The sequence below is a fragment of the Rhizobium favelukesii genome, from assembly GCF_000577275.2.
GTDB classification, from domain to species: domain Bacteria; phylum Pseudomonadota; class Alphaproteobacteria; order Rhizobiales; family Rhizobiaceae; genus Rhizobium; species Rhizobium favelukesii.
Map to the genome: position 1 here is coordinate 790,272 of NZ_HG916852.1, position 227,768 is coordinate 1,018,039.

Annotated in this window: 204 protein-coding genes, 2 tRNA genes and 9 pseudogenes (2 of these 215 cut by a window edge); 133 read left to right on the top strand and 82 right to left on the bottom strand. The window is 60.8% G+C overall.

The genetic code is table 11. From position 1 onward, the window contains the following. The 12 genes and pseudogenes from flbT to folD all read left to right on the top strand — a co-directional run. Positions 1–211, top strand: the 3' portion of a protein-coding gene (gene flbT, locus LPU83_RS42325) for a flagellar biosynthesis repressor FlbT (RefSeq protein WP_024312998.1). It extends 239 nt beyond the left edge of the window; the window shows 211 of its 450 coding nt (coding positions 240–450); the start codon falls outside the window, past its left edge; its stop codon occupies positions 209–211. After that, a complete protein-coding gene (gene flgD, locus LPU83_RS42330) occupies positions 202–630 on the top strand; it encodes a flagellar hook assembly protein FlgD (protein ID WP_024312997.1) in 429 nt (142 codons plus the stop codon). Before flbT ends, flgD begins: the two co-directional genes overlap by 10 nt. A gap of 64 nt (positions 631–694) precedes the next feature. Continuing rightward, positions 695–961: a flagellar biosynthesis protein FliQ gene (gene fliQ, locus LPU83_RS42335; RefSeq protein WP_016552783.1), complete on the top strand. Its 267-nt coding sequence runs from the start codon at positions 695–697 to the stop codon at positions 959–961. Between the two features lie 88 nt (positions 962–1,049). Next, entirely contained in the window at positions 1,050–3,137 is a 2,088-nt protein-coding gene (gene flhA, locus LPU83_RS42340; RefSeq protein WP_024312996.1) for a flagellar biosynthesis protein FlhA, read from the top strand. After that, positions 3,134–3,886: a flagellar biosynthetic protein FliR gene (gene fliR / locus LPU83_RS42345; RefSeq protein ID WP_024312995.1), complete on the top strand. Its 753-nt coding sequence runs from the start codon at positions 3,134–3,136 to the stop codon at positions 3,884–3,886. Before flhA ends, fliR begins: the two co-directional genes overlap by 4 nt. A 4-nt stretch (positions 3,887–3,890) precedes the next feature. Then, a complete protein-coding gene (locus LPU83_RS42350; RefSeq protein ID WP_007796668.1) occupies positions 3,891–4,304 on the top strand; it encodes a hypothetical protein in 414 nt (137 codons plus the stop codon). Positions 4,305–4,335: 31 nt separating this feature from the next. Continuing rightward, positions 4,336–4,902, top strand: a complete 567-nt coding sequence (locus LPU83_RS42355) for a rod-binding protein (RefSeq protein WP_024312994.1) — start codon at positions 4,336–4,338, stop codon at positions 4,900–4,902. A 17-nt stretch (positions 4,903–4,919) separates the two neighbouring features. Beyond that, the gene (locus LPU83_RS42360; protein WP_007796675.1) at positions 4,920–5,285 is read left to right on the top strand and encodes a hypothetical protein; all 366 of its coding nucleotides are present in this window, start codon (positions 4,920–4,922) and stop codon (positions 5,283–5,285) included. Beyond that, positions 5,285–5,818, top strand: coding sequence for a hypothetical protein (locus tag LPU83_RS42365; RefSeq protein ID WP_024312993.1), 534 nt, complete (start codon positions 5,285–5,287; stop codon positions 5,816–5,818). The genes LPU83_RS42360 and LPU83_RS42365 overlap by 1 nt, the downstream gene beginning before the upstream one ends. 298 nt (positions 5,819–6,116) lie before the next feature. Next, positions 6,117–6,907: pseudogene (locus LPU83_RS42370) on the top strand (WecB/TagA/CpsF family glycosyltransferase). 125 nt (positions 6,908–7,032) lie between these two features. After that, on the top strand, positions 7,033–8,748 hold the full coding sequence (locus LPU83_RS42375; protein WP_024312992.1) for a GumC domain-containing protein: 1,716 nt from the start codon (positions 7,033–7,035) through the stop codon (positions 8,746–8,748). Between the two features lie 118 nt (positions 8,749–8,866). Continuing rightward, complete coding sequence (folD, locus tag LPU83_RS42380; protein WP_024312991.1) at positions 8,867–9,766, top strand: bifunctional methylenetetrahydrofolate dehydrogenase/methenyltetrahydrofolate cyclohydrolase FolD; 900 nt, start codon at positions 8,867–8,869, stop codon at positions 9,764–9,766. Here folD and LPU83_RS42385 read toward each other — a convergent pair. Then, a complete protein-coding gene (locus tag LPU83_RS42385) occupies positions 9,745–10,791 on the bottom strand; it encodes a LacI family DNA-binding transcriptional regulator (RefSeq protein ID WP_024312990.1) in 1,047 nt (348 codons plus the stop codon). The two genes, folD and LPU83_RS42385, sit on opposite strands and share 22 nt — an antisense overlap. Before the next feature lie 283 nt (positions 10,792–11,074). Here LPU83_RS42385 and LPU83_RS42390 point away from each other — a divergent pair, with 283 nt between their 5' ends. The 6 genes from LPU83_RS42390 to LPU83_RS42415 all read left to right on the top strand — a co-directional run bounded on the left by LPU83_RS42390 (position 11,075) and on the right by LPU83_RS42415 (position 18,192). Next, positions 11,075–12,436, top strand: a complete 1,362-nt coding sequence (locus LPU83_RS42390) for an ABC transporter substrate-binding protein (RefSeq protein ID WP_024312989.1) — start codon at positions 11,075–11,077, stop codon at positions 12,434–12,436. A 167-nt stretch (positions 12,437–12,603) separates the two neighbouring features. Then, positions 12,604–13,617 (top strand): carbohydrate ABC transporter permease, encoded by a 1,014-nt coding sequence (locus LPU83_RS42395; RefSeq protein WP_024312988.1) that lies wholly within the window; start codon positions 12,604–12,606, stop codon positions 13,615–13,617. 1 nt (position 13,618) lies between these two features. Continuing rightward, on the top strand, positions 13,619–14,782 hold the full coding sequence (locus tag LPU83_RS42400; RefSeq protein ID WP_024312987.1) for a carbohydrate ABC transporter permease: 1,164 nt from the start codon (positions 13,619–13,621) through the stop codon (positions 14,780–14,782). Between the two features lie 26 nt (positions 14,783–14,808). Further along, the gene (gene bglA / locus LPU83_RS42405; RefSeq protein ID WP_024312986.1) at positions 14,809–16,461 is read left to right on the top strand and encodes a beta-galactosidase BglA; all 1,653 of its coding nucleotides are present in this window, start codon (positions 14,809–14,811) and stop codon (positions 16,459–16,461) included. A 20-nt stretch (positions 16,462–16,481) separates the two neighbouring features. Continuing rightward, positions 16,482–17,573: an ABC transporter ATP-binding protein gene (locus tag LPU83_RS42410; RefSeq protein WP_024312985.1), complete on the top strand. Its 1,092-nt coding sequence runs from the start codon at positions 16,482–16,484 to the stop codon at positions 17,571–17,573. A 265-nt stretch (positions 17,574–17,838) separates the two neighbouring features. Then, positions 17,839–18,192, top strand: coding sequence for a hypothetical protein (locus LPU83_RS42415; RefSeq protein WP_037070195.1), 354 nt, complete (start codon positions 17,839–17,841; stop codon positions 18,190–18,192). An 80-nt stretch (positions 18,193–18,272) separates the two neighbouring features. Here the strand turns inward: LPU83_RS42415 and edd are convergent, their stop codons facing one another. The 5 genes from edd to LPU83_RS42440 form a co-directional block, all read right to left on the bottom strand. Then, positions 18,273–20,093: a phosphogluconate dehydratase gene (edd, locus tag LPU83_RS42420; protein ID WP_024312983.1), complete on the bottom strand. Its 1,821-nt coding sequence runs from the start codon at positions 20,091–20,093 to the stop codon at positions 18,273–18,275. Between the two features lie 59 nt (positions 20,094–20,152). Next, positions 20,153–20,851 (bottom strand): 6-phosphogluconolactonase, encoded by a 699-nt coding sequence (gene pgl, locus LPU83_RS42425; RefSeq protein ID WP_024312982.1) that lies wholly within the window; start codon positions 20,849–20,851, stop codon positions 20,153–20,155. Between the two features lie 11 nt (positions 20,852–20,862). After that, the gene (zwf, locus tag LPU83_RS42430; protein WP_024312981.1) at positions 20,863–22,338 is read right to left on the bottom strand and encodes a glucose-6-phosphate dehydrogenase; all 1,476 of its coding nucleotides are present in this window, start codon (positions 22,336–22,338) and stop codon (positions 20,863–20,865) included. A gap of 133 nt (positions 22,339–22,471) precedes the next feature. Then, positions 22,472–23,770 (bottom strand): NAD(P)/FAD-dependent oxidoreductase, encoded by a 1,299-nt coding sequence (locus tag LPU83_RS42435; protein ID WP_037069082.1) that lies wholly within the window; start codon positions 23,768–23,770, stop codon positions 22,472–22,474. Between the two features lie 13 nt (positions 23,771–23,783). After that, positions 23,784–25,220: a glutamine synthetase family protein gene (locus LPU83_RS42440; RefSeq protein ID WP_024312979.1), complete on the bottom strand. Its 1,437-nt coding sequence runs from the start codon at positions 25,218–25,220 to the stop codon at positions 23,784–23,786. Positions 25,221–25,345: 125 nt separating this feature from the next. Here LPU83_RS42440 and LPU83_RS42445 point away from each other — a divergent pair, with 125 nt between their 5' ends. From LPU83_RS42445 to LPU83_RS42450, 3 genes are all read left to right on the top strand, one after another. Further along, on the top strand, positions 25,346–26,527 hold the full coding sequence (locus LPU83_RS42445; RefSeq protein WP_024312978.1) for a BaiN/RdsA family NAD(P)/FAD-dependent oxidoreductase: 1,182 nt from the start codon (positions 25,346–25,348) through the stop codon (positions 26,525–26,527). 149 nt (positions 26,528–26,676) lie between these two features. Continuing rightward, the gene (locus LPU83_RS72970; protein ID WP_167371538.1) at positions 26,677–26,820 is read left to right on the top strand and encodes a hypothetical protein; all 144 of its coding nucleotides are present in this window, start codon (positions 26,677–26,679) and stop codon (positions 26,818–26,820) included. 299 nt (positions 26,821–27,119) lie between these two features. After that, a complete protein-coding gene (locus LPU83_RS42450) occupies positions 27,120–29,648 on the top strand; it encodes a methyl-accepting chemotaxis protein (RefSeq protein ID WP_024312977.1) in 2,529 nt (842 codons plus the stop codon). Between the two features lie 5 nt (positions 29,649–29,653). On the opposite strand, the gene LPU83_RS75100 is transcribed toward LPU83_RS42450, so the two are convergent. Continuing rightward, entirely contained in the window at positions 29,654–29,776 is a 123-nt protein-coding gene (locus LPU83_RS75100) for a hypothetical protein (protein WP_258579337.1), read from the bottom strand. Positions 29,777–29,838: 62 nt separating this feature from the next. Here LPU83_RS75100 and LPU83_RS42455 point away from each other — a divergent pair, with 62 nt between their 5' ends. Together LPU83_RS42455 and LPU83_RS42460 are read left to right on the top strand one after the other, a co-directional pair. Further along, positions 29,839–31,680 (top strand): methyl-accepting chemotaxis protein, encoded by a 1,842-nt coding sequence (locus LPU83_RS42455; protein WP_024312976.1) that lies wholly within the window; start codon positions 29,839–29,841, stop codon positions 31,678–31,680. Positions 31,681–31,973: 293 nt separating this feature from the next. Continuing rightward, positions 31,974–32,843 carry a LysR family transcriptional regulator gene (locus tag LPU83_RS42460; protein ID WP_024312974.1) on the top strand — a complete coding sequence of 290 codons (870 nt, stop codon included), beginning with the start codon at positions 31,974–31,976 and terminating at the stop codon, positions 32,841–32,843. A gap of 19 nt (positions 32,844–32,862) precedes the next feature. Here LPU83_RS42460 and LPU83_RS42465 read toward each other — a convergent pair whose 3' ends face one another. After that, entirely contained in the window at positions 32,863–33,099 is a 237-nt protein-coding gene (locus LPU83_RS42465; RefSeq protein ID WP_007530190.1) for an SMc00767 family acetate metabolism repressor, read from the bottom strand. A gap of 22 nt (positions 33,100–33,121) precedes the next feature. After that, positions 33,122–34,411, bottom strand: a complete 1,290-nt coding sequence (aceA, locus tag LPU83_RS42470) for an isocitrate lyase (protein WP_024312973.1) — start codon at positions 34,409–34,411, stop codon at positions 33,122–33,124. A gap of 189 nt (positions 34,412–34,600) precedes the next feature. On the opposite strand from aceA, the gene LPU83_RS42475 reads away from it, so the two are divergent. The 5 genes from LPU83_RS42475 to LPU83_RS42495 all read left to right on the top strand — a co-directional run bounded on the left by LPU83_RS42475 (position 34,601) and on the right by LPU83_RS42495 (position 40,213). After that, positions 34,601–36,013, top strand: coding sequence for a helix-turn-helix domain-containing protein (locus LPU83_RS42475; protein ID WP_024312972.1), 1,413 nt, complete (start codon positions 34,601–34,603; stop codon positions 36,011–36,013). A 129-nt stretch (positions 36,014–36,142) separates the two neighbouring features. After that, on the top strand, positions 36,143–37,243 hold the full coding sequence (locus tag LPU83_RS42480; protein ID WP_024312971.1) for a polyamine ABC transporter substrate-binding protein: 1,101 nt from the start codon (positions 36,143–36,145) through the stop codon (positions 37,241–37,243). A gap of 92 nt (positions 37,244–37,335) precedes the next feature. Continuing rightward, entirely contained in the window at positions 37,336–38,478 is a 1,143-nt protein-coding gene (locus tag LPU83_RS42485) for an ABC transporter ATP-binding protein (protein ID WP_024312970.1), read from the top strand. Positions 38,479–38,480: 2 nt separating this feature from the next. After that, the gene (locus LPU83_RS42490) at positions 38,481–39,392 is read left to right on the top strand and encodes an ABC transporter permease subunit (RefSeq protein ID WP_024312969.1); all 912 of its coding nucleotides are present in this window, start codon (positions 38,481–38,483) and stop codon (positions 39,390–39,392) included. Between the two features lie 2 nt (positions 39,393–39,394). Beyond that, on the top strand, positions 39,395–40,213 hold the full coding sequence (locus tag LPU83_RS42495; protein ID WP_024312968.1) for an ABC transporter permease: 819 nt from the start codon (positions 39,395–39,397) through the stop codon (positions 40,211–40,213). On the opposite strand, the gene LPU83_RS42500 is transcribed toward LPU83_RS42495, so the two are convergent. After that, the gene (locus tag LPU83_RS42500) at positions 40,214–42,094 is read right to left on the bottom strand and encodes an AsmA family protein (protein WP_024312967.1); all 1,881 of its coding nucleotides are present in this window, start codon (positions 42,092–42,094) and stop codon (positions 40,214–40,216) included. It abuts the gene before it with no gap. Positions 42,095–42,254: 160 nt separating this feature from the next. Between LPU83_RS42500 and LPU83_RS42505 the strand changes: the two genes are divergently transcribed. Beyond that, on the top strand, positions 42,255–44,207 hold the full coding sequence (locus tag LPU83_RS42505) for an acetoacetate--CoA ligase (RefSeq protein WP_024312966.1): 1,953 nt from the start codon (positions 42,255–42,257) through the stop codon (positions 44,205–44,207). 383 nt (positions 44,208–44,590) lie between these two features. On the opposite strand, the gene LPU83_RS42510 is transcribed toward LPU83_RS42505, so the two are convergent. Beyond that, the gene (locus LPU83_RS42510) at positions 44,591–48,334 is read right to left on the bottom strand and encodes a PAS domain-containing sensor histidine kinase (protein ID WP_024312965.1); all 3,744 of its coding nucleotides are present in this window, start codon (positions 48,332–48,334) and stop codon (positions 44,591–44,593) included. 214 nt (positions 48,335–48,548) lie between these two features. Between LPU83_RS42510 and LPU83_RS42515 the strand changes: the two genes are divergently transcribed. Together LPU83_RS42515 and LPU83_RS42520 are read left to right on the top strand one after the other, a co-directional pair. Beyond that, positions 48,549–48,998, top strand: a complete 450-nt coding sequence (locus LPU83_RS42515) for a phasin (RefSeq protein WP_024312964.1) — start codon at positions 48,549–48,551, stop codon at positions 48,996–48,998. 127 nt (positions 48,999–49,125) lie between these two features. Then, positions 49,126–49,202, top strand: a tRNA-His gene (locus LPU83_RS42520). 110 nt (positions 49,203–49,312) lie between these two features. Here LPU83_RS42520 and LPU83_RS42525 read toward each other — a convergent pair. Together LPU83_RS42525 and LPU83_RS42530 are read right to left on the bottom strand one after the other, a co-directional pair. Next, a pseudogene (locus tag LPU83_RS42525) lies at positions 49,313–49,800 on the bottom strand (RidA family protein). Continuing rightward, positions 49,794–50,197: pseudogene (locus LPU83_RS42530) on the bottom strand (SDR family NAD(P)-dependent oxidoreductase); the annotation flags it as partial. The pseudogenes LPU83_RS42530 and LPU83_RS42525, both read right to left, overlap by 7 nt. A 47-nt stretch (positions 50,198–50,244) precedes the next feature. Between LPU83_RS42530 and LPU83_RS42535 the strand changes: the two are divergent. Continuing rightward, a complete protein-coding gene (locus LPU83_RS42535; RefSeq protein WP_465801477.1) occupies positions 50,245–50,457 on the top strand; it encodes a LysR substrate-binding domain-containing protein in 213 nt (70 codons plus the stop codon). Between the two features lie 41 nt (positions 50,458–50,498). On the opposite strand, the gene ppk2 is transcribed toward LPU83_RS42535, so the two are convergent. Next, a complete protein-coding gene (gene ppk2 / locus LPU83_RS42540; protein WP_024312961.1) occupies positions 50,499–51,416 on the bottom strand; it encodes a polyphosphate kinase 2 in 918 nt (305 codons plus the stop codon). A 58-nt stretch (positions 51,417–51,474) separates the two neighbouring features. Then, a complete protein-coding gene (locus tag LPU83_RS42545; protein WP_024312960.1) occupies positions 51,475–53,076 on the bottom strand; it encodes an inorganic phosphate transporter in 1,602 nt (533 codons plus the stop codon). A 722-nt stretch (positions 53,077–53,798) separates the two neighbouring features. On the opposite strand from LPU83_RS42545, the gene LPU83_RS42550 reads away from it, so the two are divergent. From LPU83_RS42550 to LPU83_RS42560, 3 genes are all read left to right on the top strand, one after another. Beyond that, complete coding sequence (locus LPU83_RS42550) at positions 53,799–54,044, top strand: helix-turn-helix domain-containing protein (protein ID WP_024312958.1); 246 nt, start codon at positions 53,799–53,801, stop codon at positions 54,042–54,044. A gap of 240 nt (positions 54,045–54,284) precedes the next feature. Then, the gene (locus LPU83_RS42555) at positions 54,285–54,749 is read left to right on the top strand and encodes a hypothetical protein (RefSeq protein ID WP_024312957.1); all 465 of its coding nucleotides are present in this window, start codon (positions 54,285–54,287) and stop codon (positions 54,747–54,749) included. Positions 54,750–54,813: 64 nt separating this feature from the next. After that, a complete protein-coding gene (locus LPU83_RS42560; RefSeq protein ID WP_024312956.1) occupies positions 54,814–55,281 on the top strand; it encodes a DUF4174 domain-containing protein in 468 nt (155 codons plus the stop codon). A 22-nt stretch (positions 55,282–55,303) separates the two neighbouring features. Here LPU83_RS42560 and LPU83_RS42565 read toward each other — a convergent pair whose 3' ends face one another. Together LPU83_RS42565 and LPU83_RS42570 are read right to left on the bottom strand one after the other, a co-directional pair. Next, positions 55,304–56,185: a LysR family transcriptional regulator gene (locus LPU83_RS42565; protein WP_024312955.1), complete on the bottom strand. Its 882-nt coding sequence runs from the start codon at positions 56,183–56,185 to the stop codon at positions 55,304–55,306. Beyond that, positions 56,182–56,496 carry a putative quinol monooxygenase gene (locus LPU83_RS42570; protein ID WP_024312954.1) on the bottom strand — a complete coding sequence of 105 codons (315 nt, stop codon included), beginning with the start codon at positions 56,494–56,496 and terminating at the stop codon, positions 56,182–56,184. Before LPU83_RS42570 ends, LPU83_RS42565 begins: the two co-directional genes overlap by 4 nt. A gap of 191 nt (positions 56,497–56,687) precedes the next feature. On the opposite strand from LPU83_RS42570, the gene LPU83_RS42575 reads away from it, so the two are divergent. The 10 genes from LPU83_RS42575 to LPU83_RS42620 all read left to right on the top strand — a co-directional run bounded on the left by LPU83_RS42575 (position 56,688) and on the right by LPU83_RS42620 (position 65,464). Next, positions 56,688–58,184 (top strand): CoA-acylating methylmalonate-semialdehyde dehydrogenase, encoded by a 1,497-nt coding sequence (locus LPU83_RS42575; protein ID WP_037069087.1) that lies wholly within the window; start codon positions 56,688–56,690, stop codon positions 58,182–58,184. A 171-nt stretch (positions 58,185–58,355) separates the two neighbouring features. Next, positions 58,356–58,487 carry a DUF898 family protein gene (locus LPU83_RS42580; protein WP_225039795.1) on the top strand — a complete coding sequence of 44 codons (132 nt, stop codon included), beginning with the start codon at positions 58,356–58,358 and terminating at the stop codon, positions 58,485–58,487. An 18-nt stretch (positions 58,488–58,505) separates the two neighbouring features. Next, a complete protein-coding gene (locus LPU83_RS42585; RefSeq protein ID WP_425301911.1) occupies positions 58,506–58,694 on the top strand; it encodes a M48 family metalloprotease in 189 nt (62 codons plus the stop codon). Between the two features lie 89 nt (positions 58,695–58,783). After that, positions 58,784–59,269, top strand: a complete 486-nt coding sequence (gene rirA / locus LPU83_RS42590) for an iron-responsive transcriptional regulator RirA (protein WP_024312952.1) — start codon at positions 58,784–58,786, stop codon at positions 59,267–59,269. 332 nt (positions 59,270–59,601) lie between these two features. Further along, the gene (locus LPU83_RS42595; protein WP_024312951.1) at positions 59,602–61,197 is read left to right on the top strand and encodes an ABC transporter substrate-binding protein; all 1,596 of its coding nucleotides are present in this window, start codon (positions 59,602–59,604) and stop codon (positions 61,195–61,197) included. 90 nt (positions 61,198–61,287) lie between these two features. Then, positions 61,288–62,292, top strand: coding sequence for an ABC transporter permease subunit (locus tag LPU83_RS42600; RefSeq protein WP_024312950.1), 1,005 nt, complete (start codon positions 61,288–61,290; stop codon positions 62,290–62,292). Between the two features lie 9 nt (positions 62,293–62,301). Then, entirely contained in the window at positions 62,302–63,192 is an 891-nt protein-coding gene (locus LPU83_RS42605; protein ID WP_024312949.1) for an ABC transporter permease subunit, read from the top strand. Position 63,193: 1 nt separating this feature from the next. After that, positions 63,194–64,030, top strand: a complete 837-nt coding sequence (locus tag LPU83_RS42610) for an ABC transporter ATP-binding protein (protein ID WP_024312948.1) — start codon at positions 63,194–63,196, stop codon at positions 64,028–64,030. Then, positions 64,027–64,866 carry a dipeptide ABC transporter ATP-binding protein gene (locus LPU83_RS42615; protein WP_024312947.1) on the top strand — a complete coding sequence of 280 codons (840 nt, stop codon included), beginning with the start codon at positions 64,027–64,029 and terminating at the stop codon, positions 64,864–64,866. The genes LPU83_RS42610 and LPU83_RS42615 overlap by 4 nt, the downstream gene beginning before the upstream one ends. Before the next feature lie 55 nt (positions 64,867–64,921). Continuing rightward, entirely contained in the window at positions 64,922–65,464 is a 543-nt protein-coding gene (locus LPU83_RS42620; protein WP_024312946.1) for a gluconokinase, read from the top strand. A 191-nt stretch (positions 65,465–65,655) separates the two neighbouring features. Here LPU83_RS42620 and LPU83_RS42625 read toward each other — a convergent pair whose 3' ends face one another. The 3 genes from LPU83_RS42625 to LPU83_RS42635 form a co-directional block, all read right to left on the bottom strand. Further along, entirely contained in the window at positions 65,656–66,903 is a 1,248-nt protein-coding gene (locus tag LPU83_RS42625) for an NAD(P)/FAD-dependent oxidoreductase (protein WP_024312945.1), read from the bottom strand. A gap of 74 nt (positions 66,904–66,977) precedes the next feature. Beyond that, entirely contained in the window at positions 66,978–67,481 is a 504-nt protein-coding gene (locus tag LPU83_RS42630) for an isoprenylcysteine carboxyl methyltransferase family protein (RefSeq protein ID WP_024312944.1), read from the bottom strand. Next, complete coding sequence (locus tag LPU83_RS42635; RefSeq protein ID WP_024312943.1) at positions 67,478–68,530, bottom strand: type III polyketide synthase; 1,053 nt, start codon at positions 68,528–68,530, stop codon at positions 67,478–67,480. The genes LPU83_RS42630 and LPU83_RS42635 overlap by 4 nt, the downstream gene beginning before the upstream one ends. A gap of 163 nt (positions 68,531–68,693) precedes the next feature. Between LPU83_RS42635 and LPU83_RS42640 the strand changes: the two genes are divergently transcribed. The 6 genes from LPU83_RS42640 (at position 68,694) to LPU83_RS42665 (ending at position 74,210) form a co-directional block, all read left to right on the top strand. Next, the gene (locus LPU83_RS42640; protein WP_024312942.1) at positions 68,694–69,272 is read left to right on the top strand and encodes a tetratricopeptide repeat protein; all 579 of its coding nucleotides are present in this window, start codon (positions 68,694–68,696) and stop codon (positions 69,270–69,272) included. A 59-nt stretch (positions 69,273–69,331) separates the two neighbouring features. Next, complete coding sequence (locus tag LPU83_RS42645) at positions 69,332–69,937, top strand: RNA polymerase sigma factor (RefSeq protein ID WP_024312941.1); 606 nt, start codon at positions 69,332–69,334, stop codon at positions 69,935–69,937. Further along, entirely contained in the window at positions 69,934–70,719 is a 786-nt protein-coding gene (locus tag LPU83_RS42650; protein ID WP_024312940.1) for an anti-sigma factor family protein, read from the top strand. The genes LPU83_RS42645 and LPU83_RS42650 overlap by 4 nt, the downstream gene beginning before the upstream one ends. Positions 70,720–70,941: 222 nt before the next feature. After that, complete coding sequence (locus LPU83_RS42655; protein WP_024312939.1) at positions 70,942–72,336, top strand: selenium-binding family protein; 1,395 nt, start codon at positions 70,942–70,944, stop codon at positions 72,334–72,336. Positions 72,337–72,364: 28 nt separating this feature from the next. Continuing rightward, a complete protein-coding gene (locus tag LPU83_RS42660) occupies positions 72,365–72,997 on the top strand; it encodes a membrane protein (protein WP_024312938.1) in 633 nt (210 codons plus the stop codon). Between the two features lie 574 nt (positions 72,998–73,571). Next, complete coding sequence (locus LPU83_RS42665; protein ID WP_231052188.1) at positions 73,572–74,210, top strand: methyltransferase family protein; 639 nt, start codon at positions 73,572–73,574, stop codon at positions 74,208–74,210. Positions 74,211–74,342: 132 nt separating this feature from the next. On the opposite strand, the gene LPU83_RS42670 is transcribed toward LPU83_RS42665, so the two are convergent. The 5 genes from LPU83_RS42670 to LPU83_RS42690 all read right to left on the bottom strand — a co-directional run bounded on the left by LPU83_RS42670 (position 74,343) and on the right by LPU83_RS42690 (position 77,916). Next, on the bottom strand, positions 74,343–75,725 hold the full coding sequence (locus LPU83_RS42670) for an IS701 family transposase (RefSeq protein ID WP_037068948.1): 1,383 nt from the start codon (positions 75,723–75,725) through the stop codon (positions 74,343–74,345). A gap of 74 nt (positions 75,726–75,799) precedes the next feature. Further along, positions 75,800–76,435: a protein-L-isoaspartate(D-aspartate) O-methyltransferase gene (locus tag LPU83_RS42675; protein WP_024318874.1), complete on the bottom strand. Its 636-nt coding sequence runs from the start codon at positions 76,433–76,435 to the stop codon at positions 75,800–75,802. 378 nt (positions 76,436–76,813) lie between these two features. Further along, positions 76,814–77,314 carry an alpha/beta fold hydrolase gene (locus LPU83_RS42680; protein WP_141652632.1) on the bottom strand — a complete coding sequence of 167 codons (501 nt, stop codon included), beginning with the start codon at positions 77,312–77,314 and terminating at the stop codon, positions 76,814–76,816. A gap of 92 nt (positions 77,315–77,406) precedes the next feature. Next, positions 77,407–77,718, bottom strand: a complete 312-nt coding sequence (locus tag LPU83_RS75760; RefSeq protein WP_112334067.1) for an alpha/beta fold hydrolase — start codon at positions 77,716–77,718, stop codon at positions 77,407–77,409. A gap of 124 nt (positions 77,719–77,842) precedes the next feature. Further along, positions 77,843–77,916 (bottom strand) — tRNA-Gln (locus LPU83_RS42690). Positions 77,917–78,173: 257 nt separating this feature from the next. Between LPU83_RS42690 and LPU83_RS42695 the strand changes: the two genes are divergently transcribed. The 3 genes from LPU83_RS42695 to LPU83_RS42705 are packed head-to-tail and all read left to right on the top strand — an operon-like array spanning position 78,174 to position 80,886. After that, on the top strand, positions 78,174–79,715 hold the full coding sequence (locus LPU83_RS42695; protein ID WP_024318875.1) for a Ppx/GppA phosphatase family protein: 1,542 nt from the start codon (positions 78,174–78,176) through the stop codon (positions 79,713–79,715). Between the two features lie 9 nt (positions 79,716–79,724). Then, entirely contained in the window at positions 79,725–80,444 is a 720-nt protein-coding gene (locus tag LPU83_RS42700) for an RlmE family RNA methyltransferase (protein WP_024318876.1), read from the top strand. A gap of 58 nt (positions 80,445–80,502) precedes the next feature. After that, on the top strand, positions 80,503–80,886 hold the full coding sequence (locus LPU83_RS42705) for a VOC family protein (protein WP_024318877.1): 384 nt from the start codon (positions 80,503–80,505) through the stop codon (positions 80,884–80,886). Positions 80,887–80,889: 3 nt separating this feature from the next. Here the strand turns inward: LPU83_RS42705 and LPU83_RS42710 are convergent, their stop codons facing one another. Beyond that, positions 80,890–82,314, bottom strand: coding sequence for an MFS transporter (locus LPU83_RS42710; protein WP_024318878.1), 1,425 nt, complete (start codon positions 82,312–82,314; stop codon positions 80,890–80,892). 217 nt (positions 82,315–82,531) lie between these two features. Between LPU83_RS42710 and LPU83_RS42715 the strand changes: the two are divergent. From LPU83_RS42715 to LPU83_RS42725, 3 genes and pseudogenes are all read left to right on the top strand, one after another. After that, positions 82,532–83,523: pseudogene (locus LPU83_RS42715) on the top strand (MBL fold metallo-hydrolase). 178 nt (positions 83,524–83,701) lie between these two features. Beyond that, on the top strand, positions 83,702–85,186 hold the full coding sequence (guaB, locus tag LPU83_RS42720) for an IMP dehydrogenase (protein ID WP_024318879.1): 1,485 nt from the start codon (positions 83,702–83,704) through the stop codon (positions 85,184–85,186). Between the two features lie 2 nt (positions 85,187–85,188). Further along, positions 85,189–85,749, top strand: coding sequence for a hypothetical protein (locus tag LPU83_RS42725; RefSeq protein ID WP_024318880.1), 561 nt, complete (start codon positions 85,189–85,191; stop codon positions 85,747–85,749). 563 nt (positions 85,750–86,312) lie between these two features. On the opposite strand, the gene LPU83_RS42730 is transcribed toward LPU83_RS42725, so the two are convergent. Further along, entirely contained in the window at positions 86,313–87,647 is a 1,335-nt protein-coding gene (locus tag LPU83_RS42730; protein ID WP_037069090.1) for an ISNCY family transposase, read from the bottom strand. A 138-nt stretch (positions 87,648–87,785) separates the two neighbouring features. Here LPU83_RS42730 and LPU83_RS42735 point away from each other — a divergent pair. After that, positions 87,786–88,163 (top strand): annotated as a pseudogene (locus LPU83_RS42735) (MAPEG family protein); the annotation flags it as partial. Positions 88,164–88,261: 98 nt separating this feature from the next. After that, entirely contained in the window at positions 88,262–89,137 is an 876-nt protein-coding gene (locus LPU83_RS42740; RefSeq protein ID WP_024317762.1) for a dienelactone hydrolase family protein, read from the top strand. Here the strand turns inward: LPU83_RS42740 and LPU83_RS42745 are convergent, their stop codons facing one another. Further along, positions 89,138–90,043: a hydrogen peroxide-inducible genes activator gene (locus LPU83_RS42745; RefSeq protein WP_024317763.1), complete on the bottom strand. Its 906-nt coding sequence runs from the start codon at positions 90,041–90,043 to the stop codon at positions 89,138–89,140. 374 nt (positions 90,044–90,417) lie between these two features. Between LPU83_RS42745 and LPU83_RS42750 the strand changes: the two genes are divergently transcribed. Further along, on the top strand, positions 90,418–91,050 hold the full coding sequence (locus LPU83_RS42750) for a TetR family transcriptional regulator (RefSeq protein WP_024317764.1): 633 nt from the start codon (positions 90,418–90,420) through the stop codon (positions 91,048–91,050). Positions 91,051–91,056: 6 nt separating this feature from the next. Here LPU83_RS42750 and LPU83_RS42755 read toward each other — a convergent pair whose 3' ends face one another. Beyond that, on the bottom strand, positions 91,057–92,013 hold the full coding sequence (locus tag LPU83_RS42755) for a LysR substrate-binding domain-containing protein (protein ID WP_029710342.1): 957 nt from the start codon (positions 92,011–92,013) through the stop codon (positions 91,057–91,059). 201 nt (positions 92,014–92,214) lie between these two features. Between LPU83_RS42755 and LPU83_RS42760 the strand changes: the two genes are divergently transcribed. Further along, positions 92,215–92,514, top strand: a complete 300-nt coding sequence (locus LPU83_RS42760; protein WP_024317766.1) for a YjiS-like domain-containing protein — start codon at positions 92,215–92,217, stop codon at positions 92,512–92,514. An 87-nt stretch (positions 92,515–92,601) separates the two neighbouring features. Here the strand turns inward: LPU83_RS42760 and LPU83_RS42765 are convergent, their stop codons facing one another. From LPU83_RS42765 to LPU83_RS42785, 5 genes are all read right to left on the bottom strand, one after another. Beyond that, a complete protein-coding gene (locus LPU83_RS42765) occupies positions 92,602–93,465 on the bottom strand; it encodes a DUF937 domain-containing protein (protein ID WP_024317767.1) in 864 nt (287 codons plus the stop codon). A gap of 85 nt (positions 93,466–93,550) precedes the next feature. After that, complete coding sequence (locus LPU83_RS42770) at positions 93,551–94,924, bottom strand: glutamate--cysteine ligase (protein ID WP_024317768.1); 1,374 nt, start codon at positions 94,922–94,924, stop codon at positions 93,551–93,553. Between the two features lie 149 nt (positions 94,925–95,073). Further along, complete coding sequence (locus LPU83_RS42775) at positions 95,074–95,811, bottom strand: 16S rRNA (uracil(1498)-N(3))-methyltransferase (RefSeq protein WP_024317769.1); 738 nt, start codon at positions 95,809–95,811, stop codon at positions 95,074–95,076. A 13-nt stretch (positions 95,812–95,824) separates the two neighbouring features. Beyond that, positions 95,825–97,324 carry an inorganic phosphate transporter gene (locus LPU83_RS42780; protein WP_024317770.1) on the bottom strand — a complete coding sequence of 500 codons (1,500 nt, stop codon included), beginning with the start codon at positions 97,322–97,324 and terminating at the stop codon, positions 95,825–95,827. A 61-nt stretch (positions 97,325–97,385) separates the two neighbouring features. Continuing rightward, a complete protein-coding gene (locus LPU83_RS42785) occupies positions 97,386–97,898 on the bottom strand; it encodes an NUDIX hydrolase (RefSeq protein ID WP_024317771.1) in 513 nt (170 codons plus the stop codon). Between the two features lie 255 nt (positions 97,899–98,153). Here LPU83_RS42785 and LPU83_RS42790 point away from each other — a divergent pair, with 255 nt between their 5' ends. Next, positions 98,154–99,044 carry a LysR substrate-binding domain-containing protein gene (locus LPU83_RS42790; protein ID WP_029710343.1) on the top strand — a complete coding sequence of 297 codons (891 nt, stop codon included), beginning with the start codon at positions 98,154–98,156 and terminating at the stop codon, positions 99,042–99,044. Between the two features lie 92 nt (positions 99,045–99,136). Continuing rightward, a pseudogene (locus LPU83_RS42795) lies at positions 99,137–100,290 on the top strand (adenosylhomocysteinase). A 35-nt stretch (positions 100,291–100,325) separates the two neighbouring features. On the opposite strand, the gene LPU83_RS42800 reads toward LPU83_RS42795, so the two are convergent. After that, a complete protein-coding gene (locus LPU83_RS42800; RefSeq protein ID WP_024317773.1) occupies positions 100,326–101,324 on the bottom strand; it encodes a zinc-dependent alcohol dehydrogenase family protein in 999 nt (332 codons plus the stop codon). 106 nt (positions 101,325–101,430) lie between these two features. Here LPU83_RS42800 and LPU83_RS42805 point away from each other — a divergent pair, with 106 nt between their 5' ends. Continuing rightward, positions 101,431–102,282, top strand: a complete 852-nt coding sequence (locus LPU83_RS42805) for a LysR family transcriptional regulator (RefSeq protein WP_024317774.1) — start codon at positions 101,431–101,433, stop codon at positions 102,280–102,282. Positions 102,283–102,437: 155 nt separating this feature from the next. Here LPU83_RS42805 and LPU83_RS42810 read toward each other — a convergent pair whose 3' ends face one another. Beyond that, the gene (locus LPU83_RS42810; RefSeq protein ID WP_024317775.1) at positions 102,438–103,343 is read right to left on the bottom strand and encodes a LysR family transcriptional regulator; all 906 of its coding nucleotides are present in this window, start codon (positions 103,341–103,343) and stop codon (positions 102,438–102,440) included. Positions 103,344–103,475: 132 nt separating this feature from the next. On the opposite strand from LPU83_RS42810, the gene LPU83_RS42815 reads away from it, so the two are divergent. From LPU83_RS42815 to LPU83_RS42830, 4 genes are read left to right on the top strand one after another with little or no spacing between them, the layout of a single operon-like run. Beyond that, the gene (locus LPU83_RS42815) at positions 103,476–104,915 is read left to right on the top strand and encodes an FAD-linked oxidase C-terminal domain-containing protein (protein ID WP_024317776.1); all 1,440 of its coding nucleotides are present in this window, start codon (positions 103,476–103,478) and stop codon (positions 104,913–104,915) included. Beyond that, a complete protein-coding gene (gene glcE / locus LPU83_RS42820) occupies positions 104,912–106,117 on the top strand; it encodes a glycolate oxidase subunit GlcE (protein ID WP_024317777.1) in 1,206 nt (401 codons plus the stop codon). The genes LPU83_RS42815 and glcE overlap by 4 nt, the downstream gene beginning before the upstream one ends. Positions 106,118–106,121: 4 nt before the next feature. Further along, on the top strand, positions 106,122–107,435 hold the full coding sequence (glcF, locus tag LPU83_RS42825) for a glycolate oxidase subunit GlcF (protein WP_024317778.1): 1,314 nt from the start codon (positions 106,122–106,124) through the stop codon (positions 107,433–107,435). Positions 107,436–107,471: 36 nt separating this feature from the next. Continuing rightward, positions 107,472–107,912 carry a hypothetical protein gene (locus LPU83_RS42830; protein WP_024317779.1) on the top strand — a complete coding sequence of 147 codons (441 nt, stop codon included), beginning with the start codon at positions 107,472–107,474 and terminating at the stop codon, positions 107,910–107,912. Between the two features lie 33 nt (positions 107,913–107,945). On the opposite strand, the gene LPU83_RS42835 is transcribed toward LPU83_RS42830, so the two are convergent. After that, positions 107,946–108,626, bottom strand: coding sequence for a L,D-transpeptidase (locus tag LPU83_RS42835; RefSeq protein WP_037069091.1), 681 nt, complete (start codon positions 108,624–108,626; stop codon positions 107,946–107,948). A gap of 135 nt (positions 108,627–108,761) precedes the next feature. Beyond that, a complete protein-coding gene (locus tag LPU83_RS42840; RefSeq protein ID WP_024317781.1) occupies positions 108,762–109,502 on the bottom strand; it encodes a L,D-transpeptidase in 741 nt (246 codons plus the stop codon). 210 nt (positions 109,503–109,712) lie between these two features. Between LPU83_RS42840 and LPU83_RS42845 the strand changes: the two genes are divergently transcribed. Then, complete coding sequence (locus LPU83_RS42845; RefSeq protein ID WP_024317782.1) at positions 109,713–110,342, top strand: DNA-3-methyladenine glycosylase I; 630 nt, start codon at positions 109,713–109,715, stop codon at positions 110,340–110,342. Then, on the top strand, positions 110,339–110,824 hold the full coding sequence (locus LPU83_RS42850) for a hypothetical protein (RefSeq protein ID WP_024317783.1): 486 nt from the start codon (positions 110,339–110,341) through the stop codon (positions 110,822–110,824). The genes LPU83_RS42845 and LPU83_RS42850 overlap by 4 nt, the downstream gene beginning before the upstream one ends. A gap of 7 nt (positions 110,825–110,831) precedes the next feature. Here the strand turns inward: LPU83_RS42850 and LPU83_RS42855 are convergent, their stop codons facing one another. After that, positions 110,832–111,536, bottom strand: coding sequence for an HAD family hydrolase (locus LPU83_RS42855; protein ID WP_024317784.1), 705 nt, complete (start codon positions 111,534–111,536; stop codon positions 110,832–110,834). Between the two features lie 237 nt (positions 111,537–111,773). Here LPU83_RS42855 and LPU83_RS42860 point away from each other — a divergent pair, with 237 nt between their 5' ends. Then, positions 111,774–112,823, top strand: a complete 1,050-nt coding sequence (locus tag LPU83_RS42860) for an aldo/keto reductase (protein WP_024317785.1) — start codon at positions 111,774–111,776, stop codon at positions 112,821–112,823. A 56-nt stretch (positions 112,824–112,879) separates the two neighbouring features. Here the strand turns inward: LPU83_RS42860 and copM are convergent, their stop codons facing one another. Both copM and LPU83_RS42870 read right to left on the bottom strand, forming a co-directional pair. Then, positions 112,880–113,239, bottom strand: a complete 360-nt coding sequence (gene copM, locus LPU83_RS42865; protein ID WP_024317786.1) for a CopM family metallochaperone — start codon at positions 113,237–113,239, stop codon at positions 112,880–112,882. 71 nt (positions 113,240–113,310) lie between these two features. Beyond that, a complete protein-coding gene (locus LPU83_RS42870; RefSeq protein WP_231052187.1) occupies positions 113,311–113,586 on the bottom strand; it encodes a hypothetical protein in 276 nt (91 codons plus the stop codon). 496 nt (positions 113,587–114,082) lie between these two features. On the opposite strand from LPU83_RS42870, the gene LPU83_RS42875 reads away from it, so the two are divergent. Genes LPU83_RS42875 through LPU83_RS42885 form a run of 3 tightly spaced genes read left to right on the top strand, consistent with a single transcriptional unit; the run spans position 114,083 to position 117,688 of the window. Further along, positions 114,083–115,222 carry a TRAP transporter substrate-binding protein gene (locus LPU83_RS42875; RefSeq protein ID WP_024317788.1) on the top strand — a complete coding sequence of 380 codons (1,140 nt, stop codon included), beginning with the start codon at positions 114,083–114,085 and terminating at the stop codon, positions 115,220–115,222. Positions 115,223–115,280: 58 nt separating this feature from the next. After that, entirely contained in the window at positions 115,281–115,949 is a 669-nt protein-coding gene (locus tag LPU83_RS42880; protein ID WP_024317789.1) for a TRAP transporter small permease subunit, read from the top strand. After that, positions 115,946–117,688: a TRAP transporter large permease gene (locus LPU83_RS42885; protein ID WP_024317790.1), complete on the top strand. Its 1,743-nt coding sequence runs from the start codon at positions 115,946–115,948 to the stop codon at positions 117,686–117,688. The genes LPU83_RS42880 and LPU83_RS42885 overlap by 4 nt, the downstream gene beginning before the upstream one ends. 231 nt (positions 117,689–117,919) lie before the next feature. On the opposite strand, the gene LPU83_RS42890 is transcribed toward LPU83_RS42885, so the two are convergent. Further along, a complete protein-coding gene (locus LPU83_RS42890; RefSeq protein WP_024317791.1) occupies positions 117,920–118,678 on the bottom strand; it encodes a hypothetical protein in 759 nt (252 codons plus the stop codon). A gap of 138 nt (positions 118,679–118,816) precedes the next feature. Between LPU83_RS42890 and hisS the strand changes: the two genes are divergently transcribed. From hisS to hisG, 3 genes are read left to right on the top strand one after another with little or no spacing between them, the layout of a single operon-like run. Then, complete coding sequence (gene hisS, locus LPU83_RS42895; RefSeq protein ID WP_024317792.1) at positions 118,817–120,352, top strand: histidine--tRNA ligase; 1,536 nt, start codon at positions 118,817–118,819, stop codon at positions 120,350–120,352. 1 nt (position 120,353) lies between these two features. Beyond that, on the top strand, positions 120,354–121,472 hold the full coding sequence (locus tag LPU83_RS42900) for an ATP phosphoribosyltransferase regulatory subunit (protein ID WP_024317793.1): 1,119 nt from the start codon (positions 120,354–120,356) through the stop codon (positions 121,470–121,472). After that, a complete protein-coding gene (hisG, locus tag LPU83_RS42905; protein ID WP_024317794.1) occupies positions 121,472–122,167 on the top strand; it encodes an ATP phosphoribosyltransferase in 696 nt (231 codons plus the stop codon). Before LPU83_RS42900 ends, hisG begins: the two co-directional genes overlap by 1 nt. An 81-nt stretch (positions 122,168–122,248) precedes the next feature. Here the strand turns inward: hisG and LPU83_RS42910 are convergent, their stop codons facing one another. After that, positions 122,249–122,671, bottom strand: coding sequence for a DoxX family protein (locus tag LPU83_RS42910; RefSeq protein WP_024317795.1), 423 nt, complete (start codon positions 122,669–122,671; stop codon positions 122,249–122,251). A 216-nt stretch (positions 122,672–122,887) separates the two neighbouring features. Here LPU83_RS42910 and LPU83_RS42915 point away from each other — a divergent pair, with 216 nt between their 5' ends. After that, positions 122,888–123,598: a glutathione binding-like protein gene (locus tag LPU83_RS42915; RefSeq protein ID WP_024317796.1), complete on the top strand. Its 711-nt coding sequence runs from the start codon at positions 122,888–122,890 to the stop codon at positions 123,596–123,598. Between the two features lie 66 nt (positions 123,599–123,664). Here the strand turns inward: LPU83_RS42915 and LPU83_RS42920 are convergent, their stop codons facing one another. The 3 genes from LPU83_RS42920 to groES all read right to left on the bottom strand — a co-directional run bounded on the left by LPU83_RS42920 (position 123,665) and on the right by groES (position 126,806). Continuing rightward, the gene (locus tag LPU83_RS42920; protein ID WP_024317797.1) at positions 123,665–124,111 is read right to left on the bottom strand and encodes a hypothetical protein; all 447 of its coding nucleotides are present in this window, start codon (positions 124,109–124,111) and stop codon (positions 123,665–123,667) included. Between the two features lie 684 nt (positions 124,112–124,795). Further along, positions 124,796–126,436: a chaperonin GroEL gene (groL, locus tag LPU83_RS42925; RefSeq protein WP_037069096.1), complete on the bottom strand. Its 1,641-nt coding sequence runs from the start codon at positions 126,434–126,436 to the stop codon at positions 124,796–124,798. Positions 126,437–126,509: 73 nt separating this feature from the next. Then, positions 126,510–126,806, bottom strand: a complete 297-nt coding sequence (groES, locus tag LPU83_RS42930) for a co-chaperone GroES (protein ID WP_004675403.1) — start codon at positions 126,804–126,806, stop codon at positions 126,510–126,512. Between the two features lie 296 nt (positions 126,807–127,102). Between groES and chrA the strand changes: the two genes are divergently transcribed. From chrA to LPU83_RS42945, 3 genes are all read left to right on the top strand, one after another. Next, positions 127,103–128,563, top strand: a complete 1,461-nt coding sequence (chrA, locus tag LPU83_RS42935) for a chromate efflux transporter (RefSeq protein WP_082321252.1) — start codon at positions 127,103–127,105, stop codon at positions 128,561–128,563. A gap of 103 nt (positions 128,564–128,666) precedes the next feature. Then, the gene (locus LPU83_RS42940; protein ID WP_024314341.1) at positions 128,667–129,515 is read left to right on the top strand and encodes a TIGR01459 family HAD-type hydrolase; all 849 of its coding nucleotides are present in this window, start codon (positions 128,667–128,669) and stop codon (positions 129,513–129,515) included. A gap of 27 nt (positions 129,516–129,542) precedes the next feature. Then, a complete protein-coding gene (locus LPU83_RS42945; protein ID WP_024314340.1) occupies positions 129,543–130,526 on the top strand; it encodes a bifunctional riboflavin kinase/FAD synthetase in 984 nt (327 codons plus the stop codon). 75 nt (positions 130,527–130,601) lie between these two features. On the opposite strand, the gene LPU83_RS42950 is transcribed toward LPU83_RS42945, so the two are convergent. Next, the gene (locus LPU83_RS42950; RefSeq protein ID WP_024314339.1) at positions 130,602–130,871 is read right to left on the bottom strand and encodes a hypothetical protein; all 270 of its coding nucleotides are present in this window, start codon (positions 130,869–130,871) and stop codon (positions 130,602–130,604) included. A 230-nt stretch (positions 130,872–131,101) separates the two neighbouring features. On the opposite strand from LPU83_RS42950, the gene ileS reads away from it, so the two are divergent. Then, positions 131,102–134,008 carry an isoleucine--tRNA ligase gene (gene ileS, locus LPU83_RS42960; protein ID WP_024314337.1) on the top strand — a complete coding sequence of 969 codons (2,907 nt, stop codon included), beginning with the start codon at positions 131,102–131,104 and terminating at the stop codon, positions 134,006–134,008. A 132-nt stretch (positions 134,009–134,140) separates the two neighbouring features. Beyond that, complete coding sequence (locus tag LPU83_RS42965; RefSeq protein ID WP_024314336.1) at positions 134,141–134,770, top strand: hypothetical protein; 630 nt, start codon at positions 134,141–134,143, stop codon at positions 134,768–134,770. A gap of 18 nt (positions 134,771–134,788) precedes the next feature. Here the strand turns inward: LPU83_RS42965 and LPU83_RS42970 are convergent, their stop codons facing one another. Together LPU83_RS42970 and LPU83_RS42975 are read right to left on the bottom strand one after the other, a co-directional pair. Continuing rightward, on the bottom strand, positions 134,789–135,091 hold the full coding sequence (locus LPU83_RS42970; RefSeq protein ID WP_024314335.1) for a hypothetical protein: 303 nt from the start codon (positions 135,089–135,091) through the stop codon (positions 134,789–134,791). Then, the gene (locus LPU83_RS42975; RefSeq protein WP_024314334.1) at positions 135,081–135,518 is read right to left on the bottom strand and encodes a nucleoside deaminase; all 438 of its coding nucleotides are present in this window, start codon (positions 135,516–135,518) and stop codon (positions 135,081–135,083) included. Before LPU83_RS42975 ends, LPU83_RS42970 begins: the two co-directional genes overlap by 11 nt. 90 nt (positions 135,519–135,608) lie before the next feature. Between LPU83_RS42975 and LPU83_RS42980 the strand changes: the two genes are divergently transcribed. Genes LPU83_RS42980 through LPU83_RS42990 form a run of 3 tightly spaced genes read left to right on the top strand, consistent with a single transcriptional unit; the run spans position 135,609 to position 138,971 of the window. Then, a complete protein-coding gene (locus LPU83_RS42980) occupies positions 135,609–137,510 on the top strand; it encodes a pseudouridine synthase (RefSeq protein ID WP_024314333.1) in 1,902 nt (633 codons plus the stop codon). After that, positions 137,491–138,051: a 16S rRNA (guanine(966)-N(2))-methyltransferase RsmD gene (gene rsmD, locus LPU83_RS42985; protein ID WP_024314332.1), complete on the top strand. Its 561-nt coding sequence runs from the start codon at positions 137,491–137,493 to the stop codon at positions 138,049–138,051. The genes LPU83_RS42980 and rsmD overlap by 20 nt, the downstream gene beginning before the upstream one ends. A gap of 23 nt (positions 138,052–138,074) precedes the next feature. After that, positions 138,075–138,971, top strand: a complete 897-nt coding sequence (locus tag LPU83_RS42990; RefSeq protein ID WP_024314331.1) for a patatin-like phospholipase family protein — start codon at positions 138,075–138,077, stop codon at positions 138,969–138,971. A 47-nt stretch (positions 138,972–139,018) separates the two neighbouring features. Here the strand turns inward: LPU83_RS42990 and LPU83_RS42995 are convergent, their stop codons facing one another. Further along, positions 139,019–140,827 (bottom strand): monovalent cation:proton antiporter-2 (CPA2) family protein, encoded by a 1,809-nt coding sequence (locus LPU83_RS42995; RefSeq protein ID WP_037070199.1) that lies wholly within the window; start codon positions 140,825–140,827, stop codon positions 139,019–139,021. Between the two features lie 118 nt (positions 140,828–140,945). Here LPU83_RS42995 and LPU83_RS43000 point away from each other — a divergent pair, with 118 nt between their 5' ends. From LPU83_RS43000 to lpxK, 6 genes are all read left to right on the top strand, one after another. Continuing rightward, positions 140,946–142,292, top strand: a complete 1,347-nt coding sequence (locus LPU83_RS43000) for a TldD/PmbA family protein (RefSeq protein WP_024314330.1) — start codon at positions 140,946–140,948, stop codon at positions 142,290–142,292. Between the two features lie 17 nt (positions 142,293–142,309). After that, positions 142,310–143,119 carry a 3'(2'),5'-bisphosphate nucleotidase CysQ gene (locus LPU83_RS43005; RefSeq protein ID WP_024314329.1) on the top strand — a complete coding sequence of 270 codons (810 nt, stop codon included), beginning with the start codon at positions 142,310–142,312 and terminating at the stop codon, positions 143,117–143,119. Positions 143,120–143,180: 61 nt separating this feature from the next. Next, complete coding sequence (locus LPU83_RS43010; RefSeq protein WP_024314328.1) at positions 143,181–143,426, top strand: DUF4170 domain-containing protein; 246 nt, start codon at positions 143,181–143,183, stop codon at positions 143,424–143,426. A 134-nt stretch (positions 143,427–143,560) separates the two neighbouring features. Continuing rightward, complete coding sequence (waaA, locus tag LPU83_RS43015) at positions 143,561–144,880, top strand: lipid IV(A) 3-deoxy-D-manno-octulosonic acid transferase (protein WP_024314327.1); 1,320 nt, start codon at positions 143,561–143,563, stop codon at positions 144,878–144,880. A gap of 13 nt (positions 144,881–144,893) precedes the next feature. Then, positions 144,894–145,607 (top strand): HAD family hydrolase, encoded by a 714-nt coding sequence (locus tag LPU83_RS43020; protein WP_024314326.1) that lies wholly within the window; start codon positions 144,894–144,896, stop codon positions 145,605–145,607. Between the two features lie 106 nt (positions 145,608–145,713). Next, complete coding sequence (lpxK, locus tag LPU83_RS43025; RefSeq protein WP_024314325.1) at positions 145,714–146,754, top strand: tetraacyldisaccharide 4'-kinase; 1,041 nt, start codon at positions 145,714–145,716, stop codon at positions 146,752–146,754. Between the two features lie 51 nt (positions 146,755–146,805). On the opposite strand, the gene LPU83_RS43030 is transcribed toward lpxK, so the two are convergent. Next, positions 146,806–147,036, bottom strand: coding sequence for a DUF2093 domain-containing protein (locus tag LPU83_RS43030; RefSeq protein WP_007799169.1), 231 nt, complete (start codon positions 147,034–147,036; stop codon positions 146,806–146,808). 68 nt (positions 147,037–147,104) lie between these two features. Then, positions 147,105–148,916 (bottom strand): DNA mismatch repair endonuclease MutL, encoded by a 1,812-nt coding sequence (gene mutL, locus LPU83_RS43035; protein ID WP_024314324.1) that lies wholly within the window; start codon positions 148,914–148,916, stop codon positions 147,105–147,107. A 176-nt stretch (positions 148,917–149,092) separates the two neighbouring features. Between mutL and LPU83_RS43040 the strand changes: the two genes are divergently transcribed. Together LPU83_RS43040 and LPU83_RS43045 are read left to right on the top strand one after the other, a co-directional pair. Next, the gene (locus tag LPU83_RS43040) at positions 149,093–150,814 is read left to right on the top strand and encodes a response regulator (protein WP_024314323.1); all 1,722 of its coding nucleotides are present in this window, start codon (positions 149,093–149,095) and stop codon (positions 150,812–150,814) included. 180 nt (positions 150,815–150,994) lie between these two features. Beyond that, the gene (locus LPU83_RS43045) at positions 150,995–152,296 is read left to right on the top strand and encodes a putative bifunctional diguanylate cyclase/phosphodiesterase (protein WP_374046183.1); all 1,302 of its coding nucleotides are present in this window, start codon (positions 150,995–150,997) and stop codon (positions 152,294–152,296) included. Between the two features lie 50 nt (positions 152,297–152,346). Here the strand turns inward: LPU83_RS43045 and LPU83_RS43050 are convergent, their stop codons facing one another. From LPU83_RS43050 to LPU83_RS43070, 5 genes are all read right to left on the bottom strand, one after another. Beyond that, positions 152,347–152,967: a PRC-barrel domain-containing protein gene (locus LPU83_RS43050; RefSeq protein WP_024314321.1), complete on the bottom strand. Its 621-nt coding sequence runs from the start codon at positions 152,965–152,967 to the stop codon at positions 152,347–152,349. Positions 152,968–153,218: 251 nt separating this feature from the next. Beyond that, positions 153,219–154,106: an SMP-30/gluconolactonase/LRE family protein gene (locus LPU83_RS43055; protein ID WP_024314320.1), complete on the bottom strand. Its 888-nt coding sequence runs from the start codon at positions 154,104–154,106 to the stop codon at positions 153,219–153,221. Between the two features lie 5 nt (positions 154,107–154,111). After that, positions 154,112–154,744: a 2-dehydro-3-deoxy-6-phosphogalactonate aldolase gene (locus tag LPU83_RS43060; RefSeq protein WP_024314319.1), complete on the bottom strand. Its 633-nt coding sequence runs from the start codon at positions 154,742–154,744 to the stop codon at positions 154,112–154,114. 16 nt (positions 154,745–154,760) lie between these two features. Beyond that, entirely contained in the window at positions 154,761–155,678 is a 918-nt protein-coding gene (locus LPU83_RS43065) for a 2-dehydro-3-deoxygalactonokinase (protein ID WP_024314318.1), read from the bottom strand. Next, positions 155,678–156,439: an SDR family NAD(P)-dependent oxidoreductase gene (locus LPU83_RS43070; protein WP_024314317.1), complete on the bottom strand. Its 762-nt coding sequence runs from the start codon at positions 156,437–156,439 to the stop codon at positions 155,678–155,680. Before LPU83_RS43070 ends, LPU83_RS43065 begins: the two co-directional genes overlap by 1 nt. A 108-nt stretch (positions 156,440–156,547) precedes the next feature. Between LPU83_RS43070 and LPU83_RS43075 the strand changes: the two genes are divergently transcribed. The 12 genes from LPU83_RS43075 (at position 156,548) to LPU83_RS75345 (ending at position 168,477) form a co-directional block, all read left to right on the top strand. Further along, positions 156,548–157,342 (top strand): IclR family transcriptional regulator, encoded by a 795-nt coding sequence (locus LPU83_RS43075; RefSeq protein WP_024314316.1) that lies wholly within the window; start codon positions 156,548–156,550, stop codon positions 157,340–157,342. 196 nt (positions 157,343–157,538) lie between these two features. Beyond that, on the top strand, positions 157,539–158,270 hold the full coding sequence (locus tag LPU83_RS43080) for a helix-turn-helix transcriptional regulator (protein WP_024314315.1): 732 nt from the start codon (positions 157,539–157,541) through the stop codon (positions 158,268–158,270). Positions 158,271–158,787: 517 nt separating this feature from the next. Then, positions 158,788–159,942: an iron-sulfur cluster carrier protein ApbC gene (gene apbC / locus LPU83_RS43085; RefSeq protein WP_024314314.1), complete on the top strand. Its 1,155-nt coding sequence runs from the start codon at positions 158,788–158,790 to the stop codon at positions 159,940–159,942. A 402-nt stretch (positions 159,943–160,344) separates the two neighbouring features. Further along, positions 160,345–161,319 (top strand): magnesium transporter CorA family protein, encoded by a 975-nt coding sequence (locus tag LPU83_RS43090; RefSeq protein ID WP_024314312.1) that lies wholly within the window; start codon positions 160,345–160,347, stop codon positions 161,317–161,319. An 18-nt stretch (positions 161,320–161,337) separates the two neighbouring features. Further along, positions 161,338–163,236 carry a potassium transporter Kup gene (locus LPU83_RS43095; RefSeq protein WP_024314311.1) on the top strand — a complete coding sequence of 633 codons (1,899 nt, stop codon included), beginning with the start codon at positions 161,338–161,340 and terminating at the stop codon, positions 163,234–163,236. 168 nt (positions 163,237–163,404) lie between these two features. Beyond that, positions 163,405–164,583, top strand: a complete 1,179-nt coding sequence (locus tag LPU83_RS43100) for a cell wall hydrolase (protein WP_024314310.1) — start codon at positions 163,405–163,407, stop codon at positions 164,581–164,583. A 277-nt stretch (positions 164,584–164,860) separates the two neighbouring features. Continuing rightward, on the top strand, positions 164,861–165,190 hold the full coding sequence (locus LPU83_RS43105) for an AtpZ/AtpI family protein (protein WP_029709962.1): 330 nt from the start codon (positions 164,861–164,863) through the stop codon (positions 165,188–165,190). Positions 165,191–165,278: 88 nt separating this feature from the next. Then, positions 165,279–166,031 (top strand): F0F1 ATP synthase subunit A, encoded by a 753-nt coding sequence (locus tag LPU83_RS43110; RefSeq protein ID WP_024314309.1) that lies wholly within the window; start codon positions 165,279–165,281, stop codon positions 166,029–166,031. A 69-nt stretch (positions 166,032–166,100) separates the two neighbouring features. Continuing rightward, positions 166,101–166,328, top strand: coding sequence for a F0F1 ATP synthase subunit C (locus LPU83_RS43115; RefSeq protein WP_016552934.1), 228 nt, complete (start codon positions 166,101–166,103; stop codon positions 166,326–166,328). Between the two features lie 78 nt (positions 166,329–166,406). Further along, a complete protein-coding gene (locus LPU83_RS43120; RefSeq protein WP_024314308.1) occupies positions 166,407–167,045 on the top strand; it encodes a F0F1 ATP synthase subunit B in 639 nt (212 codons plus the stop codon). A 3-nt stretch (positions 167,046–167,048) separates the two neighbouring features. After that, positions 167,049–167,540: a F0F1 ATP synthase subunit B gene (locus LPU83_RS43125; RefSeq protein WP_024314307.1), complete on the top strand. Its 492-nt coding sequence runs from the start codon at positions 167,049–167,051 to the stop codon at positions 167,538–167,540. A gap of 187 nt (positions 167,541–167,727) precedes the next feature. Beyond that, positions 167,728–168,477, top strand: a complete 750-nt coding sequence (locus LPU83_RS75345; protein ID WP_309475094.1) for a DUF4168 domain-containing protein — start codon at positions 167,728–167,730, stop codon at positions 168,475–168,477. A gap of 142 nt (positions 168,478–168,619) precedes the next feature. Here LPU83_RS75345 and LPU83_RS43135 read toward each other — a convergent pair whose 3' ends face one another. Together LPU83_RS43135 and LPU83_RS43140 are read right to left on the bottom strand one after the other, a co-directional pair. Further along, positions 168,620–169,312 (bottom strand): ribonuclease HII, encoded by a 693-nt coding sequence (locus LPU83_RS43135; protein ID WP_024314305.1) that lies wholly within the window; start codon positions 169,310–169,312, stop codon positions 168,620–168,622. A 110-nt stretch (positions 169,313–169,422) separates the two neighbouring features. Beyond that, entirely contained in the window at positions 169,423–170,580 is a 1,158-nt protein-coding gene (locus LPU83_RS43140) for a PA0069 family radical SAM protein (RefSeq protein ID WP_024314304.1), read from the bottom strand. 137 nt (positions 170,581–170,717) lie between these two features. On the opposite strand from LPU83_RS43140, the gene LPU83_RS43145 reads away from it, so the two are divergent. Beyond that, positions 170,718–171,236 carry a glycosyl transferase gene (locus LPU83_RS43145; RefSeq protein ID WP_024314303.1) on the top strand — a complete coding sequence of 173 codons (519 nt, stop codon included), beginning with the start codon at positions 170,718–170,720 and terminating at the stop codon, positions 171,234–171,236. A gap of 184 nt (positions 171,237–171,420) precedes the next feature. Next, the gene (locus LPU83_RS43150) at positions 171,421–171,738 is read left to right on the top strand and encodes a hypothetical protein (RefSeq protein ID WP_024314302.1); all 318 of its coding nucleotides are present in this window, start codon (positions 171,421–171,423) and stop codon (positions 171,736–171,738) included. A gap of 35 nt (positions 171,739–171,773) precedes the next feature. Here LPU83_RS43150 and moaB read toward each other — a convergent pair whose 3' ends face one another. From moaB to LPU83_RS43170, 4 genes are all read right to left on the bottom strand, one after another. Next, positions 171,774–172,325, bottom strand: coding sequence for a molybdenum cofactor biosynthesis protein B (gene moaB / locus LPU83_RS43155; protein ID WP_024314301.1), 552 nt, complete (start codon positions 172,323–172,325; stop codon positions 171,774–171,776). Continuing rightward, on the bottom strand, positions 172,309–173,217 hold the full coding sequence (locus tag LPU83_RS43160) for a 4-(cytidine 5'-diphospho)-2-C-methyl-D-erythritol kinase (protein WP_024314300.1): 909 nt from the start codon (positions 173,215–173,217) through the stop codon (positions 172,309–172,311). The genes moaB and LPU83_RS43160 overlap by 17 nt, the downstream gene beginning before the upstream one ends. A 6-nt stretch (positions 173,218–173,223) precedes the next feature. Next, entirely contained in the window at positions 173,224–175,053 is a 1,830-nt protein-coding gene (locus LPU83_RS43165) for a tetratricopeptide repeat protein (protein ID WP_024314299.1), read from the bottom strand. 130 nt (positions 175,054–175,183) lie between these two features. Further along, positions 175,184–176,200, bottom strand: coding sequence for a polyprenyl synthetase family protein (locus LPU83_RS43170; protein WP_024314298.1), 1,017 nt, complete (start codon positions 176,198–176,200; stop codon positions 175,184–175,186). Between the two features lie 108 nt (positions 176,201–176,308). Between LPU83_RS43170 and LPU83_RS43175 the strand changes: the two genes are divergently transcribed. Then, a complete protein-coding gene (locus LPU83_RS43175) occupies positions 176,309–176,536 on the top strand; it encodes a putative signal transducing protein (protein WP_024314297.1) in 228 nt (75 codons plus the stop codon). A gap of 7 nt (positions 176,537–176,543) precedes the next feature. After that, positions 176,544–177,320, top strand: coding sequence for a tRNA1(Val) (adenine(37)-N6)-methyltransferase (locus tag LPU83_RS43180; protein WP_024314296.1), 777 nt, complete (start codon positions 176,544–176,546; stop codon positions 177,318–177,320). Here the strand turns inward: LPU83_RS43180 and LPU83_RS43185 are convergent. Then, positions 177,317–178,657: an Nramp family divalent metal transporter gene (locus tag LPU83_RS43185; protein WP_024314295.1), complete on the bottom strand. Its 1,341-nt coding sequence runs from the start codon at positions 178,655–178,657 to the stop codon at positions 177,317–177,319. The genes LPU83_RS43180 and LPU83_RS43185 overlap by 4 nt on opposite strands. Positions 178,658–178,826: 169 nt before the next feature. On the opposite strand from LPU83_RS43185, the gene LPU83_RS43190 reads away from it, so the two are divergent. From LPU83_RS43190 to purD, 7 genes are all read left to right on the top strand, one after another. Next, on the top strand, positions 178,827–179,687 hold the full coding sequence (locus LPU83_RS43190; RefSeq protein ID WP_024314294.1) for a S49 family peptidase: 861 nt from the start codon (positions 178,827–178,829) through the stop codon (positions 179,685–179,687). A gap of 19 nt (positions 179,688–179,706) precedes the next feature. Continuing rightward, positions 179,707–179,901, top strand: a complete 195-nt coding sequence (locus LPU83_RS43195; RefSeq protein WP_007789132.1) for a membrane protein — start codon at positions 179,707–179,709, stop codon at positions 179,899–179,901. Between the two features lie 104 nt (positions 179,902–180,005). Beyond that, positions 180,006–180,941, top strand: coding sequence for a glycine--tRNA ligase subunit alpha (locus LPU83_RS43200; protein WP_024314293.1), 936 nt, complete (start codon positions 180,006–180,008; stop codon positions 180,939–180,941). Between the two features lie 333 nt (positions 180,942–181,274). Then, positions 181,275–181,826: a LemA family protein gene (locus LPU83_RS43205; protein ID WP_024314292.1), complete on the top strand. Its 552-nt coding sequence runs from the start codon at positions 181,275–181,277 to the stop codon at positions 181,824–181,826. A gap of 93 nt (positions 181,827–181,919) precedes the next feature. Then, a complete protein-coding gene (locus LPU83_RS43210; RefSeq protein WP_024314291.1) occupies positions 181,920–183,179 on the top strand; it encodes a 3-phosphoshikimate 1-carboxyvinyltransferase in 1,260 nt (419 codons plus the stop codon). A gap of 41 nt (positions 183,180–183,220) precedes the next feature. After that, on the top strand, positions 183,221–185,164 hold the full coding sequence (locus LPU83_RS43215; RefSeq protein WP_024314290.1) for a DUF2207 domain-containing protein: 1,944 nt from the start codon (positions 183,221–183,223) through the stop codon (positions 185,162–185,164). A gap of 83 nt (positions 185,165–185,247) precedes the next feature. After that, positions 185,248–186,528, top strand: a complete 1,281-nt coding sequence (purD, locus tag LPU83_RS43220) for a phosphoribosylamine--glycine ligase (protein ID WP_024314289.1) — start codon at positions 185,248–185,250, stop codon at positions 186,526–186,528. An 84-nt stretch (positions 186,529–186,612) separates the two neighbouring features. Here the strand turns inward: purD and LPU83_RS43225 are convergent, their stop codons facing one another. After that, positions 186,613–187,977 (bottom strand): FAD-binding oxidoreductase, encoded by a 1,365-nt coding sequence (locus LPU83_RS43225; protein ID WP_024314288.1) that lies wholly within the window; start codon positions 187,975–187,977, stop codon positions 186,613–186,615. 298 nt (positions 187,978–188,275) lie between these two features. Here LPU83_RS43225 and LPU83_RS43230 point away from each other — a divergent pair, with 298 nt between their 5' ends. Then, complete coding sequence (locus LPU83_RS43230; RefSeq protein ID WP_024314287.1) at positions 188,276–188,740, top strand: plant virulence effector HPE1-like domain-containing protein; 465 nt, start codon at positions 188,276–188,278, stop codon at positions 188,738–188,740. A 118-nt stretch (positions 188,741–188,858) separates the two neighbouring features. On the opposite strand, the pseudogene LPU83_RS43235 reads toward LPU83_RS43230, so the two are convergent. Continuing rightward, positions 188,859–190,384 (bottom strand): annotated as a pseudogene (locus tag LPU83_RS43235) (winged helix-turn-helix domain-containing protein); the annotation flags it as partial. Between the two features lie 294 nt (positions 190,385–190,678). Between LPU83_RS43235 and LPU83_RS43240 the strand changes: the two are divergent. Next, positions 190,679–192,495: pseudogene (locus LPU83_RS43240) on the top strand (methyl-accepting chemotaxis protein). Positions 192,496–192,574: 79 nt separating this feature from the next. On the opposite strand, the gene LPU83_RS43245 reads toward LPU83_RS43240, so the two are convergent. Continuing rightward, complete coding sequence (locus LPU83_RS43245; protein WP_024314286.1) at positions 192,575–193,081, bottom strand: 2-thiouracil desulfurase family protein; 507 nt, start codon at positions 193,079–193,081, stop codon at positions 192,575–192,577. 96 nt (positions 193,082–193,177) lie between these two features. Here LPU83_RS43245 and LPU83_RS43250 point away from each other — a divergent pair, with 96 nt between their 5' ends. Then, positions 193,178–193,618, top strand: a complete 441-nt coding sequence (locus tag LPU83_RS43250; protein ID WP_024314285.1) for a YqaA family protein — start codon at positions 193,178–193,180, stop codon at positions 193,616–193,618. Between the two features lie 83 nt (positions 193,619–193,701). Here the strand turns inward: LPU83_RS43250 and glyS are convergent, their stop codons facing one another. Further along, positions 193,702–195,930, bottom strand: coding sequence for a glycine--tRNA ligase subunit beta (gene glyS / locus LPU83_RS43255; RefSeq protein ID WP_024314284.1), 2,229 nt, complete (start codon positions 195,928–195,930; stop codon positions 193,702–193,704). 204 nt (positions 195,931–196,134) lie between these two features. Between glyS and LPU83_RS43260 the strand changes: the two genes are divergently transcribed. From LPU83_RS43260 to ubiA, 5 genes are all read left to right on the top strand, one after another. Continuing rightward, positions 196,135–198,444: a Tex family protein gene (locus LPU83_RS43260; protein WP_024314283.1), complete on the top strand. Its 2,310-nt coding sequence runs from the start codon at positions 196,135–196,137 to the stop codon at positions 198,442–198,444. Between the two features lie 135 nt (positions 198,445–198,579). Then, positions 198,580–199,839: a cyclopropane fatty acid synthase gene (locus LPU83_RS43265; RefSeq protein WP_024314282.1), complete on the top strand. Its 1,260-nt coding sequence runs from the start codon at positions 198,580–198,582 to the stop codon at positions 199,837–199,839. Positions 199,840–199,896: 57 nt separating this feature from the next. Continuing rightward, on the top strand, positions 199,897–200,478 hold the full coding sequence (locus LPU83_RS43270) for a histidine phosphatase family protein (RefSeq protein WP_024314281.1): 582 nt from the start codon (positions 199,897–199,899) through the stop codon (positions 200,476–200,478). A 200-nt stretch (positions 200,479–200,678) separates the two neighbouring features. Then, the gene (locus LPU83_RS43275) at positions 200,679–201,242 is read left to right on the top strand and encodes a hypothetical protein (protein ID WP_231052184.1); all 564 of its coding nucleotides are present in this window, start codon (positions 200,679–200,681) and stop codon (positions 201,240–201,242) included. A gap of 64 nt (positions 201,243–201,306) precedes the next feature. Beyond that, the gene (ubiA, locus tag LPU83_RS43280; protein ID WP_024314279.1) at positions 201,307–202,266 is read left to right on the top strand and encodes a 4-hydroxybenzoate octaprenyltransferase; all 960 of its coding nucleotides are present in this window, start codon (positions 201,307–201,309) and stop codon (positions 202,264–202,266) included. A gap of 61 nt (positions 202,267–202,327) precedes the next feature. On the opposite strand, the gene LPU83_RS43285 is transcribed toward ubiA, so the two are convergent. After that, positions 202,328–202,894 carry a DUF6101 family protein gene (locus tag LPU83_RS43285; protein WP_024314278.1) on the bottom strand — a complete coding sequence of 189 codons (567 nt, stop codon included), beginning with the start codon at positions 202,892–202,894 and terminating at the stop codon, positions 202,328–202,330. A 298-nt stretch (positions 202,895–203,192) separates the two neighbouring features. Here LPU83_RS43285 and LPU83_RS43290 point away from each other — a divergent pair, with 298 nt between their 5' ends. After that, complete coding sequence (locus LPU83_RS43290) at positions 203,193–205,916, top strand: DUF1217 domain-containing protein (RefSeq protein WP_024314277.1); 2,724 nt, start codon at positions 203,193–203,195, stop codon at positions 205,914–205,916. Here LPU83_RS43290 and LPU83_RS43295 read toward each other — a convergent pair. The 3 genes from LPU83_RS43295 to LPU83_RS43305 all read right to left on the bottom strand — a co-directional run bounded on the left by LPU83_RS43295 (position 205,913) and on the right by LPU83_RS43305 (position 209,040). Beyond that, positions 205,913–207,358 carry an FAD-binding oxidoreductase gene (locus tag LPU83_RS43295; RefSeq protein ID WP_024314276.1) on the bottom strand — a complete coding sequence of 482 codons (1,446 nt, stop codon included), beginning with the start codon at positions 207,356–207,358 and terminating at the stop codon, positions 205,913–205,915. The genes LPU83_RS43290 and LPU83_RS43295 overlap by 4 nt on opposite strands. A 21-nt stretch (positions 207,359–207,379) precedes the next feature. Further along, positions 207,380–208,354 carry an L-threonylcarbamoyladenylate synthase gene (locus LPU83_RS43300; protein ID WP_024314275.1) on the bottom strand — a complete coding sequence of 325 codons (975 nt, stop codon included), beginning with the start codon at positions 208,352–208,354 and terminating at the stop codon, positions 207,380–207,382. An 80-nt stretch (positions 208,355–208,434) separates the two neighbouring features. After that, positions 208,435–209,040 carry a DUF6656 family protein gene (locus tag LPU83_RS43305; RefSeq protein ID WP_024314274.1) on the bottom strand — a complete coding sequence of 202 codons (606 nt, stop codon included), beginning with the start codon at positions 209,038–209,040 and terminating at the stop codon, positions 208,435–208,437. Positions 209,041–209,452: 412 nt separating this feature from the next. Between LPU83_RS43305 and LPU83_RS43310 the strand changes: the two genes are divergently transcribed. Then, positions 209,453–210,697, top strand: coding sequence for an aromatic ring-hydroxylating oxygenase subunit alpha (locus LPU83_RS43310; protein ID WP_024314273.1), 1,245 nt, complete (start codon positions 209,453–209,455; stop codon positions 210,695–210,697). A gap of 68 nt (positions 210,698–210,765) precedes the next feature. Here the strand turns inward: LPU83_RS43310 and LPU83_RS43315 are convergent, their stop codons facing one another. Then, positions 210,766–211,728, bottom strand: coding sequence for a glycoside hydrolase family 25 protein (locus LPU83_RS43315; protein WP_024314272.1), 963 nt, complete (start codon positions 211,726–211,728; stop codon positions 210,766–210,768). A 191-nt stretch (positions 211,729–211,919) separates the two neighbouring features. Between LPU83_RS43315 and LPU83_RS43320 the strand changes: the two genes are divergently transcribed. Continuing rightward, positions 211,920–212,441, top strand: coding sequence for a BA14K family protein (locus LPU83_RS43320; protein ID WP_024314271.1), 522 nt, complete (start codon positions 211,920–211,922; stop codon positions 212,439–212,441). Between the two features lie 52 nt (positions 212,442–212,493). Here the strand turns inward: LPU83_RS43320 and LPU83_RS43325 are convergent, their stop codons facing one another. Further along, the gene (locus tag LPU83_RS43325; protein ID WP_024314270.1) at positions 212,494–213,489 is read right to left on the bottom strand and encodes a transporter; all 996 of its coding nucleotides are present in this window, start codon (positions 213,487–213,489) and stop codon (positions 212,494–212,496) included. A gap of 215 nt (positions 213,490–213,704) precedes the next feature. On the opposite strand from LPU83_RS43325, the gene LPU83_RS43330 reads away from it, so the two are divergent. Both LPU83_RS43330 and LPU83_RS43335 read left to right on the top strand, forming a co-directional pair. Then, positions 213,705–215,483, top strand: coding sequence for an acyl-CoA dehydrogenase family protein (locus LPU83_RS43330; protein WP_024314269.1), 1,779 nt, complete (start codon positions 213,705–213,707; stop codon positions 215,481–215,483). Between the two features lie 9 nt (positions 215,484–215,492). Beyond that, positions 215,493–216,245 (top strand): crotonase/enoyl-CoA hydratase family protein, encoded by a 753-nt coding sequence (locus tag LPU83_RS43335; protein WP_024314268.1) that lies wholly within the window; start codon positions 215,493–215,495, stop codon positions 216,243–216,245. Here LPU83_RS43335 and LPU83_RS43340 read toward each other — a convergent pair. Then, a complete protein-coding gene (locus tag LPU83_RS43340; RefSeq protein WP_141652550.1) occupies positions 216,232–216,471 on the bottom strand; it encodes a hypothetical protein in 240 nt (79 codons plus the stop codon). The genes LPU83_RS43335 and LPU83_RS43340 overlap by 14 nt on opposite strands. Between LPU83_RS43340 and LPU83_RS43345 the strand changes: the two are divergent. Both LPU83_RS43345 and LPU83_RS43350 read left to right on the top strand, forming a co-directional pair. Then, positions 216,440–217,003: pseudogene (locus LPU83_RS43345) on the top strand (cache domain-containing protein); the annotation flags it as partial. The gene LPU83_RS43340 and the pseudogene LPU83_RS43345 overlap by 32 nt on opposite strands. A gap of 322 nt (positions 217,004–217,325) precedes the next feature. Beyond that, positions 217,326–219,149: a HAMP domain-containing methyl-accepting chemotaxis protein gene (locus tag LPU83_RS43350; RefSeq protein ID WP_024314266.1), complete on the top strand. Its 1,824-nt coding sequence runs from the start codon at positions 217,326–217,328 to the stop codon at positions 219,147–219,149. Positions 219,150–219,218: 69 nt separating this feature from the next. Here LPU83_RS43350 and LPU83_RS43355 read toward each other — a convergent pair whose 3' ends face one another. The 3 genes from LPU83_RS43355 to LPU83_RS43365 form a co-directional block, all read right to left on the bottom strand. Beyond that, complete coding sequence (locus tag LPU83_RS43355; protein ID WP_024314265.1) at positions 219,219–220,469, bottom strand: class I SAM-dependent RNA methyltransferase; 1,251 nt, start codon at positions 220,467–220,469, stop codon at positions 219,219–219,221. Continuing rightward, positions 220,466–221,212, bottom strand: coding sequence for a TlyA family RNA methyltransferase (locus LPU83_RS43360; protein ID WP_037069108.1), 747 nt, complete (start codon positions 221,210–221,212; stop codon positions 220,466–220,468). Before LPU83_RS43360 ends, LPU83_RS43355 begins: the two co-directional genes overlap by 4 nt. Positions 221,213–221,274: 62 nt before the next feature. Continuing rightward, entirely contained in the window at positions 221,275–221,655 is a 381-nt protein-coding gene (locus tag LPU83_RS43365; RefSeq protein WP_024314263.1) for a hypothetical protein, read from the bottom strand. Between the two features lie 294 nt (positions 221,656–221,949). On the opposite strand from LPU83_RS43365, the gene LPU83_RS43370 reads away from it, so the two are divergent. Then, positions 221,950–223,890 carry a methyl-accepting chemotaxis protein gene (locus LPU83_RS43370; protein WP_024314262.1) on the top strand — a complete coding sequence of 647 codons (1,941 nt, stop codon included), beginning with the start codon at positions 221,950–221,952 and terminating at the stop codon, positions 223,888–223,890. Positions 223,891–224,026: 136 nt separating this feature from the next. On the opposite strand, the gene dxs is transcribed toward LPU83_RS43370, so the two are convergent. From dxs to LPU83_RS43390, 4 genes are all read right to left on the bottom strand, one after another. Continuing rightward, positions 224,027–225,943 (bottom strand): 1-deoxy-D-xylulose-5-phosphate synthase, encoded by a 1,917-nt coding sequence (dxs, locus tag LPU83_RS43375; RefSeq protein ID WP_024314261.1) that lies wholly within the window; start codon positions 225,941–225,943, stop codon positions 224,027–224,029. A gap of 106 nt (positions 225,944–226,049) precedes the next feature. Continuing rightward, a complete protein-coding gene (locus tag LPU83_RS43380) occupies positions 226,050–226,973 on the bottom strand; it encodes a pirin family protein (protein WP_024314260.1) in 924 nt (307 codons plus the stop codon). Between the two features lie 120 nt (positions 226,974–227,093). After that, complete coding sequence (locus tag LPU83_RS43385) at positions 227,094–227,345, bottom strand: exodeoxyribonuclease VII small subunit (protein WP_024314259.1); 252 nt, start codon at positions 227,343–227,345, stop codon at positions 227,094–227,096. 2 nt (positions 227,346–227,347) lie between these two features. Further along, positions 227,348–227,768, bottom strand: partial view of a histone deacetylase family protein gene (locus LPU83_RS43390; protein ID WP_024314258.1) — the 3' portion only. 515 nt of this gene lie beyond the right edge of the window; 421 of the gene's 936 nt are visible here — the last part of the coding sequence; its start codon lies beyond the right edge, outside the window — the gene reads right to left on this strand; its stop codon occupies positions 227,348–227,350.

Below are 227,768 nucleotides of genomic sequence, written 5' to 3' on the forward strand. Positions count from 1 at the left end.
GTCGGTCACCATGCTGCTGACCTGCTTCAAGAACGAGGAAGTTCTGGCCGAGCTGAAGCGCATCGATGGTCTCGTTTCGACCGGACGTGCATTCGACGCCCTGAAGGCGATCCGCGGTCTGTATGCGATCGAAGACAGCATACTCAACAACCACGAAATGCCGCCGACGATGGTCGAGCAGATTCGTAAGGAGATCGCACCATGGCGGTAAGTGGCGTTTCGAGCACGTCGAGCACCTCGTCCTCGTCGAGCACATCAACCGCGCAGCAGAAGGCAACGCTCAACTACGACAACTTCCTGCAGCTGCTCATCGCGCAGATGAAGAACCAGGATCCGACAGATCCGGTGGATGCTAGCGAGCAGATGTCGCAGCTGGCGAGCTTCTCGCAGGTCGAACAGACGATCCAGACGAACAGCAAGCTGGACACGCTGCTTGCCAGCTCCAGCCTGACGCAGGCCGGCAGCTATATCGGCAAGTACATGACCAGCGCTGACGGTTCCGTCAAAGGCACGGTCGCTTCGGTCAAGGTCTATTCCGACGGAATTGTCGCGACGACGACCGACGGGAAGAGTATCCTTGTGCAGGCGGGAATCACCCTGGCGGACAAGGCGCCGACGACGTCGAGCTAAGTGTAATTATGAGGCGGTTCGGCCATATCGGGCGGACCGCAAGGCGATATGAGGTTGCCTGACAATGAATGAAGCTGATGCTCTTGACCTTTTCCAGGCCGCGATCTGGACCGTTCTCGTTTCTGCAGGCCCGGCGGTTGCGGCAGCCATGGTGGTCGGTCTGATCATTGCGTTGTTCCAGGCGCTGACGCAGGTTCAGGAAGCAACCCTCACCTTCGTTCCGAAAATCGTGGCGGTCCTCGTCACCATCGGCATCTCGGCTCCGTTTGTCGGATCGCAGATTTCGATTTTCACCAATCTGGTGTTTTCGCGCATTCAGTCGGGTTTCTGAGCCACCTTCGCGCAAGCTTCGCCATTTAATTCTCGTTCCGAATTGGTGGGCATCATGCCCGCACCTCTCATGAAGAGACGGAATCGAAATGGCGCAACCTCCCGCACTCCCCCTCCCGAAAGCTGGACTTAGCGTACGCGATATCGGTTTTGCCATGGGCATCATCCTTATCATCTGCGTCCTCTTTCTGCCGATCCCGCCGTTCTTGATCGACATGGGTTTGGCCTTCTCGATCGCTTTCTCGGTGCTGATCCTGATGGTGGCGCTGTGGATCCAGAAGCCGCTCGATTTCTCATCATTCCCGACCATTCTTCTGATCGCGACCATGACGCGCTTGGCGCTGAACATCGCGACGACGCGCGTCATCCTTTCGCACGGTAACGAGGGTCATGATGCAGCCGGCGGCGTCATCGCAGGCTTTGCCAGCCTCGTCATGTCCGGCGACTTCGTGATCGGTCTGATCGTCTTTCTGATCCTGATCACCATCAACTTCATCGTCATCACCAAGGGCGCGACACGTATCGCGGAAGTCGGCGCGCGCTTCACTCTCGATGCGATCCCCGGCAAGCAGATGTCGATCGACGCCGACCTTTCGGCCGGCATCATCGACGAGAAGGAAGCCCAGCGTCGCCGTAAGGAACTGGAAGAGGAAAGCTCCTTCTTCGGTGCCATGGATGGCGCGTCCAAGTTCGTTCGTGGCGATGCGATTGCCGGTCTTCTGATTACCTGCATCAACATTTTTGGCGGCATCATCATCGGTTATTTCCGTCACGGTATGCCGATCGGCGAAGCCGCCGACGTCTTCGTCAAGCTCTCCGTCGGCGACGGCCTCGTCTCGCAGATGCCGGCCCTCATCGTTTCGCTCGCAGCCGGCCTTCTCGTGTCGCGCGGCGGCACCGTCGGTTCCACTGAACAGGCAGTCGTCAACCAGCTCAGCGGCTATCCGCGCGCCCTTTCGGTATCCGCGGTTCTGATGGCAATCCTCGGGCTCATGCCGGGCCTGCCGTTTTTCCCTTTCATGTTTCTGTCCGGTCTTCTGGCCTTCGGCGCCTGGTTCATTCCTCGTCAGGTCGAGGCCGAGAACAAGGCGCGGCGCGAGCAGGAAGAGAAGAAGGTCGTCCAGAACAAGGAGCTCGAAAAGGACTCCGTCAAGTCGGTGCTGCGCACCTCGGAAATCGAACTCGCGCTCGGCAAGATGGTGTCGACGCGTCTGCTTGGTGCTCACCAGGAGCTCGCTTTCCGCGTCGGCAAGATGCGCAAGAAATTCGCGACGCAGTACGGCTTCGTTGTTCCGGAAATCAAGGTCACCGACGATATCGGCATCGCCGAGAAGTCCTATCAGATCCGCATCCACGGTACGACGGTTGCTTCCAACCTGCTGCGCGTGGGCGAGGTTCTGGTCGTCACCGGCTCTGGCCGTAAGCCAAGCATTCCGGGCGACGAGATTCGCGAACCAGCGTTCGGCATGCCGGCGGTTTCCATTCTTGAAGCCTTTGCCGAAGACTTGAAGCGCGAAGGTTTCCAGCCGATCGACAATGTCTCGGTCGTGCTGACGCATATGAGCGAAGTCATCCGCAACAATCTGCCGGCGCTTCTGTCCTATAAGGACGTGAAGGTGCTGATCGACAGGCTCGATCCCGAATACAAGAAGCTGGCCGACGAGATCTGCTCGTCGCACATGTCCTATTCTGGCCTGCAGGCTGTGTTGAAGCTGCTTCTCGCCGAGCGCGTGTCGATCCGCAACCTGCACCTCATCCTGGAAGCCGTCGCCGAACTTGCGCCGCATGTCCGCAAGACCGAGCAGATTGTCGAGCACGTCCGCGTGCGCATGGCACAGCAGCTATGCGGCGATCTCGCCGACAATGGTGTGCTTCGCGTACTGCGGCTCGGCAGCAAGTGGGATCTGGCTTTCCATCAGGCGCTGAAGCGTGACAACAAGGGCGAGATCGTCGAATTCGACATCGACCCGCGCATGCTGGAGGAGTTCAGCGAGCAGGCGACGAAGGTTGTCCGTGAATTCATGGATCGCGGCCTGCCATTCGCCCTTGTCACCTCGCCGGAAACACGCTCCTATGTGCGTATGATCATCGAACGATTGTTCGCAACGCTCCCGGTTCTATCGCATGTCGAGCTGGCCAAGGGCATCGAGATAAAGATTCTGGGCTCGATTTCATGATAACTGACCCGCAAGGGACCGTCCTGGCGCTGTTCCTGATCTTCTGCAGGATCGGCGGCTGCGTCCTGGCGATGCCTGGCTTTTCGTCGGCCCGTGTGCCTGCGCAATTGCGGGTTTTCATCGCCGCCGCCCTGTCGCTTGCGATCCTGCCTGTGCTTTGGGATACTGTCTATCCGATCGTCCACACATCGAACGCCACCTATATCGGTTATATTTTCAGCGAATCGCTGATTGGCGTCATGTACGGCATGCTCGCCCGTGTCTACACGCTCGGCCTGCAGTTCGCGGCCAGCGTCATTGCGATGATGATCGGATACACCCAACCGAGCGCGGGCGATATTTTCGAAGATACCCCCGAAACCAGCCTTTCTGGCTTCATCACCCTTGCCGGCATGATGATCCTGTTCATGATGGACTTTCATCACATCGTGTTCCGGGCATTGATCGATTCTTACACGTCGATGCCTTTCGGCGGCATCATGCAGCTGCGCAGTACGCTCATCTCGTTCACCGACACGCTGTCATCGACGTTCATGATCATGCTGCGGCTCTCTAGCCCGTTCCTGATCTACGGCCTGATGTTCAACATCGCCATCGGCTTCATCAACAAGCTGGCGCCGCAGATCCCGGTGTATTTCATATCGACGCCCTACCTGCTTCTCGGCGGGCTCTTCCTTTTCTACTTCTCCGTGGCGGCGCTGGTCAGCCAGTTCGGCCAATCCTTCGCCAGCGTTTTCATCGGCAGGTAGTGGTATGGCGGACAAGACACGCTCCCAGAAACTGAAACGCCTCGTAGCGGTTCAACGGCATCTGGAGCAGATGGCCGAGTTCGATCTTGCCGAAACGAGCCGTCAGCGCGCGGAAGTCAACGACCAGATGGACAGCGTCATTCTGGCGCTCGGCTCCATGGACCCCGTCCATCATGCCTTTTCGCAGGGCTATGCGGATCGATTCAACCGGCTTGGGATCAAGGACAAGCAGCTGACCGGCATGCAGCAGATTCACGAAATGCGCGTCGTTCAGGAGCGCGCCAAGGGCGATCGGCTGGAAGACGGCATGCGCGAAGCGCTTGAGTCCGAGCGTCGGGAAGCCGACGACAATGCAGTCTATGATCTCATCGATCAAAAGTTCGGTACGCCAGCCTCCAGCAAGCTTCAAAAATCATAATCGTCACAATCTTAATCAAGAGGATTGTGACTTGGCTATTTCACCTCCGAGTGATCTGGTCCTGGATGTTGTCAAAGCTGCGGACCCGCTCGAGGTTCAGGCAGCCCAGGAAAAACTGAAGGCAAACCAGGCGGCTTTTGCCGCAAACAGTCTCGCCGAAGCCGGCAACGGCTTCACGTCGGCCGTCGATATTCTCGATCGCGCAGTGGGCAAGACCGGTTTGAGCGACAGCAAGAACCGCAGCACCAAGACGGAAGAGGTGCCGGAAACCTACCGCAAGTTCGAGGCGATGGTCCTGCAGAACTTCATCAAGAACATGCTGCCAAGCGAAAGCGAAGAAGTCTACGGCAAGGGTGCCACCGGTGATATCTGGAAGGGCATGATGGCTGAACAGCTCGGCAACGAGATTTCGAAGGGTGACGGCATCGGCATTGCCAAGCAGCTTTATCAGGATGCGCTGAAGAAGCAGGAAGGCAAGGTCGCCAACGCTTCCACCGATCAGGACGATCGCAATATGGCGATGAGCATGATCGACGAGTTCCAGCGCAAGACCTTCGGTACAACAACTGCGGACAACAAGTCCGCCAATGACGCCTGAGAGAATCGAGGACAAAAATGGAAATAATCTCGAACGACTACCGTATCAAATCGGTTCTTGGACGCCTTGAAATGATCATCGACAACGAGAATACGCGTATCGGCAACGATCCGCAGTTCGATCTCAAAGTGTCGAATGCACACAAGAGCCGCTGCCTTTATGAGCTGTCGATGCTCTTCCGCGACACCGATCCGAAGGAGCTGGCCGCCACGCATCTCGATCAGCTGCACGGGTTGAAGAAGAAGCTCGTGCTGAACGCACGACGCGTCGAGGCGCATCTGGAAGCGGTCCGTACCGTTGCTGATCTCCTGAAGAATGCAGTCCAGGATGCGGATGCCGACGGCACCTATTCCCAAGAGCAATTCGTAGCACGTGACGCTTGATGATTAAGCTCGTTCTGACAGGTGTCTGGGTTTGCGCGATCACGCTGGCATCGGTCTATTTCTCGGTGCACATGGCAACGGCTCCTGCGCCGGCTCCCGATGATTCCAAGCAAAGCCAGCTCGAGCTTGTAAAGGGCGAGACGATCACCGTGCCGATCATTGCCGACGGCGCCGTCACCGGCTACTTCCTCGGAAAGGTGTCTTTCATGATGAACAGGGACACGGTGAAAAACCTGTCCTTGCCGCTGACGGAAATGACGACCGACGAGCTCTTTACCTTGCTCGTCGGCAACAAGATGGTCGACATCTCCAACATGAAATCCTTCGATGCGAATGCTTTCCGGGAGATGATCAAGAAGGACATCAACCAGCATCTCGGTGGAGACTATATCGATCAGGTGATGCTGGAGCAGCTCGACTACCTCTCGAAGGAAGAAGTCAAGGCGAATGCATCCGGACAGCAGAAGAAAACGGTCAAACCCGTGAAGGTCGTAGCCCCGGCACCGGTGTCGGACAAGGCTGCAACAGAGTAGACCTAGTCATTGGCCCGAAGCGGCGCCTCTGGCGCCGTCGTGCGTTTATCCCGGGTTGCGAGGGTTAACAATTCCTTCGCTTGAAGCGAGGAATTCAAGCGATTTTCCTAAGAGATAGTTGAAGTCGCGTTGCTACAAGTGCTGGTGATGGGCTGACTGTGCACCGGCATTCCGGTTCTTGGAATTCTTTCATGCGCTCCCAGGCGAACGCCATTGGTCGATGCTGAATCGTCTGGTGCGGCTATGTGATCTGTTTCGGGATGCATGCAGCATGAAACACTATCGTCAGGAAGCCGGCATGAACCTGATCGCGAATTTCGCGGTCCTGTCGTCGCGTCGCGCAATCTTCGATCTACCGGTCTGCGATCTTGGCTGGGATGACGCGCTGGTGTTCATCAATGAACTCCTGTCGATAGCGGTCGGGCAGACATCGATCTCATTTGTCAATGCGCGCAATATGCTGGTGACGTTGCGCGATAGCGACTACCGCGCTGTTCTCGCGCAAAATCTGCTGCTCCCCGAGGGTCCGGGTCTCGATATTGCATCGAAGGTGGCGCACGGATCGCCGTTCCCCGCCAGCCTGAAGGCCGCCGATTTCGTACCGGCGCTGCTGACATTCATGGAGATCCCGCGCGTATCGGCCTCATCGGTAGCACGCCTGAGGCGGTCAGGAAGGCCGCTGCGACGTTCCGGTGGCACGCTCCGTGGCATGAATTCGTCATCATTTCGGACAGCTTCGCCGAGACGGAAGACCGAGCGGCGATCGTCAAGGAGATCGACCGGCAATGGCTCGACATACTCATCGTCGGAACGGACACGCCATCCCAGGAAAAATGGATCCATAAAAACATCCGGGCGGATCACGCCCGGCTTGTGCTTGCTGTCGGCGACCTATTCGGTGTCGTGGCGGGGACCGACCATCGCACACCAAAGCTTGTACGGATGATGGGAATTGCACGCGCCTACCGCTGGATGCGGAAGCCGAAGCGCGCAGGCGTGCGGTATGGCTTCGCCTTTGCAGTTTTCCTGTACTCTGTGGTCCAGTACGGTGGGACGCGTCGCAAACGGATACTGAACCGATCCAGGTGAGGCGCAGCTCCGCAGCACGCTGCGAGTTGGCGCCAGTTAACCATTTCTTTGCCATGAACATTTAATGTTGGTTAACCATCCGCAGTCGCGGGCGGCTCGACCGTTCATACGCATGAGATGTGGCGATGTACGACAGCAATCCGAGAAGCCAAGCCTTCCGCTCCCCGACGGCAATCGCCAGGCCATCCGAAGCCGCGGCGACGATGCCGGCGCCGGAAGCAAAATTGCTCGGCGTGATCGAGCGCGCGCTTGAGCAACAGCGGGCCAGCCGCGATGCTGTGCCTGAAGCGCGGCCGCTTGTCGGCCGCATCGAAACGATCCTGGGCAAGCGGCTCGAAGCTGCAAACGACGTCAAGGCAGCTGCAGCCGACCCGCTGCCGGCCGCGCCGGAAGTCACGGGTTCCACGAAAGCGGCCGCAAGCCTCAATCAGGCGACACCCGCCGTCGGCAAAGGCGCGCCGAAATCCAGGCGTTTGAAACCTCTTGCCATGGTTGGTCTCATCTGTGCGCTGGGTGCAGCGAGCGGTACTCTGATTTCCGCTCAACCGACGCGCTATAGCGCGAAAGGGATACTCGCGGTCCAAGGCGCCGGCGAAAGTCGCACTGCAGTCACGAGCGCGGCCGAAAGGACGCTTTCCTCTTCCCGTACGATGGCAGCAACGGTTGCGGCATTGAAACTCGACCGCGATCCGGAGTTCTCCGGCGTCTCCTCGGATGCATTAGCGGTGGCTATCGACCTGCTATCGACCGATGGCGCGGCTGCCGACCCTGTTTCGCGCGCAGAGGCATCGCTCGTTTCCGCGATCCGCACCGCGACAAATCCTCACGCCGGCACGATCGATTTCAAGGTGACAACGGGCAGCGCGGAAAAATCCGCGCGCATCGCCGGCTACCTTGCGTCCGTCGTGACGGGCTCAGGGGCGGCAACTGGGCCGGCCGAAGGCGGATCGCTGAAAAACGCGGACGATGCGGCGCAGCTCGAGCTTAAATCTTTCACGCAGAAGAGCGGCGAAGGCAACGTCAAGGTTGCGGCTGGTCTGCAGCAACAGATCGGAAGCATTGATGCAGAGCTGAAGGCCGCCGAGCAGCGCATCGTTGCAGCGCAAGAGAAGGCGGGCCGGCTGAAGGTGGCCAAGGTCGCTGATGTCCTTGCCGGCACGCTGGATGCGGACCTCATGTCGCCGACACTCATCGACCGTCGAGACAGATATGTGGCCGCACACCTGTCTCTGTCACAGCTGTCGGCCAATCTCGGCCCTCGCCATCCGCGGCTGCAGGCGCAGCAGGCGGAGGTTGACGGCTTGCGAGACGCGATTGGCGAGGATCTCGCTCGGCTACTGCGCGATGCGAATGACGAGATGAAGTCAGTCACCGTCGACAAACGGCAGCTGAGTGATCGCCGCAATGCGCTGATCGCGCAGAGCAAGGATACGGGTGTCGATCTGGCGAAGCTGACCGAGCTGCGCGACAAGGCAAGTGCGGCGCGCTTGCGCCTCGAGGATGCGATCACCACCGGAGCCGTTCCGCCAGGTATTGGCAGCGTGCAGCTGCAGAAGAGCGTGCAGATCGCGGCTGTGCCGGCGGACCAGCGCTGGCTTGCGCCGCTGCTCGGCGCTCTTGCAGGGCTCGCATTCGGCCTGGCTGTCGTCTCTGCCAGGGCGCGCTCCACGCTTGCGGCGTCCGCAAGAAAGGAGCCATCGCTACGCACTCCGGCACCGGAGCCAAATGTCGGTACGCCATCACCGGCCGAACCCGCCAAAGGGCCGCAGGAAGCCGACATCATTCGCGCGGAACTCGCCACCATGCGCGATAGGCTGCGCACCCGGTCGATAGCGTCCTGACCTCGCTGCGACACGATTGTTCTTGCATTTGCCATTTTAGGCAGGATAGGGCGTGGACAGGCAAATCGCGCTGAGCGCCATCCGCTACAATGAGCGAAAGCAAGGGCAGGAGACAGTCTTGACGACAGTGATTGATGGCAAACAGGTCGCCGCTTCCGTAATCGAAACGGTGAAGGCAGCGACATCGGCGCTGGACAAGCAAAGCGGCGTCAAGACGGGCCTTGCCGTCGTGATCGTCGGCGACGACCCGGCCAGCCATGCCTATGTCAACTCCAAGGGCAAGATGGCGAAGGAATGCGGATTCAAATCCGTTCAGCACACGCTGCCGGCCGAGACCACGCAGGAGGAACTGGCGGCACTCGTCGCTACGCTGAACAGCGATCCGTCGATTCACGGCATTCTCGTCCAATTGCCGCTGCCGAAGCATCTAAAGTCAGAATTGATCATCCAATCGATCTTGCCCGAAAAGGATGTCGACGGTCTGCACGTCGTCAATGCCGGCAAGCTTGCGACTGGTGACCTCGAAACGGGCCTCGTGTCCTGCACCCCGGCGGGCGCGATGGTCTTCGTGCGACGCACGCATGGCGAAGATCTTTCCGGCCTGAATGCGGTGGTCATCGGCCGCTCAAACCTGTTCGGCAAGCCGATGGCGCAACTGCTGCTCAATGCAAACGCCACGGTGACCATCGCGCATTCACGCACTAAGGATCTGCCGGCCGTCTGCCGCAATGCGGATATTCTGGTGGCCGCCGTCGGCCGCCCGGAGATGGTCAGGAGTGATTGGGTGAAGCCGGGCGCCACCGTCATCGATGTTGGGATCAATCGCATTCCTGCCCCGGAAAAGGGCGAAGGCAAAACGCGCCTTGTTGGCGACGTCGCCTTTGAAGATGCCGCCAAGGTTGCCGCCGTTATCACGCCGGTTCCCGGTGGCGTGGGCCCGATGACCATCGCGATGCTGATGGCCAACACCGTCATCGCCGCCCATCGCGCGGCCGGTCAGACACCGCCGACGTTCTGAGCCTGCCGCGGAACGGGGCCTGTCGAGGCCCTGACAATCAGTTCGGTTTTCCAGAGTTCCTGCTCTGGGAATGGCCCGTCCTGCTTCACCGTTCCGATGAGCCGTTGGGCGATGCGCACGCCTGCGGCGCGCAGCGATGACCGCGTTGTCGTCAACGGCACAGAGAAGTTCTCGGGCTTGAGATGGGGCAAAACGTCGTCGTGCGCGATCAGCGAGATATCCTCGCCGAGCTTGAGCCCCGCCTGATTGACGGCGCGGATGGCGCCGAGCGCCAGCACCGTACTGGAACAGAGGATCGCCGTCGGCGGCTCCGGCATCTGTAGAAATCGTTCCATCGCGGACTGGCCAAGTTCGTCCGTCATCGATGTGTGGCTCATGCAGTCTTCCGGAAGCGACAGTCCCCGCTCGGAAAGCGCAGCGACAAGTCCGTTCTTGCGACGGATCGCAAAGTCGAGATGTCCCGGCCCGTTGAGCAGGGCAAAGCGCGTATGCCCGAGCTGAAGCAGCAGCCGCGCCGCGTCGTAGAAGGCCGCCTCGTTGTCGATGTCGAGATAGGGGTAGTCGGGCTCGGAACCGAAGGAGCGGCCATGCACGAGGAATGGCATGGAAAGCGACTTCAGCATCGGCAGCCGTGGGTCGTGGCCGCGCATATAGGCCACGAACAGCGCATCGACATTGCCGCTGATCGCAAGCCGCCGCAGTGCGCCGACCTCGTCGTTCGGATCGGCGGGCATGATGACGAAATGAAAGTCGTGGCGTACGGCTTCCTCGCCAAGACCCGTCAGGAACTCACCGAAGTGCACATCGGAATAGTGATCGGGAGCTGTCGGCATCACGAGGCCGATCGACCCGGCCTTGCCGGTCGCAAGCCGTTGTGCCGCCTTGTTCGGGCGGTAGCCTGTCTCCTTCACGGCTTGCAGGACCCGCTCGCGCGTCGCCTCATTGACTTCGGGATAGCCGTTCAATGCACGGCTTACCGTTGTCTGCGACAGGCCAAGCAATTCCGATAGCTGTTTCAGGTTCACGTGCTATTCTTCCTCCGCTCGCACTGGTCGCCAGCTCCCAATGGCATCCAAAGCGCTTTCAATTATGTAGCAGTTGTGCTGCTTGACTCAAGAAAAATCGCTCCATATTCCCAAGGTATGGCGTCGAAACCTTGATGTAAAAGGCCGCATCTTTTGCGCCTTTCGCGAAATAGCTTGACTCTTTTCCGCCGAAAGTGACATGAGTGCTTTTGTCAAAGCGCTTTGGAACGCCGTCAAAATGGTTTCAAAAGTGCGGTTGGGATTGTGATGGGAGGTTGATCACATGAGAAAGACGTTTTTGATGAGCGTCGCTGCGGCGGCGCTTCTTGCCGGTGCCGCGTCTGCTGCCGATCTGAAGTTTGCTCCGGGACAGGATGCGAAGTTCAACTGGAAGAGCTACGACGATTTCAAAGCTGCGCACGCCGATCTCAAGGGCGAGCAGATGACGATCTTCGGGCCCTGGCGCGGCGAAGACGAAGCCTTCTTCCGCAGCATTCTGGCCTACTTCACCGAAGCAACCGGTGTAGACGCCAAATACTCGTCTTCGGAAAACTACGAACAGCAGATCGTCATCGACACACAAGCCGGTTCGCCGCCGAATATCGCGGTCCTGCCGCAGCCGGGCCTTCTGGCCGATCTCGCCAGCAAGGGCTTCCTGACGCCGCTCGGCGATGAGAATGCCCAGTGGATCAAGGACAACTACGGCGCCGGCGATAGCTGGGTCGGTTACGGCACCTACAAGGGCAAGGACGGCAAGGAAGCCTTCTATGCGTTCCCTTATAAGGCCGACGTGAAATCGCTCGTCTGGTACGTGCCCGAGAATTTCAAGGAAGCGGGCTACAAGGTCCCGACGACCATGGAGGAGCTGCATGCTCTGACGGAGCAGATCGTCAAGGATGGCGGCGTGCCGTGGTGCATCGGCCTTGGTTCCGGTGGCGCAACTGGCTGGCCGGCAACGGACTGGATCGAAGACATCATGCTGCGTCAGCAGAAGCCTGACGTCTACGACAAGTGGACCACCAACGAAGTCAAGTTCACCGATCCGGCCGTCGTTGCTGCGATCGAGGAATTCGGCTCGTTCGCCAAGAACGAGAAGTATGTCAGTGGTGGCGTTGCCGCCGTGGCAGCAACGGACTTCCGGGATAGCCCGAAGGGTCTCTTCGGCGTGCCGCCGAAGTGCTATCTGCACCATCAGGCGTCGTTCATCCCGTCGTTCTTCCCGGAGGGGACGAAACTCGGTCAGGATGCCGACTTCTTCTATATGCCGACCTACGCGGCGCATGCCGACCTCGGCAAGCCGGTTCTGGGCGCTGGCACGCTTGTTACCGTCACCAAGGACTCCAAGGCGGCCCGTGCCTTCGTCGAGTTCCTGAAGACTCCGATCGCGCACGAAGTCTGGATGGCACAGTCGAGCTTCCTGACGCCGTACAAGGGCGTCAACACGGCAGCCTATGCCAACGACCAGATGAAGAGGGAAGGCGAGATCCTGACGACCGCGACGACCTTCCGCTTCGACGGTTCCGACCTGATGCCGGGCAAGATCGGCGCGGGTGCATTCTGGACCGGCATGGTCGATTTCGTTGGCGGCAAGTCGGCCGAAGACACCGCCAAGGAAATCCAGAGCTCCTGGGATGGCATCAAGTAATCTCACCTGACATCCGTGCCGCCGGCTGCGGCGGCATGGCTGAAATGCATGGCCGGATACTGGGAGTGTCCGGCCATCGTTGCCTGTCGCGTTGAAAGCGGTGGGCGATGTGACGACGATCAGCGCACAAACCCGTCAGGATGGACAGGGTAGCAGGGGAGGGACGAATGCTGTCGCAGATAGTTTCCGCTTTGGGGGTCGTGGTCGTGGCAGTCTTCGCCTGCTCGGCCTATTTCTATTTCTCGAACAAGATCCTGGATTGGTCGCTGCCAGTGAAGGATGGCGACATCCATTCCGCGGCGCGCAACCTGAACCGCCGGGCGATGATCCGGCCGTGGCTGTTCATCGGGCCAGCCCTTTTCCTTCTTGTCGTCTACCTTGTTTATCCTGTGATCGCGACGCTGATCCTGTCCTTCTACGACCGCTCCGGCGAGCAATTCGTCGGCTTCGCGAACTATCGGTGGGCTCTCACAGACCGCGAATTCCGCCAGTCGATCTTCAATAACATCCTGTGGCTGGCCGTCGTGCCGGCGGCCTGCACCTTCTTCGGCCTCGTCATCGCCGTGATGACCGACCGCATCTGGTGGGGCAACATCGCCAAGAGCATCGTCTTCATGCCGATGGCGATCTCCTTCGTCGGCGCATCCGTCATTTGGAAGTTCATCTACGAATATCGTGGCGGCAACGATGTGCAGATCGGCCTGCTGAATGCGATCGTCCAGCTGTTCGGCGGGACGCCGCAGGTGTGGATCTCGGTGCCCTTGTGGAACAATTTCTTCCTGATGGTCATCCTCATCTGGATCCAGACCGGCTTTGCGATGGTGATTCTGTCGGCGGCGCTGCGCGGCATTCCTGAGGAAACCATCGAGGCCGCCGTCATCGATGGCGCCAACGGCTGGCAGATCTTCTGGCGCATCATGGTGCCGCAGGTCTGGGGCTCGATCGCGGTTGTCTGGACGACGATCACCATTCTCGTGCTCAAGGTGTTCGACATCGTGCTGACCATGACCAACGGCCAGTGGAATTCGATGGTGCTTGCCAACCTGATGTTCAACTGGCTCTTCCGGGGGGGCGGCGATTCCGGCCGAAGCGCGGTCATCGCGCTGATCATCATGCTGGCCGTGACGCCGATCATGGTCTGGAACGTCCGCCGTGCCAATCGCGAGCTGGGAGGCCACTGAGATGACCTTGTCAGGAAGTTTCTTCAAGATCGGCCCGGCCCGCCTCTTCGTTCACTTCGCGGTGCTCGTCATTGTCATCATCTGGCTGATACCGACGCTCGGGATCTTCGTCAGTGCTCTGCGAGACAAGGATCAGCTCGTTTCTTCCGGCTGGTGGACGGCCTTCGCCGGCTCCTCCCGAACAGTGGCGGCTCGCCTTGGGCAGCCGGACCAGCAGAAGCAGGACGGGACAGTTTACGTCATCGCCGGCAATGTTCTGGAGGGGCAGCAGGGCCGCTCCATCAGGGCGTTCGGCACGCGTGTCCAGCAACCGGCCGCATACAAGGCCGGCGAAACAGCCGACCTTGGCGACGGTCTCTCACTCACCGTCAACGATGACGGCAGTTATCGCTACACGAAGACTGCCGCCTTTGGTCCGGATGACGGTGGCCGGCGCGTCTACATTTCGGTCGCGACGCCGCCGGAATTCACCTTGCAGAACTATAAGAACGTTCTCACCAGCGAGGGGATCGGCCAGTCCTTCATCAACTCGCTGACCGTCACCATCCCGGCGACGATCATCCCGATCCTCATCGCGGCCTTTGCGGCCTACGCGCTGAGCTGGATGGAGTTCCCGGGCCGGGCCCTGCTGATCGCGCTTGTCGTCGGCCTCATCGTCGTGCCGCTGCAGATGTCGCTCATCCCGCTTCTGCGGCTTTACAACGGCATTGGGTCGCTGCTCGACGCGCCGTCGAAAACCTATCCCGGCATCTGGTTTGCGCACACTGCCTTCGGCATGCCGCTCGCCATTTATCTGCTGCGGGCCTATATCGCCGGCCTCCCGAAGGAGATCATCGAATCGGCGCGCGTCGACGGCGCCAGCGACTTCGAAATCTTCACCCGTATTGTACTGCCCTTGTCCTTCCCTGCGCTCGCATCCTTCGCGATCTTCCAGTTTCTGTGGGTGTGGAACGACCTGCTTGTCGCCATGGTCTTCCTTGGCACCGACAGGGATCATCTCGTGCTCACCGGCGCGTTGAACGCGCTGCTCGGCTCGCGGGGGGGCAATTGGGAAATCCTGACGGCCTCGGCCTTCGTCACCATTGTCGTACCGCTGCTCGTGTTCTTTGGCTTGCAGCGCTACCTAGTGCGTGGTCTGCTTGCGGGCTCGGTCAAGGGCGGTTAGCAACCCAAGAGCATCCAACAGGAAACATGAGCATGGCATCCCAATCCATTTTGACGGCCGACAAGGACTGGTGGCGTGGCGCGGTGATCTATCAGATCTACCCACGCTCCTACCAGGACTCCAATGGCGACGGCATCGGCGACCTGAAGGGCATCACCGCCCGCCTGCCGCATGTCGCCGCCCTCGGCGCCGACGCGATCTGGATCTCGCCCTTCTTCACCTCGCCGATGCGCGATTTCGGCTATGACGTTTCCGACTACGAGAACGTCGATCAGATCTTCGGCACGCTGGTGGATTTCGACACGCTGATCGCTGAGGCCCATCGCCTCGGCATTCGCGTGATGATCGATCTTGTCATCTCGCACAGCTCCGACCAGCATCCCTGGTTCGTCGAAAGCCGCACCAGTAAGACGAACGCCAAGGCGGATTGGTATGTTTGGGCCGATGCCAAGCCGGATGGCACGCCGCCGAACAACTGGCTGTCGATCTTCGGCGGTTCCGCATGGGCGTGGGACCCGACGCGCATGCAGTATTACATGCACAACTTCCTGACGTCGCAGCCGGATATGAACCTGCACAATCCCGAGGTTCAGGACCGGCTGCTGGATGTCGTCCGCTTCTGGTTGAAGCGCGGCGTCGATGGCTTCCGTCTCGATACGATCAACTTCTACTTCCACGACAAGGAACTGCGCGACAATCCGGCGCTTGTTCCCGAACGCCGCAACGCGTCGACGGCTCCGGCGGTCAATCCCTATAACTTCCAGGAACACGTCTACGACAAGAACCGGCCGGAGAATCTGGCGTTCCTGAAGCGATTCCGCGCCGTGCTCGAAGAGTTTCCGGCAATTGCTGCCGTCGGCGAAGTGGGCGATAGCCAGCGTGGGCTGGAGATCGTCGGCGAATACACCTCCGGCAACGACAAGATGCATATGTGCTATGCCTTCGAGTTCCTGGCGCCCGATCCCTTGTCTCCCGAACGTGTCGAGGAGGTCATGGAAGACTTCGCGGCGGCCGCGCCGGATGGCTGGGCCTGCTGGGCCTTCTCCAACCATGATGTCATGCGCCATGTCAGCCGCTGGGGATCACTGGTCGCCGATCACGACGCTTTTGCCAAGCAGTATGCATCACTGCTGATGACGCTGCGCGGTTCGGTCTGCCTCTATCAGGGCGAGGAACTCGGCCTGACCGAAGCCGATCTTGCCTATCAGGACCTGCAGGATCCCTACGGCATCCAGTTCTGGCCGGAATTCAAGGGCCGTGATGGTTGCCGCACGCCGATGGTATGGGACAGTCAGGTCGCCCAGGGCGGCTTCTCGACCGTCACGCCATGGCTGCCGGTTCCGGTCGAGCACATCCTGCGCGCTGTCAGCGTCCAGCAGGGCGACGAGACCTCTGTGCTCGAGCACTATCGTCGCTTCCTTGCCTTCCGCAAGCAGTACCCGGCCTTCGCCAAGGGCGAGATCGAGTTCATGGAGCCGCAGGACGACGTGCTGCTCTTCGTGCGCGAGTATGGCAACGAAAAGCTGCTCTGCGTCTTCAACATGAGCGCTGCCGAAGGCGCGGTCGTTTTGCCTGCCGGTGATTGGCAGGCGTTGACGGGCCACGGTTTCGTCAGCAATAACTACGGTGAGAAGATCGATATTCCGGCGTGGGGAGCATACTTCGCTCGTCTCGCCTGACGATTCAGGAGGAGGAACTAATGACTGGACTGACGCTCAAGGATATTCGCAAATCCTACGGTTCCGTGGATGTTCTCCACGGGATCGATCTGGAGATCAAGGAGGGCGAGTTCGTTGTGTTCGTCGGTCCTTCGGGCTGCGGCAAATCCACTCTGTTGCGCATGATTGCCGGCTTGGAGAACATTACCGGCGGCGACATGTATATCGACGGCCAGCTGGTCAACGATGTCCCGCCTTCCAAGCGCGGCATCGCCATGGTGTTCCAGTCCTATGCGCTCTATCCGCATATGACCGTCTACGACAACATGGCGTTCGGCATGAAGATCGCCGGTGAAAGCAAGCAGGAGATCGATCGCCGCGTTCGTGCCGCGGCCGAAAGCCTGCAGCTCACCAGGTATCTCGATCGCCTGCCGAAGGCGCTCTCCGGCGGGCAGCGTCAGCGCGTCGCAATCGGCCGCGCCATCTGCCGCAACCCCAAGGTTTTCCTCTTCGACGAGCCGCTGTCGAACCTCGACGCAGCGCTTCGTGTCGCGACCCGCATCGAGATCGCCCGCCTCAACGAGCAGATGGCGGACACGACGATGATCTATGTCACGCATGACCAGGTGGAGGCGATGACGCTTGCTGACCGCATCGTCGTCCTCTCCGCCGGCAATATCGAGCAGGTGGGCGCGCCGCTGGAACTCTATGAGCGTCCGGCAAACCTCTTCGTTGCCAAGTTCATCGGCTCTCCGGCCATGAATGTCATTCCGTCTACCATCACCGAGGCTGGCAATACGACGACGGTGACCCTGACAGGCGGCAAATCGGTGACATTAGACCTTCCGACGGCCGCCTCCGAGAAGGGCAAGACCGCAAGCTTCGGCGTTCGTCCTGAAGATCTGCGCATTGCCGGTGCCGGCGATGACTACCTCTTCGAGGGCGAAGTTTCGATTGTTGAGGCGCTCGGCGAAGTGACGCTTCTCTACATCGAGGGCCTCGTTCCGGGCGAACCGATCATCGTCAAGCTGCCAGGCATTTACGACGTCAAGAAGGGCCAGAAGATGCACTTCTCGGCCGACCGTTCCAAGCTGCATCTCTTTGATGCGGACGGTCGCACGTACCGTAAATAAAATCGCTTTGCGGCGAACAACAAAAAAGGCCCGGACAGCGTATCGTGTTGCCCGGGCTTGTTTTGTGCATTTGATCGCAAGCGGAATTCTTCTCGAAAATCCGCTGTGTCTTTTTGAGTGTATCGCGGTCGAAATCGAGACCATTCTCACCTTCTGTTAAGCATCGCCCGCTAGTATTTCCTCATTGAGTATCGAGGGGAATACGGCGGTGGCGCCATCCAGTCCAATGCCTTCCGGGCACTTTCTGAACAAAGAGGAATCCTTCATGTACGACCGCGAAGTGCGGTTCAAGATGGAGGATACGATGAACGCCGCACGCATCGAGTATACCGAGAAGGGCGTCATGAACATGGCGTCCCGGCGATGCGACATCATTCGCATTTCGAAGAGCACCGCGGTCCTTGCACTGCTCACGCAATACGCCCTTCCGAAGCAGTTCTATCTCGATATCCCGGATGCCCGCATCACCAAGGTCGGCTGTATGCTGATGCGGGTGAATGCCAACAACACGATCGAAGTCCGCTTTCTGCGGATGCTGAATGACAAGGAGCTCAACAAGATCTTTGTCTACAGCACTCACCCGGCGCACCGCGATCGCGTGCTCGACATTCGCGCCTGATTTCTCGACGCATCGAACGACAAAGCCCGCGAGTCATCTCCTCGCGGGCTTTGCTGTTTTTTAGCGCCACTCGTTGCGGCTCAGTGGAACAGCACGCTTGCACCGCGATCCGAAGGGCCAACGGCGCGGCGGAAGGGAGCAAACAGCTCGCGGCCCATGCCGAACTCGTTCTCGGAAAGATCGGCGACCACGGACTCGCGCTCGGCCATGTCGGCGGCATCGACCAGAACTTCCAGGGTGCCCGCGATCGCATCGAGGCGGATGATGTCGCCATCCTTGATCCGCGCGATCGGGCCGCCATCGACAGCCTCCGGCGTGACGTGGATTGCTGCCGGCACCTTTCCTGAGGCGCCCGACATGCGGCCGTCGGTCAGCAGCGCGACGCGGAAGCCGCGGTCCTGCAGCACGCCGAGCGGCGGCGTCAGCTTGTGCAGTTCGGGCATGCCGTTCGCCTTCGGACCCTGGAAGCGCACGACGGCGACGAAGTCCTTGTTGAGCTTGCCTTCCTTGAAGGCGTCCTGCAGTTCCTGCTGGCTATGGAAGACGACGGCCGGTGCTTCAATGACGTGCCGGTCCTGCTTGACCGCCGAGATCTTGATGACCGCCTTGCCGAGATTGCCGCGGAGCATCTTCAGGCCGCCATTGGCCTGGAACGGCGCCTCGATGCTGGCGAGCACCTTGGGGTCGACGCTCTTTTCCGGCGCCGGTTCGCGCACGATCGTGCCGTCGTCGCCGAGGCGGGGATCGATGGTGTAGGCCTGTAGGCCATGGCCGAAGACGGTGCGCACGTCGTCGTGCAGCATGCCGTGCTTGAGCAGTTCCTTGATGAGGAAGCCCATGCCGCCGGCCGCGTGGAAGTGGTTCACATCAGCAAGGCCGTTCGGATAGACCCGCGCCAGCAGCGGTACCACTTCGGAAAGCTCCGCGATATCCTGCCAGGTCAGCTGGATGCCCGCTGCGCGCGCCATGGCGACAAGATGCAGCGTGTGGTTCGTAGAGCCACCGGTGGCATGAAGGCCGACCACGCCGTTGACGATCGAGCGTTCGTCGATCATCTCGCCAGCTGGTGTGAATTCGTTGCCCTGTGCGGTGATCGCCAGCGCCCGCTTGGCCGCCTCGCGCGTAAAGGCTTCGCGCAGCGGCGTGCCCGGATTGATGAAGGAGGAGCCGGGCATATGGAAGCCCATGATCTCCATCAGCATCTGGTTCGAATTGGCAGTGCCGTAGAACGTGCAGGTGCCTGGGCCGTGGTACGACTTCGATTCCGCCTGCAGCAGTTCGGCGCGTCCGACCTTGCCTTCGGCATAGAGCTGTCGCACGCGCGACTTCTCGTCGTTCGGAAGCCCGGTCGTCATCGGGCCGGCAGGCACGAAGACGGCCGGCAGATGGCCGAAGGAGAGGGCCGCAATGACGAGACCCGGTACGATCTTGTCGCAGACCCCGAGGAAGAGCGCAGCATCGAACATATTATGGGAGAGGCCGACGCCGGCAGCCATGGCGATCAGGTCGCGGGAAAACAGCGAGAGCTCCATGCCCGGCTGTCCCTGGGTGACGCCGTCGCACATGGCAGGAACACCGCCGGCCACCTGCGCGATGCCGCCGGCTTCCGCCGCTGCCTTGCGAATGATCGCCGGATAGTGCTCGAACGGCTGGTGCGCGGAGAGCATATCATTGTAGGAGGTGATGATACCGAGATTGGGTACGCGGTCGCCCGCTAGTGCGTCCTTCTCGGCGGGGGAACAGACCGCGAAGCCGTGTGCGAGATTGGCGCAACCAAGGATCGAGCGGCTTACGCCCTTGGATGTCGCGTTGCGCAGGCGCTCCAGATAGAGTCCGCGCGTCGGTTTCGATCGTTCGACAATGCGGGCGGTGATCGCAGAAATGCGTGCATTAGCGGACATGGGAGGTATCCTGCCTTGGTTGCTCTTCAATGTTCGTTCGCGGCTTGCTGCCCGAAGGCCTATGGAGCCCAGTAGACTTCGACCGAGCTCGTTGCTCGCCGCAGAATGGCGCGGATCGGCATGTCTGCCTCTTCGCCGGCGCCCTCGGCCTTCGTCAGGACGCCGTTCTTGCTCTCGCCTTCGATATGAAGCACGAGCAGCCTTGCATCCTGAAGGCTGGAGAAGGTGAAGGTGAGCCGCGGCTCGCCCGCGCCGTCCGCCTCCATGGTAATGATACCACGCGGCGTCGTAGCGTCGAGTGCGACGTTCAGATTGCTGCCACCCGGGAAGAACGAGGCCGTGTGGCCGTCACCCCCCATCCCGAGGATCGCAACGTCAAAGGGATTGCTGATCGAAGCGGTCGCCACCGTCGCAAGCTTCGCCGCGTCCTCGACCGACGCGGCCGCCTGATAGAGCGGCAGGAAGCGCGCGGCCTTCGCCTTGTTCTGCAGCAGGTTTTCGACCACCAGCAGATGGTTCGAGCGCGGATTGTCCGCAGGCACGAAACGTTCGTCGACCAACGTGATGGTCACTTTGGTCCAGTCGAGATCACGCGCCGAAAGCTCCTGGAAGAAGAGCTTCGGCGTCGAGCCACCGGAAACGGCAAACGTCGCCGCCCCGCGTGCGTCGATGGCCGCGGAAAGCGACGCAGCGACTTTGTCTGCTAGGTTGCGAGCCAGTTCTGCGCCGTTGGCAAAAGCATGCATCGTCGCTGCCATCGTCTTTGATCCTACAGGTTGTCGTGCCAGGTGCGGCCGTCACGCTCGATGAGCGCGATCGATTGGCTGGGCCCCCAGGTGCCGGCGGTATAGCCCTGAACCTTCTGCCCGGTCGTTTCCCAACCCTTGAGGATCGGGTCCACCCACTGCCATGCGGCCTCCACTTCGTCGCGGCGCATGAACAGCGTCTGGTTGGAACGGATGACGTCCATCAGCAAGCGCTCATAGGCATCCGGGTTCCGCACCGAGAAGGACTCGGCAAAGCTCATGTCGAGCGAGACGTTGCGAAGACGCATGCCGCCCGGACCTGGATCCTTGATCATCAGTGACTGCTTGACGCCTTCGTCCGGCTGCAGGCGAATGATGAGCTGGTTCTGGTTGATACGGCCGGCGGATTGGTCGAAGACCGAGTGCGGGATCGGCTTGAAGGTGATGACGATCTCCGACATGCGACCGGCAAGACGCTTGCCGGTGCGGATGTAGAAGGGAACGCCGGCCCAGCGCCAGTTGCCGATCTCGGCCTTGATGGCAACGAAAGTTTCGGTGTTCGAAACGCCGCCTTCGAGCTCTTCCAGGTAGCCCTTGACTGGACCACTGCCGGAAGCGCCCGCGCGATACTGGCCGCGAACGGTGCTGGTCTCGACGTTCGATGCGTTGATCGGCTTCAATGCGCGCAACACCTTCAGCTTCTCGTCGCGGACGGCTTCGGAGTCCATCGAGGAAGGAACTTCCATCGCGACGAGGCAGACGAGTTGCATGATGTGGTTCTGCACCATGTCGCGCAGTGCGCCTGCTGTGTCGTAGTAGCCAGCGCGTCCCTCGAGGCCGACGGACTCCGCAACCGTGATCTGCACGTGGTCGATATGGTTGGCGTTCCACAGCGGCTCGTAGAGCGCGTTGGCAAAGCGCAGCGCCATCAGGTTCTGCACCGTTTCCTTGCCGAGGTAGTGGTCGATACGGAAGATCTGTTCTTCCTTGAACACCTTGCCGATGGTGTCGTTCAGCTGCAGGGCGGAAGCGAGATCGCGGCCGATCGGCTTCTCGACAACGATGCGCGCCGACTTGGTGATCAGCTTGTGGTCATGGATCTTCTGCGAGATGTCGCCGAAGATGCCCGGCGCGACAGCGAGGTAGAAGGCGCGCACGCGATCCTTGCCCTCATCCAGAAGCTTCTTCAGTTGATCCCAGCCGGCGTCCGAACGCGCATCGACAGGCACATAGTACAGGCGCTGCAGGAATTTCGCGACCTCGGCCTCGTCGTATTCACCCTTCTTGAGATGCTCCTTCAGGGCGTCCTGGGCGAACTTGCGGTATTCCTCGTTCGTAAGCGGGCTGCGCGAAGCGCCGATGATACGGGTTGGCTCGGAGAATTGCCCCTCGATCTGGCGATGGTAAAGGGCCGGCAGCAACTTGCGTTCTGCAAGGTCGCCGCTGCCGCCGAAAACGACATAATCAAAGGGTTCAACGGGGATGATTTGGCTGCTCATGAGGATGTCTCTCAATCAGACGGGTTATTGGCTCTTTAATCTAATCGATTTAAAAAAGCCAGTGTGCGACGCAATGAATCTCTCGGAAAGAGGTTTTAGTTCGAATTGCCGCGCGATGAAATCCGCAATCTGACTAAAACTTGTCGCGCAGCGCAAACCACGAGAGCGCCAGGAAAAGCAGCGGAGCACGCATGGCCGCACCTCCCGGAAATGCCGGAATATCCAGCGACTTGAAGAGCTCTAAATCCGCCGATCGTCCAAGCAGCGCTTCAGCATAGAGCTTTCCGCAATAATTGGACAGCATCACGCCATGCCCGGAATAGCCGCCGATGGACGTCACTCCAGGCATGACCTCGCGCACGAAGGGCTGCCGCGGCATAGTGATGCCGACCGAGCCCCCCCAGGCGTGCGTGATCTCGATATCCCGCAGTGCGGGGTAGATCTCCGCAATCTGTCGGCGGATGTGCTGCGTCATGTCGCGCGGGTTGTCGGCCGTATAGGCTTCCCGGCCGCCGAAGAGCAGCCGCCCGTCCTTGGACTTGCGGAAGTAGCGCACGACGAAGCGTGAGTCGGCCACGGCTTCGCCACCCGACAGCACCTCCCGATAGCGGTCGAGCGGAGCGGTGGCGCCGATGAAGGAGCGAATGGGCATCACGTGGCTTGCCGTCACCGGCTCGAGATTGCCGATGTAGCCGTCGCAGGCGATCAGCGCCCTGTCGGCGGTGATCGTGCCTCTCGGCGTCTCGATCACCACCTTGCCGCTGCTCTGACGAATCGCTGTCGCCGTCGTCATCTCGAAAACGTGCGCGCCGGCATTGGCCGCAACGCGGGCAAGGCCGATCAGCAGTTTCAGTGGGTGGATATGGCCCGTGCCGGTGTCGCGAACGCCGCAATAGTAGCGCGTCGAGCCAAGCCGTTCCTGGGTTTCGGCTTTGTCCATGAAGCGCACATGCGGGTAGTTATAGCGCATAGCCGCGATCTCGGCATTTTCGTAGTAGTCCGGCTTGTAGCTTTCCTTGTGCGCCACGTTCATCTGCCCCGGCATGTAGTCCATGTCGATCTGATGGTCGGTGGCAAAATCCATGAGATGTTGTTTGGCGGCTTCGGCGAGATCGAACAGCGCGCGCGAACGCTCGTAGCCGATCTTTTCCTCAAGCTCTTCCGGCCACCAGCGCTGTCCGGTGCCGAGCTGGCCGCCATTGCGCCCGGAAGCGCCGTCGCCAAACCGGCACGCCTCGATGAGAACCACCGAGACGCCAGACTTGGCGAGGTTGTAGGCCGCCTGCAGCCCGGTATAGCCGCCGCCGATGATGGCGACGTCACAGCTCTTCGAGCCGTCCATTTCGGGGTAAGTCGGCCGCTCGCCGATCGTTGTTTGATACCACGAAATGCCGGGCGCAATGGGGCTCTGCCATCTCTCTTGCGATGTCACGACGGAGCCCTCCTTACACGTTCAGCAGAAGGAATTCGCGCTCCCAGGGACTGATCACCTGCATGAAGGTCTCGAACTCTCCGCGCTTCACGCCGGCATAGATGCCGAGGAACTCCTTGCCGAACACTTCCTCGAAAGCTTCCTCGTCTTCCATCAGCGCGACCGCTTCCAGAAGACCGCGCGGCAGATCGATCGAGCCTTCGTTCGCCGTATCTTCCGTCGGCGCGGTTGGCTCGATGCCCTTCATGATGCCGAGCAGGCCCGAGGCGAGCGACGCGGCGAGCGCGAGATAAGGATTTGCGTCCGAACTCGGCAGGCGGTTTTCGACACGCCTTGCCTGCGGATCAGATACCGGCACGCGGAAAGCCGTCGTCCGGTTGTCGTAGCCCCAGGCATTGTTGACGGGCGCGGACATATCGGGCGTCAGCCGGCGATAGGAGTTCACGTAAGGTGCCAGCATCACCATGGAACTCGGCACGTATTTCTGCAGGCCGCCGATGAAGTGGAAAAATTCGCGCGACGCAGAACCGTCGGGGTTGGAGAAGATGTTCTTGCCGGTTTCCTGGTTCACGACCGATTGGTGGATGTGCATGGCCGAACCGGGCTGCCCCTGCATCGGCTTGGCCATGAAGGTCGCGTAGATGCCGTGCTTCATCGCGGCTTCGCGGATCGTGCGCTTGAACAGGAAGACCTGGTCGGCAAGCTCTATAGGGTTGCCGTGGCGCAGATTGATTTCCATCTGCGCCGGTCCTTCCTCGTGGATCAGCGTATCGATCTCGAGGCCCTGCTTTTCCGAGAAGTGGTAGATGTCGTCGATCAGTTCGTCGAACTCGTTGATGCCGGCGATCGAATAGCCCTGACCGCCGAGGATCGCGCGGCCGGAGCGGCCCTTCGGCGGATGCAGCGGATAGTCCGGGTCGTCGTTCTTGGCAACGAGATAAAACTCGATCTCAGGCGCGACGATCGGCTTCCAGCCGCGGTCGCCATAGAGCTTCAGTACGCGCTTAAGAACGTTGCGAGGCGTGTAGGGAACCTCTTTACCATCCGAACTAACGATGTCGCAGATCACCTGCGCCGTCGGATCGGTTTCCCACGGAACCACTGAAAGCGTCGAGAGATCCGGAACCAGCTTCAGGTCGCTGTCGCGCGGCTCGTAGCGGAAGCTTTCCGTCTCATCCGGATACTCGCCGGAGATGGTGTGACGGTAGATCGCCGAGGGCAGGGCAAGCGAGGTGTTCGAGGTGAATTTGGAGCTCGGCATCATCTTGCCGCGCGGTACGCCGGCAAGGTCCGGGGTGATGCATTCGATGTCTTCGATGCCGCGTGCCCGCAAGAACTGCGCTGCTTCCTTCCAGTTTGTCACGCCACGCAGGTGTCCGGGGTCCGAGGGGGTCTTCTTCGAGGCAGGTACGTTTCTGGCAGGCTTCAGCGTCGTCTTTTTTGGGGACATGACACACCGGTTTGTGTTGATCGTGAAGGCATCATAGCTGGAGTTTGGCAATTGGCGAGGGGGAGGGCACGTTGACTTTCGCCTCTTGATCGAAAAGAAGACGGCTTTCGACAAGGGAAGTGGTTTTGCAGCGAAACAGCGATGTGATCGTCATCGGCGCAGGCGCCGCCGGCATGATGTGCGCCATTGGCGCCGCCCAGCGCGGCCGCACGGTCATTGTTCTGGACCATGCGAAATCGCCGGGCGAAAAGATCCGCATCTCCGGCGGCGGCCGCTGCAACTTCACCAACATAAACACCGGTCCGAAGAGCTTCCTCTCCGCCAACCCGCATTTCTGCAAATCGGCCCTGGCGCGGTTTACGCCGTCGGATCTCATCGCCATGGTCGATCGCCACCGGATCGCGTGGCACGAGAAGACGCTTGGTCAATTGTTCTGCGACGACAGCGCCAAGGACATCATCCGCATGCTGCTCGACGAGATGCAAGCCGCAGGCGCCGCCCTGCATCTGCGCACGGAGATCGGCGACGTTGAGAAAAGCGGCGAAGGCTTCCGCATCTCGACGTCGGAGGGCGCTTACGAATGCCGCTCGCTGGTCATGGCAACCGGCGGCAAGTCGATTCCGAAGATGGGAGCGACCGGCTTTGCCTATCGCGTCGCCGAGCAGTTCGGCCTGCCCATGGTGGAGACGCGGCCCGGCCTCGTACCGCTCACACTGGATCAGGCCACGCTCGAAAGCCTTTCCGAACTGTCGGGCATTTCGGCGCCTGCCGAAATCCGCCACGGCAAGACCGCATTCCGCGAAGCCCTGCTTTTCACGCACCGCGGTCTCAGCGGCCCGGCGATCCTCCAGATCTCCTCCTATTGGCGTGAGGGCGATGACATTGCCGTCGATATCGAGCCTGATGTCGATCTGTTGGAACACCTGAAGGCCGCGAAAAAGGCGAATGGCAGGCAATCCGCGCAGACCGCACTGGCCGAGATTCTGCCGAAGCGGCTGGCGCAATACCTGACCGAGCGGGAAGGCATCGCGGGTCACATGGCCGATCTTTCCGACAAGGTTTTGCTGCGCCTGGTCGACGCCGTGCAGAACTGGAGGATCAAGCCGTCGGGCTCGGAGGGTTATCGGACCGCCGAAGTGACGCTCGGCGGCGTCGATACGGCCGCACTCGATTCCCGGACCATGGCGGCGAAGGGCGTCCCGGGTCTCTATTTCATCGGCGAATGCGTCGATGTGACCGGCTGGCTCGGCGGCTATAATTTCCAGTGGGCGTGGGCTTCCGGCTTCGTTGCCGGTGAATCTTTGTAGGCACGAAACAACCCGCTCGATTCAAGAGTTCTTAAGGAGGGTGCGCCATCCTGCCTCAATGATGGATGGAAAAGCACTTACTAAATAGAGCTTTACCAACAAGTCGTTTTGTTGGATTGTTATGCCAGAGATGAAGTGAGGTTCTGCAGATGAACAAGAACACTCGACGCGCCCGCGCCATTGCAATCGCTCAAGCCAAGCCCGACAACAAGCTCGTCGCCGTACGCTATTTCGCCATCTCTGCCAGTGCACTGGCCGCCGTCGTCGCTCTCCTCCTCGCACGTTGGTTCTGACATTCGCGATCCATAGGTCAGTATGAGGCGCATTTGCACGCTGGCCATCTCGCGGATAAATCGATTTGAACGCGGCTGTCCGTCTTTTTCGCTTATCCGAAAATTAAGACATCCTCTGCAAAACTCACTCGATGATTTTTGGGCGCTTCCGCGTTGGCGTGAGGCGAGCTGGCAATGACTGCCGCCCGGACCTCCGTGTCCGGGATTCCAATAGTTCCAATCAAGCAGCTCGATGCACTCGGTCGACGCCCCGCCAGGCGGCCGGCGGGGGGAGTGGTGTATGGAAGGCCGGAACCGCCATGTTGATTGATAAGATTCTTTCCCGTTTCAAGATCAAGACCAAGGTCCTGATCTTCGTATTGCCCTTCGTCGTGAGCATCTCTGCCGTCGGCCTGACCGGCCTATATGCTTCCGGCTTGCTGCAGGGGCGTATGGAAATCTCCAACAGCGTCCTGCAGTCGCTGAGCGGGTTCAAGGATCTCTACGGCTCCATGGACGACTTCCTGCAGATCACCAGCCAGGAAGCACGTGACAAGCTTTACGGGGACATCAAGACACAGCAAAGCACGCTGAACGCCACGCTCAAGCAGATCGGTGACAATGGCGGCCGCGACAACCTTGTGGCCGCGACAGACGGCACTTCGGGGATCGCCGACACCGTGGGCAAGCTCTGGACCCTGCATGAGCAGGAGCTCGCTCTCCGCAAGTCGATCGACGACGCGCAGAAGGTGATGATCACAAGCCGCTTCAACGTGAACTACGATGCCCAGCAGCTTGAAGAAAACATCCGCAAGGACGAAGGCAACGCCACGGCAACGCTGCGCGCCGCCGATCGCCTGCTGAAGGGTGGCGATACCCTTGCTACCGTTATGAGCGACTTCAACAAGGCCCAGTTGCCGGCCGACAAGCTGAAGGTCGTCACCGCCGCCATTCCTGCGATCACGAAGGCACAGCGGCTGATCGAGATTTCTGTGCCGCAGAACCAGAAGAGCATGACGCAGTCGTTGTCGCAGACGATCAGCGACGTGAAGGCGCAGGCAACTGCCGCCGACGCCGGCACCGATGAAGCGATCGCCAATCTCGGGCGGCTTGTCTCCCGCTTCCGCCAGATGTCGACCTATACGCAGCTGACAGCAACGCAGATGATGCGCGAGGCGACCACCACGTTCGTCGCGCTTGATAGCCGCATCGCCCAGACGAACTCAGTTCTCGAGGATACGCGTCGTTTGGAGAGCGCAATCTATTCACTGCAGCTCGTCTTGGGTGAATTCGCTGCCAAGCCGGGCAAGGAAAACCGCGTCCGCCTGCATCAGGAGATCGCGACGCTCGGCACCAACCTGAACACGCTGCTCGCCAGCGCGAAGGGTATGAACTTCGCGGAAGATATCGTCGCGGCGATGTCTCCAGCTCTTGCCTCGATGGACAAGGATGCCCAGAGCCTGGTCGACACGATTAACCAGCGCGTTGCCGATTACGCTTCCGCCCGCCAGCAGCTCGATGCCGTCTGGGGTCAGCTGACGACCTTTGCCGAACTGCAGAAGCAGAGCGCGGGCGCCGAGCGCACGCAGGCGAACGGCATTTCGGTACTGACGACCGGCCTTGGCATTCTGGTCTCGATCATCGGTGGTATCGCCCTGGTTCTGACGCTGCAGCGTCCGATCGGTCAGATCACCGCCGCGATGCGCCGCATTGCCGACGGCGCGCTCGATACCAACATCTCGGGCGATCAGCGCCATGATGAAATCGGCGACATGGCTCGCGCACTCGGCATCTTCAAGGAGAATGCAATCTCCAAAATTCGCATCGAGGAACAGAGCGATGAAGAGCGCGCCGCGGCCGAGCAAGAGCGCCATCGCAACGATGCCGAGAAGCGGGAGATGGATCGCCAGATCGAGTTTGCGGTCAACGCGCTTGCCTCCGGTCTCGAGCGGATGTCGCAGGGTGACATTTCGACAACGATCGATTCGCCGTTCATCGGGCGTCTCGAGCAGCTCCGCCAGGACTTCAACGGTTCGATGATGCGTCTCCAGGCAACCATGAGCCAGATCCGCGACAACGTCGAGATGATCCAGGGTAACGGCAACCAGATGGCTCAGTCCGCCGACGATCTCTCCAAGCGTACCGAGCAGCAGGCTGCGTCGCTTGAGGAGACCGCCGCTGCGGTTGAACAGATCACGGTGACGGTCCGCTCCTCCGCAGAGCGTGCCAAGGACGCCGATCAGATCGTTCGACAAGCCAAGCGCAGTGCCGACGACTCGGCAGTCGTCGTCAGCAACGCCATCGACGCGATGGGCCGTATCGAAGATGCATCCCGCCAAATCGAGCAGATCATCGGCGTCATCGACGAGATCGCATTCCAAACCAATCTGCTGGCATTGAACGCCGGCATCGAAGCGGCGCGCGCCGGTGAAGCCGGCAAGGGCTTTGCTGTCGTCGCCATGGAGGTGCGCGAACTTGCGCAGCGCTCCGCCGCCGCCGCACAGGAGATCAAGGGCCTCATCAACAAGTCGACGACAGAGGTCAGCTCCGGCTCGCAGTTCGTACAGGAAACCGGCACGGTGCTCGCAAAGATCAGCGCCCAGATCGTCACGATCAGCCAGCACGTCGAGACGATCGCGCGTGCAAGCCACGACCAATCGAGCGCGCTGCAGGAGGTCAATGCGACCGTCAACCAGATGGATCAGATGACGCAGCAGAATGCCGCGATGGTCGAAGAGACCACAGCCGCGAGCCGCGAGCTTGCAACAGAAGCGGATCTGCTCCGGCGACTGATCCAGCAGTTCAAGATCGACGGCGACACGCAAGGCACGATCTTTCGCGCCGCATAAGACGATCAAAAGTTATCGCCGAGCAAGGCTCCGGATCGTTCGGGGTCTTTTTTGTTTTCCGCGTTCCGCGCCTTGGCGGCGGCGGCCGGCGTGGGGCGCCATTTCAAATTTTTGACGATTGTCAACATTTTGAAGATTTTCTTTAAATTTTTCGAATTAGCCTGCGAGGCTCATGTCTCGGGGGATATCTATGCTGCGCCTGTTCTCGGCTTCCATCGTTCGCCAGATCGTTGCCATCACGCTCGTACTACTCGTCTTCAGCACCGCGGCGATCGTCTGCGTCACCTACTACAATCTGAGCGCCTATGTGATGACAAGCGCCGTGTCCGACGCCAAGGATGCGAGCCGGACAATGGCCGTCCTCTACGGCGCCAGCGATCCGGCGGTGAAGATCGAGGTCAGCAACAACGCGCTTGCCGGCGTAACGGAAGAGAAGCTTCCCTCGCTTGGCGATCATGTTCTGGTCGATCGCACCGCGCAGTCGATTGCCGGGGTTGCCACCGTATTTGAACGCCAGGGCAGCGACTACGTCCGCGTTTCGACGAACGTGAAGAAGGAAAACGGTGACCGTGCCGTTGGCACGAAGCTCGCGGCGGATCATCCGGCGCAGGCGGCATTGGCGAAGGGACACGCCTACTACGGCCCGGCCGAGCTGTTCGGTCGCAAATTCATGACCGGTTATTTCCCGGTCAAGAATACGGCCGGTTCGAGCGTTGGCATCCTCTTCATCGGCATCCCGATGGAGGTCTACTACAACAGCCTGCAGCAGCTGCTGATGCTGGTGGCCGGCGCTGGCGCGGCGGTATTGCTGCTCGTCGGCGTGATCGCTTACTTTTCCATCCGGGCGTCCGTCAGGCCGCTGGAAGCGCTAACCGCTACCATCCATACGATCTCTGCCGGAAATCTCGACGGGCCGATCCCCTGCGTGGAGAAGCAGAACGAGTTCGGCGCGATCGGACGCGCTCTTGCGCTCTTCCGCGACAATGCTCGCGCCCACCAGGCATTGGAAACGCAGGCTGCCGAACAGCGGCAGTTCAGCGATGACGAGCGTGCCCGCAACGATGCCGAGAAGCGCGCGCTAGACGGTCAGATCGACTTCGCCGTCAATCAGCTCGCCGCCGGCCTGGGGCGTCTGGCGCAGGGCGACGTCTCTCAGACGATCCAGACGCCGTTCGTCGGTCGTCTGGAGCAGCTTCGTGTCGATTTCAATGCGTCGCTCGTTCGCCTGCAGGAAACGCTAGCGCGCATTCGTGACAACACCGCTTCGATTCAGAGCAATTCCGGCGCCATGCTGGCTTCCGCCGATGAGCTTTCAAAGCGCACGGAAGCACAGGCTGCCAATCTCGAAGAAACGGCGGCCGCCGTTGAGGAAATCACCGTAACAGTCAAATCCTCTGCGGTGCGCGCGCGCGAGGCGAACGACGCCGTATCCGTGACGAAGAAGAACGCCGATAGCTCCGGCGTCGTGGTCAGCGACGCGGTCGCGGCGATGGACCGCATCGAGGAGGCCTCGAGGCAGATCGAACAAATCATCGAAGTCATCGATGAGATCGCGTTTCAGACGAACCTTCTGGCGTTGAACGCCGGTATCGAGGCGGCGCGCGCCGGTGAGGCAGGCAAGGGCTTCGCCGTCGTTGCGCAGGAGGTGCGCGAGCTTGCGCAGCGCTCCGCAGACGCCGCGCGCGAAATCAAGAGCTTGATCGAGAAGTCGACGCGGGAGGTCGTGACCGGGTCCAGCCTCGTGCAGAAGACCGGCTCGGTGCTCGCCGCGATCAGCCAGGAGATTATCGCGATCAGCAGTCACGTCGAAACGATCGCGACGGCAAGCCAGGACCAATCGGCCGCTCTGCAGGAGGTCAATGGGGCCGTCAATGCGATGGACCAGATGACGCAGCAGAACGCCGCGATGGTCGAGGAAACGACCGAGGCGAGCCGCCAGCTCGCCACCGAAGCCGATGCGTTGATGGCGCTGGTTCAGCAGTTCCGCTTCGAAGCCACTCCCGATTATGACCGGGCGAGACACGCGGCCTGATCGCTGCGCGCGGATGGGCAAGGCTTCGCTGTTCGCGAGCGAAGCGTTTTGGCGCTTAGCCGGGGAGCCGTGAGGAGGGTCGCAAAGCGGACCAAGCGGGAGCTGCCGACGTTCTCATAGAATTCCTTTTCGGCTCTTGGCGTATACTTGTCGCGGCGGTGGTTCAGCAGATCCGCAATCTGTGCAATGGCGATTAGAGTAATCATGGCGATGTCCTTCTCTTTCGGGCATCGCTTAGTTATTCCTCAAAATATGCTTTATAAACGCGAATTATCCCACTATGTTTTTCGCCAATGAAAAACACTCAGTGGGACTCTTTTCAGCTTTTTCTTCAGGTCTCCCGGTTTGGTGGGCTGACCGGTGCCAGCGCATCGAGCGGGCTGAGCCCTGCTACGATCGGCCGTCGCATGCTCGATCTGGAGCATGAGATCGGCAAGCCTCTCTTTGTCCGCAGTCAGACGGGCTACAGCCTCACGGTCGACGGCCAGGTGCTTCTGGATTATCTGCAGGATATGGAGGCGGCGGCGCGCAAGGTCGACGGCTGGCGGCAGGCCGGAAGTGTCGGCGCAACGGTGAGGATCGCCGCCGGCACTTGGGTCGCGTGGCTTCTGACAGAGAATTTCGCTGCGATCCGCAAGCCCGGCGATGCCTTCGCCGTCTCCTTGACCATCGGCGAAGCGCGCGCCAATCTCAATTACCGGGAAAGCGACATCGGTATCCGCGCCTTCGAACCGGAAGAAGGTAATCTTGCCGCCCGCCTGCTCGGCGAGGTGGCCTATGCGGTCTATACCAGACGCAATGTCGACTCGACCGAGGATCGATGGGTGGCGGTCACCGAAGAAGATGCGATTTCGAACTATCTCCGCTGGCCGCATCGCAACGCGGCCGGCTCGATCGTTGCGACCGTGAACCGGCCGCGCTCGCTGCCGGAGCTGGTGAGGGCATCTGCCGGCAAGGCGGTGTTACCGTGCTTCGTCGGCGACCTCGATCCCGACCTGCAGCGCCTCGGCGGCGAGCTGCCGGAATTGCGCCACCGGCAGTGGATCGTCATGAACAACGAAGATCGGCACCGGCCGGAAATCCGGACCGTTGCCGATCGCATGACGAAATTGCTGAAGAGCTTTGTCGATCTCTTCGCGGGCAAGCGCTCCAGCCGAAGCTGAGAGCGCCGCCCGATCTCGCTCAGTTGCGCCCGGCGACGATGACGGGGATCAAAAGGTCTCCCCAGTTCCCATCGCCGCCATGGTGTCTTGCCGAGCGGACAAGCTCGACCGATACGCCGGCATCGACCGCCTTCATGACCGACTGGTTCAGCCGGTGCAGGTCGTTGGCCAGCATGCGGATCGTCGTCTGCTGGTCCGGCGTCATGCAGGTGGACTGTTCTTCAGCGCGTTCCTTGACGCGTGCAAGCGTAGGCATGGCATTCTCCTCCTTGGTGCAATCATTCTGCTGCTGGTTTGAACTGTGCGTGTTCGGTGGATTCCTTCATCGCCGTGGTCGACGAACGTCCGCCGGTGATGGCCATCGAAACGGCATCGAAGTAACCGGTGCCGACCTCGCGCTGATGCTTGGTCGCAGTGTAGCCGTTGATCTCGGCCGCGAACTCGGCCTCCTGCAGTTCGGAATAGGCCGCCATCTGTCGCTCCTTGTAGCCTCGAGCGAGCTCGTACATGCCGAAGTTCAACTGGTGGAATCCGGCAAGCGTGATGAACTGGAACTTGTAGCCCATCGCACCGAGTTCGCGCTGGAACTTGGCGATCGTCGCGTCGTCCAGGTTCTTCTTCCAGTTGAACGACGGCGAGCAATTGTACGCGAGCAGCTTGCCGGGATACACCTTGTGCACGCCTTCGGCAAAGCGGCGGGCCTGCTCCAGATCTGGCTTCGAGGTTTCGCACCAGATGAGGTCGCAGTGCGGCCCGTAGGCGACGGCGCGAGCGATGCAGGGTTCGAGCCCGTTGCGAACCTGATAGAAGCCTTCGACCGTGCGGCCGGCATCATAATCGACAAAGGGTTGGTCGCGTTCGTCGATATCAGATGTCAGCAGCTTGGCGGCCTCGGCGTCCGTGCGGGCGATGACGAGCGTTGGGACCCCCATCACATCTGCGGCGAGACGAGCCGCATCGAGATTGCGGATATGTGCCGCGGTCGGGATCAGGACCTTGCCGCCGAGGTGGCCGCACTTCTTCTCCGACGCCAGCTGATCCTCGAAGTGAACCCCAGCCACACCCGCTTCGATATAGGCCTTCATGATCTCGAAGGCGTTCAACGGGCCGCCAAAGCCTGCCTCCGCATCAGCGACGATCGGCGCAAACCAGGTCTCGACCGACAGGCCGTTCTGCTCGGACGTCTCGATCTGATCGGCGCGCTGCAGGGTCCGGTTGATTCGCTTGGCGAGTTCCGGGCCGGCGTTTGCCGGGTAGAGTGATTGATCCGGATACATGGCCGAGGCGGTATTGCTATCCGCGGCGACCTGCCAGCCCGAGAGGTAGATTGCCTTCAATCCGGCACGGACCATCTGCATCGCCTGATTGCCCGAGAGCGCGCCGAGCGCGTTGACGAAATCATCCTGATGTAGAAGCTGCCACAGCCGCTTGGCGGCCATTTCCGCAAGCGTGTAACGCAGTTCCACGGAGCCACGCAGCCGCCGGACGTCGTCGACCGAGTAAGGCCGCTCGATCCCGTTGAAGCGCCCTGTTGGAACGTCTCGGTGCAGCTTGTCAAATTCTGTCATGTCGTGCTCCTTGCAGATTGTTTGGTCAGTGGATGATTGACAGAATTTACAAAACGCGGAAAAAAACCAGAGATATCTATGGAAAGTCGATCAGAAACGAGTTACGATGCAAACCGTTGACAAAGCTATTCTGTAAATTTGTAAATTATTGTAAATTCCCGTTCGCAGAGTTTTGTAAAGGGTTGTCACATGGCGGAGCGCAAGATTTTTGCGGGACCGAAGGTCCGGCGCATTCGCAACGGCCTCGGCTTGACGCAATCTGCGATGGCCGAGGAGCTTGGCATCTCTCCTTCCTATCTCAATCTTATCGAGCGCAATCAGCGGCCGCTGACGGTGCAACTGCTCCTGAAGCTGTCGTCGGTCTACAAGGTTGATCTGGAGGAGCTGAGGGACGAGAGCGGCGGCAGCCTCAATCAGCTAAGGGAGATTTTTGCGGATCCACTCCTGGCCGGCGAACTTCCCGGCAATCAGGAACTCGTGGAGGTCGCAGAAGCGGCGCCCAACGCGGCAAGCGGCATCGTCAAACTTTACCGCGCCTATCGCGAGCAGGCGGCCCGCTTGTCGGATCTGACGTCGCTGACGGCAGGTGCGGGACAGATGCCACTCGCCGGTGCGCGGCTTCCGGCCGACGAGGTCCGCGATGTCCTGGAGCGGCGCTCGGCGTATTTCCCCGAGCTTGAAGATGCGGCCGAGGCCTTCTCGGCACGCTTTGCCGAGACGCGCGATCTCCCGACCGCGTTCAAGGAGTGGCTGCAGGCGGAGCGCGGCATCAGCGTGCGCGTCCTTCCGGTGCACGTGATGCCGGGTCTGCGGCGCCGCTTCGATCGGCACTCGATGCGGCTCTTCGTTTCCGAACGCCTGTCGCCGGCCGATCAGGCGCATGAGATCGCCATCGAGGTTGCAACGCTCGCCTTGCGCGATGCGATCCTCGCGGAACTGGATGGGCTGGCGCTGTCGACGCCGGAGGCAAAGCGGATAGCGCGCTTCGAACTCTGTCGTCATGGCGCGTTGGCGCTTGCCATGCCATACGCGCCCTTTCTCGCTGCAGCCCAGGGCAGCCGATATGATGTCGATACCCTTCGCTCCCGCTTCGGCGTTTCCTATGCGCAGGCGGCAACCCGGCTGGTCATGCTGCAGAGACCCGGCGCATCTGGCATTCCGTTCTTCATGATTGAAATCGATGCCGCCGGTCACCGGCTGCGGCGTGCCGGAGCTCAAGGGTTCCCGCATTCGCGTTTCGGCGGCGGCTGTCCTAAGCTGAACATTCATGCCGCCTTCCTGCAGCCGGGCCAGATTCTTGCCGAAACGGTCGAAATGCCAGATGGCGCCAGCTATCTCACAGTCTCCCGGACGCTCGAGGGGCCGAACGTGGCGTTTTGCGAGCGCGTCAGGCGCACCGCTCTGCTGATCGGCTGCGAAGCTGCTGCCGGCGAAGCATCGGTCTACGGCCAGGTTGCAACGGCTCAGCGGCCGGTCGCGATCGGACCTGCTTGCCGCCTTTGCGAACGGCGCGGTTGCCTTGCGCGCGCCGAGCCGCCCGTCACACGGCCGTTGGGCCTCGATGAGATGGTTGCGGGCCTCAGCAGCTTCGATTTTCAATGACTGTGAAATGATTGAGACTGCTGGTTTTTGCGCTTGTCGGCTCCCGAAAACCTTTCTAGTCTGCCTGCAAAACCAGAGGGCAGGGCGTCCGCAGAAGCGGCGCCGAACAAGAACAACACAGGAGATATCATGAGGGCAACAATCGCAAGACTTGCAGCAAGCGCCTTTGTATTCGCGTTCGCCGCTGCGCCGTCCCTTGCGCAGGAGCGTGTCGTCAACGTCTACAACTGGTCGGATTACATCGACAGCTCAATCCTCGAGGACTTCACCAAGGAAACCGGCATCAAGGTCATCTACGACACCTTCGATTCCAACGAGACGGTTGAAACCAAGCTGCTTGCCGGCGGCACCGGCTACGATGTGGTCGTGCCGAGCGGCGACTTCCTGCAGCGCCAGATCCAGGCCGGCGTCTTCCAGAAACTCGACAAATCCAAGCTGCCGAACCTCTCCAATATGTGGGACATGATCCAGCAGCGCACCGCCATGTACGACCCCGGTAACGAATACGCGGTCGACTACATGTGGGGCACCAACGGGATAGGCTACAACAAGAAGAAGCTCGCCGAAATCCTCGGACCAGACGCAAAGGAACCGGGCCTTGAAGCAATCTTCGATCCGAAGGTTGCGGAAAAGTTCAAGGATTGCGGCATCTATGTCCTCGATGCACCGAAGGACGTCATGCCGTCGGCCTTGACCTATATCGGACTTGACCCCAATTCGAGCAAGCCGGCCGATCTGCAAAAGGCCGGCGAACTGCTGGAAAAGGTACGGCCCTTCGTTCGCAAGTTCCATTCCTCGGAATATATCAACGCCTTGGCTAACGGCGACATCTGCATCGCGTTCGGTTACTCCGGCGACATCTTCCAGGCTGCCAACCGTGCGACCGAAGCCAAGAACGGCGTGGAGATCGGCTATTCCATTCCGTCACAGGGCGCGCAGATGTGGTTCGACATGATGGCGATCCCTGCTGATGCCAAGCATGTTGCTGAGGCGCATGAATTCCTCAACTACATGATGAAGCCGGAAGTCATCGCTAAGGCCAGCAACTACGTCTACTATGCCAACGGCAACAAAACGTCGCAGCAGTTCATCGACAAGGCAGTCTTCGAAGACCCGTCGGTCTATCCGAGCGAGGACGTGATGAAGAAGCTCTATAGCGTCACTCCATGGGATCCGAAAACGCAACGCACCGCGACCCGGATCTGGACGAAAGTCGTCACCGGCCAGTAATTAAAATCAGGCCCGGTCGGCAACGTCCGGGCCTTTTCTTGCGCCGATCGCAGGGGACCGTCGGCTTCCAAAATAATACTTCGGGGCACAATATGAAGTCACTCGGCAATATCCGCCGCTCCTTCGCACCGTGGGCAGACCCTGTGTCGAAGCCCTTCATATCGTTCAACAACGTCACGAAGCGGTTCGGCGATTTCACGGCGGTCAACGACCTGTCGCTGAACATCTATCATCGCGAATTCTTTGCCCTGCTGGGGGCCTCGGGATGCGGAAAATCGACACTGCTGCGCATGCTTGCAGGCTTCGAACAGCTAACCTCGGGCGAAATCGTCCTCGACGGCACCGACCTCGCCGGAACGCCGCCGTACAAGCGACCCGTCAACATGATGTTCCAATCCTATGCGCTTTTTCCGCACATGACGGTGGAGAAGAATATCGCCTTCGGTCTGCGCCAGGATGGCATGCCGAAGGAGGAGATCGCCGAGCGCGTCCTGCAGATGCTCAAGATGGTGAAGCTGGAGAAATTCGCTGCGCGCAAGCCGAACCAGCTATCCGGCGGCCAGCGCCAACGTGTGGCCCTGGCGCGTTCGCTCGCCAAGCGGCCGAAGGTGCTGCTGCTCGACGAACCGCTCGGCGCGCTCGACAAGAAGCTGCGCGAAGAAACGCAATTCGAGCTCATGGATCTGCAGCAAAACCTCGGCATGACCTTTGTCGTTGTGACACACGACCAGGAAGAGGCGATGACCATGGCCGATCGCATTGCGGTCATGAGCCACGGAAAGGTGATCCAGGTCGCGACGCCGGCCGAGATTTACGAGGCGCCGAATTCCCGCTTCGTCGCGGACTTCATCGGCGACGTCAACATCTTCGACGGCAAGGTCGCCAGCGCGAACGACAGCACCGTCGAGATCGCCGTCGACGAGGATTTCTCGATCAGCGTCATCACCCCCGAAAAGCCGGCCATGGGCTCGTCGGTCGGTTTTGCGATCCGCCCGGAAAAGCTGAAAGTCTCACGCAAGCCGCCAGCCAATCCAAAGGTGAACGCGGCGTCTGGGGAGCTATGGGACATCGCCTATCTCGGCGATATGACGGTCTTCCACGTGAAGCTGAAGAACGGCAAGGTGGTGAAAGCCTCGCTCCTGAATGCCCAGCGCGCCGTCGACGACCCGTTCACCTACGACCAGGAAGTCTGGATCACTTTCGCAGAGGATGCCGGCGTCCTCCTCAAGGATTGAAAATGGGCAAGCTCGGTTCCGCCTTCTACAATCGCCTGGTCATAATCATTCCATATGTCTGGCTGCTGCTGTTCTTCCTGGCGCCGTTCTTCATCGTCTTCCGTATCTCGCTGTCGACCACGGCAATCGCCATGCCGCCCTACGAGCCGGTTTTTTTCCTCGGCGACGGCTGGGCCGGATTCTGGGAGAAGGTGAGCAGCTTCTCCTTCGAGAACTACAGCTATCTAATCGATGATCCGCTCTATATGAACGCCTACATATCGAGTCTGGTGATCGCCGGGATATCGACCTTTCTTACGCTGCTGATTGCCTATCCGATCGCCTATGGCATGGCAAAGGCTCCACGCACCATCCGCCCGACACTGCTGATGCTCGTCATCCTACCGTTCTGGACGAGTTTCCTGATCCGTGTCTACGCCTGGATCGCAATCCTGAAGCCGGAGGGGTTGTTCAATCAGCTGCTGCTGTCGCTGCATGTCATCGACAGCCCGTTGATCATCCTGAACACGAATGTCGCGGTCTATATAGGCATCGTCTATTCCTATCTGCCGTTCATGGTCCTGCCGCTCTATTCGTCGCTGGAGAAGATGGACGGTACCCTGATCGAAGCCGCGCAGGATCTCGGCTGCACGCCGATCACCGCGTTCTGGCGCGTGACCTTCCCGCTGTCGCTGCCCGGCGTCGTGGCCGGCTGCATGCTGGTGTTTATCCCGGCGGTCGGCGAATTCGTTATCCCCGACCTGCTTGGCGGATCGCAGACGCTGATGATCGGCAAGACGCTGTGGAACGAGTTCAACGCCAACCGCGATTGGCCGGTGTCCTCGGCGGTGGCGACGATCCTGCTGCTGATCCTGGTGATCCCGATCGTGTTCTTCCAGAACGCGCAGGCCAAAGCCGACGAGCAAGGGAGATAGACATGTTGAGATGGACCCGCTTCAACGTCGCCTCCGTCGTGCTCGGCTTTGCGTTTCTCTATCTGCCGATCGTTCTTCTGGTCGTGTTTTCCTTCAACGAGTCGAAGCTCGTGACTGTCTGGGGCGGCTTTTCGACCAAATGGTACGCCTCGCTCCTGCACAATCAGGCTTTGCTCGATGCCGCCTGGGTAACTGTTCGCGTCGGCATACTCTCGGCCACCGCGGCGACGATCCTTGGAACGCTCGCTGCAATCACGCTGGTGCGCTACACGCGCTTCCGCGGGCGGATGTTGTTTTCCGGCATGGTCTACGCGCCGCTGGTCATGCCTGAAGTGATCACCGGCCTGTCGCTTCTGCTGCTGTTCGTGGCGATCGGCCTCGACCGCGGCTTCTGGACGATCACACTGGCGCATACGACGCTGACCATGTGCTTCGTTGCCGTCGTCGTGCAGTCGCGACTGCTGAGCTTCGACAGTTCGATCGAGGAAGCGGCACAGGATCTCGGCGCACCGCCGGTGAGGACCTTCTTCGAAGTGACGCTGCCGATCATTGCGCCTGCGGTGTTCTCCGGTTGGATTCTCGCCTTCACATTGTCGCTGGATGACCTCGTCATCGCGAGCTTCACCTCCGGTCCCGGGGCGACGACGCTGCCGATGAAGATCTACAGCCAGGTCCGCCTCGGGGTAACGCCCGAAATCAACGCGGTCTGCACCATTCTGATCGGGATCGTGGCGATCGGCGTCATCTGCGCCTCTTTGATCACGAAACGCCGCGAACTGCAGCGCGAGCGCGATGAGCGTGCAGCGGCAAACGCGCCGTGATTACTTGGTCGATCCCTGCTGCGTGACGGGAGCCGGCGAGATGACTGGCTCCGGCCAGGCGCCGCCAACGAAGAACGGCAGAGGCGGGAAGCTCGTTGACGCCGTCGGGTCCGTCGCTTCGATCGTTCCCGACAATGCCAATCCATTCGATTGGTACGGGATGACGCCGGAAAGGATTAACGTCTGCTGCGGTCCCTCGATCCGTCCGCCGTGGATTGTCGCCGCGCCATCCGCGAGATCGGCGGCGATGTCGAAATTGTCGAAGGCGAAGGCTCGGTGGGATACCGCGTTCAAAGGGAAGAAGTCGGCCCGTGCGGCCTCTTCGCGTACGGCCTCCGCATCGAAGCCCGGAAGCGAGCCCGAGCGCGCGCGGAAGGCGACCCTGCCGGTCACGTCGCCCGCGCCGGCCTTCCAGAGCGGCATTGTTGTCTTGAGCGACATGTCGAGAGAGCCGGTGGCAAGGGGCAGCGGTCCCTTTAGCTGAAGCCGCTCGATCAAGCCGGCAAAGTCGGCGCCGCGGATCGACAGTTGCAGCTTGCCGCCGCCGTCGAAATCCCCGCGCATCGCCTCCAGATGAGCGGACAGCGCGCCACCTTCAAACTGGCTGTCGCCGATGTCGAACTTCGCCTCGTTGCTGGAAACGATGATGCTCGCGCCGACATCCGAAAGCGTGAAAGGCTCGATCAGCGCTTGTTTCGCGGAAAGCCGGAGGTCGAGATCCAGCTTCTGCAGCGCACCGCCATCCGCTGGCCCATTTGCTTCCCCGGCCGCCAGGCGAAGTATGAACGCATCGAAGAGCGATCTGAAGTTCATCTGGTCGAAAGCCAGCGTGCCGCCAAGCTTGGCGCGTTTGCCTGGCGGAAAGGCCACGTCCATCACACCCCTCGCATTCGATCCGTTCATGCTCATGGTGACATTGTCGAAGCGAAATCCGTTCGGAACCGAAGCGACATCGGTCTCGATCGCGAAGGTCTTTAGAGTCGCGAGACCGGGCAGTGAACGGTCGGCCCATGTTAGAAGAGCAGGAAGATCGCCGATGCTGAGGGACATGTTGCCGGCAAGGTCGAAGAAGTGCGAAATGTTCGCCAATCCCTGGAACCGTGCCGTGAGCAGGCTCGAGGTCAGCGATGCGCTCATTTCGGCCTTGCTGCCGCCGAAGATGAGCAGCGGACTGGGGGATGAGAAATCGAGTTTGAGGTCCTGTCCGCTCGTCCGCGCGATCAGCACGGCAGTGATTGGACTCGATAGTTTGCGCCAGCTGACGTCGGCGGTCACGCCGTCGAAACGGTAGGTCCGGCCGCTTGCGACATCGGCGACATTGACCGTCCCGTCCTCAACGGTAATGGCGCCGACGCTGGCATCCAGTTTTTTGTCGAGGACCTCTCTCCCACCTTCTTCGCGTGCGCCTGCAATCGCCCGCGCCAGAAGCCCCTCATTGGTCCAGTCGATCACGCCGCTGCTTTCGCGGGTAAGCTGCAAGTTGGGGCGGAGAAGGTGGAACTCGTGGAAGCTCGCACGCCCCCTGATCGCATCAATCAGGCTGAACTCGGCGGATAGGCTTTCGATCGTTCCCAGGAGCTTGTTGCCGTTGCCTTGCTGATGAACCGAAATCTTGCTGAGGGTGATGCGAGGCGTCGGCCAGAATTCGATCACCGGCTTGCCGGCGATCTCCGCACGATAGCCGGCCCAATTGGAGAGCGCATCCTCAATGCCAGAGCGAACGAGGCCGGTGGAAATCAGATAGGGGGCGGCGACACGAAGTGCCACGAAGATCGACAGCACGACAAGCAGCGTGATCGTGGCCAACCTCGCAAAGCTCGGCAGCCAGCGGATCACAGGCCTGATTTTTCTCCGCCATCGCGGTTGTCGTGACGTTCCCATACAATCCGCCAGTCTCTTCGGCCACTGCGCTTAATGCTCTGAAAGGCCGGATATATCAAATGCCGCCCGCTTGCAAATGCACGCCGCTGGCTATGCTCGTCACTCCCTTTATAAGCTGATATTGCATGGTATATAGGCGAACGAACAGGAGGAGTGTCGGATGCACGACGATAAGCCACTTTGGGTGCCCTCGCGAGCATCGATCGAGGCAAGTCCGATGTATGCCTTCATGCAGAAGTGCAATCGCGACTTTGGGCTCTCACTGGCAGGCTATGACGATTTGCACGCCTTTTCGGTCGCTGACAGGCAGCGGTTCTGGACATCAGTCTGGGAATTCTGCGGCGTCAAGGGCGAGCGAGGAACGTCTGCGCTCCTCAACGGCGATGCCATGCTCGATGCACGCTTCTTCCCCGACGCCACCCTGAATTTTGCCGAGAACCTGCTTTCCGGAGAAGGTGTAGGTGATGCACTGATCTTTCGGGGGGAGGACAAGGTTGCCGATCGCTGGAGCTGGGACAGGCTCCGTAGTCTGGTTTCAAGGCTGCAGCAAGCATTCAAGGCAATGGGTATAGGTTCCGGAGATCGGATTGCGGCGATGATGCCGAACATGCCGGAAACGGTGGCCTGCATGCTGGCGGCCGCTTCGATCGGCGCAATCTGGTCGTCCTGTTCGCCAGACTTCGGGGAGCAGGGTGTACTTGATCGTTTTGGTCAGATCGAGCCGAAGCTTTTCATCACCTGCGACGCTTATTGGTATGGCGGCAAGCTGCAGGACGTGAAGGCCAAGGTGGCGACTGTGACAAAGCAACTTGGCGCCCCATGCCTCGTCATTCGCTATGCCGGCGATGCCTCTGCCGTCGTCAACGAGACGCCCGGCGCGAAGACACTGGAAGACTTCATCGCGCCGTTCGAACCGCGTTCTATCGAGTTTGTACGCCTGCCATTCTCGCACCCTCTTTATATTCTCTTCTCGTCGGGAACGACCGGCGTTCCGAAGTGTATCGTTCATTCCGCCGGCGGCACATTGTTGCAGCATCTCAAGGAACACCGGCTGCATTGCGGAATTCAGCCTGGGGAGAAGCTTTTCTATTTCACCACATGTGGCTGGATGATGTGGAACTGGCTGGTGAGCGGTTTGGCGGCCGGCGCCACGCTTTGCCTGTTCGACGGTTCACCTTTCGCGCCAGACGGTAACGTCCTCTTCGATTTTGCGGCAGCCGAGAAGTTTGCCGTCTTCGGCACGTCGGCGAAATATATCGACGCGGTTCGCAAGAGCGGGCTGACACCGCGCACCAGCCACGACCTCTCCAGTCTTCGGCTGATGACGTCCACAGGGTCGCCACTCTCGCCTGAGGGCTTCACCTTTGTCTACGAAGGCATCAAGCAAGACGTGCAGCTCGCCTCCATTTCGGGTGGCACCGATATCGTCTCCTGCTTCGTTCTCGGCAATCCCTTGCAGCCGGTATGGCGTGGCGAAATCCAAGGGGCAGGCCTCGGCCTGGCAATGGATGTGTGGGACGACGAGGGCCAGCCGGTGTGCCAGGAGAAAGGCGAGCTCGTCTGTACAAAGGCCTTTCCGTCGATGCCTGTGATGTTCTGGAACGATCCCGACGGCGCGAAGTACAAGGCGGCTTACTTCGAGCGTTTCGACAACGTGTGGTGCCACGGCGACTTCGCCGAATGGACCGAGCACGGTGGCATCGTCATCCATGGACGGTCCGACGCTACGCTCAATCCTGGCGGCGTTCGCATTGGAACCGCGGAGATCTACAACCAGGTCGAACAGATGGGCGAGGTCGCGGAGGCGCTCTGCATCGGCCAGGAATGGGATGACGATGTCCGCGTGGTCCTCTTCGTGCGTCTGGCGCCCGGCGCAGCCCTTACCGACGAGTTGGTGAAGGCGATCAAGAACCGTGTTCGCACCGGCGCCTCGCCACGTCACGTTCCCGCAAAGATCATCGCCGTCAGCGATATTCCCCGCACCAAGTCCGGAAAGATCGTCGAGCTTGCGGTTCGCGAGGTCGTCCACGGCCGGGCGGTAAAGAACAAGGAGGCCCTCGCCAATCCGGAGGCGCTGGAACTCTTTGCGGGGCTTGCGGAATTGCGCGTGTGACCGACGGACCGCACCGGCTGATTACAAGCTTTCACCTTTGAGAGATTGAAGGCTGCGGCAACCTTTCGTTAATAAACGTTGGTCAGAAGTAAATCTAACTTGGGGCTGCATATGAACGAGGCAGCCGGAGCCTGTGGCTCCCAAAACATGATGTTAGATTGACTAAGCCCTTGTTGAACAGCACCCGAACTCTCAGGCAGCCTTTTGGCTGCCTTTTTTCGTGTGCGCTTAGTATGGGCGTACTCTTGCGGGTGCAAGTCTCACCGCCCGCGACAGGACAAACCGAATGCAGGGAAACCTCAACTCCTCGAACCGCCCGGTGCGGACGCGCATGCCGGGTGGTGTGGGAGGGGTGAAGCCGAGAGGCTTCCCCCTATCCCGATTCAGCCTGCCAGGACCCGCTGCGACGGGAAGGCGATCTCGACCAGCGTGCCTTCGTTGGGTGCGGAGCTGATCGCGAAGATTGCCCGGTTCGCGTCGACCATCGCCTTGGTCAGCGGCAGGCCGAGCCCCGTGCCGTCGCCACGGTGGCGCGACTGTGCGGAAACCTGACGGAACGGCTTCATGGCCTGGTCGAGTTCGCTCCGGGTCATTCCGACGCCGGTATCACGCAGTCGCAATACGACGCTGCCGTTTGCCTCGTAGGAGGTGGAAACGACAATTTGCCCACCCGCCGGCGTGAAGCGTATCGAGTTGGAGAGGATGTTGAGCGCGATCTGCTTGATCGAACGAAGGTCGGCAACGACATCAGGCACGGCTTGGGAGAGAGCGGTGCGGATGATCACGCGCTGGCTGTTGGCCTGCGGCTGGAGCAGCGAAACCGCCTCGGAAACCGCCTCGTTAAGATCAATGGCGCTGAAATCCAGGTCCATTTCGCCGGCCTCGATCTTCGAGATATCGAGCAGATCGTTGACGATATCGAGGACATGGCGTCCGGACCGACCGATGTCGTTGGCATATTCGACATAGCGCGGATGCCCGATCGGACCGAAACGCTCGGTTGCCATCATGTCGGAGAAGCCGATGATCGCATTGAGCGGCGTGCGGATCTCGTGGCTGACCCGCGCGAGGAAATCGGTCTTGTGTTCGTTGGCGGTCTCGGCTGCGCTCTTGGCGCTGCGCAGTTCGTCCTCCGTGCGTTTCCACTGGGTGATGTCGCGAATGACCGCGCAATAGCCGCTCGAGGAGGTGAGACGTCCCATCGTCATGAAGAGCGGCACGAAGCCGCCGCCGGCCTCGCGGCCGATGACTTCCCGGCCGTCGTTGAGCACGCTTGCGACACCGTGATCTGACAGACCGCCGAGGTAATCAAGCACAGCCTTCTGGCTCTCATGCGCAAAGAGCATGACGAACGGCTTCCCGCGGGTCTCTTCTTCGTCGTAGTTGAACAGCGCGCTCGCCGAGCGGTTCATCGAGCGGATGTCGCCCTCGGCGCCAATTGTGACGACCCCGTCGGTTGCCGTTTCCAGGATCGAACGCAGTTCTTCGACTTCCACCTGCAGCTTGGCGACCTTCTCCAGCATCCTGTCGAAGGAGCGGGGCTCTGCCGGCGGTGCGGGGCGCGCGGGAACCGCCGCGTCGATTGCTGCCGGCATCAGCGCGAGCATCAAGGCACTGCTTTCCTCCCAGCGAATGGACTGCAGCCGCGCCGTAACCGGAACGAGACTATCATCGACCGTTACCAGCATCATCGAGCCGGCACGGCTGGCACTTCCTTCGAGCTCGGAGCGCTGCAGCAGTGCATCGATACCGCCGACCTCGCTCAGTTCCTCCAGCGTCTTGTAGCCGGTCAGTCGCATGAATTCCGGGTTGGCGTGGATCAACTGGTCGCCCGCATGCACGAGGACGGCGACGGGCAACTGGTCGATCGTGGCGGCGGATAGCCCGGTGGCCATTTTGGCGCGCGGCGGGATGAAGCTCGCCAGCATGTCCATTTGGCTGACGGTTTCTTCCAGCCCTTCGGTCACACCGTCGTCGGACGCGGAGGTCGCATCGATCGTCTCGGGTTCGTCAGCTACAGCCTGTGCCTCGTCGGTTTGTTCCACTTCGGACGAGGCGTCGATGATGTCGTCTTGGAACCCGGGCGAATCATCATCGTGCGTGCCGACCGTCGGCATCTCCATCGCCGGGAGGTCGCGGTCTTCGGTCTCGCTCACCGCAGGCTCGTCGTCGCGCGGTTCCGGCTCGCGGACGCCAAAGGCTTCGAGACGCTTGGCGATCTCGCGGAAATTTGCCTGCTCGGCCGAGGTGAGCTGCGGTCCGGCGCCGTGGAGTTGCACGATCTTGTCGGTCAGGCGGCGGCTTGGATTTTCGACCATCCGCAGGGCCGGAGGCTCTGCAGGTGGTTGTGGCTTTGTCGGCTCGGTCGTCGTCTCGATGTCAGTTTCGGCGGTTGCAGCCTCTTCTGCAGGCGGCTCGGAAGCGGGGGCGACCGTCTCCGCCACTGTCGGGTCGCTGGTCGCCACTTCATCGGCGAGCGCTGACAACGCGGTGTCTTCGGAGGCCTCGACCGGCTGATCGAGTGCTGCCACGTCATTGATGATGCCGTTCGGGCCAAGTGTCAGTCCGAGCGCCAAGGGATCTTCGGCGGCATCGGACAGGCGCACGACGCCGAAGCCGCGAAAGCCGTCGAATTCCCGGCTTCGGGTGTAAGTGGGTAGAGCCGCGAGGTCGACCGGCACAGCCAGGCTGGTTCCTTCGATCGGCCAGTTGATCGTCTTGCCCGACCAGGTGTCGCGGCGCGCCAGGGCTTCGCTGATCTTGCCTTCCGGATCGAGGTTGAAGAGGGCCGAAATATCGCTGAACGGCGTGCCGATAATGTCAGCCGCATGCGGCCCCACCGCCTCGGCAAATTCATTCGACACTTCGCTGAACCGTCCTGCCGCGTCGATCTTCCAGACGAAACGGGTCGCGCGACTGTTCGGATTGAAAACGAAGACGCCCGCCTTGGCGACCGTTTCCGGCTCCGACTGCTCTGTGCCAAGGGCGACGACGGCATCCTGATCGGCTGCCGCGACATTTCCGGCAGCTGGTGCCTCCGCTGGACTATCTTCGACTGCGGCGGCCACTGCTTCATCGTCTAGGGCGGTCACAGCCGGTTCATCCGTCAGGCCGTCCGGCGTGGTCTCGATTGCATGTGCCTCCGTGTGTTCTGGGGAGGGCTGTTTGCCTGCGTCGTCCGTCGCCACCGCCGGCAGCTGTCCGTCTTCCTGGCTGACCTCCTCAGGTGCTGGCTCAGCGTCCATCGCTGCTTCGGCGATTGCGACAGCTTCCGTGGTCATCGCTTCGGCTGCATCGCTCTCATGGATGTCCTCTTCGGGAGGCTCTTCCATGTCTTCGATGCCGGCGATGGCATCGATTGCGTCGACGAAGCTTGCGGCTTGTGGCGCCCCGTTATGGTTAACGGCGGCTGTGGATAAGTCGTCTGCGGGGGCCGGCGCGTCGATCGGGTCGAGATGCCCGATGACGGTTTCAACGGCGAAAAGCAGATTGAGCACCGGCTCGTCACTGAGTCGTCCAACGGCGGCCGGAAGGTAGCCTTTGCCGGTGGCGACGGGTCGTTTCACCAATCGGTCGGCATGATCGCTGGCGAGCGTCGTCATGGCCTTGGCGGTCTGCTGCGTGACGCCGAGCGCGGCAAAGCCGGGCGAGGCGGCGATGATCTCGCCGTTAGCGCCAATCACGGCCATATGCGTATCGGGGTCGTCCAGTCCCTTGAGCATCTGTTCTGCGGAAGCTTTGATCGAGAGGGTGCGGGTCGCAATCGGCAGGGACAGAAGAACAGCACGCTCGCCCGAGGAAAGGCGGATCAGTTCGACTGTCGCCTGTGCGGCAACGCGCTGGAAGCCCCTGGCAATACGGATCACGAAGTTGCGGCTGTCGCCGACATCTGCAAGCTGCCGTGCCGTTGCCTCGAGCTGGCGAAAGGTGATGTTGGCTGCGTCTATGCCTTGGTCAAGCAGGTCGTAGACTGCCGATTGCCCGAAGAGTTCGGCGCCGGCGCCGTTTGCCCAGAGCGCGCGGCCGAGATCTGCCGACAGCAGGACCATAGCTTCGCCACGCGAAAAACGTTCCCGCACGCGTGGATGCACGGCGATGTCGATGAACGGATATTGGACTGTGGGCATGATCGAACCTTCAGCTTCGGTCATTGTGAAATTAATAGTCTATTAATAACGATAGGCCGGAATTGGGTCCAGAACAGCGCCCGGTTTTCGGCTGGAAAGGTTAACGCGTTGTGCGCCGCACAAACATGTTGCAATGCACAAAAATCTGCGCTATATAATGAACATCTAACCTACGAGGCAATCACGCATGCCGAGGCAAAAGGAGCGCAAACCAATGGCTAGCATAAAGATGGACGACGTTTTTTCAATGTCGTCTTTTGATCCTTCCAAGTTCACTGAATCCTTCCGCGATTTCGCGGAAAAGGGCGCGCAGCAGTCGCGTGAAGCCTACACGAAGATGAAGACCGCTGGCGAAGAAGCGAGCAAGACGCTTGAAGCGACTGTTCAGACCGCCCAGGCAGGCGCCATTGAGATCGGCCACAAGGCGATCGACGCTCTGCGCACGAACGCTGAAAACTCGCTGACGCATATGGAAGCGCTGCTTGCAGTCAAGTCGGTCGCCGAACTCGTCGAGCTGCAGACCACCTTCCTGCGCAAGCAGGTCGAGCTGACGATCGAGCAGGCCAAGACCATGCAGGAAACCTCCAAGCAGGTTGCCGAAAAGCTCGCGAAGCCTTCCAAGGAAGCAGCTGAAAAGGTCATGGCCTCCTTCAAGACGGCCTGATTTTTCGACACGATACACGAAGGGGCTGGACCATTTGTCCGGCCTTTTTGTATATTGGGGAGAGATAGGGCTTGAATTAATTTGCAAGTCCTCGTATGTGACCCCCGTCGCGTCGGACGCGATTTGTGCGGTTGTAGCTCAGTTGGTTAGAGCGCAGGTTTGTGGCACCTGAGGTCGGAGGTTCGAGACCCCCCAACCGTACCATTCTACTCCTCTCGTAAATATCTGAATTCCCAATGCGAAGTTCATCGCGTTTGTTCGCACAAGCGGACCGGGCGCGGAGTGAGACGTACCCGGCCGGAACGATGGACGGCTCAGTCTGCGACCGGGACCACCAGCTCGAATTCGACAGGCAGGCCGAGCGGAATGCTGACGACACCGAGGACCACTCGGCCGGAAAGCATGTCCGACCCCGAAGACCTTGGCGAGGATGTCGGAGGCACCGTCCGCGACCTTCGCATGGTCGCGGAAATCACCTACCGTCGCAATGCAGAGCCAAGCTTTGCCACCGCACTCACTTTGTCGAACGATCCGAGATGCGCCCGAATCGCCGCAACAGCGCTCAGGGCGGCAATTTCGACCGTCTTTCGTCCATCCTCCGCCGATAGCTCGGCGCCAACGCGGCCGATGACTTGCGGCTCGTGGCCGACGACGGACACCATTGCGCTCAGACAGGGGAGATTGCCGATCTTCACGCTCTCACGTAATTGCCAAAGGGCGTTGGCGCCGGAGGTAGCGTAATTCCGAGATCTTTCAGCCGCCGTTCTGCGCCAGCGGTGGACGCTTTGCCAGGGGTTACCATTTGCCCAAATGTGCGCCGCCGTCGACGTTCAGCACCTTCCCGGTTGTGCCGGAGCCTTCGTCAGAAACAGCACCGCGTCGACGATTTCGTCGACGCTGGAGATGCCCGCCATGGGTGACCGCGTCTTCAGGAAGTCTTTTGGGTTATCCTTGTGAAGCGGCGTCTCGACAACACCGGGCGCCACCGCACGCGGATCCCATTCTTGGCATATTCCATTGCGACGTTCGTCGAGATCGCCTGGATGCCGCCCTCGGTGAGCATCGCAACCGAGGCATTCATGCCGGCAATAGGATGATCGAGCAGCGGTGTGGGTGATGCTGACGATACTGCCGCGGGTCTTCTGCGCCAGCATCTGCCGGACAACGAGCTGCGTCAGATGGAGAAAGCCCTCGAGGTGTCCACGACCTCCAGTCCATCAGGGCTTTTGCCTGCAGGGGACACGGGATCAGTCTGCTGCCTTCAAACTATTGCGAGGATCAGATTGCCAGCGGCGATCTCGTCCGCGTCCTTCCGGAATGGTCGCCGCCGACGGTTTTCGTGCACCTCGTCTATCCCACCCGACGGTTTCTTCCGTCGAAGCTGCAGGTCTGCCTGGAGGAGCTGAAGCGCTGGAAAAGCCGGGCGGGACGCCGCTTCGATGACCGCGCTCGGGACTGACGGACGGACGCATGGACCGTCCGCCAGGAGGCGTTTATCGATCAATACTTCGATGGAACATAAAGCTGCGGCGGCAATACCTTACGCTCGTAGTCGGGATTGAAGACGCGGTCCGGCAGCGTGATTTCCTCGTGCGGAACGTCACCATAGGGGATCTGCTGCAGCAGGTGATCGATGCAGTTCAACCGCGCCCGCTTCTTGTCGTTGCCTTCGACGATATGCCAGGGCGCTTCGGGAATGTTGGTGCGCGCGAAGGTCTCTTCTTTTGCCTTGGTATAGCCTTCCCAGCGGACGCGCGATTGCAAGTCCATCGGCGAAAGCTTCCACTGCTTCAGCGGGTCGTGGATGCGCACAAGGAAGCGCATCTGCTGTTCTTCGTCGGTAATGGAGAACCAGTATTTAACGAGCCTGATGCCCGAGCGGACGAGCATGCGCTCAAACTCCGGCACGTCGTTGAAGAATTGGTCGACCTGATCCTCGGTCGCAAAACCCATGACCCGCTCGACGCCGGAGCGATTGTACCAGGAGCGGTCGAAGAGAACGATTTCGCCGCCGGCAGGCAAATGCGGCACGTAGCGCTGGAAGTACCACTGCGTCTTCTCGCGGTCAGAAGGGGCGGGCAATGCGACGGCACGAACGACGCGCGGATTGAGGCGCTGCGTGATGCGTTTGATCACGCCGCCCTTTCCTGCGGAATCGCGGCCCTCGAAGATCACGACGACCTTCTCCTTGTTGTAGACCACCCAATCCTGAAGCTTGATCAGCTCTGCCTGCAGCGACAGCAGCGCACGAAAATAATCGAGCCGCGGAATCGATGCCGGGTGCGCGGTGCGGTAGATTTTGCGGATCGCGTCGGAGAGCGCCGGCTCCGAGAGCTCCAGCTCATAATCCTCGTCGAGGGTGTCGGCCAGTTCGGCCTCGAGCCAATCGGACTGGTTGTTGTCGGATATGTTGTTCATGGACGTTTCCCCTCGATGCATTCGTGGCAAGATTTGAAATACAGGTACCTAGCCGGCGTCAGAACAACTGGCGCAAGACGACAAAGAGAAGAAAGGCGATCAGGATCGAGGCTGGCGGCGTCAGAATCCAGGCCATCAGCATGTTCCTCACCGTCGACCACTGAAGCCCCGAGCCGTTCGCGGCCATCGTGCCGGCAACGCCTGATGAGAGTACATGGGTCGTGGACACCGGCAGGCCCAGAGGGTCTGCCGCGCCGATCGTCGCCATCGCCACGACCTCAGCCGCGGCACCCTGGTCATAAGTGAGATGCGTCTTGCCGATCTTCTCGCCAACGGTGACGACGATCCGCTTCCAGCCGACCATCGTGCCGAGCGCGAGCGCCAGGGCAACCGCGATCTTGACCCAAAGCGGAATGAACTTCGTCGCGTCGTCGACGGCCTTGTGATAGTTCGTCACTGCCTGCAAATCTGCGACATCCATGGGAAGAAGCTTTTTCTTGTCAATGAGTTTCGGCGCTTCGCCGATGAGATAGATGTCGTTGCGGACGTTACTGACAAGGCTGGTCGGAACCGCCTCGAGGCTCGGGAAGGCAGCAACCTCGGCGCTGGTGGCATGTATGAACTCTTGCAACGCAGGGGTGGTTTCATCCGTCCAGGTCTTGTTCTTGACGGCATTGCTCACTTCGGCTCGGTAGTCGGGGACCTGCACGCCGGGTCTGATGTACTTGCCAAGGGCCGTCTCGACCTGCACGGAAGCAGACTTGTAAGCCTCGAGATAGTTGACATCAGGCGTGCGGTTCAGGGCGAAGGCCGTCGGAACGAGACCGATCAGGATCAGCATGATCAGCCCCATTCCTTTCTGACCGTCGTTGGAGCCATGCGCAAAGCTGACGCCAGTGCATGTGAAGATGAGAAGGGCGCGGATCCACAGTGGCGGCGGGTTATTGCCTCTGGGCTCCTCGTAAAGGGCCTTGTTGCGGATCACGAACTTCATGACCAACAACAACAGCGCCGCCATACCGAAGCTGATGAGCGGAGAAATCAGCAGGGAAAGGCCGATATTCGTGGCCTGCGACCAGTCGACGCCACTCGTGGCGCTGCCGGTAGGCGCGAGGAACTGATTTGCGAGCCCGACACCGATGATCGAGCCGACGAGTGTATGCGAGCTCGATGAGGGAAGGCCGAGATACCAGGTGCCGAGATTCCAGACGATCGCTGCCAGAAGCAGCGCAAAGACCACGGCAAGGCCCGATCCCGAGCCGACCTGCAGGATCAATTCCACCGGCAGAAGCGCCAGGATGCCAAAGGCGACGGCGCCGCTCGACATCAGGACGCCGAGGAAATTGAAGACGCCCGACCAGACGACGGCCAGTTCCGCCGGCATCGAGCGGGTATAGATGACGGTGGCAACCGCGTTGGCGGTGTCATGGAAGCCGTTTACAAATTCGAAGCCAAGGGCAATTAACAGCGCTATCCCGAGCAGGATCCAGGGAACGGCAACTGCGCTCGTTAGGTCCCGGCCGACAGCATAGGCAACATAGCCAAGTCCTACGAGAAGCAGGATCAAGAATACGGGGACGAACCATCGTCCTGAGCTTGTCCCCTCAAGTGGATGGCTGGGACGATCATGACGATGTTCTTCACCCTGAACTATTGTCATCTTCCGGCTCGCTCCCATCTCGCCTGGTCCTTAGTCGGGTCTATTCCCTTAGAATGAACCTCCTGTGACATTGGGTGCGTGGCTCGTGCATTGAGTTTGAAGAATTGCTCGCTTTATACGTGCGTTCGTCAATGGATCAGACATAGATAAATTGCGATATCGCTAACTGGACGCGGTTCGGCCACGTTCTTGCCGCGCTTTGTTCATTCTTTGCTAATAAATCGGTCCGCCGGGGCGGGTGATCTTCGCGCCGCGCGCTCGCATGATCCTCTGGCCTGGCGGTATCGTTGGATCCGACCTATATCCGCTGCTGCCAGACTTGCTTCGGGAAATGCCTCGCGCTTTCGAAGCAAATCCGGCGATGCTTCGGCTTTCGCCGATGCGCTTTGACGGAGGCCTCATCGCCCGAACCTTGTGGTCTCATTTGCCCAATTTCGATCGCAATGATTCGTCCTCAAGCCCATGCGGACGCCTAAAAATAGGTGACAAATCGCGGCGTGCGAGACGTTATTTGGACACATGGCTGCCTCTACGCGCAGGACGAGGCGGTCAGGCAAATGTGCTTTGCTTACAAAGGACAACGAAGTTTTGCGAACTTAACCGCGCTCCTGTCGCCGGGCTCTCGTCGATCACGGATTAACCATACTGCATTGCAATTCGTGATCGAGAGTGCCATTTTCCCGCCGGGGGCTAATTCAGAGTGATTTCAGAAGGAGACTTAAATGTCCATTTCGCTCAGCAATCTGGATGCATCCAAGGCTACCGCCGTCTCGGCCATGAATGTAGCCGCTGCTGTACGTGCCGCTCGTGAGGCGGTCGGCTATAGCGTCGATGACCTCGCAGTGACCTGCGGCCTGGTCGTCAATGAGATTGAGGAAATCGAGGGTGGCGAGGATGCTGATCCCGCCAAGCTCAAGCGGATCGCCGCTGCTTTGCAGGTGCCGCTCTCATCGTTGGTTCCGATGTGATCATGACCTCAGGGCCGGGCAGGCATTTGCCCGCCTGGCCTTGCCTTCCCTTCAAACTGCCTGAAACGACCTCCTTCATTTCTTTTTAACTATCCCCTCCGAACAGGCTGAATGCTTTTGCCCGCAAAGGGTAGTTTTACTGTCGCTGATTGTGCGGTGCGTTAGCAACTTCATAGCAAATGTCCCTCGAAGAGCCGAGCGCCTGTGCGCTGCGGCGGATTCCTGTATCGGGGAGATAGAATGAGCCGGGTTCGTCGCATTGGCGCCACGCGGATTGATTTGAACGAATTTATCAAGCGCAGCGCGCTTGCCGTCCTTTCCATTCTCGCGGTTTTGCTGCCGATCCTGAAGGTCAGCTTCACGAGCGAGTCGGACGAGATGGTTCTCGGGGATTTTCAGCTGCTCGGCGGGGCGGCTTATCTCTTGCCGGTGGCATTTCTCTGCGGTCTTGCGACCGTTGTCATCGATGGCATGCGGGCACACGCTCGCTTCATCGACATGGCCGGATTGATCATTGCGCTGGTGGCTGTCTCGCGCGGCGCATATGCTCTCGGCTCAAGCCTTATGCAGGACGTGGCGCCAGTTGATGAACCTTCGCAAAGGCTCGATCAATTGGCGCAAGTCTCCTTGTCCTACGGCAGCATTCCCTTGCTGCTGGTGCTCTTCGGCGCCTTTTGGCAATTGCGGAAGTCCTGGCGCAACTGAGCTGCATGCCTGCGGATGGAACCGCTCCCGCTCCCTAGACGTTTCGTCGATAGGAGAAATATACATGTCTAAAGCGCTTCTATATGGTGCGACCAAGGTGGACGAAGACAATAGCGCTTATTCCGCCATAGCAAGCCTCGAGCAATTCCAGTGGCGCAACCGCGTCCTAGTCGTCTTTGCCGACAAGAAAAACGCGCGAGCCGCGCGCCAGGAAAATCAGCTTCTCGCCAATCGCGATGCCTTGCAGGAACGCGATATCGTCATTCTCAAGATTACCGGCGGCAGTGTGAGGGTCCTCTTCGGAGCCGGCGAAAATCTCGATGCTGCGGCGATTGCAGGCGAGGTGGGCGATCCCACTGTCGGAGAGTTCGCGGCCTTTCTCGTGGGCAAGGACGGGACGGTGAAGCTCAAGGTCAGCGAACCGATCACCAGCGGCGAACTGTTCGCCATCATCGATGGCATGCCAGTGCGCGCAGCAGAAGTTGCCGCAGAGAAGCAGCAGACGAGCGAAGAGCCTGAGAAGCGCGGCTGATCCTTGTGCTGCTGAGCCTACATCACAGGAATATGTGGCGCTCGGCGGCGACGAGTTCCTGCAGGAAATCGGAAACGGTGCGTACCCGCACGAGTTCACGCGCACTTTCGTGAAACGTCGTCCAGTATGCCCGCCGGATCGAAATATCCGGCAGGATGCGCACCAGTTGGGGATGCTGCCGGGCAATATAATCGTGCAGGATCCCGATCCCGGCGCCCGAAAGTACAGCTTCAGTCTGCCCGGTCGCCGACGAAATCTCGAAGGCCGCGTTCCAGTTGCGCATCACCTCGCCGATGAAGTTCAGCGATTGGGAAAAGATCAGATCCTCGACATAGCCGATCCGCCGGTGCTGCTTCAGGCCCTCTGCGTCAGCAGGCAGGCCGTTGAGCTCGGCATAGCGTCGCGAGGCGTAGAGACCGAGCGTGTAGTCGGTAAGCTTGGCCGAGACGAGGCGGCCCTGTTCGGGCCGCTCCAGCGTGATGGCGATATCCGCCTCACGCTGCGACAGCGAGAAGGACCGCGGTACCGGCACGAGCTGGATCTTCAGTTCCGGATGGCGTTCGATCAGGCGGCCCATGCGGGGCGCGAGAAAGGAAACGCCGAAACCGTCAGGCGCGCCGACACGCACCGTCCCCGCGATCGCCGTATCGGTGCGGCCGAGATTGGCCTGCACGGACAGCATTTCGGTTTCCATCCGCTCCGCAGATGCGAGGAAAACTTCGCCCTCGGCCGTCAGCTCGCAGCCGTTTGTGCGGCGGACGAAAAGGCGGCTCTTCAGCGCCTCTTCCAACGAGGTGAGCCGCCGTGAGAGCGTGGCGTGGTTGAGCCCCAACCTTTTTGACGCGGCAAGGATTTGCCCAGTACGAGCAACCGCGAGGAAGATGCGGACGTCGTCCCAGTTCATGGCTTTGCTCGCATCATGACGGGTTCGACATCGACCAATGTCAGCGACGTCACCATCCCAGCAGTTCCGCTCTTATATTTGAGGAAATGCGGCGTCCTCAGATGCACCTCGTACGCCTTCGAGCTGGCATAGACCTCAAGGATGCGGATTTTGTGCGGACTATCCTTGATGGAGACCGCATGCAGGGAAAGGACGCCGTCCTCCAATGTGACAGATGCCTCGATCTCCTCAGCCAATAGAGCGCGATAGGCTTCAAGCTGGTCCGGATCGATCTCGAGCTCCGCCATTCTGACGACAAGTTTGCCGCTCATTGAAGTACTGCCTCCTCTTGAGTTCGGTTTGCCCGCTGCGTGCCGGGCCAAGCCTCGGAATAGAACTTGGGAGAAGCATCGGCTCTCGGCTGAGCTTCAATTCATGCACAACGGTTGCTTATCTTAGCTCATTGATTTGTGCAAATTGAAGTGCGATTGTTGGCCATCCAAAAAAACAGGAGGAGCATCCTATGCGTGAGATTGGTCATTTCATCGGCGGTAAGCATGTCGCTGGCACCAGCGGCCGCACCAGCAACATCTTTAATCCGGCAACCGGCGAAGTTCAGGCGACTGTGGCGCTGGCAAGCGTCGAGGATTTGCGCGCCGCCGTCGAGAACGCCAAGGCCGCTCAGCCGAAGTGGGCAGCCACGAACCCGCAGCGCCGCGCCCGCGTCTTCTTCAAGTTCGTCGAGCTGCTGAACAAGCACATGGATGAACTCGCGACACTTCTGTCCACCGAGCACGGCAAGACTGTCGAAGATTCCAAGGGCGACATCGTCCGTGGTCTTGAAGTCTGCGAATTCGTCTGCGGTATTCCGCATCTGCAGAAGGGTGAATTCACGGAAGGCGCCGGTCCTGCTATCGACATGTATTCGATGCGTCAGGCGGTCGGTATCGGTGCGGGCATCACCCCGTTCAACTTCCCGGCCATGATCCCGATGTGGATGTTTGCGCCGGCAATTGCCTGCGGCAACGCTTTCATCCTGAAGCCGTCCGAGCGCGATCCGTCCGTACCGCTGCGTCTTGCAGAACTGATGATTGAGGCTGGCCTCCCGGCAGGCATCCTGAACGTGGTCAACGGCGATAAGGCTGCGGTTGACGCCATCCTGACGGATCCGGATATCGGCGCGGTCTCCTTCGTCGGTTCCACGCCGATTGCCCGCTACGTCTATGGAACGGCTGCCATGAACGGCAAGCGCGCACAGTGCTTCGGCGGCGCGAAGAACCACATGATCATCATGCCCGACGCCGACATGGACCAGGCCGTCAACGCTCTGATGGGCGCAGGCTACGGCTCTGCCGGCGAGCGCTGCATGGCGATCTCGGTCGCCGTCCCGGTCGGTGAGGATACCGCCAATCGCCTGGTGGAGAAGCTGGCGCCGAAGATCGAGTCGCTCCGCATCGGTCCTTACACCGACGAGAAGGCCGACATGGGTCCGCTCGTCACCAAGGAAGCCTATACCCGTGTCAACGGGCTTATCGACCGTGGCGTGGAGCAGGGTGCAAAGCTCGTCGTCGATGGCCGCGGCTTCAAGCTGCAGGGCTACGAGGACGGCTATTTCGTCGGTGGCACGCTGTTCGACCATGTCACGCCTGACATGGATATCTACAAGACCGAGATCTTCGGGCCGGTCCTCTCCGTCGTTCGCGCCAAGAACTACGAGGAAGCCCTGGATCTGCCGATGAAGCACGAATATGGCAATGGTGTCGCGATCTACACCCGTGATGGCGATGCCGCCCGTGACTTCGCCTCGCGCATCAATATCGGCATGATCGGCATCAACGTTCCGATCCCGGTTCCGCTTGCCTACCATTCCTTCGGCGGTTGGAAGGCATCGAGCTTCGGCGACCTCAACCAGCACGGTTCGGACTCGATCAAGTTCTGGACCAAGACGAAGACGATCACCGCCCGCTGGCCCTCGGGTATCAAGGACGGCGCCGAATTCGTCATGCCGACGATGAAGTAAGCGAACAACGATGTAATTGAATTGGGGGCTTAGGCCCCCAATTTACTCTTTTAAGTTGCTGAATTCGAGCGTGCGCGCTTCTCAATCCGCGACCGAATAGCTAGGTCCGACCTCGAGCCGTCAGTACGACTGGCCGAGGGGTAGGGAAAACACATGCTCTTTACGAATCAAATGCTGGCGGAAGCCCCAGCAAACCCGTTTGTACGCGCGAAATTCACCGGCAGCGCGTCTAAATATTTCGGCATCTGGATCGTCAACGTACTTCTGACAATCGCGAGAGAGCGGTCTTGTCGAGCGTGCTGAGTGCGATCAGTCGATCTCATGCGCAACGTAGGAATGGACCCGGTTGCGCTCGTTCGCTTCTTCGGCGCGCTCGAAGAGAAGCTCGCGGATCATTCCAGAACAAGCATGCTATCCACCCATCCTGGAACGCCGGACCGCAAGGACGCCATCCTGAAGTATCGGGCGGTTCGGACTGAAATAACCGTCGCGGCAATCCGTCTCACATAAGGTGAATATGAATTTCATATTTTGGAATTGTTCAAAACTACCAAAGCCACTATATACACCACTTGCAACTGACGATTCTGGAGATCGGCATGCGTTTGACCAAGCAGACCAACTATGCGGTTCGCATGTTGATGTATTGCGCTGCCAATGATGGGCAGCTGAGCCGGATTCCGGAGATTGCCAGGGCATATGGCGTTTCTGAACTCTTTCTGTTCAAGATCTTGCAGCCTCTCAACAAGGCCGGCCTGGTCGAGACGGTTCGCGGCCGCAACGGCGGTGTGCGGCTCGGCAAACCGGCGAAGGACATTAGCCTCTTCGACGTGGTTCGCGTCACGGAAGATAGCTTTGCGATGGCCGAGTGCTTCGAGGACGACGGCATGGTCGAATGCCCGCTTGTCGACAGCTGCGGCTTGAACTCCGCCTTGCGCAAGGCGCTCAACGCCTTTTTCGACGTGCTGGCGCAATATTCGATCGACGATCTCGTCAAGGCGCGGCCGCAGATCAACTTCCTGCTGGGCCTGACGGGCGATCGTGAACCTCGTCGCAAGCCGACGATTGCCGCTCCGGCGGCCTAACCCGCGATGACGAATTTTGATGCGACCGTGGCAGAGTTTCGTGCCGCGGTTGTTCTGTTTTAGGGGAGTTTGGGGCTAAAAATTCGCGCGTGGCGTGTGCAGCAATGCTCTTGCCGACGCGAAATTATACCAAATGCGACAGGAATCGAGTTTATCCAGTCCGTTTATTTCTAAATGCGGCCCATTTTTGGCGGAAAATTACTAAAGTTGTCCATCTGGAAAAATTTTCCACTTCGGTCGTTGATTTCAGCAAATAAATGTCGTTCCATCTGCCGTCATTCCGGAGGGTTTCCGGGATCTCAAAGAAAAGAACAAACCTGGGAAACGATATCATGAAAAAGATGTCTGTCTTGTTGGCCGCGACGGTCCTGGCTTCGGCCATGGCATCCGCAGCGTGGTCCAAAACGCTCGTTTACTGCTCCGAGGGCTCGCCGGAAGGCTTCGATCCCGGCATTTACACTGCAGGCACCACTTTCGACGCTTCCTCGCGCACGGTCTACAGCCGTCTCGTCGAGTTCCAGCACGGCAAGACCGAAATCGAGCCGGGCCTGGCCGAAAGCTGGACGGTTTCCGACGACGGCATGGTCTACACCTTCAAGCTCCGTCCGGGCGTCAAGTTCCAGACGACCGAGTTCTTCACGCCAAGCCGCGATCTGAACGCTGATGACATCGTCTTCTCGTTCGAGCGCCAGTTGAAGGCTGATAGCCCGTGGGCGAAGTATGTCGCTGGCGTTTCCTACGAATATGCGGCAGGCATGGGCTTCCCCGACCTCATCAAGTCGGTCGAGAAGGTCGACGACCTGACCGTCAAGTTCACGCTGAACCATCCGGAAGCACCGTTCCTCGCTGACCTCGCAATGGACTTCGCCTCCGTTCTGTCGAAGGAATATGCCGACAAGCTGCAGGCTGACGGCAAGATGGAGCAGATGAACCAGATGCCGCTCGGCACCGGTCCGTACACCTTCGTCGCCTACCAACCGGATGCCGTCATCCGCTACAAGGCCAACGAAACCTACTTCAAGGGCAAGGAAAAGATCGACGATCTCGTTTTCGCGATCACCCCGGACGCTTCCGTCCGTGCCCAGAAGCTGAAGGCCGGCGAATGCCACATCATGCCGTACCCGAACGCGGCTGACATCAAGGATCTGCAGACCGATTCGAGCCTGAAGGTTCTGGAACAGCCGGGCCTGAACGTCTCCTACCTCGCCTACAACACGCTTCAGGCTCCGTTCGACAAGGCCGAAGTGCGCAAGGCGCTGAACATGGCGATCAACAAGCAGGCGATCGTCGAGGCCGTCTTCCAGGGCGCCGGCCAGGTTGCCAAGAACCCGATCCCGCCGACGATGTGGTCGTATAACGACGCCATCAAGGACGACGCCTACAACCCGACCGAGGCCAAGGCCCTGCTCGAAAAGGCTGGCGTCAAGGATCTCAGCATGAAGATCTGGGCAATGCCGGTTTCGCGTCCGTACATGCTGAACGCACGTCGCGCCGCTGAACTGATGCAGGCTGACCTCGCCAAGGTCGGCGTCAAGGTCGACATCGTTACCCACGAATGGGCTGAATACCTGAAGCTCTCCAAGGACAAGGCCCGCGACGGTGCTGCGATCCTCGGCTGGACGGGTGACAACGGCGACCCGGACAACTTCCTTGATACCCTGCTCGGCTGCGAAGCCGTCGGCGGAAACAACCGCGCGCAGTGGTGCAACAAGGAATTCGACGACCTCGTGAAGAAGGCCAAGAAAACCGCTGACGTCGCTGAGCGCACCAAGCTCTACGAACAAGCTCAGGTCGTCTTCAAGAAGGAAGCTCCGTGGGCGACGATCGATCACTCCACGGAATTCGTACCGATGAGCGCCAAGGTTTCCGGCTACGTGCAGGATCCGGTTGGTGTTCACCGCTTCGACGGCGTTGATATCGCCGAGTAATCAAAATTATGCAAAGATGCCCGGCAATCCCGGGCTTGGCCGGCGGTCAGGTTTGATACCTGACCGCCGGAACACTATGGACACTTGCCAATGTTGCGATTTCTCATCGGACGCCTCGCGATCCTGATCCCAACCTTCATCGGCGTTTCGCTCATCGCCTTCTCGTTCATCCGTCTGCTGCCCGGCGATCCGGTCATGCTGATGTCGGGCGAACGTGTGATGGCGCCGGAACGTCATGCCCAGGTCATGCATGATCTCGGCCTCGATCGTCCGGTCTACGTGCAATACCTGGATTACCTCGGCAATGTGGTGCAGGGTGATCTCGGTTCGTCGATCGTCACCAAGCGCCCGGTTCTGCAGGAGTTCGGTTCGCTGTTTCCGGCGACGCTCGAGCTCTCGCTCTGCGCCATCCTGTTTGCCATCGTGCTTGGCATCCCCGCTGGCATCTTCGCAGCTGTCAAGCGGGGAACATGGTTCGACCAGGGTGTGATGGGCGTGGCCCTTGTCGGCTATTCGATGCCGATCTTCTGGTGGGGGCTGCTGCTCATCGTTCTCTTCTCGAATACGCTGCACTGGACCCCTGTGTCTGGCCGCATCTCGCTGATGTATTTCTTCAAGCCGGTTACCGGCTTCATGCTGATCGACAGCCTGCTGTCCGGCCAGGCCGGCGCATTCAAGTCCGCGTTCGTTTCGTTGATCCTGCCGACGATCGTTCTCGGAACCATCCCGCTTGCCGTCATCGCGCGGCAGACACGCTCGGCCATGCTTGAAGTGCTGGGAGAAGACTATGTTCGCACCGCACGCTCCAAGGGCCTCGCACCGATACGCGTCGTCGGCCTGCATGCGCTGCGCAACGCCATGATACCGGTTGTGACTTCGATCGGTCTGCAGGTCGGCGTCCTGCTCGGCGGCGCAATCCTGACGGAAACGATCTTCTCCTGGCCGGGTATTGGCAAATGGATGGTCGATGCCGTCTTCAAGCGCGACTACACCGTCGTTCAAGGCGGGCTGCTGCTGATCGCCGGCATCATCATGATCGTCAATCTGATCGTCGACCTCATGTACGGTCTCATCAACCCACGTATTCGTTACTAGGAGCGGCTTATGAGTGTGATAACCACCAAGTCGACCCAACCGTCGGGGCTCTCTGAGTTCTGGTACTACTTCTCTCGCAACAAGGGCGCCGTCATCGGCCTCGGCATCTTTCTGCTGGTCCTTTTTATGGCGATCTTCGCGCCGTTGATTGCCCCGCATGATCCGAACGTTCCTTTCGACGGCATGCAGCGCGTGCCGCCGGTGTGGTCGGAAAAGGGCAATTCGATGTTCCTGCTCGGAACGGATGCCGTCGGTCGCGATATGCTTTCGCGTCTGATTTATGGCACGCGCTTCTCGCTGTTCATCGGCCTCGTCGTCGCATCGCTGTCTGCTGTCGCCGGCGTCCTGCTCGGCCTCGTTGCCGGCTATTTCCGCGGTCGCGTCGACACCTTTATCATGCGCGTCATGGATATCATCCTGGCCTTCCCGTCGTTGCTGCTGGCCCTCGTGCTGGTCGCCGTCCTGGGTCCCGGCCTGCTGAACGCCATGATCGCCATCTCGATCGTCAATCAGCCGCATTTCGTGCGCCTGACGCGCGCTGCTGTGATCAGCGAGCGCGAGAAGGAATATGTCGTAGCATCACGCGTGGCGGGCGCCGGTACGTTCCGTCTCATGTTCAAGACCATTCTGCCGAATTGCTTGGCGCCGCTGATCGTCCAGGCGACGCTCGCATTCTCTGCCGCGATCCTGGATGCCGCGGCTCTCGGCTTCCTCGGCATGGGTGCCCAGCCCCCGACATCAGAGTGGGGCACAATGCTTGCCGACGCGCGTGAATTCTTCCAAAGCTCGCCATGGCTCGTTACTTTCCCGGGTCTCTGCATCCTCATCACCGTTCTCGCCATCAACCTGATGGGCGACGGTCTGCGAGATGCGCTTGATCCCAAACTGAAGAGGTCCTGAGATGGCACTTCTTGAAATTGAAAATCTCGCCGTCGAATTCCAGACGTCTACGGGTCCGTTTCGCGCCGTTGATGGTGTGTCGCTGAAGGTAGATGCTGGTGAAGTTCTTGCAATCGTTGGGGAGTCTGGCTCCGGTAAGTCGGTCTCGATGCTCGCAGCGATGGGGCTTCTGCCGTGGACGGCAAAGGTGACGGCCGACAAGATGGTCTTCGACGGCCGTAATCTGCTTGGCATGTCGGCAAGCGAACGACGCAAGATCATCGGCAAGGATATGTCGATGATCTTCCAGGAGCCGATCGCCAGCCTCAATCCCTGCTTCACGGTCGGCTTTCAGATCGAAGAGGTTCTGCGAATCCATCTGGGTCTCGACAAGGCTGCGCGGCGCAAGCGCGCGATCGAGCTGTTCGAGGCCGTTGGCATTCCCAACCCTGCCGAGCGGCTCGGCCATTACCCGCATCAGATGTCGGGTGGCCAGTGCCAGCGCGTCATGATCGCCATTGCGATCGCCTGCAATCCCAAGCTTCTGATCGCCGACGAACCGACGACTGCGCTCGACGTGACCATTCAGAAGCAGATCCTCGATCTCCTGATGCGGCTGCAGACGGAGCATCGGATGGGCCTCATCATGATTACGCACAATATGGGCGTCGTCGCCGAGACGGCCGATCGGGTGATCGTTCAATACAAGGGCCGCAAGATGGAAGAGGCCGACGTTCTGTCGCTCTTCGAGTCCCCCAAGAGCGATTATACCCGGGCACTGCTTGCCGCCCTGCCGGAGAATGCCACCGGCGACCGGCTGCCGACCATCGGCGAGATTTTCAAGGGAGCGGCCCAATGACGCCAGTCCTCGAAGCAAAGAACATTGTCCGCAACTATTATCTGCCGGGCGGCCTCTTCAAGAAGGAGAGAACCGTACATGCCGTCAAGGGCGTCAGCTTCAAGGTGGAGCAGGGCAAGACGCTGGCGATCGTCGGCGAAAGCGGTTGCGGCAAGTCTACCCTTGCCCGCATCGTCACGATGATCGATCCGGCGAGTGGCGGAGACCTGTTCATCGATGGAACGAAAGTCGATATCGCTGCGGGCGATATGACACCGGAAATTCGCCGCAAGGTCCAGATCGTCTTCCAGAACCCATACGGTTCGCTCAACCCGCGCAAGAAGATCGGCGACATCCTGATGGAGCCGCTGATCATCAACACCGATACGCCCGCCGCTGAGCGGCGCGAATTGGCGATGGCGATGCTCAAGAAGGTCGGCCTCCAGGAGATCCATTTCAACCGCTATCCGCATATGTTCTCCGGCGGCCAGCGTCAGCGCATCGCGATCGCCCGCGCTCTGATGTTGAAGCCGAGGCTCCTGGTTCTCGACGAGCCGGTGTCCGCGCTTGATCTCTCGGTCCAGGCACAGGTGCTCAATCTGCTCGCAGACCTGCAGGACGAACTGAACCTCGCCTATGTCTTCATCAGCCACGACCTGTCGGTCGTCCGCTATATGGCCGACGATGTCATGGTGATGTATTTCGGAGAGGCCGTGGAATACGGCACGCGGGATCAGGTTTTCAATGATCCGCAGCACAGCTACACGAAGACATTGTTTGCGGCCACGCCGCGCGCCGATGTCGAAACCATCAGGGCGCGTATTGCCCGTAAGAATGCCGCCCTGGTAGCTTCGTAGGCAGGGTTCGCCAGCGTTGGCGGCACCGGTGCCGGAGTGATGAGCGAGATGAGCGATGCCAGAGACTAATGGGACCCCTTACGCCATCATCGTCATGGGTGTCAGTGGTTGCGGCAAATCGTCCATTGGCCTGAGAATTTCGGAAGCCCTCGGCATGCAATTTGTCGAGGGCGACCAGCTTCATCCGGCATCGAATGTCGAGAAGATGTCGAAGGGCATTCCGCTGACGGACGACGACCGCATGCCTTGGCTCGATCTGATCGGTCAAACGATGAAAGCGTCGCTTGATCGCGGACAGGGCGTTGTCGTTTCCTGCTCGGCGTTGAAGCGCATTTATCGCGACCGGCTGCGCAAGGCGGTGAATGGCAATCTGTTTTTCGTCTATCTGTCGGGCTCGAAGGAGCTGTTGACGAAACGAATGGGCGAGCGCAAGGGCCACTTCATGCCCCCATCGTTGCTGGAAAGCCAACTCGCGACACTCGAAGTGCCAACCGGTGAGCCCGGCGTCGTGACCGTCGATATCGACGATACGATCGGAGGGATCGCGGAGACAGCGCTCCGCGATCTCAATATCTTAAGCCGATGGCCTAAAATCTGAATCCTGATTTAGATAAAGAGATAGAGCAGGATTTCAGCGGAAAACCGCTCACACTTTCGGCATCCCGCTCTCGCCGTCGGTCCGTAGCAGGACTGTCTTCTCGAAGAAGAAATGCGGCCGCAGGCGGACCCCGATGACGTTGCCGGCAAATGCCGCCACTGCATAGCGGCTGCCCGCTATGCAGGCGTTGCTTATGGGTTGAAGCGCTGCGGCGAATAGGCAGAAATGTCGATGAACGGCGCCCCACCGGTGATCACTTCCGCTAGGACGCGGCCGGTGACCGGCCCGAGCGTCAACCCGTGATGTGCGTGGCCGAATGCGAACCATAATCCGTCGTGTCGGGGCGCCTTTCCAATGATGGGCAACATATCAGGCGTGCAGGGGCGGGCGCCCATCCATGGCTCCGGATCAAGCCTTTCGCCGAGCGGAAAGACCGTTCGTGCCACCTTCTCGGCACGGTCGAGCTGCACGGGTGTCTTCGGCGCATCCAGCGCGGCGAATTCAGCACCAGTCGTCAGCCGGATACCGCGGCTCATCGGTGCAAGGAAGTAACCCCGCTCAGCATCGAGCGTCCAGTTGTTGAGGGTCGCATTGTTTGCCGCGGCATAGTGCATGTGATAGCCGCGCTTGACGCCGAGCGGGAAGGCGTAGCCGAGCCGACGTGTCGCAACCGCGGCCCAGGGGCCGAGCGCCAGGACCACATCCTCCGCGTCCAGCGGGCCTTCGCTGGTCACCACCCGCCAGCTCGCGCCGGAGCGACCAAGGGAGTTGGCGTCACCGCTGACACACCTGCCGCCGAGGCTCTCGAAATAGGAGCGATAGGCTATCGTCAAGCCGTGCGGGTCGAGCACCGACCATGGATCACGCCACCGCAGGCCGCCGAGGAAATCTCCCTTGATATGGGGTTCGAGCCGCGCCACGGCGGCGGCGTCCAACTGCTCGTGCATGACCCCGAACTCGGCCCGCAGCCGCTCGGCCTCGGCGAATTCGGCATCGCGCCGGCCGGCCGTGCGGAAGATTTCCATCCAGCCATCCTTGCGGATCAGATGCTGCGCATTGGACGCTTCGATCAGATCGTTGTGCTCGGAAATCGAGTGCTCGATGAGCGGGGCATAGGCGCGGGAGATCATCTCGTGGCGCTTGGCATTGGAATTCCACCAGTAGCGGGCGAGGAAGGCAAGCTGCCCCGGCAACGCCTTGAGGTGATAGTGGGCGTCGATACGGTTGTTGAAGGCGTAGCGTATCAAAAGGCCGAACTGCTGCGGAAAGCCATATGGCACGACGCCTTCGCGCTGAATGAGACCGGCGTTGCCGAACGAGGTTTCATTGCCTGGCGCCTTGCGGTCGATCAACGTCACCTGCAGCCCCCGGCGCTGCATGTGAATGGCCGTCGATACGCCGACGATGCCGGCGCCAAGTACAATTGCGTTCTTTGTCATTGCAGGGCAGTCCACTTATTGCAAGCAATGAAAATGCCGCTCCGACGCGCTGCAAGCAAACGAAAAATCTCGTTTCATTTCAAAAACATTGTCGTTTTCAGCGCCTCGTTTTCGGCTTTGATGCGGACATAAAGCACTGCCGCGTTGAGCACCGAGAATATCGCCGCGTAGACGGGCATCCCGAAGGCTAGAGGAAGCACGGCGATCTCGCCTACCACGACAGCATAATTCGGATGGGCCATGAACCGGTAGGGACCGCTGCTGACAAGTGGAGCGCTCGGCAGCACGATAATGCGTGTCGTCCATCGCCCCTTGAGCGTGCCGATGACCCAGAGCCGGCCTGCCTGTAGAACGATGAAAATGGCAAACCATATCGGGTCGACCGGGCGGCCCATCGCCAGCAACCACAATCCGGCTATCCAGCAGCTATGCAGGGCCACCATGTAAGGATAGTGCTGCGGCGCGACCTCCTTCGCACCGCTGCTCAGAAGCAACTGCGTATTGTGACGGGCAAGGGCAAGTTCCGCGAGGCGCTGTGCCGTCACGAAGGCGAGGAGTGCAACGGAGGGCCACATCATGCAACCCTCTTCAAGGTCACACAGCTTGCGGTAAAACCCGGCCCCATGGCGACCATCGCGCTGCGCTCCGGTAGCCCTGCCTTCAGGGCACGCTCGAGCACGAAGAGAATCGTGGGCGACGACATGTTGCCATATTCGGCAAGTACCGCGCGCTCGTGATCCAGAGTTCCCGATTCAAGCGACAGCGCGCTTTCCAGGGCTGCAAGCACCCTTGTGCCGCCGGGATGGCAGATGAAGCGATCTATATCCCGTCGCGAGAGGCCGTTGCGCGCTAATATCCCGTCAACGGCCGGGCCGAGTTCCGCCTCGGCAAAGGGCGGCAGCGATTGGGCAAGAACCACGCCGAAGCCGGTGTCGTCGATCTTCCAGCCCATGATGCCAAGCGTATCGGGGAAAAGATGTTCGCCCGTCGACTCAACCTCAGCCTTGCCCTCCGGTCCCGCCCGGAGAATGCAGGCGGCGGCGCCGTCGCCGAAAAGCGCCGTGGCGATGATGTTCGCGCGCGTCAGCTCGTCCAGCCGAAACGCCAGCGTGCAAAGTTCGACTGTTACGAAAAGCACTGTCTTGCCTGGCCGATCCTGGGCAAACCGCGAGGCAATGGCGAAGCCGGAAACGCCCGCGGCGCAGCCGAGCCCGAACACGGGAACGCGTTCGATGTCCGAGCGAAAGCCCATCCTCTGTGCGAGCTGTGCATCGAGGCTCGGTGTCGCAATCCCGGTGGACGAGATGGTGACGATGCAGTCGACGTCGCGTCCCTGCAGGCCCGCCTGCTTCAGTGCATTGGTGGTTGTCTCGAAAAACAGGCTGCGCGCCACCTCGCCATAGGCTTCCATCCGGTCCTGCCAGCCATGCGGCTCGATGAACCATTCCAGGGGACGGGCGGCATAGCGTTTCCGGATGCCCGCATTGTCAAAGACGCTGGCGAGATGCGAAAAGTCCCTGAAGCGGGACGAGAACAGGCGAGCGGAGGTCTCCGCTGCTTCCTTTTGTGTAATGACATGCTCGGGCGTCGCGACGGCAAGGCTCAGTAATTTTACGGTATCGCTCACGGAATACTCCTTCTGGCCGGCGCGTGAGCGGCTAACACCTCAGCCCTGCATTTATTCGGTGGCGCCGGGACCGCGCGACGAGAAAAAGAAGAGCCGCCATCGAATAAAGTTCCGGGCAACAGTGTTCATTCGGCGCCAACGTCATTTTCCTAGGAGATATCCCATGACGATCGCGACTGTTCGTATTGCTTCCATCCTCGTCGGCGGCTGCATTGCCGCTTTTGCGCTTTCGGCCCCTGCTTTCGCGATAGGCGGCGGTGGCAGCGGCAGTGGTAGTGGCTCAAGTGGCGCCGGTAGTTCTGGCGGCAGCAGCGACACGATGCCGACCTGCAAGAAGGGCCAGATGTACGACAAGAGGACGAAGAGGTGCGTCAAGCAGAGCAGCGCCAACGTGACGGAAGAAAACCGCACGGACTATGCCTATTCGTTGGCGAAGGCCGGACGCTATGAAGAAGCGCTTGCCATGCTCGATACGTTGAAGAACCCGAATACTGCCGAGGCCCTGAATTATCGCGGCTACGCCACCCGCAAGCTTGGCCGCACGGATGAAGGAATTTCCTACTACCTGAAGTCTGTCGAACTTGATCCCAAGTATGCGCAGGTGCGCGAATATCTCGGCGAAGCGTACGTCATCAAGGGGCGCCTCGATCTCGCCAAGGAGCAGCTCGAAACGATCAAGGCGATCTGCGGCACAGAATGCGAGGCGTATCGCGATCTCAACGAAGCGATCCTCAAGCCCTAGAAGCTGTGACCCTGACGAAATGCGGGAACGTGCAATCTCGGTTGAACGGGAACTACCAAATGCCGGTCGCGTACACCACATTTCCTGCCTATAGTCACGCAATACCGAAGCTGCCGGTGCAACCGGCGGCTTTGGAAGGAAAACCCGTGGCGGAGGTTCTCATCGCAAGCGAAGCCGATATCAGAAGCGGCCTGGCGGACAATCTGTTGCGGCTTTGGCGCTATGGCCTTGTGCTCTCGCATCGCCGCGACGTTGCCGACGATCTCGTGCAACAGACCTGCCTGCGCGCCCTCGAGCGCGTCGAGCAGTTCGAGGCAGGAACGCGGCTGGACCGCTGGCTGTTCTCCATCCTGCATTCCATCTGGCTGAATGAGATCCGGTCACAACGTGTGCGCCTCGGTCAGGGCTTCGTCGATGCAGACGAGGCCTTGGTCGTCGATGGCGCCCGCGACACGGAAATGCATGTCATGGCGAACCAGGTTCTGCGGCTGGTCAATGCGCTGCCGGATGCGCAACGGGCCGCGGTCTTCCTCGCCTATGTGGAGGGTCTTTCCTACAAGGAGGTGGCAAGCGTTTTGGATATCCCGATTGGTACCGTGATGAGCCGCCTTGCCGCCGCGCGCGCCAAGATCGCAGCCAGCGTCTCGGGAGAGGGGGCCACATGAACGACAAGAACCCAATCCCCACCGATGAGGAATTGACGGCCTATATCGACGGTGAACTGTCGGGGATCGAAGTATCGCGCATCGAAGCGCTTCTCGGTTCGAACGAGCGTGTGGCCGCAAGATTGGAGTTCCTGTCGCAGAGCAGCCTTGCGTTCAAGCAAGCCTTCGAGTCGCTGCTTGCCGCAGCACCCAAAGCAGAGCTCGATGCCATGCTTGGCATTGTGCCGGTCGCCGCAAAGCCCGCGCGCTCCAGTCGCCGCGGCTTCCTTGGCGCGCTTGCTGCCTGCCTCGTCGCCGGTGTCGTGGCCGACCGGGCCTTGATCGGGATTCGCAATCGCGTTCATGCCCCTGATGAAAGCAGCGAATGGCGCGCTGTCGTTGCAGGATACATCGCCCTCTATACAGCGGATACTTTGGCCGGCCCGTCGCCGTCCGATGACGCGCAGGCTGAACAACTTGCCCGCTTCGACGATAAGCTTGGGCTTTCCCTGTCACCCGAAGCTGTGTCGCTGCCGGGCATCGAGTTCAAGCGCGCCCAGCTGTTGCAGTATGACGACAAGCCGCTGGCGCAGATTGCCTATCTGGACCCGGAGACGGGCCCGTTGGCACTCTGCATCGTGCGCTCGGATGTTGGCACGAAGGAGCCTGACGTCGAAGGCCGGCACGGCATGAACGTTGTCTACTGGTCAAACACAACGCACGCCTTCATGTTGATCGGCCGCATTCCGATCGACCTCATGCAGGAACTTGCGGAGGATGTCAGGAAAAAGACCTCGGCATGAAGCGATGAGGGAGGCGGCGAAAAAGGGACTGCCCAAACCCGCCATTATTTGAGACAATTGCCTGGGGAGGACTGCCTCTACGGCTCGCTCAGCCGGTTTCGAAACGGTATCTCGTCGAAACATCCTTGGATCCTGCCCCGTCCGCAGCGGTCAGTCGGCTGTCGGCAAGCATCGAGCGAACATTTTTCATTGTTCAGCAAACGCGAGCCAGGAGCACTGCACATGGTAACGTGGAAACCCGATCCAAGCTTTTATCCGTCACCGCGAATGGCCATGAAGGCCGCGCCGGAGACACTCGCCTACGTTGTCGCCTTCGATCCGGCGCGAGCGGTTCCCGACGAGCTCGCGGTCGTCGATGTCGATCCGAAATCGCCCTCTTACGGACAGATCGTAAATACTCTCGCGATGCCCAATGTCGGCGACGAATTGCATCATTTCGGCTGGAACGCCTGCTCGTCCTGCTTATGCCCGAACGCACCACATCCGCACGCCGAGCGCCGTTATCTGGTCGTGCCGGGACTGAAATCCTCGCGCATCCATATCATTGACACCAAGCCGGATGGCAGGAATCCGTCCATCGTCAAGGTGATCGAGCCCGGCGACGTGGCCGAACGGACCGGTTACTCCAGGCCGCATACCGTTCATTGCGGACCGGAAGGGATCTATGTTGCCGCACTTGGCAATGCCGAAGGCAAAGCCCCAGGCGGCGTTTTTCTGATGGATCACGAGACCTTCGAGGTCCGCGGCCAGTGGGAGATGGATCGGGGGCCACAACAGCTTTCGTATGACGTCTGGTGGCATCTTGGCCACGATACGCTCGTCACCAGCGAGTGGGGCACGCCGGATACCTTCGAAAATGGTCTAGTCCCCGAAATCCTACTCGGCGCGAAATACGGCCGCCGTCTGCATTTCTGGGATTTGCACAAGCGCAAGCACCTGCAGACGATCGATTTCGGCGACAAGTATCAGCTCGTATTCGAACTCAGACCCGCGCACGACCCGACCAAAGCCTATGGGTTCGTCAACTGCGTGCTCAGTCTGGAGGACCTCTCCTCCTCGATCTGGGTCTGGCACCGCGACGGCGAGAAATGGGGGGTGACAAAGGTGATCGACATTCCGGCGGAGCCGGCCGATGCTGACCAATTGCCGCCGATGCTCAAGGGTTTCAATGCCGTGCCGCCGCTGGTCACCGACATCGATCTTTCAATGGATGACAGATTTCTCTACGTGTCCTGTTGGGGAACCGGCGACCTTCATCAATACGATGTCTCCGACCCGTTCAAGCCGCAGCTGACAGGCAAGGTCCGGATCGGCGGCATCGTTTCGCGTGCGTCGCACCCAGGTGCGAAGAATGGCGCGCTGAACGGCGGCCCGCAGATGGTCGAGATCAGCCGCGACGGTCGCCGCGTCTACTTCACCAACTCGCTCTATGGCGCGATCGACGAGCAGTTCTATCCCGATGGCGTCTCTGGCTGGATGGTGAAGCTTGACGCGCAACCGGACGGCGGCATCGCCTTCGACGAGAAATTCTTCGTCGAATGGCCGAAGTCGCATCGCCCGCACCAGGTCCGTCTCCAAGGTGGCGATTGCTCGTCAGATTCCTATTGTTATCCGTAGGGAGCGAGGAGCAGGCGATGAGGCGCCGATGAACGAGCTCTGGCCCTGGATACTGCTGGCGGGACTAGGCGCCTTTCATGGTCTCAATCCGGCGATGGGATGGCTGTTCGCCGTCGCGCTTGGCGTTCACCGGCAGAGCTCCGCCGCGGTGGTTCAGGCAGTGCCAGCGATCGCTGTCGGACACGCCGTATCCATCGCACTGGTGGCAGGAGCCGTGGTCGCGGCCGGTCTTTTCGTGAACCAAGATGCGGTGCGCACGGCCACCGGAGGGGCGCTGATTGCATGGGCTATCTGGCATCATGCTTTCGGGCACCGGCACCGCGTTCGCATCGGCTTGCGCACGGGGCTCGCCGGTCTTGCGTTCTGGTCGTTCCTGATGGCGACGGCCCACGGTGCGGGGCTCATGGTCCTGCCGGCCTTGATACCCCTCTGTCTCACCCAGTCGCCATTAGGCGAAATCGGCAGCGTTGGGTCCGCGGCGATGGCGCTCGCAGCGGTCGGCGTCCACACTCTTGCCATGTTGGCGGTCACAAGCCTCGTTGCCCTGGCGGTCTATCGCTGGGTCGGGCTCGAGATATTGCGCAGCGCCTGGATCAACGTGGATCTCGTATGGACGCTGGTTCTGCTTGTCACCGGTGTCGTGCTGCTGATCGTCGGGTGAAGGGGCCTCCTAACCCGTCGATGTGATCACCTCGGTCGCTGTGCGTTTCCATGCCAACTGCCCCACGCGACAAATGAGGTTCTCGACGTCGTGGCGGACCGTCATGGATAACTGCCCTTGCTCGCCACCGGCGGCGCCCTGCGTGCCCATCACCTGTGGGCGACACTTCTGGGCATCAAGTCGCCATTGACGTCAAAACGGGATCCGCACGTCCGAAAAAACGAGGAACTAAGGGAATTTTGCGAAAATTGCCTGTGGAACCTTTGATTCTCAAATGATTTCAAAGGCTTATCGAAATCGCCTTTGAATTCCCTCTGTTTTTCCGTCGTGAGCGACCGTGGATGCCACCTTTGTGCCCTGGGTTAGGGCGTCAATCAACAAGAGGATTGAGCGGCTTGATGGGCAATCGTCCCGTCACGGTCCAAAACACAGATGTGCGTCTCGTCCATCGAGACGTCCAATCCGGAACGGGTGGCAAGCGGAAGGTCTCATCCAGCACCTGAACGGGAAAACGTGCACCTGGTCTAAGTCAAATTCCGTTTCTTCTTTGAAGCTGACATTTGCATGGCGAGAAATGTCGGCTGAACTCGATCCTTTAGCTGTCCGCGCCTTTCTGCCTTCAAATCTCTTTCGAAGCGACATAAACTCCCACCGGTGGAGGGGCTTTGGCAAAACACGCACTCTTACGCCAGAATTCCGGGGGCCGGGGAGCGGATCGGACGGGTGGTGGCATGAGCGAGGCGACGGGGAATTTGCGCGACAGTTCAGGCGCGGCAGTACGGCCGCCGATCGCCTGGGCGCTCGCGGCGATCGCCGGGCTCGCGCTCGACTGGCTCTATCCGCTGCCGTTCCTGCCGGCCGCCGTGCCCACCGGCTGGCTCGGCGGCATCTGTTCCTCGCCGGCCTGGCGCTGCTGATCTGGGCGGCGGCGACCTTCCGCCGCGCCGGGACGCAGGTCCCGACCACCCAGCCGACAACGACGATCGTCGACGCGGGCCCCTACCGCTTCACGCGCAACGCGATCTATATCGGCATGTTCCTCGGCCTCATCGGCCTCGCCGTCGCCTTCGACAGCCTGTGGCTCATCGCCCTATTGGTGCCGTTCTATCTCGTCATCCGCTACGGCGTGGTCGCCCGCGAGGAGGCCTATCTCGAGCGGAAGTTCGGTGACGTCTATCTCGCCTACAAGGCCCGCGTCGGACGGTGGCTGTAGCGAGACGAAGAGCGGTCAACCTGCTGGAATGTTAGACCGTTTCGAGCAGACCAAACTGAACCGGGATAAGTTTGCGGATCTTGAGTTGCCCTGCCGCATTTTTGTCAATGACAGTCAGCTCGACTTTGTACATTATGCAGCGAAGCAAAGTGCTTGTGTCATCCGCTTGAGGCGGCTTGGTTGAGTTTCAGGAATGTCCGGGTCTGGCGGGTGCTGTCGATAAATATCCTGATCCCACAGGATCATGCGAACCGCACCGATGGCATCGGAGAAGGTGAACTCTGTTTTCTTGTACCAGGCGGCGGCATAGGGAAGGACGCCATGACCGAGCAGATCGCATGCCCAGAGTGTGACGAGGCTGTAGAGCGCCAGCAGCGACGGGGTCGTGCGCATGATGGCTTTGTCGTTCCACTGCCGTTGGGTTTCCACGCCAAGATGCGCTCGCGTTTCGGCGAAGGTGACCTCGATCTGCCAGCGCCGAACGAAATAGGCAATGATCTGAGCGGGCTCAAGGTTGACGTTGGTGCTCATGAACGCCTGGGGTTCACGACGGCCTGATGGATCGCGAACGAGAACCCAGCGAATTGGTCTTGGGGGCGTTCCACGCCGATACCAGAGGCCGGTTCCTGATGTGACATCAAGGGTTTTGTCGGTTTGCTTGCCGTACCAGGACGATGCGACGATGCGCTGCCACTCGGTCTTTGCGTCTTTGAGGAGCGTTTTCAGTTTCGGCAATGGCCTGCCTTTTTGCGCCGGTCGCCCGAGCGTATGTTCGTGCCGTTGATCTGGTGGAGCAAAGAGACTGGCATCCAGACGCAACCGCGTGATGAGAGTGGCCGTGTCGGGAAGAGCCGCAGCCAGTGTATGAACGGCAAAGCTGCTATCGCCGACAAAGATGATTTCGCGGCCCGGCAGCCAGCGGCAAAGCTGCAAGACGCCTTGCCTTGCCCAATCAGTCAGCAGCTTGTGCTTTCGGCCCTTCTTCTGATCATGGCGCTCAGAGGGACACAGGATCGTCAGCACCGGCAGGGCTTTAATACATTTTGCCCATGGGACAGGTGAAAGAACCATGAAGCTCAACCATCTCAAGCCGCTGGCTTTGACAAAGTGGCCATGGCTGGAGCGCACCGGGTCACGATAAATTCCACGCGCGGCGATGCGTTGGCCCCAACGCCGTTCGATTGTATCATCCATGCCAATCACGACAGGGCCCTCGGGCACGAGCCGGGCAACAATGATGGACAGCAGACGGGCCGCCAACGTGCGAGGGTTCCAGCGGGCTCGGTTGAGGAGTTGATGATAGGCGGCAAAATTACTTACCTCCGCGCGTCCGGTGATGCGCAGGCAGGCCGTCACCGTTCGCTTGCCAGGCGAAAGGAGCGCACCCATCACCAGGACCAGCAGATGCTCCCAGCTTGGCGCGGTAAACCAGAAACGAAACGGCGACAGCCATTTGCGAAGGATGTGGGGGACCGCGTCTCCCGGCTCACGGCTACAATCATGTTGTTCGCTCATCCATTCGTTCGAATCCGATCAAACGAATGGCGCAAGGCCGGGACCCTGCGGCGAATTGATTCACCCAGGGCTGCTCAGATGCCCCCGAAATCACCACCGATTTTGTACAAAGTCGAGGTCAGGAGCTGTGCTTTTTCAGATCCCAACGGCATAACCAGGCGTCCGTCGGGCTTGAGCTGCTCAAGTAATGCCGGCGGCAACCGCTCGGCCGCCACCGTGACCAGTATCTTGTCGAACGGGGCGTGCTCAGGCCAGCCGCGAGATCCGTCTCCGACACGAATGCCGACATTAATATAGCCCAGGCCCCGCAGCAGAGCCTCGGCACGGCTTGCAAATTCCTCGATGATTTCGGCGCTCCAGACCTGCCCGGCGAGCTCGGCGAGGATTGCGGATTGGTAGCCCAGGCCGGTGCCGATCTCGAGCACTGCCTCGTGCGGTTGGGGCGCGAGGAGATCGGTCATGAGAGCGACGATGAAGGGCTGCGAGATGGTTTTATCGAAGCCGATCGGCAGCGGCGTGTCCTGGTAGGCATACGGCGCAAGCGGGGCTGGCACGAAGAGATGCCGCGGCACCCGCTGCATCGCAGCCAAGACCCGCTCATCGAGCGACGCCCTGCCAAGCTCTTCGCTCGCAAGGTCGACGTGGATTGCAATCAACTCGACCATGTGCCTGCGCAGGACCGCGAGGTGCTCTTCATTCATTGGTTTCATGATCACGGGCTTTCCTCAGACAGTTTATTCCCAGATAGCTCTATGATCAAACTCAGGAATGATCGGAATGGAGTCCACTTGTGCCATAGCGCGAGCAAACCCCAGTGGCCGCAACGGGTCGATACGCGGGACTTTGGAAACATCATTAGCGAAGGTCCCGATGTGGTGCATTTGAGCAGTGACGGCATTCGGCCCCAAAGCGAACCTCGTCTCCTATCCAGTTTTCCAATCGGTAACCGAATTCCAAACGTGGATTCATGAAATCACGCGATCGACGCGGACAGCTTCTGAGGTCGAGGAACCTTCGAGAAAGCGGCGGTTCGACCCCAATTGACCGAGTGAGCGCTGGCGAATCCGGGAAAGCCAGCGCCCCCTCGATCAAGGATTTTTCTGCCAGAACGCGAGAACCGCCGTCGTGAACTCATCGGGGGCCTCCTCCGGCAGGAAGTGCCCGCTACCCGGAGTCGCAACGCCCTCGACATGATCTCCGATCTTCGCGACAGCCGCGCGCAGCCCGTCGCCAAGTCGATCGCCGCCGCCGAGCGCGAGCACCGGCATCGTCAACCTGAGCTTTCGCGCGCTCTTCCTCCTGAGCGATCCCTTCGGGACTGAAAGCGGCGCGGTGCCATTCGATCCCGGCGCGGGCCGCGCCGGGAGCAGAGAACATCCGGACAATTCATCGACAGCGGCGGGGTCGATCGCATAGTTGCGCGTGCTTTTGGTCTGGAATAGCCAAGTGAGATATGCGCGTTCATGCCCTTGAACGAGCACCTCGGGGAGGTCGTGCAGCCGGTTGAAACCGAACTGCCAGAGCTTCAGGTTGACCGCCTCGCCCGGAATGCCGGAAGGCAAGGGAGAGACGCCCAGGGTAGTCAGCACAGCCTTTGACGTCGCCGGGATAGTTTACAGCATACGGATGTGCGTCCATGGGCCGACATCATGCGCCACGATATCGACGCCACCGGGACGGTTCAGCCCCGTCGCCACCAGGAAATCGTGCAGGTCGCGAGCCGCAGTATCGAGTCATAGCCCGTCTGAGGCTTGTCGCTGTCGCCGAAGCTGCGTGGCTCTAGCACATAAACCTGCCGCCCAGTGGCGGTGAGGAGCGGAATCATCTTCCGCCACGAAATCCCACTTTCCGGCCAGCCAGGGAGTAGCACCACCGGTTCGCCCGACCCAGCGACCACATAGTGTACATGCACGCTGTTCACACGCACAACGTGACGCAGGACATCGGCAAAGGGATCGGTTTTTGGCGCATGGGGTGTGCCCTTGCCTGCCACCTGCGACGCCGCCCATTCCTTTGCGTGGGCATCACCTGCGGGCTACGGTCCTGGGCATCAGGTCGATATTAACGCCGAAACGGGATCCGGCACGTCCGAAAAACTAAGGGAATTTAACGAAAATTGGCTGGGGAACCTGGACTCGAACCAAGATTAACGGAGTCAGAGTCCGTCGTTCTACCATTGAACTATTCCCCAGCAGAAGCTGCCGAAGCATGGCTTGGCTGCTGTGCGGCGCTTATAACCAAAACATCACGGATTGCAAATACCCGTTTCGAAAAAAATCCACAGCGACTTGGTGATGTGTTTTTGATGCGCGCCAAAAGGTCCGTTCTCCCCCCGTGGCAAAAAGAATTTGGCGATTTCGCCATGCGCTGGTATCTTCGCGGCAACGCAAAATCGAATGAGCGCCTGCTGCATACCTTTGGACTTGCGCGGCGCGATGGAAAAAGAACGTGGAAGACCCCGAAGGCGGCTCAAAGCCGCAAGGTAACGGGGCGTTGGCGGCAGGGCGCAAGGACGGCAAGAAGTCCAGGCGCCGCAAGGGCAAGCGTGGCGGGCAATCCCGCAATGCGAACCAGGCCGCTCAGCATGTCCTCTCCGGCGATACCGGAGAGGCGGCACGCCCAATCGAAGCCGGCAACGCGGCGCACAAGCGAAAGCGTCGCCGTCGTGGTGCGAGCGCCTCCGGCGAAGCCGGGCAGCAGCCGCAACGGACAAGCAACGAAATCTCCGCAACCGCCGGACAAGGCGTTTGCAGCGACAGCGAATCCGTGCCGAGCCGCCGCAATCGCCGCAAGCATCGCGGCAAGCGCGGCCTCCAGGGACGTCCGCTGGTGCATGAAAAGCCGGTGGGACATCCGGCCCAGCCGCAGCAGCCAGCGCCAACCGGGCGGAACGGGGTCGCTGAATCGCGAACCGGCCAGAACGACAATCGTGCGGCACGCCAGTCCGACGGCGGGCAGCGCAGCCAAGGCGAACATCCATGGCCGGATGAGCTTTATGCTGCTCTCGATCTCGGCACTAACAATTGCCGTCTGCTGATCGCCCAGCCAACGCGGCCGGGCCAGTTTCGCGTTGTTGACGCCTTCTCCCGAATCGTCCGCCTTGGTGAGGGATTGGCGGCAAGCGGTCGCCTCTCCGACGACGCCATGGATCGCGCCGTCGATGCGCTGCGCGTCTGCGCCTCCAAGTTGAAGAACCGCGAAATCCGCCGCATGCGGCTGATCGCGACCGAAGCCTGCCGGCAAGCGAGCAATGGGGCGCAATTCCTCGAGCGCGTGGTTGCCGAGACCGGCCTTGAACTCGAGATTATCGATCGGGAAACCGAAGCGCGGCTCGCCGTTTCCGGCTGCTCGTCGCTCGTCGGACGGGAGACGCGCTCGGTCGTCCTCTTCGATATCGGCGGCGGCTCCTCTGAAATCGCGGTCATCCGCATCGGCGACAACCGTTTCAATCGCCTCGCCAATCACATCACCCACTGGACCTCGCTTCCCGTTGGCGTTGTCACGCTTTCGGAGCGCCATGGCGGACGCGATGTCACGCCGGATGTCTTTGAAGGCATGGTCGTGGAGGTGGAAGGCATGCTTGGCAGCTTCGATTGCCCTGCAATCGATATCGGTCATGCGGATGACTTCCATCTCATCGGCACCTCGGGAACCGTGACGACGCTTGCCGGTGTTCATCTGGACCTACCGCGCTACGACCGGCGCAAGGTCGACGGCATCTGGCTTTCAGATGACGAGGTCTCGGCGATGCAGGCAAAGCTGCTGTCGTGGGATTTCGCCAGCCGCGCCGCCAATCCCTGTATTGGGCCCGATCGCGCCGATCTGGTGCTGGCCGGCTGCGCCATTCTGGAGGCGATCCGCCGCCGCTGGCCGAGCCCGCGCATGCGTGTTGCCGATCGCGGCTTGAGGGAAGGCCTGCTCACGGACATGATGGCGGATGACGGCGTCTGGCGGCGCCATCGCAACCGCCGCGGCCAGCGCGGCAAATAGGGGACAAGCATGGCGAAGCCAACGATTGCGGGTAACCGCACCGGCCGCAAACTCGGCCAGCGCGTCAAGAATAAGAAGATGAAGGCGTCGTCGCGGCAATGGCTGCAGCGCCACATCAACGATCCTTATGTGCAGCGTGCACAGCTGGAGGGGTATCGCGCGCGCGCCGCTTTCAAGCTGCTCGAGATCGACGAGAAGCACAGCATCCTGAAGGGCGCTCGTCGCATCATCGATCTAGGTGCTGCACCCGGAAGCTGGTCGCAGATCGCTGCCAAGGTAACAGGCTCCACCGATGATGATATCCGCGTCGCAGCGATTGACTTTTTGGAGATGACTCAACTGCCGGGCGTGAAGATCCTGCAGTTGGACTTCCTGGATCCCTCAGCGCCGGCTCAGTTGATCGAAGCCGTCGGCGGCACCCCGGATCTGGTCATCTCAGACATGGCGGCGCCCACCACGGGCCACCATCGCACGGACCATCTGCGCACCATGCACCTCTGCGAAGTGGCGGCCCAGTTTGCCGTCGAAGTGCTGGGTGAGGGCGGTCACTTCCTGGCAAAGACCTTTCAGGGCGGCACCGAACGCGATCTGCTCAATATGCTGAAGCGACATTTCAAGCAGGTCGTCCACGTCAAGCCGGCGTCGTCGCGCGCCGAATCCGTCGAGATGTTCCTGCTGGCGAAAGGCTTCAAGGGCCGCCAAGCGGAGCCCGACGTCACGGAAGCTTGATCTTTGGGCTGGTCTTGAGTGATGATCGGCCTCCCAAGACTTGGAACGCCCCGGTACCATGCTCTTATACGTCACCCTCGGAACCAACGACATCGATCAGGCGCGGCGGTTTTACGACATCGTCCTGCCGCTGCTCGGCTACCGCCGCCAACGTTACTCCGAAGAGGAAATCGGCTACGCGGCAGATGGTGACACCCGCTGCCGGCTCTGGATCGTCACCCCATTCAACCGCCGGCGGGCGTCGAGCGGAAATGGTTCGATGGTCGCGCTTCATGCCGCGCGCCGCGCGGATGTGGATGCATTCCATGCCGCAGCGCTTGCCGCCGGCGGTGTCGATGAAGGCGAGCCGGGATTGCGGCCGTTCCATGCCAATTTCTATGCCGCCTATGTTCGCGATCCGGACGGCAACAAGCTCAGCGCCGTCTGCGAGACTCCCGAATAGCCCTTACTTCACGGCCTGTTGCTCTGCCTCGATCGCCGCCGGGGCGAGGCGCTTTGCCTGGTGGCCAGAGACCAGCGCCCCAGCGCTCTTGTCCATCCGGATGAAGGGGATAGTCGCCACGACGGTCAGGATCGCGATCACGTAAAAGGCGATGTGGAAGTCGGCAACCTGCAGCGCCTCGCCGCGGAAGTAGATCGACGTCTCCAGGATCGCGGCGGCAACCGCGACGCCGAGCGCCAGGCTGATCTGCTGCATCACCGAACTCATCGACGTTGCCTGGCTCGCCTGCGCATCATCGATATCGGCAAAAGCCAGGGCATTGACGCCGGTAAAGAAGAACGAGCGCGAGAAGCCGCCGACGAGAAGGATGGCGATGATGACGAGGTGCGGCGTCTGTGGCGTGAACAACCCGGTCGCGACAGTCACGATCGTCGTCACTCCTGCTGCCGAAAGCAGCGTGGTGCGGAAGCCGGCCGCGGCAAAGACGCGGCGCGCCATGAACTTGGTGGTGATCGCACCGATCGCGCCCGCAAAGGTGATCATGCCCGATTGGAACGGTGTCAGACCGAAGCCGAGCTGCAGCATCAGCGGGGTCAGGAAGGGCATCGCGCCGATACAAATGCGAAACAGCGTGCCGCCGGTTGTCGATGCGCGGAAGGTCGGATTGCGGAACAGGTTCAGGTTGAGGATCGGCGCCGGATGTCGTTTGGCGTGGCGCACGTAGACAAAGCCGCAGACGAGACCGATTGCCGTCGCGGTGATGCCGATAACGGGCGGCAAGGCCGGCAGGCTGACGACGGAAAGGCCGAAGACGACGCCGGCGGCCGAAAACGATGTCAGCAAGAAGCCGATGAAATCCAGCCTCGGCGGCGCTGTCGCTTCAACCTCAGGCAGGAAGATCGTTGCGAGCCAGACACCGATGATGCCAACCGGCACGTTGATCAAAAAGATCCAATGCCAGGTGAAATAGGTTGTGATGAAGCCGCCGAGCGGCGGGCCGGCCAACGGACCGACGAGTGCCGGAATAGTCAGCAGCGCCATCGCCGAGACAAGCTCGCTTCGTTTCGTCGTTCTTAGAAGCACGAGGCGCCCGACCGGCGTCATCATCGCGCCGCCCATGCCCTGCAGGAAACGCGCGACGACGAACTCGATCAGGCCGGATGAGATCGCGCAGAAGATGGAGCCGATGACGAAGACGCAGATGGCCAGGCGGAAGATGCGCTTGGCGCAGAACCTGTCCGCCATCCAGCCGCTGATCGGAATGAAGACCGCGAGTGACACCATGTAGGAGGTCAGCGCCAGCTTCAGCGTGATCGGCCCGACGTGGAGGTCGTTGGCGATTGCGGGCAGGGCGGTCGATATGACGGTGGAGTCCATCTGCTCCATGAAGAGAGCGACGGCGAGGATCAGCGGAACGATGCGGTTCATGCGCGAAATGCCTTGGAGGTCGTGCGAAGGCGGCTCGGGAAGCCAGTGCTCTGTATTCCTAGGGAAAGGCTCTGCCAACCCCTCATTCCGCTTCTGAAAGACGTTTGCATCACGTCTGCGTGAGGCCGTTTGCTCAGCAATTTCAACGATCGGGATTGACCTATGTTTGTTTGGGGCTGTGCGACAAAGATGCCGCGCGTTATCAGAAGGATGGGAAATGCGAGTAGCGTCGGGGATGACGCGGCGTGCGTTGTTTGCAGTGGGCATCGGCCTGCTGGCGGCGCCGATGATTTTGAAAGAGACGGCCGCAATGGCCGCAAGTGGAGAAAGACCAAGATGGATGCGACGACGCAGCCCCAATTTAATCAATTCAAGCTCGGCTCTTATAGATTTACTGTCTTCAAGGACGGCGCCAGCATTGGTGAAAAGGCCTATGAGACGTTTGGGGCCAACCAGAAGCTAGAGACTGTCCAGGAACTGCTCGCGAGGAATTTCCTGCCGACCGATAAATTCATCAATTCCTATGCGCCGACACTGATCGATACCGGATCGGATGTCATCCTCGTCGATACCGGCTTTGGTGAGGGCGGCCGTGCCCGCGGCAGCGGCCAGTTTCGCGATGGGCTTAAGGCTGCCGGCTATTCGCCAGACGACATCACGCTGGTGGCGCTGACCCACCTGCATGGCGATCATATCGGCGGCCTGATGGAAGCTGGCACTCCAGCTTTCAAGAATGCGCGGTATGTCATCGGCCAGATCGAATACGATTTCTGGACTGACAAGGCCCGCGAGGCCACGCCCGCCGAAGGCGGCCACAAAGCAGTTCTGGCCAATGTCGTGCCTCTTGCCGAGAACGCGACCTTCATCGGTGACGGCGGCAAAGTTGCAGGCGGCATCACGGCGATGCTGGCGCCAGGGCACACGCCCGGACACATGGTTTTCCATGTCGAATCGGAAGGCAAGCGCCTGGTCGCGACGGGCGATACCGCCAATCACTACATCGTGTCGCTGCAGAAGCCCGACTGGGAGGTTCGCTTCGACGCGGACAAGACACAGGCAGCAGCCACGCGGCGGAAGGTATTCGACATGATCGCCACCGATAGGATCGCTTTCCTGGGCTACCACATGCCGTTCCCGGCGGTCGGCTTTGTCGAGACGTACGAGGATGGATATCGCTTCGTTCCGAAGACCTACCAGTTCGACTTGTGAGGTCGCTGCATGGCAGCCATACCAAGCCCGGCGGACACCTCGGGCTTTTTGCTATTCCCTTCCTGTCATAGACGTGTTACCAGCCCTCGCCAACTTCCAAAGCAACCCTTGCACACCGCCGGTGCGGACGATTCGTTCCGGGAGGCGTTGCATTTTTCTTAATTGAAGGAAATTGGCCATGGCTCGCATCATAGAAACGCCAACCGGTTTGGACGCACTCACCTTCGATGACGTGCTCCTGCAGCCCGGTCATTCCGAGGTCTTGCCCGGTCAGACGAGCGTCGCAACGCGGATTGCGACCGACTTCGAGTTGAACATCCCGATCATCTCCTCGGCGATGGACACCGTCACGGAAAGCCGCCTTGCCATCGCCATGGCGCAGGCGGGCGGGCTTGGCGTCATCCATAAGAACCTGACGCCTGCCGAGCAGGCCGAGCAGGTCCGCCAGGTCAAGAAGTTCGAAAGCGGCATGGTGGTCAACCCGGTGACAATCGGTCCCGATGCGACGCTGGCCGATGCGCTCGGGCTGATGAAGACCTACAGCATCTCTGGCATTCCGGTCGTCGAAAAGTCCGGCCGTCTCGTCGGCATCCTGACCAACCGCGACGTCCGCTTCGCCTCGGACCCGAAGCAGAAGATCCACGAGCTGATGACCCATCAGGGCCTCATCACCGTCAAGGAGAACGTCGATCAGCAGGAAGCCAAGCGCCTGTTGCACGCGCACCGGATCGAAAAGCTGCTGGTGATCGACGGCGAAGGTCGTTGCGTCGGTCTCATCACCGTCAAGGACATTGAAAAGTCGCAGCTGAACCCGAATGCATCCAAGGATGCGCAGGGCCGCCTGCGCGCCGCTGCCGCCGTCGGCGTCGGTGATGATGGTTTCGAGCGGGCTGAACGCTTGATCGAGGCAGGCGTTGATCTCCTCGTCGTCGATACCGCGCATGGCCATTCGGCCCGCGTTCTCGAGGCTGTCACCCGCGTGAAGAAGCTTTCCAACTCCGTGCGCGTCATGGCCGGCAACGTGGCAACATCGGAGGGCACCAGGGCATTGATCGATGCCGGTGCGGATGCCGTCAAGGTCGGTATTGGTCCGGGCTCGATCTGCACGACGCGCATCGTGGCCGGTGTCGGCGTTCCCCAGCTCGCCGCCATCATGTCGGCCGTCGAGGCTGCGCAAGCGCAGGATGTTCCCGTCATCGCAGACGGCGGCATCAAGTTCTCGGGTGACGTCGCCAAGGCGATTGCATCAGGCGCCTCCGCTGTCATGATCGGTTCGCTGCTCGCCGGCACCGATGAAAGCCCCGGCGAAGTGTACCTTTACCAGGGCCGTTCCTTCAAAGCATACCGCGGCATGGGCTCGGTCGGTGCCATGGCGCGCGGCTCGGCAGACCGCTATTTCCAGGCTGAAGTGCGCGACACGCTGAAGCTCGTGCCTGAGGGCATCGAAGGCCAGGTTCCCTACAAGGGCCCGGTCTCTGGCGTCCTGCACCAGCTTGCAGGCGGCCTCAAGGCCGCCATGGGTTATGTCGGCGGCAAGGATATCAAGGACTTCCAGGAGCGCGCGACCTTCGTGCGCATCTCCGGCGCCGGCCTTCGCGAAAGCCATCCCCACGACGTGACGATCACCCGCGAGAGCCCCAACTATCCGAGCTCCGGCGGCTGAAAATGAACCCGGGCAGCCGTATTCCGCTCTGGATTATCGCGCTGCTCGCAGCCATCTGCCTCGGCGCGCTTGCGTGGACGACATTCGGCTTTGTCGTCCCCTTTAAACATGAGACCGGGCAGGCCGTTCTCGATGTCTATTTCGGCGGTTATGACGAATTGACCGTCGGCCGGATGCGCCAGCTTCTCGACCACAACGAGATCGCCAGCAATTTGCTGCAGGCGATGTATGCCGGTCCGGAGATGATCTTCCCGGCGCTTCTGACCGCACTCCTGCTGCTGGTGTTGATGAGGTTGAGACCTAGCGGCCCCCACTTCAATCGCCCGATCCGTCCTTCCCTGATCGCGCTCGTCTATGCGCTTCCCTTCATTTATGGCCTTGCCGACTACGGCGAAAACATCTCCAGCCTGATTGCTTTTGGAGACAGCGCCTGGACGGATCATGCCGCTCGCCTGTTGCCGTGGATGACGCGAGTGAAGTTCGCGAGCCTCGCCATCTGCCTGATCGTCATTGCCCGCTTCGGCATCGTTCGCGCGATGCATCGCGAAGAAGGCGAGACATAGTCTCACTGCCACCGCAATGCCCGGCCCGGCGGAAACAACCGCCTGGTCGACTTCGCCGGCAAGGACAAGGCGCAACAGCAGGGCCTCCTTGGTTACCTCAGTTCGCAGGTACCGATCGGTCGCGTCGATGAGATAGCCGCCGCATTTTTTCTAGCGTCGGACGAACCAAGCTTCCTCACGGGTGCCGAGATCTTCGCCAATGGTGGCATCGCCAAGGTCTGATGCAGCCTTGCCCGCCGCTGAGTTGCGGCGAGCATTTGCGGCGCCGACGCTTTTCCTCTACAGCACGGAAACCAAACGGAAAGCGGCAGGAAGAGACAGCATGACCGGCTACGAAATGTTCTGGCCCATCATTGCCCACGTAGCCCTAGTCTAGTTTCCGTCCATAAACGGCTGGTTTTCTTGTGCTTGCAGCGCGTTTGGGTTCCGCTTGGTGGCCGCTTTGAAGCCATGCGGTGTGGCTCATGGGTGCTAATTGCGGCGGCCAGGATTTCTGGTGGAAATGCGCGCATTGGGAACTGCCGGCGTTCCGCCGGTCCGGTTTTGGCTGGCGACATGGGATGTCAGTTCGATCTGAGGCGGGCGAAGAGGGCGAGATTGTAAGCGACCACCGAGGACCAGACATAAGTCTTGAAGTGGTCGAGCCCACGCCAGGTGCAGCGCCCCAAGCCGTAGGCGCGTTTGAGGCAGGAGATGCCGGCCTCGATGCCGGCGCGGAAGTTGCGTAGCTTGCGATAGACCCAACGGCTTTTGACCATGTCTTCGATCTTGAGGCCGCACTTCTTGTGGAAGGCCATGTCTCGCACGCCCCAGGCCTTGGCTCCGCTCAGATTTTCGCGGCTGGCATAGCCGCCGTCGGCGGCGGCCTGCCGTGGCGGCTCGCCCCAGATGCCAATGTGACGCTCCAGCATCGGCAGCAAGCGCTCGCTGTCGGCCGGGTTGCCGGCTTCGACGACGAGGTCGAGGATCAGCCCGCTTGTGCCGGTGGTCAAATTGATCTTATGGCCATACTCGACGTCGCGGCTGCCTTTGACGATGATGTCGGCATGCGGCTCGAACAAACTGACCAGCTTGTCGCCAGCCGGCACCGCCTCGCCGGCCAGGACCCGCCGCTCGGTCTGGGCGATGATCCGTTCGATCAGCGGCTTATAGTGGCGGACTTGGGCCTGCCAGCGTTCGACCGCCGGGCCCGCCGCCAAGGGCAGCTGCGCCGCCGCCTGTTCGAGATAGCTCAAGGTGGTGCGCGTGATCCTGAGCAGCGCGCGATAGTGCTGAACTCGTTTCGGACGACCGCGGGTAAATTGGATCGCCCGGGATCGCTTCTTCGCCGCGCGGCAGTGATCGTGCCATAAGATGGCGCTGCCCAAGGAAGCCGCCTGCTGCAACAGCCGCACCATCACCCGCACGCAGTCCCACAAAAGACTGCTGTCGCTCGGTTCGTGCATCAGCGCCGAAGTGACGGTGCTGTCGATGCGCACGACCTTGCCGCGTTCCACCTTGTCCTGCCGGGCGCTTGTCAACAGCACGCGATTGATCGCTTCAAAGGTCCCGGCCCGGATCGCGCTGATCGTCTTGTGCAAGACCGACTTCTTCGGGCTGCACCCCCATGGCAGCCGGGCAAAAGCCCGGAACGAGGCGGAATCTTCCAGATGAAAGGCCAGCTCCTCATAACTCAACTGACGGTGTTGTTTGAGCAGGGCGCAACGCAGCACGGCCTCCGCCGGCAGGCCCTCGCGGCCGGTCTCCTTGACGCCGTGGCGGCGCAGGTCCTGCGCTACCAGCCCGAGCAGATCACGATGCTCATCCAGCCATTGCGACATGGCTTTCAGCTCGCGGCCGATCTCGTGTTCGGCGAAAAGATCGAATATATTGGATTGGACGGTGCGTTCTTGGCGCATTGTCGGCTCCGGCGGTTGCGGGTTTGTCTTTAGAATCAATGGCTTGATCTAAAGTGTACCTGAAACCGCCGGGCTTTGCCCGCGGCAATATCGCGATTCCTCCAATAATTTCAGCGGTTTACCGTTTGTGGACGGACACTAGTCTATTTCCTCTACGTGCTTCTCGGCTTTCGCCGCCGGAAACTGGTTCAGGCGGGAAAGGTTCGCCGGTCGAACTACCGCGAAAACCGCGATGAACCGCCGGAAGGCCTCTTCGTCAAGAATTGCCTCGCCAATCAGTTCGAGTTGCCGGTGCTGTTTTACGCCTGCTGCGTCCTCCTCTACATCACGCAAGCCGACAACCTCGTTGCTGTCGTGCTTGCCTGGGTCTTCGTGGCGCTGCGCTATCTGCATGCCTTCGTGCATGTCACCAGCAACAACCTCCGTTACCGCAGCCCGCTCTTTGCAGCCGGCTATGTGGTGCTCGGTGCAATGTGGCTGTGGCTTGCCGTCTGGATGGTCTTCCCGAACGGCTGAGCGACTTGAAGTAACGCAGTTTTGTTCCTGCGTTACCGGCCACTGACCTATCTTCCCTCGCAGGTGAAAGCCGACAGGTAGGGAACAGGAGGACTCCAATGGACAGGCCGGAAATCACGCAGGCGATGATCAACGCCTACGACGAATACACGCATCTGACACTCGACCGCCGCGGCTTCATGGACAAGCTGACGAAGTTGGCCGGTTCCGCCGGCGCCGCCGTCGCCATCGCGCCGATGCTCGCTGCCAACAAGGCAAGTGCGGAAATGATCGCCGCCGACGACCAGCGACTGGTGGGGAAGGACGTAACCTATCCCGGCGGTGCCGGTGAGATGAAAGGCTATCTGGTCGAACCGAAGGGTGCTTCGGGCAAACTTGGCGCGGTGATCGTCATCCACGAAAACCGCGGCCTCAACCCGCATATCCGTGATGTCGCGCGCCGCATGGCACTGGAGGGCTTCATCGCGCTGGCGCCGGATTTCCTTTCGCCCCAGGGCGGCACACCGCAAAATGAGGACAAGGCCCGCGAGATGTTCAGCACGCTCGATCGGGCCGCCACCGTGGCGAACGCCGAGGCGACGCTCGCCTATCTGACCAAGCTCGACAACTCCAATGGCAAGGTCGGCGTGATCGGATTTTGCTGGGGTGGTGGGCTGGTAAACGACTTCGCCACCAAATCGCCGGAGCTGAGGGCCGGCGTCGCCTATTATGGGGCGCAGCCGCAGGCGGCCGACGTGCCGAATATCAAGGCAGCGCTGATGCTGCACTATGCCGGTCTCGACGACCGCATCAATGCCGGCATCGACGCCTACAAGAAGGCGCTGCAGGAGAACGACAAGGACTTCCAGATCTTCGTTTATGACGGCGTCAATCATGCCTTCAACAACGATACATCGTCGGCCCGCTACGACAAGAAGGCCGCCGATCTGGCCTGGAGCAGGACGGTCGAATTCCTGAAGAAGAATCTCGCCTGATCAGGCAGCCAGTTCGTGCGGGGCAGGGGCGACGGCGATGATCGCCTCTGCCAGCGCCTCCATCTCCTTGCCGCGATGATTGCTGCGCCGCCAGGCAAGGCCGATTTCGCGCGACGGCTGCGGATCGGTGAACGGCAGTATGCGAATGGAATTGCGGCTGGTTTCCGTGGGAATGGCCATTTCAGGAATGAGCGTCATGCCCATGTCGTGCGACACCATCTGCAGGAGCGTTGCCATCGACGTCGCGCCGAAATTCACAAGGCTGCGCTTGCCGGCGCTGCAGACGGCGAGCGCCTGATCGCGTAGGCAATGTCCTTCCTCGAGTAACAGGAGCCGGTCGACGTTCACCTCATGCTCGGTCAGCGGCGACATCAGCACTGCCTCTCCGTTGTCGGCCACCGCCATGAAGAAGCGGTCGGTGAAGAGCGGCCGCGTCTGGATGCCTTCGATGTCGAGCGGCAACGCCGCGATCACGGCATCCAGTTTCCCTGTCAGAAGATCTGCCATCAGTCGATCGGTCACCGCCTCCCGCAGTTCCACCTCGACGCTGGGGTATGTCCTGCGCAGATGTGGAACGAACTGCGGGACGAGGTAAGGTGCGACGGTGGGAATAATTCCGATGCGGATCAGACCTTCGAGTGTTCCGCCGCCTTTTCGTGCCGTCTGCTCGAGCAGGTCGACTTGATGCAGGATGGCGCGGACGTAGTGCAGCACCTCTTCGCCCTTCGGCGTCAGAAAGGTGTTCTGCCGCGTGCGCTCGACGAGCTTGGCGCCGAGATATTCTTCCATCTCCATGATCTGGGTCGACAGCGCGGGCTGGCTGATGTGGACCATTTCGGCGGCCCGGCCGAAATGGCGCGTCGTTGCCAGCGCATCGAAGTAGCGCATCTGTCGAAGTGTCAGCATGATAATTTCTTCCAATCGAATGTCTCAATAAATACGACTAGAGATTATCGAAGGTCAATGGACAACTCCGGTGGTGCTGGGCGGACAATCATCAATGGCCGACTTCAAGCGCGCCCACGCGGATGCGAACCGCGCCTGCGTCGAGGACGGCTATAAGATCGATACGATCAGCGCTGAGCCGGAGGCAGCCGGGTAAATTCGCGACCTGAAGATGACCAAATCGGGGCGTATCACCCCGATTTTTTTATACTTTTCCCGATTCAGACAATCCGATCTATCTCGTTTACGAGTCGTGAAGACCTGCATGTCATATCGGCCAAATGGCGCCGGCATGAACCACCTCCGTCGCTCCAAATAGAACAAATGGGAACGACATGAAGGTCGGAAGTTTGGATCGTATTGGCCTCCGCCGGAAGCCGAAGCAGGAACGCAGTATTCAGAGGCTCGACCTCATCTTGGCGGCCGCGGCGGCAATCATTGCCGAAAAGGGTGTGAGCGCCATGCGGATGACGGAACTGGCCGTCGCCGCCAAGGTGCCGATCGGCTCCGTCTATCAGTATTTTCCCGAGAAGGCCGCGATCGTCAAAGCTCTCTTCGACCGCCATGCGTTGACGATCCAGACGCGGATAGCCGATGCCTTTGCATCCGTGCACTCCGTCGATCATGCGCTCGATGTGCTCACCGCAACGATTGACTGGCACTATGACGACTATCGCAGAGACGCTGCCTATCTCGGCATCTGGATGGGCACCGAGACCGACCACGACCTGCTGCGGCTTAACATCGAGCACAGTAAGCGGATTGCGGACATTTTCCAGGACGCCGTCCGCCGCGTCGCACCGGAACTGTCCACAGCTGACATGCAGGCCCGCACCTACCTGTTCAGCCACCTGCTTGGGGCCTCGATCCGCCTTGCGGTCGTCAGCGAGGATTCCCTTGCCAGGCGCATTCTGGACGAGTGGAAGCGCGTGATCCGCACGGCCTTCCTCTCGCCTGTTGCTGCCTGAGCGCGCCTACCAGCTGGGTACGGCGTTGGCGATCTTGAGGCGGGGTTGCACCCGCCCATAGGCGTTCTTCACATCAGGCTCGAGATTGTCGTCGACAACGGCGGGCGTGATGTTGTCGAGGCAGGCGGTGATATGCGCGGTAATGGCGTTCATCAGCGAGATCGAGACACCGGGCCGCTTCATGATGCCGATCTGAACCGGGGGCAGGGCGGGGAAACCATCCGCCTGGCTCAGTACCTTCATTCCCGTGCGCAGCGCCGATTCCGGCATGACGGAAACGGCCATGCCGGCGAGGACTGCGGCCGCAACCACGGTGCATGACCAACTGGTGAACAGGATCTGGTGCTCGCGTCCGACCGCATCGAGCGCCGAGCAGGCGAGCTGGCGCCACTGGCAGTCGCGGCGACCGACGGCAAGTGGCACCGGCGCATCGTCACGGATCGGATGGTTGGCCGAACCAACCCAGCAGAGCGGTTCGGTCCGCACGACGTCTGACATGCGCTCGCGCGGGTTATGCGTCACCAGCGCTATATCGAGCTCGCCGCGATGAATGCGCTCGGCAAGGTCCACCGAGGGCTCGCAGACGATGTAAAGCTCGACATTCGGATGCGTCTTGGCGAAGCGGCCGATGATCTCCGGCATGTAGCGGTCGGCGTAGTCATCGGGCGTACCGATGCGCAGCGTGCCCTCGAGACGGTTGTCGTCAAAGGCTGCGATCGCCTCGTTGTTCAGCCGAATCATGCGCCGCGCATAGTTCAACAGCTTTTCGCCCTCGGCGGTCAGGCGGTTGCCGCGACCGTCCTTGATGAAAAGCTGCTTGCCGATGCGTTCTTCCAGCCGCCGCATCTGCATGGAAACGGCCGACTGCGTCTTGTAGACCCTGTCGGCAGCCTTGGTGAAGCTGCCGGAATCGACAATCGCGATAAAGGTCTGCAACTGATCAATATCAAGAGGTGCGGACATGAGTTCACCTATAACAATCTCTGATGCTAATCATTAGAAACATTCGTTGGACTGATCAATAGGTGTTTGGCATCTTCGGGGTGCAAATCAAACAAAGTGAAGGACAGACACCCTGCCTGTCCGCTCCGATTTCAACCCGATGCCTTCCCGCTCGACCTCGCGGGAGGGGTGGGTTGTTGCGCGCCAATGAAAGGATCAACCATGCGCACGACAGACCGGATAATCGAACTCGACTGCAGCCAGACTACGCTGACGTTTTCCCAGCGTCTCGCAAATGGCTTTGCAACGTTGTCATCCGTACTGCGCGTGTTCCGCAACCGTATGGAGATCAACCGGCTGCACGAGCTCGATGACAATCAATTGAAGGATATCGGCCTTAGCAGAGCCGATCTCACCTCGGCGTTCCTGGCGTCCACCTTCTTTGAAGATCCGTCGGAACATCTGACGCGTTCCGCGCACAATCGCGGACCAAAGTCGCTCTTCCGGTCCCGAAAGGATTAAGGCCGGCTCAGTTTTTCCCCGCAGGGTGATAGCCAATAGCCCTGCCTCTTGCCCGGTGACCGGCCTCCCAGCCGTCTCCGGGTTTTTTTATGCCTTTGGGGGAGTGGAAGGAGGTGTCTTCGGCATATAGGTCTCAAATATGGTTTCCATGCTTTTCTGGTAGCTCTTCTGCACCTCGAGCCCGCTGTCGAACATGCTGTTCAGCATGTCCATATAGGTTTCAGTCTCTGCCTTTGCCTGCTCCTTCGGAGCGTCCGCGGGTTTCGGCTCGACCGGCTTTCCGAGCGAGCCCATCATTTCCTGAAAGGCTTTTGCGAAAGGGTTGTCGAAAAACGGGTTGGTGACCGTCCTCTCTGCCTCCGGTTTCCGCATGCCGAACATCAGTTGCATGGCCTGAGTGAAGGGGTTATCGAAGATGCTGGGCTCGGGACTGGGCTTCTGCTTCGGTGCAAAGCCGGTGTTTTCGAGCCATTTCTGGATGGTTTCGCCCATCGCCGTGTCGACGAACGGGTTGACCGGGGTCGTCATCTGTCCCATCGACTGCTTGAACAGGCCGCCCATCAGCGTATCGGCCATCACCGGAAGCATCTGCTTGTAGATTTCCTGTCCGATACCCGTCATCTGGGCCGCCTGCGCCGCCACCGCGCGCGAGACCTCCTTGGAGCCGAACAGCTGTCCAAGGATGTTGTTGCCGTCCGATATCCCCTGCGGCGTGAAGGCCTTGCTCATGTCCTCGAAATATTTGGCATAGTTGCCGGAGGCGACCGCCTGCATCAGACCCATGAAGTCGTAAGGGTTGCTGGTGCTGCGCTTCAGGCCGGCGGAAAACGCCGGCATGAGCGCTGCCATCGCCTTGGCGGCCTGCTCCTGAGCAAGATTGAACTGCTTGGAGACAGCATCCATCGCCGCGCCGTTTTGTGCCTGCATCATCATGTCGAAGAGTGGCAGCATGGAAATCCCCTTCCCGGTTCGCAACGCGCAATTGCGTCACTATAGCCGGAAAAAGGAATGCGCAAACCGCTTTTTGCAGAAGCGCTTAGTATTGATATTCTTCGAAGACCGGCTCCACGGAACCGTTCCAGCGGCCGTGGTAAAGCGCCAGCAGATCCTCGGCCAAAGTCGCCTTCTTGGCCATGACTTCGTCGAGCGGCGCAAGGAAGATGGTTTCGTCCTGGCCTTCCCTGTTGAGCTTGTTGCGCGTCCTGAGACCCGCCTTCGAAACGGCGATGACCTCACGCGCGGTCTCATAGAGTTCATGCCCGCGGAACTTTGCCCTCAAACCCTGCGCCGGCACGGCATCGCGCAAGGCGTTGACCTCCTCGAACGTCCAGTCCTTGGTCAGCATATCCGCATCTTCGAGCGCTGCGTCGTCATAGAGAAGCCCGACCCAGAAGGCCGGCAACCCGCAGATGCGCCGCCAGGGGCCGCCATCCGCGCCACGCATCTCGAGGAAGCGCTTCAGCCGCACATCCGGGAAGAGCGTCGAGAGATGGTTCGTCCAGTCTCCCATCGTCGGCTCCCAGGCGGCGATTTCGCCCTTCAGTGCGCCGTTCATGAACTGCCGGAAGGTAACATGGGTACAGTCGTGATAATGCCCGTCGCGCACCACGAAATACATCGGCACGTCGAGGGCCCATTCGGCATAGTCGTGAAAACCGAAGTCGTCGCGGAAGGTGAAGTCCAGCAGACCGGAGCGATTGTTGTCGGTATCGCGCCAGATATCGCCGCGCCATGAAAGCAGGCCGTTGAGCTTGCCTTCGGTAAAGGGCGCGGAGGCAAAGAGGGCGGTTGCCAGAGATTGAAGCTTCATCGAGACGCGCATCTTCTTGCGCATGTCGGCTTCCGAGGAGAAGTCGAGGTTCACCTGGATCGTGCAGGTGCGGTACATCATGTCGAGACCCTTGGCTCCGACCTTCGGCATGTAGCGGGTCATGATCTCGTAGCGTGATTTCGGCATCGCGGGCGTTTCGGCCAGCGTCCATTTGGGGCTGCCGCCGATGCCGAGGAAGCGGATGCCCATGGGCTCGGCGATTTCGCGCAGCGTCGCCAGGTGCGTGTTCGATTCCTTACAGGTCTCGTGGATCGTTTCCAGCGGTGCGCCGGACAGTTCGAACTGGCCGCCGGGCTCGATCGATATCGCGCCCATTCCCTTCGGCTCGCCAAGGCCGATGATGTTGTCGCCGTCCGTGATCGGGTCCCAGCCGGATTTCTTCTGAAGGCCTTGCAGCAGCGCCGAAATGCTGGCCTCGCCGAAGTACGGCACGGGGCTGTTGTCGGCCCGGAAGAAGGCAAACTTCTCATGCTCGGTGCCGATGCGGAATTTTTCCCTCGGCTTGTTTCCCGCGGCGAGATAATCGGTCAGCTCCTGAACCGAAGAGAGCGGGGTCTGGTCGGTGGTATCGCGAGCCATTCAAGTCTACCTGCAATGGGAGAGCGCCTGGGAAAACCCGGGCAATTGGAAGGGTGATTAGGACCGCTCCCACGTATGTTGCAAGTGAAATTGTTTCAACGGCCCATCAAAAAAATAGCAGCATATTTCGGCCGCAAGCGATCCTAAGGTTAATTCCAGTCGCCGATCGACGCCTGAATGACTGCCATGGCAGCAACCGCAGCTGTATCCGCCCGCAGGATCCGCGGCCCAAGCGGGATTGCGGTGATGAAATCGAGGCTGCGCAGCCGCCCGCGTTCCTCCTCGGAAAAACCGCCCTCGGGGCCGACGAGCAGCGCCAGCTTGCGTTCGCTGATTCCGGACAGCAAAGGCAGCGGGTTCTGCCCTGCGTCGCCCTCGTCGCAATAGATGATGCGGCGGTCGCCCGGCCAGGTATCCAGGAGGTCGAACAGCTTCACAGGCTCGGCAACATCAGGGATGTCAAGTATGCCGCATTGCTCCGCCGCCTCGATGACATTTGCCTTCAGCTTGTCGCGATTGGTGATCTTGCCCTGCACATGCTGGGTCATCACTGGGCGCAGAATGCCTGCTCCCATCTCCACCGCCTTCTGCACAAGGTAGTCGAGGCGCCCGACCTTCAGGGGGGCAAAGAGATAGTGCAGATCGGACGGCGCGGGTTGCGGCCGCGTCTGCTCCTCGGCAATCAGCACAATGCGCTTTCGCGTCGGAAAGGAGAGACGCGCCTTCCACTCGCCATCGCGGCCGTTGAAGACAAGCAGCTCGGCGCCCTCGGCCATACGCAGCACGTTGGCGAGATAGTTGAAGTGATCTGCCGTCGTCTCGACCGTCGCCCCGGCACCGAGGGGAGCCTCCACGAACAGCCGTTGCATCCGAAAATTGGCGCGCATTGAGAAGTCCTGCTCAAACAAAGAGCGCGAACATAGCCCAATAGATGACGGCTGCAAGCGCTGCCGAGGCCGGCACAGTGATGATCCAGGCGGCAATGATCGTCATGAAATGCGACCGGCGGACGAGATAGCGCCGGCGAACTTCGTGCGTGTTCGGATCTTCCGGTTCGTCGAGCGCCCAGCTCTCGGCCCTGCGGTGCATGTATTCGATACGACGCTTTGAATGCCGCGTGTACCACTCGCGGAAGAAGCCGACACCAAACACGGAACCTACAGCGATATGCGTTGTGCTGACCGGCATGCCAAGCCATGAGGCGACGATAACGGTGAAGGCCGTTGACAGCGCCACGCAATAGGCGCGCATGGGGTTGAGCTTGGTAATCTGCTCACCGACAAGCCGGATCAGGCGCGGCCCGAAAAGCAGAAGGCCGACGGAGATACCGAAGGCACCGATCAAGAGCACCCAGACAGGGGGATTGCCGTGCGCATCTCCGGCGGACGCGCCGACCGCACGCACGATTGCCGAGAGCGGGCCGACGGCATTGGATACGTCGTTCGCGCCGTGCGCAAAGGAAAGCAGTGCTGCCGAACCGATCAAGGGGATTTGAAAGAGAACGCGCAGCGAGCTGTTGCGGTTTTCCAGTCGCACAGCCTGCCTGCGGACGAACGATCGTGCGGCAAGCCATCCGAGGCAGCCGACCGCGATGCCGAAGAGAATGATTGTAAACGGCGAAAACTCGTTGGTCGCTTCGATCTGCAGGACCATGTACGACGCGAAGCCGCCGATCATCATAGCGATCAGCACGGGCACCCAACGCCGCGCCGCAGCGATCTTGTCATCACGGTAGATGATGAAGGTCTTGACTATGAAAAGCAGACCAGCCGCGATCACGCCGCCAAGCAGGGGCGATGTCACCCAGGCCGACGTGATCTCGATCATGACGCGCCAGTTCACCGGGTCGGGGCCGACCGCGCCGACACCCGCTCCTATCACCGCTCCGACGATCGCATGCGTGGTCGAGACCGGCGCATTCAGCCAGGTGGCGAGGTTGATCCACAAGGCGGCGGCCATCAGCGCCGCCATCATGATCCAGCTGAGCGTCCCCGGCGGAACCTGCACCGTATCGACGATGCTTGACGAAATCGTCTTGACGACCTCGCCGCCGGCAACCGCCGCACCGAGAATTTCGAAGATTGCGGCGATGACAAGCGCTTGGCCCATGGTCATCGCGCGCGCACCGACCGCGGCGCCCACGTTGTTGGTGACGTCATTTGCGCCGATGTTCATGGCCATGTAGGCGGCAAGTGCTGCTGCGGCGATCACGAGGACGGCGCTTGGCCGGTCGAAGACGTACACGCCCGCAAAAAGCATGGCCAGTCCGAGGAAGATCAGCCCGAGGCCCGGGGCCACCAGTTTGCGCGACACAAACTTCGTCGCGTCCTCAACATGCGTAAGCTTGTCGAGATCCTTGTCGAGAGTTCGTTTCGTGAGGACGGCTGGTCGGTCGGGCATGCTATTCCTTGGCGTTCAATCCCTTTAACGTCGCCAAGGTTAGCAGCGCAAGATGGCAGCATCATTCCGCGGGAATTTGCTTCGGCATCCTTGCCGAAAGCTGCTCCGCCATACGGCGCTTGAAGAGCAATAAGATCTCCCGCAGCTCGGGCTCGTAAACCCGCTTCGCGGCTTCGTCACAGGAAACCCACTCGGTCTTGCGCTCGCCTTTCTCCTTGAAATTCTTGGCGATGTTGACGACCTCAAGTGCATAGACCTGAACCTTGCAGGTTACGCTGAGCCCATTCTTCAAAGCCTTCGGATACGAGTAAGTGCCAAGGATTTCGTTCTCGACCGTCCCGCGCACGCCCGCCTCCTCAAAGGCTTCGCGGGCGGCAACCTCGTAGGCTGTACGCCCATCCATCGGCCAGCCCTTGGGAATGACCCACCGGCCGGTATCGCGGCTCGTCAGCAAAAGCACCTCAAGCTCGCTTGTCTTCTTCTTCACTCGATAGCAAAGCGCAGCATATTGTTGACGCGGTGGGCGTCGAAACATCAGCTGTACGTCTGAAGCGAGGCGGGCAAGAAGAGTCAACGGTCGGGTCACCTTTTTAGGTCGGCTCCTTGAAGCGGCTATATTAGTATCCACTCGAAAGCTTGCGCAATCCATACGTGTTTCAAGTTTTCCAGTGGGATTTGATACTTATCAATAGGCGGCTTCCGTTTCGCCACGGTTCGGAAAACCCGCCAAATACCATCCTGATTCCGCCATTGCACAGGCGTTCAATATGGGCCTGTCTTGCATTTCAATCAATGACGGCGTCATGTCGTGCACTGTTATGTCAATACTATGGTACCCATGCGTCTTCCTCCCTTAAAAGCGGTCCGGGCCTTCGAAGCCGTCTGCCGCCACGGCAGCATTCTCGGCGCTGCCGCAGAACTTGGTGTCGTGCGCGGCGCCGTGCGCCAGCAGCTTGCCATCCTGGAGAGCTATTTCTGCGAGAAACTGTTCGAGCGCGATGGACGGAAATTGACTGCTACGGCGAAAGCGGCACGGTTCGCGGAGGCAGCCAACGCGGCCTTGGTTGCGCTCGAGCGCGCCGCGGCCGAATTTGCGGGCGGTGAGCATCGCCGCATCCGCCTCGGCGTGCCCTCGGCCTTTGCTATATGGTGGCTTGTGCCGCGACTTGCAAATATGCAGGCTGCACTCGGCAGCGTCGATGTCGATATCGTGCCGATGTCGATCGTCGAGCCGTTGTCGCTGCATCCGGAGCTTGATGCGGTCATCATGGGCGGTGAATACCGACCGGCGGCGGGCGTGACGGCGGTCAAATTCATGGAGGATGAATTCGGACCCGTTGCCACGCCGGATCTTGCCGACGGAATCGCCGACGATCCCGCGCACATGGCGGAGATCACCGCTGTCGTCAGCCGTAGCGCGCTAAGTCTCTGGCAGCAATGGTTTGCAGAAAGCGGCACTCAGGCCGTGACGTTCCGGCGCAAGCAGGAGTTCGAGGATTTGCCGCTCGCACTCGGGGCGGCGCGATCGGGTGTGGGTGTCGTGCTCGCGCCCCGCGCCGCCATTGAGGATGATTTGCAGCGCAATCTGCTTGCGGCGCCCTATGGCTTCGTTCGCCGTCCGGCGGGCTATAGCCTGACTTGTCGCAACGCCGACGCCAAGATGCCCGCGTTCACCGCTCTTCGCGACTGGCTGCTCCGTTCCGGCGTGTCGACGCAATAGGGCAGATTTTCTGCCCTATTGCGAAGAATTATCTCCATGGCCGAAAGTCGCTGCCGGGTCTAACACTGCGTTGAGAGCAGAAGGACACGGATATGCACAGAGACGCAACCCGCATCGAATGGATCGGCAACAGCTGCCGTTTGCTGAAGGCAACGGCGGCAGAGTTCGCGAAAACCCAGCCGTTCGGCGGCTTGACCATCGGTACGGGTATCCATCTGGAGACGAAGACCGTGGCGCTTCTGATGACGCTGAGGGCCGGCGGTGCACGGCTCGTCTGCACCGGCAATCTGAACAGCACGCAGCCCTCGACCGTCGCGTTCCTCCGTTCGCAGCGGATCACCGTGTTTGCAACCCAGACGACGGACCCGGTCGCCCATCACAAGAGCCTGGAGGCGGTTGTTGCCGAAAGGCCGGATCTGCTGCTCGACAATGGCGGCGACCTCTTTACCATCGCGGCCGAGTCTCCTTACGCCGGCCTTCTCGGTGGCACCGAGGAGACGACATCAGGCCGCACGCGCCTGTTGCCGCTGCGCGAGAAGCTCGGCATGCCGATCTTGATCATCAATGATAGCCCTATCAAGCAGTTCGCTGAAAACAGGCATGCGGTGGGGCAGAGCCTTTTCGAAAGCTACATGCGCTTCACCAACCGCTCCACCAACGGCAAACGCGTGACCGTCTTCGGCTACGGCGCCTGTGGGAAGGGGACCGCAGCCTGCTTCCGCAACGCGTTTTCAAGCGTCAGCGTCGTCGATATCGACCCCGTGACAGCGCTGGAAGCAAATCTCGACGGCTTCTCCACGCCGCTGCGCGGTGCGGCGATCTCCTCCGCCGACGTGCTCGTCACGGTTACGGGCGTCGCCGGCATCGTCACTGCAGCCGACCTTCCTTTGATCAAGGATGGTGCCATCCTGATGAACGGCGGGCATTTCCCGCATGAAATCGACGTTGCCGCGTTCCGGCAGCACCCCGATGTGGTGCGGATCGATCGCTACGAGGCTGATCGTATCGAGAGCTTGCACCTGAAGGATGGTCGCTGCTTCCATATTCTCGGTGGTGGGCATATGGCGAATCTGGTCCGCGCCCGCTTGGCAATTCCGTGGAGTCGATGGACCTCGGCTTCACGCTGCAGGCGCGCTGCCTCGAGCGTGTCGCCAGGCGCGAGGTCGGCGCCGAGAGCTGCATTGTTCCGGTGCCGAAGGATATCGATGCCATGGTGGCAAGCGCCTATCTCGATCTGGCGCGGTAGGAAAGTGCGGCAAACTTAGGCCGCACTTTGTGACCTCAAGCGATCTCAACCACCAGCTTGCCGTTTGCCTTGCGGGTTTCGATCAGCGCATGTGCCTCGGCCACATCGGAAAGTCCGAAGCGGTGCGCGTCCAGCCTCGGCATCACCTTTCCGGCCTCGACGAGCTTGCTCACCTCCCGCAGGATTTCGCCGTGATGGCTGCGCCCTTCGCCGGTCAGAAGCGGCAGCAGCGTGAACACGCCCGAATAGGTCGCCGCCTTGAACGACAGAGGGGCGAGGGCATGGGTCCCCCATCCGAGCGCGCTGACGACGTGACCGAACCGACCGACAGCCTGGAAGGCTGTATCGAGGCCGGTGCCGCCGACGGTGTCGTAGACGACATCGAAGCCTTTGACGCCCGCATGATTGCGGACATAGTCCTCGACGGTCGCTGCCTTGTAGTCGATCGGCGTTGCTCCAAGGCGTGCGAGGTAGTCAGCCTTGGAAGCGCTGTCGACAGCAAAGACATCGGCGCCTGCGGCTTTTGCGATCTGCACGGCAATGTGCCCCACACCGCCGCCAGCGCCGAGGACAAGAACCTGCCAGCCAGTCCGGACATTGGCGCGATCGACCAGCCCTTCCCAAGCTGTAATTGCGATCAGCGGCAGGGCCGCTGCCTCACGCATCGAGAGGTTGTGGGGCTTCGGCGCGATCAGTCGAGCGTCGACGGCCGCGAATTCAGCCAGCGAGCCCTGGATGCCGCCGACTCCACCGGTCATCCCGTAGACTTCATCGCCGCGGTGGAACCCGGTGACGCCGGGGCCTACTTGCTCAACGACGCCAGCCATATCTATCCCGAGAACTGCCGGAAACGGATGGCGCGCATGGGCGGCATTTCCGGCGCGGATCTTCGTATCCAGCGGATTGACGCCGCTCGCCTTGATCCGGACCAGCACTTCACCCTCACGCGGCATCGGCCTGGCGATCTCGGCTGAACGGAAATCGGCTTTCGGCGCGTCAATCAGCAGCGCCTTCACCGTAGTCGTCGCAGACATGCAACTCTCCTTTCGTCCGTGTGGGAAGGAGAATGCACCGTTGAAATTCGAATGGGAATGAAAGAGATTGCATGAAGTCCATGCGCTTGTGTTTGGGAGATGGGTCATGGAATGGAGCGATCTCAAGCTGTTCCTGGCGATTGCGCGCCAGGGCACTCTGGGTGCGGCCGCTCGCAGCCTTGGCCTGACGCAGCCGACGATGGGCCGCCGTCTGCGTGCTTTGGAAGTCTCGCTGGGCCAGACCCTGTTTCAGCGGACGGCGGACGGCTTCGTGCTGACGGATGAGGGCGCAGCCGTCTTTGCGCACGCCGAGCGCATGGAAGAAGAAGCACTCGGCCTTGAGCGGGAACTCGCCGGGCAGAACCGGCAGTTGAGCGGCTTTCTGCGCTTGTCCTCTTCGGATTGGTTTGGTGCGCATGTGCTTGCGCCGGTGCTTGCGGAATTCTCGCTGAGCTATCCGAAGATCGTCGTCGAATTGCTCACCGATAGCCGCCTGCTGAGCCTTTCGCGCCGAGAGGCGGATATCGTTTTTCGGATCGCGCCCTTCACCGAGCCGGAGGTGATATCGCGCAAGCTGTTCCACATCGACTATCGGCTCTACACTAGCCGTGGCGAGGAGCATCCCAAAGCAGGCGATGGCACAGGCGCGCGTCTGGTAACGATGGACGAGGCCTTTGGCGGCATGCCGGATGTCGCATGGCTGACGCGCCTGCTGCCAAAGGCCGAGATTGCCATGCGTAGCAACAATCGCGATGTGCAGGCGACGCTTTGCAGGAATGGCGCCGGCCTGGCCGTTTTGCCGCGCCCTCTTGGCGATTCAATCGCTGACATCGAGCCGGTCGACCTCGGCGAGGCTCCGCCCGGGCGCGACACCTGGGTCGGTTATCACCGGGACATGAAGCGGCAGGCGCGCTTGCGGGCACTTCTCGATCTCGCAATCGGGAGGCTGGCGAATTGAGCGTCTTCTGTAACGGGTTCTCCCGAGTCAATCCCTTGTGAGCTTAATCCCTCGCCGAGTGCTTGCTTCTGTGTCCGCAGTCGCCGCTTCCGCGACACCATCATTGTGAGGGACGACCACCAGCCATTCGAATCTAGCTGGCTGGGCTGCGTCCGTTACACCATTGAGCGTTCCCAATAGGGAACCGGTCCGTAAACCTCGGCGAGATAATCGATGAACAGCCGCACCTTTGCCGGCAGGAACTGGCGGCTCGGGTAAACCGCGGAAAGCGTCACGTTGCGCGATCCTTCGTAGGCCGTAAGGATGTGTACGAGCCGGCCATCCTTCAGTTCCCGGCTGATGTCCCAGGTGGAGCGCAGCGCGATGCCAAGCCCTGATATGACAGCCTCCCGGACGACCTCGCTTGAATTCGTGACAAGCATCCCTTCCGGCCGCAGGGAAAGCGGGCCTTCGGGCCCTTCCAGCCGCCAGGCGTCGTTGTTGTGCGCGGGCAGGCAACGATGTTGCTTCAGGTCTTCGATCGTCTGCGGTGTACCGTTGGTTGCGAGATAGTCTGGCGAAGCGCAAAGCAGGCGGCGCACAGGCGCAAGTCGCCGCGCGACCAGGCTCGAGTCCGTCAGTTCCGCGATGCGGATCGCAAGGTCGAAGCCTTCGCCCACGATGTCGGTGAATTCGTCACTGAGTACGAGATGAATCGCAAGCCCAGGATGCATATCCATGAAGGACTTCAGGTGCGGGGCGACATGCGTGCGTCCGAACGAGGTCGGTGCCGTCACCTTCAGGGTTCCGTGCATTTGCGCTGAGCGTCCGGAAATGTAGTATTCTGCCTCCTCGATGCCGGCGAGAATGCCGAGCACGCGGTCGTAGAAGCCCTGGCCCGCCTCGGTCAGCGAAATCTGCCGGGTCGTGCGCTGCAGGAGCCGCGTGCCCAGCCGATCCTCAAGCCTTTTGATCCGCTTCGAGACAACTGCCGGCGAAAAGCCGAGGGCCCGGCCGGCGAGCGACATGCTTCCCGTCGAAACGACTTTTGCGAAAATTTCGAGGTCACCGAGATTGGTCATGCGCCTGATTGTTTATCCTTTTGGAATAAGTGCTTAGCATTTGCGCCACAATCGGGAAAGTGCTAAGCCCGATTGAGCCGGAAGCGTGGAGGATGCGTCCGGTTTCGCTGTCGCGAGCGAAGGGAGAGAGCCATGTCCAACACCATTTCGTTTCTCGCCCCGCGTGCCGATGTGCTTGCCCGCCGCCGGCAGATCGTTGCTGATCTCATCGACCTATTACCGCCGGAATGCCTTGTGCACGAGGCTCGCGAACTGATGCCGTTCGAGACGGATGCCTTCGTTTCCTATCGCCGGATGCCGCTGGCGGTTGCCTTGCCGCGGACGACCGCCGAGGTGGCCGCAGTCATGAAGTACTGTCATCGCTATGGGGTTCCCGTTGTCCCGCGCGGCGCGGGGACCTCGCTCTCGGGCGGAGCGATCCCGCAGGAAGATGCAGTCGTGGTTTGCGTCTCCAAGATGAACCGCATTCTCGAAATCGATCTCCCCAACCGTGCGGCGGTCGTCGAAGCCGGCGTCACCAATCTGAATATTTCCGAATCCGTCTCGGCGGACGGTTTTTTCTATGCTCCTGACCCGAGCTCGCAGCTGGCTTGTACGATCGGCGGCAATGTCGGCATGAATTCGGGCGGCGCGCATTGCCTGAAATATGGGGTGACAACCAACAATCTGCTCGGCGTAAAGATGGTCCTCATCGACGGCACCGTCATCGATCTCGGAGGCAAGGCACTGGATGCCGCAGGCTACGACTTGCTTGGCCTCGTGTGCGGGCACGAAGGCCAGCTCGGGATCGTCACGGAGGCGACGGTCCGGCTGATCGCCAAGCCGGAGGGTGCGCGACCGGTCCTTTTCGGCTTCGATACCTCGGAAGAGGCGGGATCCTGTGTCGCCGATATCATTGCATCAGGCATCATCCCCGTCGCCATCGAATTCATGGACAAGCCGGCGATCGAAATCTGCGAAGCCTTTGCCAAGGCCGGCTATCCCCTTGATGTCGGCGCGCTGCTGATCGTGGAGGTCGAAGGATCGGAAGCAGAAATGGACGACATGCTGAAGAGCATCGTCGAAATCTCGCGCAGGCATGGCGTGAAAACTGTCCGTGAGTGCCAGTCGGCAACCGAGGCGGCGTTGATCTGGAAGGGCCGGAAGTCTGCCTTCGGTGCAACCGGCCGCATTGCCGACTATATCTGCATGGATGGAACCGTGCCGCTCAGCCAGCTTTCGTATGTACTGAGGAAGACGTCCGAGATCGTCGATCGCTATGGGCTTCGGGTCGCGAATGTTTTCCATGCCGGCGATGGCAACATGCATCCGCTCATCCTCTTCAATGCCAACGATCCTGAAGATGCCGCCCGCGCAGAAGCTGCGGGGATGGAAATCCTGAAGCTCTGTGTCGATGCTGGCGGTTGTCTGACAGGCGAACATGGCGTCGGCATCGAAAAGCGCGATCTGATGCGCCACCAGTATTCCGAGGCGGATCTCGCACAGCAGATGGCAGCACGCGCTGCATTCGATCCGGCCTGGCTCCTTAATCCGTCCAAGGTCTTCCCGCTCGAGGGACGTCCGGCCGCATGATCGATCTATCGCCTATGACGGACGAAGAGGCTGCGGCAATCGTCCGCAGTCATGCGCGGGAAGGCAAGCCGCTTGCGGTCTGCGGCGGCAACACCCGCTCCGGTTTCGGAAATGCCATCGCCGCGGAAAACCGCCTGCGTTCGTCCAATCTCAGCGGCATCACTGCCTACAATCCCGGAGAGATGGTTTTGACCGCCCGTTCCGGAACGCCGCTCGCCGAAATCGAGGCTGCCCTGGCAGAGAATGGTCAGATGATGGCCTTCGAGCCCATGGACCATCGTCCGATCATGGGCACATCAGGTGAGCCGACGATCGGCGGTGTCTTTGCCGCCAATGTCTCCGGCCCGCGCCGTTTCGTGGCCGGAGCCGCGCGCGATAGCTTGCTTGGCGTGAGCTTCATCAATGGCAAGGGCGAGGTGATCAAGGCCGGCGGCCGCGTCATGAAGAACGTCACCGGGCTGGACCTCGTCAAGCTGATGGCCGGCTCGCACGGCACGCTGGGCTTCCTCACCGAAGTGACCTTTCGCGTGCCGCCGCGCCCGAGAACCGAAGCAACGATCGTCATCTCCGGCCTGAACGACGCCGAGGCTGCGAACGCCATGGCGGCGGCGATGGCACTGCCCGCTGAAGTCTCCGGTGCCGCGCATTTGCCGATGACCGTCGCCTGGAAATTTCTCGACAGCACGCTCTCCGAAGGCGAGGGGACCTGTCTGCGGATCGAAGGCCTACCCGGCTCCGTCGATGCCAGGGCAACCAAACTCGCTGCCGCCATGGGGGCGTTCGGATCCGTCACGCGCCTCGAGCAAGAAGAGAGTGTCCGTCTCTGGAGAGATATCCGGGATGTCGCTCCCTATGCCGACCGTACGCCGCGACCGGTCTGGCGCGTCTCCGTCGCCCCAGGCACCGGCCATCAGCTGGTCGCCGCGCTTCGCCTCGAAGCCGGAGTCGATGCATTCTACGACTGGCAGGGCGGCCTGATCTGGATGCGGATGGAGGCCGACGCGGATGCTGACCTCCTGCGCCGTTTCATCAAGGCGGTGGGCGGCGGCCACGCGACGCTCATCCGCGCATCTGAACAGATGCGGGCAATGACCGCCGCCTTTCAGCCACAGCAGGAGGCGGTGGCCTTGCTGTCGCAGCGGCTGAAACTGAAATTCGATCCAGCCGGCATCTTCAATCCTGGGAAGATGGCAGGAGCCTGAGGCAATGCAGACCAATTTCACGCCGGCCCAGCTTACCGATCCGCACGTCGCCGAATCTGAAAAGATCCTGCGCAAATGTGTGCATTGCGGCTTCTGCACCGCGACTTGTCCGACCTATGTGACGCTCGGCAATGAGCTCGACAGCCCGCGCGGGCGCATCTACCTGATCAAGGATATGCTGGAAAATGGGCGCCCGGCAGACACTGAAGTCGTCACGCATATCGACCGCTGCCTCTCATGTCTGGCCTGCGTAACGACCTGTCCCTCCGGCGTCGACTACACGCACCTCGTCGACCATGCGCGGGCGCATATCGAGAAAACCTACAAGCGTCCTTTCATGAACAGGCTCGTGCGCGCCATCCTCGCTGCTGTTCTGCCTTATCCCGATCGATTTCGCCTGGCGCTCAAGCTGTCGTCGGCGGGCCGTCCGTTCGCAGGCCTTCTGCGGCGCACGCCCGCATTGAAACCATTTGCCGCGATGTTGGCGCTCGCGCCGCGTCGCATTCCTCCGGCTTCCGTCTATGCCGTGCCGGCGAGCCACCCGGCGGTCGGTGAGAAGCGTGGCCGCGTGGCGATCCTGACCGGTTGCGCGCAACCGGTGCTGGATCCCGGCATCAACGAAGCGACGATCAGCCTGCTCACGCGGTTCGGAGTCGAAGTCGTCGTTCCCGAGGGAGAGGTTTGCTGCGGCTCGCTCGTCCATCACATGGGACGCGAGGAGCAGGCATTGGCGAGCGCCCGTGCCAACGTTGACGTGTGGACGCGGGAAATCGAGAGGGGCGGCCTCGACGCGATCATCATCACCGCCTCCGGCTGCGGCACGACCATCAAGGACTACGGCCATATGCTGCGGCTGGATGCGGCCTATGCCGAAAAAGCGGCGCGCGTCTCGTCCCTGGCGAAGGACATCACCGAATATCTCGTATCGCTCGAGCTGCCCGTGCAGATGCCGAAGGGCATCACCGTGGCCTATCATTCGGCTTGCTCGATGCAGCACGGCCAGAAGATCACAATGGCGCCGAAGCAGCTGTTGAAGGCTGCGGGCTTCAATGTCCGTGACCCTTCCGAAGGTCACCTCTGTTGTGGCTCCGCCGGCACCTACAACATCCTGCAATCGGATATTTCCGATGCGCTCATGGCCCGCAAGGTGAAGAACCTCGAAGCGACGAAGCCGCATGTGATCGCAACCGGCAATATCGGCTGCATGATGCAGATCGCGACGGGGACGGCCGTTCCGATCGTTCACACAGTCCAACTGCTGGATTGGGCTTATGGCGGCGATGTATCGGAAAAATTAAAGGGTTTGCCCCTAGCTTAGCGGCGCCGGATCGTCCGGCGATCTCGGGAGCCCGATATGCATCGCACAATCCTCGCGCTTACGGCTTTCTGCAGCGCGGCTGGAGCCGCCCACGCAGACACTCGCTTTTTCTGCTCGGCGGATGACAAGGATGTGCGCTTCACGGTGGAAAGCGGCTTCGAGGCTGGTGGCGGCCACAAGCTCAATCATTTTCGCGGCGCCCTGGTGATGAAGAGCGGCGATATCCCGCAAGCGCTCAAGAAGATTGCCGTCAATTCGGAAAACCTGACGCACCATTGGTCACATGATGGCGAACTGCGGCTGGAGGTGTTCTATGACGGCGGCGACGATGCGAAAGGCCAAGGTCTCAGCCTGATCGTAACGGCCGGCCAGCGCGGCAAATCCATGACCGCGTTCTCAGGGACCTATGAACTGGCTGTCGAGGGCGGTGCGAAGCCGCTTGCGGCCAGCGGCAAGGTTAGCTGCGGATCGAAATAGGCGACCGGTTGCCCGGCCGCCTTGTCGCTTGCCTCAGCCGCCGAACAGCGTCCGTAGCACGTCGATGCCGCGATCCTCGAAGCTGACCTCGCCCTGCTTGTTGCCGGGGCCGATGACGATGACCTTCGTGCCGACAGGGGCACGGTCGTAGAGATCGATGACATCCTTGTTCATCATGCGGATGCAGCCGGACGACATGTTGAGGCCGATCGTCCAGGGTTGGGTCGTTCCGTGAATGCGAAAGATCGTATCGCGGCCGCCCTGGTAGAGGTACATGGCGCGCGCGCCGAGCGGATTGTCCTCGCCGCCTTCTTGGAAGGCCGGGATGATATGACCCTTCGCCGCCTCGCGAACGCGCATCTCAGCCGGCGGCGTCCAGGTCGGCCACTCTGCCTTGCGGCCAATCTTGACCACACCGGACCAGCCGAAGCCTTCACGGCCGACGCCGATGCCGTAGCGCGTCGCGCGGTTCTTGCTTTCGACCAGGTATAGGAACTTGTTGTTGGTATCGATGATGATCGTTCCGGGCGCTTCATTCGTGACGAGGTGCACGCGCTGGCGCTTGAACTGCGGCTTGACCGACTTCGGCGGCGAGGCGACCCGCACGACAGGGGCGCCATCGTGAGCAGGCGTGATCGGCTGCGCAAAAGCCGATGCGGACATGGAAGAGACCAGAAGGCCGGCGGCTGTAAGAGCCGTCGCGAATTTCAGCATGGTTGATTCCCTCAAAGCAAAACCGGACCGAAGCTACCCGAACTTCGATCCGATTCAAGATATTAGACGTCGAATGAAGCAGTGGAGATGTTTAATTGCAACTGTTCTTGACGACGCGCCTGTATTGATGAGCCTTTACATGACGATGACGCGGGTTCCGACGTTTACGCGTTCGTAAAGGTCAACGACGTCTTCATTGCGCAGCCGGATGCAGCCGGAGGAAACGGCGTTGCCGATCGTCCACGGCGCATTGGTTCCATGAATGCGATAGAGCGTCGAACCGAGATACATGGCGCGCGCGCCAAGCGGGTTCCCAGGACCACCGTCCATGCGCGCCGGGAGATAATGGCCCTTGGCGGCTTCGCGGCCGATCATTTCCGACGGCGGCGTCCAGTCCGGCCATTCGGACTTGCGGGTGATCTTGTGCACGCCGGCCCACTCGAAGCCTGGCTTGCCGACGCCGACGCCGTAACGCCGCGCTTTGCCGCCGTCCATCACCAGATAGAGGAAGCGGTTGTTGGTATCGATGACGATCGTGCCAGGCCGCTCCTTGGTGTCGTAGGTGACGATCTGCGGCAGGTATTGCGGCTCAAGCTGGCGACGGATGACGGGAACGCCAGGGTTGATGGCGGATACCGGCTGCGCCGTGGCGGCGGGAGCGCGGCGGAAGGCGCCGGACGTGAACAGCCCGCGCTGCGCGACGACCGGCCGCTGGTAGACGACGGGGCGAACCTTGCCGCCGAGCTGCATGATCCAGGGCGCTGCAAGGTCTGGGCTCAAGACGACCGGCGGGCGCGTTGCGTAACGGTCGTCGCCAAGCGCGGCCGTGGAAAAGACGCCGAGCATCGCTGCGGCGAGCAGAAGGGATTTGATCATCGGACGGACTCTCTACAAATGGCCGAACATGTGCGGACGGCGGCGGCCGCCTGCCTTCAAGCTGCCATCGTTCCCGCCAGCGAATGGTAAATTTGAATTCATTCAAGTCAGAAGCGAGAGATAAACTTTTCGTCAGGGTTATCGTTCGGTTTGGAAACAGAGTTTGCAAATGGTAAAGCCGGATTCGGAGCAAGAAAGCGAAGCGGGATCATGAGCGATACGGGCATCATCATCGGCGAAGACGGCAAGGGCCGCTGTCACTGGCACGCCAACCTCCCGGATTATCTCAGATATCATGACGAGGAATGGGGACGGCCGGTAACGGATGATCTCCGCCTGTTCGAAAAGATCTGCCTGGAAGGGTTCCAGTCCGGCTTGTCCTGGCTCACCATCTTGCGCAAGCGCGACAATTTTCGCGCTGCCTTTGCCGGCTTCGATTTCGAGAAGGTTGCGCTCTTCGAAGACAAAGATATCGACCGTTGCCTTGCCGATCCCGGCATCGTCCGGCATCGCGGCAAGATCGTCTCGACGATCAACAACGCCCGGCGTGCGATCGAACTCCGCGCGGAATTCGGGTCGCTGGCGCATTATTTCTGGAGCTTCGAACCCGGTCACAACGAACGGCCGAAGGTGGTCGATCGTGCCGCTGTCATGGCGAACCCGACGACACCGACATCGGTCGTCATTTCCAAGAATTTGAAGAAACGCGGCTGGACGTTTGTCGGGCCGACCACAGTTTATGCCTTCATGCAAGCAATGGGACTTGTCAACGATCACATCGAAGGTTGCTTCTGCCGCGCCGAGGTTGAGGCGATGCGCGACGCGTTGGTGCGCCCATGAAGCGGCTCGCGGTCACCGTTGCCTTCTGCGCCCTTATGGCGTCTGTGTCATTTGCTCAACAACAACCAGAGCTGCAGCCAGGAGAGCGACTGGAGAAGCTGCAATTCCCGGCCGCGACCATGGAACTCAAGGGATGGACAAAGTTCGGCAACGGCCGCGTCTACACGCTGCCCGTCAAGGCGGGCCAGCATGTGAAGGTCAGCTTCGCGACAAAGAGCAAGTTTGCCTTTCTCTCGATATTCGATCTCGCGATGCCTGATGAGGAGGCAATCTTCGGTACCGACGAGGATGGCAGCAGCTACACTATCACTGTCAAGGACAGCACAACCTGGCTGCTGCGGCCTTACTATTCCAAGGTATCGCCGCGCCGCGGCCTCGGCGCACCCTACAGCATTCTCGTCGAGCCGCAGGCAACGCCGCCGCAACCCACCGCTCCGACCGAAAAGCAATCGCCGTCGCCGCTCTTTCCCTCAAGGCAGTGACAACGGGTTAGTCTATCCCCTCGATCAGGCCGCGCAGCTCTCCGAGATGTTCGATCTTGCGAAAGCGCGGTGCGTCCTTCGGTTCCTCGACATGCTCGACGACCCAGGTGAGTTCATGCGGCACGAAGACCCCGTAGCTGCCGGCGGCGATTGCGGGGACAATGTCTGATTTCAGCGAGTTGCCGACCATCATAGCCCGTTCCGGACCGCCGCCGACTTTGGAGAAGATCCGGCGGTACGTTACCGCGGTCTTGTCGGAGACAATCTCGACGGCGTGAAAGAAGTCGCCGAGCCCGGATTGCGCAAGCTTGCGCTCCTGATCGAACAGGTCACCCTTGGTGATCATCACCAGCAGGTAGCTTTCCGAGAGCGCCGCCAGGGTCTCCTGTACGTGCGGTAGGGTCTCGACCGGGTGGGAAAGCAGGTCGCGGCCGGTGTCGAGAATACCGGCAATGACGCTGGCAGGAACCTTGCCCTCGGTGATCTCGATCGCTGTCTCGATCATCGACAGGGTAAATCCCTTGATGCCGAAGCCGTAGTGGCGGAGATTGCGCTTCTCTGCCTCCAGCAAGCGCTCCGAGATCCTAGGGCCGTCTGCAAAATCGGCGAGCAATTCGGTGAAATGCGCCTCGGTAAGCCGGTAGTATTGCTCATTCTGCCAGAGCGTGTCGTCGGCATCGAAGCCGATGGTCGTCAGCGTACGGGTCGTCATCGCCCACCTCCGAGTGATCTGATTGGAATCTATTGAAAGATGGCTGCGAAACAAGGGGATCGCAAAGCCGTGAGGCGTGTACACGGTGTGTTGAAATGCCGCTGTCTCGCCTTACATCGATAGTGCCTCCCGCGCAGCCGCATTCCGGCTGTTCCTGTCATGGGCAGGCCAATAACCAAAAAATGAATTCATCTGTCCGTGGACAAGCCCGCGGCCGTCACAAGGAAATGTTCGATCATGCGTTACAACCAACTTGGAAATACGGGCCTATTCGTCTCCGAAATCTGCCTTGGCACGATGACGTTCGGTGCCGCAGGCGAAGGCAATATCTGGGGCGCGATTGCCGACGTCGATCAGAAGGTAGCCGACCGGATCGTCGAAAGATCGCTTGCCGCCGGCGTGAATTTCATCGACACGGCTGACGTTTATTCCTTCGGGGAATCCGAAAAGCTGCTCGGCCAAGCCCTGACGAACCTGGGTGTTCCTCGCAAGGACGTCGTCGTTGCCACGAAGGTCTACGGCCTCATGGGCGACAAGCCGAACGATCGCGGCGCCTCGCGTGGCCACATCATGGATTCGGTCGAGGCAAGCCTGGAGCGCTTGCAGACCGATCATGTCGATCTCTATCAGATCCACGCCACCGATACGGTTACGCCGATCGACGAGACGTTGCGCGCGCTCGACGATCTCGTGTCCCGTGGTCTTGTGCGCTATGTCGGCGTCTCGAACTGGCAGGCATGGCGCATCGCCAAGGCGCTCGGTATTTCGGAGCGCCGCGGCTTCGCGCGGTTCGAGGCCGTGCAGGCCTACTATTCGATTGCCGGCCGCGACCTCGAGCGCGACATCGTGCCGATGATGCAGGAAGAAAAACTTGGTCTGATGGTCTGGTCGCCGCTGGCTGGCGGCCTCCTTTCCGGCAAATACGGGCCGGGAGCACCCGGCAACGGGGAAGGTCGCCGTGCCTCGTTCGATTTTCCGCCGGTCGACAAGGATCGCGCTTGGGCCTGCGTTGCCGTCATGCGCGAGATTGCCGAGAAGCACGGCACGAGCGTCGCGACCGTGGCGCTTGCGTATATTCTGGCCAAGCCTTTCGTGACGACGGTCATCATCGGTGCCAAGCGCGTCGAGCAGCTCGACCAGAACCTGGCGGCTGTCAATCTGAAACTCGATACCGCCGACCTGACGAAGCTGGACGAGGTCAGCGCGCTGGCGCCTGAATATCCGGGCTGGATGCTTGCGCGGCAGGAAGCCGGCCGCCGGCCAGAGCCATTCCAGCCGAAGGCCTGATCTGCCGTCTTGTGGATGCGGACGCCGGGGCTTGCTGCTCCGGCGTCCTTCGCATGCTACTTGCCGTGTGCCTTCAGCCAGGCCAGCATGTCGGTGATCTCCGCCTCCTGGGCCTTGATCACGGCTTCTGCGAGCTTGCGAATTTCAGGATCCTTGCCGTATTGCAGCTCGATCTTCGCCATGTCGATTGCGCCCTGATGGTGCGGGATCATGCCGCGGACGAAGTCGACGTCGGTGTCGCCGGTATACTCCAGCGTCATGTCCTTGTGCATCTTTGCGTTCGCCTCCGCAAAGGCGTGGCTTGCTGCGCTGTGGTCGCCCGTCGGCTTGCTCATGTCCATCTGCATATCTTCCGCGAAGGCAGACGCGGTGGAGAGTGCAAGAGTTGCAGCAATGGCGAGAACTTTCAGAGACATGGGATTTCCTTCCTCTGTCTGATATTGGAATTCAATGCGCGGCCTTGGACCGCAGCTGTTCATGAAAACCGTCAGACAAGCCGGGGAGGCGGCGCCAGCGGCGCAGGGCGCGCATCCCGCATGGCATGAGCCGGTCCGGGAGCAGGATAGGAAAACACTTGCTTGCCGGCCGCGGCGACAACGCTCGACGGCGGAATGACAAGACAGGCCGAACAGAAGGGCATGTGCACCATGCCACTGGCTGAGCAGGGATCCTGTTGTGGGGGCGGCGATTTGGCTTTCTCGTCCACATCCATCCCGGTCATGTGCTGATGCTCACCGCTGACATTCGAAGCGACCGTCTGCATGGATAGGCATGTCGGACAGCCAGCCCAGGCTGACATGGTGCCGTAAGCGAGCCAGGCGAATACCATCGCTATGATTGCAAGAAAGCGCATTCGGTCAAGATAGGAACACGACGCGAGGATGCCAAGGTGCTTTTTGCGGATTTGGCAGACGCTCCCAGTGCGGCGGCGGCATTCGGCCCCCAAGCGGCCATCCCATTGGGCGATGGGCCGAGGATGATAAAAAATATCAAGAGTTGTCGGCAAGACAGCCGTGGAACGGCCTCTGAGGTGCCGGGGTTGACGTCGGGCGGTTCTAACGGGGCCAGCCAGATAGCAGCTTCGAAAGCACGTGGTTCAGGGAAAGGTACGGACGCACGGTGTTGTAGTTGGAGCTCATTGGGGAGTATTATTCAAAGCTAAAATAGAAGCTCGTGAGCGGGATGCGAGCGGAGAGCTGCAGAACCCTTTTCCGCATCTCGCCATAAGCGCGAGGAAGCCCATGCTTCGGGAGGAAAAGATGAAACATACGGAGACCAGAGGGAGACCGTCGCGCCGCAAATTTCTAATGGGGACAGCCATGGCCGGTGCGGCGATGATCGCGGCACCAAGCGTCGTCAAGGCGCAGGGACCGGTCAACATGCGTTGGCAGAGCACATGGCCGTCCAAGGACATCTTTCACGAATTCGCGCTTGATTTCGCAAAAAAGGTCACCGACATGACTGGCGGCGATCTCAAAATTGAAGTGCTGCCGGCGGGTGCCGTGGTGCCCGCATTCGGTCTGCTCGACGCGGTCTCCCAGGGGACGCTCGACGGAGGGCACGGCGTCGTCGCATATCACTACGGCAAACAAGCGGCGCTGGCATTGTGGGGCTCGGGGCCGGGATTTGCCATGGATGCCAACATGTTGCTCGCCTGGCACAAATACGGCGGCGGCAGGGAGCTCCTCGTAAAGCTCTATGAATCGATCGGGGCCAATGTGGTTTCGTTCCTCTATGGGCCGATGCCGACACAGCCGCTCGGCTGGTTCAAGAAGCCGGTCGCCAAGGTCGAGGATATTCAGGGACTTAAATTCCGCACCGTCGGCATTTCCATTGATGTGTTCACCGGCCTCGGTGCCGCGGTCAATGCGCTGCCGGGTGGCGAGATCGTGGCGGCATTGGACCGCGGCCTGCTTGACGCGGCCGAGTTCAACAACGCGTCGTCCGACCGGGCTCTCGGTTTCCCGGACGTCTCCAAGATCTGCATGCTGCAAAGCTATCACCAGAATGCCGAGCAGTTCGAGGTGCTGTTCAACAAGGCGAAATATGATGCATTGCCTGACCAGATGAAGGCGATCATCTCCAACGCCGCGGAGGCGGCCTCCCAGGACATGGCCTGGAAGGCGATCGACCGCTATTCGACTGACTACGCCGAGATGCAGACCACCGAAAAGGTCAAGTTCTACAAAACGCCGGAAGCGATCCTCAAAAGGCAACTGGAAGTCTACGACGAGGTCGTGAAGAAGAAGGCGGCGGAAAACCCGCTGTTCAAGGAGGTCATCCAGTCGCAAATAGCTTTTGCGGCGCGGGCAACGCGGTGGGAACAGGATACCGTCGTCAACCGCCGACTGGCCTTCGATCACTACTTCGGCCCGAACGGGGTTGCGAAGGAACTATAACGTCATCACCGGACAACGATGCTTCTGACGAAGGTATGGGCTATCTCGGGGGGCACCCGTGGACGTTCAGCAGTTTCTCATCAGGATCGATGCGATCAGCGTGTGGGTCGGCAAGGCTGCGGCGTGGCTGATCATCGGCCTGATGACACTCGTCTGCATCGAAGTCTTCAAGCGCTACATCATGAACATGCCGACGGCGTGGATCTTCGATGTCAGCAACATGTTCTATGGCACCCTGTTCATGCTCGCCGGAGCCTATGCTCTGGCGCAGAATGCCCATGTACGCGGCGACTTTCTCTACAGCTCGCTGCGGCCTCGCATACAGGCGACGCTCGATCTCCTCCTTTATGTCCTATTCTTCCTGCCGGGCGTCGCCGCGCTCATCTATGCCGGTTACCACTATGCGGCGCTATCCTGGCGGATCGGCGAGCATTCGACTGTCACGGCGGAAGGCCCGCCGATCTACTACTTCAAGACCGTCATTCCGGCAGCGGGCGTGCTCGTCATGCTTCAGGGGCTTGCCGAGATAGCGCGCTGCATCATCTGCCTGAAGACCGGAGAATGGCCGCGCCGGCTCAAGGATGTGGAGGAAATCGACGTTGTCGCCGAACAGCTTGCGCATAGCGAGCACATAGACGCGCAGACGCGCGAGGACGCGATCGAGCGCGCCCAGGATATCGATAGGGCGGCGCGGCAACGGGGCCGGGGGGGAGACATCGAGACGTGAGCGATCCGTTCCTCGGACTGACGATGCTAATTCTCATCGTGGTCGTCATCGTCATGGGATTCCCGACAGCTTTCACGCTGATGGGGCTCGGCATGCTGTTCGGGTTCTATGCATTCTACAATCCGGCCGAGCACTGGATCGACAACCGCGTCTTCGACCTGATGGTTCAGCGCACCTATGGGGCGATGACCAACGATGTCCTGATCTCCATCCCGCTGTTCGTGCTGATGGGCTACGTCATGGAGCGCGGTGCGCTGGTGGACAAGATGTTCTACAGCATCCAGCTTTCCTTCCGGCGGGTCCCCGCCTCGCTTGCCGTTGCAACACTCATCGTCTGCACCTTCTGGGGCATTGCCAGCGGCCTTGTCGGCGCCGTGGTGGTGCTGATGGGTGTCATTGCAATGAACCCGATGCTGCGCGCCGGCTATGACGTCAGGCTTGCCTCCGGGGTGATTACCGCCGGCGGCACGCTGGGCATTCTGATCCCGCCATCCGTGATGATCATCGTCTATGCGGCGGTTGCTGGACAATCGGTCGTCAAACTCTACGCCGCCGCGATGTTTCCCGGCTTCTTCCTCGCGCTTCTCTACCTTGCCTACATCCTCGGTTGGGCGACGATCAGTCCGAAGATCGCGCCCGCATTGCCCGAGCAACAGACGAGAGTCCCCGTGCCCACCTGGATGAAGAGCTTTCAGGCGCTCTATTCCCACAACATGCTGGTCGGGCTTCTCCGCGCATTGCTCTCGCCATCAAAGGCGATGGCGCTCGAGACTGGCGAGGGGCGACTCAGCTACTGGGAGCTGGTCAAGAATGCTTGCGCCGCGCTCGTGCCCTTCTTGCTGACGGCATTCACCCTGGCGCTCGTTTGGTGGTATGTCGTCATCTATCCTCAGGCATCGGCGGAGGCGGAAGCACCGGAAGGGCTGGAACAACTCGGCGCACCCGCATCCGACGCCGCACCGGTGGCGGTGAACGGGCCAGCTACCACTTTCTACGTGGCCTTCGGGATCATCGCCGTAATCGCAGCGGCGGTGCTCGTGCGCTACTACAGGAATATGAGTGCGGAGCGGCTGCAGGTTGTGAAACTGCTGGTTTCCTCGGTCATGCCGCTCGGGATCCTGACCGTCGTCGTGCTCGCCGTCATTCTGTTCGGCATCACGACGGCGACCGAGTCCGCCGCGGTCGGTGCCGCCGGAGCCTTTCTGCTGGCGTTCCAGGCCCGGACGCTCGACTGGAAACGCACGAAGGAGGCGGTCTTCCTGACAGCGAAGACCACGGCCATGGTTTGCTGGCTCTTCGTCGGTTCGGCGCTCTTCTCCGCTGTCTTCGCCATCCTCGGCGGCCAGGCGCTGGTTGAAGAGTGGGTGCTGGCGCTCGATCTCACGCCTGTGCAATTCATGATCCTGTCGCAGGCGATCATCTTCATTCTCGGCTGGCCGCTCGAATGGACCGAGATCATCATCATCTTCGTGCCGATCTTCCTTCCGATGCTGAGGCACTTCGATATAGATCCGATCCTCTGGGGCGTGCTCGTCTTCGTCAATCTGCAGGCGGCGTTCCTGTCGCCGCCGGTGGCAATGTCGGCCTATTATCTCAAGGGGGTCTCACCACCGCACGTCACCCTCAACCAGATCTTCGCCGGCATGATGCCCTACATGCTGATCGTCATCCTCTGCATGATTATCATGTATGTGTGGCCGGGCATGACACTCTGGCTTCCGGAATATCTTTACGGCTAAGAGACATTGCCGTTCACGGCGGCCCGTGCCGCAACCTTCACGACAATGCCCTGTGCTCTGAGGTTGCTCGGACTTCACCGACCGTGCCCAGCTGTCGGATGGCTATCCGGGCGTAGCCGCTTTTGGCGCGTTCCGACCGTCTGTGACTTTTGGCGGAGAGTGGTTGCATTTGCCAACTCGGCCGCAGATTTGGCGAGGAACCTCGTGGCCGCCGAGGTGGGGACACCAACCTCAATAAGCAGCAACGACCTCGTGGACGATCTGATAGTCCGCGCTCTCTTCTCCGAGCGGCGCCACGGGCCATTTCCAGTTGGCTTGAACCGATGACAGCGACACGCCGTGCAGCAAGTCAGGCTCCTCATGAACCTTCCCATTGCGGTCGATGACGGCATAGGAGATATCGGTAATCAGGCAAGTTCTGCAGGGCGCTGCCTTCAACGCCGACCGGTGCGCCTCGATCAGTTGCGTGACGGTATCGGCGGGCATGGCGCCTTTCTCTTCCGCCTCGTAGCGGCGTTTTGCGCCGCGACCGATCTGGGAGAGGAGGTTGGCCGAGACGACGAAGTCGAGATACGGAATTGTTCTGAGAAAGGCGAGCGGCTCCGGCTGCCTACCCGCGGCGAGCTCGTCATAGCCCGAGAGATCGCGCTCGATCAGCCGAACATTGCTGTAGCCTTTAAGCCGAAGCCACAGGCGCACCGAGGCAAGATGCACGAGGTCGACGAGCACAACGGTGTCGAAGTTCTCGCACAGTTCCTCGATCGGGACGTCGCGTAGCAGGCCTGACCCCAGGACGAGCGCGGTCCTTTTCTGCCGCAGGCCCGCCATGGCGCTCGTTACAGCATTTCGGCTCCGCTCCTCGTGCTCCGCCCATTGCCGGCTGCAGCGGCCGGCGCGGGACCATAGATTAACGGAGTATCGGATGAACCGGCGATGCTCCTTCAATGTCATCGGAACGGTCGCAGCATAGAGAAGCGCCTCGGCGATCATGATAGAGCTCCTGCCATTCGATCCATTCTCTCTCGTTCAATCGATTCTGTGTTCCGGATCAAGGGCCTTCGCCCTTGCCGCACCGGGCCCAATCCGCTAGGAAACCGCCACTGTCACAGTGAGCGGAAGACGTTGGAAATGAACGACAAGCAGAAGAAACCACAAAAGCTCAAGGCCAGACTTCCCCGCGGCTTCGTCGATCGTTCGGCAAACGATATTCGCGCCGTCAACGAGATGACCGCGAAGATCCGGGAAGTTTATGAGCATTATGGTTTCGATCCTGTCGAAACGCCCCTGTTCGAATACACCGATGCACTTGGCAAGTTCCTGCCGGATGCCGACCGGCCGAACGAAGGCGTTTTCTCGCTGCAGGACGACGATGAGCAGTGGATGTCATTGCGTTACGACTTGACGGCGCCGCTCGCCCGTCACGTCGCCGAAAACTTCAACGAGATCCAGCTTCCATACCGCACCTATCGCGCTGGCTATGTCTTCCGCAACGAAAAGCCAGGCCCGGGCCGCTTCCGCCAGTTCATGCAGTTCGACGCCGATACCGTCGGCGCGCCCGGCGTTCAGGCCGACGCGGAAATGTGCATGATGATGGCCGATACGCTGGAAGCCCTCGGCATCAAGCGCGGCGACTACGTCATCCGCGTCAACAACCGCAAGGTTCTCGACGGCGTGCTGGAAGCGGTCGGCCTCGGCGGCGACGACAAGGCAGGCCAGCGTCTCAACGTGCTGCGCGCCATCGACAAGCTCGACAAGTTCGGGCCGGAAGGTGTGCGTTTGCTTCTGGGCCCTGGCCGTAAAGATGATAGCGGCGACTTCACCAAGGGCGTTGGACTAGACACCACAAACATTGAGTTTGTCATGTCGGTTGTTGAAAAGCAGCCATACGTGGCTGTTGGCAATCGTTCAGCAGAACAAGTTACGAAATTGAATGAGCTTACCGAAAGAAGCTTCTCCGCGAAGGAAGGCTTCTCGGAACTCGATATGATTCATGGGCTCGTTACTGCGGCGGGCTATCAGTCCGATCGCATCAAGATCGACCCATCGGTCGTCCGCGGCCTCGAATACTACACCGGCCCGGTCTATGAAGCCGAACTTCTGTTCGACGTTACCAATGAAAAGGGCGAAAAGGTCGTGTTCGGCTCCGTCGGTGGCGGCGGGCGCTATGATGGTCTCGTCTCCCGCTTCATGGGCCAGCCGGTTCCGGCCACCGGCTTCTCGATCGGCGTCTCGCGCCTGATGACGGCGCTGAAAAACCTTGGCAAGCTCGGCCAGGCCGATGTCATCGAGCCTGTTCTGGTCACGGTCATGGATGGCGACGTCGTTTCCATGGGCCGCTACCAGCGCATGACACAGGAACTACGCAAGGCCGGTATCCGGGCCGAAATGTATCAGGGCAACTGGAAGAAGTTCGGCAATCAGCTGAAATACGCCGATCGCCGCGGCTGCCCCGTTGCCATCATCCAGGGCGGCGACGAGCGCGCCGAGGGCGTCGTGCAGATCAAGGACCTGATCGAGGGCAAGCGCCTGTCGGGCGAGATCGAGGACAACGCCAGCTGGCGCGAGGCACGCGTCGCCCAGGAGACCGTTGCGGAAAGCGACCTCGTCGCGAAGGTGAAGGAAATTCTGGCGGCGCAGGCCGAAGACCGGAAGAGGGCGGGCTGAGATGGCCCTGATCAACCTGCCGGACTTCTCCGGCGAACTTCTGTCAGAGTTTGCGGCGCGAAAGACGGAGCGGGTCGATACGCCCGTCATCCAGCCGGCCGAACCGTTTCTCGATATCGCCGGTGAAGATCTTCGCCGGCGGATCTTCATGACCGAGAGCGAGACGGGCGTCAGCCTTTGCCTGCGTCCCGAGTTCACGATCCCGGTCTGTCTGCGGCACATCGAGAGCGCGACCGGCACGCCGAAACGCTATTCCTATCTCGGCGAAGTCTTCCGCCAGCGGCGCGAAGGCGGCAACGAGTTCTATCAGGCCGGGATCGAGGATCTCGGCGATATCAACATCGCCGCTGCCGATGCGCGTGCGATCGGCGATGCAATCGGTGTGCTGGAGTGCGTCGTTCCTGGCAAGCACCTTTCAGTCACGCTCGGTGACCAAGCGGTCTTCGAAGCGGTCGTGCAGGCACTTGGCCTGCCGCTTGGCTGGCAGAAGCGGCTCATCCACGCCTTCGGCAACATGAGCCAGCTCGAGGCTCTGCTGGCGAGCCTTGTCAGCCCTCAGTTCGTCACCGGACTGAGTGACGAGATCGCGCATCTGATTGCCGCCGACGACGAAGCCGCGCTGGTCACGCACATCGACGCGACGATGCAGGCGACGGGCTATTCGACGAATGCAAGCCGCTCGCCGCTGGAAATCGCGCGTCGCTTGAAGGAGAAGCTCATTCTCTCCGAAACGCGCCTCGATGATGCAGCCTTCCGCGTGCTGGAGGAATTCCTGTCGCTGAATGTGCCGCTCATCAATGCTTCGGCGGCGCTGGCCGGCTTTGCCGATGCCGCAGGCCTCAAGCTCGGCAACGCGCTTGCGCGTTTCGACGGTCGCGTCGCCGCTCTGGCGAATGCCGGCGTCGATCTCTCGCTGATCGACTACCGCGCAGCCTTCGGACGCCCGCTGGATTACTACACCGGTCTGGTTTTCGAGATCGGGGTCAAGGGCATGTCGCCCGTTCTGGCCGGTGGCGGCCGTTTCGATCGGTTGATGACCTTGCTTGGCGCCAAGGACCGCATTCCGGCAGTCGGTTTCTCGCTGTGGCTGGATCGCATCGAAGCTGAGAGGGCTGCCTGATGACGATCACCATTGCACTGCCCTCAAAGGGCCGCATGAAAGACGATGCCTCGGCGATCTTTGAACGCGCCGGGATCAGGATCACCGCTGTTGGCAACGACCGCTCCTATCGCGGACGCGTCGAAGGCTGGGACGACGTCGAAGTCGCCTTCCTCTCCGCTTCCGAGATTTCCCGCGAGCTTGGCAACGGCACGGTCGATTTTGGCGTCACCGGCGAGGACCTTGTCCGCGAGGGCCTGGCGGATGCGGACAAGCGTGTCGAGTTCTGCGCGCGTCTCGGCTTCGGTCATGCCAATGTCGTGGTTGCCGTTCCTGAAATCTGGCTCGATGTCGACACCATGGCCGATCTTGGCGATGTCGCGTCCGACTTTCGCGCCCGCCACGGCCGACGCCTGGCGATCGCCACGAAATACTGGCGGCTGACGCAGCAGTTCTTCTCCAGCCAGCATGGCATCCAGCTCTACCGCATCGTCGAAAGCCTTGGGGCAACGGAAGGGGCGCCGGCCTCAGGCTCGGCCGACATCATCGTCGATATCACCTCCACCGGCTCGACCCTTCGTGCAAACAACCTGAAGATCCTGTCCGATGGTGTCATTCTTCGCTCCGAGGCGTGCTTCGTCAGGGCGCGCAAGGAAAGCCATGTGAACGACCCCACAGTCCAGCGACTGGTAGACGCCGTTCGTTCGGCGCTCTGACCATCGCTAAAATCGACGCACGAAAAACCCGCCGTCTGATGTGACGGCGGGTTTTTCGAGCTTGGGAGGATGCTTGATCGCTTAGGCTGCTGCGTAGGCGCCGCGGCGTGCGTCGAGCGAGTAGACGCCCGGGCCGAAAGTGGCGAGGAAGATGTAGGCGCCAGCCAGCGTGAAGTTCTTCATGACCATGATCTGGTTCAGAATGTTAACCAGTTCGGTGCCGCTGGCGTACGGCAGGTGGAAGAGGATGGCCGTAAAGACACAAAAGCCAGCCAGCAGCCAACCGACGATCTTCGTCTGGAAGCCGGCGAGAACGGCAAGGCCAGCCACGAGTTCGAAGGCACCTGCGAAATAGGCGAGGGCGGTGGACGCCGGAAGACCAGCACCGGCGATCATGCCAGCGGTGCCGGCGGCGTCGGCGAGCTTGCCGAAGCCGGCAAGGATGAACATGAAGGAAAGGAGGACGCGAGCGACAAGAATGATGGCGTTGTTGGTATTCGACATGGGACATTGTCTCCGTTTGAATGGCATTTGAGGTCTTTGTGCCCCCCGGCACGGTTTCAACCTCGTTGCCGCTTTGTCGCCTTTTTTTGCCGTTGTGGAAAGATAGACGGGAGGGGACGCTTCGTTCGCTAATATTGAACGACGGATCTCTGGCGAAGTCGGCTTGCCATCGGCGACGCCCCTCTCTTATGTTGGCCGCCCAAGATGGAGACCCCTATGGCAGATCTTTCCGCTTTTCCGATCACGACGCGCTGGCCAGCAGCGAACCCGAACATTATCCAGCTCTACTCGTTACCGACGCCGAACGGCGTGAAGATATCGATCGCGCTTGAAGAACTCGGCTTGGCCTACGAGCCGCACCCCATCTCGTTCAGCACAAATGACCAGAAATCTCCGGAATTCGTGTCGCTCAACCCGAACGGCCGCATTCCGGCGATCATCGATCCCAATGGCCCGGATGGAAAGCCGATCGGTATTTTCGAATCCGGTGCAATCCTGCTCTACCTCGCGGAGAAGACGGGCAAGCTCATTCCGACCGACGCGGCGGGGCGCTACGAGACGATCCAGTGGGTCTTCTTCCAGATGGCCGGTGTCGGACCGATGTTCGGGCAGTTCGGGCATTTCTACAAGTTCGCAGCCGACAAGGTCGCCAACAACTCCTACCCGATGGAGCGCTATCGCGACGAATCCAAGCGGCTGCTCAGTGTGCTGGAAGGGCGGCTGCAGGATCGCCAGTGGATCATGGGCGACCTTTACACGATCGCCGATATCGCCACCTTCCCGTGGCTCCGCGGCGCCGACGTGTTCTATGGCGGCCGCGAAGTGCTGGACTATAAAAGCTTCCCGGCAGTGATGGCCTGGCTCGAGCGTTGCATCGCCCGGCCGGCATCCGAAAAAGGATTGAATATACCTCAGCGCCCCGCGTGATACCGAGGCGGCCAATGAAAAAAGCCGGTCCTGAGAGGCCGGCCTTTTTGGTTGGGGGCGGAGCTTCTATTGGCGCCGCGCAAATTCGCCGCCGGCATTCGTCTTGAATCGAGGAAAGACGAAGACCCCAAGCATGCTGCCGTTATAAGCATCGTCCTGACCGTTCGACTCTCCCATGCAGAACAATGGCTGACGGAAGCCGTTCGGCATCATGATCGTGGTCGAGAAGCAGAAGGATGAAGAGAGCGTCGCAGCCTGCTCGAAGAGTTCCAGGATGTGGTCGTGATCCTTCGGATCGTAGCAGCGCATGAGGCTGAGAAGGCCGCAGTCGCGGGCCGGCAGCCCATGCAGCATGGCGCTCCATTCCTTGAGGCAGATCACGCCGCTGCAAAAATCTCCGACCCAGGTTTCCGAAATGGAAAACTGCGCCAGCATTTCAGGATCATGGTTGCTAACATCCAATGAGCCCGGCATCAGCGGTGCGGCGGGGTTGGTTTTTGCGATTTTGAACAAATTTTTCCCCAGCTTAGGTGCAGCTTCCCCCGCTGCACGTCCGGCAAAAATGAACAGGTTCATGCTGCGCCGCGCATCATGCTCGGGCGACCGAGAAATGGGGTTTGGTGTGCTGGTCCCTCTAGCGGAACCGCGTCCAATTTCTTGGCAGGTTACACAACTTATGATGTATTTCGGGAGGGGTTTTTCCCGAACTCGGTCTCGCGCTCTCGTGGTCAGGATCGATATGGGACCGCGACCGTCGGCTGATGAACGCGCGCCGAATGCAGCGCGGATTTACAGGGATTTTTACGAAACGGCAATCGGCTTTTTGCGTGCCGCAGACCTCTACTGTGAGTGGAAAATCCATCGCCAAGCTCTGCTTGATAACACGAAATGGCAAAAAAGCGCCAAATCTTGAAGTGGAAGCGGTTTCACCGCGGTTATTTGCGACCAGATGTGCAGAAAATTGCACTGCGAGAGAAATCAGCCTGTGAAAGAAAAAATACAACACCACAAGTTTTGCGAAAGCTTCGCTCAATGCGAGGGTTGCTCACAACTCCGATTAAACGTTTCAGCTGCCGATTGAAATACCCTCGAAGCCGAGGTCTGGCGAATCAGTCGCGAGAGACAAAAAAGGGCGGTCCGAAGACCGCCCTTCCTATTCCGGGATACCGGAAGTGGACTAGTGAAGGCTTTCGCCTATCACATCATGTCCATTCCGCCCATTCCGCCCATGCCGCCAGGCATGCCGCCAGGAGCATCCTTCTTCGGCAGTTCAGCGATCATGGCTTCGGTGGTGATCAGCAGCGAAGCAACCGAAGCTGCGTTCTGCAGAGCGGTGCGCACAACCTTGACCGGGTCGACGATGCCCATGGCGATCATGTCGCCATACTCGGACGTCTGGGCGTTGTAGCCATAGTTGTCTTCGTTCTTTTCGAGGATCTTGCCGACAACGATCGAGGCTTCGTCGCCTGCGTTTTCAGCAATCTGACGCACCAGCGACTGCAGCGCCCTGCGAACGATGTTCACGCCGGCTTCCTGATCCTGATTTTCACCCTTGGCGGTGATCTTCGTGGACGAACGCAGCAGAGCGACGCCGCCGCCCGGTACAATGCCTTCCTGAACAGCAGCGCGCGTCGCATTGAGCGCGTCGTCGATGCGGTCCTTCTTTTCCTTCACTTCGACTTCCGTCGAACCGCCGACGCGGATCACGGCAACGCCGCCAGCCAGCTTGGCAAGGCGCTCCTGCAGCTTTTCGCGGTCATAGTCCGAAGTGGTTTCTTCGATCTGAGCCTTGATCTGTGCAACGCGGCCTTCGATGTCGGACTTGGCGCCAGCGCCGTCGACGATCGTCGTATTTTCCTTGGAGATCGAAACCTTCTTCGAACGGCCGAGCATGTCGAGCGTTACGGATTCGAGCTTGATGCCGAGGTCTTCGGAGATGACCGTACCACCGGTCAGGATCGCGATGTCTTCGAGCATGGCCTTGCGGCGATCGCCGAAGCCCGGAGCCTTGACGGCAGCAATCTTCAGGCCGCCGCGCAGCTTGTTGACGACGAGGGTCGCAAGCGCTTCGCCTTCGACGTCTTCAGCAATGATGAGGAGCGGCTTGCCGGTCTGAACGACAGCTTCGAGAACCGGAAGCATTGCCTGCAGGTTCGACAGCTTCTTTTCGTGCAGCAGGATGAAGGCGTCTTCGAGGTCGGCAATCATCTTTTCCGGGTTGGTGACGAAGTAGGGGCTGAGGTAGCCGCGGTCGAACTGCATGCCTTCGACGACTTCGAGTTCGGTTTCGGCGGTCTTGGCTTCTTCAACCGTGATGACGCCTTCATTGCCGACCTTCTGCATGGCTTCGGCAATGTCGAGACCGACCTGCTTTTCGCCGTTTGCCGAGATCGTCCCGACCTGCGCGACCTCTTCCGAGGTGTTGATCTTCTTGGCCTTGGCCTGGAGATCCTTGACGACTTCGGCAACGGCGAGATCGATGCCGCGCTTCAGGTCCATCGGGTTCATGCCAGCTGCGACCGCCTTGCCGCCTTCGCGAACGATCGCCTGGGCGAGAACCGTTGCAGTCGTGGTGCCGTCGCCGGCGATGTCGTTCGTCTTCGAAGCAACTTCGCGGACCATTTGGGCGCCCATGTTTTCGAACTTGTCTTCCAGTTCGATTTCCTTGGCGACCGAAACGCCATCCTTGGTGATGCGCGGAGCGCCGAAGGACTTGTCGATGATGACGTTACGACCCTTCGGGCCGAGTGTTACCTTCACTGCGTCAGCGAGAATGTCGACGCCCTTGAGCATCTTTTCGCGCGCGGTGCGGCCAAACTTGATTTCTTTAGCTGCCATGATTGAAACTCCTGAATTCGAGTTGTCCGGGCTTTAGGGCCCGTGGCTAAAATCGGAAAGGGAACCGGCTGGATCAGCCGATGATGCCCATGATGTCGGCTTCCTTCATGATCAGAAGGTCTTCGCCGTTGATCTTGACTTCGGTGCCGGACCACTTGCCGAACAGGACGCGGTCGCCAGCCTTGACGTCGAGAGCGACGACCTTGCCGGACTCGTCACGAGCGCCGGAACCGACGGCGACGATTTCGCCTTCCTGCGGCTTTTCCTTGGCGGTGTCGGGAATGATGATGCCGCCCTTGGTCTTTTCTTCGGACTCAACGCGGCGAACAACGACGCGATCGTGAAGGGGGCGGAAGTTGGTGCTTGCCATTGTCTAATCCCTCGATCAAATGACACTCGCAGGCCGGGAGCGGCCCGCACGGATGGGTGTTAGCACTCGTCCTTGGTGAGTGCTAGCGAGGCAGCATTTAGGAGTGGCCCGGCGGGGAGTCAAGAACGGCCGCAATTTTTCTTCGCCGGACTTCGCGACAGCCTTAACGGCATATCCTTGTTGGAAGTAAGACGGGCTGCGCTGTCGCCGAGGTTTCCGAACGTCCTGGCGCTGGAAAGCCGTGTACTCTTTGAACGCTTTCAGCGCCTCGCTTGATGGCGGCAGGATTGCCGCGCATGCACGCAGATGGTATCGAGCCGCTTGGAGCGGGAGGGGCAGCAACCGTGGACAAGGCGATCGCGGCAGGCGACATCGTGGCGACACCGACGCTGCGAGAGGCGGTTCGCGTCTGGGCGCGCATCGGCTGTCTGAGCTTCGGCGGGCCAGCCGGTCAGATCGCCCTCATGCATAAGACCATTGTCGACGAGAAGCGCTGGATTTCCGAGGACCGCTTCCTGCACGCGCTGAATTTCTGCATGTTGCTGCCGGGCCCGGAGGCCCAGCAACTGGCAATCTATATCGGCTGGCTCATGCATGGCGTCCGCGGCGGCTTCATTGCTGGTCTCCTGTTCATTCTGCCGGGCTTCCTTGTCATCCTGATACTGTCGAGCCTCTACGCCGTCTTTCAGGCGGCAGCATGGCTTCCCGCCCTTTTCTTTGGGGTGAAGGCTGCGGTTCTGGCCATCGTCATCGAGACACTGCTTAGGGTAGGGCGCCGAGCGCTCAAGAGGCGCTTTCACTACTGCGTGGCGGGCGCGTCGTTTCTAGCGCTCTTTTTGCTGAACCTGCCGTTTCCTCTGGTTGTCGTCCTGGCCGGAGCAGCCGGGCTGCTATGGATGAAGCATCGCCAAAGTCGATTGGCAGCGCCATCCGTGCCGCAAGCCCCTCCGCCCCGGTTTGTTCCTGCGGTCACGACGCATGCGATCGCAAGGCCGCTTGTGGTGCTCGTGTTCTGGATCCTCGTCTGGCAGTCGCCGCTTCTTTTCATTCGTGGCCTTGACGCGCCGACGGACCTGATCGCTGAAACGTTGAGCGGCGAAACCAATGTTTTCGGTGCGGTCTTCATCTTCTTCTCCAAGATGGCCGTCATTACCTTCGAAGGCGCCTACGCCGTCCTTTCCTACGTCGCTCAGGTCGCCATCGGCCACTACGCCTGGCTCCAGCCCGGCGAGATGCTCGACGGGCTGGCACTTGCCGAAACGACGCCCGGGCCGTTGGTCCTTGTCCTCTGTTTTGTCGGTTTTCTCGCCGGCTATCGCAACCCCGTCCTGATGGCGCCGCTTGCCGGCGGCGTTCTCGGCGCCTTCCTCGCCGCATGGGCGACCTTTGTGCCGAGCTTCATCTGGATCTTCGCCGGAGCTCCCTACATCGAGACGCTGCGCAACAACGAGAACCTCGCGGCCGCCGTTTCGGCGATCACCGCGGCAGTCGTCGGCGTCATTCTCAATCTTGCACTGTGGTTCGGCCTGCACGTGCTCTTTGCCGAGGTTGGGCGCGTGGGGCTCCTCTCCGGGAAGACCGGTCTGCCGATCGCCAGCTTCGCCTGGCCGCAGTGGTGGACGCTCGATATCGCGGCACTCGGGATCTTCGTGCTGGCATCCGTCCTGCTCTTTCGCTTCAAGGCGGGCATTCTCACGGTCTTCGGTGTCTCCACCGCCGCGGGTCTGTTGGTCAAGGCTGCCGCCGCCGTGCTCTAGTCGGCGGCTTCCGGTTTTTTGCAGCAGGCCACCGCAAAATGCCTTGCCATCCCGGCATGCCTTTGCGATGTCACCCGTGACTTAACGAGATCGGGAAATCGGAATGGCCAAGCGGATCGAGAACTTTGCGGAAATCACCAGCCAGTATGATGCGGTGTTTTGCGATGTCTGGGGTGTCTTGCACAATGGCGTCGATCCTTTCCCGAAGGCGGCTGCAGCGCTGGAGGCAGCGCGCGGGGAGGGGCTGACGGTCGTTTTGATCACCAATTCGCCGCGCATCGCTCCGCAGGTCGTGACTCAGCTTCGCCAGATCGGCATCCAGGATGGCGCCTACGACCGTATCGTCACATCGGGCGACGTCACGCGGGGCCTGATTGCAGAGGGGCCGAAGAAGGTATTTCTGCTTGGACCGGATCGCGACCTAGCGATTATCGAGGGGCTTGGTGTGGAGCGCGTCGGCGCCAAGGATGCCGACTCCGTCGTCTGCACCGGTTTCTTCGACGACGAAACCGAGACCCCGGAAGATTACACCGAGATGCTGAAGACGTTCCAGACGCGTGGCGTGCCGATGATCTGCGCCAACCCCGATCTGGTTGTCGAGCGCGGCCATAAGATCATCCCTTGCGCCGGCGCGATGGCCGCCTACTACAATCAGCTCGGTGGTGAGACGCGCATTGCCGGCAAGCCGCACAAGCCGATCTACGAGGCCGTCTTGTCGGTCGCCCGCGAGGCCCACGGCGACTTTCCGCCGAGCCGCGTCCTTGCAATCGGGGACGGCATGCCGACAGATGTTCGTGGCGCTCTCGATTACGGCCTGGACCTCCTCTATATCAGCGGCGGCATCCACGCGAAGGAATACACGCTGAACGGAAAGACCGACGAGGCGATCCTCACGGCATATCTGGACCGCGAAAAAGCGACACCGAAGTGGTGGATGCCTCGTCTCGCATAAAGAGCCTCGCATAAGAAAAGCCAGCCGATGACCGTTTTTCACCGCAACGAAACCCGTGAACCCCTGCCGGCCCACCTGCGTGGCGGCGTAATTGCCATCGGCAACTTCGACGGTGTGCATCGGGGTCACCAGTCCGTCCTGAACCGGGCCTTGGAGATATCGAGGCAGCGCGGCATTCCGGCGCTGGTCCTGACATTTGAACCACATCCCCGCACGGTCTTTCGCCCTGACCAGCCGGTCTTTCGCCTGACGCCGGCACCGCTCAAGGCGCGTATCCTCGAAGCGATCGGCTTCAACGCAGTCATCGAATATCCCTTCGACAGGGAGTTTTCGCAGCGCTCGGCGGACGATTTCATCCATTCGATCCTGAAGGATTGGCTAGGTGCATCCGAGGTCGTAACGGGCTTCAACTTTCATTTCGGCCGTGGCCGGGAAGGCGGTCCGGCCTTCCTGATGGATGCCGGTCAGAAATATGGCTTCGGCGTGACGTTGATCGACGCCTTTCGCGACGAGAATACAGACGTGGTGTCCTCGAGCCACATTCGCGAACTGCTGAAGGACGGCAATGTCAGCGAGGCGGCTGCCATGCTCGGCTATCACTATACGGTGGAAGCGGAGGTGATCGGCGGCGAGAAGCTTGGCCGCCAGCTCGGCTTTCCGACCGCGAATATGCAGTTGCCCGCTGAAGCCGACCTCAGGGCGGGTATCTATGCCGTTCGCTTCCGTCGTGCCGATGGCACTCTCCACGATGGTGTCGCCAGCTATGGCCGCCGACCGACGGTAACCGACAACGGCGCGCCACTGCTAGAGACCTACGTCTTCGATTTCAGCGGCGACCTCTACGGGCAGACCTGTTCTGTATCCTTCTTCGGCCACCTGCGGCCGGAACTGAAGTTTGACGGCCTCGATCCTCTTGTGGAGCAGATGCATCGGGACAAGGAAGAGGCGAGGGCGCTGCTTGCGGGCGTGCAGTCGCTCGGCGAGCTCGACCGGAAGATCTGCTTCACCTGACGTTCAGCCGCTTTCTAAAATTGTGGCTCTTTCAGGGCGGCGGCGCTGCCGCGCTCGCTCATGGGGATATGTCATCTATTTGATAAGACGCGGATTCGCTGCGCCCCAGCGCCGAAAGGCAATCATCACATGGATAAAAGGTTTGGAACGGCAGCCTGCTGGCTGCCGGGTGCCTCTGGGTACCCGTCCGTAACTTTCACGACCTTTTTCTCTTCTACCCGCATTGGCGCTGAACATCATCGTCGCTGTCGTCGTCAATGTGCTGACCCCGGCAAAGGTGCCGGCGCGCGCCTGATCGTCGCTCGAAAACGGAAGCTGCGGATGAAAATGCCCGCGGTTTTCCATGCGACGACGTCATGGAATCCCTCTTCCTTTTCACTGCAAAAGCGCCTATGAACCGGCGCGATGAACACGTTCCGGCTGGCGATCACGATACGAATTATCGGCCCGGCCTTCCGCGCGCGCTAAGCGGCCGGAAGGTCCGGGTTTTCGGCGCTTGGACGACGAGCGCCTCCGTCACCAATTTTCAAGCCCGTTGCGCCCGCTCCCGTGGCGCCTAGAGACGATTGCTAGACATGACCGATACAGCCGAAAAAATCGACTACTCGAAGACCCTCTATCTGCCGGAAACAGACTTCCCGATGCGCGCCGGCCTGCCGCAGAAGGAGCCGGAAACCGTTGCCCGCTGGCAGCAGATGGGTCTCTACAAGAAGCTTCGGGCGTCCGCAGCCGGCCGCGAGAAGTTCGTGCTCCACGACGGCCCTCCCTATGCCAACGGCAACATCCACATCGGCCACGCGCTGAACAAGATCCTCAAGGACGTCATCAACCGCTCGTTCCAGATGCGCGGCTTCGACGCCAACTACGTTCCCGGCTGGGACTGCCACGGCCTCCCGATCGAATGGAAGATCGAGGAGAAGTACCGCGAGAAGGGCAAGAACAAGGACGAGGTTCCGGTCAACGAATTCCGCCAGGAATGCCGTGACTTTGCGGCTGGCTGGATCAAGGTGCAGTCGGAGGAGTTCAAGCGCCTCGGCATCGAGGGCGACTTCGAAAACCCCTACACGACGATGAACTTCCACGCGGAATCGCGCATCGCCGGCGAACTGCTGAAGATCGCGAAATCTGGCCAGCTTTATCGCGGCTCGAAGCCGATCATGTGGTCGGTCGTCGAGCGCACGGCGCTCGCTGAAGCCGAGGTCGAATACGCCGATGTCGAAAGCGATATGATCTGGGTGAAGTTCCCGATCGCGGAAGGCCCCAGCGAACTCAAGGGCGCCTTCGTGGTAATCTGGACGACCACGCCGTGGACAATCCCAGGCAACCGCGCGATCGCCTATTCCTCGCGCTATGGTTACGGCCTCTACGAGGTCGAAACGGCTGAGAACGACTTCGGACCGCAGCCCGGCGAGAAGCTGATTTTTGCCAAGCGCCTCGCCGAGGAGTCAGCTGCCAAGGCGAAGGTGACCCTCAAGTTCGTCCGCGATGTCGCGGCGGTGGAATTTGCGGCGATCACCTGCGCGCACCCGCTGCACGGGCTCGGCGGCGGCTACCACTTTGGGGTGCCCCTCCTCGACGGCGACCATGTCACCGATGAGACGGGAACCGGCTTCGTCCATACCGCGCCGAGCCATGGCCGCGAAGACTTTGACGCCTGGATGGACAACGCCCGGGCCCTCGAAGCACGCGGCATCTCCTCTGCGATCCCGTTCCCGGTCGACGACGCGGGCTTCTTCACTGTCGACGCACCCGGCTTCGGCCCGGATGCGGAAGGCGGTGCGGCGCGCGTCATCGACGACAGCGGCAAGAAGGGCGATGCCAACGAGCGTGTCATCAAGGCGCTGATCGGCCGTCATGCCCTGTTCGCGCGCGGCCGTCTCAAGCATTCCTATCCGCACTCGTGGCGGTCGAAGAAGCCGGTCATCTTCCGCAACACGCCGCAGTGGTTTGTCTACATGGACAAGGAGCTTGGCGACGGAACGACGTTGCGTTCCCGTGCGCTGAACGCGATCGACGAGACCCGCTTCGTGCCTGCTGCCGGCCAGAACCGTCTACGCGCCATGATCGAGCAGCGTCCGGACTGGGTGCTTTCGCGTCAGCGCGCTTGGGGTGTGCCGATCTGCGTCTTCGTCGATGAGCAGGGCGAAATCCTGCAGGACGATGGGGTCAATGCGCGCATCCTCGATGCCTTCGAAAGGGAAGGCGCCGATGCCTGGTTCGCGGACGGCGCACGTGAGCGCTTCCTCGGCGAGAAGGCAAACGAGCCCTGGACGCAGGTCATGGACATCCTCGACGTCTGGTTCGACTCGGGCTCGACCCACACGTTCACGCTCGAAGACCGTCCGGATCTCAAGTGGCCGGCCGACGTCTATCTGGAAGGCTCGGACCAGCATCGGGGCTGGTTCCATTCGTCTCTGCTGGAATCGGCCGCTACGCGCGGCCGCGCGCCTTACAATGCCGTCATCACCCATGGCTTCACCATGGATGAGAAGGGCGAGAAGATGTCGAAGTCCAAGGGTAACGTCACATCGCCCCAAGAGGTGATGAAGGACGCCGGCGCGGATATTCTGCGCCTTTGGGTGATGACCTCGGACTACGCGGAAGATCTGCGCGTCGGCAAGACGATCATCCAGACCAACATCGATGCCTATCGCAAGCTGCGCAACACGATCCGCTGGATGCTCGGCACGCTGGCACATGATAAGGGCGAAGTCATCGCGCTTGCCGAACTGCCCGAGCTCGAGCAGCTGATGCTGCATCGCCTGTCGGAACTCGACCAGCTCGTCCGCGAAAGCTACGACGCCTTCGAATTCAAGAAGATTGCCCGTGCGCTGATCGACTTTGCCAACGTTGAACTCTCGGCTTTCTACTTCGACGTCCGCAAGGATGCGCTCTACTGCGATGCGCCGTCGAGCCGGCGCCGTCGTTCGGCCCTCCATGTCATCCGCAATATCTTCGAATGCATGGTGACTTGGCTGGCGCCGATGCTGCCCTTCACGGCGGAAGAGGCTTGGCTGTCGCGCAATCCTTCGGTTGTCTCGATTCACCTCGAGCAGTTCCCCGCCATTCCGGCGGAATGGAAGAACGACGCTCTTGCCGAGAAGTGGAAGAAGATCCGGGCCGTCCGCACCGTGGTCACCGGTGCACTTGAAATTGAGCGCAAGGACAAGCGCATCGGATCCTCGCTGGAGGCAGCCCCCGTCGTCCACGTCGCCGATGCGGAGCTTCTGAAAGCACTGGAGGGTCAGGACTTCGAGGAGATCTGCATCACCTCTGCAATCGTTATCGATAGCGCCGAAGGTCCGGCCAATGCCTTCCGTCTCCCCGAGGTATCGGGTGTCAGCGTCGAGCCGAAACTGGCCGAAGGCACCAAGTGCGCCCGCTCCTGGCGGATCACGACGGATGTCGGCTTGGATCCGGCCTATCCCGATGTCTCGGCGCGCGATGCGGCCGCTCTGCATGAACTTGCGGTGCAAAACTGAAGAATATTACCGGGTGAATTGCCTAAACGTGGTTCATCCGGTAAAAGCTGCCTGAAAATGGCCGGATTTTTACGTCAGGGGACGATTGTCCGGGTGGGCGATGATTGCACCGGCATGGCTGGAAGGGTTTTCATGTTTTCAACGCGTTGGTTCCGTGTCGGCGTCTGCCTGACGGTTGCTGTGGCAGGCGGCTCGATGATCACCGGCTGCATGGGGAGCCCCCGCTACGGAACGGACAAGACCGCAATGGAGCAGTTGACCGACGATCTTGGTCAGTCCGTTTCCCTGACCGGCGACGGACCGAAGAACAAGGGCGTCAAGTACAGCGCGCGCCCGGGCCTCGTTCTGCCGTCTGACACCGCCAAGGAAGCTCTCGTCGAGCCGCAGCAGAGCATCGCCAGCAAGGAAAATCCGCAGTGGATCGAATCCCCGGAAGAAACCCGCGCGCGTCTCGTCAAGGAAGCTGACGAAAACAGCGACAACCCGGGCTACCGCTCGCCGCTCGCAAGCAACCAGGTCGAGGGAGGCCGAGGCACGACCGAAGCCCAGACCAAGGCCTATCGCGAAGCCCGCGCCATCCAGAAGGGCGCCTATATCGATCAGCGCCGCTACATCTCGGATCCGCCGACCGAGTATCGTCAGGTCGATGATGCCACGAAGCTGGACGATCTCGGCGAACCGGAGCTGAAGAAGCAGAAGAAGCGGAAGAAGGAAGCTGCGATTGCCGGTTCCGGCAAGCAGTGGTGGAACCTCCTTCAGTAGAGTTTCGAGCGGGGCCCATCAGCCCCGCTTTGCTTTTGACCACCTGTCAACCGGCAAGACGTGTAGGATCTGGCAGGCGAGGAAGATCCCGCCCGCCAAGCCGAGGGCTGACGGATCGATCGTTCCGCTTGATGGCATCGCCGCAAGAGCAAGTATCGGTATGAAGGTAAAGGCGAGCAGCCGAGGCGCCGACCAGTTTCCATTTACCGTAAGCGACCATCGCATCGGGATCGATCCGCTATCGGGGGCGATCTTCCGATGGGCATAGATGGCGACGGCGACCATGAGAACGAATTCGCCGGTGAGCACGTCATGGCACATCCCGTTTTCGCGCGAAGAACGTGCGCAGGATATCGGCGGATGTCGTCTCCTGCAAACCGGAATACACGTCCGGCGCGTGATGGCATGTCGGTTGCGTGTAGAAGCGTACGCCGTTGTCGACGGCCCCGCCCTTCGGGTCCTCCGCACCGTAGTAGAGCCTGCGAATGCGGGCGAAGGAAATGGCCGCGGCACACATCGTGCACGGCTCCAGCGTCACATAGAGATCGGCGCCGGTCAGGCGCTCTTGGCCAAGCTCGTCGCAAGCCATGCGAATGACGGCGACTTCGGCATGCGCGGTCACATCGTTGAGCTCGCGCGTACGATTGCCGGATGCCGCGATCACGGCCCCGTCAATCACCAGAACCGCTCCGATCGGCACCTCGCCGCGCTCTCCGGCGGCGCGGGCCTGGTCGAGCGCCAGCTCCATAAATTGATTTGTCTTCACGATCCGACAATTTCCACTTAACCGCAGGGGCGCGACCTGATAGGAAGGCCCGAAAAGGCAGGCAAACAACAAATGACATTCAAAGACAAGCCAAAACGGCCGGGCGGCAAGCCATCTCCGCGCAATGCCGGCCCGAAATCCGGCGAAAAGCCGGCAAAGGCGCTCGTCAAGACCGAGGCGAGCGACGTTGCCGAGGGCGACTCCAAGGCCGAGCGCATCTCGAAAGTGATGGCGCGCGCTGGCGTTGCATCCCGCCGCGACATCGAGCGCATGATCATGGACGGCCGCGTCAAGCTGAACGGCAAGCTCCTCGACAGCCCGGTCGTCAACGTGACGCTGGCAGACAAGATCGAAGTGGACGGCGTTCCGATCCGCGGAATCGAGCGCACGAGGCTGTGGCTCTATCACAAGCCCGCCGGCCTCGTGACCACGAATGTGGACCCGGAAGGGCGCCCCACGGTTTTCGACAATCTGCCGGACGACCTGCCGCGCGTCATGTCGATCGGTCGCCTCGACATCAACACCGAAGGCCTGCTGCTGCTGACCAACGATGGCGGCCTGGCCCGCGCGCTGGAATTGCCGACGACAGGCTGGCTGCGCCGCTACCGCGTGCGCGCCCACGGCGAGATCGATCAGGAGGCTTTGGACAAGCTCAAGGACGGCATTGCCGTCGATGGTGTCCTCTACGGCTCGATCGAAGCAACGCTCGATCGCACTCAAGGGTCGAATGTCTGGCTCACGATGGGCCTGCGCGAAGGCAAGAACCGCGAAATCAAAAACGTGTTGGGTGCACTCGGTCTCGACGTCAATCGTCTGATCCGCATCTCTTACGGCCCCTTCCAGCTCGGCGACCTGCCGGAGCGGGATGTGGTCGAAGTCCGCGGACGCACCTTGCGCGACCAGCTCGGCCCACGCCTGATCGAGGATGCGAAGGCTAATTTCGACGCGCCGATCTACAACTCGCCGGCCGTTGCCGCCGACGAGGAGGTCGAAGCGAAGCCGGAGCGACGCGAGCGCTCGTGGAAGCCGGAAGACAAGCGCGAGCGTGCACTGAGCCGCCTCGACACCAAGCGTGACGACCGCCGCGATGACCGCCGCGACGGCGGCCGCAAGGAAGATGACCGCCCGAAGCGCCCTGCGCTCGGCAGCCGCCGCAATGCGAATGTCTGGATGGCTCCCGGCGCGCGCCCGCTTGGCGAAAAGGCAGCCGCCAAGGCCGAAAAGAACGCCCAGACCGCGCTTAGGCGCGGCGAGAAGCCCGGCCGCTCCAAGCCGCAGCCGACCCGCTACGACGACACCGGTCCGCGCGTCCAGATCAACCGCGCCCGCGATGACGAAGGGGAGTGGATCCGTTCCAGCGAAGTGACGAGCAAGGATGAAGGCGGCCGCAAGCGCTCTGGCAACCGTCCCGGCGGCGACCGCACGGAGCGTGGTGACAGATCTTATGGCGACCGTCCTCCCCGTGGTGACAGGCCAGCCGGTGATCGCCCCTCGCGAGGCGACCGTCCGTTCGGCGATGGGCCCCGCGGTGATCGCAAGCCGCGCGAAGAAGGGGCCGAACGCCCGCGCTCCTACGGCGACCGTCCGGCGCGCAGTGACCGACCTTACGGTGACCGCCCAGCGCGCAGCGATAGGCCATCCGGCGATCGTCCTGCACGGGGTGACCGCCCGTTCGGTGCAAAGCCTCGCGCAGACCGCAAGCCGCGCGGCGATCGCCGGCCACGTGCAGAGGGGGACGAGCGTCCGCGCACCAAAAGCTTCTCCGGCGAAACGCGGTCCGAGCGTCCAGCTGGTGACCGACCCTTTGGCGATAAGCCGCGCGGCAAGAGCTTCGGCGGCAAGCCCGGCGGCGGCAAGAATTTCTCCGGCAAGCCCAAGGGCGACAGGCCGGGCGGCGGCAAGCCTTCCGGCGGGCCGTCGCGGGGTGGACCGAAGGGAAAGGGAATGACGCGCGGTGCGGATCGTCGGCGGTGAGTTTCGCGGACGGCCGCTTGCCGTACCGAAGTCAAACGACATCCGGCCGACTGCCGACCGGACGCGTGAGAGCCTGTTCAACATTCTAAGCCACGCCTATCCGGAATGCGTCGATGGCACCCGGATACTGGATCTTTTTGCCGGTACGGGCGCCGTCGGCCTGGAAGCCGTTTCTCGCGGCTGTCGCCACGCGCTGTTCGTTGAAAACAGTGTCGAGGGCAGGGGGCTCCTCTGGGAAAACATCGATGCGCTCGGCTTGCATGGTAGGACCCGCATCCTGAGGCGCGATGCGACCGATCTTGGCAGCGTCGGCAACCTCGAGCCTTTCCAGATGCTATTTGCCGACCCGCCTTACGGTAGGGGTCTTGGCGAAAAGGCGATGGCAGCCGCCGCCAAGGGCGGCTGGTTGCAACCGGGTGCGATTGCGGTTCTTGAAGAACGCGCGGATGTTGCTGTTTCGGTCGACCCTTCCTATCTGTTTCTGGAAAACCGGACGTTCGGCGATACCAAGGTTCATTTCTTCCGCTATCAGCCTGAGTAAGGCCGCGGAAATCGGGGGCAGCGGTGCAGCAGGCAGAGAAGATCGAAACCGAGTTGCCTGCCCCCTGCGAGACGTCACGGCGACAGACGCCAACTGTCGCGGTTGCCTTCGGCGGCGGCGGCGCGCGGGGCCTGTCCCACATCCACATCATCGAAACGCTGGATGAGCTCGGCATTCGCCCCGTGGCGATTGCCGGTTCCTCGATCGGCTCGATCATGGGAGCGGGAATGGCGGCCGGAATGACGGGCGAAGCCATTCGTGAGCATGTCATGATGACGGTCGGCAACAAGGCCGCGGTGGTCAGTCGCCTGTGGGGCTTGCGTCCGCAGACAGTGCGCGATGCCGTCGCCAATGGCGTGCGCATCGGCCAGTTCAATCTCGAGCGTATCTTGAAAGCCTTCCTGCCCGCCGATTTGCCGGATCGCTTCGAGGATCTGCCGATCCCGATGACCGTGACCGCGACCGACTATTACGGTCAGTGCGAGGTGCTGACGAGCGAGGGCGCGCTGTTCCCGGCGCTGGCCGCTTCCTCGGCCATTCCCGCCGTGTTCATGCCGGTACGGTTGCACGGCCGCGTGATGATCGATGGTGGCATCAGCAATCCCGTGCCTTACGAATGCCTGATGGATCGCGCCGACATTGTCATCGGCATCGACGTCGTCGGTGCGCCAGAAGGCGACGGGACCCACATTCCAAACCGAATGGAGAGCATCTTCGGCTCCGGCCAGTTGATGATGCAGACCGCGATCTCGCTGAAACTGCGGTTGCAGGCGCCGCATATCTTCCTGCGCCCCGCGGTCGGGCGCATCGGTGTAATGGACTTCCTCAAGGCGCGCGCGGTCCTGTCCATGTCGGTCGGCATCAAGGACGAACTCAAATTCGCGCTCGATCGCGAGATCGAAGCGCGCATCACGTCTTAGAGCGGGATGCCGAAACGTGTGAGCGGTCTTTCGGCTGAAATCCTGATCTACGCATCGGCGGTTACCTCTGCCGTGCCCGCCAACGGATCCTCGTCGAAGTTCGCGGCGCGCTTTGGTTTGACGAGAGGTTCGGGTCGAACCGGCTTGGAGAAAAGCATGTCGCGACCGGCCTGCAGTCCTTCCGAGACCTGAAGCACAAGGCGCTGCTCGTCGCGCTTGCGGATATCCTCGCCGATTTCATAAGCGTCCGCTTCGCTGACGCCCAATGCCTCGAGCGTTCGCCGGCCGAAGAGCAGACCGGACTCCAGTGTTTCGCGCAGTTCATAGTCGACGTTGAGGTTGCGCAGCGCGATCGAATGGATGCGGTCATAGGAGCGCACGAAGATCTTGGCGTGTGGATAGTCCGCCTGCACCAGTTCGATGATCTTGTCGGTGATCTCGCGCTTCTGCGTGCTCACGACGACGATCTTCGCACGATCGATGCCGGCCGCCCTCAGCACGTCCTTGCGGGTGCCATCGCCAAAATAAATCCGGAAGCCAAAGGACGAAGCCTGCCGGATGCGATCGGCTGAAAAGTCGATGACGGTCACGTCGCGACCGCCCGCAAGCAGGATCTGAGCGGCGATCTGCCCGAAACGCGAGAAGCCGACCATCAGCACGTCGGCGCCCGCTCCCTCGAAATCCTCATCCAGCGTTTCCTGCTCTTTGCCCGACAACAGCCGCTTGGCCAGCATCGTTCCGATCGGGGTGAGCGCCATGGAAAGAGTGACGATCGCAATCAGCAGCGAGGCCGTGCTCGTTGGCATCAGGCCCGCAATACCGGCGGCCGAAAACAGGACGAAGCCGAATTCGCCGCCTTGCGGCAGTAGGAAAGCGATGCGAATGGCGTCGTCATGAGGCGAGCCGGTTGCGCGGCAGAGAAAGTAGATAACCAGCGCCTTCGCGGCCATGACGACCGGTACGGCGACGATGATGAAGAGCGCGTTGTCGCGCAGCACCTGCAGCTCGATCGACAACCCCACCGCAATGAAGAAGATAGCGAGTAACACGCCGCGGAAGGGCTCGATATCGGCTTCCAGTTCGTGCCGATACGAGGACTCGGCCAGCATCACGCCGGAAAGAAAGGCGCCCATCGCCATCGAAAGTCCGGCAAGTTGCATCAGACTTGCCGACCCCATCACCACGAAAAGGGCAGCGGCGATCATTGCCTCGCGGGCCCCCGTACGGGCAATGATCTGAAAGAGCGGGGTGAGCAGATAGCGCCCCATGACGATCATCGCGGCAACGGCGGCGATCGCAATCGCGAAGTCCAGCAAAGGCGTTCCGCTGCTTTTGCCGCCGTCGAGGATGCTGACAAGGGCAAGCAATGGTACGATCGCAAGATCCTGGAACAGCAGCATCGAGAACGAACGCTGCCCGTAACGGGTATTCACGTCGCCTTCATCCTCGAGAATCTGCATGGCAAACGCGGTGGAGGAGAGTGCAAGCCCGAAACCTGCGACGATGCTGCCGCGCCAGTCGAGAACGCCGGAGAGATAGGTCAGCAGCGTTAGCAACAGGCCTGTCGTCACCACCTGGGCGGTTCCGAGCCCGAAAATGTCGCGTCGCATCTGCCAGAGACGCGTAGGTTTCAGCTCCAGTCCGATGATGAACAGCAGGAAGACGACGCCGAGTTCGGCAACGTCCAAGATTTGCTCGCCATCCGTCAGCCCGTGGAAGATCGGGCCGATCACGACGCCGGCGGCCAGATAGCCGAGCACTGTGCCGAGCCCGAGGCGCTTGAAGATCGGCGCTGAAACGACGGCGCCACCGAGCAGCAGGATAGTCTCTGTAAAAAGAGTGTTGGGCTCTGACATGCGGCGAGTTTCTTTCAACGCGGGGAGGCATTCAAGCGGCGGGCAAAAGAATCGGCGCACGCGGCCTTGATGCTTTTCGTAGTGCACAATAAATGGAACGCGAAGGAAAGGCCAAATCATGTCCTCAGAAATCGACTCCTCGACGCTTCTTTCCCGCGCCAGCCAACTGATCGACCTGGCAAAGAAGGCTGGTGCCGACGCCGCAGATGCGGTGGTCGTGCGCTCACGATCGCAATCGGTCAGCGTGCGCCTCGGCAAGGTCGACGGCACGGAATCGTCCGAAAGCGACGATTTCTCCCTGCGCGTCTTCATCGGCAAGCGCGTTGCAAGCGTGTCCGCAAATCCCGGCTTCGATCTCTCCGCTCTCGCCGAACGCGCCGTGGCGATGGCCAAGGTGTCGCCGGAAGACCCGTTCGCCGGCCTGGCGGATGCGGACAAGCTCGCGAAGTCCTATGCGGACCTTGAGCTTCTCGATACGACCGAGGTCTCCTCCGATCAATTGCGCGACGCCGCCCTTGAGGCGGAAGCTGCGGCACTTGCGGTCAAGGGCGTGACCAATTCGTCCGGTGCCGGGGCTTCTGCCGGCACGGGCGGCCTTGTGCTCGTTACCTCCCACGGTTTCGAAGGCAGCTATATGGCCTCGCGCTTCGGCCGATCCGTCAGCGTTATCGCTGGCGAAGGCACGGCCATGGAGCGTGACTATGATTTCGACAGCCGCATCTATTTCGGCGAGCTGGATGATGCCGCGGAGATCGGCCGCAGAGCAGGTGAGCGCACGGTCAAGCGCATCAACCCGCGCCAGGTGGATACGGGCAAAGATGTCACGGTTGTTTTCGATCCGCGGGTTGCGCGCGGCTTTGTCGGACACATTGCCGGGGCCATCAACGGCGCTTCCGTCGCGCGCAAGACGAGCTTCCTGCGCGACAAGATGGGCCAGCTGGTCTTGAAAGCGGGGCTTTCGATCTCGGACGATCCGCTTATCGTCCGGGGCCCGTCGTCGCGACCATTCGACGGCGAAGGCGTATCCGGTGAACGATTGTTGATGATCGAGGACGGTATCCTCAAGCACTGGTTCCTTTCCACTTCGACTGCCCGCGAGATCGGAATGGAAACCAACGGCCGCGGCGTGCGCGGCGGCAATTCAGTGACGCCATCGGCGACGAACCTTGCTCTCGAGCCAGGCGACATCTCCCCGGAGGACTTGATCCGCAGTGTCGGCAGCGGCTTCTACGTGACCGAGTTGATCGGTCAGGGAGTCAACATGATCACTGGTGAATACAGCCGCGGTGCAACCGGCTTCTGGATCGAGAATGGCGAACTGACCTTTGCCGTGTCTGAGGTGACGATCGCTTCGAACCTCAAGGACATGTTCATGCGGGTTACGCCTGCAAACGACATCGACCGCAAGTTCGGTGTCGCCGCTCCGACGCTTGCGATCGAAGGAATGACGCTCGCCGGGCGCTGATGGATTGGATTGCCGAAATGACTGACGAGGACACAGCCCTCTGGCGGAGCGATCTGGGACTGATCGCAGATGCTGCCAGGCAAGCCGGCGATGTCGCACTCGGTTACTTCAATCAATCGCCGGAAGTCTGGTGGAAGAACGAGGGGCGATCGCCCGTCAGCGCCGCCGATTTCGCAGCCAATCAGAAGCTCGAATCCATCCTCCGTGCAGCCCGGCCGGATTATGGTTGGCTCTCCGAAGAAACCGATGACGATGGCGATCGCCTGTCACGGGAAACACTCTTCATCATTGATCCGATCGATGGCACGCGGGCATTCCTGGCCGGCCAGGATCTATGGTGCGTCAGTGTCGCGGTGGTGCGCCATGGCCGGCCTGTCGCCGGAGTTCTCTACGCTCCGGCTTTGGAAGAATTTTATGAGGCGGTCGAAGGTGGCGTGGCGTTGAAGAACGGTCGACCGATAACCGTATCGACAACACCGCTTGATGCACCGGGGCGCTTTGCGATCGCCGAAGACGTGCTCAAGGCATTTCCGGAAGCGCTCAAGCATCGTATCGAGCGCGTCAGGCACGTACCGTCCTTGGCGTATCGCATCGCCATGGTTGCCGACGGGCAGATCGACGGAACCTTCGTCAAGCACAATTCACACGATTGGGATCTCGCCGCCGCCGATTTGATCTTGGAGCGCGCCGGCGGCCGGCTTGTCGACCTCCAGGGTGAGGCGCCGCTCTATAACCGCATTCAGGTCAGCCACGGCGAACTCTGCGCCGCCACCGCCCCGCGACTCGCCGATCTCTTGAGGGGGATCGGTGAACGACGAGGCAGTTGACGTTTCCGTCAAAATCCCTCAGATGAAGCGGCGGAGGAGAATAGAGCAGAAAGAGAAGAAAATGACGGAATCCGGCGGCAAAAAGCAGCTCTTGCATCTCGTGTTCGGCGGCGAACTGGAAAGCTTGGACGAAGTTCAGTTCCGCGATCTGAAGGACCTCGATATCGTCGGCATTTTTCCGGACTATGCCAGCGCACTGACGGCCTGGAAGGCCAAGGCGCAGTCGACCGTGGATAACGCGCACATGCGCTACTTCATCGTCCACATGCACCGTTTGCTGGACCCGGAAAGCAAGTCTGCGCAGTAACCTGGTGGCGGCTCATCGAGAGCCGCGAACCGACCGACTGCCTGACGCATTCTGGACAAACTGATCGGCCATTGCGGCCGCAACAATAATTGGGAATGGGTGATGTCGATCATTTGTGATCGGAGAATTGGCAGATGAGCGGTCGCATGGCGCGTTTTGCGCTGGGCGCCTATCAGGCAACGGGAACGTTGCTGACGCCGTTCGTCGGGGGATACCTCGCCTATCGAGCGGCCAAGGGCAAGGAAGACCATGCGCGCCGGCTGGAGCGCTCAGGCTACGCCAGCGCCGACCGCCCGGCCGGACCGCTGGTCTGGTTTCATGCCGCAAGCGTCGGTGAAACGAACGCCGTCATTCCGCTGATCCGGGAAATTCGCCGCCGCGACATCCACGTCATTCTGACGACGGGAACGATCACCTCCGCCAAGTTGGCCGCTGAGCGTATCGGCAACGACGCGATCCACCAGTATGTGCCGCTCGACCTGAAGCCGGCCGTCAGCCGCTTCCTCGAATACTGGCAGCCGGACTGCGCGCTGATCGCCGAATCCGAAATTTGGCCAGCGACCCTGATGGAACTCGGCCGCCGCCGTATCCCGCAGATACTCGTCAACGCTCGCATGTCCGATCGCTCCTTCGAGCGATGGGGCAGGCGTCCGGCACTTGCCGAGGCCTTGTTCGAAAACCTTGCGCTCGTCATTGCGCAGTCAGATGTCGACGCCGAGCGCTTCCGCGATCTTGGCGCGCGCCACGTCATGATGTCGGGCAATCTCAAGGTCGATACCGACGCTCCGCCTTATGATGCTGAAGTATTCGCCGACTACAAGAAGCAGCTCGGCGGCCGCAAGACCTGGGCGGCAATCTCCACCTTCGACGGTGAGGAAAAGGCCGCAGGCATCGTTCATCGGGCGCTGAAGGAACGAAATGGGCAATTGACGATCATCGTTCCCCGCCATCCGGAGCGCGCCGAGGAGATTGAAGCCGAGCTCGTCAAGCTGGGTCTCAAGGTGGCCCGCCGCACCCGCGGCGATGCGCTTGCGCCTGATGTCGATGTGTTCCTCGGAGATACGATCGGCGAAATGGGCCTCTACCTGCGCTTGACGGAGGTTGCCTTCGTCGGCCGTTCGCTTTTTGCCGAGGGTGGGCAAAATCCGCTGGAGCCGGCGATGCTGGGTTGCGCGGTCCTGTCGGGCAGCAATGTGCAGAATTTCCGAGAAGCCTATCAGAAGCTGGCGCGCCGTGGCAGCGCGCGCATGGTCCGCGATACGGAGATGCTCGCCAAGGGTGTCCATTATTTGCTCACCAACGACGACGCACGCCGCAACATGATCGAGGCCGGGATCGGCGCCGTGCAAGAAATGCGTGGCGCGCTGACAGCGACGGTCAAGGGCCTTGAGCCCTATATCAATCCGCTGACGGTGAAGGCGAGGCTGTTGCCGAAGGCGGCTGTGCAGCGCTGAGGGCGGGGCGGACATGAAAGCGATCAAAGGGATTCTCTTCGACAAGGACGGCACGCTTCTCGACTACGACGAGAGCTGGCTGCCGGTAAACCGCGAACTGGCGCGCATCGCTTCAGAAGGCGATCCCGAACTTGCGGACCGGCTGCTCCTGGCTTGCGGGATGGATCCGGTCACTGGCCACATCGTCCCCGACAGCCTGCTTGCTGCCGGCAACACGCGTCAGATTTCGGAAGGGTTGATCGCTGCCGGTTCGAAGCTCGACGCAATAGAGCTCACGATCAAGCTGGACGATCTCTTTTCTCACGCCGCCGAGTTTTCCGTCGCGGTCACCGATCTTGCCGCTTTTTTTGGTCGCCTGCATGCGCGTGGCTTTCGCCTTGGCGTTGCCTCGAGCGACAACGAGCGCTCGATCAGGCAGACCGCCCAGCGTTTTGGTTTTGCGCCGTTCATCGATTACGTGGCCGGATACGACAGTGGCTTCGGCACCAAGCCGGAGCCGGGCATGGTGCTTGGTTTCTGCGCGGCGACCGACCTTGACCCCTCCGCGGTCGCCGTCGTCGGTGACAACAACCACGATCTGCATATGGGCCGCAACGCCAAGGTCGGCGTCACCGTGGCCGTGCTGACGGGCACCGGCTCGCGCGAATCGCTCGCCGCCGCATCCGACTACTGTCTAAACGACATCACCGAGCTCGAAGGCTTGCTGCCCGATCTTCAGCCTGCCTGATGGACCAAGGGCTTGCTTTTTCTTGAAAATTACCTTCTCTTTCCGCCCGGTCGAGGACGTAGCCCGTCAGCATGATGCTCGGGGTCCGAAAGGCAGGACGGGGAAAATGGTATCCGAAGCGCCACCCTTCTGGTGGTCGAAAGCCGATTGGCGTGCCTGGACGCTTTATCCGATTTCCTTCCTGTATGGGCGCATTGCCGGCTATCGCATGGCCAACGCCAAGCGCGCCTCAGTTCCGGTGCCCGTCATCTGCGTCGGCAATTTCACCGTCGGCGGTGCTGGCAAGACGCCGACGGCGCTGACCATCGCCCGCGCGGCAAAGGCGAAAGGGCTGAACCCCGGTTTCCTGAGCCGCGGCTATGGCGGTTCGCTCGACGTCACAACGGTCGTCGATCCGGCGCATCACCGTGCACTAGCGGTCGGTGACGAACCCCTGCTGCTTGCCCGCGAAGCTCTGACCGTGATCTCCCGCCGCCGCGTGGAAGGCGCCCAGCGCCTCGTCAAGGAGGGTGCGGACCTGATCATCATGGATGATGGCTTCCAAAGTGCGCGGCTGGCGATCGACTACGCGCTGTTGGTCATCGATGCGACGCGCGGGCTGGGCAACGGCCACATCGTTCCGGGCGGCCCTGTGCGCGCGCCCATCCGCCAGCAGTTGCGCTATGCCACGGCGCTCCTCAAGGTTGGCGTGGGCGAGGCCGCCGACAACATCGTTCGGATCGCCGCGCGCGCCGCCAAGCCGTATTTTACGGCCTCGCTGAACGTTTGCGACAGCGCCGATCTCTCAGGCCGCAGCGTGCTGGCCTTCGCAGGTATTGCCGATCCGTCGAAATTCTTCCGCACGGCCGAATCCGTCGGCGCGCAGATCGTCGCTCGCCGCTCGTTCGGCGATCACGAGCATCTGACTGATGATGAGATCGACGACATACTTTCAACGGCAGAACGCGATGGCCTTCAGATCGTTACGACCGCAAAGGATTTCGTTCGCCTCGCCGGCCATCATGGCAAAGCCGCGGAGCTTGCTTCAAAATGCCGGGTGATCGAGGTGGAGATGGCGTTCGCGGACACCCTGGCGCCAGGGCTTATCATCGACCGGGCGATCAACGCATGCCGCGACCGGCGTTTGAGGGAAGGGCGGAAGGCCTAAACAGCATGTCTTTTCGAAGGCGTGGCAAGCGAATCTGCCGCCGCGCTGCGCTCAACGCTTCTGGTTGGGCAAAACGCCAGCGCGCTTGTCTGCCTCCAGCGAAGCCACGGCATCGGCATAGGGTTCCTGGCGCGCGACACTCCAGTAGCGCAGTTCATCAAGCGGGATCTGCCTGCCGGTAATCGCGCAGACGACGTAGGAGCCCGGCGACAGGATCTGAAAATCCGCATCGAGATAGCGTATCTGCGCTTCGCGGTTTCCATTCCCTTCGAACAAATTCATGCGCTCCGTTTCCTTACAGGCTGTCACATCCCTGCCATAACGCGCCGCCGCGGCCTTTTCCAGCTTTTTCAACTGCGGCCGAACAACCGCTCGATATCCGAAAGCTTGAGCTCAATATAAGTCGGGCGTCCGTGATTGCACTGTCCGGAACCGGGGGTGACTTCCATCTGGCGCAGAAGCGCGTTCATTTCTTCCGGGCGCAGTCGCCGTCCTGAGCGCACGGATCCGTGGCAGGCCATGGTCGCGGCCACATATTCGAGCTTTGCCGACAGGCCGGAGGCCGTATCCCATTCGGCGATCTCGTCCGCCAACTGCCGGATGAGCCCCGTGGCGTCCACTTCGCCGAGCATGGCGGGTGTCTCGCGCACTGCGATCGCGCCTGGGCCGAAGCGTTCGATCGCCAGCCCCAGCTCGCCGAGCTCCGTGGCAAACTGCATCAGCCGATCGCAATCCTCTTCAGGCAGATCGACGATTTCAGGAATGAGAAGCACCTGCGAGACAAGCCGCTTCGAGTGCAGTGCCTTGCGCATCGCCTCGAACACCAGGCGTTCATGCGCAGCGTGCTGGTCGACGATGACGAGACCATCATCCGTCTGCGCCACAATGTAGTTTTCGTGGATCTGCGCCCGGGCGGCACCCAGCGGATAGCGCTGCGGCGGCTCTTCTGGCGCGGGCATTCTCGGAGGCGTCGCGGCGTCGCTGCGTGCGGTGGGCGTCGCCAGTCCGTCGAAGGAAGCCTGCGGGCGTTCCCCGAAGCCGCTGTTCGCGGCATGGTCAAATGGGCGCGAGGGGGATGTCGCGGCCGACCAGGGCTGTTGCGGCCGTTGGACGCCTGCGTGGAACCCGGGCCGGAAGGAACGCAGCATCCCGTCTGCGCCCGTTGTCGCTGCTCGACTGCCGCCACGTGCCAGCGCTTCGCGCACGGCCCCGACGATTAGGCCACGCACCAGTTGCGGGTCGCGGAAGCGCACGTCCGATTTGGCCGGATGCACGTTGACGTCGACAAGCACCGGATCGAGTGCGATCGACAGCACGGCGACCGGATAGCGGCCAGCCGGGATCGTCTCGGCATAGGCGCCGCGGATCGCCGACAGGATCAGCTTGTCCTGCACCGGGCGGCCGTTGACGAAGGCGTATTGGTGGGCCGAGTTGCCGCGGTTGAAGGTCGGTACGCCGGTAAAGCCGGTCAGCGATATGCCTTCCCGCTCGGCATCGATCTCGATGGCATTGTCGCGGAAGTCCTTGCCCAGGATCTGCGCCATGCGCGCCAGGTGGTCGTCGCCCGTCGCCGGTAATTCCAGCGTCGTGCGGTCAGTCCCGGAGAGCACGAAACGCACTCCTGGAAAGGCGATCGCCATGCGCTTGACGACTTCCGTGATCGCCGCAGCCTCTGCCTTCTCGGTCTTGAGGAATTTCAGGCGGGCGGGTGTGGCGAAGAAGAGATCGCGAACCTCGACGATCGTGCCCGGATTGCCGGGCGATGGTCGCAGATACGCAATCCTGCCGCCCTCAACGGCTATCTCGTTGCCACCTGCGCTGTCGCGGCGGCGGCTGGAAATGCTGAGCCGGGCCACCGAGCCGATCGATGGCAGCGCCTCGCCGCGAAAGCCGAGCGTGCGGATGTCGTTGAGCGTATCGGAGATCTTGGAGGTGCAGTGCCGCCGTACGGCAAGCTCCAGATCGGCAACATCCATGCCGGAGCCGTTGTCTGAAACCCGCAGCAGGCTCTTGCCGCCGCCGGATGTCGCAATCTCGATGCGCGTCGCCCCTGCGTCAAGGGCGTTTTCGATCAGTTCCTTGGCAGCGCTCGCCGGCCGCTCGATGACTTCGCCGGCGGCGATTTGGTTGATGAGGGTCTCTGAAAGCTGTCTGATGGCCATCGGCCTATTGTCTTGGATTCGCGGCGCCGAGGGAAGTGTGAAAGCGTCGGCGATCACTGTTCTGCACGCTCCAATTCCGGCTGCTTAACGTTAAGCGCGCCTTAAGACAAAGGTGCCATTTTGCGACTTAATTCCGAGGACTGGGTTTAAATCGGACAGATGTGGGACGCGTAAGAATGAGTGCCGGCTTCGAAAAAGCGGACACATCATCTGTGGGCAGCGAAATGCCGGCTGGCACCAGCCTGCAGACGGCGTTATTTGACGCGGTTTGCGAGAGCCTCGACGCCGCTTTCATCGTCTACGACAAGACCGACCACATGATCTTTGCGAGCCGTCAGGTCCTCGATTTCTTTCCGATATCGGCGACCATGCTGAGGCCGGGGACGCGGTTGCGAGACTTCCTGGGCGCGATCTACGACACCGGCATCCGCACGCCGTCGGCCAGCAATCAGGGTGCGCTGAGCCGTGAGGATTGGTTGTCCCAGAAGATCGCCTCGCATTGGCGCGAACGCTTCGAAGCCGTCGAACGGCACGGTACCGATCGCTGGATTCGGTTTGGCAAGCGACGCCTTGCAAGCGGCTATGGCGTCTGCGTCATCCAGGACATCTCCGAGGACAAGAAGCGCGAGGAACAGTGGCGCTCCGATCTCGAGCGCGTGCAGCTTACCGAGGATATCCTCGACAATTTGCCGTTCCCGCTCTTCGTCAAGGACCGCAATCTGAATTACGTCGCTATCAACATCGCCTTCTGCGAGAAGTACCAGACGACGGTCGATGAAGTGCTCGGCCGTAAGAGCGGCGACCTGTTCTCCAAGGAGGTGGCCCAGCGCTTCGAGGAAAGCGACTGCCATGTTCTGGAGACCGGTGAGATGTCGGTTTCCCGCCAGCGGCAGGTCTCCCGCGACGGCGTGGAACGCGATATCGTCACGCGCAAGCACCGCATCGGCAAGCCAGGCCGCTATTTCCTCGTCTCGACAATGCAGGACCTGCCGCGCGACGGCGCCGATCTCGATGAATTCCGGTTCGCATCGACGGTCATAACGTCGAGCAAGAATTCCTATCGGCGCGCCTACGTTCCCATGAACGGCAGCGGCGAGCGTCGCGAACCGGCGGCCATGGAGGCGATCGTCCCGGAGAACTTCTCGGGCCGCAAGATCCTGGTGGTGACGTCGGATGTCGTGGCTGAAGCAGCGGCGCTACGAACCCTCGCCAAATACGGTTTCGAGGCCTGTTCGGTCCGTGGCGAGGACGAGGAGGAGCACTTCCTGGAAATCGCGAACTCTTCCGGCATCTCGCTCGACCTGCTCGTGATCGACAATCAGCTTGGCATGCGTTGCCTGGAGCTCGCCAAGCAATACGGCCTCCCGGTGCTGGTGATGGATGGCTTCCAGCTCGCGAATGAGCTCACCTTCCAGATCGCGCGCCATTTCAATCGCAGCAATCACGGCCAAGTCGCCGAGAGCATCGACGCCGATTGGGAATTCACGACCGTCGAGGAGATGAACACGCTCGACGTGCTCGTCGCCGAAGACAACGACATCAACCAGATCGTTTTCTCGCAGATCCTCGAGGGTCTCGGCTACCGATATCTGATCGCTCCAAGCGGCGATGAAGCGGTCCGCCTATGGACCGAGCATCAGCCGAAAATCATCCTGATGGACATATCGTTGCCAGGCTTCAACGGTTTCGAAGCGGCGCGGTTGATCCGCCAGACAGAGGAAGGCGGCAGTTCAAGAACGCCGATTATCGGCGTTATTACTCAGGCTTTCGAGCGTGATCGAGCCGAGTGCGCAAAGGCCGGAATGGACGATGTGATCATGAAACCGGTGAGCCCCGATATTCTTCAGGGGATCTTTCAGAAATACCTTGCCGGGGATATCAGACAGGCCAATCTGTGACGAACAAAGCGCGTCAACTCCCTAAATCTTGGGACAGAACACGGTTTCAACGCGGCCGCTCCACTATCGAATTCTTAAGACTTGCCCGCCATCCTTTCCCACATTGGTGCAGTCTGGGTCTGAATAATGATGTCGGCTGAAATGCCTTTGGTGCCCGTAAGTCAGAATGAACTTCAGACGATGGCCTATACCGATCCGCTGACCGGGCTCGGCAACCGTTACCGCATGCGCGACCGGATTGCCCAGATCGCCGCGGAACGCGCGAGCGATCCGGCACCCTTTACGATCGGCATCGCCAATCTTGATTCCTTCAAACCGATCAACGATCTCTTCGGCTCATCGGCGGGCGACGAGATTCTCTGCCAGGTCGCCCATCGCCTGAAGGCCTGCATTCCGGATGGCGCCCTGGTCACGCGTCACGACGGCGACGAATTTGCCTTTGTCCTGCCGCTTGTGTTCGAGCGGGCCAGCGCCGAGAAGTTCGGCCAGATGATCCGCGAGGTGCTATCGGCGCCATACGATCTTGGCGACCGCAATGTGAGGCTGTCGGCATCTTTCGGGTTTTCGATCTATCCCTTTGCCGGCGAGGAGTTCGAGGAATTGCTGAAAAGCGCTGAGACCGCACTCTACCGGTCAAAGCGGCGCGGCCGTGGCCAGATCACCGTCTATTCCCGCGAGATCGCCCAGGAAATGAAGCGCGCGACGCAATTGGAACAGGCGCTGCGCAACGCCATCATCTCCGACGCGATCGACGTGCATTTTCAGCCGATCGTCGCACTCGGCAACAGCCAGGTCGTGGGCTTCGAAGCTCTGGCGCGATGGAACGATCCGGATCTGGGCTTCGTTTCACCGGGTGTCTTCGTCCCGCTCGCGGAAGAACGCGGTTTCATCGACGCTTTGTCTGAGGCGCTGTTACGCAAGGCGGCGGAAGCGGCACTTTCCTGGCCGCGCGAACTCTTCCTCTCCTTCAATCTCTCCTCGGCGCAGTTGATGGATCCGGGCACGAGCAGCAGTGTCCTGTCGATCCTCGGCCGGGTCGGTTTCGACCCCCACCGGCTCGAACTGGAGATCACCGAAACTGCGGTGATGGGCTCGGCCGATACGGCAAATCGGATCATCGCCGATCTGCGCCAGGCGGGTGTGCGCATCTCGCTGGATGATTTCGGGACCGGCCAGTCGAGCCTCGGTCGCCTGCGTGATTTCATGTTCGACAAGATCAAGATCGATCGTGCCTTCGTGTCGCGGATCAACTCCGACCGCGCGTCCGAGCACATCATCAAGGCCATCCTCACGATGTGCGAGGGGCTTGACCTGGAAGTGGTCGCGGAAGGAATTGAGGATTATTCCGAGGCCGTCAAGCTACGCTCGCTCGGCTGCGGGATGGGGCAGGGCTATCACTTCGGCAAACCCGCCGATGGCATAGCGACGCTGCGGTTCCTGCACGAAAATTACTACGATACGTCAGATCGCGTCAGCGCCTGAAATGGCGATGGCGCCCTTCCGGACGCCACCTGGTCCTCACTGCGCATATCTTACTTGTTCGTTGTCGAGCCTGTGGCCGTCGTGTCTGTTGTGCCGGCTGGCGCAGGGGCCTTCTCGGCTGCCAGCATCTGAAGCGTCTTGAACTGCGGAGCGGCCTTCAGCGATTCGGCGGTCTCAGAGGTGGTCAGCTTGACGCTGCCGTCCTGCGTGTTCTGGGCGATCGTGATCTTATCCATCGGAACGGCCACGTCCTTCTCGCCGATTCCGAGGAAGCCGCCGACACCGACGATCGCTGCTACCAAGCCGCCGTCCTTCTTCATGATCAGGTCGTTGACGCTACCGATGCTTTCGTTCTGACCATTATAGACCGACTGACCGATATAAGTGTTGGCACTCACTTGGTCGGCAGCCTGCTCGGTCAGGTATGAGCCGCCACCCGCTTTCGCAGTGTCGGTCGTGGCAGCCGGTGCCGGAGCCTGAGCGTCACCAGCCGGTGCCGGAGCCGTGGCATCTGGAACCTTCGGCGGAGCTGCCGGATCGCTTGGCGCCACCTGTGTGGCCGGAGCGTTCGGATCAGCCGGCTGGGTTGCGCTCTGTGAGAATGCCGCTGGTGCGAAAGCCGTGGCAAACAGGGCACCAGCGGCAACGGTTGTGAGAAGTTTGCGGGTCATTTCGAACCTACCTTTCAGTTCAATAGTGTTCTCTGGCCAGTTCAGCCGTCCTTCGCAGTCGGGCGTCCACATTGGCCAGTTCCTATCGAAATGAATGAGAATTCTATTGGTTCCCGAAAAAAATCGCGCAAAAATTGCTAATTTCGCGGAACTTTTAGCGCAGCTGCTGCACAGGGCTTTAAACTCAACCATACCGGGGAACAGTAAGGGCGCCGCAGGCAGGCGCCCTTACTATTGTGCCCGGTGTCGCTTCAGATCAGATAAACGGGGTCAAAAACGCCCTTCACCGTGACGTCAAGCTCAAGCAGGGATCCAGCCTGCGGTTGCATGGACCGCGCGTCGTCATCCAGTCCTTCCCACGCCGTAGTGACTGCGAGGCGGTCGCCGTTCGTTCCGATGAAGGCAGGGCAGGATGGCTGGGCCGCCGGCACCTTGTAACGTGATATGCGCAGTCCGTCCGGGCTGTAGCGATCGACCGTGCCGGCACCCCAGCGCGCGTTCCAGATGTATCCGTCGGCGTCGACGACAGAACCGTCGATGCCGCCCGGCTCATCCATGGTATCCACGAGGACGATCGGTTCACCGGTCGGCAGACCGGTCTGCGCATCGACCATCACCCGCATCAGGCGGCTGAGGCGGGTGTCGGTGAAGTATCCCATCGTTCCATCCGGCGAGAAGCAGATCGAGTTCGGAATGCTGATGCCGTCGAAGATCTTTGTCACGCGACCGCTGGCGACATGATAGATGGCGCCTGCGCGGGTTTCCGCCCGCTTGCTCATCGTGCCGATCCACAGTGCGCCAGATGGATGCGTGCGGCCGTCGTTCGAGCGGTTTTCCGGCTTGTCACTTTCGACTGCCGCATAGAAGGTGAGGTTGCCGCTCTTCGTGTCACGGACGAAGAGGCCCTGTTCGGTCGCAAGCAGCTGGCGCCCCGCATCGATGCGGGCGAGCACGCTCGCCATCATCGGCAGTGCGTGCACCTTCTTTTCTTCCGTCGAAAGGTTCAGCTCGTGCAGCTCCTTGCCGAGAATATTGAACCACCAGACCGTGTTCGTGTCCGGATCGTAGGTGGGGCCTTCACCCAGCACGGAGTTGGTGTTGCAGAGTGTCCTGCCCGCGAACTCATGAATTTCCGTCATAGGCCTTAAGCTCCTACCGCTGCGTCATAGGCGTAAATGGTCGCCTTGGCACGCTCGGCAACCTCTGCGGCGGTCATTCCCGGCTTGTACAGGCTGGTGCCGAGGCCGAAGGCATGAATGCCGGCCTTGGTGTAATCAGCGAAATTCTTGTCCGAGACACCGCCGACGGCTGCGATCACGAGCTCCGGCGGCAGAATTGCGCGGATTGCCGTGATGCCGGACGGTCCCAGAACGCTGGCCGGGAAAAATTTCAACCCCGTCGCGCCGGCGCGGGCTGCAGCCAGCGCTTCCGTCGGCGTGAAGACGCCGGGCATCGTGACCATGCCGTAGTTGCGGGCGAGCACGATGACCTCAGGCTCGACGTTCGGCGTAACCAGCAGCTTGCCACCCGCGGAGTGGAGGCTGTCGACGGCTTCGGTGGTCAGTACGGTTCCGGCGCCAATCAGACAATCGGCAGGCGCCATTTTCGCGGCGATCTCGATAGACCTGAAGGGCTCGGGCGAGTTCAGCGGGATTTCGATCGCGGTCACCCCGTTTTCGATCAGTGCGCCGACCACGCTTTCGGTTTCTTCGGGTTTAATCCCGCGTAGAATGGCAATCAGCGGGCGCTTCATCGTGGGGAAAGGGATGCGGTTCATCGCTTTGGTGCTTTCTTCAGTTCGGCCAAATGGCTTTGGCGGCGGCAGTAAGGCCGCCACGGACGGCCGTATCAGCGTCGATCGTGTTAAAGGATAGAGATAGTGCCTTGAAGGCCGCTTCATAAAGGCCCTGCAACCGCCCGGCGGCGACAAGGGTGATATTGACGCCGGTCCCGGCATTTGACATGGCGCCCGCAATTTCGAGGCCGATCAGGGTTCCGGAGATCTTGGCCTGTGCGGCCGCGGCGGTCAGACCGTGCAGCAGCTGGCCCGAGCGCGCCGTAAAGAAGAGGTTGGTCGCCATTGCGGGATGCTCATAGGCTACCCTGATCGCCGTTTCGAAAGCTGCCTCATCTGCCAGCGTCTGATCGGCGCCGGCTACGGCATGTGACAGGATCGTATACTTGGAGATCGCATCGAAAAGCTCGCCGGTCATGAAACTGGAGAAGCCCGTGACCCGCCCATCCTTGACATGCACCCATTTCGAGTGCGTACCGGGCATGCAGACCGCCTGTGATCCGGTGCTTGCGGGGCCAAGCGCGCCGAGAAGCTGCGTTTCCTCGCCACGCATGACATCGGGCCTTTCCTGATCCCTCTGGGCTAATCCCGGAAGGATACGCACGTCCCGGCTCTGACCGGGAACGGATACCGCGCCGGTCAAGATAGAAGGAAGCGATGCCGGGACGTCGACATAGCCTGCCTCGACCCATCCCTGCTTTGCGCCTGCCATGCCGCAGATGATGACCGGAAGATTTTCCGGCGCATTCACCTTGGCCAAGTGCGAGGCCAGAACGTCGGCAAAGCCGGTCTTCGCAGCCGTGGTCATGCCTTCGTTGCTGCGGCTTTCGCCAAGGATGCTGTCATCCTTGCCCATCAGCCAGAGCCGGAAACTGCTCGTTCCCCAATCCACCGCGACATAAGCGGGGTTCGCCATCAGAAAATGCCTCCATCGACAATAAGGGATTGTGCGCTGATCGCTGCCGCGCAGCTGGACGCCAGAAACAGGCACGGACCAACGATGGCGTCTGCGTGCAGAACCTTCTTGATGCACTGGCGCTGCACGGTCCGAGCAATGCCTTCCTCGGTGAGCCAGAGTTTCATTTGACGATCTGTCACGATCATCCCCGGCAGAATGCAATTGACGCGGATGTTGTCAGGTCCGAGCTTGCCGGCCATGCTCTTGGTCAGCCCGATCACACCCGCTTTTGCTGTTGAATAGGCAGGGAATTCGGGCATGTTAAGGAGAAAGGCGATCGACGACATGTTGATCACCGCGCCGCCGCCGGCGGCGCGCATAGAGGGCGCAACAGCCTGTGTGGTGAAAAAGACGTGGCGCAGATTGATCGCCTGGTTGTCGTTCCAATATTCCTCGGTCACCGCCTCGAAATCGTGCCGGTCGTCGCGCGCGGCATTGTTGACGAGTACGCTGATCGGGCCGGAGTGAGCGACAACCTCATCGACCGTCCTGCGGATGGCTGCAACATCCCGCAAATCCGCCTTGTGGAAGCGAACGGGGTGGAGCGTGTCGCGCGACAGCCTCTCGACAAGGTCATGGCTTTCCGTTTCATCGATGTCGATGAAGGAAACCTTGGCGCCCTGCCGGGCAAAGCCCCCAACAATCGCTGCCCCGATGCCTGACGCGCCGCCCGTGATCAGGACCGTGCGATCCCTGAATTCCGGAAACTGCGCAACAATGTCCACCACTATTTCCTCCCGGCCGTAGTTCTATTATTTGGAACTCAATTTGACTATGTGGAATTATCCAATTACCCTGGCGTCTCTGTCAAGGCGTTTGGGGCAAGGATGAGTGCGGCAAAAGAGAGTGCATCCGAGGCGCGCGACACGGGCACCCTCGGTAAGCTGATGGTCCTTCTCGACCGGGTGACCCACGCAGACGAGCCTATGCGCTTCACCGACATACTGGCGGGCGCCAATCAGCCCCGTGGTACGGTTCACCGTCAGCTGGGCCATCTCGTGGAGGAGGGCCTGCTTGAGATCGATGCAGACGGCCGCTACTCGCCGGGCTTGCGGTTATTGGATCTCGCCTCTCGCAGCTGGGCGCGCAACGAGTTCCGTCTCATTGCGGAGCCGCATCTTAAAGCTCTGCAGGATCTGACCGGCGAAACCGTTCACCTCGGCGTGCTGCGCGGAACCTCGATCATCTATCTCGACAAATTCGAAGGGCAGCAGCCTGTCAGAATGTACTCGCAGATCGGCAACGCCTCACCGGTCTATTGCACCGGTGTAGGCAAGGCTGCCCTGTCCATCCTGCCCAGAGAGCGGGTTAAGGCGTTGGTGGCGGACCTCGCCTTCCATCGGTTCACGGCCAACACCCATACGGCCGAGTCGCTTCTTGCCGAGATTGAGGAGATACGAAGGCAGGGTCATGCCTTCGACCGTGAGGAGCACGAGGTCGGGATCCGGTGCATTGCTGCCCCGATTTGGTCGGAAAACCTGTCGCTTGTCGGCGGCGTTTCCGTAACTGGCCCGGCTTACCGGCTCACCGTGGAAAGGCTTTCGGAATGGGCGGCTGCGATCCAGCAGTCGGCCGAACGGATCATGGAGGCGATGCGCATCGGGCTTGGTCCTCGTCGCTGACGATGTCCCACGATCGGCAGGTACCCACCTAAAGCATAATATTGAGATTTTCTGACGAATCATCACAATTGACGCTCGTCAATCCCCCGTCCTGGGGTGTATGTGCTGGTAAATCGTCACCGGCGATACAAATTAGCGACGGCGCGGACGAGACGTCGCCTCCTTCAGCAATCCATCTTTCGAGTCGAATAAGTAAATGACCCCATCGCAGCCAGGATCTTCCGTGGACGTCCACGTTAGTGAGATCGCCGCACTGAAAACGCAGTTCGATATTTTCCGCTTCATGAAGAAAGTAACGGAAGCCTATCGTGCGCGGGCCTTCATGGTCTTCAATATCCCCTCCGTGACGGCACGTGATCTGCAGAGTAACGCAGTCATCTCGAGTTGGCCGGTGGAACTTCTTGCCGCCTACGATCACGAAGGACTGGTGGCCAACAGCCCAGTCATGAAGCGGCTCCGGACCTCGACCACGCCGTTCTTCAACGACGTGTCACAGGCAAAGCTGGATCGGCCTGATGGAAAGGCTGGCATCGTCAAGGCGCTCTTTGAACGCTTTCGCATGATGCGTTGCGCTTATTTTCCAACCCACGAGGCCTCCGGTGGCCGCGGTGCCGTTTCATTTTCAGGCGATCGCGAGGCATTCACCGCCGAGGAAATGCGCGAACTCCACTATATTTCCATCCACGTCTTCGACCGGCTGGCAGAGATCCGCAGCTATGACAATCGGGTCACGGGCACCTTGACCGATCGCGAGATCGACTGTCTGAACTGGACTGCCGCCGGTAAGACCAGCGTTGAGATTGCCGAAATCCTCAGCCTGTCCGAACACACGGTGAACCACTACCTCAACCGCGCGACCAAGAAGCTCGATACGGTGAACCGCACACAAGCAGTCGCCAAGGCACTGCGGATCGGCCTCATAAAGTAAGGGTTGCGCAAATTGTGGGCTCCACTGGCATTCGCGCCTAAATCTTCGCCAATGCCGACCACTTTGTCACAAGGTCACATCGGCATTTGCGAATGTTTGCCAATTGGCACGCTTTCTGCTTCCTTATCTCCAGCGGTCCAGAGGGGACCTGGGAACGACGCCGGATAAACGGCGCGACCGCACACCGCCAGCCGACGCCACGGTGCCTGATCTCGGGCTTGGGCGTCGGCGGCGGTTGTTGCTTTTGGGACACGCCGTTGACGGCATTCCCCTGCGCCTGGTCTTCCAATGGGCGTTTTGTGCTGGCCTTTTGCCGCGCCTGCTCTAGTTCGCAAGGCTTACCTCGGTATCCTGGAAGGCCGTTGCGACCATCAGGGCGAAAGCCCGGCGGACTTGGTGGACGCAGTGGCCTTTCGGTTGGCCTCGTTTCCCTCAATTGCCATCTGATCAACGATTTTGTTTGGCGAAGGCGCGGCGCTCCTCTATCTAGAATGCCAACATGGGCAGTGAGGATGGAATGACCGGCGTCACCAAGGAACAAGTTCTCGAAACGCTGAAGACGGTCCGCGGCCCCGATCTCGAACACGATATCGTCGAGCTCGGCATGGTGTCTGATGTCTTCATTTCCGATGGCAAGGTCTATTTCTCCATTACCGTTCCGGCGGAGAGTGCCAAGGAGCTGGAACCGCTTCGCCTCGCGGCCGAACGGGTCATCAAGGAGATGCCGGGCGTCAAGGGAGCGCTGGTTGCGCTGACGGCAGACAAGAAGGCCGGTTCAGGCGCGGCGCCGGTTTCGCGCCCTCAACCCCAGGCGGGACATGACCACCATGGCCATGCACACGCGCCGCCACAGCAGCCCCGCGCGGGCAAGCTCGGCGTTCCCGGTATCAACGCCATCATCGCCATTGCCTCGGGTAAAGGAGGCGTGGGCAAGTCCACGACCGCCGTCAATGTTGCGCTCGGTCTCCAGGCAAATGGTCTGCGTGTCGGCATTCTCGATGCCGATATCTACGGCCCGTCGATGCCGCGGCTGCTGAAGATCTCCGGCCGCCCCACCCAGATCGATGGCCGTATCATCAATCCGATGGAAAATTACGGGCTGAAGGTCATGTCGATGGGCTTCCTCGTCGACGAGGACACGGCCATGATCTGGCGCGGCCCGATGGTGCAATCGGCGCTGATGCAGATGCTGCGCGAGGTTGCCTGGGGCGAGCTCGATGTGCTTGTCGTCGATATGCCGCCCGGCACCGGCGATGCGCAACTGACGATGGCACAGCAGGTGCCGCTCGCCGGCGCCGTCATCGTTTCGACTCCGCAGGATCTCGCCCTCGTCGATGCCCGCAAGGGGTTGAACATGTTCAAGAAGGTCGAGGTTCCCGTGCTCGGCATCGTTGAGAACATGAGCTATTTTATCGCGCCCGATACCGGCACGCGTTATGATATCTTTGGTCATGGCGGCGCTCGCAAGGAAGCCGAACGCATTGGCGTTCCTTTCCTCGGCGAAGTGCCGCTGACGATGAACATCCGCGAGACGTCGGACGCCGGAACGCCACTTGTTGCCACCGAACCGAACGGCATTGTCGCCGGCATCTATCGAGAGATCGCCGCCAAGGTCTGGCAGCAGCTCGGTGGGCAGCCGCAGAGGGCCGCGCCGGCGATTGTTTTCGAGTGAACGCTTCGCCGCCGCTAGACTCCCAATTGCGGAGGAAATGTGGTCAAACGGCGCCGCGCACGTAAGATGTCTTGATTCTTTCGCAGCTTTCCGTCATATGGCGCGCCGTCGCCATGAGGCGGCTTTTTGCGAATGCTCGATGATGGCCACCCCGATTGGGACCGGTCACCTGCATGTTCGGAGTTATCTTGGTCGAAGGATTGGTGACTGCGATGCGATTGAGCACGTTGCATATCTCGGCGGTTGCCGGATGTGCCAGGAGTCGTATGAATTTTCGTCAATCGCTTTCGTTAAGATCGGGAACGTGCATCCCGCGCGCGCTCGCAGGCGGCGCGCCGTGGAAGGGCTTTCGATGAAAGCAGTGATGTGCGCAACACGTCCGGATTGCCGGAGGTCCAGCCGGTGATCACGGCCTACTGTTCCGATTGTAAGCCGGTTGAAATCGGCGATCTGTCGCAAGGTTCGTTGCGTGACGATGTGATGTGGATCGACATGATCGAGCCTTCGCGCGAGGAGGAACTCTTCGTCGAAAGAACCCTGGGTGTCGAGGTTCCGACGCGAGACGATCTCAAGGACATCGAGCCGTCGGCCCGCCTCTACATGGAAAACGATGCCGTGTTCATGACCGCATCCCTCGTCTGGAAGGTTGAAACGGACGCGCCGACGCTGACCGACGTTGCGTTCATCCTGGCTGGCAAGCGGATGATCACGATTCGCTACGCGCAACCAAAGTCCTTTTCGCTGTTCATCGCCGCTCTTCACCGCGTGCCGCAACAGTGGCGAAGTGGCGCCGCGTTGCTGGCAAAACTCTTTGAAACCGTGATCGATCGGACTGCCGAAATCCTGGAGCTGTCGGTCGCGCGTATCGACATCCTGTCGACGCATGTGTTTGGCGACCGCGCCAGGAAAGTTCGCAAGCCGTCGAACTATCTGGAAGAAAAGCTCAGGGACATCGCAGGCCATCATCGACTCGTCAGCAAGGTCCGGGACAGCCTCGCATCGCTGTCGCGGCTGATGACGTTTTTCTACACCGTCCCGGCCGTCCAGCAGGATCGTGACACCAAGGAACTCTGCAAGACGGTTTCGCGTGACATCCAGTCGCTCAATGAGCATGCGTCCTTCATCGCCGGCAATATCACCTTCCTGCTCGACGCCTCGCTCGGCCTGATCAACATCGAGCAGAACTCGATCATTAAGATTTTTTCGATCGCGTCCGTGGTGTTCTTGCCGCCGACGCTGGTCGCCTCCATCTACGGTATGAATTTCGAATTCATGCCGGAACTGCACTTTGCCCAGGGATATCCGTATTCGCTTGGGCTCATGGTGCTGTCCGCCGTCATTCCCTTCTTCTTTTTCCGATGGAAAGGCTGGCTCTGAAGAGCCTGTTTTCATTTCATGCACGAAGGCAGCCATTCACACGAACGAAAAATGAAGCCGCGCAAGCTGTTCTATCTGGCGCTGGGCTCCGTCGGCGTCGTCTATGGCGATATCGGAACCAGCCCGCTCTACGCGTTCCGCGAAGCATTGAAGCCCGTCGCGATCGACGGCCTCACACGTTTCGAGGTGATCAGCCTCATCTCGCTGATGATTTGGGCTCTGACCATTATCGTCACCATCAAGTACGTGCTCTTCCTGCTGCGCGCCGACAACGAAGGCGAAGGCGGTACGCTCTCCCTGCTGGCGTTGCTGATGAAGACCGCCAACGGGCATACCGCGCTACTGATGCTGCTTGGTCTCGTCGGTGCAGCATTGTTCCTCGGCGATGCGATGATCACACCGGCGCTGTCGGTTCTGTCGGCCGTTGAAGGTCTGAAGCTCGTGGCACCTAGCCTAACGAGCTATATTGTGCCGATTTCGGTCTTCATCCTGGCCTTGTTGTTTGCTGTGCAGTCGCGCGGAACCGGCGCCATGGCCCGTTTTTTCGGGCCGATCACGGCGCTCTGGTTCATCGTGATGGCCGCCGCCGGCATTTCGCACATCTCGGATGACTTCGGCATCCTTGCCGCCTTCAACCCCTATTATGCGATCAGCTTCCTGCTGCATGAGGGATTTTACGGTGTCGTCGTGCTCGGCGCAGTCTTCCTGACGGTGACGGGCGCGGAAGCGCTTTATGCCGATCTTGGCCACTTTGGCCGTCGGCCGATTCAGTGGGCGTGGTTTGCGCTGGTTTTCCCGGCATTGACGCTGAACTATTTGGGGCAGGGCGCTCTCGTGCTCGGCAATCCGATGGCGATGTCTGATCCTTTCTACCTGATGTATCCGCAATGGGCGCTGCTGCCGGTCGTCATCCTCGCGACCGCTGCGACGATCATCGCCAGCCAGGCCGTCATTACCGGCGCTTTTTCGCTTGTTCGACAGGGCATCAACCTCGGCTTCCTGCCGCGCATGGAAATCCTCTTCACGTCGGAGACGAATACGGGACAGATCTTCGTACCCTCCGTCAACGTCGTGCTCTTCTTCGGCGTCATATTCCTCGTCATCAGCTTCAAGACGTCGGATGCACTGGCAACCGCCTACGGTATCTCGGTGACGGGCGCGATGGTCGTCACTTCGATCATGGCCTTCGAGTTCGTGCGCGTTCGCTGGAACTGGTCTATCCCGGTCGCAACACTCGCCCTGGCGCCGCTCGTCGGTCTTGAACTCATCTTCCTTGGCGCGAACCTGCTGAAGATCCACGACGGTGGCTACATTCCGATCATGATTGCCACGGCGTTCACCGTGATCATGTGGACCTGGCGACGCGGCTCGGCTCTGCTGATGGAGAAGACGCGCCATACCGATATCCCGCTGGCATCTTTCGTCAGCTCGATCGAGCGCAAGAGCGACCATTCCCCCGCCCAGGTGCCCGGCACCGCGATCTTCCTGACCAGCGATCCGGAATCGGCGCCTGCCGCGCTGTTGCACAATCTGAAGCACAACCACGTTTTGCATGACAAGAACGTGATTTTGACGATCCGCACGATCAACAAGCCGCGTGTTTCGAGCGCCGATCGCTACAAGGTCGAGCAGATCTCGGAGCGGTTCTCGCGCGTCGAACTGCTGTTCGGATTCATGGAATCGCAGAACGTCTCGCAAGCCTTGGCGACGCTGCGCAAGTCCGGCCTGAAGTTCGACATCATGTCGACCTCCTTCTACCTCGGCCGCCGCAAGCTGGTTCCCGATGCCAAGTCCGGAATGCCTTACTGGCAGGATCGCCTTTACATTGCACTTGCCAATGCTGCAGCAAATCCGTCGGATTACTTCCGCCTGCCGGCAAATCGCGTGGTGGAACTCGGCTCGCACGTCATTATCTAGCCGAACCAGTGCCCTTCAAAAGCCCGGCCCCGCCGTCGGCCCCGCCGGGCTTTTATTTTTGCTGCCGCTAATGCTTTCGTCTCTGGAAGGCGCCCGCATTAACCATGCATCAAGGTTAATGAGACATTTTCAACGGCATGTTCATGCGTCTCATGCCGGAGTCTCGCGTTGCGTCGAAATAGCCGTTCCCGTGGCAAGCTGCGCCGCTTGCTTCAAAACTGGAGTTCACCCGCGCTCTTCGGCGTTTGCGGGTGGCTGATGTCGCCGACGATGGTGTCCCATGCGGACCTCGCCGCTCTGCTTGCCGGCCTCGACCAGGAACGGGAAAACTGGCGTATGGTATTGACCAATTCGCCGGCAGGGTCGATCCATCAGGCGGAACTGGCCTTTGCCGATCCTGTCGTGACAGGCACGATCGCCGCAGGTGCAGGCATGGTTCTGCCTGACGGGCGCAAGGTCGCCTTTATGGCGAAGGAAAAGGGACATGAGGCGACGCCGGACGAAGACCGGGTCAATCGCCCGTCTAAAAAGGGCCGCGTCGTTGCCGTCGAAAAGGTGCGGCCGCCAAAGGATTTCTCTGCCGGGTCTATCCTCCACAGAACACGCCTGCTTTTTCAGCCCGCCTTCGACGTGAAGGATAAGTCGGCCTTCGTGAAGCCGAAGATCAAGGGCAAGGAAATCCAGATCGCCTCGAATTTCTATAAGAAGGAGCCGCCGAAGCCCGATCGCGGCGTCTCGCCCATGCTAGCCGACCTCGTGACCAACACAAAGGCCGACGTGCTGGCGACGGCCTATGCGCCGGCCACTCCTGATTATTCCCGTCAGTCGCCGTTCGATTCGATTCTGACCGACAAGGCCGACGACGGCCGCTTCGTGCCGCAGATCGGCCCGCGTGATCACGCCTGGGCTGCAAGCATCCTGTCGCCCTCCGTATTCTCGGCGGCCGAGCAGCAGTGCCTGGCATCCGGCATCTATTTCGAAGCGCGTGGCGAAACGGTGAAGGGGCAGGCCGCCGTCGCCCAGGTCATTCTCAACCGCGTCCGCAATCCGGCCTACCCGAAGACGATTTGCGGCGTCGTCTACCAGAACGAGGATTGGCGCAACCGATGCCAGTTCTCCTTTGCCTGCGACAACATCAAGGATCGCGTGAACTCGCAGTATCATTGGAGAATCGCCCGCGACGTCGCCATGGCCGTGACCGCAGGCAAGATCTGGCTCCCGCAGGTCGGTTCCGCCACGCACTATCATGCTGTCTACGTTCGTCCGAAATGGGCCAAGACGATGGAAAAGGTCGGCCGCATCGGCCTGCATGTCTTCTATCGCACCTACGGCGGCGGCTGGAGCTGAGGAAAAAGCTGATCCTGACGCGATTTCGCGTCTCATCGCCGCACACAAAAGCGGATTCTTTCGGTCGATTTTGGCTAAGCTCGTCGAGATCAGCCTAAGCATATGTTTTTTATCGCCTATTTTATGGCTGGACATCGACCTCCTACGCCTTGACTATGCTTTTTGCTAAAACTATGTTGCGCGCGACTTCAGAACGGGCCGAAAGGTTCTCAAACCTTGGGGTCGTTGTCGGAAAACCGGGGTAGCGGGCGGACAGCGACTGGCGGAGGAGAGCACCATGGCGGATGACCGCGAGGAAAGTCTTGAGAAGCGCCGGGCGCAATTGGAAGCGAAGCTCGCAACCAAGCGCGTAGAGGTGGGGAAGGAAGAGGCTATCGAAGCGAGCGCCGAGGCGAGCCGCAAGGGCTATGCCGAGGCGATGAAGCTTTCGAGCGAATTCATCTCCGCAATCGTCGTCGGCGCCGTTCTTGGCTATGTCCTCGACCGTTTTGTCGGCACGGCGCCTTGGGGATTGATTGTTCTTCTTCTTCTTGGATTTTGTGCCGGCGTATTGAACGTTCTGCGTACCGCGGGGAAGGTTGCAAAGCCCGATCCTGCTAAGGGCTAGAATGGCGGAAAATAGGGCAGGGCGCTCCAGCGTTCGATCCAGTGCAATGATCCCGTTTCGCGCGGGCTAAAGATAGAGAGAACAAGCGGTGTCTAACGATCCGACCCATCAGTTCCTGATCCAGAAGATTGTGCCGATCGAAGTCGGCGGAATTGATTTCTCGTTTACGAACGCATCGCTCTTTATGGTAGCGTCCGCTGCCGTCGCCGCTGGCTTTTTGTATTTCTCGACGTCGAACCGGGCGATCGTGCCTGGCCGTTCCCAGTCGGTTGCGGAGATGTCCTACGAGTTCATCGCCAACATGCTGAAGGAAGGCGCTGGATCCAAGGGAATGAAGTTCTTCCCGTTGGTCTTCTCGCTCTTCATGTTCGTGTTGACGGCAAACCTGCTCGGCATGTTCCCGTACTTCTTCACGGTCACCAGCCAGATCATCGTCACCCTCGCGCTGGCGCTGCTCGTGATCGGTACCGTTCTCGTCTACGGTTTCTACAAGCACGGCTTCCACTTCCTGAATATCTTCGTGCCGCAGGGCGTTCCGGGCATTCTTCTGCCGCTCGTCGTGGCGATCGAAATCATCTCCTTCCTCTCCCGTCCGATTTCGCTCTCCGTTCGTCTCTTCGCCAACATGCTGGCGGGTCACATCACCCTTAAAGTGTTCGCAGGCTTCGTCGCCTCGCTTGGAGCGCTGGGTGCACTCGGCGTCGGCGGTGCCATTCTTCCCCTCATCATGACGGTCGCCCTGACCGGTCTCGAGTTCCTCGTTGCCTTCCTCCAGGCTTACGTCTTTGCGGTGCTGACTTGCATGTACCTCAATGACGCGATCCATCCGGGCGGCCACTAAGGATACCGATATTGACGTCCATGGGCGTCAGTCAATTCGCCGTAACAACCATTTCAAAGGAGTGAAAATATGGATCCCATCGCAGCAAAGTACATCGGCGCAGGTCTGGCTTGCCTCGGTATGGCCGGTACGGCTCTCGGCCTCGGCAACATCTTCGGCAGCTACCTGTCCGGCGCGCTGCGCAACCCGTCGGCTGCTGACAGCCAGTTCGGCCGTCTGGTTTTCGGCTTTGCCGTTACGGAAGCTCTGGGCATCTTCTCGCTGCTCGTCGCTCTCCTCCTGCTCTTCGCCGTCTAAGACAGGCGCATTGAAGGATCACGGCCTGCGACCCGCAAGCCGTGATCCTTTGCATTTGCCGTACACCTGGAGGTGAGCATGTTTTTTGTGACCCCGGCTTACGCCGAAGAGGCCCCGGCGGGAACCGCAGAAACTGGCGCAGCGACCGGTACAGACACGCATGCCGCTCCGGCAGCAGGCGAGGTCCACACCGAGACCGGCGTACCAGCCGAGCATCACGGCGGCGGCGTATTCCCGCCTTTCGATTCGACGACCTACGCCTCGCAGCTTCTGTGGCTGGCGATCACGTTCGTTGTCTTCTTCGTGCTCATGCAAAAGGTCATCACGCCGCGCATCGGTGGTATTCTCGAGCAGCGCCACAATCGCATCTCGCAGGACCTCGATGAGGCGGGCCGCCTGAAGGCGGAAGCCGACGCCGACGTTGCTGCTTACGAAGCCGAATTGGCCGCTGCTCGCGCCAAGTCAAACTCGATCGGCACTGCCGCTCGCGATGCCGCCAAACTGAAGGCGGAGGCCGACCGCAAGGCCGTTGAAGCAAGCCTGGCTGAAAAGCTGAAGGCTGCGGAAGGTCGCATCGCCGACATCAAGGCGAAGGCATTCGCTGACGTCGGTTCCATCGCCGAAGAAACCGCAACGGCTGTTGTAGAACAGCTGATCGGCACCACAGCAACGGCAGAGGTTGCTGCTGCGGTTGCTGACATCAAGAAGGGGGCTTGATCGATGGAATTTGCATTGGACGCAACATTCTTCGCATTCGTCGGTCTTGTGCTGTTCCTGGCGCTGGTCGTCTACCTCAAGGTTCCGGGCATGATGGCCAAGTCGCTCGACGACCGAGCCGATCAGATCCGCAACGAGCTGTCGGAAGCCAAGCGCCTGCGCGAAGAGGCCCAGCATCTGCTGGCCGAGTATCAGCGCAAACGCAAGGAAGCTGAAGCAGAAGCTGCACACATTGTCGCCGCTGCTGAGCGTGAAGCCGAAATGCTGACGGTGGAAGCCAAGAAGAAGACGGAAGAATTCGTCGCAAACCGCACCGCGGTTTCCGAGCAGAAGATCAAGCAGGCGGAAGTCGATGCGATGAAGGCGGTTCGTTCCGCTGCTGTCGATCTGGCGATCGCCGCTGCCGAAAACGTTCTGGCGAAAAAGGCCGACACGAAGGTGCAGGCCGATCTCTTCAAGGGGGCGGTCGGCGAAGTGAAGACGCGTTTGAACTGAGCGCTCGGTTCGTTTCAAGTGAAAAGCCCCGTTCAGCGACGGGGCTTTTTTGCTATTGGCGGCACGGCCGTCAAGGTGAAGGTGCCAATGCTGACGGATGAGACGCATCGCGGACCGATCTGTCAAACGATCAGCGCGCCGCCATGTCCGATCTCGTTGTCGAGCGTTTGATGCGCTCGTCGCCTTCATGGAAGAGGAGGCGCTGCGGGGACCGGAAAAATATTGCAGGGATATCGAGCAGGGCCATCACAGGCTTTATTGCGAGGACATCGACTGCATCCGCGCACATCGATCAAATCCTGGCCGGGCGCATGGCCGCCTGATCTGCGGAAAGGCAGCCGCCTGCCATAATGCCGCCATTCAATGGTCGGCGGATCGCCCCGCTATTGCCGCACCAAAAACGTCTCGCAATCACATTGTCGCCGGATCGTTCCTCAACCCTAACCAAGGCCAAGGCAGCGCGCTGCCGTTCACGCCGTATCATCACGGAGGAATGAAATATATGACCACTCGTTACATTGCTGCTGCGTTGTTAACTGCCGCAGCCTTCGGCTTGGTGCCTCTCAGCACGCCTGCGTCCGCACAGCAGGCAGCTCCGGAGACGCAACCGATCCAAGCGCAGCCAGAAAGCAAAGGCGAGGCCGCCGTCAGTGATCAGAAGATCGAGGCCTTTGCGGTTGCCTACCTGCAGGTCGACAAGATCAGGCAGGAATACGCGGCCAAGCTCCAAGCAACGCAGGATGCTGGGGCAAAGCAACAACTGCAGACCGAGGGCAGTAAGCAAATGGTTCAGGCCGTGGAAGGCTCTCCAGGGATATCGGTAGAGGAATACAATTCAATTCTGACAGCCGCGCAGAACGATCCGGCGCTCGTCAAGAGAGTTCAGGAAAAGCTCCAGGAATCGGCACCTACGCAGCAGCCCGCGACGCAGCAGTAGGCGGTCTCCGGGACTGCGCGCTTGAATTCTGGTTCAGGCATGCGAAGCGGCCCGATGGCCGCTTCGCATGCGATCTGTCATGGCTACGACAAAGACGGCCACGCAAGGCCCCATTCTCATAGGCGGGCGACACGGCCAGACGCTACTCCTGCAGCATCTCTTCCGTCGCGCCGCCCTCGATTGCGTCCTTTTTCAACGGCCTAAAACTCATGCGGTGAAGCGGGCATGGGCCATGCCGCTCAATGCCGGCGCGGTGCTGCGCTGTCCCATAACCCACATGTGCGGCAAAGCCATAGGCGGGGAAGACGGCGTGTGCACGCGCCATCATTCGGTCGCGTGTCACCTTGGCGACAATGGAGGCGGCAGCGATGGAAACAGAGCGCGCATCACCCTTGACGACCGCTTGGCCGGGACAGGCGAGACCGGGTGGAACGTCGAGTCCATCGGTCAGCACATAGCTTGCAGGTATCGACAAGCCGCAGATGGCGCGGCGCATGGCGTCTAGGCTGGCCTTGCGGATATCCGTCTCGTCGATGCGCGTCGAGCTCGAGGAGGCGATCGATACGGTCGCCGTCGCAAGAATCTGAACGAAAAGCTCCTCGCGCTTTTGTGCCGAAAGCTGCTTCGAATCGTTCAAGCCATCGGGAATGCGCTTTGGATCGAGAATGACGGCTGCTGCCACCACCGGGCCGGCCAGCGGACCGCGTCCCGCCTCATCAGCCCCCGCGACCGGCCAATGACCGGCCTTGCGCGCCTTCAGCTCCAGCCGGAAATCCGGCACGAGGGGGACATCTTCGAAAAGCATAGGAGAATCGGGTGACGTGCGAGGTTTCATGCGGCTGAACCTCGCACGCCAACCCGATTTCCTGCAAGTCCCCGGATCAGGGCGGCGGGCCGGGGACTTGGGCGCGGACGGGCAGGGCGACCATCCGCAAAGCTCGAATATCAAAGCAGCGACAACTGCACGCCGCTGCCATCAGGCGGAACGAAGAGGTCGTCGCGCAACGGCATGCTGCGCCGGGTCATGCCAAGCCGTTTCGTGGCCATCTCGAAACGACGCGCAATCTGCCAGGCATAGGGGCCAGCTCCCTTCATCCGCTTACCGAAATCTGCGTCATAATCCTTGCCGCCGCGCATCGAACGGACAAGCGACATGACGTGCCGGTAACGGTCGGGGTAGTTTTGCAGCAGCCAGTCGCGAAACAGCGGCGATACTTCGAATGGCAGGCGCAGGATGACGTAACCCGCTTCCTTCGCGCCCGCGGCATGGGCGGAGTCGAGAATGCGCTCCAGTTCGTGATCGTTGAGCGCCGGAATGATGGGCGCTGCCATCACCGATGTCTGGACACCCGCATCGGAGAGTGCGCGGATAGCCTCCAGCCGACGCGTCGGCGTCGAGGCACGCGGCTCCATTGTCCGCGCGAGCTTGCGCTCGAGCGTCGTCACCGACAGCGAAACACGAACAAGGTTCCTCTCGGCCATCGCCGAGAGAATATCGAGATCGCGCAGGATCATTGCCGACTTCGTAACAACCGAGACCGGATGGTTGGCCTTCTCAAGCACCTCGAGAATCTGCCGCATGATGCGCCATTCCTTCTCGATCGGCTGGTAGGGATCGGTGTTGGTCCCGATCGCGATGACGCGCGGCTTGTAACCGGGCTTCGCCAACTCTCGCTCCAGAAGCTTGGCTGCATCCGGCTTGGCAAAGAGCTTGGCTTCGAAGTCTAGACCGGCGGAAAGGCCCATATAGGCATGCGTCGGCCGCGCGAAGCAGTAGATGCAGCCATGCTCGCAGCCGCGATAAGGATTGATCGAGCGGTCGAAGGGAATGTCTGGCGATTCGTTGCGCGTGATGGCCGTCCGCGGCTTTTCGATCTGCACCTCGGTCTTGAACGGCGGAAGATCCTCAAGGTTCTGCCAGCCATCGTCGAAAGTCTCACGGTGCAGAGGCTCGAAGCGACCACTCGGATTGAGTCCGGCCGCACGCCCGCGGCGACGGTCGACATCGATCCGCATACCGGCAGATACGATCATCGCATCGGCAATATCTGCCGTATTGGCAGGCGCAAATGCGGCCTGCCCGGCAAGGGACTGCTCGTTCATCGGATTCTCCGCTGGCGGAAGCTTTGCTTCCATCCGTTTTGATGATTAAATTCCTATCGGCAAAAAGAGAACAATGCAAGAACAAAATGAGGAAAGTGCCGCTGGCAAAATTTTGTGCGGCGCTCTATGAATAGGCAATGTTGACTGTTGTACTTGAATGCCAGGATCAGGAGCCTGAGCTGGCGCAGACGTTATCGGTGTTGGTGGCAGGCGCAGTGGAGGGGCTCGTCAGTGACGTTGTGGTGCTTGACCATGACTCGCGGGACGGGACGTCGAGGGTGGCTGATGCTGCCGGCTGCCGGTTTCATTCGCAATGGGATATCAAAGATATAGTGCGCTCGGCGCGAGGCGAGTGGCTTCTTTTCGTCGAGCCCGGTGCGCGTCCGCAGACCGGCTGGATCGACGAGATTGCCGAGTACATGGCGCTGAATAAGCTGCCTGCACGGTTCACCGCTTCGCGCGGATATCGGCGTCCTTTTCTGCAGCGCATCCGCCGGGCGTCGTCGCCGCTGGAACTCGGGCTTCTCCTTCCCAAGAAACAGGCGATCGCCGCAGCACGAAGCGGAATGAGCCTCCTCGAATTCGCAAAAGGGCAGAAGCTGCGCAAGCTTTCCAGCGAACTCATTCCCTCTTGGGTTGCGCGCGCGGCGCGGTAGCTGCGCGTGCTCTCTTCGACGCCCCCGCAAATGATGGCGCCCGATACAATTTTGCGCTATAATTCCCGCATGGCGCCGCCCGAGCGCCTCGCTTCGTGACGGTCGACCATGAATGCCGGCAGACGGCAGAACAGGTCAGCGGAAGTCTCCTCTTCTGCCGGTTTCCGGCAAAAGGAGGTGCGTCATGAAACGCAATATGATCCGCGGCCTGTTGTCGGCCGTCATATTGACGACATCGATGATCGCGCATCCGCATTCGGCAGCATCGCAGATGATGCGCAGTTGCGCAGGCCGATCCGAGATCGTCGATTTTCTCGACAAGAACTTTGCCGAGAGGCTGACGGCAGTTGGGTTGGTCAACCAGAACGCAATGCTTGAGATCTACGCCGCGCAGAGCGGCACGTGGACGCTGCTCATCACGGATGTTCGCGGCGTAAGCTGCATCCTGCTGTCCGGTGATAGCTGGGAGACAATGCCTGCACTACCCGGCATAGGGATATAGAACGGCGGCCTGTCTTCGTCTGCCGGGGCAGTCCGTTACTTGCCTGTCCCGCGCTTTAGATGCTCGTCGAGACGCGGCATGATCTCCACGAAATTGCAAGGCATGTGGCGGTAGTCGAGTTGGGATTTGAGGATGCCATCCCAGGCGTCCTTGCAGGCCCCGGGCGAGCCCGGCAGCGCGAAGATGAAAGTTGCGTTGGCAACGCCCGCCGTGGCGCGCGACTGGATCGTCGAGGTGCCGATCTTGTCGTAGGAGATACGGTGGAACACCTCCGAAAAGCCATCCATCCTCTTTTCGAAAAGCGGCTCCAGAGCTTCCGGCGTGACATCGCGGCCGGTAAAGCCGGTTCCCCCGGTGGTGATGACGACGTCGATATCATCGCGTTCGGTCCATGCCTTCACACGCGAAGCTATCGCCTGTGGGTCATCAGGGACGATTCCCCGGTCGACCAAGCGGTGACCTGCCTCCTTGATCCTAGCGGCCAGCGTATCGCCGGAGCGGTCGTCGGCGAGCGTGCGGGTATCCGAGACCGTCAGCACGGCAATACCGACAGGAATGAAGGGACGCATTTCATCCAGCCCTGGCATCGTGTCCTCCAGCAGTCGTTTCCGTTGCTTCGAAATACCAGTCCTGCCGTTCGCTGTGAAGCGCGGCGGCCGCCGTCTCTGCCGCTACACGTGTATCAAAGATGCCGTAGCACGTGGCGCCGGAACCGGACATGCGAACGAGGGAGGCGCCCTGCTTCTTCAGCATCGCCGAGATCTCGGCAATTTCGGGCAGCAGGTCTCGAGCGACCGGCTCAAGGTCATTGCGCATCGAGCCTATCGTCTCGATCCAGGTGGAACGCAGCGTCATGTCGAGTGCCGGATTGGTCTTGCTCGTCAGCCTTCGGAAAACCTCGGGCGTCGATATGCCTTTCAACGGGTTCGCCAGCACCATGGCAAAGGCCGGCATGTCGTCGACAGGGATGATCTGCTCGCCAATGCCGCGCGCGATCAGTGGTCTGCTCGCCAGGCACATGGGCACGTCGGCCCCTAGCCGGAGGGCGACCGCCTCTATGGTCGCATTCGGAAGCGACACGTTCCAGAGCCGCGTCAGGCCGCGAAGCGTCGCTGCCGCATCGGCCGACCCACCGCCGATTCCGGACGCAATCGGCAGGTTCTTCTGGAGATCGATGCGAACCGCGGGAGCGATGCCGCTCTCGTGAGAGATCGCACTGCGCAGGAAATCCCGGGCCTTCAGGACAAGATTGTCGTGGCGGTCGTCGACGAGCGCTTCGGCAAAGCGTCCTGATATCACGAACTCGTCTCGCTCAGCCGGCGTAAATTCAAGCCGGTCGCCATGCCGGGTGAAGGTCACCAGCATATCGAGCAGGTGGTAGCCGTCGGATCTCTGGCCCGTCACATGCAGGGCCAGATTGATTTTTGCCGGAGCGTCCTCGATGACGGTCAGGTCATCGCCCATACTCGCCTCGGGCATCGCCTATCAGGACTTCTTGTCCGTGGGCTTCGGTTCGACCGGCGCCGGATCCGGCTGCTTCTTGTCAGCCGCCTTGGAGCTGTCCGTATCCTGCGGCAAGCCGTTGGCGATCTTTTCCTTGATCTTCGGGATCGCGGATGCCTCGGGTTCGGAGCCGAGCGCCCGGTTCCACTGGTAGACGGCTTCGAGCTTGCGGCCGACACGCCAGTAGGCATCACCCAGATGGTCGTTGATCGTCGCGTCGCCGGCCTTGATCTGTGCTGCTTTCTCCAATTCCTCGACCGCGTCGTCGAAGCGGTTCAGCCGGAAATAGGCCCAGCCAAGCGAGTCGATGATGTAGCCATCGTCCGGACGCAGATCGACCGCCTTCTTGATCATCGCCAGGCCCTCGTCGAGGTTCCGGTTCATGTCGATCCAGGAGTAGCCGAGGTAGTTCAGAACCTGCGGCTGGTCGGGGTTGAGTTCCAGTGCCTTGCGGAAATTCGGCTCTGCCTGGTCCCATTTCTTCAGGCGTTCATAGGCGATGCCGCGCTGGAAGAAGACCGTCCATGCGCCCCTGCCCGGCAACGGGCCGAGGACTTCGACGGCCTTGTCGTAATTGTCGGCCATGGCGGCGTAGTCCTTCGCATCCGACAGCACGCTGCCATAGGCGAGGTAGCTGCGAACGTCCTTCGGATCAGAGGCGATCAGGCTCTGAAGGTGCTTGCGCGCCTCTTCCACCTTGCCGCCCTGCGCAAGGGCAAGGCCGAGCTGCAGCTCGGAGATGCGGCGCATCGGCGAGTTCTCCGGCACCTGCTTGTAGAGCGCGATCGCGCGGTCCATCTGCTCCTGCTTCTCGGCAATGCCGCCGAGCATGACGAGCGTATCGGCGCTATCCGGATCCAGCGTCTTGGCGGTCTGCAGGTAGAGCGAAACGATATCCTCGGCGCCGTCGCGGTTCAGCGCCCCGCCGATGGAGAAAAGTACGCCGGCAGCGCCCTGCTTTGCGGTCTGAATCTGCTGCTCCTGCTTCTCGCCCTTTTCGATGCTCTGGCGCAGCGCATTGAGCGGAGCGTAGTTCGGCAGCAGGTTGTCGCCGACGGAAATCGCGTCGAGCGCCTTCTGCTTGTTGCCCTGCGAGGCTTCCAGTCGGGCGAGAGCCATGACGGCGCGCATGAAGGTATCGGGAGCCGTCGCACCGCCGTCCTTGTCGAGTACGGCGTCGTTGAGGTTCTGGCGGGCGGCCCTTATGTCGCCGTTCACGATCGCGATCGCGCCGGCGTTGTAGGATTTGAAGATGCCGACCCAATCCGGCCCCTTCATCCTCTGAACCATGGAGAGAGCTTCCTTGCCACGGCCGGCGCCGACGCGGGCCCAGGCGGCGAGCAGATCGTTCATCATTCGGTCGAGATCGTTCGGGCCGGTATATTTCAGAAGCGATTCAGCCGTCTTGTATTCGCCGCGTCGAATGGCATCCATGCTGCGCACGACCGTCGTGATGCGTTCGACCGTTGGATCGCCTTTCAGGTCGTTGGCATACTTCACGCCATCCTTGATGTCGCCGTTCAAAAGCAGCGAGATCATCAGGCGCTGGCGGATTTCCGGATTTCCCGGCTCGATCTGCAGCGCCTTCTTGTAGAGTTCAATCGCCGTCTCGTAGTCGTGATCGACATCGGCAGTCCGGGCGGCCAAAAATGCGCCGGAGAAGCTCGTGACGCTATCCGGATCGAAGATCACCGTGGCGGCATCGTCCTTCTTGGCCGTCTCTTCGGCATTCACGCCGCCGAGCGCTGCCAGCGATAGGACCGCTGCCATGGCTGCGCTCGAAAGAAGACGGATGGCAAGTTTTTGCCGCATTAGAAAACCTCTCTTGTCGGGCAGCCGGCCTCGTCCGACTGCAAAATCAGTTGAAATGACTGACTCACAACAGGATGGCTTTTTTGGAGCGGCCCTGCAATAAATTCAGCCCGCGATCAGTGACCGTCGATTAATTGACGCGCTCGATGCAGAAGTCGATGACTTCCAGCAGGGCTGACTTCCATCCCGTTTCGGGAAGCGGCGCGAGCGCATCGCGTGCGATCGTGCCGTAGTGAACCGCCCGGGCAATGGTGTCGTTCAGCGTGCCATACTTGGTAATCAGGCCAAGCGCCTTTTCGAGATTCTGGTCGCTGCTCTCGCCGCCTTCAATGGCCTGTCGCCAAAAAGCGCGCTCTTCCTCGGTTCCGCGGCGATAGGCCAAGATGACCGGAAGCGTGATCTTGCCTTCCCGGAAGTCGTCGCCGACATTCTTGCCGAGATCGGCCGCCTTGCCGCCGTAGTCCAGCGCATCGTCGACGAGCTGGAAAGCGAGACCAAGGTTCATGCCATAGGACTTCAGTGCGTTGCGGCCGGATTTGCCGGCATCGGCGACGATCGGGCCGACTTCGGCGGCTGCGGCAAACAACGCTGCCGTCTTCGCGCGGATGACGGCGAGGTAGTCGTCTTCTGTCGTTTCCATGTTCTTGGCGACGGAAAGCTGCAGCACTTCGCCTTCGGCGATCACGCAAGCCGCCGAGGAGAGCACGTCGAGCGCATCGAGCGAGCCGACATCGACCATCATGCGGAACGCCTGGCCGAGCAGGAAGTCACCGACAAGCACGCTCGCCTGGTTGCCCCAGATCATGCGGGCGGTGGATTTGCCGCGGCGAAGGTCGCTCTCATCGACGACGTCGTCATGCAGCAGCGTCGCCGTGTGCATGAACTCGACTGATGTCGCAAGCTTAATGTGGTTCTCGCCCTTGTAGCCGAATAGCGCAGCAGACGCCAAAGTCAGCATCGGACGAAGGCGCTTGCCGCCGGACGAGATGAGATGGTTGGCCACTTCGGGAATCATCTGGACGTCGGAACCGGCCTTGGAGAGGATAAGCTGGTTCACCCGTTGCATGTCCGCTTTGGTCAAATCGACCAGCGGCTTGACAGATGCCAGTTTGTTTTTGCTTTCTTCAAGCGGTATGACCACGCCCAACGACCCGGACTCCTGTTAAATTATTGAGTTCGACAATAGAAAGGGGCGATTGGCGCGGCAAGGGGTGAATTGTCGCGTCGCGCAAATTTGAAAGGGATTTTCCGGCAAATGCATGAACTTATTCGCGCCAATGATCCCGTGTTGCTCTCCTACGCGGAGAGCCTGCTGAAGGATGCGGGGATCCACTGCTTCATTGCCGATCAAGGGATGAGCATTCTGGAAGGGTCGCTCGGCATGCTGCCGCGCCGGCTCCTCGTCGATGACGAACAAGCCGACCAGGCGCGGCGCATTCTCGTGGATGCCGGGCTCGGTGGCGAATTGCGCGCTCCGAAGTGAGCCTGAGATGACGGGAGATCTTGCCGAGACGATTGACGCCTTTCACCGGGGGCTGTTCCATGTGGTGCAGCCGAAGGGCAGGGGGCATCGCTCCGGCATGGATGCAATGCTGCTTGCTGCGCTCGTCGCCGACGACCGCCCGATCACGGTCGCGGATCTCGGTGCCGGCGCAGGCGCCGCCGGCTTGGCCGTCGCGTCACGGCTGCCGGCCGCCGAAGTCGTCCTCTTTGAGCGTTCCGGCCAGATGGCCGACTATGCGCGCCGCAGCATCCTCCTGCCTGAAAATGCGCATGTGGCGGGCCGCGTTTCGGTCGTCGAGGCGGATGTGACGCTAAGGGCGAAGGCGCGAAACGAGGCTGGTCTCCCCGACGAGAGTTTCCATCATGTGATCATGAACCCGCCGTTCAACGATGCGGGCGATCGCCGGACGCCCGATGCCTTGAAGGCGGAGGCACATGCGATGACGGAGGGGCTGTTCGAAAGCTGGGTGCGGACGGCCGGGGCGATCATGATCCCCGGCGGGCAATTGTCGCTCATCGCACGGCCAGAATCGATTGCCGAGATCATCGACGCTTGCGGACGCCGCTTCGGCGGCATCGAGGTGACCGCGATCCATCCGCGCGACGGCGAGAGCGCCGTGCGTATCCTGGTCACGGCGATCAAAGGATCGCGCGCGCGGCTTTCGCTGCGCGCGCCACTTATCATGCACGAGGAGGGAACGCATAAATTCTCCCCCTTCGTGGATGATCTCAACAATGGCCGGGCGGCCTACAGCAGGCGCTAGCCGACGACGAAGTCGAACAGCAGCTTGACATTGAGACCCGCAATCAGGACCGCGATCACGTAGGCAATCGCACTCAACCAGCGGGGGGCGACCAGCGCGCCCATCTTCGCCCTGCTTGCCGTAAACATCACGAGCGGGAAGACGGCGAAGGAAAGCTGTAGGCTGAGCACGACCTGCGTCAGGATCAGCAGTTCCGCCGTGCCCTTGTCGCCATACCAGATGGTGACGAAGGCGGCCGGAACGATGGCGATCGCACGAGTGATCAGGCGGCGAACCCACGGCTGAAGCCGGATCTTCAGGAAGCCTTCCATGACGATCTGACCCGCAAGCGTTGCCGTAACCGTCGAATTCAGGCCGCAGCACAGGAGCGCGATGCCGAAGAGCGTTGGAGCGATTGCCAGTCCAAGCAGCGGTGCGAGCAACGAAGATGCCTCGCCCAGTTCCACGACATCCGTTTTGCCGTTCGCATGGAAGGCAGCAGCGGCCAGGATCAGGATCGATGCGTTGATCAGGAGCGCGAAGCACAGCGCTACGGTCGAGTCGATCGTCGCGTAGGTCAGCGCCTGGCGCTTTTCCGGCACCGTGTGGCCATAGGCGCGGGTCTGGACGATGCCGGAGTGCAGGTAGAGATTGTGCGGCATCACGGTGGCGCCGAGAATGCCGAGCGCGAGGTAGAGCATCTCGGGGTTGGAAACGATCTCGGTCGTCGGGAAGAAGCCCCGGATCACCGCACCCCATTCCGGGTCCGCCAGGAAGATCTGCACGCCGAAGCACACGGCGATGATGGCGAGCAGGGCGATGACAAAGGCTTCCACCCAGCGGAAGCCGATCTTCTGCAGATAGAGGATGAGGAACACATCGAGCGATGTGATGAGCACGCCGAGTTCGAGCGGGATGCCGAAGAGAAGGTTGAGGCCGATCGCCGTGCCGATCACTTCGGCGATGTCGGTCGCGATGATGGCGATTTCGGCAAAGGCCCACAGCGGAACGGAGACGTATTTCGGGTATGCGTCACGGCACGCCTGGGCAAGGTCGCGGCCGGAAGCGATCGCAAGGCGCGCACAGAGCGACTGCAGGACGATCGCCATCAGGTTGGACAGCAAGGCGACGGTCAGCAGGGCATAGCCGAACTTCGAACCGCCGGCGAGCGAGGTCGCCCAGTTGCCGGGGTCCATATAGCCGACGGCCACCATGTAGCCGGGCCCGAGGAACGCGGCGATGCGGCGCCAGCGTGTGCCATGTGTATGCGTCTGGACGGACCGGTAGACATCGGAAAGCGATGCCTCTTCACGTTCGTGTCGCCAGCCGGCCTTCGCGTTCGGATTTACGATGTCCATGCAGTGTCCGCCTATTACCAATCCGACCAGTATGTCTAATTGGAATGATAATGCAAGTCATTCGCAACAAGATTTGTGAACGACAGATGTTTTCTGCTGCGACCATTGCGTTTGTCGCTCCGTTGCATACATGGAAGACGTTCGCTCACATCGTCGCAAAGGATGGAAAATGGCCGGATTTTTGAAGAGGTTGCTGCCGAAGCGTTTCCGTAAGGAAGGCATGGTGATCCCCGTCGTTCGACTTCACGGCCCGATCATGAGCGGCGGGAGCCAGTTCCGGCCCACCCTCAATCTCGCCTCAACGGCGCAAGTCCTCGAAAAGGCCTTCAGTTTCAAGGATGCGCCGGCGGTTGCCATCTCGCTCAATTCGCCCGGCGGCTCCCCGGTGCAGTCGCGCCTCGTCTTCACCCGCATCCGCGAACTCGCGCGCGAGAAGCAGAAGAAGGTTCTCGTCTTCGTCGAAGATGTTGCCGCATCCGGCGGCTACATGATCGCGCTTGCCGGCGACGAGATCATTGCCGATCCCACCTCTATCGTCGGCTCGATCGGCGTCGTCTCTGGTGGCTTCGGCTTTCCCGAGCTCTTGAAGAAGATCGGCGTGGAGCGCCGGGTCTATACGGCCGGAGAAAACAAGGTGATCCTCGATCCCTTCCAGCCGGAGAAGGAAAAGGACATCGAATACCTGAAGACCCTGCAATTGGAGATCCATCAGGTTTTCATCTCCATGGTTCGCGAGCGGCGTGCCGGCAAGCTGAAGAACGACGACGTAGTCTTCTCCGGGCTTTTCTGGACCGGTATGCGCGCACTTGAGCTGGGTCTGGTCGATGGGCTCGGCGACATGCGGCAGGAATTGAAGCGCCGCTATGGGGCCAAAAGCAAGCTCGAGCTGGTGATGCCAGCGCGTGGTCTTTTCGGACGACGCATTCCGGGTATATCGTCAGCCAGCTTGGAGGGCGCCGGCGCCGGTCTTGCAACCGGACTTGTCGAGGCCGCCGAGGAGAAGGCATTGTGGAGCCGATTCGGGCTCTGAGGGAGTGAAGGCTGGCATCATGCCGCAACTGATAATTATCGTCGTGCTGGTCGTCGGCGCCTGGCTTCTCTACCGCCGCTTCATCGCTGATGCAAAGCGGCTCGCCGAGCGATCCCGTCGTGCCGAGAAGGAGCGCCAGACGGGCGCCATCGGCACGCTGGTCAAGGATCCGGTGACCGGCGAATACCATCTGAAGAAGGACGAGGACGAGTAGGGCCGCAAAAGCCTTGACCCGTTTGGCGCGGCATGGCACCTGTCCGCGCACTTTTGTACGAATTCGGAAGCCGTTCCATGTCTGCAGCCGCAATCCCCGACCATATGAACCCCAAGCGCTCGTTTCAGGCGCTGATCCTCACGCTTCACAACTACTGGGCGGACAAGGGGTGCGCGGTTCTGCAGCCTTACGACATGGAAGTCGGTGCCGGTACGTTCCACCCGGCAACGACGCTGCGTGCGCTCGGGCCCAAGCCGTGGAAGGCTGCCTATGTGCAGCCGTCGCGCCGCCCGTCCGACGGCCGCTACGGCGAGAACCCGAACCGCCTGCAGCATTATTATCAGTATCAGGTCATCCTGAAGCCGAACCCGCCAAACCTGCAGGAACTCTATCTCGCCTCGCTCGCAGCGATCGGTCTCGACCCGCTGCTGCACGACATCCGTTTCGTCGAGGATGACTGGGAAAGCCCGACGCTCGGCGCCTGGGGTCTCGGCTGGGAGTGCTGGTGCGACGGCATGGAAGTGTCGCAGTTCACCTATTTCCAGCAGGTCTGCGGCATCGAATGCTCGCCTGTCGCGGGCGAGTTGACCTATGGTCTGGAGCGCCTCGCCATGTACGTCCAGGGCGTAGACAACGTCTATGACCTGAACTTCAACGGCCGCGAGGGCGACCAGAAGATCAGCTACGGCGACGTCTTCCTGCAGGCTGAGCAGGAATATTCACGCCACAATTTCGAATACGCCAATACGGAGATGCTGCACCGTCACTTCGTTGACGCCGAGAAGGAGTGTCAGGCGCTTCTCGCCGCCGGCGCGCCGGGCGACAATGCGAACCAGCTGCTGCACAAGTGCGTGTTCCCGGCCTATGACCAGTGCATCAAGGCAAGCCACGTGTTCAATCTTTTGGATGCGCGCGGCGTGATCTCGGTCACCGAGCGCCAGAGCTACATTCTGCGGGTGCGCACGCTGGCCAAGGCCTGCGGCGAAGCCTTCCTGCTGACGGACGCGGGTGGGGTAAATCTGGCGAAAACCGCCGCTTGAGGGTGGCGGTCAGCGGCGTTCGTCGCTTCTGACCTCGACACGGCGTTCCACCGGACGCGCCATTTTCTGGACAAAGAAGTACGAAGCGATGGCCAGCGTGTTGAGCAGGAAAAGTACTGCGCTCATACTGAGTGATCCTCGGCGCAAGTTTCTCACGCACGTCTATCTCGATCGTGCAGAATGAAAATATGGTGTCCGCGCACCCTGCGGTATCGTGATTTTTCACTACCCCTTGCAATCGATCGCCCGAAAGAGGCCGGAAATGCGGGATGACAATCTGCAGTAAGGCGCATAGTCTCCCGGCATATTTTTTGTCGTTGCGGGGGATTCGCGATGTATTTCGTTCTTGGTCTTGTCGTTCTGGCCGCGCTCTATGCCGTCTTTATTTATAACGGCCTTGTTCGTGCCCGGCAGATGGCTGAGGAAGCCTGGTCCGGCATCGATGTGCAACTGAAGCGCCGCGCCGACCTGATCCCCAACCTGATCGAGACCGTCAAGGGTTACGCGGCGCACGAAAAGACGACTCTCGAAGAGGTCGTTGCGCTCCGCAACAAGGCCCAATCAGTTCCAGCAGGCGATGTCGCCGGCCGCGCCCAGGCGGAAGGTCTGCTCGGTCAGGCACTTGGCCGCGTGCTGGCGCTGGCCGAAGCCTATCCCGACCTGAAGGCGAACGAGAATTTCCGCGAGTTGCAGACCTCGCTCGAAACGATGGAAAGCGAAATCCAGATGGCGCGCCGCTACTACAATGGCGCGGCCCGCGATCTGAACGTCAAAGTCGAGAGTTTCCCATCCAATCTGGTCGCCGGCCAGTTCGGCTTCCAGAAGCGCGAGTATTTCGAGATCGCCAACGAAGCGGATCGCGCCGTTCCGACGGTAAAGTTCTGATATCCGCCATTTGCCTTTGCGCAAAAGCTGCTATGAGCAGGACATGATCGTGGCTGGAGACGGCCTTCGCGCAAAGACGGAAAAGACAAGGAAATGAGTAAAGACAAGCTCACCATCATCCCGCCGGGCAAGCCGCTGACAGGCCGCGCCATCCCGCCCGGGTCGAAATCGATCACCAATCGCGCGCTGCTGCTGGCTGGTCTTGCCAAGGGCACCAGCCGCTTGACCGGTGCGTTGAAGAGCGACGACACGCGTTATATGGCCGACGCGCTGCGCGCCATGGGAGTGATTATCGACGAGCCTGATGATACGAGCTTCGTCGTCACCGGCAGCGGTAAACTGCTGCCGCCGCAGGTGCCACTCTTCCTCGGCAATGCCGGAACGGCGACCCGCTTCCTGACGGCTGCTGCCGCCCTGGTGGATGGCACGGTTGTCGTCGATGGCGATCAGCATATGCGCAAGCGCCCGATCGGCCCGCTCGTCGATGCGCTGCGGTCACTTGGCATCGACGCATCGACCGAAACCGGCTGCCCACCCGTCACCGTCAAGGGCACCGGTCGTTTTGTGGCGAGCCGCGTCCAGATCGATGGCGGCCTGTCCAGCCAGTATGTCTCGGCGCTCCTGATGATGGCCGCTGGCGGCGACAAGCCGGTGACGATCGAGCTGCTTGGCGAGGATATCGGTGCGCTCGGCTATATCGATCTGACGACCGCGGCGATGCGCGCCTTTGGCGCCAAGGTCGAGAAGACGAGCCCGGTGACCTGGCGCGTCGAGCCGACCGGTTACGCGGCAAGCGACTTTGTGGTCGAGCCGGACGCCTCGGCCGCAACCTACCTCTGGGCGGCGGAGGTGCTGACATCGGGCAAGATCGATCTCGGTGTCGCGAACACCGCGTTTACGCAGCCGGATGCGAAGGCCTACGATCTGATCGCCAAGTTCCCGCATCTTCCTGCCGTCATCGACGGTTCGCAGATGCAGGACGCCGTCCCGACGCTTGCCGTTCTGGCCGCTTTCAACGAGACGCCCGTGCGTTTCGTCGGCATCGCCAATCTGCGCGTCAAGGAATGCGATCGCATCCGCGCAGTCTCGACCGGCCTCATGCAGATCCGTCCGGATCTGGCACGCGAGGAAGGCGACGACCTGATCGTCCAGTCCGATCCGGCTCTCGCGGGCCAGCGCCTGCCGGCCAAGATCGACACCTTCGCCGATCATCGCATCGCCATGAGCTTCGCGCTTGCCGGCCTGAGGATCGCCGGCATCACGATCCTCGATCCGGATTGCGTCGGTAAGACCTTCCCGACCTACTGGCGGACGCTGGCAGGGCTTGGCGTGACCTATGCCGACGCGGGCTGACGTTATCTGATGCGGCCGGGACGCCGCAGGCGAGGGGTATGATGATCCGACGGCTTTTCGGCCTTTGCTTCGTTCTGTTTCTGATGCTTGCGGCGCGTGGCGCCACCGCTGCGGAGGTGATTAACGCATTCGCCTCCGACATCGTGCTGGAAAAGGGCGGCGCGTTGACGGTGACGGAGACGATCACCGTCAACGCCGAAGGCAACCGGATCAGGCGCGGCATCTTCCGCGATTTTCCGCTGACCTATCAGGACGCGAAAGGCCGCCTCCGCCGCGTCGATTTCGACGTGGTCTCGGTCAAGCGCGACGGCCGCGACGAGCCCTGGCACACCGAGTCCATCAGCGGCGGCATCCGCATCTATGCCGGCTCGGAAGATGTGTCGTTAAGCTCTGGCCGCCACCAATACGTCTTCACATACCGCACCAATCGCCAGATCCGCTACTTCGACGATCACGACGAGTTCTATTGGAACGTGACCGGCAACGGCTGGATCTTCCCGATCCTGAGTGCCACGGCGATGGTGAACCTTCCGGATGGGGTCAGCGCGACGGATACCGCCTTCTTCACCGGCCCGCAGGGCGCGACGGACAGGAATGCAAGCGTTTCCGGAGACGGTAATCGACTGCTGTTCTCGACGACCCGGCCGCTCAACGCCGGTGAAGGGCTGACGATCGCCGTCAAGATGCCCAAAGGTTCTATCAATCCGCCGAGCGCCGACGACGAGCGGCGCTGGTGGCTGAGCGACAACCGCGACTACTCCCTCGGTTTCGGTGGCCTCATCCTCGTCTTCCTCTATTACACGCGCTCCTGGCTGAAGGTCGGCCGCGATCCGGCCCGCGGCGTGCTGGTGCCGCGCTGGGATCCGCCCGACGGCATCTCGCCGGCGCTGGTGAACTATGTCGACAATCGCGGCTTCTCGGGGCAGGGCTGGACGGCGCTGTCGGCCACGGCCCTCAACCTGGCTGTGCGCGGATACGTGGTGCTGGAAGACCTGAAGAACGCGATCATCATCCGCCGCACCGACAAGCCGGTCGGCAAGGAGAAGCTGGAAGCCGGCGAAGCGAGCTTGCTCAACGCCGTCGGAGCCAAGGGCTCCCTGACGATCGACGAGGCCAACGGAACGAAGGTGAAGTCGGCGGGAGACAGTTTCCGGGCCGCCATCGAGCGCGAGCACCGCGGCAAATACTACAATGCGAATACTGGATACACGACGGGCGGTATCGCACTCAGCGCCGTCTCGTTGGTGGCCCTCTTCGTCTTTGGAACGTTGGAGCCGGAGACCATCGCTTTGATGATCATTCCGATCGTCGTCGTCGTCTTCATTTCTGTCTTCGTTGCCGGCTTTGCCAAGTCGTTTCGCCCCGGCAGAGCGCTCGGCGCCAAGATCATGTCCGTGATCGCCATCGGTATCGCCGCCTTTATCGGCTTCAGCATCGTGTCGTCGCTGGCATTGGCGCTGTTCTCCTCGCTGGTCGAGTTCCACGAGACGCCGATGCTGTTTGCCATCGGCGGCATCATCCTGCTGAACCTGCTCTACGTCTTCATCATGGGCGCGCCGACCCCGCTCGGGGCCAAGCTGACCGATGGCATCGATGGTTTGCGTCAGTACATGACGCTGGCCGAGAAGGACCGCATGAATATGGAGGGGGCGCCCGAGATGTCGCCCCGGCATTTCGAGAAACTCTTGCCCTACGCTGTGGCGCTCGGCGTCGAAAAACCCTGGTCGCGCGCCTTCGAGACCTGGCTTGCTGCAGCGGCGGCGGGCGCCGCTGCCGCGGCCTATGCCCCCTCGTGGTATTCCGGCAATTTCGGCAGCGGCAACTTCTCCGATCGCATCGGCGGCTTCTCCTCGTCGATGGCTTCGACGATCGCTTCCACCATTCCGGCACCGCCCTCCAGTTCGTCTTCCGGTTTTTCCGGTGGCGGCTCCTCGGGAGGCTTTTCCGGTGGCGGCGGTGGCGGTGGTGGCGGCGGCGGCTGGTGAGCTTGACCCCGGGGCAAGCATTCTCGCTTGACCTTTCGGCGCTCTCCCCTTAACCGCCAGACGGAAACGCGAAAGGGACGGGCATGAAGGTTCTGTTGATCGGATCGGGCGGACGCGAACACGCATTGGCCTGGAAGCTGGCGCAATCGCCGTTGATGACGGAATTTTACGCCGCGCCCGGCAATCCGGGCATTGCCGAACACGCGACGCTCGTCGCCGTCAATGTCGATGACCACGATGCGTTGATCGCCTTCTGCAAGGACAAGGCGATCGATTTCGTCGTCGTCGGCCCCGAAGCCCCGCTGGTGGCCGGCATTGCCGACAAGCTGCGCGCAGAAGGATTTGCCGTCTTCGGCCCGTCGGCTGCTGCGGCCCAGCTCGAAGGCTCCAAGGGCTTCACCAAGGATATCTGCGCCCGCTACGACATCCCGACTGGTGCCTACCAGCGCTTCAACAATGCGCCGAAGGCCAAGGCCTATATCCGCCTGCAGGGCGCCCCGATCGTCGTCAAGGCCGATGGCCTTGCTGCCGGCAAGGGCGTGACCGTCGCGATGACCGTCGATGAAGCACTCGCCGCCGTCGACGATTGCTTCGAGGGCGCCTTCGGTGCTGCGGGCGCCGAGGTCGTTATTGAGGCCTATCTCGATGGCGAGGAGGCGAGCTTCTTCTGCCTCTGCGACGGCAAGCACGTCCTGCCGCTCGCAACCGCCCAGGACCACAAGCGGGTGGGCGAGGGTGACACCGGCCCGAACACCGGCGGCATGGGCGCCTATTCGCCGGCGCCCGTGATGACGGCCGACATGGTCGAGCGCACCATGAAGGAAATCATCGAGCCGACCATGCGCGGCATGGCCGAAAGCGGCTATCCCTTCTCGGGCGTCTTCTTCGCCGGCCTGATGATCACCGCCAAGGGGCCGGAACTCATCGAATACAATGTCCGCTTCGGCGATCCGGAGTGCCAAGTGCTGATGATGCGGCTGGAGAGCGATCTGCTGCCGCTTCTCTTTGCCACCGCCAACGGCACACTCGATCAGGTGTCCGCCGAATGGACCGACGACCCGGCCCTGACTGTCGTCATGGCGTCGAAGGGTTATCCGGGCTCCTACGACAAGGGGACGCCGATCCGCCATATCCCGGAAGCGGGTGATGGCGCCAAGGTGTTTCATGCCGGCACAGCCCTGACGGACGGCGCGCTGGTCGCGACCGGCGGGCGGGTGCTCAACGTCACGGCCACGGGCAAGACGGTTGGCGAAGCACAGGCGCGCGCCTGTGCGTTGCTCGACAAGGTCGATTGGGACAACGGCTTCTGCCGCCACGACATCGGCTGGCGCGCGATCGAACGCGAAAAAAGCGCTGTTCGGTAGACCTGCCACCAACTTGCTTCTGTGTCTCGATACGCCCTGGCGGGCAGCCTGGAACGACCTAGCACCCTTGATGTGAATAGGAACTCAAGCCAGCGGGGTGATGTTCTGATTGAGGCGGAACATATTGTGCGGATCGAGCCGCGTCTTTAGGCGTGCAAGCCGCTGGTACTTGTCCGGACCATATGCATCTAAAGCTACGACCGTGCCGGCATCGGCCTGCTCGTTGACGTAATTCCCAGCCATCGAGAATGTGGAAAGCGATTTGCCGGTGATCCGCCCCCAGGCAATGCATCGATCGTCATCGGCAGCCTCGTCCCAAACCGGCTCTGCAAGCCAGTAGTAGCTTGCGCCTCTTCCCGTATACGCAGTTGCCTCGTCCGCTACATCGGCAACCGCTCCTCCGAGCTGCAACACGTAAATTTCGGAATCTGGCGTTGGTGCATCGGCGATGGAAAGCAGTAAGGCGTCGATTGCTTCATCGGTGATATCGGACCAGAATCCTCCCTTGCAATAATACCGTCGCGACCAGCAAAGATGCTCGTCGTTGCGGCTCTGCAGGCTGAGATAGGGCAGCTTGTCGACGCTCCCGATGCCGCCATCAGCCAGCGCTCCGAATGGTGACAGAACCGCGTGAGCGAGGGCAGCATCCCCCGACCAAACTGCCGTAACGCTGAGACCCGTGGCTGTCGCGGTGAAGTTGAGGGTAAAGTCGCGCGGTTGGCCATGCGCGCGGTCGCGCAGCGCCTGTAGGGCTTGCCGCATGTTGGCCGCCGGATAGTTCCATTCGCCGACTATGATGGAACCCAGCGGATGCATCCTGAACTTAAATCGGGTGACGACGCCAAAGTTGCCACCGCCGCCGCGGATGCCCCAGAAGAGTTCAGGTTCAGATGTTGCGCTTGCCCAAATGATGTCGCCAGCCGCGGTCACGATCTCCGCGCCCAGCAAGCTGTCGATGGTAAGGCCATATCTCCTGCTGGCCCATCCCATGCCGCCACCCAGGGTCAAACCTGCCACACCGGTATGCGAAATCACGCCCGCCGGTACCACGTAATCTTCAGGAACTGTCGCGCGATCGAGATCGCCTAGTAGTGCCCCGCAGCCGACCTCGATCGTGCGCGTATCTCGATCGATGGCGACGGCAGCTAGGTCCGATAGATCGAGAACAAGTCCCCCATCGCAGGTTGAGAATCCCGCAAGACTGTGGCCGCCGCCGCGCACCGCAAGCAGGGCGCGAGATGCAGCCGCTGCATGCACGGCCTTCCGAACGTCACCTACACTCTGCGGGCGGACGATCGCAGCAGGCCGCCGATCGGCGACACCATTCCATATTTTGCGATAGCGATCATAATCCTGATGGTCCGCCGTGATGACAGGGCAGCGGTGCCCTGCTAAAGAAAGTCCTTCATTAATAAGTTGGACATGTTGCTTCCCCCGACCCTCGCACAACCTCTAGCACATCGTGATCCGATCCAGAAACATCCTCCGATCGAAAAAATGAGAGGCAGGCAATATATTTGTCGAGATGGTTTCGCGTCGGATCGTGTTACGCTTCATGTGAGCCAATGGAGCGTTCAGCCGCTTTTGAGCGCAGAAGCGGTCAGAGGTTGGCATGTGCTACCGAACAGTGCAAAAAAGCGTGAGCAAGACGCGAAATCGGGTCAGTTCCCTAAATTTTTACCCTTTCCCCTGACAGGATGGAAACAAAGGCGCGCTAGTCTCTTCTCAACGTGAGACGGAGTGTTCCATGCGTCAGGTCTTCTTTGCTGCGATAGCTGTGTTTGCCGCGGGATCCGCCTGCGCCTCTTCGATCGAGGTGGTCGGCAAGGACACGCGCACCAATGGCGGGAGCATCAGCCAAGAAAGCTGCCCAAGCTGCCCGGCGCTCGAACCCGTCGAGCGCAGGAGGGACTACGTTGTCCCGACGCTCACACCCGGCTCGCTGCAATCCTCGGAAATCCGCGACGTCGATGGCGAGAAGAAGCTCTATCGCACCGAGGGCTGGATGGGCGGCTCGCCCGTCGTGTTCGTCACCAAGGCTCCGCCCGAGCCGATGACGGCATCCGCACCGCCTGCCGACAATATCGACCGCGCTTCGACGACGGCCGCTGTGATCGGTGGTGACGTCAAGCCGATCGCTGCAAGCGTGATAGGTGCGCCGAAGGAACAAACGGTCCCGCTGGACGTTTCCACCTTCGAGCTTCGGCTCTGATCTCCAGTTCCCTGCCCCAGCCTGACCAAAGTTTCGGTCGACCGGGGTCCACCCCCGCGGTGGATGAAATGCGTCCCTGAGAGAAGCAGGGACGCATTTTTCGTATCTCGTTGGCCTTGCCGGCGGGCACACCCGCTAATCTCATCCCGTCGAGGACGGCAGCGATGCGGTCTGGATACTTACCCGCTTGACCGGCGCGGACGCGCTCAATCGTGATATCAGGCGTCAGGCGTCTGAGCGCGGCAAGGTGGCGATGGGCTTCCTCCATGCGCCCGAGATGCGCGCTCGCAGCAATGAGCACCCACAGCGTTGCCTCGAAATTCGGATTGCTGGCAAGCGCTCTTGATGCCCAGGCCACGGCCTGGTCGTCCTCTCCGAGGATCACATGGGCGTGCGCTATGCCGCAAAGCGAGAAATGCGCGCCGCGATCTCCCGGCGTCAAGCGATTGGCTCTGTGGAAGTGCCTGAACGCATCCCTGATGTCACCGCAATGAAGATGCCCGACGCCGGCCCTGACGACGGCCATCGGATTGTTGGGATTGGATTCAGCCGCCGCCTGCAGGACGGCGAGGCCCCAGTCGTAATCCGTCTGCATCAAGGCGACGCCGCAATGGGCCATGACCATCGCGTCGCCGGCGCCGTGCTCCAACGCTCGCCGCGCCAGTGCGGCACATGCCTGCACATCGTCGTCGGTGAGCGCCGGCCAGCCCATCGTGTAGCGATGCTCGAGCGCCCATGTAGCATGGGCAAGCAGCTGTGCATTGTCCGGCTCGGCGGCAAGTCCCTGCATGAGAAGCGCATAGGCGGCCGCGTTGTCGCTTTCGGTTTCGCTCGAGATCTTGGCCAGTGCCTGCAGGTAGATGTCGTAGGTCGCCACGTTTCCGGGACGTTCGCGTCGCGATCGCTCGATCTCGGCCGTCTGGATCAACGGCTCGATCAGCGTCGCGACGCGCTCGGTGATTTGATCCTGAAAGTCGAATATCTCGTCCAGAGTGCCATCGAAGGTCTGCGCCCACATATGCGTGCCGCTTTGGCCCTCGACAAGCTCGGCCACGATGCGCAGCCGAGTGCCCGACTGCCGGATGCTGCCTTCGAGCACGTAGCTGACGCCAAGTTCCGCGGCGATCTTGCGCACATCCGTTGCATTGCCCTTGTAGGCAAAGGAGCAGTCCCGGGCGATCACGGCAAAGCTCCGGAAGCGGCTGAGTGCCGCGATGATCTCGTCAGCGATCCCATCGGCAAAGGAGTCCTGCCTTGGATCGCCGCTAAGATTGCTGAAGGGGAGGACCGCGAGGGCAGGCCTCACCTCCGGCGCTGGCAGAGCGGCTTTCGTGTCCGCATCGACGCGGATGAACCGGTAACCGACGCGCGGTACCTGGCGATCCACTCCTGTCCCCCGGGCGCGGGGCCGAGCGCCTTGCGTAGTGCTGCGACCTGGATGGTGAGGTTGCTTTCCTCGACCGCGATTCCGGGCCAGACGCGCTCCATCAGCGCAGCCTTGGAAACGACAGTCCCGCGGGCTTCAAGCAATGCCTCAAGAAGCGCGATGCCGCGGTGGCCGAGCGCCACCGACCGCCCGTTGCGCAGGAGGCCGCAGCCGGGATCGAGGACAAATTCGCCGAAGGCATGCGAAGGCTGCACCATGTGGGAAATATAGCCTAACGACCATGGTCGGAAAACGAGACAACGTGCCTTTGCTAAATCACTTCAACCTATGGAGGCAAATTGGTTCAAAATTTCCGCCAACTGCAAGAATGCGCTGATTACATTTGACAATCCTGGGAGGCTCGCCACTTGGCAAATGTTAATCCCTCCACTCTAATTCTAACAACGAAGGCCGGAAGACGCATGATTGTCGTCGCCAAGCGCGGTTCAGCGCAGAGGTCGGGAGTTCACCGATCCGGAATTGCCGAACCCACCGATTTTGCGAGACATTCAATGAAAAAGCTTAAGATCGCCCATCAACTTTTCGCCCTCGTGGGGTGCTCATGGCGGCTTTCGCCATTGCCACCTACTTTCAGATCAAGACGACGTCGCAGGTGATCTACGACGATCGCTTCGACCTTCTGCGCACGCAGGTCGAGTCCGGGATCTCAGTTCTCGATTCCTACTACCAGCGCGAAAAATCAGGCGAGATGACGCACGAAGCAGCGCAGGCCGAAGCGTTCAAGGTTCTCTCGAAGGTCAAGTTCGAGCCAACAGGCTATCTATTCGGCTATGACTACAACGTCGTTCAGCGCTTCCACCCGAAGCCGGATAACATCGGCAAGGACATGAGCGGTCAGGTGGACCAGAACGGCACCTATTTCAGCAAGGACATGGTCGCCAAGGGTAGAGCCGGCGGCGGCCGGACGATTTACTACTGGAGCAAGCCCGGCCAGCCAGCAGACAAGCTGTTCGAGAAGGGCTCGTACTCGGCAGCCTTCGAACCCTGGCAGCTGGTCGTTTCCAGCGGCGTCTATCTCGACGATCTGCAGGCGCAAATCAATGCCGCTGTCTGGAAGGCGCTTATTGCCTGCGTTATCGTCGGCGTCGCCGGCATCGCTGCCGCCTACTACTTCATCCGCGGCATCTCCAAGCCCCTGCAAGATGTCCATCAGGCATTGAAGGCCGTGGCCGACGAGAACGTGACGCTCGCCATTCCGCATGCCGACATGAGCAACGAAGTCGGAATGATGGCCAAGGCGACGCAGTCTTTGCAGCAGAAGGTGAAGGAGCGCCACGCCATGTCCGAGCGCGAGGCCGCCCAGCAGATGGCGCTTGAAGGCGAGCGCGAGAATAGCCAGCGCCTGCAGCGCGACGAAACGACCGCCCAGAACCATGTCGTCACGACAATCGGCCGGGCGTTGGAACAGATCGCGCGCGGCGACCTGACGGTTCGCTGCGCCGATCTCGGCCAGAAATACGCGGCCCTCCGCGACAATTTCAACGATGCTCTGTCGCATCTCGAAGCCGCGATGGCCAAGGTCAGTGCCAAGGGCGGCGACATTGCCGTCAGCAAGGAAGAGATCCGTCGCGCCTCCAACGATCTGTCGCAGCGTACCGAGCGCCAAGCCGCGAGCCTGGAAGAAACCTCCGCAGCACTTGATGAGCTGACCGTCGCGGTCCGCCAGACCGCTGACGGCGCCCATGAGGCAAGCAAGCGCGTCGAGGCCATCAGCGGCGAGGCGAGCCGCAGCGATGCCGTTGTCTCCGAAGCGATCGAAGCGATGAGCGGCATCGAAAAGTCGTCTGCCGAAATCGGCAAGATCATCGGCGTCATCGACGACATCGCCTTCCAGACGAACCTTCTAGCGTTGAATGCCGGCGTTGAGGCTGCACGTGCCGGCGAATCCGGCAAGGGCTTCGCTGTCGTCGCTCAGGAAGTTCGCGAACTTGCACAGCGCTCGGCCGCCGCTGCCAAGGAGATCAAGGATCAGATCGCCCGCTCGTCCGGTCAGGTCGATCACGGCGTCCGCCTGGTCGGCGAAACGGGCGAGGCGCTAAAGCGCATCTCCGATCAGATCAAGGCTGCCAACGAGATCGTTGCCAAGATCGCCCACAGCGCCTCCGAGCAGGACACGACGCTGCGTTCGATCTCGTCCTCGATGAACCAACTCGATGCCGCAACCCAGCAGAACGCCGCGATGGCGGAGGAAACGACCGCTTCGGCAGAGTCGCTGGCGAGCGATACCGACGAGCTCTTGAACCTAATCCGCAGCTTCCGCGTCGGCGGCAGCAACGACCATGCCGTGCAGGCTCGTCGCGCCGCCTGAGGTTGGGCATCGAGACAAAAGAACGGCCGCCGGAGCGATCCGGCGGTCGTTTTGCATGGAGGAGGCCAAGCAGAAGCGCTCAGGCGGCGTGGTGGGCCTCGTCGGCGGCGAGCCCTGCAACAAGCTGCTCGACTTCGCGATCGGAGTAGACGGCGATACCAGCCTGCTTCAGAAGCGCGGCAGTCACGCCATTCCCCGCTTGCCTGTGTCCGGAGAACGTCCCGTCATAGACAAAGCCCGAGCCGCAGGAGGGGCTGCCGTCGATCAGCAGCGCATAGCGGCAGCCGGTTTCGGTCGCGAGCGCCAGCGCATTTTCGGCCGCCTGCCCGAACTCTTCCGTCACATCGCCGCCAGTGATGTCGACGACGCGCGCACGGCCAGCGAGCACATCCTCGCCCGTGGCGCCGCCTTCGATTTCGGCGGGCGGACGCGGCACCGGCATTCCGGCCGACATCTCAGGACAGATGGTTACCAGCCTGCCTTCCTCGATCCACCGCGCGATCGCGGGGTGGGCAAGGGGCTTCGACTGCCCGTCATAGCGGACAGCATGGCCCATGAGGCAGGCGCTGACGAGAATCTTGTTCATGGCTTTGGCATAGCCTCAAGGACGTGATAGTGCCAGCCCGCAGTCAGGCGTAATGAAGGGGAACAGAGTGCAGCGAAGCATTGGCGTGGACAAGACATGACCGATCTTGCGGTCTATGCCGGTCTTTTCCTGGTGGCCTTTGCGGCAGCCACGATATTGCCGATGCAGTCGGAAGCCGGACTGGTCGTGCTCATCCTGGCGAAGCAGTATCCGGTCCTTGCGCTGATCGCGGTGGCGACCGTTGGCAACGTCCTCGGCTCGGCCGTCAACTGGCTGCTCGGCGTCGGCATCGAGCGCCTTCGCGGCAAACGCTGGTTTCCAGTAAGCCAACCCGCGCTCGACACGGCACAACGCTGGTATCGCCGCTACGGCAAGTGGTCGTTGCTTCTGAGTTGGATGCCCGTGGTCGGCGATCCCATCACCGTCGTTGCCGGTGTGCTGCGCGAACCGTTTCCGATATTCCTGTTGCTCGTCACCATCGCGAAAACAGCGCGCTACGGCGTCCTCGCTGCCGCTACTCTCGGCGTGATGAGCTGACGCAGGTTCCAATTCCATCCTTCAATCAATTCTGAGCAAGGATGGAATTAGATAGAAAGCGCAAGATGTTACGGCGTTGCAGCTTAGCCCGAGATCTTCGAGAAGTCGGCGACGGTGCCGGTTGCCTCGCGGATCAGGCGCAGCAGGGCAAGACGATTGGCGCGAATGGCGGCCTCTTCGTCATTGACCAACACGTCGTCGAAGAAGCGGTCGACCGGTGCGCGCAGCCTGGAGAGTGCTTCCATCGCCGAGCGGAAGTCTTCCTTTGCAACGGCCGTTGAGGCTTCCGCGGAAGCCGTGGTGATGGCGGCAAAGAGCTCCTTCTCGGCGTCGAGGCGGAAGAGGTTTTCGGAGACGCCGTCGGCGATCACCGTGCCCTTCTTCTCCTCGGCAGCCAGAATTTGCGTGGCGCGCTTGGTGCCGACCAGGAGATTTTTACCGTCCTCCGAGGTAATGAACGCCGTCAGCGCCTCGACACGGCGGGCAATCATCAGAAGATCGTCGGCTTCGGGCGTAACCACGGCGTCAATCAGGTCGTAGCGCGCGCCTTGGTCGCGCAGATAGACCTTGAGGCGGTCGTGGAAGAAGGAGAGGAGGTCGAGTTGACGTGACATCCCATCGCCGACGATAGCACTGCTTGTCATGTAGTCGCCACCTTGGAGCTTCTTTTCGGCGGATGCTCTGTCTAGGAGATCTGCATCGATCCGCGCCATGTGCGAGGCAATCGGCGTTAGCAGCGGGATACGAACCTTGCGCTCGAGCAGGATGCGGATGACGCCGAGTGCTGCGCGGCGAAGCGCGAAGGGATCCTTGGAGCCGGTGGGCTTCTCGTCGATAGCCCAGAAGCCGGTCAGCGTATCGAGCTTGTCGGCGAGCGCGACGGTGATCGCAATCTTGTCCTCCGGAACGCGGTCGTTCGGCCCCATCGGCTTCCAGTGATCCTCGATCGCTGCTGCGACCGAGGCGTCCTCGCCCTGGAGCGCGGCATAGCGGCGGCCCATCAGGCCCTGCAGTTCCGGAAACTCGCCGACGGCCTCGGTGCGAAGATCCGCCTTGGCCAGAACCGCGGCCCGGTCGACAAGCTTGTAGTCTGCGCCGATCTGCATGACGAGCTTGGCCGCAAGCGCGCGGATGCGCTCCACGCGTGCGCCCTGCGTTCCGAGCCTGGCGTGGAAGGTCACGTTGAGCGCGTTGAGCTTGGCCATGCGCTGGTCAAGCGGCTTGGAGAGGTCGAGGTCGAATTTCTTCGCCGAAGCTTCCAGCGTTTCGAGGTCCGGCAGATTGCCCTGGTCGCGCTTCCAGAAGTGTAGCGCGTCGGAAAGACGGGCCCGCACGACCTTGCCGTTGCCGTGGATGATCTCCTTGCCGCCATCGCTCGCCTGGATGTTCGAAACGAGGATGAACTTGCTGGAAAGCGTGTCGCTGCCGATCGGGCGCGTCACGAAGCACTTCTGGTTCGTCTTGATCGTCAGGCGGATGATGTCGGCCGGGATCGAGAGGTAGTCTTCCTCGAAGCTTCCCATCAGCACCTGCGGCCATTCGACGAGACCGGAGACCTCTTCCAACAGGCCCTCGTCCTCGACCAGGCCAAGGCCGCTCGCAAACGCGATGTCGCGGGCGTCGTGCAGGATGATGTCCTTGCGCCGATCGGCATCAAGAATGACCTTCGCCTTTTCGAGATTGGCGACATAATCGTCGAAGCGCTTGACGGTGATGGCATCAGGCGCATGGAAGCGGTGGCCGTAGGTCACGTTGGAGGCGACGATGCCGTCGATCGAAAACGGAATGACAACCGTTTCCTCATGCTCGGTGCCGAATGTGCAGACGATCGACTGCAGCGGCCGCACCCAGCGCAGCGAACCGGGCTTGGCGGATGCAGCACCCCAGCGCATCGGCTTCGGCCAGGGGAAATCGCGGATGATGCCGGGCATCACGTCACTGATGATCGCTTCGGCGGCGCGGCCCGGCTTGGAGATGACGGCGATGTAGAAGTCGCCCTTCTTCGGGTCGCTCTGGATCTGCGCCTCGGAAATGGAGGACAGGCCGGCGCCGCGCAGGAAGCCTTCGATCGCCTTCTCGTTGGCGTCGGTGCGGGGGCCCTTCTTCTCTTCGCGCACGTCGGCGGAGCGCGCCGTCAGGCCACGAATGTCGAGTGTCAGCCGGCGCGGCGTCCAGTATTCGCGCGCACCCTCGTAGGACAGTCCTGCTTCAACAAGCGCATCGGTGACGAGCTTCTTCAGGTCGCCGGCAGCCTTGCGCTGCAAACGGGCCGGGATCTCTTCGGAGCGGAGTTCTAGGAGCAGATCTGGCATGTCACTTTCCTTGCCTTCGGTGGGGAAGGCGCCACTAAGGCGGGTCTGAAAACGGTCGCCTCTGCTAGCAAAGAATGCCGCGTCAGCACAACCGCAAAAACAGCCACCGGCCGTGCTATGTTGCTGTGGATAGGGACGTCGGGCATTGCCTTGCCGCTTTTCGCCGCTATGGTCCCGCAACTTTCGTGAAACGCAGGAACTCTCATGGCCGCTGACCTTCGCTCGCTTGCCGCTGTCATCTCTTCCGAAATCAACGCCCGGCCCGATCAGGCCAAGGCGGCGATCGAGCTGCTGGACGAGGGAGCAACGGTGCCCTTCATCGCCCGTTATCGCAAGGAAGTGACCGGCGGCCTGGACGATACGCAGCTGCGCAATCTCGCCGAGCGCCTGGTCTATCTGCGCGAACTGGAAGCTCGCCGCGACACCATCGTCCAATCCATCACCGGCCAGGGCAAGATGACCGACGAGTTGATGGCAAAGATCGCCAAGGCGGGCACCAAGGCCGAGCTCGAAGATCTTTATCTCCCCTACAAGCCGAAGCGCCGCACCCGCGCCGAGATCGCCCGTGAGCGTGGCCTCGGGCCGCTGGCAGAAGCCATCCTAACCGATCGCTCGAAGGAGCCTGCGATGCTGGCGGAAGGCTACATCACCGCCGATGTGCCGGATGTGAAGGCGGCACTCGAAGGCGCGCGCGACATCGTCGCTGAAGGCATTGCCGAAAATGCCGATCTGCTTGGCAAGTTGCGCGCCCATATGCGCAACGCGGCCCTGCTGAAGGCCAAGGTGGTCGACGGCAAGCAGGCATCGGGCGAGAAGTTCTCCGACTATTTCGACCATTCCGAACGTTGGGCAACCGCCCCCGGTCACCGCGCGCTGGCCATGCTGCGCGGCTGGAACGAGGAGGTGCTGACGCTGACGATCGACGCGGATGTCGAGACCGCATCGCCCAACAAGCCGGTCGAGCGCATGATTGCAGCGGCCTACGAAATCGGCAACAGTCGCCCATGCGACCGTTGGCTGATGGAGGTCGCGAGCTGGACCTGGCGCGTCAAGCTCTCAATGTCGCTGTCGCTCGACTTGATGCGCGAGCTTCGCGAGCGCGCCGAGGAAGAGGCTATCCACGTCTTCGCCCGCAATCTCAAGGATCTGTTGCTGGCAGCGCCCGCCGGTTCGCGCCCGACCATGGGCCTTGATCCGGGCATCCGCACCGGCGTCAAGGTCGCCGTCACGGATGCGACCGGCAAGGTGGTCGCGACGTCCACCGTCTATCCCTTCCAGCCGAGAAATGACGTGCGCGGTGCGCAGGTCGAACTTGCCTCGCTGATCCGCAAGCACAATGTCGAGCTGATCTCGATCGGCAACGGCACCGGCAGCCGCGAGACGGAAAAGCTGGTGGCCGACATGCTCGCCGAACTGCCAGGCGCCAAGCCGACCAAGGTGATCGTCTCGGAGGCCGGTGCTTCGGTCTATTCCGCCTCGGAAACAGCGGCACTGGAGTTCCCGAACCTCGACGTATCGCTGCGCGGTGCCGTTTCCATCGCGCGCCGCCTGCAGGATCCGCTGGCCGAACTCGTCAAGATCGAGCCCAAATCGATCGGCGTCGGCCAGTATCAGCACGATGTCGACCAACAGAAGCTGTCACGCTCGCTGGATGCCGTCGTCGAAGACGCGGTGAATGCCGTCGGCGTCGATCTCAACACCGCCTCCGCGCCGCTGCTCTCCCGCGTCTCCGGCGTTGGCGCCTCGATCGCCGAGGCGATCGTCAAGCACCGCGACAGCGAAGGCCGCTTCGAGACCAGCCGCGATCTCCTGAAAGTCGCGCGCCTCGGCCAGCGCACATTCGAGCAATGCGCTGGCTTCCTGCGCATTCGCGATGGCAAGGAGCCGCTCGACGCCTCCTCGGTCCACCCGGAAGCCTACGGCGTTGCCAAGAAGATCGTTGCCGCCTGCGGTCGCGACCTGCGCTCGCTGATGGGCGACAGCGCTGTCCTAAAGGCGGTCGATGCGGGTAGGTTCATCGATGAGAAATTCGGCCTGCCGACGGTGAAGGACATTCTCGCCGAACTGGAAAAACCCGGCCGCGACCCGCGCCCGAGCTTCAAGACCGCGACCTTCGCCGAAGGCGTTCACGAGGTCTCTGATCTCAAGCCCGGCATGATGCTGGAAGGCACGGTCACCAACGTCGCGGCCTTTGGCGCTTTTGTCGACATAGGCGTACATCAGGACGGATTGGTTCATGTTTCCCAGCTCGCCGATCGCTTCGTCAAAGATCCTCACGAGGTTGTGAAAGCCGGCGACGTCGTCAAGGTTCGCGTCGTGGAGGTCGATGCCAAGCGTAAACGCATCGGTCTGTCGATGAGAAAGGACGACGGTTCGCAGCCTTCGGCGCCGCGTGGTGAGTCGCGTGGAAACCAGCCGGTGCGCAGCCAGAACGACCGACGCGCGGCCCCTTCAAAGCCGGAGAGCCATGGCGCCTTTGGAGCTGCGTTGGCCGAAGCGATGAAGCGAAAATAAGCGCTTAGCAGTCGCATTTGCAAAAATGTCACACATCGGCGACCATGTTGCCGAGGTGCGAAATACGGCGCTTGTAAGGCGGATGATAGATACTAAGTTGATCGGACTGTCCTGTCACATTGCGAGGCCTTATCAATGGCGTCGGCTTTCTTATCGATTGTCAAAAAACTCATCCGCAAGGGTAACCTGAAGCTCACACTCGCCAATGGCGAGAGGCATATGATTGGCGACGGTACTGGTGATCTGGTCGTCGTTCGCGTTGCCGACGAGGAGGCGGAGAAGTTGATCCGCCGCGACCCCACCCTCAAGCTCGGCGAAATGTACATGGAGGGCCGGTTCATACTTGAACACGGCAGCATCTACGATTTCCTGGAGATGGTGAAACAGAACACCACCAACGAAATCTTCGATATCCCGATGGCGGCCCTCCTGATCAGCCGCATCGCTCTTCAACAGCTGAAAAGCCGTCTGCCGGTCAATCGCAACAAGCGCAACGTGGCACACCACTACGATCTGTCCGAAAGGCTGTTCGAACTCTTCCTCGACCAGGATTGGCAGTATTCCTGCGCCTACTACGACCCGCCGGGCATCAGCCTGGAGGAGGCGCAGGTTGCCAAGAAGCGCCACATTGCCGCCAAGCTCCTGCTGGAACCGAACCAGCGCGTGCTTGAGATCGGCTCCGGCTGGGGCGGCATGGGCATGTATCTGGCGGAAGCCGCGCCCGGCCTCGATGTCACCGGCATCACGCTCAGCGAAGAGCAGCTGAAGATCTCGCGCGAGCGTTCGAAACAGCGCGGTCTGGCCGACCGTGTCCGCTTCGAGTTGCAGGACTACCGGACGATGACCGGTCAGAAGTTCGATCGTATCGTCTCGGTTGGCATGTTCGAGCATGTCGGCATCGGCAACTTCGACAAGTACTTCAAGAAGGTGCACGCGTTGCTGGCCGATGACGGCGTCATGGTCCTGCATTCCATTGCCCGACCGAAGCCGAGCTTCGCGACCAACGCCTTCATCGAAAAGTATATCTTCCCGCAAGGCTACATCCCCTCGATCGGAGAGACGATCCCTGCGATCGAGAAGGCCGGTCTTCTGGTGCGCGACGTGGAAGTGCTGCCGCTTCACTACGCCCAAACGCTCCGCCATTGGCGCGAGCGCTTCGTGGTGAACAAGGCCGCGGCTGTCGCCCTTTACGACGAGCGCTTCTTCCGCATGTGGGAGTTTTATCTGGCCGGCTCGGAAATTGGCTTCCGCTGGGACGAACTCTTCGTCATGCAGATCCAGATTTCCAAGAACCAGTTTTCCACGCCGGATAATCGCAACTACATCGCGCAGAACGAGGCGAAGTTGAAGGAATTCGAGGCGACGCGTCCGCCGCTCGAAAAGGTTATATTGTGATCACCAGGAAGGCGCGGCACCCACCGCGCCTTTTCTTTTCTGGAAAGGGGCCGACACATGAGCATTGCGTTTCCCGAGATCTATCTCGTCCGGCACGGCGAAACGGAATGGAGCCTTTCCGGAAGACACACCGGCCGCAGCGATATTCCTCTGACAGAAAATGGTGAAGCGGCGGCGCGCCAGGTCGGTCCGCGCCTTGCGGACAAGCGCTTCACCGCTGTGTGGTCCAGCCCGTCGCAGCGCGCCCGCAAAACCTGCGAACTCTCCGGCTTTGGCGCCAGCGCGATCGTCAAGGACGATCTCGCCGAATGGGACTACGGCGCCTATGAGGGCATCACGACCAAGGAAATCCTTGCAACCCGGCCCGGCTGGCAGCTGTTTCGCGATGGCTGCCCGAAAGGCGAGGCGGCGCAGGACGTCGGCGCAAGAGCCGACCGGATCATATCGGAACTGCAGCAGGCCAATGCCCCGATCCTGATCTTCTCCAGCTCGCATTTCCTTCGCGTGCTTGGCGCTCGCTGGCTAGGACTGTCGCCGACGGACGGCGCGCGCTTCATCCTCGACACGTCAAGCATCAGCGTTCTCGGCTACGAGCACGACCTGGCGGAGCCGGTGATCCGGCGTTGGAATGGCATTTAGCAATACGACTTTGACGCGCAGTTCCGACTCAGATTGAGTGCGACAGTTGAGGCGCGAGGGGAGCGTGGGATGCTACGCGAGACTTTCAGCATTATCGGTAGAAACCGGGCTATGTACGTGACGGTGGTCATCGCTACGATCGCGCTTGGGATGTTCGACGGCTCTCCAGTAGAACGACGTCCAGCGGAGCGACAACCTTCATGTGGAGCTATCTCGCAATGTGTGTTCAAAGAGCGGTGCTCTACGCCGGACCGTTCGGTGAGGTTGGAAAGCGCGCAGGCTTCGCCAAAACAATTCCTTACTTTCTGAAGACGGCAGCGCTCCTGGTAGGCGCGCTCGTCATCTCGCTGCCGGTGTTCATGTTTTTGCCCTCGCAGATAGGTGTGTCGGCAAGCGTGCTGATCTTTGCTTCCGCTACGTTGATTGTTTACGCACTGGTACTGTCGCTATTGGGAACCTGGCCGACCTCGAGCATCACCGGTCTTGGGACATCGCTTGTAGATGCTCTCCGGCGTGGCAATAGCTCGATTTTTCCCAACGTTCGGTCGGCTCATCGCGGGGATCATTTTGCCGGTGGTCCTTTCGATGCTGCTCATCGTGGTTGCGTACCGGTTTGCGACCTCGCCATTGCTGTTGGTCGATGGAAAACCGAACATCCTTATCCTCGCCGTCTCGGCGACTGCTGCATTCCATCAGGCAGTTGGCGTGAGCTATGCCGCGGTTGTTCTTGCCCGCGTTTACATTTCCGCGGAGCAGGGCTCTAAGGAGTTTAGCGGTGCGGCCGCATGACGGCTTGACCCGTGCTTCAACCGATCGCTAGATGGCGGCATGCAACAGATCGGCGGAATAAACGGGCGCGTTGCGGATGCGCCTTCGAACAACTGGGTTTATCGGGTCCTGCCTCCCTGGCTCTGGCCCTATGCGCAGCTTGCGCGCTGGGATCGGCCGATCGGCTGGCAGCTCTTGATGTGGCCCTGCTTTTGGTCAGCGGCTATGGCCGCGAATGCGGCGGCTTATGTTGGCCAGTTCTCCGGCGGAGAGCTGATTTTCCATCTCGTGCTGTATTTCATCGGCTCTGTCGCGATGCGCGGCGCAGGGTGCACCTACAACGATCTTGTCGATCACAAGATCGACATGGAAGTGGCGCGTACCCGCTCACGTCCGCTGCCGTCGGGCCGGGTCACGCGCACGCAGGCGAAGGTGTTCATCGTCCTGCAGGCGCTGGTAGGGCTGCTGGTCGTGCTGCAGCTTAACTGGTTCTCGGTCATCCTCGGCGTCGTCTCGCTCGCCATTGTGGCGCTCTATCCCTTTGCCAAGCGCTTCACGGACTGGCCGCAGTTCTTCCTTGGCCTTGCCTTCTCCTGGGGCGCCTTGATGGGCTGGGCGGCGATCTTCGGCAGCCTTTCGCTGGCGCCGATCCTCCTCTACGTCGCCTCGGTGGTCTGGACGATCGGTTACGACACGATCTACGCCCACCAGGATAAGGAAGACGATGAGCTGATCGGCGTTCGTTCCACCGCGCGGTTATTCGGCGACAAGACGAAACAGTGGCTGGTCGGCCTCTATGGTCTGACGCTTGTGCTCGCCTTCTGCGCCTTCCTGGTCGCAGGCGTCGGCCTATTTGCCTATCTCGGTCTGCTCATTGCGGCCGGCATGTTTGCCTGGCAAATCGTAACGCTGGATATCAACGACGGCGATCAGTGCCTGGCATTGTTCAAGTCCAACAATCGCGTTGGCCTGATCATCTTTCTCGGCCTCTTTCTTTCGCTTCTCTTCGTCCTGCCCTGAGGCGAAAACGACAATGCCCGGCACAAAGGCCGGGCATTGATGATTTGAAACGCCGCACCGCTCAGCTGCGGGCGATGATTTCCTTGCCTTCGATCTTCATGGCGACGCCGAGCTTACCGGTTGTGCGGCGCACGAGGAAGCGCGGGCGGCGGTTGGCGAAGTAGGAGTGGCGGCGGCGCGGCTTCAACGCGCTGGTGCGCAGGTCGCCGAGATGTTCTTCCAGTGGACGTGCAACCCCGTCGGCCTCGACCATCAGCATCGGAATGCGGAAGGCCTCCGACCAGCCGCGCCAGTCGGCGGCTATGTCGGAGAGATCATGGGCGACCAGCAACGGGACACAGAGATCGGGATCTTCGTGGTGAAGTTCCAGGGTGACGGTGACTTCGCCGTCACCATGGTCGATGGCGCGGGCGGCAACGCCCTTGAAGGCGCGCTTGGGAAGGGCGATCGAAAGCGGCAGGCCGCTCGAGGGAAGAACCTTGCGCAGGATCGCGCCACGTTCGTCGATCGTTATGCTCACGTCACTTGAGGAGTCATGGATGGCGTAGCTGACCTGCTGGGGAAAGCGAGACGGATCGAGACGCAGTGTCGTTCCAGCCCACACGGGCTTCATAACGGTGTTGTTCATGTTCATTCTACCCTTGTCTTACCTGAGAGCCGGCTTCCGGTCTTCTCCTCGGGGCTTTTCGCCCTCTATGGCTCGACAATAGGCGGCGGCTGTTCCGGACAACTTAAAAATCGCGGTTAAGAAAACTTTGCCTCGGTGGATGGTTATCAAAACCGAAGCCGGCAAGGTTTCCGGAGGGTGAACGGCGGATGTGCCGTTTTGCAACGCGGTGCGAGTAAGTCTCGGGTAAGCTTTTTATCGCAGAATGCCGCCAACCACTCTGTCATAATTTGAAGACTTTGCCGGAAAAGGGCACGTTATGATCTCTGCTTCGATGGCCTACAACATATTGTCGGGGAACATGAAGCAAAGCCTGGACCGCGTCGCATCGCAGGCCACGGTCAAGCGCGATGCCGAGTACTACGACGACAACATCAACAAGGTCAAAGACGTAGACGATTTCCTCGGCGACTACAGGCTCTACAGCTATGCGATGAAGGCCTACGGCCTCGATGACATGACCTACGCGAAGGCCTTCATGAAAAAGGTCCTGGAAAGTGACCTGACCGACGCCAACAGCTTTGCCAACAAGCTCTCGGATACGCGTTACAAGGAATTCGCGGCCGCCTTCAATTTCAATACGCCGGCGGCGGACGCCCAGAGCGACGCACAGGAAGACGATCTCATCGGTCTCTATACGCAGTCGTTCGCGGACGAGGGCAAGAACGCCGCGACCGAAACGACATACTACAGCAACGCGATAGACGCCGTGCAGAACGTTTCCGATCTCGTCGGCGACAGCCGGGTCCGCACCTATGTTCTGAAAGCTTACGGCATCGATCCCACCTACGTTTCCAAGGACTTCCTGGCGCAGGTGTTGACGAGCGACGTCAGCGATCCCAACAGCTTTGTCAATCTCAACGGCAACGACAAATACAAGGCGCTTGCCGCACAATTCAGCTTCAACGCAGACGGTACCGTCAACGGCGCGGCGCAGACGGCCACCCAGAAGAACACCGTCATGGAACAGTATAATCTGACTGTCCCGTCGATCACCACCGCAGCGGCTGCCGATTACAACAAGGCCTACTATCTGTCCAAGATCGGGACGATCACCAACGTCAACGATCTGATCGCTAACAGCCGGCTGACGTCCTATATCAAGACGGCCTTCAGCATGGGGGACGATTTCAGCAATGCAGCGCTCCGGCTCGTGCTTACCGATGCGAGCTACGCAAGTTTGATGGATTTCAGCGTTGTCAATCAGAGCTTCAATTTCAACGCGGACGGAACCGTCAACTCGGCCGCGGCGTCCTATGTCGCGCAGACGTCGGACCAGATGAAAGCGATGTCCAACCAGGCCGCAAACACGACGAGCTACTACCAATCAAAAATCGTCGGCATCACCAACGTCGATGACCTGATCGCCGATACCCAGCTGACCCACTACATCAGGGATGCCTACTCCCTTCCCCAGAGCGTCAGCGATGCGGATCTTCGCAGCGTCTTGACGGATGCGAGCTACGCAAGCCTGCTGGGCTACGACGACGTCCATGCGTCCTTCAATTTCCGGGCCGATGGTAGTGTTGCCGATGGCGCAGGTGCGCAAACGATCGGTCAGGCACGGGCTACGAGTTCGCAAGTCAGCGCCAACCTCTCCTACTTCCAGACCGTGATCCCGACGATTTCCAATGTCGACAACCTGATCGCCGATGGGCAGATGATGAACACCATACGGTCAGTCTATGGAGTTCCGGGAAGCGTCAGCGACGCGGATCTGAAAAGCATACTGACCGACGCGAGCTTTGCCGCCAGCCGGGGTTTGAGCACGCTCAACGCGGCATTCAGCTTTGCCGCCGATGGTTCGGCTGCCAGCGCATCCGGCCCGCAATCGAGCACACAGTTGATGGATACGACGACGTTCTACGGCGCTCGATATGCAGACGCGCAGGACGAGGCGATCGACGAAGCCGTGGCAAACTACAAGAAGCGGATGACTGACGGCAATATCAAGAGGGTCGATGACTTTCTGCGCTCCAACGCTGCCGCAGACTTTGACAGGAAGAACGATGACCTGCCTGAGCTCTATGATATGGCGCTTCGCGCCTACGGGCTGACGGAGCAAGACGTGTCTCGCTCAATGTTCCGCAAGCTGCTGAAGAGCGACCCATACGATCCCGACGGCTACGTCGCCTCGCTGAAGGACGAGCGGATCACCAATCTGGTTCGCGCCTTCAATTTCGGAGCAGACGGCAAGGCATCTGCCGAAATACAGCCGCTGCCGTCCGCGGTCATGGCGAAATACGCGACCAACTATAAGTCGCGCACGCTGATGGGCATGAGCGATGGCCCGCTCAGGGACAAAGCCTCCGAGGATGCGACGAAGGTCGTCGATGCCTTCGCCAAGGGCATGGCGAAGGTGAGCACTCTCGACGACTTCCTGTCGAACGACAAGCTGACCAGCCTGGCCTTGACCGCAAACGGTCTCGACCCGAAGAAATACGACGAGGAGACGCTGCGGAAGATTTTCACCTCCGATCCGTCTGATCCCAAGAGCTACCTGAACACGAAAGCCGAATCGAAGTTCAAGGAGATTGTCTCGGACTTCAACTTCGATACCGATGGCAACCTGACGCGCGCCAAGATCGGAGCGGTCCAGAACGTGGGTGCCGAAGACCGGACGCAGCAGAAGTATGTTCAGCAGACGCTGGAAACGCAGGAAGGCGAAACGAACGACGGCGTACGCCTCGCGCTATATTTCGCCCGCAGCGCGCCTGATATCACATCGCTCTACACGATCCTCGGCGACAAGGCGTTGTTCCAGGTGATCACAACCACCTTCAGCCTGCCGAGCAGCGTATCGAACATGGATGTCGCCAAGCAGTTCTCCATGCTTGGGAAGTTCGTCAATCTCGACGATCTTCAAGACTCAAAGAAGGTGGACAAGCTGCTGCGGCGGTTCACCGCGATGTACGATCTCGCCAACAATACCAACAGTTCGCCGGCGCTGCAGCTTCTGACCAACGGCGGCACGAGCAGCTAGTTTGTCGGCAACGCCTGGTCGACACTGACAACCTTGCCGGGGTTCATGATGCCAGCCGGGTCGAAGGCGCGCTTAATCCTGCGCATCAGTTCCATTTCGATCGCCGGCCGGATCGAGGCCAGTTCATCGCGCTTCAGCTGACCGATCCCATGCTCTGCGGAAATCGACCCGCCATGCGCCAGTACGAAGCCATGGACGATGTGGTTCACATCGCGCCAGCGTGCCAGAAACGCCTGCTTGTCCGCGCCGACCGGCTGGGAAATGTTGTAGTGGATATTGCCGTCGCCCATGTGGCCAAAGGCGCAGATGCGGGCGCCGGGCATGGCGGCCATGACCGCATCCCCGGCCTCGCGCATGAAGGCCGGGATCGCCGAAACCGGCACGGAAACGTCGTGCTTGATCGATCCGCCTTCCGGCTTTTGGGCGTCCGACATGCTCTCACGCATATGCCAGAGCGCCTTCTGCTGCGCGACCGAAGATGCGATTGCAGCGTCCTGAACCAGCCCTGCCTCGAAACCATGCTCGAGCAGCGCCGTCATCATGCGCTCGGCAGTCTCGGGGGAATCGGACGTCGAAATATCGACGAGCACATACCAGGGATGGGCCGATTCCAGTGGATCACGCACGCCTTCGATGTTGCGGGCGGTAATCTCGACGCCGAAACGCGGCATCAGCTCGAAGCCTGTCAGGGACGTGCCGCAAAGGCTGGAAGCAAGGTTGAAGAACGATAGGGCATCCTCGACCGAATTAACACCCGCGAACGCGACCTGTTTTCCAAGCGGTTGCGGAAACAGCTTCAGCACCGCGCCGGTGATGATGCCGAGCGTGCCTTCCGCGCCGATGAACAGGTCGCGTAGATCGTAGCCGGTGTTGTCCTTCTTCAGTCGACGCAGGCCGTTCCAGATTTCGCCGGTCGGCAGCACGACTTCGAGGCCGAGGCAGAGATGTCGCATGTTGCCATAGGCAAGCACGGCCGTGCCGCCGGCATTCGTTGAAAGATTGCCGCCGATCCGGCACGAGCCTTCGGAGCCGAGCGATAGTGGGAACAGCCTGCCGTGCGTCTCTGCTGCCTTCTGCACATCAGCGAGGATCGCACCGCCATCAGCGACTATGACATTGGCAACCGGATCGACATCGCGGATCTTGTTCATGCGTTCGAGCGAGATGATGATATCAGATTTGCCCTCGCGCGGCGTCTGCCCGCCGACGAGGCCGGTATTGCCGGTCTGAGGCACGACCGCAGTTCCGGTCTCGGTTGCGAGCTTCAGGATCGCCGACACTTCTTCGACGGAGCCAGGCTTGAGAAGGAGAGGCGAGGAGCCATGGTATAGGCCGCGGTTCTCGATCAGATGGGGCGCGAGATCCGCCTCGCTGCGAAGCGCGTGTTTCTCGCCGACGATGGCGGCGAAACGGTCGAGAAGTTCGGGGGAAACGCTGCTCATCGAAACCTTGATCCTTCTTGCTTATTCGCGTGGCGCGGCGGCGCGGCGCAGTCGATCGTTGATTGCCTCGCCGAGCCCTTCGTCGGGGATGGCTGAAAAGGCGATTGTCGCGGCGCCGCTGGCATCGGCTCTCTTCATATAATCGAACAGATTGGCCGCCGCTTCCGCAAGATCTCCGTCCTGGCTGAGATTGAGGACGATTCTGGCGTCTTCGGCGCCGGCAACAGACGTCTTGCCGAAGGCAATCAACGCCTCGCCGGCATCGACACGGGTTGCGTCCAGCCGGACAGTTGCGCCGGGCGCATAGTGGGATGCCAGCATTCCCGGCGCCTCGATGGCCGCCGAGGCCTTCTTGGATCTCAGAAGCTTTTGCCCTGCCACACGCTCAATCTCAATCGCCGGCAAACCGCCGGGTCGCAGGAGCCTGAGCTTGCCGTCCTCGACCTTGACGATCGTGGACTCGACACCGACGGTGCTCGCACCGGCATCGAGGATCAGCCTGATGCGCTCGCCGAGATCGGCGTCGACATGGGCAGCGCTCGTCGCACTGATCTTGCCTGACGTATTGGCGCTGGGCGCGGCGAGCGGTCGCCCGAAGGCGCGGATCAGTTCGCCTGCAAAGCCTTTCGGAACACGGATGCCGACGGTATCGAGACCCGCAGTTGCGAGCGAATGAATGGCGCTCTCCGGCTTCAGCGGCAGCACGAGCGTCAGCGGGCCTGGCCAGAAAGCTTCGGCCAGCGCGCGCGAAACGGGGTCAAACGCCGCGTGTCTTTCCGCCATGGCAAGATCGGCCATGTGGCAGATGAGCGGGTTGAAGCGCGGGCGTCCCTTGGTCTCGTAGATGTGGGCGATCGCGATCGGATTGGTGGCATCGGCGGCGAGCCCGTAGACGGTTTCCGTCGGGATTGCTATCGGGAATCCCGCGCCAAGTACTGCGCAACCGGCTTCGATAGCCTGCTGCCTGTCCTTCGTGATGTCGATCGATCGTGCCATGCGCCGCCCGGATTGCTGTCGGGCAGTCCTTATGCCTTCCGGGCGATCCGATCAATATCAGAGCTGGCCGATGATCCCGATCAGAGTTGACGAATGATCTCGCGCAGTTGTTCGTTGCGCGCGCCGAGCAACAGCACGTTCCTGATGGCGATTTGCGGATCGTCGGTACGGAAAAGCAGACCGTTGCCCCGCACTGAGCGGTCGATCGTCATTTTTTCGGGCGTATGCTCGCCCGGCTTGATGGCGACGGCGAAGTACATGCGCGAATACTTCACGTCGATCTGCTGGAAGAAATTGTCGTTGTCGCCAATGTCGGCGTAGAAATTCGCGATGTAGAAGGCCCAGCTGACTTCTTGGTAACGGGCGAATTTCGTCCGCGCCGCCGTCACGTGGCAGTAGCCGAGATGCGGGCTATCCTGCAGCGTCCGATGGAAGAGCATCTTCGGAAACCGGATCGAATGGTGAAAACCGTTGATATGCTGATGCGTCTTGGCGCCGGCCGTCTCCAGCTTGCGGCCCGTCCTCTCGGCGACTTCGTCATGCGAGAGGTAGCGCCGCTCTTCGGCGAGCCAGTGCGAGCGGGTCCGCGTAATCTTTCCAGTGCGCAGGAATTCCGAATGCGCGGCGACTGGGACCTCGCGGGCATTGATGCTGTTACCGGCGTCGAAATAGCGAAGCTTCGCCATGGTGCATATCCGCATGCGTGTTTGATGCCGCAAGGATAGGCAATCATGCTTAACGGTATATTAAACCCAGCGGTCATCGCGGCTTCATAGGAATGGACCGATACCATCATGTCGCAGATGCGATAGTCACGGCAAAGTCGCCTGGAAGCCCAGCTGCGAATTGGGTTGCGCCGATGTCGTAATTTGCCTTAGCTGCCAGCAACGGAGCGTGCAGAGGCGGAATGCTGTCTTCAATTCCGCACTCCTTTGCCGCCTGTCGTCATTTTCGAAGCCGATGTCGCTTTACAACCAAACGCCGCGCGCCGGCGATGTTTAAATGCCTTTCAAGAAAATCTCCTGACGGAGAGGGAGTGAAGCTCCGGCGGCTCCCGCCTTCGACCAAGCGGCGGGCCCACTATACGAGGATGTGCAGATGGATATTCGCAGCAACGTATTGCGGCAACTCAAGACCCGGCGGGAAGGCTTCAGCCTCGAGCAGCCCTTCTATATCGACGAAGATTATTTCAAGCTCGATATGGAAATGATCTACTATCGCGATTGGCTGTTCATGGGCCACGACTGTGAACTGCCGAAGGCCGGTGCCTATTTCACGGTGCAGATCGGCGAATACCCTGTTGTCATCGTTCGCGGCCGCGACAACGTCATCCGTGCCTTCCACAACAGCTGTCGCCATCGCGGCTCGCGTGTCTGCACGAAGGAGCACGGTTCCTCGGTTCGCCTCGTTTGCCCCTATCATCAGTGGACCTACGACCTCGATGGCAAGCTTGCTTTCGCGCGCCATATGGGTGACGATTTCGACAAGACCGGCTACGGCCTGAAGCCCGTTCATTGCGAGAGCTTCGGCGGATACATCTTCATCTGTCTCGCCCAGAATGCGCCGGACTTCCAGCCCGTCCGCGACATGGTGGCGCCCTACATGGTGCCGCATCACCTGAGCGACGCGAAGGTGGCCTTCCAGAGCACGATCATCGAGAAGGGCAACTGGAAGCTCGTCTGGGAGAACAACCGTGAGTGCTATCACTGCGCGGCCAACCATCCGGAGCTTTGCCGCACGTACCCGGAAGCGCCGAGCGTCACGGGCACGGATGGCGGCGCTGACGATCCCGAGATCGCGGGTCACTGGGCACGCTGCGAGGCGGCCGGATTGCCAAGCAAGTTCCAGATTTCTCCCGATGGTCAGTTCCGCACGGCCCGCATGCCATTGATCGAGGACGCCGAGAGCTACACCATGTCCGGCAAGAGCGCCGTCAAGCGGTCGTTGTCAGACGACGTGACGATCGATCGCATCGGCACGATGCTGCTCTTCCATTATCCGACGACGTGGAACCACATTCTCGGCGACCATGCGATCTCGTTCCGCGTGCTGCCGCTCAGCGCCAACGAGACGGCAGTCACGACGAAGTGGCTTGTGCACAAGGATGCCGTCGAAGGCGTCGACTACGATCTCGCCGAGCTCACCCACGTCTGGACCGAAACCAACGACCAGGACCGCCGTATCGTCGAGGAGAACGCCTTCGGTATTCACTCGCCGGCATATGAGCCCGGCCCCTATTCGATGCTGCACGAAGGCGGCGTCATGCAATTCCTCGAATGGTACTCAAACTTCATGGTCAATCGCCTGCAAAGCGATCAAGCGAAGCTCTCCGTCGTCGCCTGACCTGAGAAACCTACCTCCCGAGTGACCTCGTCTCCCGAGAGGCGGGGTCTTTTTTTGCACAGGGCTCCTCAGAAGTCGCGACGGGTACGGGCCACGTCGCTCTGCGGTATCGAGGAGGTGACGATGGGGTCCGGCACAACAGGTACGGGGGCCGCCGGGCCTTGGGCGGGTCTTCCGCGCGGCTCCATCTCCATCTTGGCAAGGATGAGCGGCGGGTCGGGCTCGTGCGCAGGCAGAAGATTGCCCCGAGCCCACACCTTTGCGAGCTCGGCCCGGTTCATCGGCGCGACGTTGACATCGATATCGGTCAGGGTGCCGGGGACGCGATAAGGGCAGCGGCGCTTGCTGCAGTTCATTCCGGACGAGAACTGCCACATCAGGTAGTTATCCCAGTTTCCCATCGGGAACACGCCCTTCACGTCGGGCTTGTAGCGCGCATACCAGATTGGCAGCCGCGCCAGCACCGGGTAGTCGTTGCGGTAGGCGGCGATGTAGCGGGCGGTATTGTGATTGGTGTAAAGAACGGGATAGCGTCCGGTCCGCGCCCTGATATGGCCCGCGAATATCTGCGCGTCCTCCAGCGACATGAACTTCTGCGGATCGATGCCCTCGAGGTCGAGGATCATCATCTCGTCGTCCTTGGGATCGGCGTAATCGAGGAAATGGTTGGCTTGGTCGACCGGGTTGCCCGGCCGTGCAAGGTGATAGGAGCCCCACAGCAGGCCGGCCGCCCGGGCAACAAGCCGCCGCGTCTGGAAGAGTTCGCGGCTCACCGCATATTTGCGCCACATGGTCTTGCAGTGCGCGACCGTGTCCCCGGCATGATCGCCGGTGCAGGAGAAGCTCTCCGGAAGTCCGTCGGAGGCCTTCGAGATGAAGGCGGTTATGCGCTTGTCGGAAAGCAGAGAATTCCAATCGATCGTATTCAATTCGTATGCGTCGACGACGAGCGCGTTGTTGGGATTCTTCCAGGGGAGAGTGTCCGTTGCCGCAGCCTGAGTGACAGCGCCGGCGGCAAGCGCTGGAACCATCAGGCGAAGCAGAAGATTTCTCCAGGATTGCTTCATGGAAAGAGCCTGGTGAAAGTCGGTTAATGTCGGGTTAATCCGCGATCGCTTAAAAACGGAAAGTCGCGAGAACGGCATGAAAACGGATCATTGGAACGTTTTCCTAGCCTTCGCGTTATCATGCGCGCGTATTCCAGCCTGGCAATGGAGATTCCATGACGGGATTTTTTAAGAAGATAGCGATTGCCGCCGTTTCCTTCGTCACGTTGGCAAGTGGCTTTACGCCCTCGCAGGCGATGCAGAGGCAGGCCCTGCCGCATGTCGAAAAATCTGGTGACGTCCAGAACGTCCAGTATTGCCGTGGTCCCTATTGCCGCCTTCCCGGTTATCGCCCGGGAAATCGGCCTGGCTACTATCCCGGCTATCGCCCTGGTTATTATCCAAGGTATCGCCCAGCCTATCGTCCTGGCTGGTATGGTGGCTACCGCGGCTATCCCTCTTATCGAAGCGGCTACCGCTACTACAACGGATACTGGTTCCCGCTCGCTGCCTTCGGAGCCGGCGCGGTGATCGGTGGCGCCATCGCCTCGCAGCCGCCCTATGTCGCTCCGGCGGCTCCGCTTGGGTCGGGCCATGTGGCCTGGTGCGAAGCGCGCTATCGCTCCTATCGCGCCTACGACAATACCTTCCAGCCGTACAACGGCCCACGCCAACAGTGCGTTTCACCGTACTACTGAGGGAAACTGGCTTACGTCTCAAGGCCCGGCAGAAATACCGGGCTTTCTCCATTCAGAGGATGCGAACGCGCTTCAGCAGCCACCATGCCAGCAGGATCGACGCGATGATGAGGGCAACGGCATATTCCGTGCCGCCGCTCCCTTCGGCAAAAGGCAGGTTGGCCGTATTCATACCGAAGAACCCCGTCACCAGGGTCGGCGGCAACAGGAAGGCTGTCATGATCGACAGAATGTAGAGGTGTCGGTTCGTCTCGGAAGACAGTTTCGAGTCGATCTCCTCATGCAAAAGCCGCGCGCGGTCCTGCAGTGCGTAAATGTCGTGATCGACCGTTTCAAGGCGGCCTGTCAGTCGTCCGGCGACGTCCTCGAAGCCGAAGGGCATTTCGTCATCATGCGAGGCGGCCGCGCGCCGCATCAAAGCGAGCACGGTCCGCAGATGTCGGTGGAGCTTGACGACCGTGCGCCTGACTGGCGCCAGCCGCCGACGTTCGTCGCGAGGCGTCGTGTCGTAAACGAAGTCCTCGATAACATTGAGCTCGTCCGTCATCTCCATGACGATGGAGATCAGCGTCCGCTGGAATTCGATCATCAGGGTCTCAAACAAGTCGACGGGCCGTTCGAACTTTGCCGGGTTCTTCTCGATGAGCGCGCGAGCGCGTTCGACGCTGCGTAGCGGCTGCAGCCGTGTGGTGATGATGAAGCGATCGGATATGGCAAAATGCAGCCAGCCGAGATCAGCGGTCTCGTGATCGAACTCGCGTTGGCAATCGACAAGCGTGCCGTAGAGCATCTGTTCGTCAACGGTAATTGCTGCATGCGTGTCGCGTGTGATCAGTGCGGCCTTCGCATCGTCGTTCAGGCCCTCGATGCTGTCGAGCAGGCCGGGTACCCGGGCATCGGCAAGACTGAGATGCAGCCAGAAGAAGCCGCTGCCGTTCGTCAGTTCGGCTTGCGGCGCGCTGTTTGCAAGGCGAGTCGCCTTGCCGCCATCCTGCCGAAAGCGGTAGGCCCACACGAGTCCCGGTATGTTGGCGGGCAGGGTATCCATAATGCGCCGGTCCTCTTGCGATGGCGGTCTGTGTCCTTAGAGATTCTCTATGACGGTTGATTGTGCAAGTGCGTAATAACGAAGAGAACTCGTCCTTCCGCCACTTTTAGAGAGAAAGTTTGAAATTGACGTTTACGTAAAAATCAATTAGCTCTGCCCGTGGAGGTGCCGAAGGGCGTTGTCGCTCGACGGCTTGTGATGCGAGGAGATCACGAATGTACAAGGCGCCCGTCGAGGAGATCGCGTTCACGCTGAAGCATGTCGCCGGTTTGGGCAGCGCAATGGAGGCCGGCTTGCTTGGCGATCTCGGCGAGGATCTCGTCGATGCCATCCTTCATGAAGCCGGACGATTCGCCACGGACGAAGTGGCGCCGCTCGCCGAGATCGGCGACCGTCAGGGTTCGCGCCTCGTGGATGGCAACGTGGTGACGCCCGACGGTTGGCGGGATCTCTATAAGAACTGGATCGCTGGCGGCTGGAATGGCCTAACCGCACCTGAGGAGTTCGGCGGGCAGGGGCTGCCCCATATGTTGAATGTCGCCGCGCTCGAGATGTGGAACTCTGGTTCGATGGCATTCGCGCTCTGCCCGACGCTCACCATGGGGGCGATCGAGGCCATCAACATCCATGCCTCCGACGAACTCAAGAGTACCTACCTCGCAAAACTTGTCTCCGGCGAATGGACCGGCACGATGAACCTGACGGAGCCGCACGCCGGCTCCGACCTCGGTGTGCTCAAGACGCGCGCCGAACGCCACGATGACGGCACCTACCGCATCTTCGGCCAGAAGATCTTCATCACCTGGGGCGAACACGACGCCGCCGACAACATCGTTCACTTGGTGCTTGCCCGCCTGCCAGATGCACCGGCCGGAACGCGCGGGATCTCGCTGTTCCTGGTGCCGAAATTCCTCGTCTATCCGGACGGATCGCTCGGTGCCCGCAACGATCTGTTTGCGCATTCGCTGGAGCACAAGTTCGGCATCCACGCCTCGCCCACATGCACCATGATCTATGGTGACGGCAAGTTTGGCGAGGAGCAGGGTGCGATCGGCTGGCTGGTCGGCGAGGAGAACAAGGGCCTCGCCTGCATGTTCACGATGATGAACAACGCCCGCCTTGCCGTCGGCATGCAGGGCGTTGCGATCGCCGAGGCGGCGACGCAGAAGGCAACGGCCTATGCGAAGGAGCGCACCCAGGGCAAGGCGCCGCGCTGGACGGGCGGCGGGATGAGCCCGATCATCGAGCATCCCGATGTTACCCGCATGCTCCTGACCATGAAGGCGCTGACACAGGGCGCACGCGCGATTTCCTACGCCTGCGCGCATGCCATCGACATGTCGCATCGCGCAGCAGACCGCCTAAAGCATTGGCAGGAACGCGCTTCGCTGCTGACACCGATCGCCAAGTCCTTTTCCACCGATGTCGGCGTCGACGTTGCCTCGCTCGGCATTCAGGTCCACGGCGGCATGGGCTTCATCGAGGAAACGGGCGCTGCGCGTTACCTGCGCGATGCGCGCATCGCACCGATTTACGAGGGCACGAACGGCATCCAGGCAATCGATCTCGTCACCCGCAAATTGACGCTAGCGAATGGCGAGCAGGTGCACGGGTTCATCGCTGAGCTGAAGCAGATCGCCGATCAGGTCCGCCATTCCAACCTCGATGGCTTTGGCGCGACGGCAAACCGGCTCGACGCGGCCATTACCGACCTCGGCGAAGCGACAGACTGGCTGCTGGCGCAGGTCCGCGACGGCAAGACCACCGAGGCGCTGGCCGGCGCGACACCCTATCAGCGCCTTTTCGGCCTTGTCCTGACAGGTTGCTACCTCGCCAAGGGCGGGCTCGCGCAGGCGCCGGACGGTGGCGTTGGGGGCCGCATCGCGCTCTGCCGCTTTGCTGCGGAGAATCTTCTTTCAGAAGTTACGGCGCTGAAGGACTGCGTCATCACAGGTGCTGCAAGCCTTGCGGCCGCCAAAATCGTTCTCGCCTGAGGAACCATCATGACAGAGCACGTCATCGTCGACCAGGATGCAACCCATCCCGGCATCCAGATCATCCGTTTCAACAGGCCGGAAAAGAAGAATGCGATCACCCGTGCGATGTATCGGACGATGACGGACGCGCTGATCGCCGCCGATGGCGACACGGCGATCCGGGCGACAGCCTTTCTCGGCACCGAAGGCTGCTTTTCCGCGGGCAACGACCTGGGTGACTTCCTGGCCGCGGCCATGGGGGGCGCCATGCCGCGGGAGATCGTCGAGTTCCTCTATGCCATGGTCCGCTCTGAAAAACCGATCGTCTCCGGCGTGGACGGGTTGGCGATCGGCATTGGAACCACCATGCATATGCATTGCGACCTGACCATCGCTTCAACGCGCAGCCAATTTCGGACACCGTTCGTCGATCTGGCGCTCGTTCCGGAGGCGGCGTCCAGCCTGCTTGCGCCGCGCATCATGGGACACCAGCGCGCCTTCGCGCTGCTGGCAGCCGGCGAGGGGTTCTCGGGCGAGGAAGCACGGGAAGCGGGACTTGTCTGGAAGGTCTGCGCGCCCGATGAGGTCGACTCCACGACACTCGCCACCGCCGCCAAGCTCGCGGCCAAGCCGCCGGAAGCGCTGAAGATCGCGCGCAACCTGATCCGCGGCGACCGCGATGAGGTTATTGCCCGCATCGATGATGAGGCGCGCCATTTCTTCGATCGCCTGCATAGCGCCGAAGCGAGGGCCGCCTTCGAAGCCTTCATGCGCCGCTGACGTGGAATATTTGAACTTCGTCAAATTTTGAGCCTGTTTTAAACGCCCCTCTAATATTAGGGGCATGACGGCGCGCGATGTCGCGGTCGTCCTGGCGCATGAGGCGCTTTGTCCCGCTTTGCCCATAGCCCGCCGCATCGAGTGGCCCGTGTTCGTCAAGCACTGCGCGGACTGCTCCCGAAAGGAAATAATCCTTGAAAAAGAAGACGAATTTGATGACGCGCATCCTCGTTGCCGCGTCCGCCGTTGTTCTCGGGGCTTTCGCCGCCTTTTCCTATTACATCAATTCCGTCGAGCGAAGCACCGCGACGGCCGCGATCGAAGCCAACATCAGCTCTTCCGGCGAGCAGGCCGCCAATAGTCTTGCCAACTGGATGAACGGCCGTGTGACGCTGACGGCAATGGTTGCAAACGCCATCGGCCGCACTGCTGACCAGCCGGGCGTCAAGGGAGTGCTGCAGAACGATGTCCTTCGCAGCCAGTTCGTCAGCACCTATCTCGGCGATGAGAAGGGCGTCTTCACGTCCTGGCCGGATCTTCCGCTGCCAGCTGACTACGATCCGCGCAAGCGTCCATGGTATCAGGATGCCGTCAAGGCCAATGCCCCTGTCTTGACCGAACCCTACAACGACGCGTCGAGCGGTGACCTCATTATCAGCGCGGCCATTCCGGTCAAACGCGACGGCAAGTTGGCCGGCGTCGTCGGCAGCGACTTCTCGCTGGAGACCATGGTGGACATGATCAAGGAGATCGACCTCACGGTCTGCGTGGTTTGCCGAGGGGTGGTTAATTCCATTGTTGGCAGCGCGGTCAACACGATGGATCAGGGGACGCAGCAGAATGCGGCCATGGTCGAGGAACAGACGGCACCAAGCCACGGGCTGGCGGCTGCCGACGATGATTAAAAGTACTACTTTTAATCAAATCTTACGGATCTTCGTCTCTAGTGAGATCCAATGCATGACGCAGGACGGCTATCGTCCGTACCGTTCTCCCCGACACCATCAAGGCGAGTGACTGCGCGGGCGATCGATCCTGATCGGTTGCGCCTTGTCACTTTAGCCGTATGAGACCGCCCCCATGTCCAAACTGAAGATAAAAACGCTCCTTCCACTTCTCTTTCTGTCTCTTGTTTTCATTGCCTTGGTACAGGGTGCGGTCGCGGCCTTCTCGTTGACCAATCTGGAGGCGAACACCCGGCAGATCGGCGCGCAGAACATCCCGAACACGGAGCGGCTTTACGCGATCGTCACGACGCTGAACGATGTTCGCCGCAGCTACGCTGACTATCTCCTTGCAACGGGCAAGACGGACTTCCGTAACGCCGAGACGACGCTGAAGACCCGCCGTGAGCGCCTCGCCACGGCCATCGACGCCTTCGAAAAGCAGCCGAAGAGCGACTATATGAGCCAGAACTTCGGCCGGCTGCAGAAGGCGCTCGCCAACGATGCTACGCTCGCCGACAAGATCATCGCGCTGGCGCTCGACAGCAAGCGCAGCCAGGCAAACAGCCTCTTTCGCGGCGAACTTTCGATGTCCGCGAACAACATTCAGACCCTCGTCGACGGAATGCTCGCAAAGGACCGGCAGTCGACCGATGCGGCGCTCGCTGCCGCAGCCGGCAATTATAACGCAGGCGTCCTGTCGATCGTCGGTGGCCTCGTCGTCGCGCTCGCCGTCGCCGTCGCTGCTGCCTTCCTCGCGTGGAAGCGCATTTCGCGGCCGATCTCGACGATCGCAGGCCGCATGGCGCGTCTGGCAGACGGCGATCTCGACACCGCCGTCCCTTACGCCGGGCGCAAGGATGAGATTGGCGACATGGCGGCTGCCGTTGGCGTCTTCCGCGACAACTCCTTCGCACGCCTCGACCTCGAACGCAGTGCAGACCATACCCGAGAGCAAGCTCAGCAGGAGCGTTCTCGCAACGAAGCCTCGAAGGCCCGCGAAGCGTCAGAAATCCAGCATGCCGTGGGTGCGCTTGCCGAAGCGCTGGGCGCGCTCTCGGAAGGCGATCTCACTCGGACGATCGAGACATCATTTGCCGATCACCTTGATCGGCTGCGCAGCGATTTCAATGCCTCCGTCGCCAAGTTGCGGGCCGTCCTTCAGGAGGTCGGCGACAATGCTCATGCGATTGACGCGGGCGCCGGAGAAATCCGCACGGCCGCGGACGGTCTTGCCCGGCGCACAGAGCAGCAGGCTGCCTCAATCGAGGAAACGGCAGCCGCACTCGAGGAGATTACGACGACGGTCAAGGACACGGCGCGGCGCGCTGAGGAGGCCGGCACGCTTGTCACTCGTACGCGCTCGGGCGCCGAAGAGTCGGGCAACATCGTCCGCAAGGCGGTTTCGGCGATGACCGAGATCGAACAGTCTTCCGAAAAAATTGCCAATATCATCAGTGTCATCGACGACATCGCCTTCCAGACGAACCTTCTGGCACTGAACGCCGGCGTAGAGGCTGCGCGTGCCGGTGAAGCTGGCAAGGGCTTTGCCGTGGTGGCTCAGGAAGTGCGCGAACTGGCGCAGCGTTCGGCTCAGGCCGCGAAGGAAATCGAAAGCCTGATCACCGCATCGAACGCACAGGTTCGCTCCGGCGTGACGCTGGTCGGCAATACCGGCAAGGCGCTCGAGGCGATCGTCGGCCAGGTTCAGGAAATCAGCCGTCACGTCGATGCCATCGTCACGGCAACTCGCGAGCAATCGACCGGCCTTGCCGAGATCAACACAGCGGTTAACACGATGGACCAGGGGACGCAGCAGAATGCCGCCATGGTCGAGGAGCAGACGGCAGCGAGCCATGGGCTGGCCCAAGAAGCTGCCAAGCTGATGCAGTTGCTTAGCCAGTTCAACCTGCAGACCGCATCGCAGGCTGCAGCATCATACGGCCGTCGCGCCGCCTGATTTGCGACCGATGCATCAAGTCAGAACGCCCGCGCTCGTCGCGGGCGTTTTTGGTTTGGAAGATCGCCTCTACTTTTCCAGCGTCGCGACGACTTCGACGTGCGGCGTCCACAGGAACTGATCGATCGGCGTCACACCGGTAATGCGATAGCCTCCCCCGACGAGAAGAGCGAGATCGCGAGCGAGCGTCAGCGGATTGCAGCTGACGGCCACGACTTTCTTGACGTTCGAACGCGCCAATTCCTTGCATTGAAACTCGGCCCCGGCACGCGGCGGATCGAAGACCACGGCGTCGTAGACCTTCAGCTCGGACGTCATCAGCGGCCGGCGGAAAAGGTCCCGTTTTTCGACGCTAACCGGTTTCAGGCCCTGCGTGTTGCGGGCGGCATGATCGAGCGCTACGAGAGGTTTATCCTCGCTCTCGACCGCGTGCACGCGACCGACCCGGGCAAGGCGGAGCGAAAATGTGCCTGCACCGGCAAAGAGATCAGCGATGCGCTTCGCCTTGCCGACATGTGCCAGAAGGACTTCCGCCATTGCGTCTTCCGCCGGCTTGGTCGCCTGCGTGAAACTGCCGGGCGGAGGAACGACATGGACGCCGCCGAAATCGACGAGCGGCTTGGATGGTTCGACGAGAATCTCGCCGTTGAGCGAGACGCGGGCGATGCCACGCAAGGAAAGCACCGTCTCGATTGCCTTGCGACGCTGCTGGTCTGAGAGGTTCTTGATGCCGTCGACCGCAAGATCGAGGCCCGACAACGTCTCCAATACGGCAATGCGGAACGCTTCCGCGCTATTGGCCAGCGCCGCACCAATCGCCGTGATCGCCGGCAGCCTGGCAATGATGCCCGCCGACGAGATGGGACATTCCTCGATGGCGACGATGTGGTGGCTTTCGGCCTGATTGAAGCCGATCAGCATGTCCTTCTCGGTCCGCCGCGCGGCGAAGACCACGCGCCGGCGCTCGCCGGGATGAGCGGCGACGAGGTCGGCGACCTCGGGCGTCAGTCCCTTCGATTTCAGCGCATCGACAACCAGCTGACGCTTGAAGCTGCGGTAGGCCGCATCATTCATGTGCTGCAGGCTGCAGCCGCCGCAGGTGCCGTTCAATCCGTCGGGTCCGAAATGCCGGCAAGGTGGGTCTTGGCGATCGGCTGATGGGTCCGAGATGGACATCAGCGTGCCATGGGTCTTGATCCGCGCAATGGCGACGGTTTCACCCGGCAGGGTGAAGGGCACGTAGATCGGCCCACCGTCTGCATGCACGATCCCGTCGCCTTGGGCGCCGAGCTTTTCGATCATAACTGTTTGCGTGCTCACGGTTTTGTTCCTGCGAGTAGAAATTCCTGGTTGCCGTCGCCGCCGGCAATCGGGGAGGGGATCAGTCCGAGGCTCTCCCAGCCCATGTCCTCGACGAACCAATGCTCGAGTTCGGCTGCGACATCAGGCGCAGACGACGGATCCTTGAGAAGCCCGCCCTTGCCGATCGCATCGCGCCCGGCCTCGAACTGCGGCTTGACGAGGAGAGCGGCGACGGCTCCCGCTTCCGCAAGATCAAGGGCAGGGGCCAGCGCCAGTTTCAGCGAGATAAACGAGACGTCCGACACAATGAAGGTGATCGGGTGCCCGATATCCTCGGCCGTCAGGTTGCGCGCGTTCAGACCCTCGATGTTGGTCACACGGGGATCGTTCGATATGCGCGGATGCATCTGGCCATGCCCGACGTCGATCGCGGTGACCTGCGCCGCACCGCGCGCCAGCAGGACTTCCGTGAAGCCGCCGGTCGAAGCGCCGACATCGAGACAGCGATGCCCCGACGGATCGAGCTTGAAATGATCCAGCGCGACGGCGAGCTTCAACGCTGCGCGCGAGACATATTCCTGCGCCGGATCGTCGATCTCGATTGCGGCATCTTCGCCAAACAGCGCGCCGGCCTTGGCCACGACCTTGCCACCGACTTTGACGGTGCCGCGCTGCACGGCATCGCGCGCGCGGGAGCGGCTGGCGAAGAGACCAAGGCTGACGAGAAGCTGGTCGAGGCGTTGCGTGTTCTGATCTGACATGCGCTGTCCATGACGGGCAACGCCATCGGTTGCAAGCCTTTTGTTGCAAGTGGGCGCGAGGCCTAGTTCCAAGAATTCGTCCCGAGATCTCTCTTGCCGACTATTACTTCGACTGACTTCGGTCCGGTTTTGACCCACGTCTCGCAGATTTCCCTGCCGGCGTCGCGGCCACCCTTCCAGGTTCGACAGAATTTGTCCTTCTTGACTGCCCAGACGCCTTCGATCGGAATCACTTGGCCGCTGTCGAGCTTTACCTGTCCCATTGCTGTCCCGTTGGCGTCGAGCGTAAGGCTGCCCGCGTATCCTTTGCCGGGACCGCCCAACATCAGCTCCTTGCCTTGACCAAGAAGCGCAGTCAATTCCTTGCCTGTCATCTTTTCTGCGGCTGCCGCGGGACTGCAAATCGCGAGCGTCGTTGCGAGTGCGCCAATGACAACACGCATGGCATCCCTCCCTTTCTGATGATGTGCCAATGTACACCTCAGACAAGAAAAGTGAAGATAGAAATGCACGCTTAAGGTTGAGAATGCGGCGTCGTTGCGACGATGCTGCGTCGCACAAACTTAAACAAATTTAAAGTCTGCCGTCATAGGGTCAGGCAGATTGCAGCGGCTCGCCGAAGCTGCTTCCCGCCATGATGGCTTCCTCCCATTTGCTGATCATGTTCGCTATCCGAGGAGCGTGCATTGGCATGCCCGACTTCCCCATGGCCGCAGGCCGCCAGGAGAGATTGACTGATGTTTGCTAGAAACATGTCCTTGAACGGTAAGCTCGCTACGACATTCGCAGTGCTGATCCTTATCTTTCTGTCCGTTTCCGCCTTTGTCTACTCGAAAGCAGGCGCCGTCGCGGCCGCCTCCGAGCAGCAGAAGAAGTCCGAGCGTCTGGTCAACCAGATCGACGACGCGCTGCAGGCCATGCTCGAACAGGCGGTGAACCTGCGCGGCTTCCTGTTGTTCCGTAGCGACAGCACCTATGGTGACATCTTTGCCAACCGCGAGCGCATGCTGAAGGCGATCGCGGCTGCACGTGAAACCGCAGCCGGCAACAGTGATTTCATCCAGCAGATCGACGGTATGCAGAGGGCCGCCGATCTCTATTTCCACGAGCTTGCCGAACCGCAGTCCAAGGCTCGCAAGGAAACCGACATGCCGATCGACCAGATCGTCAAGATCGGCGTCAACCAAACAAAGGGCCAGCTCGACGGGTTCCGTCAGGCGTCCGCCAAGATCAAGGCTGCCGCGCGCGACGAGTCGAACGCGCTTGCGGCTCTGCAGGCAGATGCCAGCAGCGATCTCCGTGCCACGCTGCTGACCGGCGGCATCGCAGCCGCTTTTGCCGCCGTCCTTCTTGCCTGGATGCTGTCGCGCAGCATCGTCCGCCCGATCGTCGGCATGACCTCGGCGATGGGACGCCTTGCCGGCGGTGAGAACAACATCGACGTCCCGGCCCTGCACCGGCAGGACGAAGTCGGCCGCATGGCCCAGTCGGTTCTCGTTTTCAAGGATGCGGCAATCGAGAAGCTTCGCCTCTCCGACGAAACAGACCGCATGCGTAGCGACGCCGAGCATCAGCGTCAGGCGGGCGACGAACAGAAGGCCCGCGAGGAAACAGAACTTCGCTTTGCCATCGAAGGCCTCGCAGGCGGTCTGTCGGATCTCGCCAACGGCAACGTCGCCGTTCGCATCACGACGCCCTTCGCATCGCAATTCGATCGCCTGCGCAGCGACTTCAACAACGCCGTCGAGAAGCTGCAGGGTGCTCTTCAATCCGTCGGCCGCAATGCTTCCGCGATCAATGCCGGCGCTGGCGAAATCCGCTCGGCTGCCGACGATCTCGCCCGTCGGACCGAGCAGCAGGCGGCCGCCGTCGAGGAAACTGCAGCAGCCCTCGAAGAGGTCACAACCACCGTTCGCGACTCCGCCAAGCGGGCCGAGGATGTCGGCCAGCTGGTCGAGCGCACGCGTCTCGGCGCCGAGAAGTCCGGTGATGTCGTCCGCAAGGCCGTCTCTGCGATGCAGGAGATCGAAAAGTCCTCCGGTGAGATCAGCAATATCATCGGCGTGATCGACGACATTGCCTTCCAGACTAACCTCTTGGCGCTGAATGCAGGGGTCGAAGCGGCACGTGCCGGTGAGGCGGGTAAGGGCTTTGCCGTCGTCGCGCAGGAAGTACGCGAACTGGCGCAGCGCTCGGCAAATGCGGCCAAGGAGATCAAGGCGCTGATCAACACGTCGGGCACGCAGGTCAATGCCGGCGTCTCGCTGGTCGATGAAACCGGCAAGGCGCTGGCCGAGATCGTCGGCGCCGTCCAGGAAATCAACAAGCACGTCGGCGCCATCGTCACCGCGACCCGCGAACAGTCGATCGGTCTGCAGGAGATCAACACTGCGGTCAATAACATGGATCAGGGCACGCAGCAGAATGCTGCGATGGTCGAGGAGCAGACGGCGGCCAGCCATTCGCTCGCTCAGGAGGCCGGCGCGCTCGACGATCTGCTGCGGCAGTTCAATCTCGGCAACAATGTCGTCGCCGCAACCCCCCGCGCAGCTTCGGCCCGCCCGGCATCGCGTCCGGTCGCCTCTCCGGCCCGCGCCTTGAACAATCGTGTCGCCAGCGCCTTCGGGGGCCAGGCGGCAACCGCCGCAGCCGTCAAGGAAGACTGGACCGAGTTCTGAGACACGGGCTCATCATTGAACGAATAAGAAAGGGCGGTCCAATCGGGTCGCCCTTTCCAATTGGGTGTAAGACACACCCCGCGACACGCTCACCATCTAGCCGGCCGCCACTTCACGCCAACAAAGATGCAGGAATTTAGCCTGCGACGCCGACAGCCAGGCCGCGGCCAAGCGCCTTGAAGACCGTCGAAACGATCCCCGCACGATCCAGCCCCGCGTGGGCGTTCATCACTTCCGGCTTTGCCTGTTCCATCCATACGTCGGGCATGACAAGCGATCGGATCTTCAGGCCGTTGTCGAGGAGACCGTCCATCGCCAGGAACTGCATGACCTGGCTGCCGAAGCCGCCGACTGCACCTTCCTCGACGGTGATCAGGATTTCGTGGTGGCGGGCAAGCTGGCGGATCAGTTCGTGATCCAGCGGTTTGGCAAAGCGCGCATCGGCAACCGTCGTCGAAAGGCCGGCGGCATCCAGATCCTCTGCCGCAAGCAGACAGTCGGCAAGGCGGGTGCCGAAGGAAAGCAGCGCCACCTTCGCGCCTTCCTTGACGACGCGGCCCTTGCCGATCTGCAGGATCTCGCCACGTACCGGCATCTCGACGCCGACGCCTTCGCCGCGTGGGTAGCGGAACGAGATCGGACCTGCATCATAGGCGGCTGCGGTTCGCACCATATGTTTCAGTTCGGCTTCGTCTGCCGCCGCCATGACCACAAAGCCGGGCAGGGTGGCAAGGAAGGTCGTGTCAAAGGATCCGGCATGGGTCGGCCCATCGGCGCCGACGAAGCCAGCGCGATCGATCGGGAAGCGAACCGGCAGACCCTGGATCGCAACGTCGTGCACGACCTGGTCGTATGCGCGCTGCAGGAAGGTGGAATAGAGAGCGGCAAACGGCTTGAAGCCTTCAGCGGCGAGGCCAGCCGCAAAGGTCACCGCATGTTGCTCGGCAATCCCGACATCGAAGCAACGGGACGGGAAGACGCTTGCGAGCTTGTCGAGCCCGGTGCCGTTCGGCATGGCGGCGGTGATGCCGACGATCTTGTCGTCGAGCTCTGCTTCCTGCACCAGGGTCTCGGCGAAAACGCTCGTGTAGCTCGGTGCGTTCGGCTTCACCTTCGCCTGCGTACCGGTGATGACGTCGAACTTGTTGACGCCGTGATATTTGTCGGCAGCGGCTTCCGCCGGCGCGTAGCCCTTGCCCTTCTGCGTCACGACATGGATCAGAACCGGGCCTTCCGCATGGTCGCGCACATTGCGCAGCACAGGCAGCAGGTGCTCGAAGGAGTGACCGTCGATCGGGCCGATATGATAGAAGCCCATCTCCTCGAACATGGTGCCGCCGGTTACATAGCCGCGGGCATGCTCGACGGCGCGGGTGATGGCGCGATCGACATTCTTGCCGAGGTAGGCTGTCAGTTTCTTGCCGAAATCGCGGAAACCCATATAGGTGCGGCCGGAGGCAAGGCGTGCAAGATAGGCGCTCATCGCACCGGTCGGCGGCGCGATCGACATGTCGTTGTCGTTGAGGATGACGATCAGCCGGGCGTCGAGCGCGCCGGCATTGTTCAACGCCTCGTAGGCCATCCCGGCCGACATCGCGCCGTCGCCGATCACGGCGATCACGCGGCGGTCCGTCTTGTCGAGCTCGGAGGCAACCGCCATGCCGAGGCCGGCGGAAATCGAGGTGGAAGAATGAGCGGCCCCAAACGGATCGTATTCGCTTTCCGCGCGGCGCGTGAAACCGGAAAGGCCGCCCTCCTGACGCAACGTGCGAATGCGATCGCGGCGGCCGGTAAGAATCTTGTGCGGATAGCACTGGTGCCCGACATCGAAGATCAGCCGATCTTCCGGCGTATTGAAGACGCTGTGGATCGCGATCGTGAGTTCAACCACCCCAAGGCCGGCGCCAAGATGGCCGCCGGTGCGCGACACCGCATCGATCATTTCGTCCCGGACCTCGCGCGCAAGCTGCGGCAGGTCGCGATCCTCCAGCTTTCGGAGGTCGGCTGGATAGGCAACCTTGTCCAGCAGCGGCGTCTTCGGCGGTTGTGTCACGGGTGGGCGCTCTTTCTTGTCATTCTTGGGCAGGATGCCTTTAAGCCATAAATTGCGGTGAAAAAAGTCGATTTCAAGAACGGCGGAAACTCCTTTCTAAAGGAGATCAGCCTTCCGGCAAAGGTATGAATTCTTCTTCATCCCCCGGAACGATGTCGAACCTGCCGGTCCGCCATTCCTCTTTTGCCTTTTCAATGCGCTCTTTCGAGGACGAAACGAAGTTCCACCAGATGTAGCGCTTCGAGTTCAGCGCGGCTCCGCCAAACAGCATGAGATGACAGCCCTGGCTGCCGGCTTCGAGCGTGATGGCATCGCCGGGCCGGAAGACGAGCAGCTGATCGGCGGCAAATGTGTCGCCTGATATCACGACTTCGCCGGACAGCACGTAGGCCGCCCGCTCCTCGTGTCCCGCAGCGAAGGGAAACGTCACTCCTGCCTCGAGACTGATATCGGCATAGAGCGTGTCCGACAACACCTTCACCGGGGAGGACATTCCCTCGAACGTTCCGATGACGACACGCCCGCGCACGCCGCGTTCGTCGATCACGGGCATGTCGCTCTTTTCAGTGTGCGCAAAGGAGGGATCGATCTCCTCCTTGTCGTCGGGCAGCGCGAGCCAGGTCTGCAAGCCGGACATCAACAGCGGATGGCCCCGCAGGTTGTCGGGCGTGCGCTCGGAATGCACGATGCCGCGTCCTGCCGTCATCAGGTTGATGTCGCCGGGACGAATGACCTTCTCGGTGCCGAGGCTGTCCAGGTGCCGGATCTCGCCGTCGAAGAGATAGGTGACCGTCGAAAGCCCGATATGCGGATGCGGCCGCACATCCAGTGCCTCGTTCGGCTTGAGGATCGCCGGCCCCATGCGGTCGAAGAAAATGAACGGCCCGACGAGCCGCCGCTGTCGCGTCGGCAGCGCGCGCCGCACCTCGAAACCGCCGATATCGCTGGTGCGCGGGATGATGAGGTTCTCGATCGCGTCGCAGCCGAAGGCGTCGCCGGGCAGGGGGTCTTTACCGGGGAAGAAGGACATCGCAGATCTCCGATGAGCGTTGCGTCTACGCTAGACCCATTGCGGATGGCGGACTAGGAAAACTTGTGGCCCGAAGGGCGACGCTCTGTTCTTCAGGATGATGGTCGTGCTGACGATGGCTTACGCCCCGTCCAGCGGCTCGACGCCTTGTGGCTTGCCGGCGCGGTCAAGGCGGATCTTTTCGATGCGGTTTTCGGCGGCCGAGAGCAGCGTTTCGCAATGCTTCTTCAGCGCTTCGCCGCGCTCGTAGATCTCGATGGATTCGTCCAGCGCCACGTCGCCGCGTTCCAGCCGGGCCACGATGCTTTCGAGTTCGGCAACCGCCGTCTCGAAGGAAAGACCGGAAACCTCCGGCTTGGCGCTGTCAGTCATACTCAACCCTTCATCATTCTAAGAATGTGCAACCCGGCCGATTCGGCGAGGCCTTCGAGATCATAGCCGCCTTCCAGCAGGCTGACGACCCGGTTCGCGGCACTTTTGTCGGCCACCTCGAGCAAGCGCCCGGTCGCCCAGTCGAAATCCTCGCCGACCAGATTGATCTGCGCCAGCGGATCGCGGTGATGCGCGTCGAAGCCGGCGGAGATGATGATCAAGTCCGGCCGGAAATCGAACAGCGCCGGCAGCACGCGCGATTTGAATGCTTCGCGGAAATGATCGCTACCGACATTCGGAGACAATGGCGCGTTGACAATCGTCCCGTGCTTGCCGCTTTCATCCTTCGCCCCGCTGCCGGGATAAAGCGGCATCTGGTGCGTCGAGCAGAACAGCACCGAGGGATCGTCCCAGAAGATGTCC

Bases quoted from the DNA above. Each gene is read 5' to 3' on its own strand.
- LPU83_RS42870 (WP_231052187.1), bottom strand. From the start codon at position 113,586: ATGCAGACGGTCGCTTCGAATGTCAGCGGTGAGCATCAGCACATGACC.
- LPU83_RS42415 (WP_037070195.1), top strand. From the start codon at position 17,839: ATGTACGACCGCGAAGTGCGGTTCAAGATGGAGGATACGATGAACGCC.
- LPU83_RS42760 (WP_024317766.1), top strand. From the start codon at position 92,215: ATGCGCACGACAGACCGGATAATCGAACTCGACTGCAGCCAGACTACG.
- LPU83_RS42805 (WP_024317774.1), top strand. From the start codon at position 101,431: ATGGAATGGAGCGATCTCAAGCTGTTCCTGGCGATTGCGCGCCAGGGC.
- LPU83_RS42810 (WP_024317775.1), bottom strand. From the start codon at position 103,343: ATGACCAATCTCGGTGACCTCGAAATTTTCGCAAAAGTCGTTTCGACG.
- groES (WP_004675403.1), bottom strand. From the start codon at position 126,806: ATGGCAAGCACCAACTTCCGCCCCCTTCACGATCGCGTCGTTGTTCGC.
- LPU83_RS42800 (WP_024317773.1), bottom strand. From the start codon at position 101,324: ATGTCTGCGACGACTACGGTGAAGGCGCTGCTGATTGACGCGCCGAAA.
- LPU83_RS42855 (WP_024317784.1), bottom strand. From the start codon at position 111,536: ATGACGACCCGTACGCTGACGACCATCGGCTTCGATGCCGACGACACG.
- LPU83_RS43335 (WP_024314268.1), top strand. From the start codon at position 215,493: ATGACAGAGCACGTCATCGTCGACCAGGATGCAACCCATCCCGGCATC.
- LPU83_RS42585 (WP_425301911.1), top strand. From the start codon at position 58,506: ATGCGCAACGTAGGAATGGACCCGGTTGCGCTCGTTCGCTTCTTCGGC.
- LPU83_RS43275 (WP_231052184.1), top strand. From the start codon at position 200,679: ATGTGGAGCTATCTCGCAATGTGTGTTCAAAGAGCGGTGCTCTACGCC.
- LPU83_RS42450 (WP_024312977.1), top strand. From the start codon at position 27,120: ATGTTGATTGATAAGATTCTTTCCCGTTTCAAGATCAAGACCAAGGTC.
- LPU83_RS72970 (WP_167371538.1), top strand. From the start codon at position 26,677: ATGAACAAGAACACTCGACGCGCCCGCGCCATTGCAATCGCTCAAGCC.
- LPU83_RS42995 (WP_037070199.1), bottom strand. From the start codon at position 140,827: ATGTCAGAGCCCAACACTCTTTTTACAGAGACTATCCTGCTGCTCGGT.
- LPU83_RS43290 (WP_024314277.1), top strand. From the start codon at position 203,193: ATGATCTCTGCTTCGATGGCCTACAACATATTGTCGGGGAACATGAAG.
- LPU83_RS43120 (WP_024314308.1), top strand. From the start codon at position 166,407: ATGTTTTTTGTGACCCCGGCTTACGCCGAAGAGGCCCCGGCGGGAACC.
- LPU83_RS42725 (WP_024318880.1), top strand. From the start codon at position 85,189: ATGAACCCGGGCAGCCGTATTCCGCTCTGGATTATCGCGCTGCTCGCA.
- LPU83_RS42350 (WP_007796668.1), top strand. From the start codon at position 3,891: ATGGCGGACAAGACACGCTCCCAGAAACTGAAACGCCTCGTAGCGGTT.
- LPU83_RS43180 (WP_024314296.1), top strand. From the start codon at position 176,544: ATGACGGGAGATCTTGCCGAGACGATTGACGCCTTTCACCGGGGGCTG.
- LPU83_RS43060 (WP_024314319.1), bottom strand. From the start codon at position 154,744: ATGAACCGCATCCCTTTCCCCACGATGAAGCGCCCGCTGATTGCCATT.
- LPU83_RS42875 (WP_024317788.1), top strand. From the start codon at position 114,083: ATGAAACATACGGAGACCAGAGGGAGACCGTCGCGCCGCAAATTTCTA.
- LPU83_RS43300 (WP_024314275.1), bottom strand. From the start codon at position 208,354: ATGGCACGATCGATCGACATCACGAAGGACAGGCAGCAGGCTATCGAA.
- LPU83_RS43040 (WP_024314323.1), top strand. From the start codon at position 149,093: ATGAGTGCCGGCTTCGAAAAAGCGGACACATCATCTGTGGGCAGCGAA.
- LPU83_RS42570 (WP_024312954.1), bottom strand. From the start codon at position 56,496: ATGAGCGGCAAACTTGTCGTCAGAATGGCGGAGCTCGAGATCGATCCG.
- LPU83_RS43195 (WP_007789132.1), top strand. From the start codon at position 179,707: ATGCCGCAACTGATAATTATCGTCGTGCTGGTCGTCGGCGCCTGGCTT.
- LPU83_RS43045 (WP_374046183.1), top strand. From the start codon at position 150,995: ATGGCCTATACCGATCCGCTGACCGGGCTCGGCAACCGTTACCGCATG.
- LPU83_RS42890 (WP_024317791.1), bottom strand. From the start codon at position 118,678: ATGATCGCCGAGGCGCTTCTCTATGCTGCGACCGTTCCGATGACATTG.
- LPU83_RS42910 (WP_024317795.1), bottom strand. From the start codon at position 122,671: ATGTCGAATACCAACAACGCCATCATTCTTGTCGCTCGCGTCCTCCTT.
- LPU83_RS42560 (WP_024312956.1), top strand. From the start codon at position 54,814: ATGTCTAAAGCGCTTCTATATGGTGCGACCAAGGTGGACGAAGACAAT.
- LPU83_RS43020 (WP_024314326.1), top strand. From the start codon at position 144,894: ATGAAAGCGATCAAAGGGATTCTCTTCGACAAGGACGGCACGCTTCTC.
- LPU83_RS43330 (WP_024314269.1), top strand. From the start codon at position 213,705: ATGTACAAGGCGCCCGTCGAGGAGATCGCGTTCACGCTGAAGCATGTC.
- LPU83_RS42790 (WP_029710343.1), top strand. From the start codon at position 98,154: ATGGTACCCATGCGTCTTCCTCCCTTAAAAGCGGTCCGGGCCTTCGAA.
- LPU83_RS43075 (WP_024314316.1), top strand. From the start codon at position 156,548: ATGAGTGCGGCAAAAGAGAGTGCATCCGAGGCGCGCGACACGGGCACC.
- LPU83_RS42750 (WP_024317764.1), top strand. From the start codon at position 90,418: ATGAAGGTCGGAAGTTTGGATCGTATTGGCCTCCGCCGGAAGCCGAAG.
- LPU83_RS43165 (WP_024314299.1), bottom strand. From the start codon at position 175,053: ATGCGGCAAAAACTTGCCATCCGTCTTCTTTCGAGCGCAGCCATGGCA.
- LPU83_RS43145 (WP_024314303.1), top strand. From the start codon at position 170,718: ATGTTGACTGTTGTACTTGAATGCCAGGATCAGGAGCCTGAGCTGGCG.
- LPU83_RS42615 (WP_024312947.1), top strand. From the start codon at position 64,027: ATGACGCCAGTCCTCGAAGCAAAGAACATTGTCCGCAACTATTATCTG.
- LPU83_RS43150 (WP_024314302.1), top strand. From the start codon at position 171,421: ATGAAACGCAATATGATCCGCGGCCTGTTGTCGGCCGTCATATTGACG.
- LPU83_RS42475 (WP_024312972.1), top strand. From the start codon at position 34,601: ATGGCGGAGCGCAAGATTTTTGCGGGACCGAAGGTCCGGCGCATTCGC.
- LPU83_RS43080 (WP_024314315.1), top strand. From the start codon at position 157,539: ATGACCCCATCGCAGCCAGGATCTTCCGTGGACGTCCACGTTAGTGAG.
- LPU83_RS43095 (WP_024314311.1), top strand. From the start codon at position 161,338: ATGCACGAAGGCAGCCATTCACACGAACGAAAAATGAAGCCGCGCAAG.
- LPU83_RS43065 (WP_024314318.1), bottom strand. From the start codon at position 155,678: ATGGCGAACCCCGCTTATGTCGCGGTGGATTGGGGAACGAGCAGTTTC.
- LPU83_RS43185 (WP_024314295.1), bottom strand. From the start codon at position 178,657: ATGGACATCGTAAATCCGAACGCGAAGGCCGGCTGGCGACACGAACGT.
- LPU83_RS42375 (WP_024312992.1), top strand. From the start codon at position 7,033: ATGTACGACAGCAATCCGAGAAGCCAAGCCTTCCGCTCCCCGACGGCA.
- LPU83_RS42740 (WP_024317762.1), top strand. From the start codon at position 88,262: ATGGACAGGCCGGAAATCACGCAGGCGATGATCAACGCCTACGACGAA.
- LPU83_RS43230 (WP_024314287.1), top strand. From the start codon at position 188,276: ATGCGTCAGGTCTTCTTTGCTGCGATAGCTGTGTTTGCCGCGGGATCC.
- LPU83_RS42915 (WP_024317796.1), top strand. From the start codon at position 122,888: ATGGCAGATCTTTCCGCTTTTCCGATCACGACGCGCTGGCCAGCAGCG.
- copM (WP_024317786.1), bottom strand. From the start codon at position 113,239: ATGTCTCTGAAAGTTCTCGCCATTGCTGCAACTCTTGCACTCTCCACC.
- LPU83_RS42770 (WP_024317768.1), bottom strand. From the start codon at position 94,924: ATGGCTCGCGATACCACCGACCAGACCCCGCTCTCTTCGGTTCAGGAG.
- LPU83_RS75345 (WP_309475094.1), top strand. From the start codon at position 167,728: ATGGAAGAGGAGGCGCTGCGGGGACCGGAAAAATATTGCAGGGATATC.
- LPU83_RS43250 (WP_024314285.1), top strand. From the start codon at position 193,178: ATGACCGATCTTGCGGTCTATGCCGGTCTTTTCCTGGTGGCCTTTGCG.
- LPU83_RS42605 (WP_024312949.1), top strand. From the start codon at position 62,302: ATGAGTGTGATAACCACCAAGTCGACCCAACCGTCGGGGCTCTCTGAG.
- LPU83_RS43200 (WP_024314293.1), top strand. From the start codon at position 180,006: ATGAACCCCAAGCGCTCGTTTCAGGCGCTGATCCTCACGCTTCACAAC.
- LPU83_RS42940 (WP_024314341.1), top strand. From the start codon at position 128,667: ATGGCCAAGCGGATCGAGAACTTTGCGGAAATCACCAGCCAGTATGAT.
- LPU83_RS43270 (WP_024314281.1), top strand. From the start codon at position 199,897: ATGAGCATTGCGTTTCCCGAGATCTATCTCGTCCGGCACGGCGAAACG.
- LPU83_RS42440 (WP_024312979.1), bottom strand. From the start codon at position 25,220: ATGTCCCCAAAAAAGACGACGCTGAAGCCTGCCAGAAACGTACCTGCC.
- glcE (WP_024317777.1), top strand. From the start codon at position 104,912: ATGATCGATCTATCGCCTATGACGGACGAAGAGGCTGCGGCAATCGTC.
- LPU83_RS42765 (WP_024317767.1), bottom strand. From the start codon at position 93,465: ATGCTGCCACTCTTCGACATGATGATGCAGGCACAAAACGGCGCGGCG.
- LPU83_RS42965 (WP_024314336.1), top strand. From the start codon at position 134,141: ATGTTTTCAACGCGTTGGTTCCGTGTCGGCGTCTGCCTGACGGTTGCT.
- LPU83_RS43005 (WP_024314329.1), top strand. From the start codon at position 142,310: ATGACTGACGAGGACACAGCCCTCTGGCGGAGCGATCTGGGACTGATC.
- LPU83_RS42495 (WP_024312968.1), top strand. From the start codon at position 39,395: ATGTTGAGATGGACCCGCTTCAACGTCGCCTCCGTCGTGCTCGGCTTT.
- LPU83_RS42460 (WP_024312974.1), top strand. From the start codon at position 31,974: ATGAAAAACACTCAGTGGGACTCTTTTCAGCTTTTTCTTCAGGTCTCC.
- glyS (WP_024314284.1), bottom strand. From the start codon at position 195,930: ATGCCAGATCTGCTCCTAGAACTCCGCTCCGAAGAGATCCCGGCCCGT.
- hisS (WP_024317792.1), top strand. From the start codon at position 118,817: ATGAACGACAAGCAGAAGAAACCACAAAAGCTCAAGGCCAGACTTCCC.
- LPU83_RS43305 (WP_024314274.1), bottom strand. From the start codon at position 209,040: ATGGCGAAGCTTCGCTATTTCGACGCCGGTAACAGCATCAATGCCCGC.
- LPU83_RS43285 (WP_024314278.1), bottom strand. From the start codon at position 202,894: ATGAACAACACCGTTATGAAGCCCGTGTGGGCTGGAACGACACTGCGT.
- LPU83_RS42480 (WP_024312971.1), top strand. From the start codon at position 36,143: ATGAGGGCAACAATCGCAAGACTTGCAGCAAGCGCCTTTGTATTCGCG.
- LPU83_RS43260 (WP_024314283.1), top strand. From the start codon at position 196,135: ATGGCCGCTGACCTTCGCTCGCTTGCCGCTGTCATCTCTTCCGAAATC.
- LPU83_RS43215 (WP_024314290.1), top strand. From the start codon at position 183,221: ATGATCCGACGGCTTTTCGGCCTTTGCTTCGTTCTGTTTCTGATGCTT.
- LPU83_RS42665 (WP_231052188.1), top strand. From the start codon at position 73,572: ATGTCGGCTGAACTCGATCCTTTAGCTGTCCGCGCCTTTCTGCCTTCA.
- LPU83_RS42900 (WP_024317793.1), top strand. From the start codon at position 120,354: ATGGCCCTGATCAACCTGCCGGACTTCTCCGGCGAACTTCTGTCAGAG.
- pgl (WP_024312982.1), bottom strand. From the start codon at position 20,851: ATGGCAGCGACGATGCATGCTTTTGCCAACGGCGCAGAACTGGCTCGC.
- LPU83_RS42395 (WP_024312988.1), top strand. From the start codon at position 12,604: ATGCTGTCGCAGATAGTTTCCGCTTTGGGGGTCGTGGTCGTGGCAGTC.
- LPU83_RS43340 (WP_141652550.1), bottom strand. From the start codon at position 216,471: ATGCGCGTCATCAAATTCGTCTTCTTTTTCAAGGATTATTTCCTTTCG.
- moaB (WP_024314301.1), bottom strand. From the start codon at position 172,325: ATGCCAGGGCTGGATGAAATGCGTCCCTTCATTCCTGTCGGTATTGCC.
- groL (WP_037069096.1), bottom strand. From the start codon at position 126,436: ATGGCAGCTAAAGAAATCAAGTTTGGCCGCACCGCGCGCGAAAAGATG.
- LPU83_RS75100 (WP_258579337.1), bottom strand. From the start codon at position 29,776: ATGTTGACAATCGTCAAAAATTTGAAATGGCGCCCCACGCCGGCCGCC.
- LPU83_RS42835 (WP_037069091.1), bottom strand. From the start codon at position 108,626: ATGCTGAAATTCGCGACGGCTCTTACAGCCGCCGGCCTTCTGGTCTCT.
- LPU83_RS43315 (WP_024314272.1), bottom strand. From the start codon at position 211,728: ATGGTTCCAGCGCTTGCCGCCGGCGCTGTCACTCAGGCTGCGGCAACG.
- LPU83_RS43350 (WP_024314266.1), top strand. From the start codon at position 217,326: ATGTCCAAACTGAAGATAAAAACGCTCCTTCCACTTCTCTTTCTGTCT.
- waaA (WP_024314327.1), top strand. From the start codon at position 143,561: ATGAGCGGTCGCATGGCGCGTTTTGCGCTGGGCGCCTATCAGGCAACG.
- LPU83_RS42650 (WP_024312940.1), top strand. From the start codon at position 69,934: ATGAACGACAAGAACCCAATCCCCACCGATGAGGAATTGACGGCCTAT.
- LPU83_RS42410 (WP_024312985.1), top strand. From the start codon at position 16,482: ATGACTGGACTGACGCTCAAGGATATTCGCAAATCCTACGGTTCCGTG.
- LPU83_RS43310 (WP_024314273.1), top strand. From the start codon at position 209,453: ATGGATATTCGCAGCAACGTATTGCGGCAACTCAAGACCCGGCGGGAA.
- LPU83_RS43160 (WP_024314300.1), bottom strand. From the start codon at position 173,217: ATGCCCGAGGCGAGTATGGGCGATGACCTGACCGTCATCGAGGACGCT.
- glcF (WP_024317778.1), top strand. From the start codon at position 106,122: ATGCAGACCAATTTCACGCCGGCCCAGCTTACCGATCCGCACGTCGCC.
- LPU83_RS43380 (WP_024314260.1), bottom strand. From the start codon at position 226,973: ATGTCCTTCTTCCCCGGTAAAGACCCCCTGCCCGGCGACGCCTTCGGC.
- LPU83_RS43030 (WP_007799169.1), bottom strand. From the start codon at position 147,036: ATGAATTTGTTCGAAGGGAATGGAAACCGCGAAGCGCAGATACGCTAT.
- LPU83_RS43000 (WP_024314330.1), top strand. From the start codon at position 140,946: ATGTCCTCAGAAATCGACTCCTCGACGCTTCTTTCCCGCGCCAGCCAA.
- LPU83_RS43265 (WP_024314282.1), top strand. From the start codon at position 198,580: ATGGCGTCGGCTTTCTTATCGATTGTCAAAAAACTCATCCGCAAGGGT.
- LPU83_RS42645 (WP_024312941.1), top strand. From the start codon at position 69,332: ATGCCGGTCGCGTACACCACATTTCCTGCCTATAGTCACGCAATACCG.
- ppk2 (WP_024312961.1), bottom strand. From the start codon at position 51,416: ATGAACAACATATCCGACAACAACCAGTCCGATTGGCTCGAGGCCGAA.
- zwf (WP_024312981.1), bottom strand. From the start codon at position 22,338: ATGAGCAGCCAAATCATCCCCGTTGAACCCTTTGATTATGTCGTTTTC.
- LPU83_RS42545 (WP_024312960.1), bottom strand. From the start codon at position 53,076: ATGACAATAGTTCAGGGTGAAGAACATCGTCATGATCGTCCCAGCCAT.
- LPU83_RS42640 (WP_024312942.1), top strand. From the start codon at position 68,694: ATGACGATCGCGACTGTTCGTATTGCTTCCATCCTCGTCGGCGGCTGC.
- guaB (WP_024318879.1), top strand. From the start codon at position 83,702: ATGGCTCGCATCATAGAAACGCCAACCGGTTTGGACGCACTCACCTTC.
- LPU83_RS42950 (WP_024314339.1), bottom strand. From the start codon at position 130,871: ATGGAAAACCGCGGGCATTTTCATCCGCAGCTTCCGTTTTCGAGCGAC.
- ubiA (WP_024314279.1), top strand. From the start codon at position 201,307: ATGCAACAGATCGGCGGAATAAACGGGCGCGTTGCGGATGCGCCTTCG.
- LPU83_RS42555 (WP_024312957.1), top strand. From the start codon at position 54,285: ATGAGCCGGGTTCGTCGCATTGGCGCCACGCGGATTGATTTGAACGAA.
- LPU83_RS43115 (WP_016552934.1), top strand. From the start codon at position 166,101: ATGGATCCCATCGCAGCAAAGTACATCGGCGCAGGTCTGGCTTGCCTC.
- LPU83_RS43365 (WP_024314263.1), bottom strand. From the start codon at position 221,655: ATGCGTGTTGTCATTGGCGCACTCGCAACGACGCTCGCGATTTGCAGT.
- LPU83_RS42400 (WP_024312987.1), top strand. From the start codon at position 13,619: ATGACCTTGTCAGGAAGTTTCTTCAAGATCGGCCCGGCCCGCCTCTTC.
- LPU83_RS42595 (WP_024312951.1), top strand. From the start codon at position 59,602: ATGAAAAAGATGTCTGTCTTGTTGGCCGCGACGGTCCTGGCTTCGGCC.
- LPU83_RS42840 (WP_024317781.1), bottom strand. From the start codon at position 109,502: ATGATCAAATCCCTTCTGCTCGCCGCAGCGATGCTCGGCGTCTTTTCC.
- LPU83_RS42455 (WP_024312976.1), top strand. From the start codon at position 29,839: ATGCTGCGCCTGTTCTCGGCTTCCATCGTTCGCCAGATCGTTGCCATC.
- flhA (WP_024312996.1), top strand. From the start codon at position 1,050: ATGGCGCAACCTCCCGCACTCCCCCTCCCGAAAGCTGGACTTAGCGTA.
- LPU83_RS42850 (WP_024317783.1), top strand. From the start codon at position 110,339: ATGAAGCGGCTCGCGGTCACCGTTGCCTTCTGCGCCCTTATGGCGTCT.
- LPU83_RS43190 (WP_024314294.1), top strand. From the start codon at position 178,827: ATGGCCGGATTTTTGAAGAGGTTGCTGCCGAAGCGTTTCCGTAAGGAA.
- LPU83_RS42630 (WP_024312944.1), bottom strand. From the start codon at position 67,481: ATGATGTGGCCCTCCGTTGCACTCCTCGCCTTCGTGACGGCACAGCGC.
- mutL (WP_024314324.1), bottom strand. From the start codon at position 148,916: ATGGCCATCAGACAGCTTTCAGAGACCCTCATCAACCAAATCGCCGCC.
- LPU83_RS42390 (WP_024312989.1), top strand. From the start codon at position 11,075: ATGAGAAAGACGTTTTTGATGAGCGTCGCTGCGGCGGCGCTTCTTGCC.
- ileS (WP_024314337.1), top strand. From the start codon at position 131,102: ATGACCGATACAGCCGAAAAAATCGACTACTCGAAGACCCTCTATCTG.
- LPU83_RS42500 (WP_024312967.1), bottom strand. From the start codon at position 42,094: ATGGGAACGTCACGACAACCGCGATGGCGGAGAAAAATCAGGCCTGTG.
- LPU83_RS42565 (WP_024312955.1), bottom strand. From the start codon at position 56,185: ATGAACTGGGACGACGTCCGCATCTTCCTCGCGGTTGCTCGTACTGGG.
- LPU83_RS42755 (WP_029710342.1), bottom strand. From the start codon at position 92,013: ATGTCCGCACCTCTTGATATTGATCAGTTGCAGACCTTTATCGCGATT.
- LPU83_RS42625 (WP_024312945.1), bottom strand. From the start codon at position 66,903: ATGACAAAGAACGCAATTGTACTTGGCGCCGGCATCGTCGGCGTATCG.
- LPU83_RS42600 (WP_024312950.1), top strand. From the start codon at position 61,288: ATGTTGCGATTTCTCATCGGACGCCTCGCGATCCTGATCCCAACCTTC.
- apbC (WP_024314314.1), top strand. From the start codon at position 158,788: ATGACCGGCGTCACCAAGGAACAAGTTCTCGAAACGCTGAAGACGGTC.
- LPU83_RS42815 (WP_024317776.1), top strand. From the start codon at position 103,476: ATGTCCAACACCATTTCGTTTCTCGCCCCGCGTGCCGATGTGCTTGCC.
- LPU83_RS42780 (WP_024317770.1), bottom strand. From the start codon at position 97,324: ATGCCCGACCGACCAGCCGTCCTCACGAAACGAACTCTCGACAAGGAT.
- LPU83_RS42670 (WP_037068948.1), bottom strand. From the start codon at position 75,725: ATGAGCGAACAACATGATTGTAGCCGTGAGCCGGGAGACGCGGTCCCC.
- LPU83_RS42745 (WP_024317763.1), bottom strand. From the start codon at position 90,043: ATGCTGACACTTCGACAGATGCGCTACTTCGATGCGCTGGCAACGACG.
- LPU83_RS42550 (WP_024312958.1), top strand. From the start codon at position 53,799: ATGTCCATTTCGCTCAGCAATCTGGATGCATCCAAGGCTACCGCCGTC.
- LPU83_RS42975 (WP_024314334.1), bottom strand. From the start codon at position 135,518: ATGGAGCTGGCGCTCGACCAGGCCCGCGCCGCCGGAGAGCGCGGCGAG.
- fliR (WP_024312995.1), top strand. From the start codon at position 3,134: ATGATAACTGACCCGCAAGGGACCGTCCTGGCGCTGTTCCTGATCTTC.
- LPU83_RS43135 (WP_024314305.1), bottom strand. From the start codon at position 169,312: ATGAAACCTCGCACGTCACCCGATTCTCCTATGCTTTTCGAAGATGTC.
- LPU83_RS42845 (WP_024317782.1), top strand. From the start codon at position 109,713: ATGAGCGATACGGGCATCATCATCGGCGAAGACGGCAAGGGCCGCTGT.
- LPU83_RS42675 (WP_024318874.1), bottom strand. From the start codon at position 76,435: ATGAAACCAATGAATGAAGAGCACCTCGCGGTCCTGCGCAGGCACATG.
- LPU83_RS43325 (WP_024314270.1), bottom strand. From the start codon at position 213,489: ATGGATACCCTGCCCGCCAACATACCGGGACTCGTGTGGGCCTACCGC.
- flgD (WP_024312997.1), top strand. From the start codon at position 202: ATGGCGGTAAGTGGCGTTTCGAGCACGTCGAGCACCTCGTCCTCGTCG.
- hisG (WP_024317794.1), top strand. From the start codon at position 121,472: ATGACGATCACCATTGCACTGCCCTCAAAGGGCCGCATGAAAGACGAT.
- LPU83_RS43010 (WP_024314328.1), top strand. From the start codon at position 143,181: ATGACGGAATCCGGCGGCAAAAAGCAGCTCTTGCATCTCGTGTTCGGC.
- bglA (WP_024312986.1), top strand. From the start codon at position 14,809: ATGAGCATGGCATCCCAATCCATTTTGACGGCCGACAAGGACTGGTGG.
- LPU83_RS43050 (WP_024314321.1), bottom strand. From the start codon at position 152,967: ATGACCCGCAAACTTCTCACAACCGTTGCCGCTGGTGCCCTGTTTGCC.
- LPU83_RS43175 (WP_024314297.1), top strand. From the start codon at position 176,309: ATGCATGAACTTATTCGCGCCAATGATCCCGTGTTGCTCTCCTACGCG.
- LPU83_RS42505 (WP_024312966.1), top strand. From the start codon at position 42,255: ATGCACGACGATAAGCCACTTTGGGTGCCCTCGCGAGCATCGATCGAG.
- LPU83_RS43385 (WP_024314259.1), bottom strand. From the start codon at position 227,345: ATGACTGACAGCGCCAAGCCGGAGGTTTCCGGTCTTTCCTTCGAGACG.
- LPU83_RS43360 (WP_037069108.1), bottom strand. From the start codon at position 221,212: ATGTCAGATCAGAACACGCAACGCCTCGACCAGCTTCTCGTCAGCCTT.
- LPU83_RS42485 (WP_024312970.1), top strand. From the start codon at position 37,336: ATGAAGTCACTCGGCAATATCCGCCGCTCCTTCGCACCGTGGGCAGAC.
- rirA (WP_024312952.1), top strand. From the start codon at position 58,784: ATGCGTTTGACCAAGCAGACCAACTATGCGGTTCGCATGTTGATGTAT.
- LPU83_RS43295 (WP_024314276.1), bottom strand. From the start codon at position 207,358: ATGAGCAGCGTTTCCCCCGAACTTCTCGACCGTTTCGCCGCCATCGTC.
- LPU83_RS42970 (WP_024314335.1), bottom strand. From the start codon at position 135,091: ATGTGCCATGACGTGCTCACCGGCGAATTCGTTCTCATGGTCGCCGTC.
- LPU83_RS42465 (WP_007530190.1), bottom strand. From the start codon at position 33,099: ATGCCTACGCTTGCACGCGTCAAGGAACGCGCTGAAGAACAGTCCACC.
- edd (WP_024312983.1), bottom strand. From the start codon at position 20,093: ATGTCCGCTAATGCACGCATTTCTGCGATCACCGCCCGCATTGTCGAA.
- LPU83_RS43140 (WP_024314304.1), bottom strand. From the start codon at position 170,580: ATGAACGAGCAGTCCCTTGCCGGGCAGGCCGCATTTGCGCCTGCCAAT.
- LPU83_RS43105 (WP_029709962.1), top strand. From the start codon at position 164,861: ATGGCGGATGACCGCGAGGAAAGTCTTGAGAAGCGCCGGGCGCAATTG.
- LPU83_RS42700 (WP_024318876.1), top strand. From the start codon at position 79,725: ATGGCGAAGCCAACGATTGCGGGTAACCGCACCGGCCGCAAACTCGGC.
- chrA (WP_082321252.1), top strand. From the start codon at position 127,103: ATGCACGCAGATGGTATCGAGCCGCTTGGAGCGGGAGGGGCAGCAACC.
- LPU83_RS42730 (WP_037069090.1), bottom strand. From the start codon at position 87,647: ATGCGCCAAGAACGCACCGTCCAATCCAATATATTCGATCTTTTCGCC.
- LPU83_RS42360 (WP_007796675.1), top strand. From the start codon at position 4,920: ATGGAAATAATCTCGAACGACTACCGTATCAAATCGGTTCTTGGACGC.
- LPU83_RS42510 (WP_024312965.1), bottom strand. From the start codon at position 48,334: ATGCCCACAGTCCAATATCCGTTCATCGACATCGCCGTGCATCCACGC.
- LPU83_RS42710 (WP_024318878.1), bottom strand. From the start codon at position 82,314: ATGAACCGCATCGTTCCGCTGATCCTCGCCGTCGCTCTCTTCATGGAG.
- LPU83_RS43205 (WP_024314292.1), top strand. From the start codon at position 181,275: ATGTATTTCGTTCTTGGTCTTGTCGTTCTGGCCGCGCTCTATGCCGTC.
- LPU83_RS42980 (WP_024314333.1), top strand. From the start codon at position 135,609: ATGACATTCAAAGACAAGCCAAAACGGCCGGGCGGCAAGCCATCTCCG.
- LPU83_RS43245 (WP_024314286.1), bottom strand. From the start codon at position 193,081: ATGAACAAGATTCTCGTCAGCGCCTGCCTCATGGGCCATGCTGTCCGC.
- LPU83_RS43370 (WP_024314262.1), top strand. From the start codon at position 221,950: ATGTTTGCTAGAAACATGTCCTTGAACGGTAAGCTCGCTACGACATTC.
- lpxK (WP_024314325.1), top strand. From the start codon at position 145,714: ATGGTATCCGAAGCGCCACCCTTCTGGTGGTCGAAAGCCGATTGGCGT.
- LPU83_RS42655 (WP_024312939.1), top strand. From the start codon at position 70,942: ATGGTAACGTGGAAACCCGATCCAAGCTTTTATCCGTCACCGCGAATG.
- LPU83_RS43125 (WP_024314307.1), top strand. From the start codon at position 167,049: ATGGAATTTGCATTGGACGCAACATTCTTCGCATTCGTCGGTCTTGTG.
- aceA (WP_024312973.1), bottom strand. From the start codon at position 34,411: ATGACAGAATTTGACAAGCTGCACCGAGACGTTCCAACAGGGCGCTTC.
- LPU83_RS42660 (WP_024312938.1), top strand. From the start codon at position 72,365: ATGAACGAGCTCTGGCCCTGGATACTGCTGGCGGGACTAGGCGCCTTT.
- LPU83_RS42830 (WP_024317779.1), top strand. From the start codon at position 107,472: ATGCATCGCACAATCCTCGCGCTTACGGCTTTCTGCAGCGCGGCTGGA.
- LPU83_RS42490 (WP_024312969.1), top strand. From the start codon at position 38,481: ATGGGCAAGCTCGGTTCCGCCTTCTACAATCGCCTGGTCATAATCATT.
- LPU83_RS42575 (WP_037069087.1), top strand. From the start codon at position 56,688: ATGCGTGAGATTGGTCATTTCATCGGCGGTAAGCATGTCGCTGGCACC.
- LPU83_RS42365 (WP_024312993.1), top strand. From the start codon at position 5,285: ATGATTAAGCTCGTTCTGACAGGTGTCTGGGTTTGCGCGATCACGCTG.
- LPU83_RS42610 (WP_024312948.1), top strand. From the start codon at position 63,194: ATGGCACTTCTTGAAATTGAAAATCTCGCCGTCGAATTCCAGACGTCT.
- fliQ (WP_016552783.1), top strand. From the start codon at position 695: ATGAATGAAGCTGATGCTCTTGACCTTTTCCAGGCCGCGATCTGGACC.
- purD (WP_024314289.1), top strand. From the start codon at position 185,248: ATGAAGGTTCTGTTGATCGGATCGGGCGGACGCGAACACGCATTGGCC.
- LPU83_RS42945 (WP_024314340.1), top strand. From the start codon at position 129,543: ATGACCGTTTTTCACCGCAACGAAACCCGTGAACCCCTGCCGGCCCAC.
- LPU83_RS42580 (WP_225039795.1), top strand. From the start codon at position 58,356: ATGCTGGCGGAAGCCCCAGCAAACCCGTTTGTACGCGCGAAATTCACC.
- LPU83_RS42860 (WP_024317785.1), top strand. From the start codon at position 111,774: ATGCGTTACAACCAACTTGGAAATACGGGCCTATTCGTCTCCGAAATC.
- LPU83_RS42515 (WP_024312964.1), top strand. From the start codon at position 48,549: ATGGCTAGCATAAAGATGGACGACGTTTTTTCAATGTCGTCTTTTGAT.
- LPU83_RS43210 (WP_024314291.1), top strand. From the start codon at position 181,920: ATGAGTAAAGACAAGCTCACCATCATCCCGCCGGGCAAGCCGCTGACA.
- LPU83_RS42775 (WP_024317769.1), bottom strand. From the start codon at position 95,811: ATGCGCGCCAATTTTCGGATGCAACGGCTGTTCGTGGAGGCTCCCCTC.
- LPU83_RS43320 (WP_024314271.1), top strand. From the start codon at position 211,920: ATGACGGGATTTTTTAAGAAGATAGCGATTGCCGCCGTTTCCTTCGTC.
- LPU83_RS42705 (WP_024318877.1), top strand. From the start codon at position 80,503: ATGCTCTTATACGTCACCCTCGGAACCAACGACATCGATCAGGCGCGG.
- LPU83_RS43055 (WP_024314320.1), bottom strand. From the start codon at position 154,106: ATGACGGAAATTCATGAGTTCGCGGGCAGGACACTCTGCAACACCAAC.
- LPU83_RS42620 (WP_024312946.1), top strand. From the start codon at position 64,922: ATGCCAGAGACTAATGGGACCCCTTACGCCATCATCGTCATGGGTGTC.